The organism is Hoyosella sp. YIM 151337 (assembly GCF_026041215.1).
GTDB lineage: Bacteria > Actinomycetota > Actinomycetes > Mycobacteriales > Mycobacteriaceae > Hoyosella.
This window is the reverse complement of the sequence record NZ_JAPEIQ010000006.1, coordinates 285,632-515,804: the sequence shown is the minus strand read 5'-3', so window position 1 is coordinate 515,804 and position 230,173 is coordinate 285,632. Positions and strand designations below refer to the sequence as shown.

Annotated in this window: 217 protein-coding genes, 2 tRNA genes and 1 other RNA gene (1 of these 220 only partly in view); 133 read left to right on the top strand and 87 right to left on the bottom strand. The window is 63.2% G+C overall.

The window, feature by feature from the left end; translation table 11 throughout:
- The 5 genes in view from ONR57_RS03875 to ONR57_RS03855 are tightly spaced (each overlapping or abutting the next) and all read right to left on the bottom strand, a layout consistent with a single transcriptional unit that may run on beyond the window.
- Positions 1–1,199, bottom strand: partial view of a branched-chain amino acid ABC transporter permease gene (locus ONR57_RS03875; protein WP_265121591.1) — the 5' portion only. 13 nt of this gene lie to the left of the window's left edge; 1,199 of the gene's 1,212 nt are visible here — the first part of the coding sequence; it begins with the start codon at positions 1,197–1,199; its stop codon lies off the left edge, out of view.
- On the bottom strand, positions 1,196–2,149 hold the full coding sequence (locus ONR57_RS03870; RefSeq protein ID WP_265121590.1) for a branched-chain amino acid ABC transporter permease: 954 nt from the start codon (positions 2,147–2,149) through the stop codon (positions 1,196–1,198). The genes ONR57_RS03875 and ONR57_RS03870 overlap by 4 nt, the downstream gene beginning before the upstream one ends.
- A complete protein-coding gene (locus ONR57_RS03865; protein ID WP_265121589.1) occupies positions 2,146–4,083 on the bottom strand; it encodes a long-chain fatty acid--CoA ligase in 1,938 nt (645 codons plus the stop codon). Before ONR57_RS03865 ends, ONR57_RS03870 begins: the two co-directional genes overlap by 4 nt.
- Positions 4,080–4,853 carry an ABC transporter ATP-binding protein gene (locus ONR57_RS03860; RefSeq protein ID WP_265121588.1) on the bottom strand — a complete coding sequence of 258 codons (774 nt, stop codon included), beginning with the start codon at positions 4,851–4,853 and terminating at the stop codon, positions 4,080–4,082. Before ONR57_RS03860 ends, ONR57_RS03865 begins: the two co-directional genes overlap by 4 nt.
- On the bottom strand, positions 4,850–5,638 hold the full coding sequence (locus tag ONR57_RS03855) for an ABC transporter ATP-binding protein (RefSeq protein ID WP_265121587.1): 789 nt from the start codon (positions 5,636–5,638) through the stop codon (positions 4,850–4,852). The genes ONR57_RS03860 and ONR57_RS03855 overlap by 4 nt, the downstream gene beginning before the upstream one ends.
- Positions 5,639–5,867: 229 nt before the next feature.
- Between ONR57_RS03855 and ONR57_RS03850 the strand changes: the two genes are divergently transcribed.
- Positions 5,868–6,263: a pyridoxamine 5'-phosphate oxidase family protein gene (locus tag ONR57_RS03850; protein WP_265121586.1), complete on the top strand. Its 396-nt coding sequence runs from the start codon at positions 5,868–5,870 to the stop codon at positions 6,261–6,263.
- A 2-nt stretch (positions 6,264–6,265) separates the two neighbouring features.
- Here ONR57_RS03850 and ONR57_RS03845 read toward each other — a convergent pair whose 3' ends face one another.
- Positions 6,266–7,528, bottom strand: coding sequence for a hypothetical protein (locus tag ONR57_RS03845; RefSeq protein WP_265121585.1), 1,263 nt, complete (start codon positions 7,526–7,528; stop codon positions 6,266–6,268).
- Between the two features lie 123 nt (positions 7,529–7,651).
- Here ONR57_RS03845 and ONR57_RS03840 point away from each other — a divergent pair, with 123 nt between their 5' ends.
- The gene (locus ONR57_RS03840; RefSeq protein ID WP_265121584.1) at positions 7,652–8,911 is read left to right on the top strand and encodes a S9 family peptidase; all 1,260 of its coding nucleotides are present in this window, start codon (positions 7,652–7,654) and stop codon (positions 8,909–8,911) included.
- Here ONR57_RS03840 and ONR57_RS03835 read toward each other — a convergent pair.
- Together ONR57_RS03835 and ONR57_RS03830 are read right to left on the bottom strand one after the other, a co-directional pair.
- The gene (locus tag ONR57_RS03835) at positions 8,908–9,798 is read right to left on the bottom strand and encodes a siderophore-interacting protein (protein ID WP_265121583.1); all 891 of its coding nucleotides are present in this window, start codon (positions 9,796–9,798) and stop codon (positions 8,908–8,910) included. The genes ONR57_RS03840 and ONR57_RS03835 overlap by 4 nt on opposite strands.
- Before the next feature lie 82 nt (positions 9,799–9,880).
- A complete protein-coding gene (locus ONR57_RS03830; RefSeq protein WP_265121582.1) occupies positions 9,881–10,252 on the bottom strand; it encodes a hypothetical protein in 372 nt (123 codons plus the stop codon).
- Between the two features lie 258 nt (positions 10,253–10,510).
- Here ONR57_RS03830 and ONR57_RS03825 point away from each other — a divergent pair, with 258 nt between their 5' ends.
- From ONR57_RS03825 to ONR57_RS03810, 4 genes are all read left to right on the top strand, one after another.
- Positions 10,511–11,371 (top strand): oxidoreductase, encoded by an 861-nt coding sequence (locus ONR57_RS03825; protein ID WP_265121581.1) that lies wholly within the window; start codon positions 10,511–10,513, stop codon positions 11,369–11,371.
- Between the two features lie 90 nt (positions 11,372–11,461).
- Complete coding sequence (locus tag ONR57_RS03820; protein WP_265121580.1) at positions 11,462–13,030, top strand: multicopper oxidase family protein; 1,569 nt, start codon at positions 11,462–11,464, stop codon at positions 13,028–13,030.
- A 25-nt stretch (positions 13,031–13,055) separates the two neighbouring features.
- Positions 13,056–13,991 (top strand): ABC transporter ATP-binding protein, encoded by a 936-nt coding sequence (locus ONR57_RS03815; protein ID WP_265121579.1) that lies wholly within the window; start codon positions 13,056–13,058, stop codon positions 13,989–13,991.
- Positions 13,960–15,600, top strand: a complete 1,641-nt coding sequence (locus ONR57_RS03810) for an ABC transporter permease (protein ID WP_265121578.1) — start codon at positions 13,960–13,962, stop codon at positions 15,598–15,600. The genes ONR57_RS03815 and ONR57_RS03810 overlap by 32 nt, the downstream gene beginning before the upstream one ends.
- A gap of 2 nt (positions 15,601–15,602) precedes the next feature.
- Here the strand turns inward: ONR57_RS03810 and ONR57_RS03805 are convergent, their stop codons facing one another.
- The 3 genes from ONR57_RS03805 to ONR57_RS03795 all read right to left on the bottom strand — a co-directional run bounded on the left by ONR57_RS03805 (position 15,603) and on the right by ONR57_RS03795 (position 19,599).
- Entirely contained in the window at positions 15,603–17,606 is a 2,004-nt protein-coding gene (locus ONR57_RS03805; RefSeq protein WP_265121577.1) for an ABC transporter permease, read from the bottom strand.
- 107 nt (positions 17,607–17,713) lie between these two features.
- The gene (bluB, locus tag ONR57_RS03800; RefSeq protein WP_265121576.1) at positions 17,714–18,358 is read right to left on the bottom strand and encodes a 5,6-dimethylbenzimidazole synthase; all 645 of its coding nucleotides are present in this window, start codon (positions 18,356–18,358) and stop codon (positions 17,714–17,716) included.
- A 41-nt stretch (positions 18,359–18,399) separates the two neighbouring features.
- Entirely contained in the window at positions 18,400–19,599 is a 1,200-nt protein-coding gene (locus ONR57_RS03795; RefSeq protein ID WP_265121575.1) for an amino acid deaminase/aldolase, read from the bottom strand.
- An 87-nt stretch (positions 19,600–19,686) separates the two neighbouring features.
- On the opposite strand from ONR57_RS03795, the gene ONR57_RS03790 reads away from it, so the two are divergent.
- Together ONR57_RS03790 and ONR57_RS03785 are read left to right on the top strand one after the other, a co-directional pair.
- On the top strand, positions 19,687–20,982 hold the full coding sequence (locus ONR57_RS03790) for a D-arabinono-1,4-lactone oxidase (protein ID WP_265121574.1): 1,296 nt from the start codon (positions 19,687–19,689) through the stop codon (positions 20,980–20,982).
- Positions 20,983–21,205: 223 nt separating this feature from the next.
- On the top strand, positions 21,206–21,655 hold the full coding sequence (locus ONR57_RS03785; RefSeq protein ID WP_265121573.1) for a hypothetical protein: 450 nt from the start codon (positions 21,206–21,208) through the stop codon (positions 21,653–21,655).
- An 85-nt stretch (positions 21,656–21,740) separates the two neighbouring features.
- Here ONR57_RS03785 and ONR57_RS03780 read toward each other — a convergent pair whose 3' ends face one another.
- Together ONR57_RS03780 and ONR57_RS03775 are read right to left on the bottom strand one after the other, a co-directional pair.
- The gene (locus tag ONR57_RS03780) at positions 21,741–22,970 is read right to left on the bottom strand and encodes an NAD(P)/FAD-dependent oxidoreductase (RefSeq protein ID WP_265121571.1); all 1,230 of its coding nucleotides are present in this window, start codon (positions 22,968–22,970) and stop codon (positions 21,741–21,743) included.
- An 81-nt stretch (positions 22,971–23,051) separates the two neighbouring features.
- Positions 23,052–23,660, bottom strand: coding sequence for a TetR/AcrR family transcriptional regulator (locus ONR57_RS03775; RefSeq protein WP_265121570.1), 609 nt, complete (start codon positions 23,658–23,660; stop codon positions 23,052–23,054).
- A gap of 260 nt (positions 23,661–23,920) precedes the next feature.
- Between ONR57_RS03775 and ONR57_RS03770 the strand changes: the two genes are divergently transcribed.
- Genes ONR57_RS03770 through ONR57_RS03755 form a run of 4 tightly spaced genes read left to right on the top strand, consistent with a single transcriptional unit; the run spans position 23,921 to position 28,930 of the window.
- Positions 23,921–25,024 (top strand): SDR family NAD(P)-dependent oxidoreductase, encoded by a 1,104-nt coding sequence (locus ONR57_RS03770; RefSeq protein ID WP_265121569.1) that lies wholly within the window; start codon positions 23,921–23,923, stop codon positions 25,022–25,024.
- 40 nt (positions 25,025–25,064) lie between these two features.
- A complete protein-coding gene (locus ONR57_RS03765; RefSeq protein ID WP_265121568.1) occupies positions 25,065–25,913 on the top strand; it encodes an SDR family NAD(P)-dependent oxidoreductase in 849 nt (282 codons plus the stop codon).
- A 30-nt stretch (positions 25,914–25,943) separates the two neighbouring features.
- Complete coding sequence (locus tag ONR57_RS03760) at positions 25,944–27,131, top strand: alpha/beta fold hydrolase (protein WP_265121566.1); 1,188 nt, start codon at positions 25,944–25,946, stop codon at positions 27,129–27,131.
- A complete protein-coding gene (locus ONR57_RS03755; protein ID WP_265121565.1) occupies positions 27,119–28,930 on the top strand; it encodes a long-chain fatty acid--CoA ligase in 1,812 nt (603 codons plus the stop codon). The genes ONR57_RS03760 and ONR57_RS03755 overlap by 13 nt, the downstream gene beginning before the upstream one ends.
- Positions 28,931–28,937: 7 nt before the next feature.
- Here ONR57_RS03755 and ONR57_RS03750 read toward each other — a convergent pair whose 3' ends face one another.
- Together ONR57_RS03750 and ONR57_RS03745 are read right to left on the bottom strand one after the other, a co-directional pair.
- Entirely contained in the window at positions 28,938–29,393 is a 456-nt protein-coding gene (locus ONR57_RS03750; RefSeq protein ID WP_265121564.1) for a peroxiredoxin, read from the bottom strand.
- A gap of 19 nt (positions 29,394–29,412) precedes the next feature.
- Positions 29,413–29,694 (bottom strand): plastocyanin/azurin family copper-binding protein, encoded by a 282-nt coding sequence (locus ONR57_RS03745; RefSeq protein WP_265121563.1) that lies wholly within the window; start codon positions 29,692–29,694, stop codon positions 29,413–29,415.
- 248 nt (positions 29,695–29,942) lie between these two features.
- Between ONR57_RS03745 and ONR57_RS03740 the strand changes: the two genes are divergently transcribed.
- The gene (locus tag ONR57_RS03740) at positions 29,943–31,439 is read left to right on the top strand and encodes a glutamate--cysteine ligase (protein ID WP_265121562.1); all 1,497 of its coding nucleotides are present in this window, start codon (positions 29,943–29,945) and stop codon (positions 31,437–31,439) included.
- Between the two features lie 26 nt (positions 31,440–31,465).
- Here the strand turns inward: ONR57_RS03740 and ONR57_RS03735 are convergent, their stop codons facing one another.
- A complete protein-coding gene (locus ONR57_RS03735; RefSeq protein ID WP_265121561.1) occupies positions 31,466–32,272 on the bottom strand; it encodes an SDR family oxidoreductase in 807 nt (268 codons plus the stop codon).
- 44 nt (positions 32,273–32,316) lie between these two features.
- On the bottom strand, positions 32,317–33,243 hold the full coding sequence (locus ONR57_RS03730; protein WP_265121560.1) for a TIM barrel protein: 927 nt from the start codon (positions 33,241–33,243) through the stop codon (positions 32,317–32,319).
- Positions 33,244–33,362: 119 nt separating this feature from the next.
- On the opposite strand from ONR57_RS03730, the gene ONR57_RS03725 reads away from it, so the two are divergent.
- Positions 33,363–34,376: a LacI family DNA-binding transcriptional regulator gene (locus ONR57_RS03725; protein ID WP_265121559.1), complete on the top strand. Its 1,014-nt coding sequence runs from the start codon at positions 33,363–33,365 to the stop codon at positions 34,374–34,376.
- A gap of 3 nt (positions 34,377–34,379) precedes the next feature.
- Here the strand turns inward: ONR57_RS03725 and ONR57_RS03720 are convergent, their stop codons facing one another.
- A complete protein-coding gene (locus ONR57_RS03720; RefSeq protein WP_265121558.1) occupies positions 34,380–34,568 on the bottom strand; it encodes a hypothetical protein in 189 nt (62 codons plus the stop codon).
- A 263-nt stretch (positions 34,569–34,831) separates the two neighbouring features.
- Here ONR57_RS03720 and ONR57_RS03715 point away from each other — a divergent pair, with 263 nt between their 5' ends.
- Positions 34,832–35,245 carry an NUDIX domain-containing protein gene (locus ONR57_RS03715; RefSeq protein WP_265121557.1) on the top strand — a complete coding sequence of 138 codons (414 nt, stop codon included), beginning with the start codon at positions 34,832–34,834 and terminating at the stop codon, positions 35,243–35,245.
- A gap of 327 nt (positions 35,246–35,572) precedes the next feature.
- Here ONR57_RS03715 and ONR57_RS03710 read toward each other — a convergent pair whose 3' ends face one another.
- The 4 genes from ONR57_RS03710 to sdhC are packed head-to-tail and all read right to left on the bottom strand — an operon-like array spanning position 35,573 to position 38,984.
- The gene (locus ONR57_RS03710; RefSeq protein ID WP_265121556.1) at positions 35,573–36,349 is read right to left on the bottom strand and encodes a succinate dehydrogenase iron-sulfur subunit; all 777 of its coding nucleotides are present in this window, start codon (positions 36,347–36,349) and stop codon (positions 35,573–35,575) included.
- On the bottom strand, positions 36,349–38,115 hold the full coding sequence (gene sdhA / locus ONR57_RS03705) for a succinate dehydrogenase flavoprotein subunit (protein WP_265121555.1): 1,767 nt from the start codon (positions 38,113–38,115) through the stop codon (positions 36,349–36,351). The genes ONR57_RS03710 and sdhA overlap by 1 nt, the downstream gene beginning before the upstream one ends.
- Before the next feature lie 11 nt (positions 38,116–38,126).
- The gene (locus ONR57_RS03700; RefSeq protein ID WP_265121554.1) at positions 38,127–38,579 is read right to left on the bottom strand and encodes a succinate dehydrogenase hydrophobic membrane anchor subunit; all 453 of its coding nucleotides are present in this window, start codon (positions 38,577–38,579) and stop codon (positions 38,127–38,129) included.
- Positions 38,580–38,582: 3 nt separating this feature from the next.
- Positions 38,583–38,984, bottom strand: coding sequence for a succinate dehydrogenase, cytochrome b556 subunit (gene sdhC / locus ONR57_RS03695; RefSeq protein ID WP_265121552.1), 402 nt, complete (start codon positions 38,982–38,984; stop codon positions 38,583–38,585).
- A gap of 255 nt (positions 38,985–39,239) precedes the next feature.
- Here sdhC and ONR57_RS03690 point away from each other — a divergent pair, with 255 nt between their 5' ends.
- Positions 39,240–39,641 carry a cytidine deaminase gene (locus ONR57_RS03690; RefSeq protein ID WP_265121781.1) on the top strand — a complete coding sequence of 134 codons (402 nt, stop codon included), beginning with the start codon at positions 39,240–39,242 and terminating at the stop codon, positions 39,639–39,641.
- The gene (locus ONR57_RS03685) at positions 39,641–40,918 is read left to right on the top strand and encodes a thymidine phosphorylase (protein WP_265121550.1); all 1,278 of its coding nucleotides are present in this window, start codon (positions 39,641–39,643) and stop codon (positions 40,916–40,918) included. Before ONR57_RS03690 ends, ONR57_RS03685 begins: the two co-directional genes overlap by 1 nt.
- 65 nt (positions 40,919–40,983) lie before the next feature.
- Here ONR57_RS03685 and ONR57_RS03680 read toward each other — a convergent pair whose 3' ends face one another.
- The 4 genes from ONR57_RS03680 to sfnG all read right to left on the bottom strand — a co-directional run bounded on the left by ONR57_RS03680 (position 40,984) and on the right by sfnG (position 45,815).
- On the bottom strand, positions 40,984–42,030 hold the full coding sequence (locus ONR57_RS03680) for a type IV toxin-antitoxin system AbiEi family antitoxin domain-containing protein (protein ID WP_265121549.1): 1,047 nt from the start codon (positions 42,028–42,030) through the stop codon (positions 40,984–40,986).
- 367 nt (positions 42,031–42,397) lie between these two features.
- Positions 42,398–43,531 carry an LLM class flavin-dependent oxidoreductase gene (locus tag ONR57_RS03675; protein ID WP_265121547.1) on the bottom strand — a complete coding sequence of 378 codons (1,134 nt, stop codon included), beginning with the start codon at positions 43,529–43,531 and terminating at the stop codon, positions 42,398–42,400.
- An 11-nt stretch (positions 43,532–43,542) separates the two neighbouring features.
- Entirely contained in the window at positions 43,543–44,700 is a 1,158-nt protein-coding gene (locus tag ONR57_RS03670; protein ID WP_265121546.1) for an SfnB family sulfur acquisition oxidoreductase, read from the bottom strand.
- Positions 44,697–45,815 carry a dimethylsulfone monooxygenase SfnG gene (gene sfnG / locus ONR57_RS03665; protein WP_265121545.1) on the bottom strand — a complete coding sequence of 373 codons (1,119 nt, stop codon included), beginning with the start codon at positions 45,813–45,815 and terminating at the stop codon, positions 44,697–44,699. Before sfnG ends, ONR57_RS03670 begins: the two co-directional genes overlap by 4 nt.
- A gap of 100 nt (positions 45,816–45,915) precedes the next feature.
- Here sfnG and ONR57_RS03660 point away from each other — a divergent pair, with 100 nt between their 5' ends.
- Together ONR57_RS03660 and ONR57_RS03655 are read left to right on the top strand one after the other, a co-directional pair.
- On the top strand, positions 45,916–46,419 hold the full coding sequence (locus tag ONR57_RS03660; protein WP_265121544.1) for a hypothetical protein: 504 nt from the start codon (positions 45,916–45,918) through the stop codon (positions 46,417–46,419).
- The gene (locus ONR57_RS03655; RefSeq protein ID WP_265121543.1) at positions 46,416–46,913 is read left to right on the top strand and encodes a flavin reductase family protein; all 498 of its coding nucleotides are present in this window, start codon (positions 46,416–46,418) and stop codon (positions 46,911–46,913) included. The genes ONR57_RS03660 and ONR57_RS03655 overlap by 4 nt, the downstream gene beginning before the upstream one ends.
- Here the strand turns inward: ONR57_RS03655 and ONR57_RS03650 are convergent.
- The 3 genes from ONR57_RS03650 to ONR57_RS03640 form a co-directional block, all read right to left on the bottom strand.
- Positions 46,890–47,783 carry an NAD(P)-dependent oxidoreductase gene (locus tag ONR57_RS03650; RefSeq protein WP_265121542.1) on the bottom strand — a complete coding sequence of 298 codons (894 nt, stop codon included), beginning with the start codon at positions 47,781–47,783 and terminating at the stop codon, positions 46,890–46,892. The two genes, ONR57_RS03655 and ONR57_RS03650, sit on opposite strands and share 24 nt — an antisense overlap.
- A gap of 130 nt (positions 47,784–47,913) precedes the next feature.
- Positions 47,914–48,564 (bottom strand): response regulator transcription factor, encoded by a 651-nt coding sequence (locus tag ONR57_RS03645; RefSeq protein ID WP_265121541.1) that lies wholly within the window; start codon positions 48,562–48,564, stop codon positions 47,914–47,916.
- Entirely contained in the window at positions 48,561–49,676 is a 1,116-nt protein-coding gene (locus tag ONR57_RS03640) for a sensor histidine kinase (protein ID WP_265121540.1), read from the bottom strand. Before ONR57_RS03640 ends, ONR57_RS03645 begins: the two co-directional genes overlap by 4 nt.
- A gap of 111 nt (positions 49,677–49,787) precedes the next feature.
- On the opposite strand from ONR57_RS03640, the gene ONR57_RS03635 reads away from it, so the two are divergent.
- From ONR57_RS03635 to ONR57_RS03615, 5 genes are all read left to right on the top strand, one after another.
- Positions 49,788–50,537: an ABC transporter ATP-binding protein gene (locus ONR57_RS03635; RefSeq protein WP_265121539.1), complete on the top strand. Its 750-nt coding sequence runs from the start codon at positions 49,788–49,790 to the stop codon at positions 50,535–50,537.
- Entirely contained in the window at positions 50,534–51,304 is a 771-nt protein-coding gene (locus ONR57_RS03630; RefSeq protein WP_265121538.1) for an ABC transporter permease, read from the top strand. The genes ONR57_RS03635 and ONR57_RS03630 overlap by 4 nt, the downstream gene beginning before the upstream one ends.
- A gap of 7 nt (positions 51,305–51,311) precedes the next feature.
- The gene (locus ONR57_RS03625) at positions 51,312–51,917 is read left to right on the top strand and encodes a DUF998 domain-containing protein (protein ID WP_265121537.1); all 606 of its coding nucleotides are present in this window, start codon (positions 51,312–51,314) and stop codon (positions 51,915–51,917) included.
- A gap of 96 nt (positions 51,918–52,013) precedes the next feature.
- Positions 52,014–52,334, top strand: a complete 321-nt coding sequence (locus tag ONR57_RS03620) for a helix-turn-helix domain-containing protein (RefSeq protein WP_265121779.1) — start codon at positions 52,014–52,016, stop codon at positions 52,332–52,334.
- Positions 52,331–53,083, top strand: a complete 753-nt coding sequence (locus ONR57_RS03615; RefSeq protein WP_265121535.1) for a sulfite exporter TauE/SafE family protein — start codon at positions 52,331–52,333, stop codon at positions 53,081–53,083. The genes ONR57_RS03620 and ONR57_RS03615 overlap by 4 nt, the downstream gene beginning before the upstream one ends.
- Here the strand turns inward: ONR57_RS03615 and ONR57_RS03610 are convergent.
- The gene (locus ONR57_RS03610; protein WP_265121533.1) at positions 53,080–54,333 is read right to left on the bottom strand and encodes an ROK family transcriptional regulator; all 1,254 of its coding nucleotides are present in this window, start codon (positions 54,331–54,333) and stop codon (positions 53,080–53,082) included. The two genes, ONR57_RS03615 and ONR57_RS03610, sit on opposite strands and share 4 nt — an antisense overlap.
- A gap of 211 nt (positions 54,334–54,544) precedes the next feature.
- Here ONR57_RS03610 and ONR57_RS03605 point away from each other — a divergent pair, with 211 nt between their 5' ends.
- The 7 genes from ONR57_RS03605 to ONR57_RS03575 all read left to right on the top strand — a co-directional run bounded on the left by ONR57_RS03605 (position 54,545) and on the right by ONR57_RS03575 (position 61,566).
- Complete coding sequence (locus tag ONR57_RS03605) at positions 54,545–54,694, top strand: hypothetical protein (protein ID WP_265121532.1); 150 nt, start codon at positions 54,545–54,547, stop codon at positions 54,692–54,694.
- A 9-nt stretch (positions 54,695–54,703) separates the two neighbouring features.
- Positions 54,704–55,924, top strand: a complete 1,221-nt coding sequence (locus ONR57_RS03600; RefSeq protein WP_265121530.1) for an acyl-CoA dehydrogenase family protein — start codon at positions 54,704–54,706, stop codon at positions 55,922–55,924.
- Positions 55,921–57,333 (top strand): LLM class flavin-dependent oxidoreductase, encoded by a 1,413-nt coding sequence (locus ONR57_RS03595; protein ID WP_265121528.1) that lies wholly within the window; start codon positions 55,921–55,923, stop codon positions 57,331–57,333. The genes ONR57_RS03600 and ONR57_RS03595 overlap by 4 nt, the downstream gene beginning before the upstream one ends.
- Positions 57,334–57,354: 21 nt before the next feature.
- The gene (locus tag ONR57_RS03590; protein ID WP_265121527.1) at positions 57,355–58,719 is read left to right on the top strand and encodes a styrene monooxygenase/indole monooxygenase family protein; all 1,365 of its coding nucleotides are present in this window, start codon (positions 57,355–57,357) and stop codon (positions 58,717–58,719) included.
- A gap of 138 nt (positions 58,720–58,857) precedes the next feature.
- Positions 58,858–59,922, top strand: coding sequence for an ABC transporter substrate-binding protein (locus ONR57_RS03585; protein WP_265121526.1), 1,065 nt, complete (start codon positions 58,858–58,860; stop codon positions 59,920–59,922).
- On the top strand, positions 59,919–60,707 hold the full coding sequence (locus ONR57_RS03580; protein ID WP_265121525.1) for an ABC transporter ATP-binding protein: 789 nt from the start codon (positions 59,919–59,921) through the stop codon (positions 60,705–60,707). The genes ONR57_RS03585 and ONR57_RS03580 overlap by 4 nt, the downstream gene beginning before the upstream one ends.
- The gene (locus ONR57_RS03575; RefSeq protein ID WP_265121524.1) at positions 60,697–61,566 is read left to right on the top strand and encodes an ABC transporter permease; all 870 of its coding nucleotides are present in this window, start codon (positions 60,697–60,699) and stop codon (positions 61,564–61,566) included. Before ONR57_RS03580 ends, ONR57_RS03575 begins: the two co-directional genes overlap by 11 nt.
- Here ONR57_RS03575 and ONR57_RS03570 read toward each other — a convergent pair whose 3' ends face one another.
- Together ONR57_RS03570 and ONR57_RS03565 are read right to left on the bottom strand one after the other, a co-directional pair.
- Positions 61,567–62,334, bottom strand: a complete 768-nt coding sequence (locus tag ONR57_RS03570; protein ID WP_265121523.1) for an IclR family transcriptional regulator — start codon at positions 62,332–62,334, stop codon at positions 61,567–61,569.
- Between the two features lie 12 nt (positions 62,335–62,346).
- Positions 62,347–64,368 carry a prolyl oligopeptidase family protein gene (locus ONR57_RS03565; protein ID WP_265121522.1) on the bottom strand — a complete coding sequence of 674 codons (2,022 nt, stop codon included), beginning with the start codon at positions 64,366–64,368 and terminating at the stop codon, positions 62,347–62,349.
- A 77-nt stretch (positions 64,369–64,445) separates the two neighbouring features.
- On the opposite strand from ONR57_RS03565, the gene ONR57_RS03560 reads away from it, so the two are divergent.
- Complete coding sequence (locus ONR57_RS03560; protein WP_265121521.1) at positions 64,446–65,549, top strand: adenosine deaminase; 1,104 nt, start codon at positions 64,446–64,448, stop codon at positions 65,547–65,549.
- 26 nt (positions 65,550–65,575) lie between these two features.
- Here the strand turns inward: ONR57_RS03560 and ONR57_RS03555 are convergent, their stop codons facing one another.
- From ONR57_RS03555 to ONR57_RS03540, 4 genes are all read right to left on the bottom strand, one after another.
- Positions 65,576–66,826: a primosomal protein gene (locus ONR57_RS03555; RefSeq protein WP_265121520.1), complete on the bottom strand. Its 1,251-nt coding sequence runs from the start codon at positions 66,824–66,826 to the stop codon at positions 65,576–65,578.
- Positions 66,827–66,836: 10 nt separating this feature from the next.
- Positions 66,837–67,151, bottom strand: coding sequence for a YbaB/EbfC family nucleoid-associated protein (locus ONR57_RS03550; protein ID WP_265121519.1), 315 nt, complete (start codon positions 67,149–67,151; stop codon positions 66,837–66,839).
- Positions 67,152–67,443: 292 nt separating this feature from the next.
- Positions 67,444–68,472: a C40 family peptidase gene (locus ONR57_RS03545; protein WP_265121518.1), complete on the bottom strand. Its 1,029-nt coding sequence runs from the start codon at positions 68,470–68,472 to the stop codon at positions 67,444–67,446.
- Positions 68,469–68,822 carry a type VII secretion target gene (locus ONR57_RS03540; RefSeq protein ID WP_265121517.1) on the bottom strand — a complete coding sequence of 118 codons (354 nt, stop codon included), beginning with the start codon at positions 68,820–68,822 and terminating at the stop codon, positions 68,469–68,471. Before ONR57_RS03540 ends, ONR57_RS03545 begins: the two co-directional genes overlap by 4 nt.
- Positions 68,823–68,929: 107 nt before the next feature.
- Between ONR57_RS03540 and upp the strand changes: the two genes are divergently transcribed.
- Complete coding sequence (upp, locus tag ONR57_RS03535; RefSeq protein ID WP_265121515.1) at positions 68,930–69,559, top strand: uracil phosphoribosyltransferase; 630 nt, start codon at positions 68,930–68,932, stop codon at positions 69,557–69,559.
- 12 nt (positions 69,560–69,571) lie between these two features.
- On the opposite strand, the gene ONR57_RS03530 is transcribed toward upp, so the two are convergent.
- From ONR57_RS03530 to ONR57_RS03515, 4 genes are all read right to left on the bottom strand, one after another.
- The gene (locus tag ONR57_RS03530) at positions 69,572–71,152 is read right to left on the bottom strand and encodes a phospho-sugar mutase (RefSeq protein WP_265121778.1); all 1,581 of its coding nucleotides are present in this window, start codon (positions 71,150–71,152) and stop codon (positions 69,572–69,574) included.
- A 5-nt stretch (positions 71,153–71,157) separates the two neighbouring features.
- Positions 71,158–71,952 (bottom strand): purine-nucleoside phosphorylase, encoded by a 795-nt coding sequence (locus ONR57_RS03525; RefSeq protein ID WP_265121776.1) that lies wholly within the window; start codon positions 71,950–71,952, stop codon positions 71,158–71,160.
- Between the two features lie 37 nt (positions 71,953–71,989).
- Positions 71,990–72,871 carry a universal stress protein gene (locus ONR57_RS03520; protein WP_265121513.1) on the bottom strand — a complete coding sequence of 294 codons (882 nt, stop codon included), beginning with the start codon at positions 72,869–72,871 and terminating at the stop codon, positions 71,990–71,992.
- A 121-nt stretch (positions 72,872–72,992) separates the two neighbouring features.
- The gene (locus ONR57_RS03515; protein ID WP_265121512.1) at positions 72,993–73,640 is read right to left on the bottom strand and encodes a response regulator transcription factor; all 648 of its coding nucleotides are present in this window, start codon (positions 73,638–73,640) and stop codon (positions 72,993–72,995) included.
- A 216-nt stretch (positions 73,641–73,856) separates the two neighbouring features.
- Here ONR57_RS03515 and ONR57_RS03510 point away from each other — a divergent pair, with 216 nt between their 5' ends.
- Positions 73,857–74,768 (top strand): universal stress protein, encoded by a 912-nt coding sequence (locus tag ONR57_RS03510; RefSeq protein ID WP_265121511.1) that lies wholly within the window; start codon positions 73,857–73,859, stop codon positions 74,766–74,768.
- Positions 74,769–74,777: 9 nt separating this feature from the next.
- Positions 74,778–75,530, top strand: coding sequence for an SDR family NAD(P)-dependent oxidoreductase (locus ONR57_RS03505; RefSeq protein WP_265121510.1), 753 nt, complete (start codon positions 74,778–74,780; stop codon positions 75,528–75,530).
- A gap of 95 nt (positions 75,531–75,625) precedes the next feature.
- Here the strand turns inward: ONR57_RS03505 and ONR57_RS03500 are convergent, their stop codons facing one another.
- A complete protein-coding gene (locus ONR57_RS03500) occupies positions 75,626–76,621 on the bottom strand; it encodes a hypothetical protein (RefSeq protein WP_265121509.1) in 996 nt (331 codons plus the stop codon).
- 182 nt (positions 76,622–76,803) lie between these two features.
- On the opposite strand from ONR57_RS03500, the gene ONR57_RS03495 reads away from it, so the two are divergent.
- Positions 76,804–78,744, top strand: coding sequence for an acyl-CoA thioester hydrolase/BAAT C-terminal domain-containing protein (locus ONR57_RS03495; RefSeq protein WP_265121508.1), 1,941 nt, complete (start codon positions 76,804–76,806; stop codon positions 78,742–78,744).
- On the opposite strand, the gene ONR57_RS03490 is transcribed toward ONR57_RS03495, so the two are convergent.
- On the bottom strand, positions 78,715–81,207 hold the full coding sequence (locus tag ONR57_RS03490; RefSeq protein ID WP_265121507.1) for an AMP-binding protein: 2,493 nt from the start codon (positions 81,205–81,207) through the stop codon (positions 78,715–78,717). The genes ONR57_RS03495 and ONR57_RS03490 overlap by 30 nt on opposite strands.
- Before the next feature lie 135 nt (positions 81,208–81,342).
- Between ONR57_RS03490 and ONR57_RS03485 the strand changes: the two genes are divergently transcribed.
- The 5 genes from ONR57_RS03485 to ONR57_RS03465 all read left to right on the top strand — a co-directional run bounded on the left by ONR57_RS03485 (position 81,343) and on the right by ONR57_RS03465 (position 87,120).
- Positions 81,343–82,047 (top strand): enoyl-CoA hydratase-related protein, encoded by a 705-nt coding sequence (locus tag ONR57_RS03485; protein WP_265121506.1) that lies wholly within the window; start codon positions 81,343–81,345, stop codon positions 82,045–82,047.
- A gap of 70 nt (positions 82,048–82,117) precedes the next feature.
- Positions 82,118–83,311, top strand: a complete 1,194-nt coding sequence (locus ONR57_RS03480) for an amidohydrolase (protein WP_265121774.1) — start codon at positions 82,118–82,120, stop codon at positions 83,309–83,311.
- A gap of 40 nt (positions 83,312–83,351) precedes the next feature.
- Positions 83,352–84,413 (top strand): extracellular solute-binding protein, encoded by a 1,062-nt coding sequence (locus ONR57_RS03475; protein ID WP_265121505.1) that lies wholly within the window; start codon positions 83,352–83,354, stop codon positions 84,411–84,413.
- Between the two features lie 137 nt (positions 84,414–84,550).
- Positions 84,551–86,032, top strand: coding sequence for an iron ABC transporter permease (locus ONR57_RS03470; RefSeq protein ID WP_265121504.1), 1,482 nt, complete (start codon positions 84,551–84,553; stop codon positions 86,030–86,032).
- Positions 86,029–87,120 carry an ABC transporter ATP-binding protein gene (locus ONR57_RS03465; RefSeq protein WP_265121503.1) on the top strand — a complete coding sequence of 364 codons (1,092 nt, stop codon included), beginning with the start codon at positions 86,029–86,031 and terminating at the stop codon, positions 87,118–87,120. The genes ONR57_RS03470 and ONR57_RS03465 overlap by 4 nt, the downstream gene beginning before the upstream one ends.
- Before the next feature lie 17 nt (positions 87,121–87,137).
- Here ONR57_RS03465 and ONR57_RS03460 read toward each other — a convergent pair whose 3' ends face one another.
- Positions 87,138–87,608, bottom strand: coding sequence for a gamma-glutamylcyclotransferase (locus ONR57_RS03460; protein ID WP_265121502.1), 471 nt, complete (start codon positions 87,606–87,608; stop codon positions 87,138–87,140).
- Between the two features lie 224 nt (positions 87,609–87,832).
- Here ONR57_RS03460 and ONR57_RS03455 point away from each other — a divergent pair, with 224 nt between their 5' ends.
- A complete protein-coding gene (locus ONR57_RS03455; protein ID WP_265121500.1) occupies positions 87,833–89,236 on the top strand; it encodes an NAD(P)H-quinone dehydrogenase in 1,404 nt (467 codons plus the stop codon).
- Between the two features lie 65 nt (positions 89,237–89,301).
- Here ONR57_RS03455 and ONR57_RS03450 read toward each other — a convergent pair whose 3' ends face one another.
- Both ONR57_RS03450 and glpK read right to left on the bottom strand, forming a co-directional pair.
- The gene (locus ONR57_RS03450) at positions 89,302–90,216 is read right to left on the bottom strand and encodes a hypothetical protein (RefSeq protein ID WP_265121499.1); all 915 of its coding nucleotides are present in this window, start codon (positions 90,214–90,216) and stop codon (positions 89,302–89,304) included.
- A gap of 160 nt (positions 90,217–90,376) precedes the next feature.
- Positions 90,377–91,876: a glycerol kinase GlpK gene (gene glpK, locus ONR57_RS03445; RefSeq protein ID WP_374116392.1), complete on the bottom strand. Its 1,500-nt coding sequence runs from the start codon at positions 91,874–91,876 to the stop codon at positions 90,377–90,379.
- A gap of 91 nt (positions 91,877–91,967) precedes the next feature.
- Between glpK and glpD the strand changes: the two genes are divergently transcribed.
- Entirely contained in the window at positions 91,968–93,707 is a 1,740-nt protein-coding gene (glpD, locus tag ONR57_RS03440) for a glycerol-3-phosphate dehydrogenase (RefSeq protein ID WP_265121497.1), read from the top strand.
- Positions 93,708–93,724: 17 nt separating this feature from the next.
- Here the strand turns inward: glpD and ONR57_RS03435 are convergent, their stop codons facing one another.
- From ONR57_RS03435 to ONR57_RS03380, 12 genes are all read right to left on the bottom strand, one after another.
- The gene (locus ONR57_RS03435; RefSeq protein WP_265121496.1) at positions 93,725–95,029 is read right to left on the bottom strand and encodes a lipase family protein; all 1,305 of its coding nucleotides are present in this window, start codon (positions 95,027–95,029) and stop codon (positions 93,725–93,727) included.
- Between the two features lie 43 nt (positions 95,030–95,072).
- A complete protein-coding gene (locus ONR57_RS03430) occupies positions 95,073–95,696 on the bottom strand; it encodes a hypothetical protein (RefSeq protein ID WP_265121495.1) in 624 nt (207 codons plus the stop codon).
- Positions 95,697–95,787: 91 nt separating this feature from the next.
- Positions 95,788–96,177: a VanZ family protein gene (locus ONR57_RS03425; protein WP_265121493.1), complete on the bottom strand. Its 390-nt coding sequence runs from the start codon at positions 96,175–96,177 to the stop codon at positions 95,788–95,790.
- A 17-nt stretch (positions 96,178–96,194) separates the two neighbouring features.
- Positions 96,195–96,554: a hypothetical protein gene (locus ONR57_RS03420; protein ID WP_265121492.1), complete on the bottom strand. Its 360-nt coding sequence runs from the start codon at positions 96,552–96,554 to the stop codon at positions 96,195–96,197.
- On the bottom strand, positions 96,555–96,965 hold the full coding sequence (locus ONR57_RS03415; RefSeq protein WP_265121491.1) for a DUF1707 domain-containing protein: 411 nt from the start codon (positions 96,963–96,965) through the stop codon (positions 96,555–96,557).
- A gap of 37 nt (positions 96,966–97,002) precedes the next feature.
- Positions 97,003–98,799 carry an acetyl/propionyl/methylcrotonyl-CoA carboxylase subunit alpha gene (locus ONR57_RS03410; protein WP_265121490.1) on the bottom strand — a complete coding sequence of 599 codons (1,797 nt, stop codon included), beginning with the start codon at positions 98,797–98,799 and terminating at the stop codon, positions 97,003–97,005.
- Between the two features lie 211 nt (positions 98,800–99,010).
- Positions 99,011–99,433 (bottom strand): SufE family protein, encoded by a 423-nt coding sequence (locus ONR57_RS03405; RefSeq protein ID WP_265121489.1) that lies wholly within the window; start codon positions 99,431–99,433, stop codon positions 99,011–99,013.
- A gap of 13 nt (positions 99,434–99,446) precedes the next feature.
- Positions 99,447–100,346 carry a sulfurtransferase gene (locus tag ONR57_RS03400; protein WP_265121488.1) on the bottom strand — a complete coding sequence of 300 codons (900 nt, stop codon included), beginning with the start codon at positions 100,344–100,346 and terminating at the stop codon, positions 99,447–99,449.
- A gap of 109 nt (positions 100,347–100,455) precedes the next feature.
- A complete protein-coding gene (locus ONR57_RS03395; RefSeq protein ID WP_265121487.1) occupies positions 100,456–101,403 on the bottom strand; it encodes an ABC transporter substrate-binding protein in 948 nt (315 codons plus the stop codon).
- Positions 101,400–102,059, bottom strand: a complete 660-nt coding sequence (locus ONR57_RS03390; RefSeq protein WP_265121772.1) for a nucleoside triphosphate pyrophosphatase — start codon at positions 102,057–102,059, stop codon at positions 101,400–101,402. The genes ONR57_RS03395 and ONR57_RS03390 overlap by 4 nt, the downstream gene beginning before the upstream one ends.
- 11 nt (positions 102,060–102,070) lie before the next feature.
- The gene (locus tag ONR57_RS03385) at positions 102,071–102,331 is read right to left on the bottom strand and encodes an acyl-CoA carboxylase epsilon subunit (RefSeq protein WP_265121486.1); all 261 of its coding nucleotides are present in this window, start codon (positions 102,329–102,331) and stop codon (positions 102,071–102,073) included.
- Positions 102,328–103,995, bottom strand: coding sequence for an acyl-CoA carboxylase subunit beta (locus tag ONR57_RS03380; protein WP_265121485.1), 1,668 nt, complete (start codon positions 103,993–103,995; stop codon positions 102,328–102,330). The genes ONR57_RS03385 and ONR57_RS03380 overlap by 4 nt, the downstream gene beginning before the upstream one ends.
- Before the next feature lie 80 nt (positions 103,996–104,075).
- Between ONR57_RS03380 and ONR57_RS03375 the strand changes: the two genes are divergently transcribed.
- The 4 genes from ONR57_RS03375 to ONR57_RS03360 are packed head-to-tail and all read left to right on the top strand — an operon-like array spanning position 104,076 to position 107,555.
- A complete protein-coding gene (locus tag ONR57_RS03375) occupies positions 104,076–104,918 on the top strand; it encodes a biotin--[acetyl-CoA-carboxylase] ligase (RefSeq protein WP_265121484.1) in 843 nt (280 codons plus the stop codon).
- Between the two features lie 18 nt (positions 104,919–104,936).
- A complete protein-coding gene (locus ONR57_RS03370; RefSeq protein ID WP_265121483.1) occupies positions 104,937–105,479 on the top strand; it encodes a PH domain-containing protein in 543 nt (180 codons plus the stop codon).
- 57 nt (positions 105,480–105,536) lie between these two features.
- The gene (locus ONR57_RS03365; protein WP_265121481.1) at positions 105,537–106,220 is read left to right on the top strand and encodes a response regulator transcription factor; all 684 of its coding nucleotides are present in this window, start codon (positions 105,537–105,539) and stop codon (positions 106,218–106,220) included.
- Positions 106,221–106,235: 15 nt separating this feature from the next.
- Complete coding sequence (locus ONR57_RS03360; RefSeq protein WP_265121480.1) at positions 106,236–107,555, top strand: HAMP domain-containing sensor histidine kinase; 1,320 nt, start codon at positions 106,236–106,238, stop codon at positions 107,553–107,555.
- On the opposite strand, the gene ONR57_RS03355 is transcribed toward ONR57_RS03360, so the two are convergent.
- Positions 107,552–108,094, bottom strand: coding sequence for a GtrA family protein (locus tag ONR57_RS03355; protein ID WP_374116391.1), 543 nt, complete (start codon positions 108,092–108,094; stop codon positions 107,552–107,554). The genes ONR57_RS03360 and ONR57_RS03355 overlap by 4 nt on opposite strands.
- Positions 108,095–108,254: 160 nt before the next feature.
- Between ONR57_RS03355 and ONR57_RS03350 the strand changes: the two genes are divergently transcribed.
- Genes ONR57_RS03350 through ONR57_RS03315 form a run of 8 tightly spaced genes read left to right on the top strand, consistent with a single transcriptional unit; the run spans position 108,255 to position 115,409 of the window.
- On the top strand, positions 108,255–109,499 hold the full coding sequence (locus tag ONR57_RS03350) for a 5-(carboxyamino)imidazole ribonucleotide synthase (RefSeq protein WP_265121771.1): 1,245 nt from the start codon (positions 108,255–108,257) through the stop codon (positions 109,497–109,499).
- A gap of 2 nt (positions 109,500–109,501) precedes the next feature.
- On the top strand, positions 109,502–110,014 hold the full coding sequence (purE, locus tag ONR57_RS03345; protein WP_265121477.1) for a 5-(carboxyamino)imidazole ribonucleotide mutase: 513 nt from the start codon (positions 109,502–109,504) through the stop codon (positions 110,012–110,014).
- A gap of 44 nt (positions 110,015–110,058) precedes the next feature.
- Positions 110,059–111,219, top strand: coding sequence for an acyl-CoA dehydrogenase (locus tag ONR57_RS03340; RefSeq protein ID WP_265121476.1), 1,161 nt, complete (start codon positions 110,059–110,061; stop codon positions 111,217–111,219).
- Between the two features lie 17 nt (positions 111,220–111,236).
- A complete protein-coding gene (locus ONR57_RS03335) occupies positions 111,237–112,454 on the top strand; it encodes a sensor histidine kinase (protein ID WP_265121770.1) in 1,218 nt (405 codons plus the stop codon).
- Between the two features lie 39 nt (positions 112,455–112,493).
- Entirely contained in the window at positions 112,494–113,201 is a 708-nt protein-coding gene (locus ONR57_RS03330; protein ID WP_265121475.1) for a response regulator transcription factor, read from the top strand.
- Between the two features lie 52 nt (positions 113,202–113,253).
- Positions 113,254–114,117 carry a rhodanese-related sulfurtransferase gene (locus tag ONR57_RS03325; RefSeq protein ID WP_265121474.1) on the top strand — a complete coding sequence of 288 codons (864 nt, stop codon included), beginning with the start codon at positions 113,254–113,256 and terminating at the stop codon, positions 114,115–114,117.
- Positions 114,107–115,018 carry a pseudouridine synthase gene (locus ONR57_RS03320; protein WP_265121473.1) on the top strand — a complete coding sequence of 304 codons (912 nt, stop codon included), beginning with the start codon at positions 114,107–114,109 and terminating at the stop codon, positions 115,016–115,018. The genes ONR57_RS03325 and ONR57_RS03320 overlap by 11 nt, the downstream gene beginning before the upstream one ends.
- Positions 115,019–115,028: 10 nt before the next feature.
- Positions 115,029–115,409, top strand: coding sequence for a hypothetical protein (locus ONR57_RS03315; RefSeq protein WP_265121471.1), 381 nt, complete (start codon positions 115,029–115,031; stop codon positions 115,407–115,409).
- A 55-nt stretch (positions 115,410–115,464) separates the two neighbouring features.
- On the opposite strand, the gene ONR57_RS03310 is transcribed toward ONR57_RS03315, so the two are convergent.
- Together ONR57_RS03310 and ONR57_RS03305 are read right to left on the bottom strand one after the other, a co-directional pair.
- The gene (locus tag ONR57_RS03310; protein WP_265121470.1) at positions 115,465–116,178 is read right to left on the bottom strand and encodes a TIGR03089 family protein; all 714 of its coding nucleotides are present in this window, start codon (positions 116,176–116,178) and stop codon (positions 115,465–115,467) included.
- Positions 116,179–116,238: 60 nt separating this feature from the next.
- On the bottom strand, positions 116,239–117,714 hold the full coding sequence (locus ONR57_RS03305; RefSeq protein WP_265121468.1) for an LCP family protein: 1,476 nt from the start codon (positions 117,712–117,714) through the stop codon (positions 116,239–116,241).
- A gap of 370 nt (positions 117,715–118,084) precedes the next feature.
- Here ONR57_RS03305 and rfbD point away from each other — a divergent pair, with 370 nt between their 5' ends.
- From rfbD to ONR57_RS03290, 3 genes are all read left to right on the top strand, one after another.
- The gene (rfbD, locus tag ONR57_RS03300) at positions 118,085–118,948 is read left to right on the top strand and encodes a dTDP-4-dehydrorhamnose reductase (protein WP_265121467.1); all 864 of its coding nucleotides are present in this window, start codon (positions 118,085–118,087) and stop codon (positions 118,946–118,948) included.
- A gap of 51 nt (positions 118,949–118,999) precedes the next feature.
- Positions 119,000–119,884 (top strand): glycosyltransferase family 2 protein, encoded by an 885-nt coding sequence (locus ONR57_RS03295; RefSeq protein ID WP_265121465.1) that lies wholly within the window; start codon positions 119,000–119,002, stop codon positions 119,882–119,884.
- Between the two features lie 94 nt (positions 119,885–119,978).
- Positions 119,979–121,031: an NDP-sugar synthase gene (locus ONR57_RS03290; RefSeq protein WP_265121768.1), complete on the top strand. Its 1,053-nt coding sequence runs from the start codon at positions 119,979–119,981 to the stop codon at positions 121,029–121,031.
- A gap of 17 nt (positions 121,032–121,048) precedes the next feature.
- Here the strand turns inward: ONR57_RS03290 and ONR57_RS03285 are convergent, their stop codons facing one another.
- From ONR57_RS03285 to cofD, 3 genes are read right to left on the bottom strand one after another with little or no spacing between them, the layout of a single operon-like run.
- A complete protein-coding gene (locus tag ONR57_RS03285; RefSeq protein ID WP_265121766.1) occupies positions 121,049–121,603 on the bottom strand; it encodes an NUDIX hydrolase in 555 nt (184 codons plus the stop codon).
- Positions 121,603–122,967 carry a coenzyme F420-0:L-glutamate ligase gene (locus ONR57_RS03280; protein ID WP_265121464.1) on the bottom strand — a complete coding sequence of 455 codons (1,365 nt, stop codon included), beginning with the start codon at positions 122,965–122,967 and terminating at the stop codon, positions 121,603–121,605. The genes ONR57_RS03285 and ONR57_RS03280 overlap by 1 nt, the downstream gene beginning before the upstream one ends.
- Positions 122,964–123,965, bottom strand: a complete 1,002-nt coding sequence (gene cofD, locus ONR57_RS03275) for a 2-phospho-L-lactate transferase (protein ID WP_265121463.1) — start codon at positions 123,963–123,965, stop codon at positions 122,964–122,966. Before cofD ends, ONR57_RS03280 begins: the two co-directional genes overlap by 4 nt.
- Positions 123,966–124,482: 517 nt before the next feature.
- Here cofD and ONR57_RS03270 point away from each other — a divergent pair.
- Positions 124,483–124,740 (top strand): WhiB family transcriptional regulator, encoded by a 258-nt coding sequence (locus ONR57_RS03270; RefSeq protein WP_265121764.1) that lies wholly within the window; start codon positions 124,483–124,485, stop codon positions 124,738–124,740.
- A 218-nt stretch (positions 124,741–124,958) separates the two neighbouring features.
- Here the strand turns inward: ONR57_RS03270 and ONR57_RS03265 are convergent, their stop codons facing one another.
- Entirely contained in the window at positions 124,959–125,483 is a 525-nt protein-coding gene (locus ONR57_RS03265) for a metallopeptidase family protein (protein ID WP_374116379.1), read from the bottom strand.
- Positions 125,484–125,605: 122 nt separating this feature from the next.
- Between ONR57_RS03265 and ONR57_RS03260 the strand changes: the two genes are divergently transcribed.
- From ONR57_RS03260 to secA, 17 genes are all read left to right on the top strand, one after another.
- On the top strand, positions 125,606–126,034 hold the full coding sequence (locus ONR57_RS03260; RefSeq protein WP_265121461.1) for a DUF3499 domain-containing protein: 429 nt from the start codon (positions 125,606–125,608) through the stop codon (positions 126,032–126,034).
- A gap of 83 nt (positions 126,035–126,117) precedes the next feature.
- Entirely contained in the window at positions 126,118–127,485 is a 1,368-nt protein-coding gene (locus tag ONR57_RS03255; RefSeq protein ID WP_265121460.1) for a phosphomannomutase/phosphoglucomutase, read from the top strand.
- A gap of 89 nt (positions 127,486–127,574) precedes the next feature.
- Positions 127,575–128,729, top strand: coding sequence for a tobH protein (locus tag ONR57_RS03250; RefSeq protein ID WP_265121458.1), 1,155 nt, complete (start codon positions 127,575–127,577; stop codon positions 128,727–128,729).
- Positions 128,729–129,967: a mannose-6-phosphate isomerase, class I gene (manA, locus tag ONR57_RS03245; protein WP_265121456.1), complete on the top strand. Its 1,239-nt coding sequence runs from the start codon at positions 128,729–128,731 to the stop codon at positions 129,965–129,967. Before ONR57_RS03250 ends, manA begins: the two co-directional genes overlap by 1 nt.
- 215 nt (positions 129,968–130,182) lie before the next feature.
- Positions 130,183–131,442 (top strand): alkane 1-monooxygenase, encoded by a 1,260-nt coding sequence (locus ONR57_RS03240; protein ID WP_265121455.1) that lies wholly within the window; start codon positions 130,183–130,185, stop codon positions 131,440–131,442.
- A 14-nt stretch (positions 131,443–131,456) separates the two neighbouring features.
- Positions 131,457–131,627 (top strand): rubredoxin, encoded by a 171-nt coding sequence (locus ONR57_RS03235; RefSeq protein WP_265121454.1) that lies wholly within the window; start codon positions 131,457–131,459, stop codon positions 131,625–131,627.
- Between the two features lie 111 nt (positions 131,628–131,738).
- Entirely contained in the window at positions 131,739–131,924 is a 186-nt protein-coding gene (locus ONR57_RS03230) for a rubredoxin (RefSeq protein WP_265121453.1), read from the top strand.
- The gene (locus ONR57_RS03225) at positions 131,921–133,198 is read left to right on the top strand and encodes an FAD-dependent oxidoreductase (protein WP_265121452.1); all 1,278 of its coding nucleotides are present in this window, start codon (positions 131,921–131,923) and stop codon (positions 133,196–133,198) included. Before ONR57_RS03230 ends, ONR57_RS03225 begins: the two co-directional genes overlap by 4 nt.
- A 141-nt stretch (positions 133,199–133,339) precedes the next feature.
- A complete protein-coding gene (locus ONR57_RS03220) occupies positions 133,340–133,972 on the top strand; it encodes a TetR/AcrR family transcriptional regulator (RefSeq protein WP_265121451.1) in 633 nt (210 codons plus the stop codon).
- Between the two features lie 154 nt (positions 133,973–134,126).
- Positions 134,127–135,599, top strand: a complete 1,473-nt coding sequence (gene ahcY, locus ONR57_RS03215) for an adenosylhomocysteinase (RefSeq protein WP_265121450.1) — start codon at positions 134,127–134,129, stop codon at positions 135,597–135,599.
- Positions 135,599–136,234 carry a dTMP kinase gene (locus ONR57_RS03210; protein WP_265121449.1) on the top strand — a complete coding sequence of 212 codons (636 nt, stop codon included), beginning with the start codon at positions 135,599–135,601 and terminating at the stop codon, positions 136,232–136,234. Before ahcY ends, ONR57_RS03210 begins: the two co-directional genes overlap by 1 nt.
- Before the next feature lie 121 nt (positions 136,235–136,355).
- Positions 136,356–137,033, top strand: coding sequence for an MtrAB system response regulator MtrA (mtrA, locus tag ONR57_RS03205; RefSeq protein ID WP_374116378.1), 678 nt, complete (start codon positions 136,356–136,358; stop codon positions 137,031–137,033).
- Positions 137,030–138,775, top strand: a complete 1,746-nt coding sequence (gene mtrB / locus ONR57_RS03200) for an MtrAB system histidine kinase MtrB (RefSeq protein WP_308198638.1) — start codon at positions 137,030–137,032, stop codon at positions 138,773–138,775. The genes mtrA and mtrB overlap by 4 nt, the downstream gene beginning before the upstream one ends.
- Entirely contained in the window at positions 138,772–140,631 is a 1,860-nt protein-coding gene (gene lpqB, locus ONR57_RS03195; RefSeq protein WP_265121445.1) for an MtrAB system accessory lipoprotein LpqB, read from the top strand. The genes mtrB and lpqB overlap by 4 nt, the downstream gene beginning before the upstream one ends.
- 96 nt (positions 140,632–140,727) lie before the next feature.
- The gene (locus ONR57_RS03190; protein ID WP_265121444.1) at positions 140,728–141,417 is read left to right on the top strand and encodes a ComF family protein; all 690 of its coding nucleotides are present in this window, start codon (positions 140,728–140,730) and stop codon (positions 141,415–141,417) included.
- Positions 141,418–141,715: 298 nt separating this feature from the next.
- On the top strand, positions 141,716–142,453 hold the full coding sequence (hpf, locus tag ONR57_RS03185) for a ribosome hibernation-promoting factor, HPF/YfiA family (protein WP_265121760.1): 738 nt from the start codon (positions 141,716–141,718) through the stop codon (positions 142,451–142,453).
- Positions 142,454–142,622: 169 nt separating this feature from the next.
- Entirely contained in the window at positions 142,623–145,445 is a 2,823-nt protein-coding gene (secA, locus tag ONR57_RS03180) for a preprotein translocase subunit SecA (RefSeq protein WP_265121443.1), read from the top strand.
- Positions 145,446–145,503: 58 nt separating this feature from the next.
- Here secA and ONR57_RS23490 read toward each other — a convergent pair whose 3' ends face one another.
- A complete protein-coding gene (locus ONR57_RS23490) occupies positions 145,504–145,785 on the bottom strand; it encodes an Rv3235 family protein (protein ID WP_374116377.1) in 282 nt (93 codons plus the stop codon).
- 711 nt (positions 145,786–146,496) lie between these two features.
- On the opposite strand from ONR57_RS23490, the gene ONR57_RS03170 reads away from it, so the two are divergent.
- The 4 genes from ONR57_RS03170 (at position 146,497) to ONR57_RS03155 (ending at position 151,138) form a co-directional block, all read left to right on the top strand.
- Entirely contained in the window at positions 146,497–147,894 is a 1,398-nt protein-coding gene (locus ONR57_RS03170) for a wax ester/triacylglycerol synthase family O-acyltransferase (RefSeq protein WP_265121758.1), read from the top strand.
- A 47-nt stretch (positions 147,895–147,941) separates the two neighbouring features.
- On the top strand, positions 147,942–148,457 hold the full coding sequence (locus ONR57_RS03165) for a hypothetical protein (RefSeq protein ID WP_265121440.1): 516 nt from the start codon (positions 147,942–147,944) through the stop codon (positions 148,455–148,457).
- Positions 148,458–148,592: 135 nt separating this feature from the next.
- On the top strand, positions 148,593–149,714 hold the full coding sequence (locus ONR57_RS03160) for a ferredoxin reductase (protein WP_265121439.1): 1,122 nt from the start codon (positions 148,593–148,595) through the stop codon (positions 149,712–149,714).
- A gap of 116 nt (positions 149,715–149,830) precedes the next feature.
- Positions 149,831–151,138, top strand: coding sequence for a fatty acid desaturase (locus ONR57_RS03155; protein ID WP_265121437.1), 1,308 nt, complete (start codon positions 149,831–149,833; stop codon positions 151,136–151,138).
- Between the two features lies 1 nt (position 151,139).
- On the opposite strand, the gene rsgA is transcribed toward ONR57_RS03155, so the two are convergent.
- Both rsgA and aroA read right to left on the bottom strand, forming a co-directional pair.
- Complete coding sequence (gene rsgA / locus ONR57_RS03150) at positions 151,140–152,138, bottom strand: ribosome small subunit-dependent GTPase A (RefSeq protein ID WP_265121757.1); 999 nt, start codon at positions 152,136–152,138, stop codon at positions 151,140–151,142.
- Positions 152,135–153,427, bottom strand: a complete 1,293-nt coding sequence (gene aroA, locus ONR57_RS03145; RefSeq protein ID WP_265121436.1) for a 3-phosphoshikimate 1-carboxyvinyltransferase — start codon at positions 153,425–153,427, stop codon at positions 152,135–152,137. The genes rsgA and aroA overlap by 4 nt, the downstream gene beginning before the upstream one ends.
- A gap of 80 nt (positions 153,428–153,507) precedes the next feature.
- Here aroA and ONR57_RS03140 point away from each other — a divergent pair, with 80 nt between their 5' ends.
- The 3 genes from ONR57_RS03140 (at position 153,508) to rsrA (ending at position 155,514) form a co-directional block, all read left to right on the top strand.
- Positions 153,508–154,353: an SOS response-associated peptidase gene (locus tag ONR57_RS03140; RefSeq protein ID WP_265121435.1), complete on the top strand. Its 846-nt coding sequence runs from the start codon at positions 153,508–153,510 to the stop codon at positions 154,351–154,353.
- Positions 154,354–154,552: 199 nt separating this feature from the next.
- Positions 154,553–155,209, top strand: a complete 657-nt coding sequence (locus tag ONR57_RS03135; protein WP_374116390.1) for a sigma-70 family RNA polymerase sigma factor — start codon at positions 154,553–154,555, stop codon at positions 155,207–155,209.
- Positions 155,209–155,514, top strand: a complete 306-nt coding sequence (gene rsrA, locus ONR57_RS03130; RefSeq protein WP_265121434.1) for a mycothiol system anti-sigma-R factor — start codon at positions 155,209–155,211, stop codon at positions 155,512–155,514. Before ONR57_RS03135 ends, rsrA begins: the two co-directional genes overlap by 1 nt.
- A gap of 58 nt (positions 155,515–155,572) precedes the next feature.
- Here rsrA and ONR57_RS23485 read toward each other — a convergent pair whose 3' ends face one another.
- On the bottom strand, positions 155,573–155,647 hold the full coding sequence (locus ONR57_RS23485) for a 50S ribosomal protein bL37 (RefSeq protein WP_374116389.1): 75 nt from the start codon (positions 155,645–155,647) through the stop codon (positions 155,573–155,575).
- Between the two features lie 190 nt (positions 155,648–155,837).
- On the opposite strand from ONR57_RS23485, the gene ONR57_RS03125 reads away from it, so the two are divergent.
- The gene (locus ONR57_RS03125; protein ID WP_265121754.1) at positions 155,838–156,053 is read left to right on the top strand and encodes a biotin/lipoyl-binding carrier protein; all 216 of its coding nucleotides are present in this window, start codon (positions 155,838–155,840) and stop codon (positions 156,051–156,053) included.
- Positions 156,054–156,076: 23 nt separating this feature from the next.
- Positions 156,077–157,627, top strand: a complete 1,551-nt coding sequence (locus tag ONR57_RS03120; protein ID WP_265121433.1) for a sensor histidine kinase — start codon at positions 156,077–156,079, stop codon at positions 157,625–157,627.
- A gap of 137 nt (positions 157,628–157,764) precedes the next feature.
- Here the strand turns inward: ONR57_RS03120 and ONR57_RS03115 are convergent, their stop codons facing one another.
- Both ONR57_RS03115 and ONR57_RS03110 read right to left on the bottom strand, forming a co-directional pair.
- On the bottom strand, positions 157,765–158,019 hold the full coding sequence (locus tag ONR57_RS03115) for a WhiB family transcriptional regulator (RefSeq protein ID WP_265121431.1): 255 nt from the start codon (positions 158,017–158,019) through the stop codon (positions 157,765–157,767).
- Between the two features lie 363 nt (positions 158,020–158,382).
- Complete coding sequence (locus tag ONR57_RS03110) at positions 158,383–159,345, bottom strand: diacylglycerol kinase family protein (protein WP_265121430.1); 963 nt, start codon at positions 159,343–159,345, stop codon at positions 158,383–158,385.
- 54 nt (positions 159,346–159,399) lie between these two features.
- Here ONR57_RS03110 and ONR57_RS03105 point away from each other — a divergent pair, with 54 nt between their 5' ends.
- Both ONR57_RS03105 and ONR57_RS03100 read left to right on the top strand, forming a co-directional pair.
- Entirely contained in the window at positions 159,400–159,831 is a 432-nt protein-coding gene (locus ONR57_RS03105; protein WP_265121429.1) for a hypothetical protein, read from the top strand.
- 81 nt (positions 159,832–159,912) lie between these two features.
- Positions 159,913–160,707, top strand: coding sequence for a ParA family protein (locus ONR57_RS03100; protein ID WP_265121428.1), 795 nt, complete (start codon positions 159,913–159,915; stop codon positions 160,705–160,707).
- Positions 160,708–160,743: 36 nt separating this feature from the next.
- On the opposite strand, the gene ONR57_RS03095 is transcribed toward ONR57_RS03100, so the two are convergent.
- Both ONR57_RS03095 and ONR57_RS03090 read right to left on the bottom strand, forming a co-directional pair.
- Positions 160,744–162,057, bottom strand: coding sequence for a hypothetical protein (locus tag ONR57_RS03095; protein WP_265121427.1), 1,314 nt, complete (start codon positions 162,055–162,057; stop codon positions 160,744–160,746).
- Positions 162,058–162,127: 70 nt separating this feature from the next.
- A complete protein-coding gene (locus ONR57_RS03090) occupies positions 162,128–163,831 on the bottom strand; it encodes a DEAD/DEAH box helicase (RefSeq protein WP_265121753.1) in 1,704 nt (567 codons plus the stop codon).
- A 178-nt stretch (positions 163,832–164,009) separates the two neighbouring features.
- On the opposite strand from ONR57_RS03090, the gene ONR57_RS03085 reads away from it, so the two are divergent.
- A complete protein-coding gene (locus ONR57_RS03085; RefSeq protein ID WP_265121425.1) occupies positions 164,010–164,663 on the top strand; it encodes a ferritin-like domain-containing protein in 654 nt (217 codons plus the stop codon).
- Between the two features lie 162 nt (positions 164,664–164,825).
- Entirely contained in the window at positions 164,826–165,056 is a 231-nt protein-coding gene (locus tag ONR57_RS03080; protein ID WP_265121423.1) for a DUF3107 domain-containing protein, read from the top strand.
- 120 nt (positions 165,057–165,176) lie between these two features.
- Here the strand turns inward: ONR57_RS03080 and ONR57_RS03075 are convergent, their stop codons facing one another.
- Entirely contained in the window at positions 165,177–165,938 is a 762-nt protein-coding gene (locus ONR57_RS03075; RefSeq protein WP_279347346.1) for a TetR/AcrR family transcriptional regulator, read from the bottom strand.
- Positions 165,939–166,147: 209 nt separating this feature from the next.
- Here ONR57_RS03075 and ONR57_RS03070 point away from each other — a divergent pair, with 209 nt between their 5' ends.
- From ONR57_RS03070 to ONR57_RS03060, 3 genes are all read left to right on the top strand, one after another.
- Complete coding sequence (locus tag ONR57_RS03070; protein ID WP_265121419.1) at positions 166,148–167,350, top strand: DUF3152 domain-containing protein; 1,203 nt, start codon at positions 166,148–166,150, stop codon at positions 167,348–167,350.
- A 13-nt stretch (positions 167,351–167,363) separates the two neighbouring features.
- Complete coding sequence (gene moeB, locus ONR57_RS03065; RefSeq protein WP_265121418.1) at positions 167,364–168,530, top strand: molybdopterin-synthase adenylyltransferase MoeB; 1,167 nt, start codon at positions 167,364–167,366, stop codon at positions 168,528–168,530.
- Between the two features lie 116 nt (positions 168,531–168,646).
- Entirely contained in the window at positions 168,647–169,501 is an 855-nt protein-coding gene (locus tag ONR57_RS03060) for a TIGR02569 family protein (protein WP_265121416.1), read from the top strand.
- A gap of 20 nt (positions 169,502–169,521) precedes the next feature.
- Here ONR57_RS03060 and ONR57_RS03055 read toward each other — a convergent pair whose 3' ends face one another.
- The gene (locus ONR57_RS03055) at positions 169,522–170,196 is read right to left on the bottom strand and encodes a FadR/GntR family transcriptional regulator (RefSeq protein ID WP_265121414.1); all 675 of its coding nucleotides are present in this window, start codon (positions 170,194–170,196) and stop codon (positions 169,522–169,524) included.
- Positions 170,197–170,315: 119 nt separating this feature from the next.
- Here ONR57_RS03055 and ONR57_RS03050 point away from each other — a divergent pair, with 119 nt between their 5' ends.
- The 6 genes from ONR57_RS03050 (at position 170,316) to ONR57_RS03025 (ending at position 178,452) form a co-directional block, all read left to right on the top strand.
- The gene (locus tag ONR57_RS03050; protein ID WP_265121411.1) at positions 170,316–171,587 is read left to right on the top strand and encodes an MFS transporter; all 1,272 of its coding nucleotides are present in this window, start codon (positions 170,316–170,318) and stop codon (positions 171,585–171,587) included.
- Between the two features lie 163 nt (positions 171,588–171,750).
- Entirely contained in the window at positions 171,751–173,226 is a 1,476-nt protein-coding gene (locus ONR57_RS03045; RefSeq protein WP_265121409.1) for an MFS transporter, read from the top strand.
- A 356-nt stretch (positions 173,227–173,582) separates the two neighbouring features.
- A complete protein-coding gene (gene nirB / locus ONR57_RS03040) occupies positions 173,583–176,108 on the top strand; it encodes a nitrite reductase large subunit NirB (RefSeq protein ID WP_265121408.1) in 2,526 nt (841 codons plus the stop codon).
- Positions 176,108–176,503, top strand: a complete 396-nt coding sequence (gene nirD, locus ONR57_RS03035) for a nitrite reductase small subunit NirD (protein WP_265121752.1) — start codon at positions 176,108–176,110, stop codon at positions 176,501–176,503. The genes nirB and nirD overlap by 1 nt, the downstream gene beginning before the upstream one ends.
- Before the next feature lie 63 nt (positions 176,504–176,566).
- Complete coding sequence (locus tag ONR57_RS03030) at positions 176,567–177,754, top strand: uroporphyrinogen-III synthase (RefSeq protein ID WP_265121407.1); 1,188 nt, start codon at positions 176,567–176,569, stop codon at positions 177,752–177,754.
- Between the two features lie 5 nt (positions 177,755–177,759).
- Positions 177,760–178,452: a sirohydrochlorin chelatase gene (locus ONR57_RS03025; RefSeq protein WP_265121751.1), complete on the top strand. Its 693-nt coding sequence runs from the start codon at positions 177,760–177,762 to the stop codon at positions 178,450–178,452.
- Positions 178,453–178,455: 3 nt separating this feature from the next.
- Here ONR57_RS03025 and ONR57_RS03020 read toward each other — a convergent pair whose 3' ends face one another.
- Both ONR57_RS03020 and ONR57_RS03015 read right to left on the bottom strand, forming a co-directional pair.
- Complete coding sequence (locus ONR57_RS03020) at positions 178,456–178,755, bottom strand: MGMT family protein (protein WP_265121406.1); 300 nt, start codon at positions 178,753–178,755, stop codon at positions 178,456–178,458.
- Positions 178,752–179,591: an alpha/beta fold hydrolase gene (locus tag ONR57_RS03015; protein WP_265121405.1), complete on the bottom strand. Its 840-nt coding sequence runs from the start codon at positions 179,589–179,591 to the stop codon at positions 178,752–178,754. Before ONR57_RS03015 ends, ONR57_RS03020 begins: the two co-directional genes overlap by 4 nt.
- Before the next feature lie 459 nt (positions 179,592–180,050).
- Here ONR57_RS03015 and ONR57_RS03010 point away from each other — a divergent pair, with 459 nt between their 5' ends.
- From ONR57_RS03010 to nudC, 6 genes are all read left to right on the top strand, one after another.
- On the top strand, positions 180,051–181,832 hold the full coding sequence (locus tag ONR57_RS03010; RefSeq protein ID WP_265121404.1) for a condensation domain-containing protein: 1,782 nt from the start codon (positions 180,051–180,053) through the stop codon (positions 181,830–181,832).
- A 30-nt stretch (positions 181,833–181,862) separates the two neighbouring features.
- The gene (locus ONR57_RS03005) at positions 181,863–185,237 is read left to right on the top strand and encodes an ATP-dependent DNA helicase (RefSeq protein WP_265121403.1); all 3,375 of its coding nucleotides are present in this window, start codon (positions 181,863–181,865) and stop codon (positions 185,235–185,237) included.
- A complete protein-coding gene (locus tag ONR57_RS03000) occupies positions 185,237–188,674 on the top strand; it encodes an ATP-dependent helicase (RefSeq protein WP_374116376.1) in 3,438 nt (1,145 codons plus the stop codon). Before ONR57_RS03005 ends, ONR57_RS03000 begins: the two co-directional genes overlap by 1 nt.
- 35 nt (positions 188,675–188,709) lie before the next feature.
- Positions 188,710–189,852 (top strand): trans-acting enoyl reductase family protein, encoded by a 1,143-nt coding sequence (locus ONR57_RS02995; RefSeq protein ID WP_265121401.1) that lies wholly within the window; start codon positions 188,710–188,712, stop codon positions 189,850–189,852.
- 89 nt (positions 189,853–189,941) lie between these two features.
- Positions 189,942–191,033, top strand: coding sequence for a TrkA family potassium uptake protein (locus ONR57_RS02990; RefSeq protein ID WP_374116375.1), 1,092 nt, complete (start codon positions 189,942–189,944; stop codon positions 191,031–191,033).
- Positions 191,018–191,950, top strand: coding sequence for an NAD(+) diphosphatase (nudC, locus tag ONR57_RS02985; RefSeq protein WP_265121400.1), 933 nt, complete (start codon positions 191,018–191,020; stop codon positions 191,948–191,950). The genes ONR57_RS02990 and nudC overlap by 16 nt, the downstream gene beginning before the upstream one ends.
- Before the next feature lie 69 nt (positions 191,951–192,019).
- On the opposite strand, the gene ONR57_RS02980 is transcribed toward nudC, so the two are convergent.
- A complete protein-coding gene (locus tag ONR57_RS02980; protein WP_308198637.1) occupies positions 192,020–192,283 on the bottom strand; it encodes a mycoredoxin in 264 nt (87 codons plus the stop codon).
- 138 nt (positions 192,284–192,421) lie between these two features.
- Here ONR57_RS02980 and ONR57_RS02975 point away from each other — a divergent pair, with 138 nt between their 5' ends.
- From ONR57_RS02975 to ONR57_RS02965, 3 genes are all read left to right on the top strand, one after another.
- Complete coding sequence (locus tag ONR57_RS02975; protein WP_265121399.1) at positions 192,422–194,524, top strand: ATP-dependent helicase; 2,103 nt, start codon at positions 192,422–192,424, stop codon at positions 194,522–194,524.
- Positions 194,525–194,679: 155 nt separating this feature from the next.
- On the top strand, positions 194,680–194,904 hold the full coding sequence (locus ONR57_RS02970) for a hypothetical protein (RefSeq protein WP_265121398.1): 225 nt from the start codon (positions 194,680–194,682) through the stop codon (positions 194,902–194,904).
- Positions 194,905–195,145: 241 nt separating this feature from the next.
- A complete protein-coding gene (locus ONR57_RS02965) occupies positions 195,146–195,397 on the top strand; it encodes a WhiB family transcriptional regulator (protein ID WP_265121746.1) in 252 nt (83 codons plus the stop codon).
- Positions 195,398–195,410: 13 nt separating this feature from the next.
- Here the strand turns inward: ONR57_RS02965 and ONR57_RS02960 are convergent, their stop codons facing one another.
- Both ONR57_RS02960 and ONR57_RS02955 read right to left on the bottom strand, forming a co-directional pair.
- Complete coding sequence (locus ONR57_RS02960; RefSeq protein WP_265121397.1) at positions 195,411–196,724, bottom strand: AarF/ABC1/UbiB kinase family protein; 1,314 nt, start codon at positions 196,722–196,724, stop codon at positions 195,411–195,413.
- Positions 196,725–196,794: 70 nt separating this feature from the next.
- Positions 196,795–197,730 (bottom strand): cyclodehydratase, encoded by a 936-nt coding sequence (locus tag ONR57_RS02955; RefSeq protein WP_265121396.1) that lies wholly within the window; start codon positions 197,728–197,730, stop codon positions 196,795–196,797.
- A gap of 193 nt (positions 197,731–197,923) precedes the next feature.
- Between ONR57_RS02955 and ONR57_RS02950 the strand changes: the two genes are divergently transcribed.
- Complete coding sequence (locus tag ONR57_RS02950; protein ID WP_265121395.1) at positions 197,924–198,640, top strand: M48 family metallopeptidase; 717 nt, start codon at positions 197,924–197,926, stop codon at positions 198,638–198,640.
- Here the strand turns inward: ONR57_RS02950 and ONR57_RS02945 are convergent, their stop codons facing one another.
- Complete coding sequence (locus tag ONR57_RS02945; protein ID WP_265121394.1) at positions 198,641–200,152, bottom strand: zinc-dependent metalloprotease; 1,512 nt, start codon at positions 200,150–200,152, stop codon at positions 198,641–198,643. It lies immediately after the preceding gene.
- Positions 200,153–200,258: 106 nt separating this feature from the next.
- Between ONR57_RS02945 and ONR57_RS02940 the strand changes: the two genes are divergently transcribed.
- From ONR57_RS02940 to ONR57_RS02930, 3 genes are all read left to right on the top strand, one after another.
- Positions 200,259–201,281: a PDZ domain-containing protein gene (locus ONR57_RS02940; protein WP_265121393.1), complete on the top strand. Its 1,023-nt coding sequence runs from the start codon at positions 200,259–200,261 to the stop codon at positions 201,279–201,281.
- Positions 201,282–201,418: 137 nt separating this feature from the next.
- The gene (locus ONR57_RS02935; RefSeq protein ID WP_265121392.1) at positions 201,419–204,415 is read left to right on the top strand and encodes a UPF0182 family protein; all 2,997 of its coding nucleotides are present in this window, start codon (positions 201,419–201,421) and stop codon (positions 204,413–204,415) included.
- 153 nt (positions 204,416–204,568) lie between these two features.
- Positions 204,569–204,642, top strand: a tRNA-Met gene (locus ONR57_RS02930).
- Positions 204,643–204,704: 62 nt separating this feature from the next.
- Here ONR57_RS02930 and ONR57_RS02925 read toward each other — a convergent pair.
- On the bottom strand, positions 204,705–205,298 hold the full coding sequence (locus tag ONR57_RS02925; RefSeq protein ID WP_265121391.1) for a TetR/AcrR family transcriptional regulator: 594 nt from the start codon (positions 205,296–205,298) through the stop codon (positions 204,705–204,707).
- A gap of 211 nt (positions 205,299–205,509) precedes the next feature.
- Here ONR57_RS02925 and ONR57_RS02920 point away from each other — a divergent pair, with 211 nt between their 5' ends.
- Positions 205,510–206,391 (top strand): SDR family NAD(P)-dependent oxidoreductase, encoded by an 882-nt coding sequence (locus ONR57_RS02920; RefSeq protein ID WP_265121390.1) that lies wholly within the window; start codon positions 205,510–205,512, stop codon positions 206,389–206,391.
- 10 nt (positions 206,392–206,401) lie between these two features.
- Here the strand turns inward: ONR57_RS02920 and ONR57_RS02915 are convergent, their stop codons facing one another.
- Positions 206,402–207,733, bottom strand: a complete 1,332-nt coding sequence (locus ONR57_RS02915; RefSeq protein WP_265121389.1) for an AMP-binding protein — start codon at positions 207,731–207,733, stop codon at positions 206,402–206,404.
- Positions 207,734–207,938: 205 nt separating this feature from the next.
- Here ONR57_RS02915 and ONR57_RS02910 point away from each other — a divergent pair, with 205 nt between their 5' ends.
- The 3 genes from ONR57_RS02910 (at position 207,939) to ONR57_RS02900 (ending at position 209,561) form a co-directional block, all read left to right on the top strand.
- On the top strand, positions 207,939–208,745 hold the full coding sequence (locus ONR57_RS02910) for a M23 family metallopeptidase (RefSeq protein WP_265121388.1): 807 nt from the start codon (positions 207,939–207,941) through the stop codon (positions 208,743–208,745).
- A 101-nt stretch (positions 208,746–208,846) separates the two neighbouring features.
- Positions 208,847–209,047: a hypothetical protein gene (locus ONR57_RS02905; protein WP_265121387.1), complete on the top strand. Its 201-nt coding sequence runs from the start codon at positions 208,847–208,849 to the stop codon at positions 209,045–209,047.
- A gap of 133 nt (positions 209,048–209,180) precedes the next feature.
- Positions 209,181–209,561 (top strand): hypothetical protein, encoded by a 381-nt coding sequence (locus ONR57_RS02900; RefSeq protein WP_265121384.1) that lies wholly within the window; start codon positions 209,181–209,183, stop codon positions 209,559–209,561.
- A 77-nt stretch (positions 209,562–209,638) separates the two neighbouring features.
- On the opposite strand, the gene ONR57_RS02895 is transcribed toward ONR57_RS02900, so the two are convergent.
- From ONR57_RS02895 to hisN, 3 genes are all read right to left on the bottom strand, one after another.
- Positions 209,639–210,844 (bottom strand): acyl-CoA dehydrogenase family protein, encoded by a 1,206-nt coding sequence (locus tag ONR57_RS02895; RefSeq protein WP_265121382.1) that lies wholly within the window; start codon positions 210,842–210,844, stop codon positions 209,639–209,641.
- A 29-nt stretch (positions 210,845–210,873) separates the two neighbouring features.
- The gene (locus ONR57_RS02890; RefSeq protein ID WP_265121380.1) at positions 210,874–212,265 is read right to left on the bottom strand and encodes an acyl-CoA dehydrogenase family protein; all 1,392 of its coding nucleotides are present in this window, start codon (positions 212,263–212,265) and stop codon (positions 210,874–210,876) included.
- A 107-nt stretch (positions 212,266–212,372) separates the two neighbouring features.
- Positions 212,373–213,161, bottom strand: coding sequence for a histidinol-phosphatase (gene hisN / locus ONR57_RS02885; protein WP_265121378.1), 789 nt, complete (start codon positions 213,159–213,161; stop codon positions 212,373–212,375).
- Positions 213,162–213,233: 72 nt separating this feature from the next.
- Between hisN and ONR57_RS02880 the strand changes: the two genes are divergently transcribed.
- The 10 genes from ONR57_RS02880 to ONR57_RS02835 all read left to right on the top strand — a co-directional run bounded on the left by ONR57_RS02880 (position 213,234) and on the right by ONR57_RS02835 (position 221,566).
- A complete protein-coding gene (locus ONR57_RS02880; RefSeq protein WP_265121377.1) occupies positions 213,234–214,391 on the top strand; it encodes a GTP-binding protein in 1,158 nt (385 codons plus the stop codon).
- Positions 214,392–214,438: 47 nt separating this feature from the next.
- Positions 214,439–215,551: a peptide chain release factor 2 gene (prfB, locus tag ONR57_RS02875; protein ID WP_265121376.1), complete on the top strand. Its 1,113-nt coding sequence runs from the start codon at positions 214,439–214,441 to the stop codon at positions 215,549–215,551.
- 43 nt (positions 215,552–215,594) lie between these two features.
- Entirely contained in the window at positions 215,595–216,284 is a 690-nt protein-coding gene (gene ftsE / locus ONR57_RS02870) for a cell division ATP-binding protein FtsE (RefSeq protein ID WP_265121374.1), read from the top strand.
- Entirely contained in the window at positions 216,284–217,186 is a 903-nt protein-coding gene (gene ftsX, locus ONR57_RS02865) for a permease-like cell division protein FtsX (protein WP_265121372.1), read from the top strand. Before ftsE ends, ftsX begins: the two co-directional genes overlap by 1 nt.
- A 68-nt stretch (positions 217,187–217,254) precedes the next feature.
- Positions 217,255–217,731: an SsrA-binding protein SmpB gene (smpB, locus tag ONR57_RS02860; protein WP_265121371.1), complete on the top strand. Its 477-nt coding sequence runs from the start codon at positions 217,255–217,257 to the stop codon at positions 217,729–217,731.
- Positions 217,732–217,792: 61 nt separating this feature from the next.
- On the top strand, positions 217,793–218,719 hold the full coding sequence (locus ONR57_RS02855; RefSeq protein ID WP_265121369.1) for a hypothetical protein: 927 nt from the start codon (positions 217,793–217,795) through the stop codon (positions 218,717–218,719).
- Positions 218,720–218,897: 178 nt separating this feature from the next.
- Positions 218,898–219,276, top strand: a transfer-messenger RNA (tmRNA) gene (gene ssrA, locus ONR57_RS02850).
- A gap of 142 nt (positions 219,277–219,418) precedes the next feature.
- Complete coding sequence (locus tag ONR57_RS02845) at positions 219,419–220,624, top strand: NupC/NupG family nucleoside CNT transporter (protein ID WP_265121367.1); 1,206 nt, start codon at positions 219,419–219,421, stop codon at positions 220,622–220,624.
- Between the two features lie 61 nt (positions 220,625–220,685).
- Positions 220,686–221,420 (top strand): DsbA family protein, encoded by a 735-nt coding sequence (locus tag ONR57_RS02840; protein ID WP_265121365.1) that lies wholly within the window; start codon positions 220,686–220,688, stop codon positions 221,418–221,420.
- 73 nt (positions 221,421–221,493) lie between these two features.
- Positions 221,494–221,566: transfer RNA gene (locus ONR57_RS02835), tRNA-Ala, on the top strand.
- A 332-nt stretch (positions 221,567–221,898) separates the two neighbouring features.
- Here ONR57_RS02835 and ONR57_RS02830 read toward each other — a convergent pair.
- The gene (locus tag ONR57_RS02830; RefSeq protein ID WP_265121364.1) at positions 221,899–222,054 is read right to left on the bottom strand and encodes a hypothetical protein; all 156 of its coding nucleotides are present in this window, start codon (positions 222,052–222,054) and stop codon (positions 221,899–221,901) included.
- Between the two features lie 101 nt (positions 222,055–222,155).
- Here ONR57_RS02830 and ONR57_RS02825 point away from each other — a divergent pair, with 101 nt between their 5' ends.
- The 8 genes from ONR57_RS02825 to ONR57_RS02790 all read left to right on the top strand — a co-directional run bounded on the left by ONR57_RS02825 (position 222,156) and on the right by ONR57_RS02790 (position 229,471).
- Positions 222,156–223,805, top strand: coding sequence for a sulfatase-like hydrolase/transferase (locus ONR57_RS02825; RefSeq protein ID WP_265121363.1), 1,650 nt, complete (start codon positions 222,156–222,158; stop codon positions 223,803–223,805).
- 101 nt (positions 223,806–223,906) lie between these two features.
- Complete coding sequence (locus ONR57_RS02820) at positions 223,907–224,884, top strand: zinc-binding alcohol dehydrogenase (RefSeq protein WP_265121362.1); 978 nt, start codon at positions 223,907–223,909, stop codon at positions 224,882–224,884.
- Positions 224,885–224,890: 6 nt separating this feature from the next.
- On the top strand, positions 224,891–225,289 hold the full coding sequence (locus tag ONR57_RS02815) for a 6-carboxytetrahydropterin synthase (protein WP_265121361.1): 399 nt from the start codon (positions 224,891–224,893) through the stop codon (positions 225,287–225,289).
- On the top strand, positions 225,286–226,299 hold the full coding sequence (locus tag ONR57_RS02810; RefSeq protein ID WP_265121360.1) for a glycosyltransferase family 4 protein: 1,014 nt from the start codon (positions 225,286–225,288) through the stop codon (positions 226,297–226,299). The genes ONR57_RS02815 and ONR57_RS02810 overlap by 4 nt, the downstream gene beginning before the upstream one ends.
- Complete coding sequence (locus ONR57_RS02805) at positions 226,296–227,165, top strand: lysylphosphatidylglycerol synthase transmembrane domain-containing protein (protein WP_265121359.1); 870 nt, start codon at positions 226,296–226,298, stop codon at positions 227,163–227,165. The genes ONR57_RS02810 and ONR57_RS02805 overlap by 4 nt, the downstream gene beginning before the upstream one ends.
- Positions 227,158–227,844 (top strand): dihydrofolate reductase family protein, encoded by a 687-nt coding sequence (locus ONR57_RS02800; protein WP_265121358.1) that lies wholly within the window; start codon positions 227,158–227,160, stop codon positions 227,842–227,844. The genes ONR57_RS02805 and ONR57_RS02800 overlap by 8 nt, the downstream gene beginning before the upstream one ends.
- Complete coding sequence (locus ONR57_RS02795; protein WP_265121357.1) at positions 227,841–228,572, top strand: class I SAM-dependent methyltransferase; 732 nt, start codon at positions 227,841–227,843, stop codon at positions 228,570–228,572. Before ONR57_RS02800 ends, ONR57_RS02795 begins: the two co-directional genes overlap by 4 nt.
- On the top strand, positions 228,569–229,471 hold the full coding sequence (locus ONR57_RS02790; RefSeq protein ID WP_265121355.1) for a class I SAM-dependent methyltransferase: 903 nt from the start codon (positions 228,569–228,571) through the stop codon (positions 229,469–229,471). The genes ONR57_RS02795 and ONR57_RS02790 overlap by 4 nt, the downstream gene beginning before the upstream one ends.
- Here the strand turns inward: ONR57_RS02790 and ONR57_RS02785 are convergent.
- Entirely contained in the window at positions 229,426–230,127 is a 702-nt protein-coding gene (locus ONR57_RS02785) for a CDP-alcohol phosphatidyltransferase family protein (protein ID WP_265121354.1), read from the bottom strand. The genes ONR57_RS02790 and ONR57_RS02785 overlap by 46 nt on opposite strands.
- Between the last annotated feature and the right edge of the window lie 46 nt (positions 230,128–230,173).

Sequence of the window (230,173 nt, the reverse complement as noted above, 5' to 3'; positions counted from 1 at the left end):
GGCCACGCTTTGAAGTAGTTCCGGACGCGAATCCACAGACCGAACAGGCCGCGTGGTTCGGCGATGATGAAGACGACGATCAACAGGCCAAACACGATGGCTTTGAACTCATCGACGGTGAGGCCGCCACCAGTGACGCCACTTGCGCTCAGGAACGGCAAGAGGTGCGAGAACTCGTCGATGAGCCGAGGGAGGAGCACAACGAAACACGCGCCGATGATGCTGCCCGAGATTGTCGCCATGCCTCCGATCAGGACGATCGCGAGAAAATCGATGGAAAGCAGCAGGTTCCAGCGGTCTGCGCTGATCCGGCCGACCACGACGGTCAGGAGTGCACCGCAAATTCCGGCATACGCCGAAGACAGGACGAAAGCGAGGGTCTTCGTGCGCTGCAGTCCGATCCCCATCACTTCGGCTGCGATGTCGCGGTCGCGGACGGCCGCGAACGCGCGTCCAATGCGGGACCGGGCGATGTTGCGGGCCGCGATTGCGAGAACGATCAGCAGGAGCAGGCAGAGGAAGTACACCGTGACTTGCTGGGTCAGTACGTAACCGCCGATGCGGTAGCTGGCGCTGAGGTCGTTACCGAATAACGTGAGGTTCGCGGGTGCGCGGCCCACCCCCGATCCTCCGGTCACCGCTCGCCATTCACGGAAGAGATGGTCGCCGAGCATCAGCAGCGCGAGCGTCAATGTTGCGAGGTACAGGCCGCGGACGCGGGCCGCGAGCGGTGCGACAAGGAATCCGAGTATGGCCGGGATGATGGCTGCGAGCGGCAGCCACAGGGCCATATCCCAGCCCATTCCCCATACTCGGCCTGTGGGGTCGCCGCCGAACACCGCGGCGGTGTAGGCACCAACGCCCACAAAGAAGGCGTGTCCGAGCGACACTTGCCCCGCGTACCCCGTGAGCAGGTTTAACCCGATCCCGCCGATCGCGTAAACGCACGCGAGCGACAGCAGCACTGTGAGGTCACGGGAAATGAAGAACGGCGCGAGTACGGCAAGGACGATGAGCCCAACCGTCCACCACAGCTTTGCCGGAGTGTTCCAGATCGCCTCGTCGCTGGAGTACCGCGTGTAGAGCCGCGGCCGGCCCCGCCGGGCCGCAGCGGGTACTCGTGCCGCGTGTTCAGCATCGGGCTCCTGCTCGCCGAGCCGTCCGCTGAGGTTGAGTCCCGTGCTGGTCGATGTGCTCATACGCGTTGCACCTCCTTGGTGCCGAACAGACCGTGCGGCCGGATCATCAGGACGACGAGCATGATCAGATACGGCATGACAATGTCGAAGTTCGCGCCGAGCCACGGCGCAACTCCCGGCTGGTAGGTCTTCGTGAGAGCTTCGGCGAGGCCCACGACGAGCCCGCCGACTACGGCGCCTTTGACGGAATCGAGCCCGCCCAGGATGATCGCCGGGATCGCTTTGAGCGCGATCAGCGCGCCCAGCGCGGCTACACCACCCGCCGCGGTGCCGAGCAGCACCCCCGCGAGTGCAGCGAAAGCGCCTGCGATGCCCCACGAAAGCGCAAACACTTTTCCGGCACTGATGCCCTGAGCCATCGCGACTTCGGGGTCGTGGGCGGTGGCGCGCATCGCGAGGCCGTAGCGTGAGCGGCTCAGCCACAAACCCAGCGCGGCGATTGCCAGTGCCGCCATGATCAGCTTGGCCAGATCTGTGTAGGCGACGGTCACCCCGCCGTCGCATGGCGCTGGTACCCCGGGGATCGCAACGGCGGTCGCTCGCCGTTCACCGCCGACACAAAAGTTGCTGAGACCCCACGGATCACCGGAGGTGATCACGCCGTGGCCGATGAGCTTGGTGGTGACGACAAGTCCTGCCGCGAAAAGACCGACGGTGACGAGCGCTGCCGAGAACGGTGGCCTGCCGACCATAGGGCGCAGCGCGACGCGTTCACACGCCATCGCCACGAGCGCACCCGCGCCGACAGCGAGCACAACAGCCAGCGCAAACGGCAGCCCCCAGCGCACGGCGACCAGGTAGCTGACGTAGGTTCCGAAGATCATGAAGATCGGCTGGGCGAAGTTCAGCACTCCCGTGGCGCGGAAGATGATGACGAAACCGATCGCGATAAGGGCATACAATGCGCCCAGACCGGCTCCGCGAACAAGGGTGTCGAGTAGTTCGATCATGGGGAATCTCCTTGGGTCCCAGCCGAATCTGGCTCGGTGTCGCCCGTGTGAATCTGACTGAGGTCCCCGCCAGGATGATGCGTGTTGTCGAAGTACATGTCCTCGATGAGATCGCTGAAACGATCCGCGAGTGCAGCCCGCCGTACCTTCTGGGTGGCAGTGAGTTCGCCGTCGTCATGGTCGAGTTCCTTGAGCAGCAGCCGGAACTTCCGGACGTTCTCGACGCGCGCGAAACGCTCGTTGGTGGCCAGGATCGCTTGTTGCACCAGTGAGATGATTTGGGGCTTTCGGGAGAGATCGCGGTACGTCGTGTACTGGATGCCGTTGCGGCTGGCCCAGTCAGCGGCGGAGTCGAAATCGATGCCGATCAGTGCCGTGAGGTACGGCCGCTTGTCGCCGATCACCACTGCTTCCTTGATGAAGGGTGAGGTCTTTAGCTGGTTTTCGATCTCGGATGGGGAGATGTTCTTCCCGCCCGCGGTGATGATGATGTCTTTCAGGCGATCGACGATCCGCACATATGTGCCTTCCACCCATTCGCCGACGTCACCGGTGTGCAGCCAGCCGTCGGTGTCAATGGTTGACTCAGTCGCCTCAGGCCGCTGCCAGTAACCGGCGAACGTGCCCGGATGGCGGGTGAGAATTTCGCCGGTGCGTTCATCGAGGGTGAGTTCAATGCCTGGGATGGGTTCACCGACGGTCCCGAGTTTTACGCGGCCGCGCCGGTTCGCAGTCGCGATGGCGCAATTCTCGGTCATTCCGTATGCCTCGAACATTGGGACACCAAGTGCGGTGAAGAATCGGAGTACATCGGGAGAGATCGGTGCTGCGCCGGAGATTGCGGCACGGACTTTGCGGAGTCCGAGCTTGTCGCGCAGCGCCCGGAACAGCAGTGGGTACCCGAGACCGTAGAGCAGGCGCGACGTCGCGGTGTGTTCACCGCCGTTGTCGATGCGGGCGGCCGCGATCTTGTTACCGAGCCCCATACCAGCGCGGAATGCTGCTTTCTTCACAGGTGAGGCAGCCATCATCCGGATGGCCACACCAGACTGGAGCTTTTCCCAGATTCGCGGTACCGCGAAGAGCAGCGTCGGCTGCACTTCAGCAAGGTCGGCGGCGACGGTGTCGATCGATTCGGCGAAGTGAACGACGAGGCCGTTGGCCGCGTTATTCCATGTCGTGAACATGCGCTCAGCGACGTGGCATAGGGGCAGGAACGAGAGGGAGACATCCCGTTCCGAGGCGGGCGGGTCGACAAGGCCGGAATCACTGAGCAGGGCACCGATCGCGTAGTCGATGTTCGCCGCCGTGAGCATCGCGCCTTTCGGTGGCCCGGTGGTTCCGGAAGTGTAGATCAGCGTGGCGATATCGTCGGGCTGAGCGTGCGCAGCGATGTCATCCAGCAGGGCCGGGTGTGCGCGCTGATGCTCGGCGCCACGGTCGAGAAGTTCGGTGAAGGACATCAGCCGCGGCTCGGCGTAGTTCGCCACCCCGCGCGGTTCGAGGTATACGACGTGCTCGAGCGCCGGGCAGCGCTCCCACACCTCGAGCACTTTGTCGACTTGTTCCTGGTCTTCGGCGATGAGGATACGAATGCCGGCGTCATTGAGCTGGTATTCAACCTCCGCCGGGGGATTGGTTGAGTAGAACCCCACGGTGATCGCACGCAGCGATAGGGTGCCGAGGTCGCAGAAGAGCCACTCGGGCCGGTTTTCCGAAAGGATGCCTACCCGCTCACCCACGGTGATACCCAGGTCGGCGAGTCCATGAGCCACTAGCTGGACGTGCTCGTGGTAGCGCGCCCAGGTGATGCCCCGCCAGACGCCAAGATTCTTTTCCCGAAGCGCCACAAGTTGGGGGGTGTCTCGAGCGCGCTGTGCGATTCGCGCGGGCAAGGTTTGGGCGGCGGATATCTGTGTGGCCATCGCGCTCATGCGGACGCACCTCCCGCTTCACCGAGGTACGCGGCGAGCACCGCGGGATCGTTCTGAACTTCGGCGGGAGTACCTAGCGCGATTCTGCGGCCGAAATCGAGCACGAGCACGCGGTCAGCAAGATCCATGACGAGCTTCATATCGTGCTCGACCATGATCATCGTGACTCCCAGCTCGGCACGGATGTCGAGAATGAAACGCGCCATGTCTTCGGTTTCCTCGACGTTCATCCCCGCGACAGGCTCGTCGAGCAGCAGCAGCCGAGGTTCCATCGCGAGTGCCCGGCCCAGTTCGACACGTTTCTTGACGCCGTATGGCAGCATGCCGACGGGGTAGCTTCGGACGGCCTGGAGGTTGAGGAATTCGATGAGGTCTTCGGCGAACCGGCGGGCAAGTAGTTCCTGGCGCCGCGCCCGTCCGATCCGCAAGGCTGCTTCTAAGGTGCTGTAGCGAAGGTGAATGTGGCGGCCCAGCTTGATGTTGTCGAGGACCGAAAGATTGTCGAAAAGCTCGATGTTCTGGAACATCCGTGCGATACCAAGCTGCGCGACGGCGTCGGGTCGGCGGCCGAGGAGGGACTGACCGGCGAATGCGATCGCTCCTTCCTGCGGCCGGTACACGCCGGAGAGACAATTGAACATCGACGTCTTTCCGGCGCCATTCGGGCCGATGATCGCGAACAGTTCACTCTCCGCAACCGAGAAGCTCACTCCAGAGAGCGCTTTCGCACCACCAAAACGCAGGCTCACGCCGTCGACATCGAGCATCATGACAGCCACCGCTTCCGCCGCTTGTAATGTTTGATGTCGCGGTAGGAAACTCCAGCGCCCTCCTTGCTGAGCCCCAGGTAGAACTCACGGATGTCGGAGTCGTTCCGCAGCGTTTCAGCAGGGGCGTCCATGACGATGCGCCCGTTCTCCATCACATAGCCGTGATGCGCGATGGAGAGTGCCATCGCGGCATTCTGCTCAACGAGCAGCACGCCGGTACCGGACTCATTGATCTGGACGATGAGGTCACGGATCTGGCTGACGATGCGTGGAGCCAATCCAAGGCTTGGTTCGTCGAGCAGTAAATACCGCGGCTGTGCCATCAAAGCCCGCCCAATCGCGAGCATCTGCTGCTCCCCGCCAGAGAGGTAACCAGCACCGGTTCTTCGCCGCTCAGCGAGAATCGGAAACATTGTGTACACGCGGTCGAGACTGTCCGGAATGCTTCCTCGGGGCTGCGTGTGCGCACCGACTCGAAGGTTCTCTTCGACGGTGAAGTCGACGAAGATCCGGCGGCCCTCCATCACCTGCGACACCCCTGCACCAACCACCGCCTCGGGACTGTGCGTCGTGATGTCTGTCCCGTCAAGTTCGACCCGGCCGCCAGAAATCCGTCCCCGGTGAATGCCGAGAAGGCCGGTGACAGCGCGCAGCGTGCTCGTCTTGCCAGCACCGTTGCCGCCGAGGAGCGCCACAATCCGCCCGTCCGGTACCTCGATGCTGACACCCTTGCTGACGAGGATGACATCCTCGTATACGATCTCCAGGTTCTGAATCGACAGCATCTATGCGTGACTTCCCCCGCAGCCCAAGCGAAGTGGACCCCCTGTGAGCCACTTCACTTCTCGTTCGTTGTGAAAACTGTATACGGAGAGCTCGGCAAAAACGTCCGATTCGGCCATTTCCGCGTGTTGGGACGTTCGCGGGGCAACTAGGTACGAAAGTCCCTGCCGCTGAATCGTGCGCGGCGGCAGCATTGCAGGTACGCACTTTCTTTCGGTTTAGGAGGCTGACATGACTGCCCTGCAAGAAATTGGCTCAGCGGCTTGCTTATCACTGCTCGGCAGCGAACACGTGGGGCGACTCGCATACGTTGACGGCAGCGCACCCGTCATCCGTCCCGTGAATTACTACCTGGCCGACGAACATTCGATCATTATCCGAACCCACTACGGCAGCAGCTTCAGCGGTCTCAAAGGTGCCCCCGTCTCGTTCGAGATCGACAAGGTTGATAACGCGCAGGGGAGCGGCTGGAGTGTGGTCGTCACCGGTACTGCCGAACCGATCACCGATATCGACGAACTGGTGGTGGCAGCGGATCCGCGTTATCGCCCGTGGGCGCCTGGCGAAAAAGGGCAGTTCCTGCGTATACGGGTAGCGCAGATAAGCGGCCGCGAGCTTTCCGCGTGAGGTCAGTGCCGCATGGTCAGCGCCGCGATATCACCGCCGATGAAGTCCTGGTACGCGTCTAGCGCCGTCTCGACATCGCCGAACTGGTCACCAACCTCGTGTGTGTTCTTCGCAGAGATCTCCCGCAGTCCTGAACGAGAGATGAGGTCGTCGATCTTGTTGTCCAGGCTCTTCGCACGACGGACAGTATTGATCGTGCGCAGTTTGTATTCCGCCTGAGTGAGGAGATCGCCGATGCGGGCAAGCGCTGCAACCCGGTCCACGAGCTGATCCCACACCGGCACGAGTGCGGCGAATCGATCCTGAATATGCTGGCGCGCGACCTCGTTGCTCGCCGCATCCAAACCGTTCAGTTCGGTGACGATGACGCGCAGCGCCGCCGTATCGACGGCGATCTGCCGAAGCTCCTCGGCGAGATCGAGTTGCCCGCGCTGCAGGACGAAATGATCAGAATGCCACGCGCTGGAGTTGCTGATCCGGTCGTAGAGGGTGCCCGCCAGGTAAAGCAAAGTGTCGTACCGGTCGGCGAACTGTCCCGGATCAGCCATGAAATCCGGCACCCGCGGCCCCGCTGTCCGGCCTAGCATGAAGCGGCGGGTGCCTTCCGAGAACTTTGCGACTTGCTCTGCGGTGAAGCTGAACGGCCCCATGAAGTGCAGCGCGTGCTCTGAGTCTGAAGGCATCGGCGCTGGCGTGCGCCGGAGCGCATCGAATATTGCCAGGCGCTGCTCGGGATCGAGGTGAACGCCATCGCGTTTGTCCCGGCGGGCGGCACGCGCAGACTTGGCGAAGTGTTCATCGGAATTGATGAAGGCCTGGCGCTTGGCATGTAACTGGTGCAGCAAATCTGCGGCGCGCAGGCGCAGCATGCCGCGAGATATCGGCGTCTTCGCGGCCCGGGCGCGGGCCAGCGTTCGAGCGTGCTCATCGGAAAGCGCCCGCAGTTCGGCGTATCCGCCAATCCTCGGAAGACCCCGGCCCGCACGGCGCCGCGTAGTGAGTATTTCGCGAATATCCTCGTCGAGGTATCCCACTGCGATCAGCAGCGCTGCCTCGTCGGAGAGATCCGGGTGGGCGCCATCAATCTGTTCCTCGCCGATGTACGCGTGCTCGCTCCACTCACGCACCTGGGCGGTGATGCGCTCGCGCCGTTCGACAACGGTCTCCACGCCCCCCACGGCCGCAGTGGGGCGGGGCGTGACCGCAGAACCACCGGGGCCTGCATCATCGGGCTGGCTGCCGGGTGTTCCGGCGCGTTCGGGCATCGTTCCTCCTTGAACTCTGTACCTGACATTTTCCCAGCGGTTGAGACAATTGTGGCGCGAACGTGACTGACTCGACACAGAACCAGACATAGGGGAGCGCCCATCTTCTACCGTTGACGCAATGTGAGGCACTCGGAGGACTATGTGGGGCTGGCCGGAGTGACACCGTTCAAGCGCTGGTCCGCGGTGTTGTGCGCGGTAATAACCCTGGTTGTCTCGAGTTGTCAGCTGGCGCTCGCTGATCCGGTGGATGAGGCGATCGCACTTTTGCCTCCGCACGAACGTCCGTTGTGGTCCGGGCTCGATGTTCGCGATTATGCCGGGGCTGTTCCCGCTGACATGGGAACCCTGCTCGCCGCCAATCCTCTCGATGAGCGGCGCTGGCTTCCGGGCGCCGGGGCGGCATACCGGATCCTCTACGCGACTCCGGACCAGCATGGCCGCCCGGCGCTCAGCACCGGTGCGGTGCACCTTCCCCACGGTTCGCCACTAGACGGCGGGTTCAGACTGATCGCGTATGGTCACGGCACCGTGGGGCTGGGTGACCAGTGCACGCCGTCAGCACGCACTCCTGACCCGGATACCGGCGCCTACCTGGCGTCCTGGCTTGCAGCTGGCTACGCCCTCGTCATCACCGACTACCAGGGGTTAGGTACCCCAGGCGTCCACCCATATCTGCACGGAATGACCGAAGCGAACAGCATCGTTCATGCAGTCCGCGCGCTTGATCAGATGGCCCTTCCCATTTCCCGTGACTGGGCACTTGTCGGCCATTCACAGGGCGGCCATGCCGCTTTGCATACCGCTCGCTTTGCCAGCGATATCGATGCCGGTGTGGCTGCGCGGCTGCTGGGGACTGTCGCCATTGCGCCCGGTGTTCACGTAGAGCGGCTGCTGCCGCTCGTCCGCCCGGAATTGCCGGCAGTCGCCCCGCCAGGAATAGTCGTCTACGCGCTGCTGATCGCGGCAGGTATGCGGGAGACGTACCCGGAATTGCCGATCGAAGAGATTCTCACGCCACGCGGGCAGCAACTTGTCGATTACGCGCTGTTCCAGTGCACTCGAGCGGTGCGGGATGCGGTGACAGGTCTGCAGCCAAGAGACATCCTGGCCCGCGCACCGGCGGAGATCCCGGGGATCCAAGACCTTGTATCCGAGTATCTCGCGGTCCCCGCAACGGGTTATCGCGGCCCGCTCCTGATCGTTCAGGGGCTGCCCGACCTGGCTGTCCCTGCGCCACTCACCCTTGGCTTCGCCGCAGAACTTGCGAGCAACGGCGAACAGTTCGATCTGGTCGTGCACCCGGCTGCCGATCACCTGACGGTGCTGCGGGAAACGCGGCGAGAGGTGGCGGAGTTCGTGGCTGATCTGTGGGCGAATTAGAAACCTGCACGCTCGAGTTCGGCGTCCCATGCGTCGATGAGTTCCTGGCCGTGCATCCCGGATTCGACGAGCCTGCCGTAGCGCTGCACCATGGTTTCCTGGACAGGCTCGTAGCGCCGCATGAAGTCTTCTTTGTCGCGGCGCCAGTAACCGAGGACGCACATGTCCCGAGCTGTCAGGCTGAGTTCTTTGCGCAGGTACTTGCGGATGCTGCGGGTGACGCTCGCTTCGGCGGCGACCCAGAAGTAGGTGTCGGGTTCAGGTGCTGGCAGTTCGCGGACCGCGCCGTCGAGGCGTGAGGGGCCGTGCCCCATGCCGCTGCCCGCCAGCCACATGTACGTCACGGCCGCTGCGGACGAGAGTTCTTGGGCATCAGCCGAATTGACAATCTCCGTGACGACAGTGGCGGTGGTTCCCGCGGGGAGGTTCTCCAGGATTCGTCCCGCCGCAGGCAGTCCGGTCGCATCTGCGGCGATGACGTAGTGCCGCGTGGTCGCGGGCGGCTTGAACCACCCGTCAGCTGCGGAGAGGCCGACTTGGTCGCCTGGCTTCGCATTGAGCGCCCAGGCGGACGCCACCCCGCCGTCGTGGACGACGAAGTCGATATCCATTTCACCGCGGTGCGGGTCGAAATTGCGGACCGTGTAACTGCGTCCTTGCGGCTCGTCGCTGGGGTCCTCAAAGACCCAAGCCCCGTCGACAGCGCGGGGCCGTTGCGGCACTCGCATCCCTGGATTCGGGAAGTACACACCGAGCCGCTCGTCGGGGTATCCGCTCGACTCGAAGCGCGAAAGCTCCGCGCCACCAAGGCGAACGCGAACCATGTTCGGCGTGATACGGCTCGTGGTGAGGACTTCCGCGAGATAGAAATCGTCAGTGCGAGGCATCTTTACTCCCAAGAAGGCTAGGCAAACCTTACCATGTGTAGTATGGCAGACGCCTCGCGCCGACGGTGTTACTCGTAGCGGCTTAGCTGAGCACCATGGGGATTGCCGTACCGGTGAGCACCCACTCTGAGTAGCGCGGGCCGCAGATTATGGTGATGGGTGCACCGCCCGACTCGGGGACCGTCAGTGCGGCGATGCCAAACCCATCGACGATGGCCTGGCCGTATTCGTCAGCGGGCCCAATAGGGGTGCCTGCGGGATCGCTGATACAGACGTAGCCAGGTTCTGCATTGGTGACAGCGACCGCTGTGAATGGTCCAGCGGTAACCGCGTACACATCGAGCACATCCAACAGTTCCCACTCGTCCGGCTCCGCAGCTGCGGCTCCAGCGCCCGCGACGGCGAAAGTCGCAGTGGCAGCGCATATTGCGGCTGCACGCTTGGCAAGCTTCATCACATATCTCCTTGTTATTCGGATGCTTATGTGGAGCGTAGACGGGGCCCGATCTTGGCAACAAGAGCAATCCTGCGCATTGCCGACACGACGGACCGCGGATGCGCGGAGGCGGATCCGCCCAGACGTTGAGAGTTTGCCCTGTCCGTGGACGGGGCAAATTCCCGTTGGGCGGGCAGTTGGCCTCACGTCAACCCGCCCAAACCAGTCGCCGCGGTGACCGTTGGACCCGTAGGCTCCCGTAGGGAGGTGAGTGACGTGAACACACAGTCGAAGGCAGTACTCGTCACCGGCTGTTCCACCGGTATCGGGCATGAAACGGCCAGGCATCTCGCGCGCGCCGGCTTCACCGTGTACGCGACCGCGCGAAAGTCCGACACCTTGGAGGACCTGAAGGCTGAAGGATGCAAAACCCTCGCGCTCGATGTCACCGACGAAGACTCGATGGCTGCTGCGGTGAAGTCCGTTGAAGAAGCGGAGGGCGCTATTTGGGGATTGGTGAACAACGCAGGCTATAGCCAGTCCGGTGCCGTCGAAACCATCCCCATTGAATCCATCCGGAAGCAATTCGAGACAAATGTGTTCGGGCTAGTCCGAATGTGTCAGTTGGTGCTGCCCGCCATGCGTGCGCGCGGGGAGGGCCGCATTGTCAATATCGGTTCGATGGGTGGCAAACTGACCTTTCCCGGTGGGGGAACCTATCACGCTACGAAATACGCGGTGGAAGCATTCTCTGACGCGTTGCGGTTCGAGGCGAGCGGGTTCGGCATAAAGGTGGTGCTGATCGAGCCCGGCTTCATCAAAACGCATTTCGCTGACACCGCACGGAGAAGTCTGGATTCGGTAGCCGAGACCGCGCCTGCGTTTGGTGCTTATGCGAATTTCAACGAGGCTGTGGCCACAGCGACGGGCGAAGCGTACGAGGGGCCGGTGTCGAAGCTCGGCGGTGGCCCTGAGACAGTTGCGGCGGTGATTGAAAAGGCGCTCACCGCGCGCCGTCCTCGCCCGCGCTACACCGTGACGCCTTCGGCGAAACTGTTGATCATGCAGCGAAAATTCACCCCAGACAGGCTGTGGGACTTGGCGATGCGTACGCAGTTTCCGCGGCCAGGGCGTTAGCCGACGCTGCCGATCGGCATCCGCTTCCAACAACCAGCGGTGACAGCCTGTAAGAATGGCATCACTGTGGCTGGGGGATGGGAGAGGCTGATGGCAGCAGCGGTGAACCGGCGCCAATTGTTGCGCATTGGTGGCGGCGTTGTCGTGCTTGGTGCTGCGGCTGGGATGGGACTGCTCACCACCCGGGGTTCGCAGGCTGCGAATCAGCTCGCGGCGCTCGTGCCGAGCGAAGTGCCGTTACCGCCACGCTTCGCGACGCCGCTGCCGCGTCCAGTGCAGCGCACCGGCAACGATATCGCCTTCGTTCAGCGATACGCTGACCAAGAGATTCTGCCGGGCCGCCGTACGCGCGTCACGGGGTACGACGGGGTATTCCCCGGCCCAACGATCCGTGCCCGCCGAGGCTCGCAGACACGCGTGACTGTGCGCAATGACCTGGACATCGGCACTGTGATGCACCTGCACGGCGGCCGGATGGCCCCGGAACACGATGGCTATCCCACAGATCTGCTGCTTCCGCACTCCGGCCAGGTCCGTGCACCTTTAATGCCGGGCAACACGATGGTGGGTCAGCGCTCCTACCTGTATCCGATGGACCAGCGCGCTGCGACACTGTGGTATCACGACCACACGATGGACTTCACCGGCCCTAATGTGTACGCGGGACTCGCTGGGTTCTGCATCATCAGCGATGCGGAGGAAGACGCATTGGGGCTGCCGGGCGGCGAGCGCGATATCGAACTGATGCTGGCGGACCGGTCATTCGGCGCCGACGCAGAATTCAAGTATCCCGCACTTGACCCCACACAAACTGCGCCCGGAGTCGAGCCGCTTTATCTTGCCGGTGTCCTTGGGGACGTCATGCTGGTTAACGGGGCGCCGTGGCCGGTGCACGAAGTCTCTCGAACGTTGCACCGCCTCCGCTGGCTCAACGGATCCAACGCCCGGAACTATCGGCTCGAACTCGAGCCGGGCGGTGAGTTCATCCAGATCGGAAGCGACGGCGGTCTGCTCGAGAAGCCGGTGCGCACGCCGGCCTTCACGATCAGCCCGGGGGAACGTCTCGACACCGTGGTTGACTTCAGTCAGTACCCGGTGGGCACGGTCGTCACCGTGCGGAACGTCTTGGGCGGCGGGCCGATGGATGCGGTGATGCAGTTTCGCGTCGTGCGGGACGAGGCGGACGACGCACGCGTCCCTGAAACGCTGTCGCACATCGAGTGGCTGCGCCGCGAAGACGCGGTGCGCACGCGGGACTTCTTCTTTGCCTTGCAGTTCGGCGGCGGGCACGCTCATGGCGGAGCGGGCCGTGCCCGTGGCGACTCCTTCATCCCGCATCGATGGACGATCAATGGCCGTTCGTTCGATACCGAAACTGACTGGGCAACACCACAATACGGTGACACCGAAATATGGCGGTTCTCGTCGGTCGCAGCACACCCAGTGCACCTGCACCTCGTGCATATGCAGGTGTTGTCACGCACCAGCGGCGCGCTTCGGATCTCAGATGCAGGGTGGAAAGACACCGTCGATCTGGGGCCAATGGAATCATGCGAAGTGATTGCCCGATTCGATGGTTTCCGCGGGCGGTACGTGATGCACTGCCACAACCTCGAGCACGAAGATATGGCGATGATGGCAAACTTCAGCGTGGTGTAGCCGGGTTGGGCGTACCGTCAAAGGCGTGACCAGCGCCGTCGAAATCTCTGGGCTCAGTAAGTCCTTCGGTCACACACGCGCGCTCGACGACTTGAACATGACGGTCGCGCGCGGGGAAGTCCACGGATTTCTCGGACCGAACGGCGCTGGTAAGACGACGACTCTGCGCATTCTGATGGGCCTCCTTCGGTCCGGCGCAGGTGCCGTTCGGGTGCTCGGGAAGGACCCGTGGCGCCAGGCAGTTCCGCTGCACCGGGACCTGGCCGGTGTGCCGGGTGACGTGGCGTTGTGGCCGAATCTCTCCGGCGGCGAAACGATCGACTTGCTCGCGCGGCTGCGTGGCGGGATCCGTCCTGGCCGGCGTGCCGAACTGATCGAACGGTTCGCGCTCGACACGACGAAGAAAGCCCGCAACTACTCGCGAGGGAACCGCCAGAAGGTGGCCCTCATCACGGCGCTTGCGAGTGACGCGGAGCTGCTGCTTCTCGACGAACCGACGGCCGGTCTCGACCCGCTGATGGAAGCGGTCTTTCAAGAGTGCATTCGCGAGGTGCGTGCTGAGGGGCGCACCGTGCTGCTTTCGAGCCACATTCTTGCACAAGTGGAAGTGCTCGCCGACAGGGTTTCCATCGTTCGGCAGGGGACGATTGTCGAAACCGGCACGCTCTCGGAGCTGCGGCACCTCACTAGGACGACTGTCACCGCACGCACGCGTGACAATCCGGCTTTGCTCGGTGAAATGGACGGAGTCCACGCGTGTGAGGTGCGTGGACAAGAAGTCACCCTCGAAGTTGATGCCGATGAACTCGGTGCCCTGGTCAGCCAGCTTGCGCGACTAGGTGTGGAGACCCTCACGGCCCGGCCACCCACACTGGAACAACTGCTTTTGCGCCATTACGGCGACTCCGCATCGGGCAGAGGAGCCGGTGATGATTCACCAGCAGACGATGCCGCGCGCTAGGTCGCAGGACTTCGCGGGCACCACGACACTCGTCCGGCTCGCCTTGCGCCGGGATCGCCTCATCATGCCGTGGTGGATTCTTGCACTGACCGCGCTGCCCGTGCTGCAGGCGTACGGCACCCCGAGTTTGTTCACAACTCCGGGTCAGTTGCAGTCGTATGCCCTGACGCTCGAAACCCCGGCGTTTGTCGCGCTGTATGGCCCGGTCTTCGAAGCGAACGCCGGTTCACTTGCGCTGACTCGTTCGGGGATAGCTCCCGTCATCGTCGCGCTTGTCGCCGCGTTCATCGTGATCAGGCATACGCGCACCGAAGAGGAGAGTGGCCGTACAGAGTTGCTCGCTACCAGTGTGGTGGGACGGTTTGCTGGTCTGGCGGCGGCACTCATTACCGCTTCCGTCGCACTTGTGCTGCTGGGGACAGCCCTTACGGCGGGCATGGTGCTGGTCGGTATGCCATTCCCCGGATCTGTGCTTGTCGGCGCATCGTACGCGGGCGCTGGATTCATGTTTGCTGGAGTGGGCGCGATCGCTGCGCAGTTGACCGTGAGCGCGGGCGGGGCTCGCGCGCTCGCGTGCGCTGCGCTGGGGGTCGCGTTCGCGGTACGGCTCGCCGGGGATGTGAGCGCCGCGACGGGCGGGACGCTGGGATGGCTCTCGTACCTGTCACCAATTGGGTGGGTGCACCAGGCACGGCCTTTCGGTGGCGATCAGTGGTGGGTGCTCGCGCCAATCGCGGTCCTCACCTGTGCAACCGTGGCCACAGCAGTGTGGACCGCCGACCATAGGGACGTCGGGGCTGGCGTATTCGCGCCCCCGTCCGGCCCTGCATCGGCGGGAAAGCTCCTCTCTGGGCTGGGTGGTTTAGCCTGGCGCCAGCACCGGGCTGGCTTCTACGGCTGGGCAGCCGGAATGGCGCTGCTGGGTCTGGTGCTTGGCTCAGCCGGGCGGGGGATTGAGCAACTGTTCGCGGACAACCCGATGCTGCAGCAAATGCTGGAGCGGATCGGTGGGAGGCAGTCGATCACCGATGCGTATTTCGCCGGGGTGATGGGGCTGATCGGCTTGCTCGCCGCGGGATACGCAATCGGCTCCGTGCTGCGCTTGCGCAGCGAGGAAAGCTCGTTGCGCGCCGAGTTCCTGCTCTATCTGCCGGTGAGTCGCACACGGTGGGCGCTTATCCACCTCAGCTTCGCGGGAATGGGGGCAGTCCTCGTGCTTCTCGCCGCCGGTGCGGCGATGGGACTCGCCCACAGCATTGCCACCGATGACCTGGTCCAGGTATTTCGGCTGGCTGGGGCAGCGCTGGCGCACATCAGCGCGGTCATTGTGCTCGCCGGAATGGCCTTCATGGCCTTCGGGCTGGCGCCTCGGTTCGCGGCGCACCTGAGCTGGTCCGTGCTCGGCGCTGTGTTTTTGATCGGTCAGGTGGGGGCGGTGCTTGAACTCGATCAGTGGCTACTCAACCTGTCCCCTTTCACCCATGTGCCCAATCTTCCTGGCCCGACTGTCGACGTGTTTCCGCTGCTCGCAATGCCCGCCATCGCCGGTGCGCTGATCGTGATCGGGGGCCTCGCGTGGCGCCGCCGTGACTACAGCGGCGCTACCTAGAATTACGCGTCGATGGGCTTTCCGCGTGGCTGGGTGTGCGAGCGGGCGGTGTGGTCGGAGCCGAATGCGGCCTGGCTGTAGAGCCACACGTAGAAGACGAGGGTCACGAGCCACAGCAGGAGAACCACCGTGTACCCCGTAGCCCACAGCCAGCCTGGCACGTAGTCCTTCGTCTCGCGCTGCAGGAAGGTCGGCTCATAGATGAACTCGTATCGCTGGCCGGATTCTGCCAGGATTCGGCGCCCGATGTCGGCACTGATCTCCGGATCATCCGGGGCGTACAGAGGGAGGTTCAGCATCACCGTCGGCGCCTGGTGCAGGCGTATCTGGGTTTTTCCGCCACCATACATAGGGAGCTCGTGCTCGGACCGAAACTGGCCAGCTATTCCAGTCGGAAGCATCCGCACCCGCATCACTCCAGGTGCTCCACCCGAAGGATCAGTGGGTATCTCGCCTTCCGTGCCGGCCTTTCCCTGCCAGTAGTACGCATGCAGCCAGATCGCCCGGTCTGTCTCGGCCGGGTCCATCGTGATCGTGACGAACGCGCGGCAAATCGAGGTTCCATCGCAGTTTTCGCTGAGTTCGACGTCTGCGAACACGCCGTCTTTCATCGATGGTGGCGCGAACGCGGCCATCAACGCCAGGAACACGACACCGCCTACAGCCACGTACCCATTGCGCTGCCAGTAACCAGGCGCGGTGCGGGTTGCGGGCGCGGGGGTTTGCTGGCGCAGCCAGTATGAGTAGCACGTCTGCAGTAGCGGCGACCGGAACGTGATCTGGTCTAGGCGTGATGACACTGTGCTGCGGGCCTCGACCCGCTGAAGCTGCTGTGCATGCCAGTGCCCAATGAGAGCGCCCGCTATCGCCGCCGCGGTGCCCACTGACAGCATCAGTGGGAGCGCATGCGACGGCAGGGGCTGCGGCAGTGGCATGAAGGCGTGACTCCAAAGCCACTCGGCGTACATGCCGACCGTCCCGATGAGCACGGCACAGACGAGACCGAATACGACTCCCCGTGCCGGGGCAAGGACGAGCGCGACAAGTTCGACGATGAGGGCGGCCGGCAAGAACAGCAACATCTGCGATACCAGCACTCCTGGTAACGCGCTGATGGTGGCGATGAGGAACAGTTGCGCAATTGCGTAAAAACCCCACGCGAACAGCGCTCCGCCAGGGCCGAAGTAGCGGCGGCACGCGGTGAAGATCCAGGTGGTGAGCAGCCCGGCGATGATGAACTGCGTCGCGGCGGGGAATTGCGGCAGGCCCAGCTCGAATTCCGCCAGGAAATAGAACGGGATGATGCACGTGGATAGCAGGAAAACTCCACGGATGCGGCCGCCGAGCCCGAGGGTTCCTGGCGCCCCGACCTGACGGGCCTCCGAATGCAGAAGCACACCCCCAAGCACACACGTCACTGCTCCGCCGATCATCATTGTGTGGGTGGGTCCCCACTGGGTCACGTCCTGGCCGAACATGCGGTGCCAGACGTCATCGAGCGGAAAACCTGCGAGCGCGATGAGGCCCGCTGCGACGATGACCATGCTGCCCATCGGGGCGCGCCAGTCGTCACGGATGCGGAACGTGCGTGCGGGTAAACGCCGCGACACGAGGGTCATGCTGATCACGCCTGCCACGAAGAACCCGACGATCCCGAAATAGATGAAGTAGTGGGCTGGGTTCGCGAGGGGACCCTCGTCGCGTCCGTCCTGCATATGGATTGGGATATCCCATGCCACGCCGAATCCTGCCGAGAGCAGCGAGGCGATCATGAGGTAGATCGGCAGACTGAACCACCGCGGCATGCTCTCCTTCTTCGCGACCCAGTCTGCTGCCCGTCCAATTGTGGTGCGATGGCCGCTGCGTTCGCGAATGACGAACCAGACAAGTGGCGTGAAGATGACCGCGTTGGCGACGAGCACAATGAGGATCTGATCAAGCGCGGCGCCGCCAGCGCCCGGCAAAGACTCTTGTGCGAGTGAAAAAGCTGATATGCGCGGTGACATGGCGGCCTCTTACTTTCAGGGTCCCGAATGCCGGATTCCCACAGTATGCCGCCGCATGGTCGATGGCGTGACATGAGTCACAAATCTTTCCGTTTCGCCGCACAACGTCAACGCAAGTATTCGCGGTGGATCGCGTCTGAGACTGGGCGCCGGGCCCGCCAGCCGAAGCGTTCGAGGTCGGGAGTCTCCTGTAATTGGGTCACGGGCCCGGCGCATAGCCATGCGATCGGACGGACAGGCGCTTCAGCACCGATGAAACGTGCCAAGAACCCCTCGTCGTAGAACGAGACCCAGCCGATGCCGATTCCTTCCGCGACCGCTGCGAGCCACAGGTTCTGGATAGCCAGGACAGCCGAGAACAGCCCAGTGTCCTCAACGGTGTGCCGGCCCAAGACATTCGGGCCACCGCGTTTCGGGTTGTACGTCACCACAATGCCGGTGCCGCTTTCGCGGATGCCCTCGATCTTGATGGGGGTGAAGGTCTCGCGCCGCTGCGGTGGCAGCGAGGCTGCGAACCTCGCGCGCCGTTCTGCTACGTGCTGCGCGAACTCCGCCAATCGGTCGGGGGCCTGGATGATGACGAAGTCCCACGGTTGCGTATTGCCCACGCTCGGCGCCTGATGGGCGGCGGTAAGGATCCGGTGTAACACCGGATCGGGCACGGGGTCGCCGGTGAACTCCGCGCGGACGTCGCGACGGCGACGGATCGCCTCGTACACGCTGATGGGATGGGCACTCGACGGCGCAGTCATATTCGGCACACTGTTCACGACGCTATTCGATCACGGGCCGATCAGCCCCAGCAGACACCCTCGCCACGATACGTGGGGACCGTGCGCCGCAGCGCAGCCGTTGTGCTGTGCACCAGGTGGTATTCGCTGAACCGTTCTGCAAGCTCACCGGCTTTGGCATGGCGCATCCACACACGATCCCCGAGGCGCAGCGAATCGGAGCCGAACACCGGCGTCTGGACCTCACCTGCGCCTTCCAGACTGCTGAGTTTCAGGCCCTCTGGCAGCCAGGGTGTGGGAAGGCGCGACTTCTCCGCCGGGCCAGATGCGACGTACCCGCCCGCGAAGAGCGTTGCGATATCCGCACGCGGTTTGCGGACGACGGGCAGTGCGAAGAAGAGCGCGGGTTGTGGACTGAAGCGCGTGTAGTGATCGAATAGCGTGGGCCCCATGAGTCCCGAGCCTGCTGCGATTTCGGTGACTGAGGGATCTCGCCGAGTGGTCTCGATGCTCCCGGTGCCGCCGCCGTTGACAAACTCGAGGTCAGCAAACGCGCGAATACGTTCAACAGCTTCAGCGCGGCGCGCTGCCAGTTCCTGGGCGGACAACTTCTGCATCGTGCGCACAGCGAGGGAAGCGAGACCTCCGTCTTTGTCACCGACGCCCGCAATGTGGCCCTCATAGCCCATGACCCCGACCAGCGTGAAACCGTTGCGTGAGCTGATCTCGGCTGCGAGCCGAGCCGCGCTGCCAGGGCTGAAGACCGGTGAACGCCGCGCGCCGAGGTGAACCCCGGCGACGGGCCGGTAGGAAACGTCGATCTCCAGGCATAGCCGGATCGCGGGATGACCGGGACGCAGCACGCTGGCTATGAAATCGAGGTGTTCCGAGGAATCGGCCATGAGGGTGATATGGGCACGCGCTGCGTCATCGGCGGCGAGCCGTTCGAGAGCGGCGCGGTCCACAGTGGGGTAAGCGACGACGATGTCCTCGCTCATGCTGTGTCCGTGCAGCCACAGCGCCTCGCGCAGTGAGTACGCGAGGATGCCGCGCAGTCCTCGATGCGCGAGCGCGCGTGTGAGGAGGGTACGGCACCGTACCGACTTGCTGGCGACCCGGATCGGCATGCTGTCGGCCCGCCGGGTCAGGTCCTCGAGGTTCGCGTCAAATGCGTCGATGTCAACGATGGCGAACGGGGGATCGAGGTTGCGGGTAGCGGTTTCGTACGCCTGCCGGAGCCCGAATTCATCTGCGGAGGTCATCGAAAACACCCCGATTGAGGCCATTTTCGTTGACACCCGCAGATGGATCGTAGGAAGCGAGGGCTCACAATTCGTTACCGTACACACGTGACAACGCAATGGCAGAACTGGTCCCGCACGGTCACCGCATATCCGGCTCGGGTACTGCGACCGCGCTCGACTGACGAGCTGTGCGGGATGGTCCGCAAGGCGGCGGAGGCAGAACAGACGATCCGCGCGTGGGGCAGCGGGCATTCCTTCACGCCCGCAGCCGCGACGAACGGCTGGGCTCTCGACCTCTCTGCGCTGAGCGGCTTCAGCGACATCGACCTCACGCGGCGCGCTGTCACGGTAAAAGCAGGGACCCTCCTGCGCGACCTGAACGCGGCACTGCACACACTGGGCCTCGCGCTCGAGAACCTTGGCGATATTGACACGCAAACGGTGGCGGGCGCGATCTCGACTGGCACACACGGCACCGGGGCCCGGCTGGGAAATTTGGCGACACAGGTCCTGGCGCTGGAACTGGTGCAACCGGACGGCAGTGTGGTGCGGTGCAGCGCGGAGGAGAAGCCGGATCTGTTTGCTGCCGCGCGCGTGAGTCTGGGCGCGCTCGGTGTGATCAGTACAGTCACGCTGCGCTGCGTTCCGCGCTTCGTACTCGCTGCGAATGAACAGCCGGAACCCATCGAGCAGGTGCTGGATACGATGCAGCAGGCTGCGGATGCCAACGATCACTTCGAGTTCTTCATGTTCCCTTACGGCTGCAAGGCACTGGTGAAACGGAATAACCGAACCGCCGATGAGCCCGCGCCGCTGTCCTGGGCCGCTGAGTTCCTGAGCTATGAACTCATTGAAAACCGGGCGTTCGCCGCTTTGTGCCGGCTTGGCCGCACGGTGCCAGCCTCGGTAAAGCCCGCCGGGCGAATTGCCGACGCGGTGCTGTCTGCGCGCGCGTATAGAGACTGGTCATACCGGGTATTCGCGACGCCGCGCAAAGTGCGGATGGTGGAATCGGAATACGCGATCCCGCGAGGTGCCCTAGCGGAGGTCCTCACTGCTCTCCGGTCGCTGTATGGGCGGCTCGCGACGCCGGTTGCGTTTCCGGTGGAGGTGCGCTTCTCCGCGTCGGATGAGATCTGGCTTTCGCCGTCGTACGACCGCGAGACGGCCTACGTCGCGGTCCATCAATTCGAGGGCATGCCATACCTGGAATACTTTCGCGAATTCGAAGCGATAGCGCGTGCGGCAGGAGGCCGGCCGCACTGGGGCAAGTTGCACACGCTCGCGTCGCCGGAGCTGGGAGCCCTATATCCGCGGTTCGATGATTTCGTCCGGTTGCGCGACGAGCTCGACCCGAGCCGGGTGTTCCGCAATATCTACACCGATCAAGTGCTGCCGTGAGATAAAGAACCCGTAACAGTTCCCCTCCCGGTCCCTATGTAAAAGCGCTGATCAGAGCATGTTTTGCGGTTTTCCGTGCGCGTAATCACATTAATTAACAGCTGTCGCAGTGAAACACTGGTGTCACATCCCCCGATTCTCATGCTGTGCCCGGCTGGGCGCTGGCGGCCGAACAGGGCTTAGCGATTCGAACAGAATCGGGGGCGGAAGGAAAGGGAGACAGTTGAAGACACGTAACCTTGCCATGGTGGTACCAGCTGCTGCGGCGCTGGCACTTGGGGTGACAGGAGTGGCCGGTGCGGCCGTTATCAAGAACGCACCCGAGGTGGTCCCCGCCGTCGTCCTCGACGCGCAGGGTGACACCCAGATCGAGCCTGAGGCGATCCTGCTCAGCCCGGCTGACGGGAACGACGCGGTCAACTTCATCACCTGGCTCGTGTGGAACGATGGCATCGCTGTTGGTACGGGAGTCGAGCAGGTCAACACCTGCGAGCCGACCTGCGCCGAGGGTGTCACGATCAGCAAGCCGGTTGTGATCGTGCTCGACAATGCGGAACCGCTGGACGACAGCGATGACGTTCACTTCACGGAGGCGCGGATCTCTGGCGTTGATGGAACCCGCACCGTCGAGCTGAGCACAGTCGCGATCCTTCCCGTCGAGGACGCCGCGTAAGACGGCTTCAGACTCCATGCCACGACGCCCGGCCAGCACCACGGCCGGGCGTTCGTCTTCCCTCCGGCGGTGTGAGCTCCGTGGATCACGCCTGGTCGATCGGCACATCCTGATCTGCGAGGCGCTGTGCGTCAACAGATCGGCCTGACCTGATCAGCGTCTTTACCGCGTCGGTGACATCCCACACGTTGACGTTCATGCCCGCGAGCACCCGGTCCGCACTGTCGAGCCAGAAGGCCACGAACTCATGACGCGCGACGTCGCCCCGGACCACCACACGTGCGTACTCCTTCTGGGGAGCGAACCCAACGTATTCCATGCCGAGGTCGTACTGGTCGGTGAAGAAGTACGGCAGGTTGTCGTAGGGGGCCGGCTTGCCCATCAAGGTGCTGGCCGCCGCTCTGGGCTGGTTGAGCGCATTGGCCCAGTGTTCGACGCGGATGCGGCGTTGCAGTAGCGGATGCTGGTGATCAGCGATGTCACCGACCGCGACGATGTCTGGGTCCGACGTCACAAGTGTTTCATCGACGAGGACGCCCGCGTTAACCGCCAATCCCGCCTCTCGGGCAAGCGCAACATTGGGCTGTGCGCCCACCGCGACGAGTACCGCGTCGGCCGGCAAGCTGTCACCGCTGGACAGTCGTACACCGTTTGCTGTGCCGGCAGTCGTCGTGATCTCTTCGACGCCGGAGCCTAGGTGCAGGTCAACGCCGTGCTCACGGTGGATTTCGGCGAAGACTGAACCCATTTCGGGACCGAGAGCGCCTAACAGCGGCACCGGTGCTGTTTCCACGACGCTTACGGTAAGGTCCTGGCTGCGCGCTGCGGCGGCGATCTCCAGACCAATCCAGCCTGCGCCAATGATGGCGAGACGGCCGCCGCCGCGCAGCAGGTCGATCAGCGCATCGGACTGATCGACGGTCCGGAGGTAGAACACGCCATCAGCATCCGCGCCTGGCACGGTCAACCGCCGTGGTGCCGACCCGGTGGCGAGAACGAGGCGCGAATACTCGATGGCTGATGTGTCAGGAAGCAGGACCTGTTTTGCGTCCCTATCAATCGCGCTGATCTCGGTGCCCAGAAGTACATCGACGTGGTGGTCCCGGTACCACTGGGGCGGCAACAGCGTAATGTCCGTGCGCGTCTTCTTGCCCATCACATAGCCCTTAGACAAAGGCGGGCGGTCGTACGGAAGGTGTTCTTCAGCGCCGATGAGCACAACGCGGCCTGGATAGTCCAGGTCACGAAGGGCTTCAGCGGTCTTGGCGCCCGCAAGGCCGGCGCCAACGATGACGATCGGTGGATGTTCAGTCATGGCGGGACCTCCGTCCGCAATGGACCTGTGCCAGCCTCTATGACCCTACCGCGCGGACCGTGCCCGGCGCGCCCTTCTCGATCACTCCGGTTGCCTAAAAAAGGCGCCTGACACGAGTTCGACCATTGTGGTCTCGAGGCGATGTAAATCGGCGAGTCGTTCCTCTTCAGCGGCTTGCACAATTAGTTCGGTGAGCCCTCCGGTGATAGCCGTGGCCATTTCCGGGGTCAGGTCGCGAACCGCGGCATTACGTCTTTTTGCCCGCTCGGCGAGGCTGATCAGAAGGGCGACGAAACTGCGCTGCATCGACCTGCGCGCCTCGCGCGCCTCCGGGCCGGCGCCGAGTGTCTCGACGAAATGGGTCTTCGTAACGGCGGGCTGGTCGCTAAGGATCTTCAGCAGCGCGGCGATCGTCGAGGCGATGCGCTCCTGTGTCGTCTCGCCGATCTCGGAGGCGTCGCGAACCGTGGTGATGACATTCTCACTGAACTCTTTGTGGCTCGCGAGCAACGCAGCCTCTTTGTCGCCGAAATGCTCATAGAAGGTGCGGCGCGAGACGTGGGCAAGCGCGACGACGTCGGCGATGGTCGTGCCCGCATACCCTTTGGTGGCGACGGACTCGGTGAACGCGCGGAGAAGCCGGGCTCGTGGTGCGGCGCTGGGGGCGCTTTCGTGGCTATCGGCAGACACTGGTGGGCCTCCTCTGCGACCTTCCGGTATTCGATCGTACCAATGCTCAGCAGTGCGTGTTTGAGGCTGCCTGCCCGCTCCCAACTGGGCGTTCTTTACTGATCTGCAGATTGTGTCCACCATCACTTGCGCTTCGGTACTGTCGCGTACCATACTGTGATGCGTAATGGTACGAAGCAGTACCAGTGAAGCTGATCTTCTGCACGGGGCACTGTGGCCCCAGTCTCATGTCCTGCTCTGCATCTCACGGGAGAATTTCCATGGCACCCCTTGCCCTCGCCGCCCCTCTGGCTGCAATCACCGCACTCGTCGACAAAGCCGCACTCCCACAGCCTGGCCAGCTTGCGGCAGTCACATCCGTGGCACGCGGCGCCGTCGCCGCCATCGGCACCGCGCCCCGGCCGCTCGCTGGCCGAAACGTCGTGATCACTGGAGGTTCGTCGGGGATCGGTGCGGCTACCGCGGTTAAGGTTGCTGAGGCCGGCGGCACGGTCATTCTCGTGGCTCGCAGCCTCGACAAACTCGACGCGGTCAAGGCTGATATCGAGGCGCTGAACGAAGCCAGTGCTGGGCGCGTCTTCACGTACTCCTGCGACGTCACAGACAATGACTCCGTTGATGCGCTCGTTGACCTCCTCGTTGCGAACCACGGGCACGTCGACATGCTCGTCAACAATGCCGGCCGCTCGATCAGGCGCTCCATCGCCCTCTCCTACGACCGTTTCCACGACTTCGAGCGCACGATGTCGCTCAATTACTTCGCCGCGGTTCGCCTTGTGCTTCGGCTGATGCCGCATATGGCCGAAAACGGGTTTGGTCACATCGTCAACATTTCGTCGATCGGAGTGCAGACAAACCCGCCGCGGTTCTCCGCATATGTGGCATCGAAGGCCGCGCTGGACGCGTTCAGCCGCGTTGTCGCCAGCGAGGTCGTCGGTGACGGCGTCAGCTTCACCACCGTGCATATGCCACTCGTTCGCACCCCCATGATCGCGCCAACCTCCATGTACGACGCGTTCCCCACGCTCTCCCCAGAGGAGGCCGCGGATATGGTGTTGCGTGCGCTGGTGAAGCGCCCCAAGGAGATCGGTACCCCGATCGGGACATTCGGTGAACTCGCCTACACTCTCGCCCCCGGGCTCGTCGACAAAATTCTGCACCAGGCATACAAGGTTTTCCCTGACTCACTCGCCGCGAAGGGCGAATCCGCAGCTGCGGAGGCGAACGGCGCAGCCGCGCAGCGCGATCCAGGGCTCAGCCGCAGCGGGCAGATGCTCGCCAAAGCTTCGATCCTGGTCCAGGATCAGCCGCTCTCCCGCGCGGCGAAAACCATGATGCGCCTGCTTCCCGGAATCCACTGGTGATCACGCTCCCCGTCATACCAACTACCAAGGACACAGAACAATGAAAACGGTTGAAAACAAGAAGGTGCTGATCACGGGTGCAGCCATGGGCATGGGCAAGCTGTACGCGCAGCTCGCCGCCGCTGAACAGGCAGCTGACATCGTGCTTTGGGACATCAACGAAGCCGCCCTCGAAGAGACCGCCCGTGAACTGCGCAAGGGCAGTGCCAGTGCGGTAAGGGTGCACACGTACGTTGTCGACGTGTCACGCCAAGACGCGATCGAAGAAGCTGCCGAGCGTGTCCGCACCGAAGTGGGCGATATCGAGATCCTGTTCAACAACGCCGGTGTGGTAAGGGGCAACTCGTATTTCTGGGAGACGGACAACACCAAGGACACCGTCTTCACAATGAAAATCAACGCCGTCGCGCCCATGCTCGTCGCGCGTGAGTTCCTGCCCGGCATGATCGCCGCCGGTGGTGAATGCCGTGTCATCAACGTTGCATCGGCCGCCGGGCTCACCGCTAATCCGCGCATGGCGTCCTATTGTGGGTCCAAATGGGCCGCTGTCGGCTGGTCGGACTCCGTGCGGCTCGAACTCGAACAGGCTGGCCACAGCCATGTGAAGGTCACCACCGTGTGCCCGTACTACATCAGCACCGGCATGTTCGACGGGGCTAAAGCTGCGCCGCTGCTGCCGATCCTCGCTCCGGAGACCGTGGTCGATGAGGTCTGGAAGCAGATGAAGAAGGGTGCGCCGTTCGTCATCCTGCCTAAGACGGTGCTGCTCAGCGAGGTTTTCAAGGGCATCCTGCCCACCTCCGTCCGCGACTTTGTTGCGGGTCGCGTGCTCGGTGTCTACAAGACGATGGAGCACTTCACTGGCCGCGAATCCCAGCCCACACGCTGACTGGGCGCTGCGCGTAAAACAGGAAAACTCATGACACTTCAGATGCCACTGCCCGTCACACCGGCCCGGTTACCCGTCGCGGCAGCAAACCTCAGCGCGAAGCTCCTCTACCACGGGCTCGCCGACCTTCGCCCGCTGCCCCGGGTGCTCATCGATGCTGGACCACAGCGCAGCGTGTATCGCTACCTGCCTGCAATGGGTCTCACCCAGGAGCCGGAAACCGATCACGGGCCCGTGCTGCTCATTCCACCGCTCGCCGTGCCGGACACGTGTTTCGATCTGCGCCGCGGCTGCAGCCTCGCAGAGCACCTCGTTCAGTCAGGCCGACGCACCTACATCGTCGACTACGGCCAGATCGGGTTCAGCGAACGCAAGCTCGGGATCGAGCACTGGATCCATAACGTCCTCCCGCAGGCGATACGGGCGGTGAGCAAAGACGCGGGCGGCGCCCCAGTCCACCTCGTCAGCTGGAGCTTAGGTGGTGTGTTCTGCCTGCTCACGGCTGCGGATGTGCCGAGCCTTCCGATCGCCTCGATAACGCCGATCGCCAGCCCGGTGGACTTCGCCGCCGTCCCGCTGGTCAGGCCGATGCGACCGGTCGTCGCCGCCACTCGCGGCCGAATCCTGACCCAGGTAGCCCGAACCCTCGGTGGTGCTCCAAAGCCACTGGTCAAGAGAGCTTTCCAGCTCAGCAGTCTCTCGAAGAACGTCACCAAACCGTTCGCGATGCTGTGCAAACTTGACGACCGGGACTTCCTGGCCCAGCTTGAAGCTGTTGATGCCTTCACCGACCATATGACCGCGTATCCGGGCCGGACCTTCGCGCAGCTCTATCACCTGCTATTCCGCAAGAACAGCCTGATCCACGGGCATCTCGACGTGGCTGGCCGCTGCATTGATTTCGCCCGCATCCGCGTGCCCGTCATGGTTGTCGCAGGCAGCGGGGACGCGATCGCGCCCCGGCGCGCCGTCGAACGGCTCACCACCCTCCTGCCCGCATCTCGATACGTTCGATTCGAGGTTGCTCCAGGTGGTCACCTGGGAGTCCTCACCGGCCGCAACGCGCGCACGACCACGTGGGCGGCACTCACTGATTTTCTGCGCCAGGCCGACGAAATCGGTGCGTTGCGCTTCCACACCAACCCGACACTCGCCGAACTCAAGGCGGCAATCGAATTGATCACTTCATCCCACAAGGAGCCCGCATGCGTGAGCTGACAGCACCGGCGCGCGTACACGTCAACGACAGTGAAAACCTGACCGACATGATCGTGCGTAACGCCTCGGAGGACCCGAACGCGGTTGTGTTCCGGCGCAAAGTCGACACGGCCTGGCACGACGTGACGGCGGCGCGGTTCCTCAGCGAAGTGAACTCGCTCGCGAGAGGGCTGATCGCGAGTGGAATCAGTCCGGGTGATCGGGTCGCGATCCTCTCCCGCACGCGCTACGAGTGGACGCTACTCGACTTCGCTATCTGGAGCGCGGGAGCGATCACCGTCCCGATCTACGAGACATCCTCCCCGGAACAGATCCACTGGATTCTGTCCGACTCCCGCGCGGCTGCAATCGTCACCGAGACTCCGGATCACGCAGCGGCCGTAGTGGAGCTGGCTGGGCAGCTGCCGAGCCTTCAGCACGTGTTCCAGATCGAGGGTGAGACTGTTGCAGCGGCTGAAGGGATGGTCGTACTGGACAGCCGAGGCTCGTCCGTTCCAGATACCGCTGTCGAGGCGCGCCGCGCATCACTCAGCGCGGAATCGCTTGCCACGCTTATTTATACGTCTGGAACGACAGGCCGGCCCAAGGGCTGTACCCTCACACATGCGAACTTCCTGGCAGAGGTAGCGAACGTCACTCGGCAACTCGACGGGATCTTCGCGCGACAGGGGTGTTCGACACTACTGTTCCTGCCTCTCGCGCACGTATTTGCGCGTGTCATTCAGCTCGGGTGTGTGTACCAGCGCGTCACCATGGGACACAGCGCCGATATCCGCACACTGCTTGACGATCTCGCAAGCTTCCGGCCGAGTTTCATTCTGGCGGTGCCGCGGGTTTTCGAGAAGGTGTATAACGGGGCTGTCCAGAAGGCGGATGCCGCCGGTAAGGGCGCTATCTTCATGCGGGCTGTCGACACCGCAATCGCGTACAGCGAGGCCATAGACCGCGGCCAGATCCCGCTGCGGCTGCGCAGCAGGCGCGCGCTGTACAACGCGCTCGTCTACCGCAAGCTGCGGAAGACGCTCGGCGGCAGAGCAACCCATGCGATTTCCGGAGGCTCCGCACTGGGCAGCAGGCTCGGCCACTTCTACCGCGGTATCGGCCTCACCGTCCTCGAAGGGTATGGGCTCACTGAGACGACAGCTGCGATCACCGTCAATCTGCCGCACCAGACCCGGATGGGCACGGTGGGGCTGCCGGTTCCGGGCGTCTCGCTGCGCATCGCCGACGACGGCGAGGTGCTCGCGCAGGGACCGATGGTGTTCGGCGGATACTGGCGCAACGAAGATGCGACTTCCGACGCGATTGACAGCGAAGGCTGGTTCCATACCGGCGACATCGGCCACATCGACGCGCACGGTTACCTGTCGATCACTGGGCGCAAGAAAGAGATCATCGTGACCGCGGGTGGAAAGAACGTGGCGCCCGCTGTCATCGAGGACCGCATTCGTGCGCACCCACTGGTGAGTCAGGTGATGGTCGTCGGTGACAACGAGCCGTTTGTCGGTGCGCTCGTCACTCTCGATGTGGAGGCGCTGATTCCGTGGCAGGAGAAGCATGCCAAGCCCGGCACCCTGACGGAGATAATCGCTGATCCGGACCTGGTAGCTGCTGTACAGAGTGCCGTTGACGAGGGCAACCTGGCAGTGTCGAAGGCCGAATCGGTCCGCAAGTTCCGCATCCTGCCCGTCGATTGGACGGTGGAAGACGGTCAGCTCACCCCGTCAATGAAACTCAAGCGTTCCGTGGTCACGAAAGAACACGAGCACGATATCGAAGCGCTGTACGGGCGCAGGTAGACGCTGCTCAGCGCGAACGCAACACCTCGAGAGCTTTGTCGGCGTGGACGTTCGCGCTGAGTTCGCCCGAGATCACATCAAGAATCGTGCGGCTGGTGTCGATCACGAATGTTTTCCGCTTCACCGGTGCGAGTCGCCCCAGCAGTCCTCGCTTCACACCGAAGGTACTGGCCACCGCGCCATCCGGGTCCGAGAGCAGCGGGTAGTCCAAGCTGCGGGCCGACGCGAACCCGGCCTGTGTCTCCACGGAGTCGGTGCTGATGCCGATACGGGTCGCTCCCAGCGCCGCGAACTCGGCACCGAGGTCGCGGAAGTGGCATGCCTCTGCCGTGCATACTGGTGTGTTGGCGGCCGGATAGAAGAACAGCACGACTGGGCCGTCTGCGAGTAGGTCAGTCAGCGACCGATACTCGCCGTTCTGATCGGCCAGCTTGAAGTCGGGTGCAATGTCGCCTTTATCCACAATTCGCCATTTTACGCAGTCACGGTTCTTCGACGACGATGACGCCGGTCTTCTGCGGATGCTCAGAGCAGATGTACTCGTACTCACCGGGGGATTCGAACGTATACGACCAGGTGTCTTGGGCGATCATCGGGCTCGCGAAATCGGGCGGGGAGTTTTCGCTCACACCGACGACGTTGTGTGCGATCGGCCCGTCGTCGAAGACCCACTCGACTGTTGTTCCGGCGTCGATGACCAACGTTTCGGGTGTGTAGTGCATGTTGCTGACGTGCACAACAGCGGGGCCGTCACCCTCATGCACGTGCGGCGGCTCTGCGGCATTGTCGGCCCCGCATCCCGCAAGGGTGCCTCCGGCGAGGGCTGTAGCCAGCAGTGCTCCTGTGGCGGTGCGAACTCGGATTGTCCTGCCTCCTCATACTCGTTATCCGTCAGCTGCGCGCTGAGGTCCCGGACCATGCGGGATTACCTGCCACCATAAGGTGTGTCCCGCTATGGTCGGGGAAAGCACTGGTATGAACTCGAACGCTGACGCTAGTGAGTGGAGTGGCTATGGGAGCTGAGGTCTCATCGATCAGGTTCACTCATGAAGACCGGCGCCTTTTCCGGCGCAAGGTACACGCCTGCACCGAAGCGCTCGAACGGATGCTGCATGACGGAGCTTTCAACCGGATGCGCGCCGTTCCGCTGCTCGGCATGGAAGTTGAACTCAATCTTGTCGGTGACATGATGGAGCCCGCGAAAGCGAACGACACCGTGCTCGAAGCCATCGCCGACACCGACTACCAAACCGAGTTGGGCAGGTTCAACATCGAACTGAATGTTGCGCCCGCCGCCCTTTCCGGTGACTCGATCGCGCAGGTCGAATCCCGGCTTCGCGACTCGCTCGAGCACGCGGATGAGGTGGCTGCGAAACATGACGCACGCCTCGTGCTCATCGGCATGCTTCCCACCCTGCAAACGGAACATTTCGACGCCGCGTGGATTACCGACAACCCGCGATATGCATTGCTCAACGATCAGATTTTCGCCGCCCGCGGGGAAGACATTGAGATCGATATCAGTGGGACTGGTCTCGATGGACGGCCGGAACGCCTGCGTATCGACTGCACATCCGTGCTGCCGGAAGCCGCATGCACATCGGTGCAGCTACACCTCGCCGTGGACCCGGACATGTTCGCCAGCTACTGGAATGCGGCCCAGTGCATCGCGGGGGTGCAGGTCGCGCTTGGTGCTAACTCACCATTTCTCGCCCAGACGGCGCTGTGGCATGAGAGCCGCATCCCGGTCTTCGAGCAGGCGATCGATACGAGATCGCTGGAGCTGAAGAACCAGGGCGTCCGGCCACGAGTGTGGTTTGGTGAGCGTTGGATCACGTCGATTTTCGATCTATTCGATGAGAACGCCAGGTACTTTCCGGCGCTCCTTCCGGAAGTCGACGATGAGGACCCGCTCGCGGTCCTTGACCGTGGCGGGACGCCAAAGCTCGCGGAACTGTCAATGCATAACGGCACGATCTACCGCTGGAATCGGCCGGTGTATGCGGTCGTCGATGGCGATCCGCAAATGCGCGTCGAGAACCGCGTGCTACCGGGCGGGCCAACCGTTGTCGACACCATGGCGAATGCGGCGTTTTATTACGGTACGGTCCATGCCCTCGCCAACGCCGATCGTCCGTTGTGGAGCCAGATGTCGTTCGGAGCGGCGGCGTCGAACCTGAAAGCTGCTGCCCAGCACGGTATGGATGCCCGGTTTTACTGGCCGGCATTCGGTGATGTCGGACCCGATGAACTCGCGCTGCGCTGGTTGCTTCCCCTCGCCGACCAGGGTTTGGCGGATTACGGCGCCTCATCTGAGGTGCGCGATCGGTACCTCGGCATCATCGAGGAGCGCTGCCTGTCCCGCCGGAACGGTGCCGGCTGGCAGCGAGCCACCGTCGCGCGGCTTGAGGTGGAGGGGAAAACCCGCAAAGAAGCGCTGGCGCAGATGCTCGCTGAATACACTGAGCACATGCGCGAGGGCACGCCCGTTCACACTTGGCCCTGGTGAGGAGTGCCTGCCCGCAATGCGGTCTGCTAGTCGCTGGTGCCGGACCCTGGTTCCGCGAGCTTCCGGTGGAATTGAGACGCGGCACGGTCGGGAGTTGCCCGAGCGGCCGCGCCCATGGCTCGTGATTTGAGCGAGCCGGCGAAGGCGTTGCGTTTCCCACTCATCAGGGCGTCGAAAGCTTGTTCAGCGACCAATGCCGGGTCGTCCTTGTTCATTTGCCCGAGCCGAGTGTCGGTGAGATCAGCTCGTTCGAAGAACTCGGTGTCTGTGGGTCCCGGCAGCAGAGCTGTCACCGTGATGCTTGCCTGGGCGAGGTCTTCCATCTCGGTGGCGACTGCCTCGCAAAACGACTGCAGGAAGGCCTTGGAAGCGTTGTAAATCGGCTGGTAAGGCCCGGGCATATGGGCCGCCACCGACGATGTCACGAGCACCTTGCCGTGGCCCGTCGCCGCCATGTCACGCAGAACAAGTTTCGCGAGGTGCACGGTGGAACGCACATTCAGGTCGATGATGCCGAGATCGTCCTGCAAATCGGTGTCGAGGAATGCCCCGCTCTGTCCCACGCCAGCGTTCAGCGCCGCTGCGTGAAGGGGTCGGTTGGTCGCCGCAATCACGGAGTACAACTCGTCGACCGAGTCGGGGTGGCGCAGGTCCAGTTGCGTGCTCTGTACGTCTGCCCCCGTCTCGGCCAGTTCCTGCGCGGCATGGCTGATCTGCTGATCGTCAGCGGTGACGACAAGGTCGTATCCGCGTCGCCCGAAGTGCCGCGCAAGCGCGAGCCCGATTCCGCTCGACGCTCCTGTGATAAGTGCCAGAGGTCGTTGGTCCGTCATGGAGGTGGCCTACCCTGCGGCGAGCTGAGTATGCGGCCACAGCGTTACTGCAGCGCCGCGAACACGCCGTGCAGGAACTCTACGGAAGCGCGCGCATCTGCGAGCGGCCCTGCGTCCTCGGGTTCGCGGTCGAGAATCATGTCCTGTTCGAGGACATACCAGCCGTTGAAGCCGTGATTCTCGAGCGTCGTAATCACACCGGCAATGTCGATGTCGCCTGCGCCGAGTGGGCGGAACATGCCTTTGCGCACACCGTCGGTGAAGGAAATCTCCCCGGCATGGACCTGGCGAGCGAGAGTCTGGTCGACGTCTTTCAGGTGCACGTGCGCGATGCGGTCGGTTGCTGTGTGGGTAAGCGCCACCGGGTCGCAGCCGCCGATGAGTAGATGGCCAGTATCCAGGCACAACGAGATGGATGAGCCAGACAGTACGCGTTCAACCTCGGCAGCGGTTTCAACCATCGTCCCAACGTGTGGGTGCAGCACTGCCAGGACACCTCGGCCCGCGGCGTACTCGGCGAGCCGGTCGAGGTTTGTCAGCAGCGCAGTCCATCCGGCTGTGTCGAGTTCGGGCCGCGAGTCATAGCCGTCGGTCCCGGTTGCTGCCGCGAGCACAAGTACGGTCGCGCCCGCTGCGGTGAACCAGTCGAGGATTCGTGTCACCTCAGGCTGCGGGTCATGGTGGGGGTCGTGCAACACGAGCGGCGCGAAACCGCCCACCGCGGCGAGTTTGTACGTGCGCAGTATCTCGGCACGCGCCGCGGGGTCTTCTGGCAAGAAGTCGGCAGGCCCAAATTCGGTGGCCGCGATGCCAAGGCTACTCATTTCGCCCAGAACGCGTGCGGGAGTCAATTGAAAGCCCCATCCGGGCACTTCGCAGACACCCCAGGAAATGGGTGCACCTGCGACGCGGTCGGCGGCGGGGCGGCGTGGTGCTGCGGCCACCGGCGATGTGGAGGGTGAGAAGGCCATGTTCAACGTTTCTTTCTTCGGAATGAGCGAGGTCTGTGCGCGCCTGGGTCTAGTCTTGCTGTGACTAGGATCGCAATCAACCTCAAATAACCATCAAAAAGACCTCAGGACGGCTGACGATGCACCGCCACAAAATTCGGGAAATCGCCCAGCAAAGCGGCTTAAGTGAAGCAACTGTCGACCGTGTGCTTCATGAACGGCCCGGTGTCCGCGAGACGACACGTATGGAGGTGCACCAGGCGATCGCCGACCTGGATCGTCAGCGCACCCAGCTGCGCCTCGAAGGCAGAAAATTCTTCTTTGACGTGGTGATGCATGCACCTGACCGATTTGTTTCTGAAGTCCGGCAGGCGCTGGAATCCGAAATTCCCGCGCTGCAGCCGGCGGTGGTCCGGTGCCGCTTCCATCACCGCGAGACTGGGCCGCCCGGGGCGCTGACGCCCACGCTCGAAAAGATCGCTCAGCGCGGATCGCATGGGGTTCTTTTGAAGGCTCCAGACGTCCCGGAGATCGTGGCCGCCATAGACGAGTTGCACGCGTCGAAGATCCCGGTCGTCACGATGTTCGCCGACGTGCCGCGCAGCGCCCGCACTGGGTATGTAGGAATGGACGACAGGGCCGCGGGATCGACGGCAGCGTACCTGTTAGCGCAGTGGCTGCGGCGCACGCCCGGGAACGTACTCATCAGCCTCACCCAGGACTACTTTCGAAATGAGGAGGAACGCGAGGGCGGATTCCGCGCGACGATGCGTGCACTGAGTCCACAGCGCAACCTCGTCGACATACCCGACACGGACGGCCTGGACGACACAGTCCGGCGCCGTGCTGTCGCAGCGCTGCGCAGCGACCCTTCCATTGTGGCTGCGTATTCGATCGGTGGAGGTAACCATGCGCTGCTCGATGCGTTCGATGAATGCGGGCGACACTGCGATGCGTTCGTCGCACACGACCTCGACGATGACAATGTGGCACTGCTCCGCGCGGGAAGGATCTCCGCCGTCATTCACCACGATCTACACGACGATGTGCGCCACGCTTGCCGCCTTTTGCTCAAGGCTCGCGGTGCGCTAGAAGGCATTCCGGCACGGACGAGCCCGATTCAGATTGCCACTCCCTACAACGTTCCCCGATAAGTATTAGTTCACCGTCGCGCCGGACTGGGGCGCAACTGTCATGACTACCGACGTTTCGCTTTGCGCATGCCAGCTCTCGAAAGCTGCTGCTTCGGAACTGGCCGCGAACGCGACCGTTCCGGCAAGGGTGACGCTCGACGCGGCGGCGAGTATAGCGGCGCGCCGAACGCGAGTTGCGGTCCTTGGACGCATGAAAGCTCCTTTTGTGCACAGCACCTGGCAACCGGGAACGTGTCGCGGTTGTTTGCTGCATTGATCGTCAAGCACGTCTCGTAGCGGTGCACCCAGATTCGATAACCAGTTAGCCGGCTGTAACCCGCGCGTGTCTGTTGTTGCGTTGATCGCACTTGATGACACACTGTTTCGGGCTGTTGATCAGGTAGGTAGCCTCGATCCGGTGCCACACCATGGCACCGCGACCCTCGAAGTGCGAACATCACGGCAGGTACCTGAAAGTGACCAAACCGATCACTGTGGCCGGTGTGTGCTTCCTTAGCCGGGAGCACATCCTGCTCGTCCGCAAACGCGGCACTGCTCTTTTTATGCTGCCCGGCGGCAAACCGGAGCCCGCTGAATCGATTTATGCGACAGCCGTACGAGAGTGCCAAGAAGAACTCAATGTGGCACTTGGAGATGACGCACTTCGTTTCTTCGCGCGCTGGATGGCCCCGGCCGCGAACGAAGCCGGTCGATTGATCGACGCGACGGTATTCGTCTGCGAGCGGGCAATAGAGCCGCAGCGCGGCGCCGAGATAGGGGAGCTGCGCTGGGTAAGCCTGGACCGCGCTACGGACTTGCCGCTCGCGCCGTTGTTAGCCACCTACGTGCTGCCAGCGCTGACGCGCATCCAGCCACGCAAGGTGGGGTGAGCACAACCGCTCAGCCGGGCAGACCGGGAGGGTAGTGGGCCCCGGAAAAATCGGGTGGACCCTGAATCCCCAGCATCTCCAGCAGTGTGCGGCAGTCTTCCGCGCTTGTGCTGCGAGTAGCTACCGCCCGTTGCGCCCTTCGCCAGATGTCCGGGTCGATGGGCCCAGGTCCGTGCGACGATGTCATGTCCGGCATTCGGACTATTTTACGCGGCGTCCGTGAATTGACCGACACCGTTCGCGGTGACACTTTGCACACCGTCGATTTGTTGCCCAACGCACTGTGGGCGTCCTTCCTGGAAGGACGCCCACAAACGTGATGGCAGGTCAGCGCGCGAAGAGCAGCGCGCGTTTGACCTCTTGGATTGCTTTTGTGACCTGGATTCCGCGCGGGCAGGCCTCAGTGCAGTTGAATGTCGTGCGGCAGCGCCACACTCCGTCCATGTCGTTCAGGATTTCGAGACGCTCAGCGGCCCCTTCGTCACGGCTGTCAAAGATGAACCGGTGCGCGTTGACGATGGTAGCTGGCCCGTAGTACGTGCCGTCATGCCAGAACACTGGGCACGAGGTGGTGCAGCATGCGCAGAGGATGCACTTGGTGGTGTCATCGAAACGGGCGCGATCCGACTGTGATTGGATCCGTTCGCGAGTCGGCTCCTGACCGTAGGTGATCAAGAATGGCCTGATCGCACGGAAAGAGTCGAAGAAGGGCTCCATGTTGACGATCAGGTCCTTTTCGACCGGCAAACCACGGATGGGCTCGACGGTGATCGTGACTTGCTTGCCGTCCTTAGGCAGGAGGTCCTTCATCAGGATCTTGCACGCGAGGCGGTTGACGCCATTAATGCGCATGGCATCGGAGCCACAAATGCCGTGCGCGCAGGAGCGGCGGAACGACAGCGTGCCATCGAGGTACCACTTCACGTAGTGCAGGAGGTTCAGCAACCGGTCGGATGGCAGCGCAGGAACGTCAAAGTCCTGGAAGCCTTGTGCGTCCGGGTCATCAGGGTTGAACCGGCGGATCCGAAGGGTCACCATCACCGCGCCCTCAGGTACGGGAGGCAGGTCCCGCTCGCTTTTTTCAGCTGCAACAGTCGCGGTCATCAGTACTTACGCTCCATCGGCTCGTAGCGGGTGAAGGTCACTGGCTTGTAGTCCAGTTTGATGTCAGCGATCAGCGGTGGCTGGCCATCCTGCGGGACGTCCTTGTACGCCATGGTGTGGCGCAGGTAGTTCACGTCGTCACGATCGGGATAGTCCTCACGCGCGTGACCACCGCGGGACTCCTTGCGGTTCAGGGCGCCCGCCACCGTCACCTCCGCTAGTTCAAGCAGGAAGCCGAGTTCAACTGCCTCGAGGAGGTCACTGTTGTAGCGCTTGCCCTTGTCGTGGACCTGGACTCGGCCGTAGCGCTCCTTCAGCGTATGAATGTCTTTGAGCGCCTGCTTGAGCGTTTCCTCGGTGCGGAACACGGATGCATTGCGATCCATCGTCTCCTGCAGGGCGATGCGGATATCCGCGACACGCTCGTTGCCGTCACCGGAAAGCATGCTGGCCATCCAGTCCTGCACCATCTTTGCGGGAGTTTCAGGCAGCGGCTCGAAATCCGCACGCTGCGCATGCTCGGCAGCGGCGATGCCGGCGCGGCGGCCGAACACGTTGATGTCGAGCAGCGAGTTCGTGCCAAGCCGGTTGGCGCCATGCACAGAAACACACGCACATTCACCGGCCGCGTACAGACCTTTGACGATCTCGTCGTTATTGGCCAGAACCTCGCCACTGATGCGAGTGGGGATACCGCCCATGACGTAGTGGCAGGTCGGGAAAACTGGTACCAGTTCCTTCACTGGGTCCACGCCCAGATAGGTGCGGGAGAACTCGGTGATATCGGGGAGTTTCTCTTCGAGAACGTCCTCACCGAGGTGAGTGACGTCGATGTAGACATAGTCCTTGTTCGGGCCAGCACCGCGGCCTTCGAGGACCTCGAGCACCATCGACCGGGCCACGATGTCGCGAGGCGCAAGGTCCTTGATGGTGGGTGCGTACCGTTCCATGAAGCGCTCACCGTCCGCATTGCGGAGGATGCCGCCCTCACCGCGCACGGCCTCCGAAATGAGGATGCCCAGGCCCGCGAGGCCGGTCGGGTGGAACTGGTGGAACTCCATGTCCTCGAGGGGGAGGCCCTTGCGGAAGACGATCGCCATGCCGTCACCGGTGAGGGTGTGCGCGTTGGACGTCGTCTTGTACATGCGGCCAGAGCCACCCGTGGCGAAGACAATGGACTTTGCGTGGAAAACGTGGATTTCGCCCGTCGCGAGTTCGTACGCGATCACGCCCGTCGCCGCGAGTCCGTCTGGTGTTTCCGTGAGGCAGAGATCCAGAACGTAGAACTCGTTGAAGAACTCCACACCATGCTTCACGCAGTTTTGGTATAGCGTCTGGAGGATCATGTGGCCGGTACGGTCGGCTGCGTAGCATGCGCGGCGGACGGGAGCCTTGCCGTGGTCACGGGTGTGCCCGCCGAACCGGCGCTGGTCGATCCGGCCTTCCGGTGTCCGGTTGAACGGAAGCCCCATCTTCTCGAGATCGAGGACCGCGTCGATGGCTTCTTTCGCCATCACTTCGGCAGCATCCTGGTCGACGAGGTAATCGCCACCTTTGACAGTGTCAAAGGTGTGCCACTCCCAGTTGTCCTCTTCCACGTTGGCAAGTGCTGCGCACATGCCGCCCTGTGCTGCACCGGTGTGAGACCGGGTGGGGTAGAGCTTCGTCAACACGGCGGTGCGGACGCGGGGGCCGGCTTCGATAGCGGCACGCATCCCGGCGCCACCAGCGCCGACGATGATCACGTCGTAACGGTGTTCTTGCATGTACGCCTCGCTCAGCCGGTGATGTTGGGATCGAACGTGAAGATGACATAGCTGCCCAGGGCGGTGATCAGGACAACCGAGATCACCAGCAACGTGTTCAGCCAGAACCGCGTCGAATCCTTGCGTGCATAGTCGTTGATGACGGTGCGCAGTCCGTTGCCGCCGTGCAACTGTGCGAGCCACAGCATCGAAAGGTCCCAGATTTGCCAGAACGGGCTCGCCCACCGTCCGGCGACGAACGCGAAGTTGATGCGGTGCACACCATCATCAAGCAGAAGCATGATGCTGATATGGCCGATCACCAGGAAGACCAGCAACAGGCCGGAAATCCGCATGAAGAGCCAGGCCCACATCTCGAAGTTGTTCGTGTTGCGGCGGCGCGGTGTGCGGGGGAGGGACAAAGCTGCGGGACGGTCGAAGGACGTCGCGATGGGCTGTGCTGCGCGCTGTTCTGAACTCGTCATGTCTTAGCTCCCGAACATCAGGTAGGCGATGCGGCCAGATGCAGGGATCATGATGGCGACAGAGAGTGCCAGGACGATCCAGAACATCAGTCGCTGGTACTTCGGTCCCTTCGACCAGAAGTCGATGAGGATGACGCGAATACCGTTGAACGCGTGGTAGATGACGGCGGCGAGCAAGCCGAGCTCGAGTAGGCCAACCACGGGGTTCTTGTACGTCTCGATGACTGCGTCGTACGCCTCGGGACTCACCCGGACGAGCGCTGTGTCAAGCACGTGGACGAACAAGAAGAAGAACAAGGTGACGCCGGTGATCCGGTGTAATACCCAGGACCACATGCCGGGATCACCCCGGTAAACCGATCGGGAGCGAACCACCTCTTCAGTGGCGCCTGCTGTGCTGGTCATTGAGAGCTCTGCCTCCAGTGTCATCGGTGGGTGCGCGCCGGGCTTAATTGGGAGCACCATACAAAACGGGTTCGCTGGGGCGCAGCACAACGACGGTCCCGGCGAGAACCTAAGCTGACAGTTAAAACTCTAAACCCATCCGAAGAAGCGGTTTACAGCGGGATATTGCGTTTCAACCTGGGAATATGGGTTAGGTTTGCCTTGCCAAATGGCGGTGAGTGCGCTCACCGCACTGCCTCGAAGGCGGTGAAAACTGTGGAAATCGACTGGAAAAGCCTGCATAAACGGGCAATCGATGTCATGCGAACGGCGTACGCCCCCTACTCCAGATTCCCGGTGGGGGCGGCCGCGTTAACCACCGATGGGCGGTACGTGAGCGGCTGTAATGTGGAAAATCTCTCATTCGGGCTGACTCTTTGCGCAGAGTGTTCAGTGGTGTCCGTGCTCCACTCAACCGGCGGGGGCAGGCTTGCTGCGCTCGCCTGCGTCGACAGTCGAGGCGAAATCCTCATGCCCTGCGGGCGCTGCCGACAAGTACTCTACGAACACGGTGGGCCCGAAATGCTCATTTCTTCCGCAAACGGCCCGGTCCCGCTTAGCGCGCTTTTGCCCGCAGCCTTCGGTCCCGACGACTACGCCGCAGGAAGGCAACAGTGATGACCCACCACGACGCCGTATCAGTCATTCGCACGAAACGCGACGGCCACGTCCTCTCTGGTGCTCAAATCGACTGGGTTATCGACGCATACACGCGCGGCCACGTCGCGGATGAGCAGATGTCCGCGCTCGCGATGGCGATTCTGCTGCGCGGCATGAACCGTGACGAGATCTCGCGATGGACAGCCGCCATGATCGCGTCCGGTGAGCGCATGGACTTTAGCGGACTCAGACGCCCTACGGTCGACAAGCACTCCACAGGCGGCGTGGGCGACAAGATCACGTTGCCTCTGGCTCCGCTCGTTGCGGCGTGTGGGGCAGCGGTTCCACAGCTTTCCGGCCGCGGTCTGGGGCATACCGGGGGCACCCTGGACAAAATGGAGGCGATACCCGGCTGGCGCGCGGCGCTGTCAACCGGCGAACTGCTGTCTCAACTCGACTCGGTCGGCGCGACTATCTGCGCGGCCGGCGCTGGGCTCGCGCCCGCTGACAAGAAGCTGTACGCCTTGCGAGACGTCACTGGCACCGTCGAATCAATCGCCCTGATCGCGAGCTCGATCATGTCGAAGAAGATTGCCGAAGGCACCTCCGCGCTGGTTCTCGACGTCAAATGTGGTTCGGGAGCGTTCATGAAGGACGCGGAAGACGCGCGTGAGCTTGCTCGCACAATGGTCGATCTCGGGAATGATGCTGGGGTGCGCACGGTCGCGCTCCTCACCGATATGGACACGCCCCTTGGCTTGACGGCCGGTAACGCACTGGAGGTTCGTGAGTCTGTGGAGGTACTCGCCGGCGGTGGCCCGCCTGATGTCGTGGAGCTGACGCTTGAGCTGGCGCGGGAAATGCTGTCCGCGGTGGGAATGAGTGATATCGACCCCGCGGACGTGCTGGCGGACGGTCGCGCGATGGACGTGTGGCGCCGGATGATCGAAGCACAGGGCGGCGACCCTGGCGCAGAGCTCCCTGTCGCACAAGACACCGAGGTCGTCGTCGCCCCGAGATCCGGCGTGCTCTCTGAGCTGGACGCCATGGCGGTGGGACTAGCCGCATGGCGGCTCGGCGCGGGCCGGCAGCGGCAGGGCGAGCCGGTGCAGGCTGGTGCAGGCGTGGAGTGGCACGCGTCGGTGGGGGATCGCGTCGAACGTGGGCAGAAGATTTTCACTCTTCACACCGATACTCCGGAGCGCATCCCGGCGGCACTCGCGGCTCTCGACGGCGGCTGGGAGATTGGTGAGTCAGGGGAGCGGCGGCCGCTTGTGATGGCTCGCGTCGGCTGAGGGGTTGGGGCCGCGAGCATTCGTATCGAGCTTTAAGATTGAACTGGCACAACCGCTCGCGACCCTCAAGCAGGCTGAGCCCAGTTCCGCGGGAGTGCGTATTCCCTGGGTTCAGGCGAGGGCCAGTCTGCTGGCTCGGGTTCAACGGGCCCGACGCCTTCACTATGCTTCCACCAGCGGATCGGCGCTGAGCGGCGCGGGTTACACTCCAGAAAACGGTGCATCCGTGCAGCCAGGGAGTTCGGGTCGAGCGCTTGCCGATACCCGAACCGCAGCACATCCACGCCCAGATCTCTGCGGAGCTGCCATTCCCGCTCCGTCTGTTTCTGGACGATCCGTGATGCGTCGCCGCGGTTGTCGTATTTGATCGCTCCATCTGCCTCGAAGGCGGCCCAATGATACGGCCACAGTCCGTCGACTCGATACAGCGGAAATCCGGGCCCCACCCACGCGTTGGAGATGGGCAAGGGCAGCCCTCCCATAATCGCCGCGAAGCGTCCCAGGCTTTCGATCGGCGATTCGGCAAGCGGGTCGGCATTCTCGCAGACCCATCCGACGCGTCCGGCGCCCCGCCAATTGACAAAGTGTTGCTGCGCCCCCTGGGGGTGAAGGCTGCGCCTGGCGGCGGCGTCTGCGACAGCCAGCGCGTAATGGAGCGGTGATCGCGTCGCTAGGTCGCACACGGTCCATGCAATCGACACCGCGTTGTACCCGAGGTGCGCCTGATGCTCAGGTGGCAAACGGTGATGGAGTACCTTGCCGAAGCGAGTGGTTTGGGAACCGCCTAAGCTGCGCGGGTTCACCGCGAGCACTTTCCCAGGTGGCCTCCCAAGCGTCGGTAACCCATGTGTGGCAGCCGCGGACCAGCCGGTGAGGTAGACATGTGGGTTAGCCAGGGAAAAGGCGCGGGAGTGCAGGGTGTGGCGCTGCCACGGTGTCAGTTCGCGCGGGACCGCATAGACTCCGGATGCCGCACGGTACAACGAGCCGTTCCTGGCGCAGTTAGCGAGCCGCGAGCGGGTGATTCCGAAATCGGCTGCCGCCGTTACGGTTAGCAATCCTGCGTGCTGGTCAAGCGCGGCCCGGATGTCGCCGGGAAGTCGTCTTCGCATGGTAGATCGGACGCAGTCGCGTGCGCTCCGGTTCCCAGCCGGGCCGGGGGCATAACCTCGCGAGCATTTGCGCTATCACCCGCCCCGCCAATCAGCACAAATGCTCGCGCTCGTGGATATCGCTTTCCGCTATTCCCGAGTCACCGATGCCCCACAAGGCTTGCCGCAGTTGTCGGGATGAACGCGCTTGCTCTGGCTGCAGCCACAGGGACAGCAGGAGCTGCAGTGTCGGGAAACCGCATTGATGATGGCTGGCGCAACAGCAAGTCACTTTGCCGCCCGGCGCCGATCTCACCAGTTCAATCGACCTCTTTTGGAGTTCTTCTTTCGTCTCCATCGCCAGTTGACGGCTGAGTCGCCGCTGTCGCTAAGCGCCGAACGGCACCGCGACCTTCTCTAGCGTGCCCGCCCGTTGCGGATGCCGCCACAGGCCGCGCTGCGCTAAACGAGGGAGCACGCCCTCACCGAACCAGTAGGCCTCCTCGAGGTGGGGATATCCGGAAAGAATGAAGTGGTCCAGCCCTAAGGCCGCATACTCCTCGATACGGTCGGCCACCTCCTCATGCGACCCGACGAGCGCGGTGCCAGCACCTCCCCGTACCAGTCCGACGCCTGCCCATAGGTTCGGAGAGACAAGGAGGTCGTCAGTTCGCCCGCCATGGAGCTTCTGCATCCGGCGCTGCCCCTCCGATTGACTGCGGGCGAGACTCTGCTGGATTCGCCCGATCTCCAGCGGGTCAAGAGAGTGCAGGAGACGGTTCGCGACGGCCCAGGCTTCCTCGGCGGTATCCCGGCTGATGACGTGCAGACGGATGCCGAATTCCACTTCCCTGCCCTGCTTCGCGGCGAGGTTTCGTATCCACTCCAGTTTCTGGTCCACAGCTACCGGTGGCTCGCCCCAGGTGAGGTAGACGTCGGCATGTCGCGCTGCGACCTCGCCTGCAGCTTCGGATGAACCGCCGAAGAAAACCGGCGGCACCGGGGAGGGCCGTCGCGCCAGCGCAGCATCCGCCACCGAGATGTGCCGTCCACGGAAGCTGAACGGCTCTGCTACTTGCCACAGTTTCCGCACGACATCGAGAAATTCGCCGCATCGCTCATAACGGGACGTTTTGTCGAGGAAGTCGCCATACGCGCGCTGCTCGTGGTCTTCACCCCCGGTGACAACATTGAGGTAAAGCCGTCCACCCGAGTGCCGCTGGAAGGTTGCTGCCATCTGGGCGGCTAGCGTGGGGCTGACCAAGCCGGGCCGGAACGCGACGAGGAACTTCAGGTACTCGGTCGCGTCGACGAGCATCGCGGTGGTGAGCCATGCGTCCTCGCACCATGCGCCCGTGGGCGTAAGGACAGCCTCGAACCCGTTTGTCTCAGCAGCGGTGGCGATCTGGCGAAGGTACGGCAAGGAAGCTGGCCGGTCGCCGTGCATGGAGGTTCCGTGACCGCCAGCGATGAGTGAGCGAGAGTCGCCGTAGGTGGGCAGAAACCAGTGGAAGTGCAGCACAGAGACTCCTTCTAGAACACGCCGTGGTGTGGCGGGGCATACCCGAGTACGGATCGCCCGATGTGGTGGTATTTCCATCGCACCGGGTCGTGAAGGGTATGGGTGCGAGCGTTGCGCCAATGTCGGTCGAGACCAAGTGCCGCGTCGGCGGATCGTGTGCCGCCGAGTTCGAACACGGCGTTTGCCGCAGCGAGGGATGCGCGGTCGGCAGCGGCTTTCACGGTGGCGACAGCGAGAGAGGCTTTCGCTGCGTTTCTCGCGGACGGGTGGGCGAGCACATTATCGACGGCGTCACCCGCTGTCAGCAGTAAAGCTTCAGCTGCTGCGACATCCACCGCCACTTCACCGAAGCGATACGCGGTCAGTGGGTCTGCCCGGGCCTCATCCACACCAGCTTCAAACCAGGGCCGGGACCTGTCCCGCACGAACTCTGCCGCATCGGTGAGCGCGTTCCTGGCAATCCCCGTGTCGATGGCAGCGTGCAGAAGCTGAGCGAACGCCCCATATCCGGTGGGCGCCTGCAATGCGGCCGCACGCGGCACCACCCATGCTTCGTCCACCGGCACCGCGCGCAAGTGCACCGTGCCGCTGGCTGTGGTGCGCTGGCCTAGCCCATTCCAGTCGTCGTCGATGGCCAGGCCGGGACTGCCTGCTGGGACGAACGCGAGGTACTCGTCTTCGTCGAGTGCTGCCAGCACCGGAATCCAGTCAGCGAAAAGCGTTCCGGTGCAGTAGTACTTCGTGCCCGATAAGACGAACCCTGTGCTCGTACGCTCGAGCCGGGTGGTGACGGAGGCGATCGTCTGCCCCCCGCGTTCCGACTGAGCGTTCGCGAACCGGGCGCCGTCGAGAACCTGGTCGAAGAAGTACTTCTGCTGGTCCGCAGTAGCTGCGGCTTTCAGAAAGTTGACGTAAACGAAGTGGCTATGCGGTATCTGGGCGATGTTGGGGTCCGCACTCGCCAGGAGCCGGATCACCTCCGTGAGCACCGATGCAGGCGCATCCGCCCCGCCAAACTCGCGAGGTACGGTGAGAGCGAATAACCCTGCGGTGGCGAGCTGCTCGATCTCGGCGTAGGGGAGGATGCGGTCGCGGTCCCGGTCGCGTGCAGTTTCCCGAAAGCTATCCGCGAGCTTTGCCGTGAGGCCGAGTGTGCTGTCCCAGCTCATGCGGACAACAGCTCTCGTTCCCGGTCAGCGTGCTCGATCTCCCGCACAAGCGGTAGTACGTGGGCGCCGAAGTACTCGATCTCTTCCTGGAAATGCAGGAATCCGCCCAAGATGAGGTCGACGCCACGGCGGCGGTATGCGGCGATGCGCTCGGCAATTTGCTCGGGAGTACCGATGAGCTTTGTGCGGAAGCCGTCGTTGTATTGCACGAGGTCCTCAAAGGTAGAGTCGGCCCACATTCCGCGTTTGTCGGACGTGGAAGCACCGGCCTGCTGGACTGCGTTGCGGAATCCTTCGACGGCGGGTTTATTTGCCTTCGCGATTATTTCGCGCAGAGTGTCGTGCGCTTCCTTCTCGGTGTCCCTCGCGATGATGAACCCGTTCAGCCCGAACTTCACCTCGCGGTTCGCTTTCCGTGCGTGGTGGCGAATGTCGCTGAGCTGCTCGGTAACTCCGTCGAAGTCTTTGCCGTTGGAGAAGTACCAGTCGGCGTAGTGGCCACCGTTGAATCGTGCCGCACTGGAGTTGCCGCCCTGGAACAGTTCTGGGTTTGGCCGCTCGGGGGAGTTGAGCGGTTTGGGCTTGAGCGTGAAATCGTGGATGCGGTAGAAGTCGCCCCGAAAATCAACGTTGTCTTCCGTCCAGATCTTGCGGAGCACCTGCAAGAACTCAGCGCTGCGGCGGTAGCGCTCGTCATGTTCGAGCCACGGCTCACCCAGGTGGGTGAACTCGTCTTTGAACCAGCCGCTCACTACGTTGACCGCGAATCGTCCCCCGGACAGGTGGTCCGCGGTCGCCGCGAATTTCGCCAGCACCGCCGGCTGCCACAACCCAGGGTGGACGGCGGCGATCACCTTGAGCCGCTCCGTCGCGAGAAGCAGTGCGAGACTGAATGACGTTGACTCGTGCTGAAATTCCGCTCCGTAACTGGCCTCGTAGCGAACCTGGCTTAGCGCGTATTCGAATCCGTTGTCCTCCGCGGTGCGAGCGAGCTTCGCGTTGTACTCATAGTCCCAGCTGGTGCGCTGTTCGATCTCGCTGGTTACCAAGCCACCGCTGACATTGGGGACCCAGTAGGCGAATTTGACGTGATCGGACACATTCTCGGTTGTCATGGGGTCAAAGCGTGACGGCACGGGCCGCACGCGAGAACACTTAAAACCACGGTGAATTCAAACCTCGAAAGAATGAGGCACTGCCGGTGTCCTGGATGACATGAGCATACCCAGTGTCGCAATCGAGTTCGGCGCCAAAGCGCCTCGCCCACCGTGGCATGACGTGTCTGGCGATGTCCCACCGCCGACCGGACAGTGGTGTGCATTGACGGCCCAGCCGGCGAACGGGCAGTTAATCCGCCTCACCGCGCGGGACCTCGGAGAGGCAAGACGGCGATTCGAAGGAATCCGCAGAAGTGATCCGCGTGCACTGGTGCTGCTCGACGTCTATGCCTACACCGCGGACACATGGGAGCGCGCACACGCGGAGTACCAGCGGCTTAATTCGTTCTGGCAGCCGGGCCGCGTACTCGATACCGTCACCTACGTTGGGACGCACCGCGGGCTCACGAGTTTGATCAGTGACATCGAAGCTGCTGGCGTCGCGAACGGTGTCACCGTGCAGGGGCCGGACGAGTGGTTGCACGACGTCCAGCGGAGCTTGCTGGAACCGTGGCTGGCTCACGCCTACGCACCCGAAGCGACATTGGTGGCGGCCTCATGAACGGCGCTGCCACTGCGCTGGCACTCGATTCACGAGAGTTGCGCCAGGCTTACGCGGCGCACCCAAGCGGAGTTGTCGCACTATGTGCCACCACGGACGGTGAGCGCACGGGGATGGCTCTCAGCAGTTTCGTTCCCGTCTCGCTAGAGCCCCCGCTCGTGGCCGTCTGCATCCAAAACACCTCGACGACGTGGCCGAAGCTGCTTCGCGCCGAAGCGCTGGGTATCAGCGTTCTGGGGACGGAGCACACTGCGGCGGTGCGCGCGCTGGCGAGCAAGTCGGGAGACCGGTTCGCGGGGGTGCACACCGAATCTAGACGTTCCGGTGCACTGTTCCTTGCGGGCTCCCCACTGACGCTGGAGGTGACTGTGCACGACGTCGTCGCCGCGGGAGACCACCAGCTCGTTTTGCTGGCGGTCCGCGACGTCACGGTGTGGGATGAAGGCGCACCACTCGTATTCCACCGCAGTTCATTTCATCGCCTCGCGGGGTGAAGGACGCCTTTCCTGTATCAGTTCGTACGTCCGTACCGGACGTGCTTCAGTGCTCGCTTCTATGGCGCGGGCATACACCTCTTGTACGGTGCGGGTGAGTGGTGCTGCTATACCAGCATCGTTGCTGGTATCGATGACGTGCTGTGCGCCGGCGTGCATCATCCGCAGGCTCGCGATGTCACCCCAGCCGCCCTGTTTTGCCGCGTCCGTGAAGTAGACCATGAAGTCTTTGATCGAATCCATGAAACGCCGCGCGTACGGGGTGAAGCGGTCGATTTCGCCCCCGGACTGTTCGATCGTCGCGAGCGCCTGCTCGTAGGACAGCACGAACGGGTGAAAGATCGTGAGAAGCCCCTGGTAGTACAGCTGCGCGAGACCATAGTCTGGGCCCAGGTATTCGGGCGGGCTCAGCGGCGTCAGCACATCTCGCAGCGCGCGGAAGATTTTTTCCGGTCCGCTGTAGAACACATAAGAGAGGGGGTGGGTGATGTCGTCGCCTTGTGACATGAACGCACCTGTCAGGTAGGAGCTGCCGTGGTCACGTACCCACTGGGCTCCCGCGCGGGTGTTCTGTGGTGAATCGGAGGTGAGGTTGACGATGGTCCTGCCGTTGAGGACGTTCGGTGCTTGGCTCAAAACGTCGTACATCGCCTCGTAGTGGGTGAGGCTGAGGAGTGCCACGTCATTTGCTTCGAGCGCTTCGGCGACCGTCTCGGCGCGTTTCGCACCGAGTGCGACCATCGCGTCCGCTTTGCTGGGGGTTCGATTCCAAACGGTGACTGCGGTGCCTGCCCTAAGTAGGGCCCGCGTGATCGCCTGTCCCATGGGGCCGAGGCCGATCACTGTAACGGATGGAGCGGAACTGGGCATGTGAATCCTTATGCGTGTGGGCTGGTTCAGGAACTCGATCGCGGCGCCGGAATCCATCGTCAGCCCAGATTGTGTGGCCCACAAGACCGCACTTAATTGTGCGGGACTTACCAAGACGTACGAATTATGGTCAGCGCAGTAATCCTTCGTGCAGGGCGCGGAGTACGGCGTTGGTGCGGTCGCGGGCCCCGAGCTTGACCAGGATTGTCGAAACGTGGTTTTTTACCGTGCCTTCGGCGAGGTGCAACGCCCCTGCGATCTCACGGTTGTTCAAACCCTCTGCGACGAGCCGCAGGACTTCTACCTCCCGCGCGGTCAGGTCCGCCGGAGGGAAGGTGTCGCCGGCAGGAGCGGGACCGGACCGAATTGCGCGCAGCAGTCTGTCAGTGATCGAGGGAGCGATGAGCGTGCCACCGGCTGCCAGCGTGTGAACCGCGGTTTTGAGTCGCTCCAGTGTGACGTCTTTGAGGAGGTAACCCTGTGCGCCTTGGCGCAGAGCTTCGAGCACGAGAGTGTCGTCATTGAAGGTGGTGAGCACCAGCACCGGCACCTCAAGTTCGCGCAGTCGCAGATTTTCGAGCGTCCAGAGGCCGTCATACCTGGGCATTCGCAGGTCGAGCAAAACGACGTCGGGGTTAGTTGCCGCAATCACATCAATCGCGGCGGCACCATCGCTTGCCTCGCCAACCACTCTGATATCGGCCAGTTCGAGAAGGCTGCGAATGCCGTGGCGCACCAGGTTCTGGTCGTCGACGATTACGACCGACAGCGGGCTAGTCATGAGGCGGGAACCCGGGCCGTGATGGTGAGGCCGCGCCCCGCGCCGCGTCCGCCGATCCGCACGTTGCCGCCAATCTCTTCGAACCTTTCCTTCATTCCCTGCAAACCATTGCCCAGCACGAGGCTGTCTGCGCCGCGGCCGTCATCGGCAGCGGTAAGAACGGTTGCACCGGTGGGGTCGCGGGCGATCTCAATCCACAGCTCGCGCGCGTTCGCGTGCCGTATCGTGTTGGTGATGATTTCCTGCACCGCAAGAATCAGCGCGGTGCTCTCGTCTTCGCTCACTTCGACGTCAGGCTCGACCTCCATCGAAATACTCAATCCGGGCAGGTCTTTCACGATCTCGCTGAGGGTCGCTGCGAGATCGGCGGAGCCGTTTCGCAGCTCGCCTACGGTGCTGCGGACGTCGCGGAGGAGATCGCGTGCGACGGACTGCGCTCGCTCAACGTGTTCGCGCGCCCGACTGCCCTCACGGTGGCGCGCCGCTTCGAGTTCCAGGCTGAGGACGGTGAGCTGATGGCCGATGGTGTCATGCAGATCCCTGGAGATGCGTAACCGTTCTGAGGTCCGCGCGGACTCAGCCAGCAGTACGGTTGCAGCCCTCAGTTCGACGTGCGCTTCCGTCAACTGGCGCCGCAACTGCTGCTCACGGATGATGGCGAGCGACGACAGCACTGACATGGCTTGCAGTGCCAGGTAGAGGCCAGTAACGATGGCAGCTTCCTGCAGTGAGTCGCTGTAGCGGACAGCGATTGCCCCAATCACCAGCGTGTTCAGCAGCACGATGACCGCCGTGCCCGCAAGTCGCGTCGTGTACACACTGAGTGCGGCCATAGCGATCAGCAGGATTGGCAAGAAGCCCAGGCTAGGTGCACCAGCGACGACGATCCACGAGGCAGCGACCGCGGTTCCGAGAGCGAGATGCCGAGGGCCCGGGCGGTGTTCGAACGCGAACGCGGCGAGGGCGGCTCCGAGCATTGCGGCGAACGCCACGACCCACCACAGTCGCGGGATAGCGGTGTCGACCAGTCCGATCAGTGCGGGGGCACCAAGGCCGACGACGACGGCCAGCAAAACGATGCCAGCCCACGTCTCAGGATCCACACGGCGCATTAACTCAGCCTAGAGGCCAGGCGAGTGCCGGGGAGGTGCCGATAGTCATGGGTACGAATAATGACTGTCGGCACAAGCGCGCGCCGGCACCGCGAACCTACCGTCGTTCACATGAATTCGTCAGTACTCGCTATCGAAGTAGACCAGCTTCACAAGCGCTACCGTTCCAAGGTCGCTGTCGGCGATGTATCGCTGCGTGTCGAACAGGGGCAGGTCATCGGCATCCTCGGGGCTAACGGTGCCGGGAAAACAACTACTGTCGAGACGATCGCCGGCCTGCGCAAACCCGACCGCGGCACAGTGCGGGTCCTCGGTCTCGATCCGCGTCGTGACCAGGCGAAACTACGCCAGGTCCTCGGTGTGCAACTGCAGAACGCGTACCTTCATCACGCGCTCACGGCTGCGGAACTCGTCGAGTTGTACCGCAGCTTCTATCCCAATCCGCGTGGCGCGGACGAGACACTGGATCTCGTCGAGTTGTCGGCGCACCGCGGCACACAGTTCGAGAAACTCTCGGGTGGTCAGCAACAGCGCTTGTCAGTTGCGCTGGCTCTCATCGGACGACCGCGTGTGGTGATCCTCGATGAGCTCACCACCGGGCTTGATCCACGCGCCCGCCGCCGGATGTGGGCGGCGATCGAGAGACTGCGTGACGAGGGCGTCACGGTGGTTCTCGTAAGCCATGCCATGGACGAGGTGAGCCGCTTGTGCGACACGATCGCGCTGTTAGACGCAGGCCGGGTTATCGCGCAGGGAGCACCGGCGCAAGTCACCGCGGAAGCGGGGGCAGCGGACCTCGAAGAAGCTTTTGTTCGGCTGACGGGACACGAGGTCCACGACGAAATGGAGGCGGATCGATGACCACAACGATCGAGGCCCACCGTCCGGGCCCGCGAGCCTGGGCCACACTCGCCAAGTGCGAAGCAAAGATGGTGATTCGCGATACTGCCGGGCTAGTAGTGCCCATTGGTTTGCCCTTGCTGATTCTCATCATGAGCGCGTCGGCAGCTGGCTCCGAGGCCGCCGGTGATACCGGACTGACGGGTCTGGAAGTGTATGTGCTGCCGCTGGTGTTCGCAATGGTGATAGCGGCGATTGGCATCATCAACATGCCAAGCTTCCTTGCGTACTACCGGCGTACCGGAATCCTGCGGCGGCTTTCTGTGACACCCGCTTCACCCGCAATGGTGCTGGTGGCGCAGGCGGTGGTGAGCCTGATCCAGGCGGTAATTGGCATCAGCGCTGCCCTCGCGGTCGCGGTGCTGGTGTTCGGCGCGCAGTTCCCGGCTGCACCGGTGGCAGCTCTTGGCGTCGCTCTGCTGGGTTTGGCCGCGATGTACGGCGTGGGCATGATTGTTGCTGCGGTGGCGCCAACACCGAACTCGGCGGTGGCGATCGGTCTGATTGCTTTTTTCGCCATTGGAGCGCTCGGTGGCTTGTTCGGCGGACCTGGGTCGCTGCCCGACGGGCTAGCGAGAGTCGGCGAGCATTTGCCGTTTGGTGCGACGATGCAGGCGCTGGGTGCAGCGTGGGCCGGGAGCGGCATTGATCCCGCCCACCTCGTGAGCCTCGGCGCGGCGGTGCTGGTCGGCGGAATTGTCGCGGCGGCGCTGTTCCGATGGGATTAGGCGTCCGATGGGATTAGGCGCGGTGATTGCGGCAGTCGCCGCAATCACCTTCATCGTGGTTTTCCTGTGGGACGGGTGGACGAGGCCTGGATACAACCCGGCCCGCCACCCAGTGAGCGCACTGGCGCTCGGTGCTCGCGGATGGATCCAGGCTTCGAACTTCTTTGTCTGTGGAGTGGCGATTGCGGTCGGGGGAGTCGCGGTCGCCGGTATCACGTGGCCTCTCGGCGCCGCGATCACCGTTTTCGGCCTGGCGCTGGTCGCGTCGGGCGTCTTCCCGATGGATGCGATGCGGGGGTATCCGCCCGGCACTCCAGATACGACACCGGCAGTGCTGTCACGCCGTCACCGTTGGCATGACCGCGCTGGTGCCGTCGCGTTCACGTGCATGCCTGTGATGCCGGCGATTGCGGCGTTCAGCACCGCCTTTGGCTGGGAGGTGCGCGGGTACTCCGCAGCCACTGCGGCGGCGGCAGTGGTCCTGGTCGGCCGTTTTGGAAGTGCCTGGGAGAAGGACGATGACCGAACGGGCGTCTGGCAACGTGCAGCCCTCATCACTGTGCTGGTATGGCTTGCGATCATCAGCACGGTGGTAGCTTTTCGCTCTCTGTGAGGTGCGCATGTGTCACAGCACGCGAGTATTCTTCCTGGAGGATCGCCGGGACAGTTTGGGAGGCGAACGCTGGTGGAGTCGCAGGACGTTGCTGACATGTGTGGCATGAGCGTTGCCATTGAGGTGGTGGGCGGAAAATGGAAGCTGCACATCATGTGGGTGCTCGGTGACGGCCCGCAGCGTTTTGGGCAGATCCGGCGGATGCTCGACGGCGTCAGCGAGAAGGTACTGACGGAGCAACTGCGTCAGATGGAGGCCGACGGTGTTGTGCACCGTGAGTTTTTTCCGGAGATACCCCCGCGCGTTGAGTATTCACTTACCGCACTCGGTGAGGAGCTGAAAGTCGCGCTGAAGTCCCTAGAGGATTGGGGAGAGAAGCGGCGCGCAGATCTGCTCGCCGAAGCCGCTTCGGCGTGACCGCGCAGATGCTCGCCGCGGTCCTTGCCGCGGTGGCGGTAGGGACTGTGCTGCAGCGTGTTTCCGGAACGGGTGTCGGGCTGGTTGTGGCACCGACGCTGGCGGTTCTGCTGGGCCCGGTGCAGGGGATCTTGGCCACGAACATCATTACGTCGATGTCTGGTGCGCTGATCACGCTGTACGTCTGGAAGTACGTCGATTGGCGGCGGTACGCGATGCTCGCCCCAGCGGCCGTGATCGGGGCAGTCCCCGGTGCTCTGGTGGTGCGTGCTGTGCCCGCCGCCTGGCTGCAGATCAGTATCGGGGCGCTCGTGCTGCTCACCCTCGCGATCACGTATCTCGTGCGGACCTTGCCACACCTGGAAGGCCCGGCCGCCACCGGGCTCGCGGGGACAGCCGGGGGGTTCTTCAACACGACAGCGGGCATTGCGGCACCCGCCATGGTCGTGTATGCCCTGGTGTCCCGCTGGGACCAGCGGGCCTTCGCCGCCACGATGAACCCGGTGTTCATGACAATGGGACTTGTGTCTTTCCTGGTCAAAGTTGCCTTCGGAGCGACCGGGCCGGAAGGTCTGCCGCCGTGGTGGACACTGCTCGCAGTAACAGCGACGGTATTGGTCGCGACCTTCGGCGGCGGGCTCGTCGCCCGCCGCGTCTCGCCGGGTCTGGGGCGTGCACTCGCCCTGTCACTGGCCGCGGCAGGCGCGTTGGTGGCGATCATCAGGGGAGCGCTCGCATTGATCGGCTAGACAGCGCCGGCAGAGTGGGCAAGGCGTGCTTTTTGCAGCGCCGCGAGCGGATCGGCGTGGAGCACACTGAGTGCGACCGCCGCGGCAGCATGCTCTTGTACCCGATTTCCGAATCCAGTCACCAGCACGTTCCTGCCGGGGAGTGCGCTGGTACGGGCGAAGGATTGCGCGAAAGCAGGCATCGCCTCGGGAAATTGGGTGAACGCCTGGCCGCCGAGTATCACGTCGTCAGGATTGAATAGGTCGCGCAGCATCGCGACGATCCCGCCAAGAACCTCGGCACGTTCAGTCAGGATCGCTGTTGCTGACGAATCGCCCGCGCGCGCTTTGTGATGCAGTTCAGAGATCGACGCCGTATCGGGAGAGAGCACACCCCACTCGATTCCCCGGTCGATCATGGCCTGATCGCTCACTGTGGCCTCGAGGCAACCGCTTCGGCCACACGGGCACGCCACACTCGACCCGGTGGGGAAGTGCGAGATGGAACCCGGCCCGCTGTTCGGCGTGTGCACTCGTCCAGCAAGGGTCAGCGCGGTACCGACGGTTTCGCGTGCGTAGAAGTACAAGCTGCTTCGTTCCTTTGCGGAGGCCGCACCCTGCGTGGGTGTGAACAGCAACTCCGCGGCGGCCATCGCTTCAACGTGGGGGGAGAGCGATACAGGAACCGCCAGCGCTTCACCGATCACCTCACCGACGGGTGCGTCGAGCCAGTCGAGCCGGGGATGCGTCGCGGTGCCGGACTGTGGATCCACACGTCCGCCGAGTGCTACTCCGGCCCAGAGGAATTGCCTTCGGAACCGTGCGGTGAATGACGCTGCGCTCTGCGCAATGGACGCGAGCGCGGTCAGTTGATGCCCGGGCGGGGTCGGTATCCGGATGCCGCCAAGCAACTTGCCGCGAATGTCACTCGCCACCAGCGTGGTGACCGCCGCCCCGATGTGGATGCCGAGGGTGGCAAACGGTTCGTGATTCGTTTCGAAGGGCACCCGTGGTCGCCCTACGGCGCCAGGAGTGGAGAGGTCGGCTCGTTCCCGCAGCAGGCCGGCCGATAAGAGGGCAGACACGTGGCGATTGACGGTGGCGATGCTCGAACCGGTGAGTTGCGCAGCCCGCTCCCGCGCAATCGGTCCCTCTTGCACGGCGACACGCAGTATCGCCGCAGCGGGACTGTCGGCCCGCTCGAACCGGGGTGGCGTCACCAGTACCGGCGCGGATTGGATGTGGCGAGAAGAAATAGGTGTAACAGTCACAGGAAGTCACTCTCTTGTGCCGAAAATGCGAATCCAGGAAAGAGAAAGCGGCGCGAGATCAGATCTGACCACGCGCCCTCACGACATCCGGGTTCGAATGTCGAGGGATCAGCAACAGTGCATACAGCACATTCGACACATTCCCGACGTCAGGGCCGTTGCCGCAGCCAGCGAGGCGTGCTCAGGGCGTGACGTGGAAAGAGACATGTGGATGAACGTAGCACTCGCAGGGGTTGAAAACCAGGTGATCGACGCCACGCGGGTTGTCACCGTCTTCTCCGGATTTCGCTCGCGCCGAGCAGAAGTCGTGCCTTTTCCGCGCCGCCCGGCAATTGTTGTGCCGATCGCATTACCTACCTGAGGAGTAACAGTGGGGAGCACAACACTCGGCGCGGCCGCGCAGCCCACCGAACAGGAGCTGAAGGAACGTTTTCAGCCAATATTCGACCAGATAGCGGAAGGCGCAATCCAGCGCGAAAAGGATCGCCGGCTGCTCTTCGACGAGGTCGAACTGTTGCGCAGTGCTCGCTTCGGCGCGCTTCGTGTGCCTGTGGAGTTGGGCGGCTTCGGAGTGTCCGTTCGTCAACTGTTTACGCTGCTTATCGACTTGGCTGCGGCGGAATCGAACCTGCCGCAGGCGTTGCGTGTGCATTGGTCGTTCGTCGAGGACCAGCGGTTGTCGGGTGACGCCCAGGCGCGGGTCTGGCTCGATGCTGTCGCAGCGGGCGCATTCGTGGGCAATGCGATCACGGAGCCAGGGATCGGCGCGGCAGACAGGTATCAGACGGTGCTCACGCGGGACGGCGACAAAAGGATTCTCAACGGCACGAAGTATTACAGCACGGGAAGTCTGTATTCGGACTACATCCTTGTCGCAGCGGACTACGACGGTGAGCGTGTGTCCGTCCTCGTGGATGCCCAGCAACCGGGAGTTGAGCAGGCCGATGACTGGGACGGTTTCGGTCAGCAGCTCACGGTGAGCGGAACCACCACATTCACCGATGTTGTTGTGCCGGAAGACCGGATACTCGGCCCGGGATATGGGGCGCCCGGACGCACCTACGTCACCGCTTACCTTCAGCTGGTCCAACTCGCTGTCCTTGCGGGAATCGCACAGCGCGCGGAAGCGGAGACTGTGGAGTGGGTGCGTCAGCGAACCCGGACGTTCACCCATGCCGCAGCTGATGTGCCGCGCAATGATCCGCTGGTTCAGCAGGTCATCGGCAAGCTCGCGGCCGCGACTTTCGGGGCGCGTGCCGCGGTGCTCGCAGTCGCAGATGACCTCGATGTTTTGCTCGATGCTGGCGGTGACGACCCCCAGTTGCTGGACCAGGCAGAAGCAGCGGCCGCGCAGGCCCAGTCGGTGGTTATCGGCCTCGTCCTCGACGCGACATCGCAGCTGTTCGAAGTGGGCGGCGCCTCGATCACATCGTCGGGTCCCGCTCTGGATCGCCACTGGCGCAACGCGCGAACGATCTCGGCGCATAACCCACTTATATTCAAGGAACAAGCACTGGGCGCATACCTGCTGAACGGTGATGCGCTGCCGTATGCGTGGAGCGCTGGGCGCTTCTCAAAGCAGTCAGCATGACCAGGCGAATTCGTTTCAACGCGTTCGACATGAACTGCGTCGCCCACCAGTCGCCAGGCCTGTGGCGGCACCCAGCGGACCAGTCTCAGCGGTATACCGATATCGGATACTGGACTGGGCTTGCCACGCTGCTGGAGCGGGGTGTCTTTGACGGGCTGTTCATCGCGGATGTTCTGGGCACATATGACGTGTACGGCGGCACCGATGAAGCGGCGTTGCGGGAGGGTGCCCAGATACCGGTCGCTGATCCCATTCTGCTCGTCTCCGCGATGGCTGCCGCAACACAGCACCTCGGCTTTGGCATCACCACGGGCACAGGGTTCGAGCACCCTTACCCATTTGCGCGTCGGCTATCGACTCTCGATCACCTCACTCAAGGACGTATTGGGTGGAACGTCGTCACGGGCTACCTGCCGTCTGCGGCGCGGAACTTCGGCGCCGCGGATCAGCTTGACCACGACGCCCGCTACGACCATGCCGACGAGTACCTGGAAGTGCTGTACAAGCTCTGGGAGGGGTCGTGGGAAGACGGCGCGGTCGTACGAGACCGTGAACGCGGCGTGTATGTCGACGCGGACAAAGTGCATCACATTGGGCACCGGGGTGAGCATTTTTCGGTTCCGGGCATTCACCTGTCCGAACCATCCCCACAACGCACGCCAGTGATCTACCAGGCCGGCGCCTCACCTCGTGGAATCCGCTTTGCCTCGGAGCACGCAGAGGCGATCTTCGTGGCGGCACCGTCCAAACGTGTGCTGAGGGAGACGGTGCGGCGTATACGACAAGGCCTTGTAGCAGCGGGCCGCGCACCTGATGCTGCACGGATTTACGCGCTCGCGACCATCATCACGGACAGAACGGACGCGGCGGCCGCTGCCAAGCATGAGGAATTCAAACGGTACGCAAGTCTCGAGGGCGGACTTGTCTTCACATCCGGGTGGATGGGCATCGACCTTTCCCGCTACGACCTCGATGAGCCAATCGGAAACGTCGAAAGCAATGCGATCCGTTCGGCTGTCGCCGCGTTCCAGGAGTCGGGAGATGACGGTCGCGAATGGCTGGTTCGTGACATTGCTGAATGGGCCAGCATCGGTGGGCTGGGCCCGCGATTCGTTGGGTCAGGCAACACTGTGGCAGACCAGTTGCAGAAGTGGGTTTCAGACACCGGCGTCGACGGCTTCAACCTCGCTTACGCGATCACCCCGGGGTCCTTTGAAGACGTCATTACCCATGTAGTGCCTGTGTTGCAGGAACGCGGTGCGTACCCGGCGACGTACTCGCACGGGACCTTGAGAGAGAAGCTTTTCGGCCTGGGAGCACGGCTCCCAGACGGCCATCGAGGAGTTCGCTACCGCCCTGGCGGTGACCTCTCCACCATCACATCGCGCTATCGCGCCGATGTCAGCTGACAACGAGAATCTGGAGTGGAAATGTCTGAACAGCAACAACGGTCTGTAGCGGTAATCGGCGCGGGTCTCGCGGGATCATCTGCGGCACTCGGGTTTCTGAACGCTGGGTTCAACGTGACCTTGTACAGCGACAGGGCTCGTCGGGGGCTGCGTGACGACGTGCCACCGACTGGCAGCGCTGTATATTTCGGGAAGTCCCGGGAAGCAGATGCGCGCATCATCGAAGATCTCTACGGAGAAGAAACGCTGACTACCGGGCTCAGCACTCGCCTGCACACGGGCTACGGCGACGAGCGCGGCGAAATTCTCGAGTTCGACCCCGAATTCGGCTACTTCGCACAGGCTGTGGACGTCCGCCTGCGAGCTGCCGATCGGATCGACCGATTCGTTCAACGCGGTGGAGTATTCGAAGTACGCACAGTGACTGTTGACGAGCTGGACGCCATCGCCGGAAAGCACGCCCTGACACTCGTGGCGACGGGCAAGGGCGGTCTCGTGTCATTGTTCCCTGTGGACGAGGAGCGGACGGTGTACCGCACGCCGCAGCGTTCCCTCCTTCTGGTGACGCTGCAGGCAAAAGGCGACAGTCCAGATTTCGGGTACCGAACCCAGAATGGCCGTGTCCACAACCTGTTCAATTTGCACACCGACTTCGGGGAGGCGTGGCTGGGGCCGTTCCTGCACAAGGACGCTGGCCCGTCGTGGAGTTTTCTCGGCTTTGCTAAGCCGGGCAGTCCGTGGGAGGAGCGCTTCACACGGGCAATCGATGTCCACAGCGCGCGCAACGTCGTCGTCGATTTCTACCGCGAGTACTTTCCCAATGACGCCCCCGAGGTGGAGAAGCTTGAAGCGATCGTCTCGGATCCGCATTCGTGGCTGCGGGGCGCGGTGACTCCCACGGTCCGCAAGGCTGTGGGCACGACGAGCAGCGGCCATGCGGTGGCAGCTATTGGAGATGCGGCCATTGCGTTCGATCCGCTGGCGGGGCAGGGGGCACAAAACGCTATCGTGCAGGTCGCCGCTTTGGTTGCTGCGGCAGCTTCACACAAAGGCGAGTTCAGCGCCGACTGGCTCGGGGAGCAATTCGACACACACTGGGAGGAGCGAGGCAATGCCGCGGCGGAAGTCACCAGGCTTTTCCTGGGTGATCCGAAGTATGCCGCTCATGCGGAGTTACTCTTCCCAGCCGCAGCTGTGAGCGAGCGCGTGGCAGCGGCGCTGTTTGGGTTCCTGTCCGAGCCGGACCGACTCACCGCCCTCAAGGACCGAGACGATGTGCTGGGCTACATCTCTGAGATAGCGGGTGAACCCAGTGGCGACGTGCTCTCACGGTTCGCGCCGAGCAGCGGATTCACCGCATCACCGGCGGCTGCGGCGCGAGTATGAGCCGCTGTACCCACCACCACCGGGATGCAGCGGGAGACAGAGTCATCGTCGCCATGGTCGATGTCTGCATCCATTCTGTGGGAAAAGTTCCCGCAGCGATTTGTGGAATTCTTTCCCACAAACGTATGCTTCTGAGTCATGAAAATGAGTCGGAAGAGTGGTCGCTGGTCGGCCACCGCACGGTTAGCCGCTGTAATCCTCGGTTTCGGGCTGGCCGTTTCCGGCTGTACCAGTGCGGATCAGAACGAAGGGGCAGCATCCACCGTCCGCGTAGGAATGTTCCCGAACGTCACGCACGCGCCCGCGCTCGTAGGCGTGGAGAATAGCCTTCTCCAGGAAGCGCTTGGCGATGACGTAGAACTCGAAGTGCACTATTTCAATGCGGGTGGCGAGGCCGCGCAGGCGCTGCTCGCAGGTGCGATCGACATCACCTACATTGGGCCCAACCCAGCGATCAACGCCTTCCAGCGCTCAAACGGAGAAGCGGTGCGCCTAATCTCCGGATCCACTTCTGGCGGCGCCTTCTTCGTTGTGCGGGAGGGCATTGACGGCCCTGACGACCTTGAAGGTGCGACGCTCGCCTCGCCGCAGCCGATAGGGAACACGCAGGATGTCGCACTGCGGGCGTGGCTCGCGGAGCAGGGGCTCCAAACCGATACGCAGGGTGGCGGTGATGTGTCGATTAGATCGATGGCGAATGCGGACGTACTCCAGGCCTTTCAGCAGGGTGACCTCGATGGTGCCTGGGTTCCGGAGCCTTGGGCGACACGACTGGTAGATGAGGCGGGGGGCAAGGTGCTTGTTGATGAGCGTGACCTTTGGCCCAACAGGCAGTACGTCACGACGCACATCCTCGCGTCGACGTCGTTCCTCGACAGCAACCCGGAGATCGTACGCGCCATCCTTTCAGCCCACCTCGACGCGCTGGAGTTCGTGAACGCCAACCCGGATGAGGCACAGACTATTACGCTGGACGGCATCGAGAACGCGATCGGTACGCGGCTGTCAGCCGAACTGATCGCGGCCGCGTGGCAGAACCTCGAGTTCACGCCAGATCCGATTGCCTCTTCCCTGCAGGAATCCGCAGACGACGCGATCGCGGCGGGACTGCTTGAGCCGGTAGATCTAGCCGGGATTTACGATCTCACGATTCTCAATGAACTCCTTCGGGAGCGCGGTGCACCGGAGGTGTCTGACTCATGAGTATCCTCGCGTCCGGCTCACGCGCGGCGGTGGTCGAACATGCTGGCACAGCCGTCACACTCGACCACGTCAGCAAGACGTACGGTCACGGAAAAACAGCTGTTCAAGCACTCGACCGGGTCGCTCTCGGTGTCACAAAAGGCGAGTTCCTATGCCTGGTTGGCGCGTCTGGCTGCGGCAAGAGCACCCTGCTGAACCTCATTTCTGGGCTCGACAAACCAACCGACGGCTCGGTGCGCGTACAGGGGCGCGCCGCACTTATGTTCCAGGAGTCAGCACTGTTCCCCTGGCTCACTGTGGCTGCCAATGTAGAGCTCGCGCTCAAGCTGCGCGGCGTCGGGCGGCGGGAGCGTAAACAGCGGGCACAGGAACTGCTCGCAGCGGTTCACTTGGACGCCTTCGCGGGGAAGCGGCCGCACGAACTTTCTGGCGGTATGCGTCAGCGTGTCGCGATTGCTCGCGCCTTCGCTCAGGATGCGGACGTGCTGCTGATGGATGAACCGTTCGGGGCGCTCGACGCGATGACCCGCGACGTTCTGCACGGTGAGCTGGAGCGGCTGTGGCGCGAACGAGGCCTCACCGTCATTTTCGTCACCCATAACGTGCGTGAAGCCGCACGCCTCGCCGACCGCGTTGTTGTGCTGTCGAGCCGTCCCGGCAGAATTCTCGAGACATTCGATGTCGGCATACCGCGTCCGCGACGGATCGAATCCCCCGAGGTGTCCGAGCTGGCGAGCACGATCACTGATGTGCTGAAGGGGGAGGTGCGCCGTCATGGCCGCTGATGTCGCGCAACTAGACCAGGAAATCCAGGGACTCGATCGACTGGAAACTCCGCAGGAAGCGAAAAAGCCGCTAGCCGTGCGGATCTGGAGTGCCGTGTGGCCCAAGGTAGGGGCCGTCGCCCTTGCGCTCGGCCTTTGGCAACTCGTCGTGCTGAGCGGCTGGAAACCGGAGTACCTTCTGCCTGGCCCAGCCGATGTGTTCGCTGAGCTGTGGCGCCGGACGCTCGACGGCAGCCTCGTTGAGGCCACGCTTGTCACTCTGCAGCGCGGCGCGAGTGGGTTCGCACTCGCGCTTGTCATCGGGGTCGTCGTTGGTAGTCTCGTGGCGCGAATACGGGTACTACGGGCGGCGTTCGGGTCGTTCATCACCGGACTTCAGACGATGCCGTCAGTCGCGTGGGTGCCGCTCGCGATCCTGCTGTTCCCGTTCAGCGGGCAGCAGGCGATCTTTTTCGTCGTCGTCCTCGGTGCGGCGCCGTCGATCGCGAACGGGCTCATCAGTGGTGTTGATCAGATACCGCCGCTGTGGCTGCGGGCCGGTCACGTTCTAGGAGCCCGGGGGGTTTCCCTTTATCGCCACGTCATCCTTCCCGCAGCGCTACCCACTTTTGTGGCTGGGCTGAAGCAGGGCTGGGCGTTTGCCTGGCGAAGCTTGATGGCCGGTGAACTCATCGTGACAGCTGCCGGGCAATCCTCACTCGGACATACGCTGCAGATCTCTCGTGACCTCGGTGATGCCCACGGCTTGCTAGCCACCATGATCATCATTTTGGCAGTGGGTATCCTCGTCGACAGTCTTGTATTCGGCCAGATTGAACAGGCGCTGCTCCGGCGGCGCGGTCTGCTTGAGAACAAGTGACTATTCGCCTACCAGCAGGGCAGCGATACGCGCGACCTTCTGCCCTGCCGTACGGGCAAGTCGGGGGACCTCGTCGTCAGTCATTCGCACGGTAGGTCCCTGCACTGCAACCGCCGCGACGGCGGTGCCACTGTGGTGCAGGACCGGAACCGCGACAGCGCGCACGCCGGGGTTTCTCTCTTCATCGTTAAGAGCCCAGCCGCGCCGTCGCACCGCCTGGAGTTCCTCCGCGAGTTTCTTGCGGTTCGTGATGCTTTTTTCCGTCGCACCAGAGAGCGGTCCGAGGCCCGCTAGCTGGTCATCTATCGACCCGCTGTAGGCGAGGAAACACTTACCCATCGCGGAGACATTGAGCGGCACACGGGTTCCCGGCACTTGATCGAACCGTAATGGCTGTGGTGACGCGGCGTGCAACACGATCTGCACTTCGTTGCCGGTGCGGATCCCAAGGTTCACAGATTCGCCCGTTTCCGCGGCGAGTTCATCGAGGATCGGCTGTGCCCTGCTGTACCCGAGTTGTTCCTGCGCGTGCCGTCCGAACATGACAAGCGTAGGGCCGAGCAGATAGCGCTCACCCCGCGCATCCTGCACAAGGAGACCCTCGTGGGTCAGCACCCGGACAATCCGGTGCACGGTGCTGATCGTCAGCCCCGTCGTTGTCGCCAACTCAGTGATCCCGAGACTTTCGCTCGTGGACACGAAACACCTGAGGATCGTGATGGCACGTTCAACAGCCTGGGCACCAGAACGGGGCGGTGAATCGGTCACACCCGAATCCTTTCACACCGAATTTTTGGGCCCGTCCAGCGTCCGCCACAGAAATTCGTAGGCGAGCGCCGCTTTATGTGCGAGTTGCGCATTGTCAGCGGCACCGCCGTGCCCGCCCTCAATGTTCTCGAAGTACAACACGCGGTGGCCGTACTCCTCGAGCCGAGCGACCATCTTCCGGGCATGACCGGGATGGACGCGATCATCCCGCGTCGAGGTCATGATGAGAGTCGGCGGGTACGAAGCGTTCGGTGATACGGCCTGATACGGCGAATACGTCGACAAAAAGTCCCAGTCGCCAGGCTCGTCAGGGTCGCCGTACTCCGCGACCCACGATGCCCCCGCAAGCAGTAGATGGTAGCGCCGCATATCAAGCAGCGGCACCTGGCAGACTATGGCGCCGAAAAGCTCCGGATACTTGGTGAGCATGACCCCCATAAGCAGGCCGCCATTGCTCCCGCCTTGAATGCCAAGCTGCTGCGGCGTGGTAACGCCGCGTTCGACGAGGTCTTTGGCGACTGCGGCGAAGTCTTCGAACACGCGGTGCCGGTTTTCGCGCAGCGCCTGAGTGTGCCAATCGGGTCCGTACTCGCCGCCGCCGCGGGTATTCGCGACGGCATATGCGCCGCCGCGTTCGAGCCAGGCCCGGCCCAGTGCGGCACTGTAGGCGGGCGTCAGCGAATTCTGGAAGCCGCCGTAGCCGTAGAGCATTGTCGGCCCGGACGGTGCGTCAGCCCGGCGCACGAGGAAATACGGCACCGCTGTGCCGTCCTCCGACATGGCGAAGTGCTGTTCGGTGACAATGTCACGCGCATCGAACAACGGTGGAAGCGCTTTGATGACCTCAATAGGCGCGCCAATCGACCCATGCCAGAGCGTCGCGGGAGACGTGTAACCGCTTGTACTGATGAAGATCTCATCACTGTTGTCAGGGTCGGTATCAACGACTTCTGCGGTGTCCAGCGGTGGCAGCCCGGGCAGGGTTTCACCCGTCCATGTCCCGGGAGTGAGGATGCGCAACTCGCTGCGCACGTCCCGCATCAGTTCGAGTACCAGCCAGTTCGCCGTCCACGAGAATGATTGCAGGGACGTGTGCGCATCCGGCAGGAAGACCGCGGTCACATCTCGTTCACCAGCGAGGTAGTCGTCGAATGGAGCGGAGAGGAGCGCACCTGCCGGAAACTCAGCTCCGCCTATCGTCCAGGCCGAGCGCAGGTAAATCAACAGCCACTCACGGTGCACCGATACCCGCGCATCGAGAGGAACGTCAACCGCGATCTGGCCGTCGTCAGTGAGGAGGAAACGTTCAGAGCTGTAGAAGTCGATCGCGCGTTCCGCGAAGCTGCGCTCGTAACCTGGGGTGAGATCGCGCCAGGCAGACACCGCGACATCCTCGCGCTGCCCTTCGAAAACAGTCTCAGCTTCGGCGAGCGGGGCTCCGCGCCGCCACAACTTCGCGATTCGCGGATAACCGGACTCAGTGAGCGTGTCATCACCGAAGTCAGTCCCCACGAAGACGGCATCTCGATCCACCCAGCGGACTTCGCTTTTCGCCTCCGGAAGCGAAAAACCATCGGCGACAAACGCGAGTTCCTCCAGATCGAATTCGCGGACAACCGCAGCGTCCGCCCCACCGCGGGAGAGGCTGATCAGCGCCCGGTCATAGCTGGGCCTCAGCACCGTAGCACCACCCCAAACCCAGTTTTCGTCCTCACTTTTCGCGAGTTCGTCGACATCGAGAAGGATCTGCCATTGTGGCTGTTCGCGACGGTATTCCGGGAGCGTGGTGCGGCGCCAGAGGCCGCGCGGGTTCTGCGCGTCGCGCCAGAAGTTGTAGAGAAACTCGCCGCGGCGGCGTACGTAGGGAATGCGCTCGTCGGTGTCGAGCGCATCCCGGATTCGCGCGCGGGTGGTCTCGAAAGCGCTACCAGCGAGCGCCGTTTCGGCGGTGTCGTTGTGTTTGCGCGCCCACTCCAGCGCAGCCTCGCCGGTGATGTCTTCCAGCCACAAATACGGGTCAGTCAACTCAGCCACACCGGAGATCCTTCCATATCGGCCGGGACCCCCGCACCCGCCAACTGGCGTGCTCACCGATCCGCTACCGTCGCTGTATGACGCACACGCCGATAACCCTGGCATCGCTTCGGCTAGCACCAAAAGTGCTGCTCCATGATCACCTTGATGGTGGGCTGCGCCCACAAACGATTCTCGACCTGGCGCGGGACTGCGGCTACGACGGCTTGCCGGCACAGAACGCCGATGAGTTGCGAACCTGGTTCAGGGACGCGGCTGATAGCGGATCGCTGGAACTCTATCTGCAAACCTTCGCGCATACCGTCGCCGTGATGCAGACCAGGGAGGGGCTGCGCCGCGTCGCCCGCGAGTGTGTGGAAGACCTCGCGGCCGACGGTGTTGTCTATGCGGAGGTTCGTTTTGCGCCCGAACAGCACCTCGATGCGGGACTCAGTCTGGACGAGGTTATGGAGGCGACGCTTGGCGGATTTGACGAAGGTATTCGAGCCGTCAACGCGGACACCGGGTACGACATTGTTGTGCGCTGTCTCGTTACCGCGATGCGGCACGCAGCCCGCTCACGTGAGATCGCGGAACTAGCGGTTCGGTATCGGCATGAGGGCGTGTGCGGGTTCGACATCGCTGGCGCCGAGGCCGGATTCCCGCCCTCCCGTCACCTCGACGCATTCGAATACTTGCAGAAATCGAACGCACACTTCACTATTCACGCGGGAGAGGCGTTTGGACTGCCCTCCATCCACGAAGCGGTCGCTTTTTGTGGAGCAGACCGGCTTGGGCATGGCGTGCGCATTATGGACGACATCGAGTTGGGTCCAGATACTTCAACGGCGGGCGCGAATCTCGGCCTCCTCGCCAATTACATTCGCGACAAACGGATCCCCCTTGAGCTGTGCCCGAGTTCGAACGTGCAGACCGGGGCGGCGCGAAGTATTGCTGAGCACCCGTTCGATCATCTGGCCAAACTGAAGTTCCGCGTCACCGTGAACACGGACAACCGGTTGATGAGCCACACCACGATGAGTGAAGAAATGCTGAAGCTCGTTGAGGTCTTCGGCTACGGATGGAGTGACCTCGAACGGTTCACAATCAACGCCATGAAGTCGGCATTCTATCCGTTCGACAAGCGTCTTGGCATCATCGACGACGTCATCAAGCCCGGTTACGCCGTGCTTGTCGGCTGATGGGCACGCGGGCGGATGCGGGCCAGCTAGCGCACTCGCAGACGCCCCTCGAACGCGCGGACCAGGTCAAGCCACGCCGCAGCCTCTGACGCGAAAGGCGGGCTCGGCGCCATCCGTGTCGGATCGGGGTTGGTGACGTAAGAGGTGTACCAGCCCAAGGGGGTGGTACTGGCCAGCGCCTCTTCAACACTGTCGTCATCGGCGAAGTCTGCTGCGTCCGTCAGCAATTCGACGGCAAGGTCGAGCTGCTCGCTGTCAACTGACTCGGGGCCTTCCGCGATGTCCTCAAACAGCCCGGTGAGTACATACGTGTTGTCGTCAGTCACGGTGATGTCGAGCGAACCGTCGGTGGCGGCGGTAGCGACCTCACCGTACGTACTCACGGACGCCAGCTCGTGATCATGTGCGTCCGCGAGGTAGCGCGCGAGCGAGCGATCGCTGCGGAAGACGTAAATAACCCCCTCTTTTCCGAGGAAAACAGGAATGTCATCGATGTAGCAGCGCAACGTGTAGTACTCGTCGGCCCCAAGGAGTATCTTTACGGGGTCGATGCCGACGCTTGTCCAGAAATCGTCTTCGCCTGAGTCTTCGTCGTCGCTCGATGCTGTCGGCTTGGCGTCAATTACTTCCACATCGTCAGCGCTTTCGGCAGCATCGTCCGCTTCGACGTCGTTTTCGTCTGCGGCGAGGATCTCAGCCTCACACAGCGCGAGAACATCAGCATCGACCTCGGGGGATTCGATGATGCCATCAATGGCGTCGAGAACGTCGTCCCAACCGTCGGCGAGCGCCATGCCCACCTTGTTCCATAGTTCAATGCCATCGCTGCCCGCGAATGCGTGGTGACCGCCCGGCAGTGCCTCCAGCTGCGGATGATTATCGAAGAAGGCGTTAACCGCGTCCAAGTCGCACACTTCACCCAGGGTGCGTGCCATATTGAGTGTGTCTTCGAGTTCCGCGACCGTCAGCGGTTCTGGTGCGCCAGCAGCGAGTTCGGGTACCCCGACGAGGTCATAACGGTGTTCTTCGTCAGGCTCGAGTTCGGCGGCTGAGAGCGCGGCCACCACATGCCATGTCGGGTGCTCGGCGAGGTCGTGGTCGTCCTCGGTCCTGATGAACGCAGCCAGATTCGCGATTGAATCGAAGACGAACAGGTCGTCCTCGCGACCCAGGAACGCTTGCCACTCATCGTCGCCTTCGCGCCAGCGCGGTGCCCACAGGGTCACGACGTCGCCGTCGGTCAAACCAAGCTCAATAGGGACGATGTCACCTGCCATGCGCGCAAGCCTAGCCAGTGTCCGGTCCGAACGCACTAGCCAGGTTGGTGAAAGCGGCGCGTCGCACGGATTCTGAAGCGGACGAGGCGCTCTGCGCGGCAGCCACAATAAGGTTCGCGACCTCACGCGGGGACAATCGCGTGAGTGATTCGTCGATCACCAGACTCACTAATGCGCCGGACGAGTCGATTTCCGCGACGACGCGCCCATCTGCAGATTTGCCCACATTCCGTGAGGCTTGGAGGGTGCTGATCGCCGTCTCGAGCGCCTCCCGCTGCCGTTGCGCGCGCGCCAGCACCGACTGAAACTCCGGCTGCGGGCTCATCGGCTGAACCCCCACCGGTGCAGGGCTGTTGCGCCGGGCTCCGTAGCTTCTCTCGCGGCGACATCGTCGGACGAAGGAACACCGAGTGCAGCGAGTGTGGCACTCGATACGCCGGCTTCCCTACAGGTTTCACGATACTGGGCGCCGCGTTTCAATGCGGCGGCCTGGCATTGGCGCACCACCTCCGCCGCGATGTAGGCACCCCCAAGCCGGAGTGCCTCCCTGCTGAGCGAAACTTCCAGTGGAAAACCGCTCTCGGACGCACGTACACGCACCCTACGTGCATCCGCGCTCATGTTGTCGGCCTGTAGAAGCCGTAAAAAGCCTGCCCCATGTTATCCGTCCGAATTGGGGTAACACTCACGGGATTTCCCGCTTCAACCATTTGGCCGTTCCCAATCACCATCGCGACGTGTCCGTCCCACACGACAAGATCACCAGCCATCACGTTGTCCCGGCTGACGGGGGTCCCAACGTTCTGTTCCTGCGCGAGTCGCGGGATCTCCACGCCCGCCTGGGAATAGGACCATTGGGTGAGCCCGCTGCAGTCGAACCCGGCACCCGGGGTTGTGCCGCCCCACACGTAAGGAACTCCCCGCTGGCTGAGAGCGTTGCGAACCGCGTCCGCGGCCTGGGGTGTGGGTGCGTGCGTGATGCTGCCGTCGGGCAGCTGGACGGCCACTCCCGTTCCGGCGGCCGCTAGCGAACTGCCCGGGTCACTTGAACCGAACGCGCCGACGTCTGCTGGGGTGTTCGTGGCAGGGGAGATGCTGGCTGCGCCGGCGGCAAGCCCGGCAACCCCTGGGGCTTCAGGCAGCGTCAGGCCCCGTCCGATTCCGTCGAGACTTTGGGCGTTGGCCGACAATTCTCCGCTGATGCGGATGACCACGCCCAGCGCGCGGGAAAGATGGTCGAGAGCCTCTTTAAGCAGAGTCAACTGCCCAAGTGGGTGTGCCAGCAGAGTTTCTGCGTGCTGGAGGATGCGCAGAAATGATGCGCCGATCGTGGCGAGTTCGCCGACACCACGGAGGACGGACTCGGCAGCTGCGAGCCAGCTCAACCCCATTTGCTGGCCCTGGAGACCGTACTGATCGGCAGCGCCAGCGAACTCGCGCCCTTTTAGCAGCGCTGCCGTGGCGGCTTCGCCGTGCCAGGTCGAAGCGAGCTGATTCGTCGCCGCCGTGCCAGCTGCGCTCACCTCGCTGAGCGTCGTCGCCGCCGCCGTCAACTCGGGCAAGGGATTCGCTGCTGGGTTGTGCCCCGTTCCGAGGGCCGCGGCAAGCTCATCGATGGGCCTCTTCAGCAGCGCTACGTCGATCACAGCTGGTGTCCTTCCGGTGCCATTGTCAGCGCGGCCGCAAATGCAGTGTCACGCGATTCGTAGACGCTTGCGGTGTTGTCCGCCGCGATGCTGATGGCGCCTGCCAGGTCAGCGAGGTGGTTCAAAGACTGTGAATACCGCTGCTGGGCCTCAGCGAAGGCGCCGAGGTAGTCAGCGCCGATTGCTCCGAGCACCGGCTGCAATTGTGCCGGGGCACACCCCGCTACGAGCGTAAGCGCGGACAGGAGATCCTCGCGATTGCTGGCCGCGCAGGCGCCGAACTGGCGAATCTCGCCCGGAACTGCGGCAACCTCACTAACGGCTAATTGACGCCCAGCGGACTCAGTCACACTGCCACTCCCATCTCAACTCGATGCACCGATATAGAAGACGACGCATCACACCCGGTAGCGGTTCCGCCGGATGGCAAATTTCTTTTCCCGATATGCTCAGCGTCATGGACACTCGCGTCGTTGATCATCCCCTTGCGGCTGTGCGCCTCACGTCAATGCGCGACGAACGCAGCGACCAGGCAGTGTTCCGGAACTCACTGCGTGAGCTGACGCAGATGCTCATCTACGAGGCGATGCGCGATGCCAAGGTGGCCGGCTTCAGTGTCACCACTCCAGTGGGCGAGGCAACGGGCTTCCGGCTGGAAAACCCGCCGCTGCTCGTCCCGGTGCTCCGCGCTGGATTGGGAATGGTTGACGAAGCCAGTGTCATGATCCCGGAAGCGCAAACAGGATTCGTCGGTATGGCACGGGACGAGGTAACGCACCAGCCGACGCCGTATCTGGAAGCGCTGCCGGCGAGCCTGGCCGACCGGCCGGTCTTCGTTCTTGATCCGATGCTCGCGACAGGCGGGTCGATGCTCCACACGCTCGCGCTTCTCACGGCCCGGAACGCGACCGACATCACGGCAATCTGTGTCGTGTCGGCGCCGGAGGGGATTCGTGCGCTCGAAGAGTCGGGATATCCAGTACGGCTAATAACCGCGGCGATAGATCAGCGGCTCAATGAGGATGCGTTCATCGTGCCAGGGCTGGGTGACGCCGGTGATCGGCAGTTCGGCCCCCGATACAGCTGAACGTCAACCCGCTCAGAGTTGGGCCGCGAACTCAGTGGCTGCGCTGATCAGCGTTTTCGCGGCTTCCTGCGCTGCCGCGCTGTTGTCATCCATAGCCGCTTCGATGTAGCACTTCAGTTTCGGTTCAGTGCCGGAGGGCCGCACGACGACACGGAGGTGCTCGCCCCGCAGGATAATCGCATCTGTTCGCCCTGGGCCGCGCACTGCGGTCAGGTCGTTAACAGTGATGGTCTCGCCGCCGATTTCACGCGGAAGTGCGTGGCGCAGCTTTTGCATCGCGGCACTGATCGCGGTGAGGTCGGTGAAGCGCCGAGAGATTTGCGCCGTCTGGTGGAACCCGTGTACGTCCATCAGGCCGTGCAGGGCGCCGGTGAGGGTGCGACCCTCAGCTTTGAGGGTCGCGGCGAGGTCCGCGACGAGGACAGCGGCGGAAATCCCGTCCTTGTCGCGCACCGTGTCGGGGTCAGCGCAGATTCCGAGTGCTTCCTCGTAGGCGTAGACGAGTCCGTCGCCGGCGCGGACGAGCCATTTGAAGCCGGTGAGTGTTTCCGCATAGCGCGCGCCGTGCGCCGCAGCCACGCGGCCGAGCAGCGATGACGACACGATAGTAGTGGCGACCAGCCGGTCTCCTGCGGTGTGGCGCAGAACGTAGTCGCCGAGAAGGACACCAGTTTCGTCACCGGTGAGCATCCGCCAGCCGTTCTCGGTTGGCACGCCGACCGCACATCGGTCTGCATCAGGGTCGAGCGCAATGGCGATGTCCGCCCCGACATCCGCCGCGAGTGCGAGCAGCAGATCTGCGGCGCCCGCCTCTTCGGGGTTCGGGAACGCGACCGTCGGGAACGCTGGATCGGGTTCGAACTGCTCACGTACCGTGTGGACGTCCGTGAAACCGGCGTCACGAAGTGCGGCGAGTGCGACCTCCCCGCCGACTCCGTGCATGGGTGTGAGCGCGATGCGCAGGCGCCGGTGTTGTCCCTTTGGCAGCCCAGCGACACGTTGGAGGTATTTTCCGACGAGCTGTGAGTCTGCTGCCTCCACGGGCTTCCGTGGGACGGATGCAGCGGGCGGAGCAGCGGCGATTTCGCGCTCGATTTCGTTGTCCGCTGGGGCGACAAGTTGTGCACCGCCGTCAAGGTACACCTTGTAACCGTTGTCCCCGGGCGGGTTGTGTGAGGCGGTGATTTGGATGCCCGCTGCCGCGCCTAGCAGACGTGTGGAATAGGCGACAACGGGGGTGGGCAGCGGACGCGGGAGGAAGACGACCCGGAAACCAGCTGCCGCAAGGACTTCAGCTGCGGCGCGGGAGAATGCTTCGGAGCCTCGCCGCGCGTCCCGGCCGACGACGACGATCGAACCGCCAAGGCAGCGCCGAGTAAGCCACGAACTGATCCCGGCGGTGGTCCGGATTACCACCGCGAGGTTCATTCCATTGGGCCCAGCCCGAACAGGGCCGCGAATACCTGCAGTTCCGAACCGCAGGTGCTGGGAGAACCGCTCGGCGAGTTCGGCAGCCGACAAACCCAGCAGTTCGGCGCGGGAAGCCGGGTCGGGATCACCGTCAATCCAGGCGGTGACGGCCGCCGGACTCACCGCAGTCACAGACGTGTCACCAGGTTGTGCAGGAGACTGCCCATGCGCTGCGCAGATGTCCGGCCCGCCTCGAGCACTTCTTCGTGGTTGAGTGGCTCACCGGTCATTCCGGCGGCAAGGTTGGTGACCAGCGAGAGACCGAGCACATCCGCACCCTCCGCGCGCGCGGTGATCGTTTCGTGCACCGTGGACATTCCGACGAGATCGGCTCCGAGCGTACGCAGCATCCGGATTTCTGCCGGGGTTTCATAGTGCGGGCCGGGGAGCCCTGCGTACACGCCTTCAGCCAGCGAGGGGTCGATCTGGCGCGCGAGCTCACGCAGTTTCGGCGAATACGCGTTGACGAGGTCAACGAATTGCGCGCCGATGAGCGGCGAGCGTCCCGTGAGGTTGATGTGGTCGCTGATCAGGACGGGCTGACCGACGTTCATGTCGGGCCGCAGGCCGCCCGCGGCGTTCGTGAGGATAATGGTGTGGGCGCCGGCTGCGCACGCGGTGCGAATCGGGTGGACAACCGTCGCGAGCGGGTGGCCTTCATAGGCATGTGCCCGGCCGAGGAGTACGAGCACATGTGTGCCATTGACGGCGACGGAGCGGATTTCACCGCCGTGCCCCGAAGCCGTCGGTACGGCGAACCCGGGCAGTTCCGGCATCGGGATGGTGGCGGTAGGCGCGCCCAGCACTGAGGCCGCAGGCGCCCAGCCGGATCCGAGCACGATTGCGATCGGGTGTTCCGCAATTCCCGTCCGGGTCGCGATAGCGTTGGCCGCGCCCCGCGCGATGACGTGAGGGTTGTCGATGTATCTCACCCACACCACAGTAGCGGCACGTGGCAGGTTATGACCGGGTTGGCACCGTGATCAGTGGGCACTGGCAGTTGTGCAGCAGCGCCCGGCTCGTTGAGCCAAGCAGCATGCCCGTGAAGCCACCGCGTCCGCGGCTGCCGACAACGACGACGCTTGCTGCCGCTGAAATCTCGGTGAGGTACCGGACCGGCCGGTCCTGGATGACTGCGCGGCGCACCTCGACTTCGGGATACTTTTCGCCCCAGCCCGCCAGCGATTCGGAAAGTCGTGCCTCCTCCGCCGTGACGAGGTTCTGCCACGGCAGCCCTTCCTCAGAGCGGAGTGCTTTCGGCAGCGCGACATCACTCCACGCGTGCACGGCGATCAGCTGCGCACCCCGCACCGAAGCTTCGGCGAACGCAACGTCGATAGCGGCCATGTTGTGTTCTGAACCGTCGACGCCCACCACAACGGGTGCGGACGGGACCGTGTCCCAGCCGGCCGGAAGGTCTTGAAGAACCACAAGCGGAGACTTCACGTGGGACGCAACCGCATGAGTGACGGAACCGACCATGCTGGCTTTGAAAGGCGAGAGACCACGCGAACCGAGGACGAGCATCCGGGCGTTCTTGGACTCCGCGATGAGATCTGCGTGCGCGAACCCTGACAGTATCGCGGTTTCGGGATTCTCATATCCGGTTTCTGCAGCGATCCGCGACGCTTCATCCAAGCGAGCAGCCGCGTATTCCCGGGCTTCGTTGATGTACGTCGACGGAATCGCGAAGTCTCCCCACACTTGTGGCGGGCCATCGAGTGCGGTAACGATCCGCAGCGGTGCGTCGTGCAGGCGCGCTTCGCGGGCGGCCCAGCGCACCGCATTGTCTGCTGCGGGGGAACCGTCGGTGCCGACGATGATGGGTTGGATGAGAGACATGAAGCCTGCTTTCCGTGGGCGGACATCGGTAGCTTCGAGTGTGGCCGGCTGCAGCGCTGTGGTGCAGAGCCGAAAGGCGTCTCCGGGTAGGGACTGAGGTCCCTAATCACCGCTCGGCTACTTAGCGCGCCCCACCGTTGCGTTTATTGATGCGCGTCGCGAGAATCGCTGCCTGAGTGCGCCGTTCGACGCCGAGCTTCGCGAGTAACCGCGACACGTAGTTCTTCACAGTCTTTTCGGCGAGAAACATGCGTTCGGCGATCTGACGGTTCGTCAGCCCCTCGCCGATGAGAGACAGCAGCGTATGTTCCTGCTCGGTGAGCGCGGGGAAGGGGTCAGAGTCTTGTGTGCCCGAACGAAGTTTTGACATCAGCGCTGCTGCAGCGCGGTTGTCGAGCAGTGACCGGCCCGAAGCCACGTCGATGATCGCTTTGGTCAGGTCCATGCCACGGATGTCTTTGATGACGTAGCCAGCAGCGCCGGCCAGGATCGCGTCTACCATGGCCTGCTCGTCGGTGAAAGACGTAAGAATGAGGCAGTTCTGAGCCGGGTTCGCGGAGCGCAATTCTCGGCAGAGTTCGATGCCGTTTCCGTCCGGCAGCCGCACATCCAAGACAACGACGTCAGGCTGGGCAGCCGGGATGCGGGCGAGAGCCTGCTCTCGGCTTCCGGCCTCACCGATGACGGAAAGTTGTGGATCCGCCGAGATCAGGTCCGCCAGTCCGCGCCGAACCACCTCGTGGTCATCCACCAGGAAAACTGTGTACATCGGTCCCTCGCTCCTCACGCACGTCGTACCGACGGGGCGTTCGCACGGCCGTCCCCCTTGATCGTATCCCGGTTGCTGACTTGGAGAGACGGCCAAACGGCCCGGAAAGTAAAGGACTTTAGGCCTTATCGCTCGTGGCCTAGCTCCTCTCGCACGCGCAGCGGCAGTCGAGTTTGCTGAGATGCAGTAATTAAATCTGCAGGAGGACCTGTGTCTATGGCGACCACTATGCGCCCCCAGTTGACACACGCACGTTTCTGGGCAGCCCAGCATGGGCCAGTCACCGTACTTGTTGACGGCTCTGACAGCGCATTCACGGCAGTGCATTGGGCCGCGAGAGAAGCGCTCCGGCACCGCGCGCCGCTGGAACTCGTGTATCTCAGCGCGGGGTCGCTCTGGCGACTGCTTGCGAACGGGCCGGCGAACGACCCCGTTGCGATCATCGCGCAGGTGTTAGCTGAGGCCGATCCCGAGAAGGAACTCGACGTTGAGATTCGGGAAATCACTGGCCGGTTCCTGCCAGGTCCGATAGCGGCGGGTGCGCGGATGTTCGTCACCCCCGCGTCCGCGCATCGCTCCCGTTTCGGAACGTCGCTCGTCTCAACCCTCACCCGGCATGCGCCATGCCCCGTGATCATCGTTCCGCAGCGGGCAGAGCCGCACCGGACACCGAAGCGGGCCGCATCGCGGGTTGTGGTGGGCATTGACGGCCAGCCAGGTAGCGAAGACGCCGTGCGCGCGGCCTTCGAAGAGGCGGCGGTGCGCGACGCTTCACTGCTTGCCGTGCACACGTGGACGGATTTTGACTTCACCACAACGCTGGCGCGCGACGCGGGGCTCTCCTGGGAAGACGTCGCGACTGGTGAGCACGTTGTCCTCTCGACCCGGCTGGCCGGCTGGCGTTCGGAGTATCCCTCAGTGCGTGTCACTGAACGCGTCGTCCGCGACCATCCCGCAAACACGCTGGCCGCTCTTTCTGGCCGCGCTGACTTGCTTGTCGTCGGCACTTATGCGCGCGGTGTGCTCGGCAGCTTGGTGTTTGGTTCCACCAGCGAGACCTTGATGCACGCGAGCAAGCGCCCATTGATGGTTGTCCGTAGCGGGCTGTATGCCCAGAACGCACAGTAAAGGAGCGTTATGACGCTTGTAGCAGGATCTGTTCTCGTCACTGGCGGTGCGCGAGGCATTGGTGCCGCCATTGTCCGCACCTATCACGCGCAGGGACGAACCGTCGTCATCACCGATGTGCTCGACGATGAGGGCGAAGCCCTCGCCGCGGAACTCGGCGCTGGCGCGGTGTATGTACACCTTGATGTGCGCGAGGAATCGCAGTGGCGCGAAGCCCTGACTGCGGCGACGGCAGACGGTCCGCTGGCCATGCTCGTGAACAACGCTGGCGTGGTCAAGTTTGGCGGCATCGCCGAGCAGACGCCCGACGACTTCCGATTTGTTCTTGATGTCAATCTTGTGGGTGCGTGGCTGGGCATGCGCGCTGCCGCGCCTGCCTTGCGGCAAAGTGGAGGCGTCATCGTCAACGTGTCGTCGACGGCAGGCATGGCCGGCTATTCCCAGCTGGGCGCCTACGTATCCAGCAAGTGGGCGATGCGGGGGCTGACTAAAACCGTGGCACTCGAGCTGGCGCCTTCGGGCGTGCGGGTTTTCTCCGTCCATCCCGGCCCGATACGCACGCCGATGACGGCGGGCTTTGGTGACGAGATGGTTGCCACGCAGCCGATTCCACGTTTCGGGGAACCTCAAGAGGTGGCGGATATGGTTGCGTTCCTCGCGGAAAAGGCGACATTTTCGACCGGTTCAGAGTTCGTCGTCGACGGTGGCGCACTCACCGGTGTCGTTCTCAGTGTTCCTGAAGAGGTTGCGGCCGCGCATTAGCGCGCAGGAACCCGGGAACCACAGCGCAAGGGGCCCTCCACATGCTGTGGAGGGGCCCTTGTTCTGTCCTGGAATCTCGCCCGCGGAGCGGCCGATTACCGCGTGCCGGTGACTCGAACCCGCAGAATCTCTTCCACGGGACGCCGTCCGGTTTCCGGTGGAAGTCCGGGCACGAGTCGTTCGCCAGCGCGAATGATGACCTGAGGGAAGCGGAGCGTTTCTCCTGCCTGTTCTGTTGCCTCGCGGACCAGCGCGCGGGAGTCTTCGAGTTCGGTGACGTGGGTGATGGGGCACGCGCCCAGACGCGTGACAGCGGCTGTGAGTAGCAGCGCCGACATCGCCTCACCACATCGCAGCCAATCCAGCGCGGTGTCGCCAGGCGTGCTCAGCACGAGCAGGTTTGCCTGATCTGGGACATCGCGTGCCGGCTCCAGCGTTCCGGCGGGGAATTCGCGCCCGCTCGGGACGGACCCGCGTTTGGCGAGCGGTGGCAGCGCGGACCGGGGAACTCCTTCGAACAAGCGGTAATGTCCGCTCCACCAGTGCAGCTCCCGGTGGTAGCGATCGTCACCCGCCCGCTCACGCACCGCCAGCTCGGATGCTTCACGAACGAGTTCGCCACCGTCTTCGCTCAGTACACTCGCCGAAACGGCGTCGCTGGGGAGGCTCGACACTAGCGTCTGGATTTCGTCATGGGAGAGCGGGCCCAGTGGCCGGCGATCACTGCGCCGGGTGGCGACAGCTTCCGCAAGTGTCCGGTTGCGCTGATCCGGGAAGGTGACCGGCCTGACCGTCAGCGTTGCGAGGTGGAAGGCGTCATCTGTGTCCGGAAAGCGTGCAACGGTCGTGTCATATCCGAGTTCGGAGAGTGCGATTTGCGCGTGGTGCAACGCGGCCCCACAGCTGATGACCATTTGTCGGCCGCTCGGATCCGCCACCGACACCATGCGATCGGGGTCGGCGAACAGTTCGAGCGAGTCGTCTCGTAACTCCCAGATCCAGGGCTGCGTATTGTGCACGGAGGGGGCACGATGTGCTCGTGCGACGGCGCGGCGAAGCACTTCTTCTTGGGTTGGCCGATCGTTGGACATCGCGGTACCTCGGTGGTCTCGGTGCTGTGCGGTTGGGGTGTTTCCAGCATGCGCCGAACGACTCGTGAGCCAAAGGGTCCTGCGTCAGCCAGGGGAAGGCCAGAAGTCCTCATATCAGTGAACGGTGTGGATAAATCGGCGAAATGGCATCCCGGCAGGCCATCTGCGCCAGAGTTGTAGATATGGGCTATTTGATCGGTTTCGCTCCCTGGATCGTGTACTGGATCCTGGTTGGCAACACCGGATTCGTGCACGCGGTCGCCATCGCACTGGGAATCGCGATCGCTGGGCCGATCGTGCAGCGGATGCGTGGCGGGCGGCTGCACACTCTCGACATTGGCACCGGGGTGGTATTCGCGGTGCTGCTGGTGCTCGCGTTTGCGCTCAGTGACGCTGTGCTTGAACGCTGGCTGCAGCCGATCAGCAACAGCGGGCTTTTCTTGATCACCGTAGCGGGGCTCGCGCTGGGGCGCCCCTTCGTGCGGGAGTACGCCGAAGAGCAAGTGGACCAGCAGACAGCTGCGAGCGACGGGTTCCGGGTCATCACGGTGGCGATGACGTGGATGTGGGCCGGGGCGTTCGGTGTCATGACACTCTCGTCACTGATTCCTCCCATCGTTGATGGGGAAGCCACGATCCGCGACGAAGGTCATCTTCTTTCGGTGGTGTGTTACTGGGTGGTGCCCTACACCGTGCTGGGCATCGCGGGCCTCGCGTCGGGATTGTTTCCATCCTGGTTCGAGAAGCAGTCGGAACGGGTCTCAGCGCGAGTGACGGAACCGGAGGTGCGCGCCCAGCCGCTAGCGCCACCGGACCGTGCCGACGAAAACCTGCGTCTCGACCTCCCGGGCACGTCGCGCCACGATGAACCACTATCCCTCGTGGTATCCGGGAACCGTGCAGGCTCAAGAGTCGACATACGTTCCAGCGGTTTTGACATCACTGGTCGTGAATGGTCAGCAACCGCGTCGTTCGTTATGCCAGATTCGGGAATCCTTGAGATCGCGGCGCAACGTCCGGCGGCTGGTGACTGGCAGGAAGCGGACGGAGACGCGATTGTGTGGGCCATGCGTCCAGCGGTCGGTGAAACCGCACCGGAAATCTTCGTTCCGCCCGGCCAAGACTGGCGTGTGACGGTCGAAGCCGTGTGCGGCGAAGCGGTTTCGCGGCGCACCGTGAGTAGGCGCGGTACTGCCGACTCGGTCACCGTAACAACGGTAGACGTGGACGGACGACCGGGACTGATGGCGCTGCCCGCGGGTGCGCCGCCGCCCGGCGGATGGCCGGCCGTGGTGTGTTTTGGTGGTTCCGAAGGTGGCTACGATTCGCAGCGCCAAACGATCATGATGCTGGCATCCCGTGGGTTCGCCGCACTGGCGTACAGCTGGATCGACGCCGGAGCGCCAGTTAGCCGAGTCCCACTGGAACGCTTCGCTGCTGCCGCAAACTGGCTAGCTGCAAGGAACGACGTGTCGGAAAAACTGCTCGCCGCACTGGCAATCTCGCGCGGTGCGGAAGGCCTCCTCGCGGCCGCGGCTGAAACCACACTGGACGTCCATGCGATCGTGCTACTGAGTCCGAGCGCCGTTTCGTGGCAAGCAGTCGGCCCCGACGGTGAGATACCAGGCACGCCATCCTGGTCACTTTTTGGGGAAGACTTCGCCTTCGCGCCGCTCCCAACGGGGTCCCTGATGCCACAGCTCATCCGGAACGCGTGGCGCGTGAATCGCGACATCGCGGCCGGGCGTCCTACCCTGCTCAGGTTGCGCCCCGCCTACGAAACGGGGCTGGTTGACCCGCCTGTCGAGGCGGCGCTGCAAGCAGAGAAAGTGCGCTGTCCGCTGCTGTGCATCAGCGGCGCAGAAGATGCCCTGTGGCCCTCGACCGTGATGGCGGAACAGCTGATGAGCCGCCGCGGGAACCGGCCAGGAGATAGCCGCATCGAATTCCAGGGTGCGGGTCATTTCTTCAGATTCGGGATCTTCCCGACGGACGCGCTGTGGACCGGCGGCATCGTCCTCGGCGGAGAACGCTCCGCGCATGCCGCTGCTGAACGGCAAGCGACAGAACATGTCACGAGGTTCCTGTCCGCGTCACTGCGTACCGCGGACTCGGGACAGTGACGCGGACAAGAGAGCCGATCCCGCGCGGTGATAAAGGATGCCAGCCGCAAGGCAAGCGAAAAGGGCGGGCCACCGCCCGAATTCGTCGCGGACAAACGGAAACACCTGCCAGTGCGTGAGGTAGATGTACAGCGAACTGTGCGCGACCAGAGCCGCTCCCCACACCGCTGGTGCGGGGAGCTTGACGGCCCGTACCCAGAGCAGGAGTGCGACACCGGCCAGGACGACGAGCCCGCGGTCTGGGCTTTCGAAATAGGTCGGAAGAAACACTGCGGCGAGTGCGGTGACGAAGGCGCGTTCCTGCCAGTTCCGCGCCGCCCACCCTGCCCAGCCGAGAGTGAAGAGCCAAACGGATAGCGGCAGGTACACGGCATCCTTCGGGGCGAGGGGCGCCCACGGCAAACCGTGCCGCAACGCGATGCCCGCCAGCGTGAGTCCCAGCGGCAGGCCGAAAGGATGCCGCTGCTGAAGCCGGGAAACGGCCGGAATGCTGAGGAGAAGCGCTGCCCCTAGCAGGATCAGCGCGAGCACCTCGATAAACCACAACACTCCTGAGGTCCGCGTGTGGGGCCCGGCGAGCTTATTGACGAGGAAGACGTTGCTTAGTTCGTACCAATCGGTGGTGAGATACACGGCAGTAATCCACGCGATTGAGGGCAGGGCAACGCCCGCGAGGGCTTTGGCAAGCGCGCGGCGGCGGTGGGCCAGCGACGCTGAGGCGAGCGTGAAGCGCGCGAACATGTAGCCCGCGACGGCGAGCAGAATATGCGCGCCACCCAAGACCTTCCATAGCGGCACGTGCACCCCGACGATCGCGACGATCGCCGCGGCGCGGAGCAAGACCGGCGTTTCGATAGTTCGCCAGAAGCGTGATCGGGGCCGGGCCGCAGCTTCGAGTTCGGCGATCGCGCGGGTGTGCCACTGCGCTGGCAGCGTCCCGAGACGTTTCTCGAGCTGTACAGACATCGTTACGTAGGAGAGCGAGTTGCCGCCGAGCGACACAAAGCTATCGTGCGGAGAAAGAGACTCCCGGGGAACGTTCAGCACCCGGCTGAACAACCCGGCGATGTCGACAGCATCCTCGCCTGCGTGGCTTCTGAGCCCGAGTACAGATTGATAGTCAGGTTTGCCGTTAGCCAGCCGGGGCAACTCCGGTACGGACGCGACGGTGATGGCCCAGGCGGGCAGCCGGGTGAGTTCCGCGGCGCGCCTTCTGATTGAGTCACTGTCGCGGCTGGTGACCGCGATCGATATGTGTTCGTCTGAGGCGGCGGCGAGGGCGTCGGCACCTGATGTCCGCAGGGCTGCCTCGAGCTGCTGAAGATCGATCCGCAGGCCGAAGATCTTGGCGAACCGGCTGCGGCGTCCAACAATCTCGTACATCCCGTCGGCACTGCGCCGCGCGATATCTCCCGTCCGCAATTCGTCTACTTCACGACCGCGTGCGAGGTCAGCGGGTGTTTCCGCATAGCCGAGCATGACGTTGGGGCCCATGTAAACCAGCTCACCCGTCCCGGGTTCGTCGCCTCCCGGGCCCAGCGATTCGATGCGAAACTGTCCGCCCGGGATAGGCACTCCGATAGCTTCGGGTCTCGTCGCCGCGTGTTCGGGTGGCAGGTACGCCATTCTGGCGGTTGCTTCTGTCTGGCCGTACATGACGACCAGCTCCCACCCTCGTTCGCGGCCCAGGAGTGCGTACTCGCGGACGCGGTGCGGCTCCATGCGCCCGCCCGCCTGCGTGATGTAGCGCAGTGACGGGAGGTGCATCTCGGCGAAACCCGCTTTGTCGAGCAGGTCAAATGTGTACGGAACACCCGCGAGCGAGGTGCCCTCATGGGTTCGGAACGCCGTCCAGAATTCCGGCTCGGCGACTGATGCCTGGGTCAGGATGACACCGGCACCGCGCACGAGGTAGCTGTGCAGAACGGATAGCCCGTAGCAGTAGTGCAGCGGAAGCGTCGTGGCAGCACGATCAGCGCTGGCGATGCTGAGATACTCGGCGATTGCCTCCGCGTTGGCGTCGAGATTCTCGTACGACAGTCGAACGAGTTTCGGCGACCCCGTCGAACCTGAGGTGCTGAGCAGGAGCGCAAGATCCGGATGGATAACGTGTTGGGGTGTGTTGTTCCGGTCAGTCCAGCCAGCCGCCGGCGTGAAGATTGTGTCCGGCTGATAGACGTCGATGATCCGCTGCAGGTTTTCTGGTGCGTCAGGCGAGAGCAAAATCACAGGCTGCTGGGCGGTCAGTGCCGCAAGATAGGCCGTGATCGCTTCGGCGCTGTTGTCGATGGCGATCGCGACAAGCCGCCGCCCGTCGACAAAGCGCGCCGCCGCCGTAGCGACGTGATCGGCCAGTTCAGCGTAGGAAAGCACGCCCGAACTATGCGCAATTGCGACGTTACTGCCAAAGCTCTTCAGCCCGCTCACGATGCGAAGGGGCGCCGTGCCGGTTAGGTTACGCACCGCTAACTCCTGTGTCTTGTTGCTCACGCATTATCGGCATTTCCGAGACGGTCGCAACAGTCCGGACGTTTCAACGGGCGGCTAGGAGCGGGGGTGCGGACCGTGCGGGCCGCCGCGCGGGACTACCCTCCTTCTATGCCATATATCTCGCGCGAGGGCGATGTCTTTGTTCTGAATCTGGACAATGACGGCCAGCAGGACGGCGAAAACCGGTTCCATCCGGACTGGATCGACGCGGTGCACAACTGCCTCGACAAGGTAGAAGCTGCTGAAGGCCCAGCTGCGCTCGTGGTGGCTTGCCGCGGCAAATTCTTTAGCAACGGTCTGGATGTCGAATGGGTTTTCGGCAACCTGGACAAGCTGCCCGAATATCTCGACCGTGTACACAGTGTGTTCGCCCGGTTGCTGACATTCCCGATGCCGACGGTTTCAGCAATCGGTGGTCACGCATTCGGTGCCGGAGCGATGCTGGCTATATCGACGGATTTCCAGATCATGCGCGAAGATCGCGGGTTCTACTGCCTTCCTGAAGTCGACCTGAACATGCCGTTCACGGTAGGGATGAGCGCGCTGCTCAATTCCCGCTTGCCCAAGCAAACCGCGATCGAGGCGATGACTACCGGCCGGCGCTACGGCGGACCGGATGCGGTAGCGGCTGGTATTGCACAGGCCACATGCAGTGAAGCAGAACTTGTGCAGGAAGCGATCGCGCGGGTGCAGCCGCTCACAAGCAAGCGGGGGGCTAACCTCAGCGGCATCAAGCAGAGCATTCACGGCGAGCTCCTCGCCGCGCTGGCTACCCGAACCCGCGACACTGAATTCTCGTTCGGGCAACAATAAGTGCCTGATTGTGCGGGCAGGTGAGAGCGCACCGGAGGGTAACTGGGACGATAGAGGAGTGAGCGCGACAGTGCGGGAAATGATCGGCAAGTGGCTTGTGGAGCATCGGGATCACCTCGTCCGGTGGCGCCGCGAGCTGCACCGTCATCCTGAACTCGCGCGTGCGGAAGTGCGGACGACCGCCTTCGTTGAGGACCGCCTCAAGGACGCAGGCCTGCGTCCCGTGCGGTTTCCCGGCGGAACGGGTCTGTATTGCGACCTGGGGCCCGCGGACGCAGACGGTAAGCGACTGACACTGCGCGCGGACATGGACGCGTTGCCAATGCAAGAGTTCAACGATGCCGAGTACGCCTCGGAAGTGCCGGGTGTTGCGCACATGTGCGGCCACGATGCGCACACTGCAATCTTGCTCGGCACCGGTTTGGCGCTCGCGAGCCTTCCGTCCCTGCCGCGCGGCGTGCGGCTGCTGTTCCAGCCTGCAGAAGAAGTGATGCCCGGCGGGGCGCTGGACGTTATCGCCTCCGGAATCATGAGCGGCGTGTCACGCATCTTTGCGTTGCACTGTGATCCACGGCTGGAGGTGGGCAAGGTCGGTTTGCGCACGGGGGCCATCACGTCTGCGGCCGACTGGATTGAGATTGTCTTCTCCTCGTCGGGCGGTCACACCTCGCGCCCGCACCTGACGTCGGATCTCGTCTACGCGATGGGGGTGGCGATCACGTCGGTGCCGGCATTGCTGAGCAGGCGTGTTGATCCGCGCTCATCGACGGTGATGGCGTGGGGTGCTGCGCGCGCGGGTGACGCGGCCAACGCGATTCCGCGGACCGGGCTGATCCGCGGCACGCTGCGCACTGGTGACCACTCGACCTGGGCGCTGCTTGAGCCTCTGGTGCGTGAGATCGTCGCGTCGGTTATCACGCCGACGGGTGTGGACTACGAGATCAAATATCGGCGGGGCGTTCCGCCGGTCATCAACGATCCCGTGTCAACGTCGATTTTCCGGGCGGCGGTCACCGACGGCGATCCCGGTGCGATCGCGCAAACGGAGCAGTCTGGCGGGGGAGAGGATTTCTCCTGGTATCTCGAGCATGTCCCGGGCGCAATGGGCCGACTCGGTGTGTGGTCCGGCGAAGGGCCGCAACGGGATTTGCACCAGCCGACGTTCGACATTGATGAGCGGGCGCTGGAGGTGGGGGTTCGGGTCTTCACGAACCTGGTCCTCCAAGAAGATTTGGATACCCATGCCTTATATCGGTTAGGCTAGCCTCGTCGTAATTGTCGGTTTGCGTAGATGAGGAGCCAGCGTGTTCACACGCAAGCGTTTTACAACGGCCTTGGCTGCCGTTGCACTTGCTGTCCCCCTCGCGGCCTGTGGTGCGGATGAGCCCACCACAGCGGCGCCGGATGAGGAAACCAATGGCACTGCCGGCGACGTGTCGCTCGTCCTGTACTCGGGCCGGAACGAAGACTTGGTGGGTCCGCTGATCGAAGACCTTGAGGAAGTCACGGGTTATTCGATCGACGTCCGCTACGGCAACACCGCGGAACTCGCCGCGCAGATCCTCGAAGAGGGTGCCGCTTCACCTGCTGACGTCTACTTCTCACAGGACGCGGGTGCGCTTGGTGCGCTCTCTCAGGCTGGACTGTTGGCAGAACTTGACCAGGACACCCTGGACCTCGTGCCTGAGGCGTACCAGGCCGCCGATGGAACATGGGCGGCAACCTCCGGCCGCGTGCGCGTGATCGCGTTCGACAGCGAGGCCGTCGACGAAGCCGACGTGCCTGACACGGTAGATGCGCTGCTCGACCCAGAGTGGCGCGGCAAGGTCGGATTCGCGCCGACGAATGCGTCCTGGCAGGCATTCGTTACAGCGCTGCGTGTATCTCGTGGCGAAGACGGCGCACGCGAATGGCTTGAAGCATTCCGGGACAACGAGCCCGTCAGCTACGAGAACAACAATGCAATCCTCACCGCCGTCAACGAGGGTCAAGTCGAACTCGGCCTGATCAACCACTACTACTGGTACAAGCTCGCGAATGAGCAGGGCGAGGAGAACCTCAGGGCTAACCTCAAGTACCTCGCAGCCGGCGACGAAGGCGCGCTCGTGAACATCGCAGGTGTCGGCGTGCTCGCCAGCTCGCAGCACCCCGAAGCTGCACAGGCGCTCGTCGCTGCACTTCTCGCCGAGGATGCGCAGCAGTACTTCCTCGACGAGACCGGGGAGTACCCCGTTATCGAAGGTCTGAGCGTGACTGAGGAAGGCCGTCCGCAGCTCGATGAGTTGCAGGGCCCGGACATCGATCTGTCCGACCTAGCCTCGCTCGAGCAGACTCAAGAGCTTCTGGCTCAGGTCGGGCTGCTCTGATCTCGCTGGCTCGCTCGCCGCAGCGCGGCCGCCCAATAATTGGGCTGGCCGCGCTCGGTGTCGCCGCGCTTGCCGCGGCTCCACTGATTTACCTTTTCCTTCGCGCATTTGAGCGCGGCCCGGACGTGGTCTGGTCCGTGCTGACGCGAACCCGGACCGCTGAGCTCTTCTGGCGCAGCTTTTGGCTCGCCACCGTCGTGACCGTTGCGTGCATCATCATCGGCTCCGTGCTCGCGTGGATAACCGTACGGTCTGACCTCCCTGGGCGGCGCTGGCTCGGGATCGCATTCACGGTGCCGCTTGCGATTCCGTCGTACGTTCTCGGCTTCATCTGGATCGCGGAATTCCCACAGTTTTCCGGCTTCATCGGCGCCACGGTCGTGCTGACGATTGCCAGCTACCCCTACGTGTTCCTGCCGGTCGCCGCGGCACTTTCCGCGGCGGACCCGGCCGGTGAAGAAGTGGCGCAAACGCTCGGGCGGTCCAGGCTCGGGGCCGTGCTGTCTGTCACCGTGCGCCAAGTCTGGCCCGCCGCGACGGCGGGCGGTCTCCTTGTCGCCCTGTACACGCTCAGCGATTTCGGTGCGGTCGCGCTCATGCGCTACGAAGCATTCACCGTCGCGATATACAACAGCTACCGCGGATCGTTCGATCGAACACCAGCGGCCGTTCTGGGGCTGATCCTCGCGCTCGCCGCGATTCTCCTGACGATCGCGGAGCGGCGCGCGCGACGTGGCTTCGCCGCGCGCATCGGGTCGGGAGCGCCCCGGCGGGCTGAGCCGTTCGAGCTCGGTCGAATGCGCCCCGTTGTCTACGGCCTCGCAGTTTCAGTGATCACGATCGGCATACTCCTTCCGTTCGCCGCTCTGGGCCGCTGGATTTACCGGGCACAGCAGGTGAATCCGAGTTGGGACCTGGTTTTTTCCGCGGCGTGGTCAACAACTCGAATCGCCGCGATCGCGGCGCTCGTCACGACTCTCGCGGCGCTCCCGGTGGGGATTTATGCTGCGCGTTCACGCGCGGTCACCGCGCGTGCGGCGGAATCGGTGGCCTATATTGGCTTCGCTCTGCCCGGCGTGACGGTGGGTTTGGCGGTGGTATTTCTGGGCATCCGGGTGCTGCCTCAGTGGTACCAGCAGGTACCCATGCTGGTGCTCGCCTATATCGTGCTGTTCTTGCCGCTGGCTGTCGGAGCCATTCGTTCTGCGGTCGCGGCGGTACCTGAGGCGTTAGAGGACGTGTCGGCGACGCTCGGAGAGCGGCGCTGGCGCACCACTGTTCGTGTGGTGCTGCCGCTCGCGCTGCCCGGTGCGGCGGCGGGTGGCGCGCTCGTGTTTCTCGCCGTGGCGAAGGAACTCCCCGCCACCCTGATGTTGCGCCCCACGTCAGTCGATACTCTCGCAACGCGGCTTTGGGGCTACACGGACGCCCTCGCGTACGGCGCTGCAGCCCCCTACGCTGCAGCCCTGATCCTTGTCGCGGCGCTTCCAGCGCTGCTGCTTGGAAACGTGATGGGCTGGAAAACCGCCACTCCGCTACTCGAAACGGAGACTGAGGGGCAAGCTAGTGGTTATCCCGCGCCGCGCGGGACAGCGGTAACAGAGGACGTGCAGAAGTGAACGACAAGCCCAGTGGATTGCAGGTGAGTGGCGTCTCCGCGTCGTACGGAAAGAACGCTGTCCTCCACGACGTGTCGTTCGACGTCCACGAAGGCGAATTGCTCGCGGTGCTCGGTCCGTCCGGTTGCGGGAAAACGACGCTCTTGCGGGTGATCGCTGGGCTGCATCGGGCGGATAAGGGAAAAGTATGCCTCGGCGAGCGGGTGGTCGCTGAGGGCAACGGCAGGCACGTCCCGCCGGAACGGCGCCATGTGGGTCTCGTGCCACAGGAAGGCGCCCTATTTCCACATCTCTCGGTATCGGGGAACATTTCGTACGGACTCCGGAACGGTCGCGCCGGTTCGGCTGGCAGCCGGCACCCCTTCGATCTCAAAAGACGCTCCGCGCGCCGCGCCCAAGTCGAGGCTCTACTGCAACTCGTCGGTCTGCCAGGAAAAGGCCGCGCGCGTCCCGCGCAGCTCTCAGGCGGACAGCAGCAGCGAGTAGCGCTCGCACGTGCTCTCGCGCCGTCGCCCGCACTTGTGCTTCTCGATGAGCCGTTCAGTGCGCTCGACGCGGGCCTGCGCGCATCGCTCCGGACGGACGTCCGGTCCCTGCTGTATGAGCGCAAGATGACGTCGATCCTCGTGACACATGACCAGGACGAAGCGCTGGGTATGGCCGATCGGATCGCGGTGCTGCTCGACGGTCAGATCGCGCAAATCGGGACACCGGAAGAGGTTTACCACTCGCCGGTTTCGCTGGCGGTGGGCCGGTTCGTCGGCGACTCGGTAGTCCTCGACGCTGAGTCAGCCAACGCACCGAGCGGATGGATGCGCACTGTGATCGGCCTTGTCCCGGTGATCGGGAACCCGTCGGGCCGCGGGACCGTGCTTGTCCGGCCAGAGCAGGTGACGTGCACTCGAGCCACAGAACCGACCGGTCTGAGCGTGACCAATGTGCGCTTCACCGGACCGTCGACAGTTGTGACGGTGGCGAACGAGGACCGCTCGACCTGCATTCGCGCACATTGTGCGGGAGACCGCCCGTTCACGCACGGTGAGGAAGTGAGCATTGGCGTGACAGCGCCAGTGCCATTCTTCCGCTGACCTGTCTCGCTGCCCCGTCAGGCGAATGGCGACCCCGGACCGACATTCCGGGCCTCCCGCGTCCTGATCCCACGCACATACTCAGCGGGCGCCCCGGCCTTCTCCGCCGCGTCCGCCATGACGCCCAGGTAGCGTGCGGACGGCAAACCGCCCTCGTATGCGTCGAGGACATAGAGCCACGCGAGCGCGGGCTGCCCCCCGTTGACATCGACGCGCACCCTGATCTTGCGATGGATGCCCATCTCGGCACCCTCCCAGCGATCCATACTGATTTCGTCTTCGGGTGTGACGTCATAGAGCACCACGAACACCCGAGAAGCGGGATCCTCCACGACCGTTGCGAGGGCTCCCTCCCAGCCAATATCGTCCCCGCCGAAGGTCAATCGCCAGCCGTACAGCCATCCGGTACCCGCCATCGGCGAGTGGGGCGCACGAGACAACATCTGTTCGGGGTCCATGTTCGACCCGTAAGCGGCATACAAGGGCACGGCGGCAAGCCTAGATCGTCTTGGTCAGATTTTCAGCTGTCAGGTCCTATCATCCACCATTTTCGTGGGGGATTCGACATTCTCGAGTCAGGTGCCACCACTCTGCACGCCCGGAACGGCGACGCTATAGCGTTAGGTGCGGACGAGGAATAATTCTGAAACGCGTGGGCAACCCTCACGCCTTTGGACTGGGTGACATCCAATCCGCGGAAACGGAGGACAGTATGACCCGGATCGTGATCATCGGCGGCGGGCCCGCGGGCTATGAGGCCGCGCTTGTCGCAGCCCAGCACGGAGCGGATGTCACCGTTATCGACGCCGACGGCATCGGCGGCGCGTGCGTGCTTTACGACTGTGTACCGTCGAAAACGTACATCGCATCAACGGGGATCAGAACAGACATGCGGCGTGCCGCCGCGCTCGGCGTCGATCTAGATCCGGCGAAAGCAGCCATTTCCGTGCCCCGTGTCCATGCCCGGGTGAAAAGCCTCGCGCAGGCCCAGTCGTCGGATATTCGTGCGCGGTTGCAGCGTGAAGGCGTGCGATTGCTCAGCGGCACCGGCGAGATCTTTGAAACCGGCCGCGGTACAGCCGCGCACCGGGTCAAAGCCAGACTGTCCTCCGGTGAGGAGCTGATTCTCGACGCTGATTTCGTGCTGATCGCCACGGGCGCTTCACCGCGAGTGCTGCCGACCGCGCGGCCCGATGGTGAACGCATCCTCACGTGGCGGCACGTGTATGACCTCGACGAGTTGCCCGAACATCTCATCGTCGTAGGCTCGGGCGTCACCGGTGTCGAGTTCGTCAACGCCTACACGGAGATGGGCGTCCATGTCACGCTGGTGACCAGCCGAGATCGCGTCCTGCCCAGCGAGGACGCCGACGCGGCCATGGTGCTCGAAGAGTCACTCGCTGAACGCGGCGTGAGCTTTATCAAACATGCCCGCGCCGACGAGGTGAAGCGCACTGATGACGGTGTTCTGGTGCACATTTCCGATGGCAGGACTATCTCCGGCAGCCATGCCCTCATGACGGTCGGTTCCATTCCCAACACCGAGAAGCTGGGCCTCGACAGCGTTGGCATTGAAGTAGATCCGGGCGGTTACATTCGAGTGGATCGCGTCTCGCGCACCAGCATTCCCGGAATCTACGCGGCCGGTGACTGCACAGGCTTGCTGCCACTCGCGTCCGTCGCTGCAATGCAGGGCCGGATTGCCATGTATCACGCGCTCGGTGAGGGCGTGAATCCGATCAAGCTCAAAACGGTCGCGTCGGCGATCTTCACCCGTCCGGAGATCGCGACGGTTGGAGTTGCACAGACCGCGATCGACGAGGGTCACGTGCCGGCCCGCACGGTCATGCTGCCGCTGAACACGAATCCCCGAGCGAAGATGATGGGCTTGCGCCGCGGTTTCGTGAAGATCTTCTGCCGACCGCAGACTGGTGTGGTAATCGGTGGCGTCGTGGTCGCGCCGGTGGCGTCGGAACTGATCTTGCCTATCGCAATAGCGGTCCAAAACCACCTGACCGTAACGGATCTGGCCTCGACGTTCTCCGTTTACCCCTCGCTTTCGGGCTCAATTAACGAAGCGGCGCGGCAGTTGATGCGCCACGACGACCTGGACTGAGTTTGCCCGTCCGTTGGGAATTTGCCCGCGCCATGGACGGGGCAGATTCCCGCGGAGCGGGCGTGCTACCGGGCGGCCCGCTGCAGCGCGTTGAGGATGCGGGCGATAAGGCGTTCCGGATGCTCGAGGTCGGCCCACGTCCAGCGAATGACTATCCAGCCTGCTTCTCGTATGGCGTCCTCTCGAATCTCCTCTGGGAACACCACATCGCCCGGATCATCACCCGGCCGGAGAAGCGCCCCGTACTTCACCTTCCCGTCGAACTCTCCGACGACACCTTCGTCGAACAGGAAATCGACTCGACCTATGACCGTTCCGAAGCTGTCACGGAGAAGCGCCTGCAAACGCGGTGGTCCGATGCCTTCCCGGTGGAATAACACCCGGCTGCGGGATTCGCCAACGCTTTCGCTGCGGCCATCCATGAAATCGACCGCCAGCCGGGCTTGGTCCATACCAGCCGCGTTCCGGAGGAGGTCGATCTGCTCCCGCAGGTCGTCTGCCGATACTAGGCCGCGGTGCAGTGCAGCGTCACCGACGACGACAGCTTGTTCGAATGGCGACGACCGCGCAATATCGACGATGGTGCGAGCCGCTGAGGTTAGGGCGATCCCATTTCGCATTACGATGTGACGCGGTTCAAGCCGGGTGGTGTGTACGTGGCGCAGCTTCTCCACGCGGCCACTGCCAGGACCGTTGCGAGTGAAATGCACCCGCTCGAGGGGTATCTGCCAGACGGGAAGCTCATGCATGATTGCGGCGGAAACATGGCTTAAAACCGGCTGCTCATCGCCGCGCTGCCCATGGATCGAAGCAAGCGTCAGCAAGTAATGGCGTGCCTTCGGAGTAAGCCGTTTCCAGTCCTGGCAATTCACGTAGGCGTTGGGGCGAAGCCGTACGAATTCTTTGCGGTAGGAATTGCGCTTTCGCTGTGCGGAACTCAGCCCCGTGATGAGGCTGTGAAGGTGGCGGTGGTCTGTCACGCGTCGAGTTTCGCCCGAATTGTGCAAACGCGCCCTGCGTCATCCACAGATTTGGACCCCTGGAGGAGTTATCCAGATTCCGGACATACCCACTTGCCCGCCCGCTGGGAATTCGCCCGCGCCATGGACGGGGCAGATTCCCGCGGAGCGGGCGAAGCTGTCACACCCAGCCGTACGTCCGCTCAACGGCCTTGTTCCAGTCGGTGTACAGGCGATGTCGCTCCGCACTATCCATCCTGGGTTTCCACACTTTGTCCTCAGCCCAGTTGGCGCGGACATCGTCCACATCACCCCAGAACCCAACCGCGAGCCCCGCCGCATAAGCGGCGCCCAACGCGGTGGTTTCAGAAACAACCGGACGGATCACTGGCACATCCAGGATGTCGGCCTGAAACTGCATCAGGAGTTCGTTCGACACCATGCCGCCGTCAACTTTGAGAGTGGTGAGCTCCACGCCCGAGTCTGCGCGGGCGGCCTCGATCACCTCGCGCGTCTGATAGGCCGTCGCTTCTAGCGCGGCGCGCGCGATGTGACCTTTGTTGTTGAACCGGGTAAGTCCGGCAATCACACCCCGTGCGTCAGGGCGCCAGCGCGGCGCGAACAGGCCAGAAAAAGCCGGCACAAAATACACGCCGCCGTTGTCCTCGACGGAACCCGCGAGCGTCTCGACTTCAGGGGCCGACGAGATAAGCCCGAGGTTGTCGCGCAGCCACTGGACCAGCGAACCGGTAACGGCGATCGATCCTTCGAGTGCGTACACCGCATCTTCGGATCCGAGCTGGTAACACACGGTCGTGAGGAGACCGTTGGTGCTCTGCACGGGGGACGTACCAGTGTTCAGCAGCAGGAAGTTGCCCGTACCGTAGGTGTTTTTGGCTTCACCTGGGGAGAGGCACGCTTGCCCAAAGGTCGCCGCCTGCTGGTCGCCAAGTATGCCGGCTATCGGGACGCCGTCGAGGCCGCGCCCCGGCCGCACCACTCCGTAAACCTCGGAGGAACTTCGGATGTCCGGCAGCATGGCGGCTGGCACGCCGAGGTCAGCGCAGATCTCCGGATCCCACTGCAGCGTTGTGAGATCCATCAACAGTGTGCGTGACGCATTCGTCACGTCGGTGACGTGGATGCCACCGTTTGGGCCACCGGTGGCATTCCACAGCACCCACGTGTCCATCGTGCCGAAGCACAGCTCGCCGCGCTCGGCTCGTTCGCGCGCGCCCTCGACGTGGTCGAGAATCCAGCGGATCTTTGGGCCTGCAAAGTAAGTCGAAACCGGCAAGCCAGTGCGTCCGCGGTAAATGTCGGGGTCGGCGGACCCGGAGATGTCGCGGCAGAGGCTTTCCGTTCGGGTGTCCTGCCACACGATCGCGTTATAGATCGGCTTGCCGGTGGCGCGATCCCACACCACCGTGGTCTCCCGCTGATTCGTGATCCCCACGGCGGCAATGGAATCCTTCGGGATATCGGCTTTCCCGAGCGCAGCGCCCACTACTTCACGCACATTCGACCAAATCTCGGTCGGGTCGTGCTCCACCCAGCCAGGCCGCGGGAAGATTTGCTGATGTTCCTTCTGGGCGACGGTAACGATTCGCCCGGAATGGTCGAAAACGATGCATCGGCTTGAGGTTGTGCCCTGGTCGATGGCAGCAACGTAGCGTGTCACGGTCACGTGTCGCTCCAGTGTGTTCGTCCTGTGCTTCCCGGCCAAAGCTACTAGCCTGGAAATCGCTCCGGCGCCATTTAGGGGGTTCTCGTTGCGTCATCAGTCCGATACACACGTCCTCGGCCCATCTCAGCGCGAACAAACGTGGCGCGATCTGACGACCCAGCAGTTCGATGTCCTCGTAATCGGCGGTGGGATCGTCGGGTGCGGAGCAGCGCTCGACGCCGCTACGCGGGGCTTGAAAGTGGGTCTGGTCGAAGCCCGGGACCTCGCGTCGGGAACGTCGAGCAGGTCGTCGAAAATGTTCCACGGAGGGCTGCGTTACCTCGAACAGCTCGAGTTCGGCCTAGTGCGAGAAGCATTGCGGGAGCGCGAGCTTGCGCTGAGTCGGCTCGCCCCGCATCTTGTGAAGCCGCTTGAGTTTCTGTTCCCGCTCACCAAGCGGTATTGGGAACGTCCCTACGTGAGTGCAGGCATTTTCCTCTACGACAGGATGGGGGGCGCGAAATCGGTGCCTGCCCAAAAGCAGCTGACCCGGGCAGGCGCGCTCCGCATGGCCCCCGGGCTGCGCCGGAAGTCTCTCATTGGCGGTATTCGTTACTTCGACACCGTCGTTGACGATGCGCGCCACACGATGACCGTGGCGCGCACTGCGGCGCACTACGGAGCGGTGGTCCGCACGTCCACGCAGGTTGTCGACTTCCGTAAGGAAGCCGACCGCGTCGCAGGCGTGACGATCCGTGATTGCGAGACCGGGGAGACCGGAGACGTCGACGCACATGTGGTGATCAACTGCACTGGTGTGTGGACGGACGAAATACAGGCGCTTTCTGGGCAGCGCGGACGTTTCCGCGTGCGTGCCTCGAAAGGCGTCCATATCGTGGTGCCACGGGACCGCATCATCAGTGAGGCAGCGATCATCTTGCGGACCGAGAAGTCCGTCCTCTTCGTCATCCCGTGGGGCAGACACTGGATTATCGGTACCACCGACTCCGATTGGAACCTCGATCTCGCTCACCCGGCCGCCACTCGCGCCGACATCGAGTACATTCTCGGCCAGGTAAACAAAGTTCTTGTGACGCCGCTGACGCCCGACGATATTTCAGGTGTCTACGCCGGTTTGCGGCCCTTGCTGGCTGGGGAGAGCGACACCACGTCGAAGCTTTCCCGGGAACACGCGGTCGCCGAGGTGGCACCCGGGCTGATCGCCATCGCTGGTGGCAAATACACGACCTACCGCGTGATGGCCGCGGATGCGCTCGATGCCGCATCCGAGTTCATCCCCACGCGAGTTGCGCCGTCGATCACCGAGCGAGTTCCGTTGATCGGTGCCGACGGGTATCACGCCCTCGTTAACCAGGCTGACCACCTTGGTGCCGAATATGGCATCCATCCCTACCGGATCCGGCACTTACTGGACCGGTATGGGTCACTGGTCTACGAAGTCCTTTCGTATGCCGAGAACGCGCCACATCTGTTGAATCCGCTTGATGGTGCGCCTGACTACCTGAACGTAGAAATGGTGTACGCGGCGGCTGCTGAGGCCGCATTACACCTTGAGGACATTCTCGTGCGCCGTACCAGGATCTCTATCGAGTATCCGCATCGTGGGGCGGACTGCGCGCGCACTGTCGCGGAACTGGTGGCGCCCGTCCTGGGCTGGGGTGAGGCGGAAATCGACCGTGAAGTCGAGTTGTTCCTGGCTCGTGTCCGGGCTGAACGCGAGTCCCAAGCTCAGCCTGACGACGCCTCAGCGGACGCGTTGCGAGCTGCCGCGCCGGAAGCGCGGCCCTTCATCAAGGAGCCAGTCAGCGCCCGGTTGGTGCGCTGATTACTGCGACGGCTGGGTCAGCACGATGACGGTGCCGCGCTGCCCGCGAAGCGGTCGTTGATGAATTCGATCGATTCGCCAACTCCAGCGAGATAGGGGACGGCATGGTTGACGGCCAGCCCCGGCAGGACCGGCGGCAGTTCGTTCGGTGACAGCCGCACGGTGCCGCCGAGCTCGCACCATTCAGCGACGAGAGTGCGCACCTGCTGCGCTGGCACGATGTCGTCAGCGGTCCCGGCCTGCACGAGCACCGGAACGCTGGGCCGTGCGTTTCCCAGCCGCTGGTCAGCGAGAATCTCCAGCACAACGTCGTGGCGATTCAGGACGACGGAAAGCGGCTCGCGTGAGCGTGTGTAATCACGCGTCTGCTGAAAACCGAACCGCAGGGCGGTTTCGGCGACGCACTGGGTAGCGACATCCCTGAGCACGGACCGGCCCAGGTCGTTCACTTCATCCTCGATGATCGGCGTGATCTCAGGGTATGCGTGCGCGAACCCGTTGATCGCATAACCGATCACTCCGGTCAGTACCGTGCCGTCGACCACTTCGAGCACCTCAGCAAGATCCGCCGGGGGCGCACCCGCGTAAGCACCTTTGATGTCGAGTTCGGGGGCGTAGGACTGGTGAAGCTCGGCGGCCGCCGCGGACGCTCCACCCCCTTGTGAGTAGCCCCACAACGCCACAGGGGCGCCCGAGCTGATCTTCGTGTTCGGGAGATTCATCGCGGCGCGCGCTGCGTCGAGCACGGCGTGTCCCTGCGCCTTTCTGTTGACGTAGGTGTGATGGCCAGGTGTGCCGAGCCCTTCGTAGTCGGTCATGACGACGGCGATGCCCTGTGCCAGCATCGCGGTCATGAATGGCAGCTCATACTCACCGCGCAGGTCGAGAGGGTAGTCGAAGTAGATCAATTGGCTCAGGAGTTTCGACGGTGCGCATTGATCACCTTGCCCCTGGGTGCCAGGTGCCATGCTCACGAGCGGCCTCGGCCCGGGCCCAATCCATGGCGCAGCCGGGTCGAGATACGTGCCCGTCACCGCTATCGGGTTACCGTGGGTATCGCTCGACTGGTACATGATCCGAGTTGCTGCCGCTGGTACCGGACCGTCGGGCGAAGGGACTTCGATGAGCAGCGGTGACGGCTCAGCACGGATGATCCCGCCGGGAGAGTCGGTGGCGATGTCGGCGGGCGGAACGTAGAAGCCCGCCGGTGGAGTTTGCGCCAGGGCCTGAGAGCCACCGAACGCGACCGCAACTGCGGTCAGCGCAGCGGTCGCTGCAGTCCGTCCGGGGCGCCCACGCCGAGCCCTGTTCCTGAATGCCACATGTGAATCTTAAGTGATTGGCGTCACGATTCTGTGCAGGGGCTTAGATTCTGCTGAGTGCCGTCCGCAAATAGGCCGGGTAGCTCAGCGGATTCAGCGGGTTGCGCGCCACGTGGATTCGTGTCGCGGGCGTTTTGTGCAGCCTGGATAGGGAGTCATCCCGCGTCCGGGGGATGCGGGGGAACAGGCCGCCCGCTCGCTGGTCCCGTCCGATTTCACCGAGGCATTCGCGGGCGAGACTAAGTCGCCGGCGTATGCGCCGGTCGCGGACCGCCCGGGCGAGCACCCGTAGCTCCTCCTGGACGGCCTGCAGGCGTTCGAGGTCGAGTTCGGTGAGAACCGGACGTTCCGGCTCTGGCTGCTGCTTTGGCCCAAGCGTGCTAGACGCGTGGGCGATAACCTTGCGCGCCGGGATTAGCGCTCCCTTCGCGGTTTTGCCGAGGTGCGCCGGCACGGCGGCGAGTGACCGGATCGGGTCGGCAGTGGGGAGGGGTGCCGTGCTGACTGGAAGCACGTCGGTGGGCGCAACTGGCTGGGTTCCACCGAAGCGGGCCCAGTTGCTCCCGAAGACCGACGGTATCGCGGCCACTGCCGCTCTCATCCTGGCACGCCGCCCGCGCATCGCACGTCTCGGCGGCGCGTGCTCATCCTTCTGCGCGGGTCTCACGACCGAAAGCCTACCGGTTTGCCGGGGTTGCCCGCGCGGCGGAATCCTGTTGTGCGCGACTCACTTAGCCGACAGCCGTAACACCCCCGTGCTACCGCTGGTCCCTCACGGCTGGGAGCGGCGAACGGCTGTCCGGCTGCCTCCTGCCTAGCGCGTGCGCCAGCAGTAAGCCCGCCGCAGCACCCAGTAGATCAGCAGCAACATCCGCGGGGTCGGGCCGCCGCTCGTAAGGAAGCAAGCCCTGTATCACCTCCGAAGCAACCGCGAAAACCGCCAGCCAGCCTAGCGTCCATCGCACGGGTATGCGCGCCAGCCGTGATGTCAGTGCGAGCGCAGCGAACAGTGCAAAGTGCACCGCCTTATCGAGGTGGGGGATGTCAGGTGATACGTCGGCTGGTGGCCCGAAGAGGGTGACACACGTGACAACAAATGTGACAGCTAACGGGATGGTGCGTGCGACGCGCTCCACATTCGCGGGCATGTAGTGACGCCTCGCGGCTACGGTGCTGTGTCGGTCACGTGCATGCCCAGGGCACCTTCAGCAAACCGCCGCACCGCTGCGCGCGCCGTCTCCACCGCTTGTGCGTGGCCAGGATTGTGCCACGCGGTAAGCGCCACACGCTCGTCAGGCTCTCCCAGCGGCACTAGCGCAACCTCACCCAGCATTTCCCCGCTGGTGGGCTCACACACTGCCCAGCTGAAGCGGCTTTCGTCAGTCCACGCGCGGCTAGCCGACGCGACATACCTGGCCGGGTCCGCGACACCGTGCTCGGCGAGAGCGGGACCGTCATCGACCCGCTCGTCACATCGGAGCGCGCGCAGGTACCACTCACCAGCGTTGATCTCGATGGGTTCCACTCAGCACTTACCTGATTCGCCGTTGTCAGAGCCACCGAAGCCGAAGAGCAGGATCGCGGAGATGGGAACCAACAGGAAGAACAGCCAGTTGTTCGGAAAGTCCGTGACCATGAAGAGAATCAGCGCCACGAATGGCATGAGTGCCATGACTGGCCCGCGCGGAAACTCACGCCGCTGCTGCGGTGCACTGACCGGCTGAGGTGACGCCGGAGCGCTTGCGCGGGCTGGCAGCGGTGGCAGATCAGCGAACAGCGCGTCGAGGTCCCGGCGAGTGTTCGCCGCGATCGCTCGCGCTGAACGCTCGTCGAACTCGGTCAGCGAGAGCCTGCCAGCGTTCAAGTGTTCGTTGAGCGCAGCGATCGCCCGTTCGCGATCGTCGTGCCCCACGCGGATCTCTGGTGTGTCCCCCATACGGTTATCCTACTGTCAGGGGCCGCTCACGACCGTGTCACTTCAGTTCGAAGAGAACGGTGCCTTGCGTGATCGCTGCCCCGGCGCTGATGGTGAGACCTGTCACAACACCAGACTTGTGTGCCGTTACCGGGTTCTCCATCTTCATCGCTTCGAGGACTACGACAAGCTCGCCCTCCTGAACCTCTTGGCCCTCTTCAACGGCGACCTTCACGACCGTGCCCTGCATCGGGGCTACTACGGCATCACCGGACACGGCGGCCCCACCGGCAGCACCCCGAGTGCGCGGCTTCGGCTTCTTGCGTACGCCACCCACGCTGGCGCCCGCAACACCATTGCTGGCGACCGAGAAATCGCCAGGCAGCGAGACTTCGAGACGTTTGCCGCCGACTTCGACCACCACCGTTTGCCTGGGCAGCAGCTCCTCTTCTGGAGCGGGAGCACCCCCGTAGGGCTCAACCGGGTTGTCCCACTCGGTTTCGATCCAGCGGGTGTGAACGCTGAAGCCCGTGCTGTCGCCAACGAACGCGGGGTCCTCGACGACGGCACGGTGGAACGGAATTACCGTCGCCATGCCCTCGACAACGAACTCGGCGAGCGCGCGGCGGGACCGCTCAAGCGCCTCCTGGCGAGTCTGGCCGGTGACGATGAGTTTCGCGAGCATCGAATCGAACTGTCCGCCGATCACACTGCCTGTTTCGACTCCCGAATCGACGCGGACGCCCGGGCCTGACGGCAGGTCGTAGCGTGTGATCGAGCCCGGCGCGGGAAGAAAGTTACGTCCCGCGTCCTCACCGTTGATGCGGAATTCAAACGAGTGGCCGCGCGGCTTCGGGTCTTCCTTAAGGTCGAGGACCTGTCCCTCCGCGATGCGGAACTGCTCGCGCACCAAATCGATTCCGGACGTCTCCTCGGTAACCGGGTGCTCGACCTGCAGGCGTGTGTTGACTTCGAGGAACGAAATCAGGCCGTCCTGGCCCACGAGATACTCAACCGTGCCTGCCCCGTGGTAGTTCGCTTCACGGCAGATTGCCTTGGCGGAGGTGTGGATCTCGTCGCGCTGTGCGTCGGACAGGAATGGGGCTGGGGCTTCCTCGACAAGTTTCTGGAATCGGCGCTGCAGTGAGCAGTCGCGCGTACCAACGACGACGACATTGCCATGCGTGTCGGCAAGAACCTGGGCCTCCACGTGCCGTGGCTTGTCGAGGTAACGTTCGACGAAGCACTCGCCGCGGCCAAAGGCTGCTACCGCTTCGCGCGTGGCGGACTCGAACAATTCGGGAATCTCTTCCAGTGTGCGCGCCACCTTCATGCCGCGTCCGCCACCGCCGAACGCCGCCTTGATGGCGATCGGGAGCCCGTGTTCTTTCGCGAAGTCAACAACCTCGCTCGCGTCTTTCGCTGGATCCTTCGTGCCGGGGACGAGTGGGGCCCCCGCGCGCAGCGCGATGTGGCGAGCGGTGACTTTGTCGCCGAGGTCACGGATGGACTGGGGATCCGGCCCGATCCAGATCAAGCCCGCGTCTAGGACCGCTTGCGCGAAGTCAGCGTTCTCGGAAAGAAAGCCGTAGCCGGGGTGGATCGCGTTCGCGCCGGAGCGCTGTGCCGCGTCGAGAATCTTGTCGAATACGAGGTATGACTCGGCGGACGTCTGCCCGCCGAGCGCGTATGCCTCATCTGCGAGGCGCACGAACGGCGCGTTCGCGTCAGGCTCGGCGTACACTGCCACACTGGCGATTCCCGCGTCCCGCGCGCCGCGTATCACTCGGACAGCGATCTCGCCACGGTTCGCGACGAGAACCTTTGTGATGCGTGCAGTCGTCTCGCTGGGCACGGAGCCTCCTGTTTTCGCCTAAGTCGCTCGCCACCTGCTCGTGGACAGCGCGAACGATGAGCTTCCACATTGTGTCGAAGTGAGTCTATGCAGAGACCGTGCGGAAACGTAAGCCGAGGGTCGGTATCTGTTCTCCTGCGACTCATCCACTGTCACAGATTACTAATCGGTAGCACGCGAACGACGCGTCCGAATCGCGGTCACACGCTGGTCAGATTTCGGCACGGAGTTTCCGTTTCACGCGCGCCAGCATGGCGGACATGCCGCGCAAACGCAGCGGGCTGACTACTGAATCCAGCCCGAGGTCAGCGTAGAAATCGTCCGGCACATCGAGTATCGCGCTCGCGCTCGCGCCGTCGAGTCCCTGTTGGAGGATCGACGCGAAACCGCGCGTCGTGGGGGCTTCCGCAGGTGCGCTGAAGTGCAGTCGCACGCGCTGCGGATCGGCCACATCGACTGCGAGGAACAGTGGCGACTGGCATTCAGGAACAGGTTCCATGGCAGCCTCCTCCAGTTCTGCTGGAAGAGGCTGCAACTCACGGCTGAATTCGAGCAGCAGCTGAAGCTTGTCTTCGCCCGCTACCGATTTGAAGTCCTCGACGATATCGCCGAGTGCTCCGGGCAGTGTGCCCATCAGAAGCCCGCCTTCACGATGCTCGGGCGGGCGCGTCGCCAGGATCTTCGCCCTTGACGATCGGCACCCGCACGGTGTTGCCCCACTCGGTCCAGGAACCGTCGTAGTTGCGGACGTTGCCAAAGCCCAACAGGTACGTCAGGACGAACCATGTGTGGCTAGATCGCTCACCGATACGGCAGTAGACGATGGTGTCACCCTCCGGATCGAAGGCGCCGTAGATGCTGTCGAGTTCCGTACGCGATCTGAAGCGGCCATCGGATGCTGCGGCTTTTGCCCACGGAATGCTGGCCGCGGTGGGAATGTGACCGCCGCGCAGCGCGCCTTCCTCTGGGTATTCCGGCATGTGCGTGCGCTCACCCGTGTATTCGGCAGGCGAGCGCACGTCGATGAGCGGGCCTGAACCCAGGTGGAACAGGACTTGCTCGCGGAAGGCGCGGATTTTCGAATCATCACGAGCGACGACGGGGTATTCGGCCGCTGGGAACTGCGGCACCGAGAAACTCATGTCCCGCTCTTCCGCGATCCATGCGTCGCGACCACCGTCGAGCAGCCGAACGTCGGGGTGGCCGAACAGGGTGAAAACCCAGAGGGCATATGCGGCCCACCAGTTCGACTTGTCGCCGTAAATAACGACGGTGTCGTCACGGTTGATGCCTTTCCGGCGCATCAGGTCGGCGAACTGTTGCCCGTCGATGTAATCCCGGGTGACTGGGTCGTTCAGATCCAGGTGCCAGTCGATCTTGATCGCGCCCGGAATGTGGCCAATGTCATAGACCAGTACATCCTCGTCTGACTCGACGACTTTCAGGCCCGGAGCACCGAGATGGGCGGATAGCCATTCGGTAGACACCAGGCGCTCGGGATGTGCGTATGCGGCGAAGGCTGCGTTCTTCTCCGGAGGGACAGGCACGGTGTCAGCTCCTTTGGGGTGCCTATAGAAATGTTGTCACGTCAACGTTAGCGGTTCTTGCCCGCCCACTGCACGATAGCCGCGGGCCGCGGGCCGCGAGCCGTTGCGCCTAGCGCCGCAACACTTCGTCGAGAAGGGAGAGTGACTCGAGCGCTGTGTACACCGATCCGTAGCTGAGATCAGCGGTGACGGCGAAACGGTTCTCCGCAATGGCGGGGATCGTCCCCAGTGCGGGGTGTTCTCGCAGGTAATCAGCATCGACATCGGGATCGTCGCTGGCCACGATCAGCCGCTGGGTGGCGCCGAGTGCGGGTGCAGCGGTGCTGACATCGAGCGGGGACTGAAGGTCCACCCCGAAATGCAGCATATGTGCGCCGGTGTCACGGGCGGCTTGCGCGACGACAGACGGACTGTGACCCAGGTCGGTAAGGGTGTCGTCAGTGTTCAAGCCGACCACCGCGATCGGGTCAGTGAGAGCGTCGGCGTGACGGCGGCGTACCCGCTCAACGCGCTCCCTGTAGCGGCCGAGCACCGTATCAGCCGCCGCCTCGCGACCCAGCCACCCGGCGAGGGTTCGCAGGTTGCTGTCCCATTCTGCGCGCGGATCGACGGGCAGTACCGGCGCCACCGAATCGAGACCGGACGGGAACCAGTAGGGGCTTTCGATGTCCGTGCAAATGACAAGATCGGGCTCAGCGCGCACGAGTTCGACGAGGTCAACCGGCGAGCGCAGCGGTTCGGCCGTCGCCGGGAGCGGTACCCACGGCCGGATGACATGAGAGGTGTAGCCAACCACCGGTAATTCGAGCGCGATCGCGATTTCCAGGTCCTGCCGACTGTCGATCGCGATGACCCGTTCGGGCTGCAGTGGCACCGTCACGCGCCCCCGTGGAGTTGTGACCATGCTGGTCCCGCTGGACCCAGGCACTGGGGCACTCGTCACGTCTCCCGCTGAGGACTGGCTCCCAGCGTCCCGCCCACCGCAGCCGAGCAGCAGAGCACCGCCCCCCGCGGCGAGCGAACCGAAGAAAACACGGCGTGACAGGCCGTCCCTCATACGCTGTGATTCCACAGATCCGACACGCGGATGCCGACTTCATCCAGCAGCGAGCGCACAAGCGGCAGCCCGATACCGATGACCGATGACGGGTCGCCCTCGATCCGGTCGATGAACCAGCCGCCCAGTCCGTCGAGAGTGAATGCTCCTGCGACGTTGAGCGGCTCCCCGGTTGCCAGATATGCGTCGAGGTCCTGAGCGCTCGGGTCGCCAAAATGCACAGTGGTGGTACTGCAGCCGGACGCTTCACCGCTGATGGCGCCGCCGCGCACGTGCACCGCGCAGTGCCCGGTCAGAAGGTCGCCTGTGCGGCCCATCATCTGCGTCCAGCGCTGACGTGTCACGTCGATGGTCAGCGGCTTACCCTGCAACTCGCCCGCGATGAAGAGCATCGAGTCGCAGCCGACCACCACACAGTCGGTGAGTGGTGTTTCCCCGGCCCATTCGGTGCTACCGGCCGTGATCTCCTCCGCGACCGCACGTGCTTTCGCGCGCGCGAGTTCCGTCACCACCTCTTCGGGGTATGCACCGGGGCCGAGATCTTCCGCGAGCGCTTCCTCGTCGATCCCCGAAACGCGAACAAGAGGTTCGACGCCCGCGGCGCGCAAAACAGCGCGCCGCGCCGGTGACGCTGAAGCGAGGACAAAGGGAACCATACGGAGGGCTGTCACTGCCAATGCCGTTGGTTGACAAATGCACCGGGCGGCAGCGGCGGGTTGTGCCGGAGGTTGTCTACCGGGTTGCCCCACATTTCACGCGGGCGTGGATCGTGCCGCGGCTGTGCCGCCGCGGCAGCGGCAGCACCGGCGAACACTGCGACGAGTGCCGCGAGTTCCCCCTCGGTAGGACTGCCGTGTTCGACCCTGAGGAATGGGGCTTCGTTTTCTGGCGCCCCTGCCTCCCGTGCTGCTTCGGCTAACTGGCTCACAGTGGAATATTCCCATGCTTCTTCGGCGGCAAGTTAACGACCTTGCGTTCGAGCAGACGCAGCGCCGTCGCTACCTGCCAGCGGGTATGAGAGGGCGGGATGACCGCGTCGAGGTAGCCGCGTTCTGCAGCCATGTACGGGTTGACGAGCGTGTCCTCGTACTCCTGCTGAAGCTGGAGCCGCAAGGCCTCGACGTCTTCACCATTCTTCGCCGCTTCGAGCAGGCGCCGCCGATACACAAAGCCGACTGCCCCCGAGGCGCCCATGACGGCGATCTGCGCAGTCGGCCAGGCGAGGTTGACGTCCGCCCCCATATGCTTCGAACCCATCACGTCGTAGGCGCCGCCGTATGCCTTGCGTGTGATGATCGTGATCTTTCCGACCGTCGCCTCGCCGTAGGCGTACAGCAGCTTTGCGCCGCGCCGGATGATGCCGTTGAACTCCTGATCGGTGCCGGGCAGGAAGCCGGGAACGTCGACGAGGGTCAGAATGGGAACGTTGAAAGCGTCGCAGGTGCGAACGAACCGGGCAGCCTTTTCGGAAGCGGCGATATCGAGCGTGCCCGCGAATTGGGTTGGCTGGTTCGCGACGATCCCCACGCTGCGGCCTTCTACCCGTGCGAAACCGCACAGGATGTTCATTGCGCGCTGCGCCTGGACTTCGAGGAACTCGCCGTCGTCAACGATGCGCGCGATCACGTCGTGCATGTCGTACGGCTGGTTTGGAGAATCGGGGATGATTGTATCGAGCTCAAGATCCTCAGCTGTGAGCGATTCGTCCGCGCTGCCCATGATGGGGTTCGGTGCCGGGAACCGCGGGGCCTCGCCCCGGTTGTTGCTGGGCAGGAAGCTCAGGAGTTCCTTGACGTAGTCGAGCGCGTCTTCCTCGCTGTTGGCGACGTAGTGCGCCACGCCAGACTTCACCATGTGGGTGTGGGCGCCACCGAGTTCCTCCATCGTGACCTCTTCTCCGGTCACGGTTTTGATCACGTCAGGCCCGGTCACGAACATCTGGGCCTTCTGGTCGACCATCACCACGAAGTCGGTGAGAGCCGGTGAGTAGACGTGGCCACCCGCGGCCGGGCCCATGATCAGCGAAATCTGCGGGATGACGCCGGAGGCACGAACATTGCGATGGAAGATCTCGCCGTACAGGCCGAGCGAAACGACGCCCTCCTGGATGCGCGCACCTGCGCCTTCGTTGATACCGATTAGTGGCCGGCCCGTTTTGATGGCCAGGTCCATGACCTTCACGATTTTCTCGCCGTACACCTCGCCGAGGCTGCCGCCGAACACGGTGACGTCCTGGCTGAACACGCACACCTCGCGACCGTCGATGGTGCCGTAGCCAGTAACGACTCCGTCACCGAGCGGCCGGTTGGCGCCAAGCCCGAAATTTGTCGAGCGGTGCCGGGCGAGAGCATCGAGTTCCACGAAGGAGCCCTCGTCGAGCAACAGTTCGATACGTTCACGAGCGGTGAGCTTGCCTTTGTCGTGAACTTTGGCGATCGCGGCCTCACCTACCGGGTGTCTGGCCTCGTCGAGACGCCGCCGCAGGTCGGCAAGTTTTCCCGCGGTGGTATGAATATCAGTCTCCCCGGCTTCGCCTGGCTGCGCTTCTGGCGTGTCCGGCGAAGTTCGCCCTGGCTCGGTCACACTGGTCATGGCGGCGAGTGTATCGAGAATCTCCGAGAAAGCGGTCACCGAGTACCCATGTCGCGGCACCCCAGTCGTAGTGTGAGGGCATGACAGACCCGCGAAGCGCTCGGCTCAGCGCCGAGAAAATCCGCTCGGCGCTGGCTGCGCAGTCCCGTGCCGCGGCCGCGTTCTGGAGAACCATTGACGTCGTGGACGAAACAGGTTCCACCAATGCGGACTTGCTGTCTCAGGCCCGTGATGCGGACGCAGCGGCGGATCGGGCTGTGCTGCTCGCCGAACAGCAGACCGCCGGGCGCGGGCGGCATCAGCGCAGCTGGGTCACCCGGCCGGGATCCGCGCTCATCATGTCAGTGCTGGTGCATCCGGATCGCGTAGATACGGCTCGCCTCGGGTGGATTCCGTTGCTTACCGGTGTCTCGGTCGCCCGCGCGCTGCGGGAGACCACGGGTGTAGCCGCAGACCTGAAATGGCCCAATGACGTGCTTGTCGGTGAGCGTAAACTCGCGGGAATTCTTGCCGAGGTAGCCACCAAGCCGAAAGGTGGTCCCGGCGTAGTGGTGGGCTTCGGGATCAACGTGGACCTCGCCGCGGCAGACCTTCCAGTCCCCACGGCGACCTCGCTGGCAGTGGAAGGCGTGCCGGGTGTGGACCGCAACCACCTTGCCGCGGCGGTGCTGAAGGAACTTGGCCTTCGGCTTGATCGGTGGGTCGAAGCAGGTGGCAGCGAAACCGAGACCGCAGCGGAGTACGTCGACGCATGTGTGACACTCGGCCAGCTGGTGCGGGTGATACTGCCAAGCGCCGACGAACTTGTTGGCCGCGCGGAGCGGATCGATGCGTCTGGGTGCCTGGTCGTCCGCCCCGTTACAGGCGGTGATCTGATTTCGGTATCAGCTGGTGACGTGACGCACGTGCGCGCCGCGGAGTAGGGACGCAAAATTAGGTTCATGGCCTTTTTCGGGGGACGACCGCATGCGCGTGCCGAGCACGTGCTTGTGCAACGGCACCCGCATTGGAAGATGATGATCGCGCCGGCGTTGTGGATGATCGGATCCACCGCCATAGCCGGTGCACTCATTGGACTGATCGAAGTGGGGGCTCCCGCAGGGATCCGCGGTGGTGCCATCGCCTTGGTTGCCGCGTTGTGGGCGGTGCTCGTCGCTGTGCGGTTCTTCCGTCCCTACGTCAGTTGGTGGCGTACCGTGCTGATCATCACAGATCAGCGCATCGCGGTGCGTGAGGGCTTGTTCGCCCGGCGCGGCTTCGATATTCCGTTGCAGCGTGTGGCGGGGGTGCGTTTTCGGTGCACGTTCTCCGACCGGCTGGCGAAAACGGGGACGCTCATCGTTTCCCCTGTCGGGGAACCGCCCTTCGAATTTGCCCACGTGCCCGGCATCCGGGATACCCATGCGGTGCTGTATGCCCAGGTGTTCGGTACCGGCCCGGCGCCCAAATCCCGGCGATTTTTCGGTCTGTTGAAGGCAAAGTAGCGTGCGGGCCAGGGTGGGAACGCGCCGAGACCCCGCAAAAACTCTAGTGTGGTGTGCGTGAGATCTGTGCTGCTCGCCGAAGATGACGAAGCAATCGCCGCGCCGCTGTCGCGAGCGCTGGAACGCGAAGGCTATCAAGTCCGCATCGCACCAAACGGTGAGGATGCGTTGCATCAGGTGCTTACGGGCACGTGGGACCTGCTGCTTCTCGACCTTGGGCTCCCCGGAATGGACGGGCTCGAGGTGTGCCGTCAGATCCGCTCGAAGAAACTCGACGTGCCCGTACTCATGCTGACTGCGCGGACCGACGAGGTCGACTTCGTCGTGGGTCTGGATGCTGGTGCGGACGATTATGTCGGGAAGCCCTTCCGCCTAGCTGAACTTCTCGCGCGGGTTCGTGCCCTGTTGCGCCGCCACGGCGGCCCCAGTGACGAGGCATCTATCGAGATCGGCGGACTGCTGCTGGACAAGCCAGCCCGCCGCGTTCTGCTCGACGGCAAGGAGCTCTCGCTCGCGAACAAAGAGTACGAACTCCTCAAGCTGCTGATGGAACACGCTGGGGAAGTGGTTTCCCGTGACCAGATCCAGCGTGAAGTGTGGGGAGATGTCGACCTCCGCGGGTCGAAGACGCTGGATATGCACATGTCCTGGCTGCGCCGCAAAATTGGTGATGAGGGACGCGAACTCAGCCGCCGGATTTCCACGGTCCGCGGTGTCGGTTTTCGGTTCAATGCCGATTGATCGCCGGGCTGACCGGTGAATCGCCGCATTTTGCTGTCCACAGTGGCGGTAGTGGTCGTGGTTGCGATGCTGCTTGGTGTGCCACTCATGCTCAGCGCCTGGCGGATCGTCGAGGAACTCACACGGGAGGATATGAAGGGCCGCCTGGACCAGATGGCCAGTGAAGTCCTGCGGCAGCAAGGGCAGGAGGGCCTCATCCAGCCCCGGCTCGATACGGAACCGCTTCGGCTCGTGGTTCCGCCGGGCGGAAGGCTTGAAGTCATCTACCCCACGCCGCTGGACAGTGCGTCCCGAGCTTCAGTCGGTGAACCGTACGTCGACCAGGCGATCGTCGAGTCACTCTCGCTCGGGGTCTCCGGGTCGCTGCGGCTGGAAATGCCCCCGCACGAAATGCGCGCCGCGCAATGGCAAGCGGTGGCGGTCGTGGGGGGTTTGGTCGTGCTGTCTATCGGGGCGGGTTCGGTGGTCGCGCAGCTGACGGCACGACGGCTGTCGGACCCGCTGAGTGACGTCGCGGCGCGCGCAGCCCGCCTCGGCGCCGGTGACTTCCGCCCGGATCCGCGCCGCCACTCCATTCCTGAACTGGACCGGGTATCTGAAGTTCTCGATTCCGCAAGCGTGGAGATCTCGGAGCGCCTGCAGCGCGAGCGTGCCCTCGTCGGCGATGTATCCCATCAGTTGCGCAGTCGCCTCACCGCGATCCGCCTTCGCCTCGATGAGTTAGCCGGTCATGAGGACGCGTATGTCGTGGCTGAAGCGACTGAGGCGCTCGGCCAGGTCGATCGGCTTTCGCAAGCCGTTGACGACCTCGTCCGGGCCTCACGTGACCAGAATCTGACCGATTCCGCGCCGATTGACGTGGTCGAGGAACTGGGCAAGCTGCTGTCGGACTGGGAGGCGCCTTTCCGCAAGCAGCGGCGCCGCCTGACGCTGGAAGGCAACGCAGGCGTGACGGCGCGCGCGACGCCTTCGCGACTGCGGGAAGCGGTGTCGGTGCTTATCGACAACGCGCTCAAGCACGGTGCTGGGACGTGCTCGATACGTGTCCGCAACGTCGGATCGACTGGGGACAGACGCGAAATGGTCGTGGTGGAAGTCGCCGATCACGGCGCGGGTATTCCTGATGCGATCGCGCCGCGGATTTTCGAGCGAGGTTTCTCCGGGGGCGGTTCATCTGGTGTGGGCCTCGCGCTCGCCCGGGCTCTCGTGGAGGCTGACGGAGGGCGGATGGAACTGCAGCAGCGCAAACCTGCCGTGTTCGCGCTATTCGTGGAATCGGGCTCGGAAAACCAGCACGGCCGCGCAATCCCACCTCTGCTGGGTGAGCCCCGCTAGGCGTGTCCGAGCTCTTCTTCGTACAAATCCTCGGGAGTGGGGAGAATAAGCACGGACCCGGCCGCTGCGCCTCGGACGAATTCGTCCGGAAAGACCCATTTGCGCATTGCCCAAAAACGAAACAACATTTGCAGAATGTTGCCGATGAGGTAGGCGCTGATGAAGTCGGCGATGTTTTCCGTCGTCAGTGAGACGTTCGGGACCCGCAGTTCCAGTATGTAGGACGAGATCCACAACGGAATGAACGCGATGATGACGCCGATGCCGCTGACCACGAAGAACAGGAACGCCTCGTGTGAGCGCTCGCGCCCGCCGCGATTCTTGAAAGACCACTCCCGGTTAAGTACGTAAGAAAGAATGACTGCCATCACGCCCGCGATGATCTTTGCGGTTACCGGATTGCTGGCAAGGATTGTCAGTTTCAGGGAGTAGAAGATCGCCATGTCGAAAACAAACGTCGTACCGCCCACGATGGCGAATTTGATGAATTCGCGGTGCTGGATCGCGAAACCCCGAAACGGGGGCGGAAATCGCGAGATTACGACGTCGGCTAAGGACACAAGGTCGCAGTCTACTGAAGCGACAGCACCGAGATCTGCATTCGGTGGGTGACATCACCAATTTACGTTCCGGCGAGGTCTTCTGTCACCATAGAGAATCGTGGTAACAGACCAGTTCAGCCAGCTTCCCGCGGAGATTATGTACCAGCGCCGCGGTGCGCAGCTTCCAGCTGTTGCGATGGTGGGGGGCGGCCAGCTCGCTCGAATGACTCACCAGGCCGCGATCGCGCTGGGACAGTCGCTGCGCGTGTTGTCCGCGTCACCGGACGAATCTGCCGCGCTCGTGTGCCATGACATCGTTCTCGGCCGTCACGACGACCTCGACGCGTTGCGTCGCGCGGCTGACGGTGCCGCGGTACTGACGTTCGACCACGAGCATGTGCCGCCGCGGTACCTCGAAACATTGCTCGCCGAGGGTGTCAATGTGCAGCCGCCACCCTCGGCGCTCATTCACGCGCAGGACAAACTAGTTATGCGGGAGCGGCTGGCGAGCCTTGGCGCGCCTGTCCCGCCGTTCAGCGCGGTGCGCACGGTCAGCGATGTTCACGCGTTCGCCGTTGAGCACGGTTTTCCCGTCGTCATCAAAGCAACGCGCGGCGGATATGACGGTAAAGGCGTATGGATCGCGGACACTGCGGCAGAGGCAGATCGCATCGTCACTGTCCAGCTCGAAGCTGGGACAGAGCTGCTGGTCGAAGAAAAGGTCGAGATGCGGCGCGAGCTTTCGGCTATGGTGGCGCACTCGCCGTATGGGCAAGGCGCGACCTGGCCCGTAGTGGAGACAGTGCAGCGCAACGGTGTGTGCGCCGTTGTCCTCGCGCCTGCGCCACAGCTCAGCGCTGACCTCGCGGCGCAAGCCCAGCAGCTTGCTCTTACTATCGCTGAAGAACTCGGCGTCACCGGTTGTCTCGCTGTTGAACTGTTCGAAACGACTGACGGGCGCATCCTCGTCAACGAACTCGCGATGCGGCCCCACAACTCGGGGCACTGGTCGATGGATGGAGCACGGACCTCACAGTTCGAACAGCACGTCCGCGCGGTGCTCGACTACCCACTCGGGGACACCACGCCGATTGCGCCGCTCACGGTGATGGCCAACGTCCTGGGTGCACCGACAACTCCGCACATCAGTATGGATGAACGCGTGCACCACTTGTGCGCACGCATGCCAGACGTAAAGATCCACCTCTACGGCAAAGGGGAACGCCCGGGCCGCAAACTCGGGCACGTTAACGTGCTCGGCGCGCCAGACGGGTCGCCCGACGATACCGATTACGTCCAGTCGGTTCGCCGCCGCGCAGAACTTGCGGCGCATTGGCTTTCACACGGTGTCTGGGCCGACGGGTGGGATCCGCATACGGCAGCACACAGTGAGGAGCAGTGACGGTGTCAGAAACGACCGCAGGTCCCCAGGTGGGCCTCATCATGGGCAGTGATTCGGACTGGCCAGTCATGCAAGCTGCCGCCGAAGCGCTCGCGGAGTTCAGCGTGCCATTCGAAGTCGGTGTCGTCTCCGCGCATCGCACTCCCCAGCGGATGCTCGATTATGCGGCTAACGCGGCAGGGCGTGGCATCAAGGTAATCATTGCGGGAGCCGGGGGAGCCGCTCATCTGCCCGGGATGGTCGCATCCGCGACCGCGTTGCCGGTGATCGGTGTCCCTGTGCCGCTGAAGTATCTCGACGGCATGGACTCGCTGCTTTCGATCGTCCAGATGCCCGCCGGCGTTCCAGTGGCCACAGTCTCGGTCGGTGGCGCGCGCAACGCTGGGCTGCTCGCGGTGCGCATTCTCGGGGCGTCTGACCAGAAGCTGCGCAGCGCGATGGAGACGTTCCAGCGGGGGCTAGCGGAACTGGTGCTGGAGAAGGATGACGCCTTGCGGCGCAAGCTGCTGGGCTAGTATCCACACCAGACGCCAACGCAGCAACCCAGGGAGGGCGGCCAATGTCTGGTAACCCCGAATTCGATCTTTTCAAGCTTGCTGACGAGCACAACGAACTACGTGCCGCGATCCGGTCGCTGTGCGAGAAGGAAATCGCCCCGCACGCAGCGGAGGTTGACGAGAAAGAGCGCTTCCCGGAAGAGGCCTTGGCGGCACTCAATGCCTCCGGTTTCAGCGCGGTTCACGTGCCTGAGCAGTACGACGGTCAGGGCGCAGATTCGGTGGCCACGTGCATCGTGATCGAAGAGGTAGCGCGCGTATGTGCGTCCTCCTCGCTGATCCCCGCAGTGAACAAACTGGGCACAATGGGCCTCATCCTCAGCGGCTCGGAAGAGCTAAAACAGCAAGTGCTGCCGGCGGTCGCGTCCGGGGAAGCTATGGCATCGTATGCCCTCTCAGAACGCGAGGCTGGTTCGGATGCGGCGTCCATGCGTACACGCGCACGTGAAGATGGTGATGACTGGATCCTGAACGGGTCGAAATGCTGGATCACTAACGGCGGCAAATCCACCTGGTACACCGTGATGGCGGTGACCGATGCGGACCGCGGTTCCAGTGGGATCTCAGCGTTCATGGTCCACAAAGACGATGACGGGTTCATCGTCGGTCCGAAGGAAAAGAAGCTCGGCATCAAGGGCTCGCCGACCGCGGAACTGTACTTTGAGAACTGCCGCATCCCCGGCGACCGGATCATCGGCGAACCGGGTACCGGTTTCAAAACCGCGCTGGAAACCCTCGACCACACGCGCCCGACGATTGGTGCGCAGGCGGTGGGAATTGCTCAGGGCGCGCTGGACGCGGCGCTCGCATATGTGAAGGATCGTAAGCAGTTTGGGACGCCGATCAGCGGTTTCCAGGGTGTGCAGTTCATGCTCGCCGACATGGCGATGAAGCTCGAAGCCGCCCGTCTGATGGTTTACCACGCTGCAGCCAGGGCAGAGCGGGGCGAGCATAACCTCGGGTTCATTTCGAGCGCCTCGAAGTGTTTCGCGTCCGACGTCGCCATGGAGGTGACGACTGACGCGGTGCAACTGTTCGGCGGGGCGGGCTATACCCGAGATTTCCCCGTCGAACGGATGATGCGGGACGCGAAGATCACCCAGATCTACGAGGGCACCAACCAGATTCAGCGCGTCGTCATGGCACGCTCGCTGCTGCGCTGAAAGGCCCGTTTGTGACGATGTCGCCTCCGGCGGTGACACGCACCGGTCTGGGCGCCGACGGCTCGCTGGCTTCGCGCTGGTTCGCATGGTCGCGCAGGAACGCGGCCCGGATCGATGCGGCTCTTGCCGCTGTGGTGACAATGCTGGGCCTGCTCGGCTCGCTCACCACCGAAGAGGGCTTGGTCGCTGTCGTTCTCGCGGTGGGAACCACCGTACCCATCGCGTGGCGACGATCCCGCCCCGCGTTATCAGGCTTCACTATCGCAGTATTCGCTTACGCGCAGCTCCTGCTCATCGGACAACCGCAGTTGGCCACGATAGGGGTCCTGTTTGCTGCGTACGGGCTGGCTGCCTATGCGCACGCATGGGCAGCGCGACTCGGATTGGTCCTTGGCGCGCTCGGTATGGGTATGTACGGCTACATATCCACATACGAGGGAGCGGCACCACAAGCGCGTGCGGCAAACGTCTTGTTCGCGGTCGTGCTGATCACGGTGGTGTGGACGTTCGGTATGATCAGGCGTTTCCGGATGAGTGAGGTCGCGGGACTGACGGAGCGAGCCCGACTGCTCGAACTCGAGCGTGAGCAAGAAATGAAACTCGCAGCGATCTCCGAACGCACCCGCATCGCCCGGGAAATGCACGACATTGTCGCGCATTCGCTGACTGTCGTGATTGCCCAGGCCGACGGCGGCAGGTATGCCGCCGCGGCACATCCCGATGCCGCTGCCGAAGCACTCAGCCAGATTTCAGCGACCGGGAGGCAGGCGCTGTCCGACATGCGAGCGCTCCTCGCGGTCCTCCGCGAAAGTGATCAGCGCGATCTCGCCAGCGCTCCCGGGATTAACGACATCGAAACGCTCATCGAAGATGTCCGCCGCAGCGGCGTCACCATAACGCTGCGGCAGAACGGCGAACCACGAGAGATATCGACTGGCGCGGGGCTGACGGCGTACCGGATCGTACAGGAGTCACTCACGAACGTGCTAAAGCATGTTGGGCCGATGGCGACGGCCAGCGTCACCCTCGAGTGGGGCGCGAATGCCCTGGCTATCGCAATCATTGACGATGGACGGGGGCTTGCCGGAATACTCCCGAAACATGACTCAGCGGGCCAAGGCGTCATCGGCATGCAGGAACGCGCGCAGCTGTATGGCGGATCGCTGCACGCGCGGCCACACGACGCGGGGGGTTTCGAAGTGCGCGCCGTATTGCCCTACAACCCGAGCCGGTGACACAAACCGGGAGTATCGGCAATAGGGTAGGTTGATGCGGTGACCGGGGATCAGATACGTGTCGCGCTCATCGACGATCAGCAACTAGTGCGCGCTGGTTTCCGCATGGTGATCGATTCGCAGCCGGACATGGCCGTGGTGATCGAGGCTTCCGACGGCGAGCAGGCGATTCAAGAAATCACCAGAGTGTGCTGCGACATCGTCCTGATGGACGTGCAAATGCCCCGGCTCAACGGTATCGACGCTACCCGGCAGCTCACCGGACGGGGGGAGACACCGCGCGTCATTGTTCTCACCACATTCGACAACGACGAGTACGTCATGAACGCGATCAGTGCTGGAGCGAGTGGATTCCTCTTGAAGGACGCCGATCCGGAGGAACTACTCAGCGCAATACGCACCGTTTACGAGGGCGACGCCGTGATGGCGCCGATCGCCACACGAAAGCTGTTGCGCCATGTCGGCCCGATTCTCCGCGGCGGGCCTAACGGGGACGATCAACCTGGCAAACCTGCACTGCCGCCCGACCTCACGCCGCGCGAACTGGAAATCCTGACCGCGATGGCGCAGGGACTATCGAATACTGAGATTTCCGAGGAGTTTTTCGTCTCCGAAGCGACTGTCAAGACGCATGTCGGCCGTGTGCTCGCGAAAACACAGTCCAGGGACCGAGTGCAGGCGGTAATCCTCGCCTTTCAGACCGGACTCGTGCGACCCGAAGATGTGCTGGCCCGGCGGGAACAGTGATTACACACCCGCGAATGTGCATTTCATCGAGGCTGCACGGCACAATAGGCCAGTGTCAATCCCGAAGGTCGTGCTGTTCTATGTGTTCACACCACTCCCGGATCCTGAAGCGATCCGGCTGTGGCAGCGTACGCTGTGCGAGGCCAATGATCTGAAGGGCCGCATCATCATCTCGGCGCACGGTATCAACGTCACCGTAGGCGGTGAGCTCGCGCAGGTGAAACGATACGTCCGTGAAACGCGCAGTTACGCGCCGTTTCGAGAAGCGGACATCAAATGGTCCGACGGAGCGGGTGACGATTTCCCGCGCCTCAGTGTCAAAGTCCGGCCGGAAATCGTGACCTTCGGCGCACCGGATGAGATCAAGGTCGACGAGAACGGCGTTATCGGCGGCGGGACCCATCTCAGCCCGGAGCAAGTGCACAACCTTGTTGACGAGCGGGGCGACGAGGTCGTGTTCTTTGACGGCCGGAACGCCCTTGAAGCAGCCGTGGGGCGGTTCCGGGACGCGGTCGTCACCGATGCGGCGGCGACACGTGATTTCCTCAGTGAAATCGAAAGCGGCAAATACGATCACCTGAAGGACAAGCCCGTCGTCACCTACTGCACAGGTGGGGTCCGCTGCGAAGTGCTGTCGGTTCTCATGCGCAACCGGGGGTTCAACGAGGTGTATCAAATCGATGGCGGCATTGTGCGCTACGGCGAGAAATATCGGGACGACGGCCTGTGGGAGGGTGCGCTTTATGTCTTCGATTCGCGGATGACAACGACCTTCTCACCAGCAGCGAAGACCCTGGGACAGTGCACGCTATGCGGCGCTGCTACATCACGTTTTGAGAATTACCCCGATGCGCTGGGGCGAGACCTCACATTGGTGTGTGAGGGTTGTTCACACACCACCTCTGATGCGGGCTGACGGCGGTCCGCCCCTGCCCGTGCGGGATGGGCTCGGGCCGGCCCGGGTGCGCATCGAGCCGGGTTCGCAAGCGACAACGATGTTTGAGTACCTCACTGAACGTTTTCCCGGCACTGGTGAGTTTTGGGTTGGCGAGTCGAGCCGCGGACACGTCGTGGACCAGCATGGCCGAGAACTCTCAGCAGCCACGCCCTATCGGCCCGGCAGGATCGTCTACTACTATCGAGAACCTGCCCCGGAACCGCGGGTGCCTTTCGAACTCACAGTGCTTCACCGGGACGAGAACCTAGTGGCAGTCGACAAACCGCATTTTCTCGCGACCATACCGCGCGGACAGCACGTAGTTGAAACTGCGCTGGTGCGTGCCCGGCGGCAAACCGGCAATATGAACCTCTCTCCGGCGCATCGCCTCGACCGCATGACGGCTGGTGTGCTCGTCTTCGTCGCCCAGCCCACGCTGCGGCAGGCCTACCAAGAGTTGTTTGCGCAGCGCGCGGTGACGAAGACATATGAAGCAATCGCGCTACACGATCCCGCTGTCGCCACGCCCGTGACAGTTCGCAGCCGTATCGTGAAGCAGTCCGGCGTCATGGTGGCACGGGAAGTGCCAGGTGAACCGAACAGTGAAACCCACATCGACCTCGCGGAAGTACGTGACCGGTACGCGCGCTACGCATTGCGCCCCGTCACCGGAAAAACACATCAGCTGCGGCTGCACATGGCCTCTCTCGGTCTGCCCATCCGCGGTGACAACTACTACCCGGCCTACCGGCCTGCGGCCCGAGACGATTTCGGTGATCCGCTGCGGCTTCTCGCGCGAGAAATCGCTTTTACCGACCCCGTCACGGGTGAGCCGCGCCGCTTCCGCAGTTCACAGGACTTGGAGTTTCCTGGCGGATAGGCTGACGCGCGTGGCTGAAGATAGCTCATTTGCTGCACGCGTGCGCGCGGCTGCGCGGAGCAGCTGGCAGTCAACATTCGTGACTGTCGCTGCGCTGCTCTACGCCCGGCTGTGGGGCGCAAGCATCGAGTTTGAGCCCACACTCCGGCTCTTTCTCGCCACCGGCATGAGTCACGGATTCGCGAGGGCAGGCACAACGGTCGGTGGAGTCTTCCTCACCCGGCGGTATCCGTCGGACAAACTCATCCGGCACGAGTCAGTACACGCGGATCAGTGGGCGCGCTACGGCGTAGCCTTCCCGATCCGGTACTGGCTCGAGGAATTGCGAAACCCTCGGGAGCTCAACCGGTTCGAAGTCGACGCGGGCCTCGCGGAAGGCGGCTACATCTGAGCGGGCGTTGCCGTGCAACCTTGGATATGGAGAACGGGCAGGCTCGCAGCCCTCGTCAGGGCAGGCCGAGAGTGCCAGTGACCTTCTCCGTCTCGATACGCCGATCAAGAACGGCGGCGTCGAGATTACGTACCTGCACTAGCGATGCGCCCGCCGCGAGGATTGCGACGAAACCAGTGATTGTGCTATCAGCATCACTCCAGTTGAGCGCTGAAAGGACACGATCCCCACTCGACCACTCTTGGCCGGCGCATACCAGCCTCGCCCTCGTGAGAACGTCGTCCTTCGTTAGCCCAGCGAATACTGGACCGGCGTTCGATTCGTAGGACCGGAACTGATCACCATGCACGCGCACCGACGTCGCATAGTCCGTCGCACCGGCCGGGAGGACATCTGCGGCGCGACCGAATGGATCGAGCGAGAGCACGACGAGTTCGCGCCCAGCTTCAACAGACTCCGCGAGCTCGCTTGTCACGAATGTGACGTCAGCGTCGTCGTCGGCGCCGAGCATGACCTCACAGCCCGCCCACCAGGCTCCAAGCAGCACCGCGGCAGTTTGCCAGTGTGCGGGCAGCGCTACCGATACCCGGTCACCTGGGGTGAGCATGAATTCGTCTCGCAAGAAGTTCGCGGTTTTCGCCGCCCAGTTCGTCAGTGTGACACCGGACAGTTCCACACGCTCGCCGGTGCTGTCGTCGTAGTAGGTGATCCGGGGGGTAGCCGGATCCGCGGCGAGTATCGGGCTGAGCAGATCGTCTGTAAGTGTCATCAAGCGGGATCTTACCCCCGGCCGAGGACGTGGAGGAGTCTGTGCTGGTGGCACCTGAAATCAATCGATACAGGGCGGTCCTTGGTTATCGGCAGTCATCGGCGGTGGCGGCGCATCACCGTCGATGACCAGCTGCTCACCAGGTTCATGCGGATCGAGCGGTGCCGCAGCACCCGGGCCGTCGTAGCGCGTCGTCAGCACGACCTGGAGGTGGTTCTTTTCGAGCGAGAGATCTTGTTCGATAGGCAGCCCGCCGAGGTGCTCCGAGATAGCCTGCGCTGTCTTGCTGGACGGGTCGGCAGCAATAACCTTGCTTTCCGGTGTGGGCCGGCCACGCCAATTACCCACTTCCCCGAGTGCGAACCCAACGCGCTCCAGTTCGTCGGAGACGCGGGTCGCAAGACCCTCGAGCAGGCTTGCATTCGCCACGCTCACGGTTACCGCGGAAGCGTCGAAGCCAAAGTCGGGCAGCTCCTCTTCCTCGGGTTCTGGCGCTGGCTCAACGACTTCAGCGATCCGCATGCGCACTTCTTCAGGATCGAGTTCGACGACACTCTGGGTGCCGTCGGTGCTCCATGAGTTCATGCTGACGACAGGAACTGTCTCGAAGTGCACGTCGCCGACCGCAAGACCCTGGAATTGCTTGGCGAACCCCAGAATGTCCCACTCGGAGTCGAGAACCACTGATCGCTGAATGGCCTGGGAGAGCCGATTGAGTGCAGCCGGGTTGGTGAGCACCTGCGTGCTCAGCACCCGTTGCGCCAGCGACGCCATGAACACCTGCTGTCGGTGAATGCGACCGATATCAAGGCCCGGCAGGCCTTCTCGCTGCCGGACGAAACTCAGCGCATCAGCGCCATCGAGAGTTTGTCTGCCAGCAGGGAAGTTGGCGCCGGATTTGGGCTCGTTGACAGCGTTGTTGAGGCACACCTCTACGCCACCGACTGCATCGGTCAGCAGGATGAAACCGAGCAACCCTACCTCGGCGTAGTGGTCGACAGTGATGCCCGTGAGATCTGTGACGGTGTTGACCAGTGCCTCTCGGCCGGCAGCGGTCGCGAGTGGCTCCGCATCCTCTCGCGACATCCCCTCCCGCTCGACGAGGCGCACGAGTTCCTGGAAGCGCGTCGATCCGAAGACGCTATTGATCTTGACCATCCGGTTTGACGGCCAGTCGGTTCCGGGAACGTTATCGGGCAATTCGACGTAGGAGTCGCGCGGAATCGAGAACGCCGCGGCGCCGGCGCCGTCTTCCGGAATGCGAATGAGGATGATGGTGTCAGTATTCGTGCCGTCAACGTCACCCGCGCGCAGTTGCTCGAGTTCCTCGTCGGAGAGTTCTTCCCCGTGCGCGTCGGTGCGGCTGTCAATGCCCACCAGAAGTATGTCGATGGCGCCGTCCTCGTCGCCACCAAGATTGAGCCCCGCAGCCGTGGCCAGCCGCGATGAAAAGGAATCGTACTGTTTCCACGCAAATCCCGTTATCAGCAGGACAGACACCGAAAGTAGCGTCACTGCGATTTGCGCGTGACGCACAAACGGGGGCTTTTGCCTGCGTTGCTGCGGAGAAGCACTGCGCCGCGCACTTCGGGGGGAAGGCTGTTGGGGATCGGCCTTCGGGCGCCTTGTGCGCTGATACTCACGCGCGCGGGGGCTGCCGTCACGGGGCGTGCGGCCCCGCTGCTGTGACGGGTCCCGATCGGGCACGGTGAGTGTCCTTTCCTTGTCTTCGAAACCGGCTGGCTAAGGCGGCTGAACTAGCCTCACACACTAGCGATCGGCACAGGCATTTCGGTGGCGGCACTCCGGGGCGGGCCGTGACGTGTAACACTGTGAATTTCAGAGTGGGGCCGCCGACCGTTTCCTCGAACGTGTGCGCGCCCGTTAGTGAGGGCGGGAGAGTGCTGTGCGCGTTGTCGTGACTGGGGCGGGAGGCCAGCTCGGTCGGCAGATCGTCGCGCGCGGACCGGCCGCGGGGGCTGACATCGTTGGGTATACCGCAGCTGGACTCGACGTTACCGACGCGGCCGCGACGAATGACACAATCGCCCAGGCGCACGGCGATGTCGTGATCAACTGCGCCGCCTATACTGCGGTCGACCGAGCGGAAAGCGAGGAGGAGCGCGCCGCGGCTATCAATACCGTTGGTGCGGCGAACGTGGCGGCCGCGTGCGCTGCGACCGGCACACATCTGATCCACGTCTCCACCGACTACGTGTTTGGCGGCGCTGCCGAACAGCCGTACGAACCCGATGCACCCACCTCGCCCGCTACCGCGTACGGTCGCACAAAACTCGCTGGTGAACATGCGGTGCGAGCGGCCGCTCCCACCGCGCAGATCGTGCGTACATCGTGGGTGTTCACCGGTGAGCCAGCAGACTTCGTGGGGACCATGATCAGGCTCGCCGGTGAGCGCGATTTTCTCGATGTCGTTGACGATCAAGTTGGGTCGCCGACGTATTCGGGAGATTTGGCGGCCGGTTTGCTGCAGCTGGCCGCAGCACCGCACGCGCGCGCGATTACCGCGCTCCACGCCACCAACGCGGGGACCGCGACGTGGTTCTCGCTAGCGCAAGCGGTATTCAGCGAAATTGGCGCGGATCCAGCGAGGATTCGTCCATGCACGACGGCAGCGTTCCCGCGGCCGGCGCCGCGCCCCCACTTCTCAGTGCTGTCGGATCGAGCATGGCGAGGCGCCGGTCTTTCGCCGCTGCGGCACTGGCGTGACGCACTACACGCCGCCCTCGCCGATCGGCGTACTGGGACCTAACAGGTTACGCGGGTCACGGCGTTTCGGCGCCTCGCCCGCTACAGTGGCCGCGTGACTTCCCGACTCGCCGTAGTGACCGTGACATACTCACCAGGTCCGCACCTCGACGCGTTCCTCTCGACGCTCGCGGTTGCCACCAAAGAGCGACCTGAGGTGATTCTCGCCGACAACGGCTCGACGGACGGCGCGCCGGAAGCAGCCGCCGAAAAGTATCAGGCGGTCCGGCTGCTGCGGACCGGCGCGAACATCGGATACGGCGGGGCAGTCAACCGCGCGGTCGCCGAACTCGATCCGGCGGTCGAGTTCATCGTCGTCGCGAACCCAGACATTCGCTGGAGCATGGGCGCGATCGACGTGTTGCTGGCCGCGGCCGGCCGGTGGCCACGGGCGGGTTCGCTGGGGCCCCTGATCCGCAACGTCGACGGCTCCGTGTATCCATCGGCGCGTCAGGTTCCGACCCTGTTTTCCGGAGGCGCGCACGCGGTACTGGGCTCGGTCTGGCCTCGCAACCCGTGGACGCTGCGATACCGGCAGGAGAACGAGCGCATCACGGAACGGGCGGTCGGGTGGCTGTCCGGATCGTGTCTCCTGCTGCGCCGTGCGGCCTTTGATTCAGTGGGCGGCTTCGACTCGCGATATTTCATGTACATGGAAGATGTTGATCTTGGTGACCGTTTAGGCAAAGAAGGCTGGCTCAACGTTTACGTTCCGGGCGCTGAAGTGACTCATGCAAAAGGACACGCCGCGGGCCGCCACCCCGAGATAATGCTGCCAGCGCATCACGAGAGCGCCTACCGTTTCCAGGCGGATCGCCACCCGCACTGGTGGCAGGCACCGTTGCGTGCGGCGCTGCGCGGCGGTCTGAAGGCGCGGTCCAGGCTCGCGGTCGCAGCGGCGCTGCGTGACCAGCAGGGCAGTCGAAAGGAAGTGAGCTGAAGTGGTCGGGCAGATTTTCCGGTTTGGCGCGACACCGTCGGCCGCGAGCGAAGAACCTGAGAAGGATTTTTCGCTCGCTCAAGGCACCGACGCGGTGATTCTCGTCGGCGGCAAGGGCACTCGTCTGCGGCCGCTCACACTGTCGGCGCCGAAACCGATGCTGCCGACCGCCGGGTTGCCGTTCCTCCAGCACCTGCTCTCCCGTATCAAGGCCGCCGGTATCACACACGTCGTCCTCGGGACATCGTTCCGGGCAGAAGTGTTCGAGCAGTACTTCGGTGACGGGTCGGACTTCGGGCTCGAAATTGATTATGTGATGGAGGATGAACCGCTGGGGACGGGTGGCGGCATACGGAACGTTTTGCCCAAACTGCGTGGCGACACCGCTCTGGTGTTCAACGGTGACGTGCTGGGCGGAACCGACCCGCTCGCTGTGCTTCGCACCCACCGTGAGAAGGCCGCCGACGTCACACTGCACCTCGTGCGCGTCGGCGACCCGCGCGCGTTCGGCTGCGTGCCGACAGACGCGGACGGCCGGGTCACAGCCTTCCTGGAAAAGACGCAGGACCCGCCGACCGACCAGATCAATGCTGGCTGTTACGTCTTCAAACGCGAGATCATCGAGCAGATCCCACCCGGCCGCGCCGTGTCAGTGGAGCGTGAGGTCTTCCCGCGTTTGCTTGCCGAGGACGCCAAGGTTTTCGCTCACGTCGACGCCGCGTACTGGCGGGATATGGGCACGCCTGAGGACTTCGTGCGTGGTTCCGCGGACTTGGTGCGTGGCATCGCGCCGTCAGCCGCACTCAATGGGCAGAGTGGGGAGTATCTCGTGCACGAGGGAGCCGGTGTCGCCCCCGGTGCGCTGTTGATGGGTGGTTCGGTGATCGGCCGTGGTGCCGAGGTGGGGGCAGGCGCACGCATTGACGGTGCAGTACTGTTCGACGGCGCGAAGGTCGAAGCCGGTGCCGTCGTTGAGCGTTCGATCATCGGGTTTGGGGTGCGCGTTGGCCCGCGCGCGCTTATTCGCGACGCGGTGGTCGGCGACGGTGCGCAGATCGGTGCCCGCTGTGAATTGCTCAATGGCGCACGCGTGTGGCCGGGTGTCGTTATTCCGGATGGAGGCTTGCGGTTCTCTACCGATGTCTAACCTGGCCCGGGTCCTGGTCAGCCAGGCGCGGCGTGCCGTTCCGAAAACCTGAGCAGTTGGGCAATCGTGTCGTGTTCGGCGTTGGAGGGGAGATCGGAGATAGGCCACCAGCGCAGATCCAGCGATTCCGCGCTGCGAATTGCAGGTGCTCGATCCGGTGCCCAGATAAGGAACCGCACGTCTAGGTGGCGCGTCGGTACACCCAATGAACACGTGATTGGATGGGTGTGTAACCCAAGAACGTGCGGATCGAGCCGGAGCCCGGAGATCCCTGACTCCTCGGTTGCTTCGCGCAGCGCTGCATCGTGGATTGTCGCGTCGCTCTCCTCGCAGTGACCACCGAGTTGTATCCAGCGGCCCACCTTAGGGTGAAGGGTGAGCAAGACACGCGAGCGGTCCTCCGACAAGACCAGGCTTGAGGCAGTCACGTGGCCGGGAGCGTGCTTGCGGAGACAGCCATCGGGTGCCGCGTCGAGGAACGCGAGCATCGTGTGTCGCACCGAGTCCTGCTCACTTGTCGGTGCGTGAAAGTTAGTGAGCGCAGCGACAGCTGACGCGTGGAGTGCGGTCATCACAGTTCGAGGATCATTCCGTCGGTCGGGCGCGGGGCGCGTACGGCAAGAGGCTCAGCCGGATATCCGATGGCGATCGCGCCTAGCGGTTGCCAGTCGTCGGCCAGCGCGAGCACAGCACGCACTTCCGCTGGGGCGAAGATCGTGGAGCCCACCCAGCAGCTGCCGATTTCCCGAACGGCGAGGGATACGAGCAGTCCTTGTACCGCTGCACCGACCGCGACTGTGAACATGGTGGTCTCAGCCATCTGCCGCGATTCGTCGGGGTAGTGATGCGCACCCTGGGTAACTAGGCAAGGAATGATCAATTCCGGTGCGCGATAAAGTATCTCGCCTCGCGTGAGCCGCCGTTCGATGGCCTCGGGGGAGAGGCCGTCGGCGGTCAAGTCGGCGCGCCAGCGCTCCCGCATGGTGTCGAGCAGTTCAACTCTTTTCTCGCGGTCGCGCAGCCAGACGAACCTGACTGGCCGGGTATGGTGTGGCGCTGGCGCGGTGAGTGCTTCGCCGAGTGCGGCACGAATGTCTTTCGCGCACACTGGGGTAGCCGCGAACTCCCGGACTGATCGCCGGAGGAGCAGTGCCTCTTGCCGTCCGCGGGTGAGTGCTTCTTGCGTGCCGAGCCAAAAAAGATCCTCGTCGCCACCACGGATGAGATCGCGCGCACGGGATCCGTCATCGCGCGAGGCGAAGCCACGCACGACTGCCGCGGGCGTGCGTGCGAGCTTACCCTTGACGAGGTCCGATGCCGCTGCAAGTTCGTCTGCGACAGCGATATTCGTTACTTGGAGGTCATTCCCGTAGCTGTCGCGTGTCCCGGTGTACGGATGTAACACCTGGACACCCGAGGCTCCGATCGCTGCGTCGATCTGGCCGAGCCGCCAGGCGCGTCCCATCGTGTCCGTAATGAGAACGCCGACATCGGTGCCGAGTAGTCCCTTGATTCGCGCCCGGATGGCGGCCGCGCTCGCGTCGGGGTCCTCCGGAAGAAGCGCGATCTCCGTTAGTGCGATATTCGAGCCGTCGACGCCCGAGGCAGCCTGCACGATGCCGAGCCGGTTTTCCGTGATCAGCGTGCGGCCGAAACGAGCGAGGACACGCACAGATTCCTGCTCGACAAGTTCACGGCGCAACGCGTCTCGCGCGTCCGGGTCGGCGGGTGCGGGTACGACGCGGCCTTCTGCCTTGGACACGGCCTTGCTGGTGAGCACAACGATGTCCCCCTGCTGAAGCCACGGTGCCGCGGTGGCGAGAAGGTGGCCGAGGTCGGCACCTCGCTGCACTTCGGGAACGCCGTGCACCGGCAGGATCTGAAGGCCGCCGGTGGCTGCGTGGTCACCGGGCTGCAATTCGCGTTCTCCGTTCACAGTTGCGCGCCACCGAGTTTCAGCGCTTCCCGCACGATTTTGGCAGTCGCGTCCACGTCCGTCATCAAGATGGGAGCTGTCTGAATTGCCACACCAGGTACCTCTGCGGTATCACCGGGGTGAATGAGCCAGCCATCAAGCAGCCCTGTTCCACTGCGCGCCCCGTAGTACTGTGCGACACCCTGTGCGCTGGTTTCGGTGCCTGCGATGCGGAGGCAGGTGTCAGCCATGCCACGCAACGGCCTGCCGCCGATGATCGGTGAGATGCCGATCACCGGTGCCTGCGCGGTTCGCAACGCGCCTCGGATGCCGGGGATGGCAAGTATTGGCGTGATGCTGACGATCGGGTTCGACGGCGCGAGCAAAATCACATCTGCTTCGGCAATCGCTTCAAGCACTCCTGGAGCAGGCTTGGCGCTGTCCGCGCCGATGTGTGCGAAGCTGTGCGTCTCAAGTTTTGCCCGATAACGAACCCACCACTCCTGGAAGTGAATTGCGCGCTGGTTGCCGTCGTCAGGACCGGTGATAACTGCGTACGTTTCGCAACGGTCGTCACTGGCTGGAAGCAGCTTCACACCTGGATTCCAGCGTGCGCAAAGGGCTTCGGTGACGTCGGAGAGCCGATAGCCGGCCCGAAGCATCTGGCTGCGTATGAGATGAGTGGCGGTATCGCGGTCACCGAGCCCGAACCAGTCAGGCTTCGCTCCGTACGCGGCTAGTTCCGCTTTGAGGTGCCACGTTTCTTCCGCGCGGCCCCAGCCGCGAGCTGAGTCGATTCCGCCGCCGAGTGTGTACATGCAACTGTCAAGATCGGGGCAGAGGCGCAGGTCGTGCATCCATGCGTCGTCACCGATATTGACGATGGCCGTGATCTTGACATCGGCATTTTCTGGTACGCTCGTGTCATTCTTGCTGCTGAAACCGGGGCGCAGGACTTCTCGCACACCGACGAGGAACCGTGCGCCGCCAACTCCACCGGCGAGGACTGTCAGCTTCACGGGTTGTCAGCCTACGTGGTTTTCCGGTGCGTCGCTCCCGGCGATCGCGCCCTGTGACTGTGGGCGGTCGAGTGTCGCGGCGGCAGCGGAAGGGTATGGATTTGACATTAGTCCGAATTGTGGCCCGTGTCGCCGCTGATCGTTACTGGGAGGAAGTGGTAGAGGAATCTTTCGGTTTACTTGCGCGGACCGCAGAAAAAGTGTCTAATCACACATGTGTCATTCACTTCGTGACATGGGGCGAATACCGCACAGGGGCCGTGCGGAATCTGGATGGGGCTGTCCATCTGCTCGGCGCCGCGTGATATGTCGCCTGGCGACGTGAACTTCAGTGTCAGCAGTGCGCGACAACAGGTTGGGGATACAGAGAATGCCGCACTTTCAGGAATTCAGAGAGCCATCCAGGTCAATGACGACTAATTTATCCAGTGACGTAACGTGGGGTGTGCCGGTGGCGACAGATTCGGTCGCTGAGGCTGAGCGTGTGCAGGCTGAGGGGGCGCGCCCGCAGCTCAAGTTGGTGGAGGCCGACTTCGATCACCTGTTCGAAGTGGTGCACGAGGAGTGGCAGGATCGCGCCCTATGTGCGCAGACTGATCCGGAGGCATTCTTTCCCGAAAAGGGCGGCTCAACGCGCGAGGCAAAACGGATCTGCCTTGGCTGTGAGGTGCGAGATGAGTGCCTTGAGTACGCGCTTGCGAATGATGAGCGCTTCGGCATCTGGGGAGGCTTGTCGGAGCGGGAGCGTCGCCGTTTGAAGAAGGGGATTGTGTAATCCCGCAATCCTCAACCCCAGCCGCGCTAGGCTAAGAACTTGCTGAGAAGATCCTCAAAGTCGACTCGAAGTAATGCGGTGGTGTAGTAGGGCGATTCCTGGAAATCGCCCGACTACACCACCGCACCTTTTTGCATTATGGGCAATTGTTGATAGTCAAGCTAAGTAATAGATAAACGCGCATATAAAGTCTAAGTAAATCGCTGTTGAAGTGATGCCTATGGCGCAATTTCGTCAGGGGGCAGACCCAGATAGGTAGCGACTTGTTCGACCAGTATGTCGTGCACGAGCTGAGTGAGTTCCTCGGGTGTCTCGGCGCGGAGTTCGAGCGCACGCCGGAACAAGACGATCCGCGCCCGGGTCGTTTGTCCGCGCTTGTCGATACCTGCTGGAACCAGTCGCGACAGCGGTACTGGCCCGTCCGCTACGATCTCGGGCGGCCAGGTCACTGATTCGGGATTGAGAGCCCTGATCATCGGCACTTCGTCAACCGCGATATCCAATTCACCGAGACGCTTGTGCCAGCGGGCTTCGATCGGCTCGAAAGCTGCCAGCGCCACAGAGTCGAATTTCTGTGCCCTAGACTTCCACGCCGGAACTGTGTCCTGAATAAGGCGGCCGCGCAGGCCCCGGCCCCGACGCTCCGCCGCGCGGGTCGAGTTGCGGCGTGCGGACGCGCGGTTCAGCGACGTAGCCGGGACGGATCGCGGCAGGCTGCTCGACTCAGCGCGCTTACGGGTCATGGCGGCACTTTACCGCCGCCGCTCACTGGATCTCGACACGCCACCCGTCCCGCCCGACACGAACGCGCCTAGGGCGCGTCAATCGCCGGATTGCCGGGCGGGCCACGCTACCCTCCACTCTTGTGAGTATCGTGCGGCGCTGTTGTAAACCCGGTTGCAAGGGTCGCGCTGTGGCAACGCTGACGTACATCTATGCCGAATCTGTCGCTGTCGTAGAGCCCCTCACTGAGAGCGACGGTCCCCATTCGTGGGACCTGTGCGAGGCGCATGCACTGCGGATCACCGCACCGCGCAATTGGGAATTGGTGCGGCACTGGTCTCCGGTCGACGTCACCGGTGCGGGTAGCGCGGCTGGCCCTGACGACGCGTCCGCGGATGCCAGCCAGCAGCCCCGGGCCGCCGAGCCGGGCGCTGTCGCGACAGCGACGATTGAGTTTGGCGCCGAGCCAGATATTGCGCAGAGCAGGGTCGAGATCGGTCCCGGCCACCACGTGCGGCGCGCACATCTCAGAGCACTTCCAGCGCCCGGTGCTGAATCACCGGTTTGGTGAAGCCTCCTTCCTGCCCCTCGCGTCATCGTGACGGTTAGGCTGACTCGAAAGCTGAGTCCCAGCGTGGTGACAGGAGTGGGTAGATGAGCCGTTCCGCTGATTCGGTGAACTCCGTGATCAAGGCGTACGACGTCCGGGGAGTCGTCGGTGAGCAGATCGACGCGGAGTTCGTCAGAGATATCGGTGGCGCGTTCGCGCGGCTTGCGCGCGAAGAGGGTGCGGGTCGCATCGTAGTGGGGCACGACATGCGGGAGTCGTCACCGGGGCTGGTGAAGGCGTTCGCTGAGGGAGTGCAGGCGCAAGGTCTCGATGTTGTCGACATTGGGCTTGCTTCGACGGACGGGTTGTATTTCGCTTCGGGCAGCCTTAACTGCCCAGGTGCGATGTTCACCGCGAGCCACAACCCGGCGAAATACAACGGCATCAAACTGTGCCGCGCGGGAGCTCGTCCAGTGGGGCAGGCAAGCGGACTGGCCCAGATTGCACGCGAGGTGCAGGCCGGTGTGCCGGACTATAATGGCGCGCGCGGGACAGTGTCATCGCAGAATCTGCTGAGCGAGTATGCGGAGTTCGTGCGGAACCTCGTCGACCTGACGCAGATGCGGCGGCTCACCGTCGCAGTCGACGCCGGAAACGGGATGGGTGGCTACACGGTTCCGGCGGTCTTCAGGGAGCTGAACGTCGAATTGAAGCCGTTGTATTTCGAGCTCGACGGCTCCTTCCCGAATCATGAGGCGAATCCGCTCGACCCGGCCAATCTGGTCGATTTGCAGAACTTCGTCCGTGAAACAGGTGCCGATATCGGTCTGGCCTTCGACGGGGACGCGGACCGCTGTTTCGTCGTGGACGAGCGCGGAGAACCGGTTTCGCCTTCGGCTGTGACGGCGCTCGTCGCGGGCCGCGAACTCGCGAAAGAGCCCGGGGCCGCGATCATTCACAACCTCATTACATCGCGGGCCGTGCCCGAGATAGTGGCTGAGCGTGGTGGCAAGGCCGTGCGGACGCGGGTAGGGCATTCGTTTATCAAGCAGACGATGGCCGAGACCAACGCGATCTTTGGGGGCGAACACTCTGCTCATTATTATTTCCGGGATTTCTGGGGTGCGGACTCGGGGATGCTAGCCGCGCTGCACATGCTCTCAGCGCTTGGCGAACAGCCTCGTCCGCTCTCCGAGCTGATGGCAGAGTATGAAAGGTATATCGCTTCCGGCGAGATCAACTCGACAGTGGCTGACGCCGCGCGGCGTATGGAAGAGGTTGCTGCCGAGTTCAAAGAGCGAGCTGCAGCGGTTGACTGGCTCGACGGTCTCACGATCGACCTTTCGGATGGGTCGTGGTTCAACTTGCGGGCGTCGAACACAGAGCCGCTGGTGCGCCTTAATGTGGAGGCGCGAGCTAAGAAGCGGGTCGACGAAATAACCGCCGAGGTTTTACGGATCGTACGCCGGTAATACCTGACAAAGCGGGCGATAATAAGAGCAGGTAGCCGTTCGCTGGCTGGACAGTCCAGCAGGGCCGGGACACGAAAGGGGTGGCGGCGATGGACACACTATTGCCGGGCGTTGGGCTTGACGACGCCGACGGACTGATCGCCGCCGACCGTGAGGGGCGGTTGCGCCACGCTGCTTTGTCTGGCGCTCAGGTGCGCGCCGCTGCAGTGGCGGCAGAAGAGGGCGCGCTTTCGGCAGTGGTTGCTTCGCGCCCCCGAAGCCTCGTGCTTGTCGCGCGCAGGGGAGCCGCTGTGTCCGCAGTACACCTAGTAAGCGCAGCGCTTGCCCGTGAGTTTGTCATCCCGGTTGTGGTTACCGATCACGCTCCGTCCTGGGTCGGGCCGCTCGACGTGGTGGTGATTGCTGGCGATGATCCCGGCGATCCCGTGCTCGTGGAGTCCGTGGACCGCGCGGGTCGGCGGGGCTGTGAGACTGTGGTCATTGCGCCAGCAGGGGGGCCATTACAAGCGGCTGCGGCGGCCCGTGCGGTATCGCTGCCGCCACGAGTTACCGTGCCGGATCAATTCGCGCTAGCAGGCTTCGTCGCTGCGATCATCACGGTTATTCAGTCGCTGCGGGGAGGATTGCACACTGGGGCCGGGTTCGACCTGATGAGCTGCGCGGACGCCCTCGACCACGAAGCTATGCTCAACCACCCGCAGCGCGACGTGTACGAGAACCCGGCAAAGTCGCTGGCGGAGAAAATGATCGGTCATCGTACGGTGCTGTCGGGGGACTCGCCGGGCACGCGGGTGATCGCCTCGCATGCTTCGCAGGCATTTGTGCGCGTCGGCGGGTTCCTTGCGCCAGATGCGGATCTGGCAGAGGTATTGAACGGTCTGCCGCTACTGGTCGCCAGCGTGCCGCCCGATTATGATCCCTTGTTCCACGACCCTGAACTCGACGGCCCGGCACCTGCGGCGCCGCTTTGCATTGTGCTGCTTGCCACGACCCAGGAGCGCACCGAGCTTGAACGACGTGCTGCCATGCTTCGGGGCAACGCTGTTCTCGTCTTGCCGGAGCATACCGGTGGTGCCGAGATAGCTGATGCAGCCCAGCCCGGTCACCAGGCCGAGGGGAGTGGGGGGATAGTTGCCACGGCGGAGCGCGATAGAGGCAAGATGAGGGAACTGTGTGAATTGATGGTTCTTGCGTCGCGGCTGGAAATGGCCGCTGTGTACCTACAGATGGCGGGGTCCCACTAGTGCAACTGCTCGAATGCCCTATTCGGAATTACGCGTGGGGATCGAGAACGTCACTTGCGGAGCTGCGAGGATTGCCCGCGCCCGCCGACCATCCGGAAGCGGAACTCTGGATGGGAGCGCACCCCGCTGATTCCGCCTGGTTGCGTGAGGATGGCGGGCGTGTCAGCCTCGTCGACGCGATCGCCCACGACCCGGCAGCAACGCTGGGTAGCCGTGTCCGGGCCGAGCATGGTGACCAGCTGCCGTTTCTGCTCAAAGTGCTTGCCGCGGAGGAGCCGCTCTCGTTGCAAGCTCACCCGAGTCGGGAGCAGGCGCGCGACGGCTTCGCTAGAGAGAATCGTGCTGGCATTCCGCTCGATGCGCCGCACCGAAACTACAAAGACGAGAATCACAAGCCGGAACTGCTTGTAGCGCTCACCCCGTTCCGGGCCTTAGCCGGATTTCGCGACCCCGCGAAGACCGTAGATGTGCTCAAGCATCTGTCGGGCCCGATCATGAAGCACTACTGCGACATGCTCGCGGAGCAGCCAGATTCCGGGGGCCTGCGCGCACTGTTCACGACGTGGATCACGCTGCCGCACCGGCCGCTGCGTGCCCTCCTCGATGACTTGACCGATGGGTGTGTCAGGTATCTGCGCGAGGACGCTCACGGTCCTTTCCGTCCGGTCGCAAAGATGCTGCTGGAACTCGCTGAGTACTACCCGGGCGACGCGGGGGTGCTGACCGCGTCGCTCCTCAACTATGCCGAACTCGAGCCGGGGGAGGGCTTGTACCTCGCAGCCGGGAGCTTGCATGCCTACCTGCACGGCATGGGTGTCGAGGTGATGGCTAATTCGGACAATGTGTTGCGCGGCGGTATGACGCCGAAGCACGTGGACGTTGCGGAACTGCTTCGCGTGCTCGATTTTTCACCGACGGACGCGCTCCCGGTCGGCGTCTATAACGCTAGCCCCGGTGGTACGGCGGAGTTCATTTATGACACCCCAGCACCAGAATTCCAGCTGTCAAGGATCGAACTCGACGCCACGGGCCTCCATCACAGTGTGTCAATCGGTGTGATCGACGCTGGCCCGCAAATCCTGGTGTGCACCCACGGCGGCGTCACCGCGCGGTGCGAGGGCGAAGAGATCGAAGTCCCGCAAGGGGCTGCGCTGTGGGTGCCAGCGTGTGATCGTGAAGTGATCTTGCATGCAGGTTCGGCGCGCTCTCAAGTCTTTCGCGCAGTCGTGCGGGCTTAGGCGCAGTGGCAGTGTGCTTGCCAGAGTTTGCGCACAAGCGGGAAATCTCCAGCAGATCGCTCCGGCCCGCTTGCTGGCATTTACAACTGAACCGATTCAGTTTTACAAATATGGTTACTGTGTCTAGCTGGCGAACGAATAACTGCCTATAGTCAAAGGAACGAGTTGCTACGACATCGAGGTCTAGCACATCGACAAAGTTAGGCATGATGTAAATGTCTGCACCGACTCAAGGCAGTGCGATCGAGGCTTCGGACAGCGATGCTGCTGACGCAGCGTCGCTTGAGCGCTGGCGCGATCGCAAGCGCTACCTCTGGCTGCTTTCTTTGATTCCCTCCGCCGCCACCTTCATCGCGTGGGGTCTGGTGACCGCGACTGGATGGGGTGGCTTCTGGTGGGCCGGCCTGGCGATTGTCTTCGTCATCATCCCGATCATTGATGTGTTGCTGGGTGAGGACGGGCAAAACCCGCCCGACGAGTTCATCGAGGAACTCGAAAACGACAAGTACTACCGCTGGTGCACATACCTGTACATTCCGCTCCAGTACGGTGGCCTCCTCGCCGCGGTGTACCTCTGGGCTTCTGGCTCGCTCAGTGTCGTCGAGAGCATCGGTCTTGCGACCACCGTTGGTGTCACCGCAGGCATCGGGATCAACACCGCTCATGAATTAGGTCACAAGAAGCAGGAGAACGAGCGCTGGCTCTCTCGGGTTGTGCTCGCGCAGACCTTCTATGGACACTTTTACATCGAGCACAACCGCGGGCACCACGTTCGCGTTGCTACGCCCGAGGATCCGGCATCGTCCCGCATCGGGGAGAGTTTCTACCGCTTCTGGCCCCGCACAGTTGCTGGGAGTTTGAAGTCCGCTTGGGAAATTGAGAAGGCTCGTTTCGCCCGTCTCGGCAAATCACACTGGACGGTCAAGAACGACGTTCTGAATGCCTGGCTGATGTCGGTGGCACTGTTCGGTTCGCTCCTGGCTGGTCTCCAGGTACTGAGTTTCGCAGGTGCGCTTGAGAACTACAGCGTCTGGAATGTCCTGCCCTACTTGGTTGTCCAGGCAGTGTTCGGCTTCAGCCTGCTCGAGGCTGTGAACTATCTCGAGCACTACGGCTTGCGCCGCAAGAAGCTGCCCAGTGGCCGGTACGAGCGCTGCACGCCTGAACACAGCTGGAACAGCGACCGCATTTGCACGAACATCTTCCTGTACCACCTGCAGCGGCACAGTGATCACCACGCCAACCCGACCCGCCGGTACCAAACGCTACGCAGCATGGAAGGCGCACCCCAGCTTCCGGCAGGCTACGCGACGATGATCGTAGTTGCGCTCATTCCGCCGCTGTGGCGCAAGGTGATGGACAAGCGTGTGGTCGCGCACTACAACGGTGACATCACGCAAGCTAACATCGAGCCCGGTAAGCGTGACAAGGTCCTTGCGAAATACGGGGACGCAGTGCCAACTACAACGGTGTAGGGAGGTCCGCTGTGATGAGTACGTACAGATGCACAGTGTGCGATTACGAGTATGACGAGGAGAAGGGTGACCCGCGCGAGGGGTTTCCCGCCGGTACATGCTGGGATGCCGTCCCGGATGACTGGCCCTGCCCTGACTGCGGGGTGCGTGAGAAAATCGACTTCGTCCCGCTCACCAGTGCTTGAGTCGCACAAACTCTGACCATCTCGTGCCCGCCGGGTGCCTGCATTTCAGCACCCGGCGGGCACGCCCACAAGAACCATCGAGACAACGTCGTCGAAGATTGCGAGAAAATCATGAGCGTCGAATACAAGGTCTTCCGGTGTCTGCAATGCGGATTCGAGTATGACGAAGCAGAAGGTTGGCCCGACGAAGGCATCGCGCCAGGCACCCTCTGGGACGACATCCCCGATGATTGGAGCTGCCCAGACTGCGGCGCCGCCAAGGCGGATTTCGAGATGGTAGAGGTTTCCCGCTCGTGAGTGATCAGATTGCCCCGGATGGAACCGTCGTCATCGTCGGTAGCGGGGTGGCCGCTGCCACGGCCGCTGAGTCTTTGCGTAAAGAGGGCTTTGGCGGCCGGGTCGTCATGATCAGCAACGACGGTGAGTACCCCTACCGCCGTCCGCAGCTTTCCAAAGAACTTCTACAGGGATCGGTGACGATCGAGCGTTCGCGGCTCCGGCCTCCCGCGTTCTGGGACGAGCAAAAGGTAGAGATCCGGCGCGGCGTCACGGTTACCGACATCGACACCGCGGCCCGCGTCATCGCGCTGGACAATGGCGAAGAGCAGCGGTACGACGCGCTCCTGATCGCGACCGGTGGGCGGCCCCGTGCGGTCCCCGGGTTCGCGCCAGAAGAGCAGTCGAATGTGCATTACCTGCGAAGCATCGCTGACGTGGCGTCGCTGCGGGAAGCCATCGAAGGGCCCGGCGCGATGCTCATCATCGGTGCCGGGCTGATCGGCTGCGAGGTTGCCGCGACTGCACGCGGCCTTGGTAGTGAAGTCATCTTGCTCGAGGCCGGGGATCGTCCGCTCGGCCGGGTACTTCCCAAACCAGTCGCGGAAATCTATGCGCAGATGCATCGAGACAATGGCGTAGACCTGTGGACGAATGTCGAACTCGACCAACTCGATGTTCGCCCCGACGGAGTCACTGCGGTGTCGCCGCGCGGGCAAGTCTGGTCAGGCTCATCTGCCCTGATTTCGGTTGGTATGGCACCTAATACAGAGCTGGCTGAACGTGCCGGACTCACTGTCGATACGTCAGGCCGCGGCGGCATCGTTGTTGACAAGTATTGCCGGACCTCAGCCCCGAACATCTACGCGGCAGGTGACGTCGCGATCTTCCCGAACTTGCTGCTCGGTGGTGTCCAGCGTGTCGAGCACTGGAGTCACGCGCAGGAACAAGGCGCCCACGCTGCCCGCGCAATATTGGGAATGCCAACGCCATACGCCGACGTTCCGTGGTGCTGGACGAAGCAGTACGGAAAGAACCTGCAAGCCGCGGGATGGCCGTCGCCTGATGACGAACTGATTATCCATGGGTCTCTCGAAGACCATGATTTCACCGTCCTGTGCCTGCAGAATGACCGGCTAGTCGGTGTCGTGTCGATGGGGCGGCCGAAGGAATTCCGAAGCGCCAAAGCACTCATTAATGATGCCCCGTACATCCGGCGCAGGGTGCTGGAGGTCGGCATACCGACGACGGCTCCACTGGCGATGCCCGATCTCTCCTCAGCTGCGCCGAAGTAGCTGGCTCGGGCTGCGCGCCGACGAGCAATCATGACAACGCTCGTTGTAAACTTAGTTGACTCGCGCGGCCTATACCGCCGACCGGGCGACCCAGTGTCAAGTTCTTTGACACCGCACAGGGCTTTCCTTAATGTCGGGAGCATGCCTGGTGGAAGAACGCGGGGTTCGTATCAAGAAGCGGCCCGGCAACTGTTGCGAACGTCTGTGCTTGACGCGGTCCGTTCTTTGCTCGATGAGAAGGAATGGTCGGACATCACGATGGCCGAGGTCGCGCGTGCCGCGGGTGTGAGCCGTCAAACCTTGTACAACGAATTCGACTCGCGCCAAGGGGTCGCGCAGCAGTACATTTTGCGGCTCGTCGATCAGTTCATCGACGAGGTGCGGGAGGCGGTCGCCGCACATCCAGGTGATGCACGTAGTGCTGTAGTCAGCGCGTTTGAGCGGTTCATCGGGATCGCCACGAACGATCCCGCTGTTCGCTGGGCACTGCTCGGCCGGGCCAAGTCGGAACTTCTCAGCCTCATCACCACCGACGGGTGGCCAGTTCTGGAAAAAGCCGTCACCAGCCTCGCGGAAGTCTTTGAAAACAGCTGGGTGCAGCTGTCGCCGGGCGACGCGCGCATTGCGGCAAATCACGTCGGCCGAATTGCATTGAGTTTCATCGCGATTCCGGCACGGTCACCAGACACGATCATCGACGATTTCACCAGCTTCGTCGTCCCGTTCTTCGAGCGAGCCTACGAGGCATCGCTCGCCCGCCGTCAGGCTTCGTAGCTACGGTGGGAGCACTGGGGAGTTCACAGCGTCACGGAGATAACAGCGCCAGGCGGCGAGCCTCGTCGCCCGCCAGGCCGCGCGTTAACGGTATAGCCTGTCGTATCGGTGCGAAGACCCACCGGTGTCTCGCGAGAAGGAGTTGATGAGGAGCATGGCGGTACAGCCATCAGTGGCGCAGCGCAGCGGACTTGATTTCAAAGTCGCTGATCTTTCGCTGGCCGAGTTCGGACGGAAAGAAATCCGTCTCGCTGAGCATGAAATGCCGGGTCTGATGTCGCTGCGCAGGGAGTACGCGGAGGCGCAGCCTCTCAAAGGCGCGCGCATTACAGGCTCGCTGCACATGACTGTGCAGACCGCGGTGCTGATCGAGACCCTTACTGCGCTCGGCGCGTCGGTGCGCTGGGCGTCGTGCAACATTTTCTCGACGCAGGACCACGCCGCTGCCGCGATTGCGGTCGGCCCGTATGGGACGCCTGAAGATCCGCAGGGTGTGCCTGTGTTCGCTTGGAAGGGTGAGACGCTCGAGGAATACTGGTGGTGCACCGAGCAGGCGCTCACGTGGCCGGACGAAGCAGGGCCCGTGAACATGATTCTCGATGACGGCGGCGACGCTACTATGCTCGTCCTGCGCGGCGCACAATTCGAACAGGCCGGTACCGTGCCGCCCGTCGATCCCGAGCAGCATTCAGCCGAGTACCAGGTGTTTCTCGGCCTGCTGCAGCGTTCGATTGAGGCCGATGCGCAGAAGTGGACGAAAGTGGCGCAGTCCGTTCAGGGCGTTACCGAAGAAACCACCACTGGGGTGCACCGGCTCTATCAGTTTGCTGCCGTCGGGGAACTCGTTTTTCCCGCCATCAATGTCAACGACTCGGTGACCAAGAGCAAGTTCGACAACAAGTACGGGACTCGGCATTCCCTCCTTGACGGCATCAACCGCGGAACTGATGTGCTCATCGGCGGCAAGCACGCTGTTGTCTGCGGCTACGGGGATGTGGGCAAGGGGTGCGCGGAAGCGCTTCGCGGGCAGGGCGCACGCGTCACGGTTACTGAAGCAGACCCCATCAATGCGCTGCAGGCGATGATGGACGGTTACCCGGTCGCAACCGTCGACCAGGTGATTTCGTCGGCGGACATCATCATTACCGCGACCGGCAACAAGGACGTGATTACGTTCGAGCACATGCGGAAGATGAAGCACCAGGCAATACTCGGCAATATCGGCCACTTCGATAACGAGATCGACATGGCTGCGCTGGAGAAGTCACCCGCAACGACGCGGGACATCATCAAACCGCAGGTAGATGAGTGGAAGTTCGACGACGGGCATTCGATCATCGTGCTGTCGGAAGGTCGACTCCTGAACTTGGGCAACGCGACCGGCCACCCTTCCTTCGTGATGAGCAACAGCTTCTCGAACCAGGTCATCGCGCAGATCGAACTGTGGACGAAGAATGACGAATACGACAACGAGGTGTACCGCCTGCCGAAGCACCTCGACGAGAAGGTGGCGCGCATCCACGTTGAAGCGCTCGGCGGCACGCTCACCAAGCTGACGAAGGAGCAGGCGGAGTACATCGGTGTGGACGTCGAAGGCCCGTATAAGCCGGACCACTACCGCTACTGATGGGTGAACTCATCGCGCTCGAGGGCCTCGACGGGGCAGGTAAGCGGACCCTGACCGAGAAGCTCGTGGTTCACATGGAGGCTGCTGGTGCGCGGGTCGCGACCCTCGCGTTCCCGCGCTACGGCGCCTCCGTACATGCAGACCTGGCTGCTGAAGCGTTGCGCGGCAGTCATGGTGATCTCGCTGCGTCGGTGCATGGGATGGCGCTGCTCTTCGCGCTCGACCGCTTCGGCGCGCGGGATCATTTAACCGAACTCCTGGCGAATCACGATGTGGTGTTGCTTGATCGGTACGTCGCCTCGAACGCCGCTTACGGGGCCGCGCGGTTGCACGAAAGCGCTGATGGATCCTTCGTTACCTGGGTGCGTGATCTTGAGTTCGGGCGCTTCGCGCTGCCGCGTCCGGCTAAGCACCTCTATCTCGATGTTCCCGTCGAGCTCGCACAGCGCCGTGCCGCGTTCCGTGAGGGTACGGAGAGCGGCCGCGAGCGGGACGCGTTCGAACGCGACGCCGCACTTCAGGAACGTACCGCAGCGCTGTATGCACAGCTGGCCAACCAAGGCTGGTGCTCACCCTGGCAGGTGGTCCATGACAGCGACCCCGGTGAAGAGCTCACGCGATGGCTTCTCGCATAGTCGCCACCTAACGCGAGTTCGGTACTCTCGAAGGTGAGGGTGCGCACAAAGCCTGGCGACGCGCGGCGCGCCGGCCAGCCCAAAGCACCTCTACACACTGTTGGAATGTCACGATATGAATATGAAGCCGAAGATTCTGGTTGTCGATGACGATGCGGCCCTCGCCGAAATGCTCACGATCGTGCTACGCGGTGAGGGGTTTGAGCCGTACGTGATCGGCGATGGCACGCAGGCTCTGAGCGCGGTCCGCGAGATCCGGCCCGACCTGGTGCTGCTTGACCTGATGCTTCCGGGTATGAACGGCATTGACGTCTGCCGGGTGCTTCGCGCTGATTCTGGCGTGCCTATCGTGATGCTCACCGCGAAGACTGACACAGTTGATGTGGTTCTGGGTCTCGAGTCCGGTGCGGATGACTACGTCATCAAGCCGTTCAAACCCAAGGAACTTGTCGCCCGGGTGCGCGCACGGCTGCGCCGCCGCGACGATGAGCCGGCTGAACTCCTGAGCATCGGCGATATCGAGATCGATGTGCCGGCGCACAAGGTGACCCGGAATAGTGAGCCGATCAGTCTCACGCCGCTTGAATTCGATTTGCTAGTCGCCCTCGCGCGGAAGCCGCGGCAAGTATTTACCAGGGAAGTCCTTCTTGAACAGGTGTGGGGGTATCGCCATGCCGCCGATACGCGACTGGTGAACGTGCACGTACAGCGTTTACGCGCGAAGGTCGAGAATGATCCAGAAAAACCTGAAGTTGTGCTGACGGTGCGAGGAGTTGGATACAAGGCCGGACCGCCGTGATCGGTCGCGCCCGAACGCGGCGCAAGATCAATGGTCGTACGACCAGGTGGGTGCGCCGCATTCGTGCCACCGGCGCTGTTCTGGCTCGCTGGTGGCGCCGCTCCTTGCAACTGCGGGTTGTGACGTCCACCCTTGCACTCTCATTACTCGTTATTCTCGTTCTCGGTTTCACGCTGACTAACCAGCTCACAGAGCGGATGCTCGAGGCAAAGATCGCAGCGGCCCTGCAGCAGATCGAGTCAGCACGTCAGACGGTTGAGCGCGAGCTGGCCGGTGCTGGAGATACAACGTCACGCCAGGGCAGGCTTAACAGCGCTCGGGCAGCGCTCAGCTGGCAAGATGAGGCCGAACAGGCCGCAGGAAGCGGCGCCGGCCAGTTCACCGCAGTGCTGATCGCTGACGCCGACGCGTCCTCACCGCTCATCACCAGCGGTCCAGCGGAGCAGATCCCGCCATCGCTGCGCGATTACGTACGTCAAGGGCAGATCACCCGCATTTATTCCACCGTGCAAGACACGGCCGGTGCGCAAGTGCCCGCACTGATCGTGGGCAGCCCGACTGCCTCGGACATTCCCTCGCTCGAGCTTTATCTCGTGTTTCCGCTCGAAAGCGAAGAGCGCAGCCTGTCTCTGATGCGGGGCACAATTGTGACCGGCGGTGCGGTGCTGCTTGTCTTGCTCGCCGCGATTTCGTTGCTCGTTGCCCGCCAAGTGGTGATGCCAGTGCGTTCAGCCGCACGCGTAGCAGCCAGATTTGCTGAGGGCAGGCTCAAGGAACGTATGCCGGTGCGGGGTGAAGATGACATGGCGCGGCTCGCGATGTCGTTCAATGAGATGGCTGAAAGCCTCTCGCGCCAGATCACCCAGCTGGAGGAATTCGGTAACCTGCAGAAGCGTTTCACCTCGGATGTCAGCCACGAACTGCGCACGCCGCTCACCACAGTGCGGATGGCAGCCGATGTCATCTATGACAGCCGTGACGAACTCGATCCCATGCTGCAGCGCTCGGCGGAGCTGATGGTGCGTGAACTGGATCGCTTCGAAGGCTTGTTGGCAGACCTGTTGGAGATCAGCCGGCACGACGCGGGGGTTGCGGAACTAGCCGCCGAGCAAATCGACGTCCGGTCTTGCGTCCAGGCTGCACTCGCAACTGTGCAGCATCTGGCCGCTGAGGCGAGCACACAACTCGTGGTAGATCTGCCAGAGCAGGCCGTGGTTGCTGAAGTCGATCCACGACGTGTCGAACGTGTCGTGCGCAACTTGCTGGCCAATGCGATTGATCATGGTGAAGGTAACCCGGTGCTCCTCCGGATGCGGTCGGATGGGGAAGCCTTCGCGGTGCTCGTTCGCGATTGGGGTGTCGGCCTTAAATCCGGCGAGGAAAAGCTCGTTTTCAACCGGTTCTGGCGCTCAGATCCGTCGCGGGTGCGTCGTTCCGGAGGTACCGGGCTAGGTCTTGCGATCAGTGTCGAAGATGCTCGTCTGCATAACGGAAGGCTCGAAGCGTGGGGTGAACCTGGCCACGGCTCATGCTTCCGCCTGACACTACCCGTGGTACGAGGCCGGCGGATCACGTCAAGCCCGCTGCCGCTGCGTCCCGAGCCAGGTGACATGGCGCTTCCCGCAGAGCCATCGCACCGGCGCGGCGCTCGCCATGATAGTGACGGTACCCGCACTGATGGCATGCTGGACGGGGAAGTGATGAGTGGGCCGCTGGGAGCGGGACGGGAGACCAGTCAGTGAGTGACTCCGGCGCTGCGGGGGCACGGAATCGGCGGTTTGGGCGTGCCCGCCAAAATCCGGTGCGCCGAGCCCGCGGAAACATCCGCTCGCGGGGGGCGCGTGCCGGATTCGCTATGTGCGCTGCTGGTGTCCTGGCCCTCACTGGCTGCACGACGCTGCCCACCCAGTCGCAGCCACAAGCGATTGGGGGTATCGCCCACAGTCCTGCCGAGATCGAGGTCCCTGAGCCAACCCCCGGCATTGATGCGTTTCCGCTTGTGCGAGAGTTCATCAAGGCCAGCGCACAGCCCACTGGGCGGCATGCGGCCGCGCGGAAGTTCCTCACGAGTGAGGCAGAAAGCCGATGGAATGACAGCGCGAGCACGATTATTGCCAGCCGGGTCGACGTGCTGTCAGAGGGGCTGCGCACCGAGAGCACGGCGACCTTCCTCGTACGGGCGGAAAAGATCGGCCAGTTGAGTCCAGATGGTGTCTTCACCGCTGAGGAAGGCACCGTGGAAACGAAGATCTCCGTTGTACTGGACAACAACGAATGGCGAATCAACGATCTCCCCAGCGGAGTGATCATCGAACGGCCGCATTTTCTGAGCCACTTCGAACGACGCGCCGTGTACTTCCTCGATCCGGCCGGCACACGGCTCGTCCCTGATCTGCGGTGGGTTGCGGTGAATCAGGAACAGGTCGTTCCGCAACTGGTGGCGATGCTCATGGACGGACCGTCATCGACCATCGCGCCCGGAGTGGTAAGTCAGTTCACTGATGACGTGCGGTTGCGCGGCCCGATTACGAAGGCCGATGGGAGGACCGTCCAGGTGGGTATCGGCTTGGGCGGCATCAAGATGGACCTGCAAGGTTTGGGTGGAGCCGGCCCAGAGGAGCGCCGCCGCTTAGCTGCGCAGATCATCTGGACGCTCGATCACGCGGATGTGCCAGGCCCGTACGTCATCGAGGCTGACGGTGCGCCGCTCGACGAGTCACTTCCGGCTGGATGGACACGCCAGGATGTGGCTTCCATGGACCCCAACGCGGCCGCGGCCGCTGACGTGGGGCTGCACGCCATTTACGAGGGGGGTCTCGTGGCGGTGACGGACACAGCTGTGAGCCCGATCCCCGGCACCGCCGGGGCACTGACCTCACTCGACTCCGGGTCGCTTTCTCACGACGGCAAGCAGGTGGCTGTTGTCGCGCGCAATGATGAGCCCGAGAGGAGCGCCTTCCAATTGATGATCGGCGCTTATGGAGGCGCGCTGACCGTCGCGGCTGAAGGCAGTTCGATCACACGCCCCACCTGGTCAGCCAGCGATAACTCGGTGTGGGCAGTAGTCGACGGCGACACTGTGATCCGAGTCGTCCGGGAACCTGCGTCCGGTGAGCATTCATCCGTCGAAGTGGAATCCGGCGCGATCGCTGCCCTGCAGGGACAGATCACAAGTTTCCGGATAGGTCCGGACGGTGTGCGGGCCGCGCTAATCGTTGGTGGCAAAGTCTATGTGGCGGTCATCGCGGAACCGCGCCAAGGCATGTACACGCTTTTGAATCCGAAACCCGTCGCGCTCACGCTTACGGACACTGCGGTCGCTCTGGACTGGGGAAGCACCGATTCATTGCTGGTGGTGCGTAACTCGGCTGACGCACCGGTAGCGCGCGTGTCCGCTGACGGATCGCGAGTGGATCAGCTGCCCCGTGGCAACCTCTCACCGCCGGTGACAGCGGTTGACGCATCACCCACGACGGAATACGTTGCGGACAGCCGCGGTGTTCTGCGGCTCGGTCAGGATGAGCCTGATGGCGAACGGTTCTGGCGGGAGGTCACGCGGCTCATGGGAGTGGACGCGAGGCCGATTCTTCCCGGCTAGGTGCGGTTGTCCACAGGATGGGGTTCTGGCCGCCGTAATCCCCAGTTCGCAATAGTGGGCATTGTGGGGGACTGCCCGCGCGGCCACGCTGGACTCATGCGTGCACTATTGGATCTCCTGTTGCCCGTGGAGTGCGGCGGATGCAGCGCCTCGGGCGCGATCTTCTGCGGGACGTGTTGCGGGAGTTTCGCGGAGTCTCCGCGCCTTCTGCGGCCACGCAGGGAGTGTGGCGTACCGGTATGGACACTTGCGTCCTACGAGGGCGCCGCACGCGAATTGGTGGTGAATCTGAAAGAACGTGGCAGGGCGGATCTGGTGCCCGTCGCGGGCTATTTCCTTGCCCGCGGGATTTTCGCGCTGTGCACGCAGGGGGACGTGGATGATCCGCGGCTCGCTCCGCTCGTGCTGGCTCCAGCACCGAGCCGCTGGCTCGCCGCGCGCGGGCGCGGGGGTGACCCGGTGCGCGCTGTCGCCCGGGCCGGGGCACGCGCACTAGCACGCAGACTCGCACCTCCGGGAACAGCTGTGTCTTCGCCTGACGTAACCGCGTGCAGTTTGCTGCGCTTCGCTCCGGGTGTTCGCGACTCGGTGGGGCTATCCGCCGCGCAACGCTGGCGCAACGTAGCCGGCAAGGTGCGGGTTCGGGAACGAGTCGGCGAGCTGCCTGCGGCAGTTCTCATCGTCGATGATGTGATCACGACGGGGGCGCTGGTCAGCGAATCTGTGCGGGCCTTGCATGCCGCGGGTGTGCACGTATGGGGGGCAGTGACGCTGGCGGCAGCGTGACACGTGTGGTTGGCGCGGCTGTTGAGGCCGTGTGATGGGGGCAGAACCCGCGCGATACCGGTTTCAGGGAAATATCAGATGACATTTCTTGCGTAACGGTGGCATAAAAGGAAACGGCGTACTACCGTCGCGGACACAACCCGTTGCACTGCACGTGGGGAGGTGAGGACATCGAACCCTCGTGCCGGGTGCTGATAATGGGAAGACTCCCGGCACAATCGCAATTCAGGTCGATGCCGAGTACGCGCATCGGCGGATTCTGGGAGGTACAGTGTCGACCGTTCCACAAGCGGATCTTGTGAGAGCCCGCAATGGCGAAACCGAACGTCTGTCCGAGCAACCTGATTCGCTCCACGCCGACATAGTGGTCAAGGGGCGCAATGTTGAGGTCCCTGACCATTTCCGAATTCACGTGGAGGAGAAGCTCTCGCGATTAGAGCGTTTCCACCCGAGTGTCTACCTCTTTGATGTTGAACTCCATCACGAAAAGAATCGCCGCCAATCGAAGACATGTCAGCGTATTGAGATCACGGCACGGGGCAAAGGGCCCGTCGTGCGAGCAGAAGCATCCGCTGAAAGCTTCTACGCCGCCCTGGAAACCGCGGTGGACAAGCTTGAAAGCCGGTTTCGGCGGTTCCGCGACCGGCGCAAGGTGCACCACGGCGCTCGAACCCCAATTTCCGTTGCAAAGGCGACAGCGGTGCTGAGCGATGCGCAGCCGCTGCCTTCGGCCGCTCCCGGCGAAAACACCGCCGCCGAACCGTTGCACGAAACGTCAGCGGGCGAGCACAGGGGCGCACTCAACGGGGCTGAGCTTACCGAGGTTCCCGGGCTTCCCAGCGACGAGTATCCCGGGCCTGGTCACATCGTACGAACTAAAGAGCATCCGTCGGAGCCCATGTCTGTTGACGATGCGTTGTCTGAAATGGAACTGGTGGGCCACGACTTCTACCTGTTCCATGACGTCGAGACTGACAAGCCCTCGGTGGTCTACCGCCGCCACGCCTTCGACTACGGTTTGATTAGGCTGGCGTGACCAAAGGGGACGTTTCAGCGTCCACGTCCTAACATGGAGTCCGGCTGGGTGAAACCTAGCCGGACTTTCCGTGGCAGGATCGTGTACCCGCTGACCCCGCCTGGAGAACGCACGGGCACCGCACCATGCTGGTGGGCGCACGCACAACGATGATTGAGGAAATCTGTACATGCTCTCGAAGCTGCTGCGAGTCGGTGAAGGCCGCATGGTCAAGCGACTCAAGGTCATCGCAGACCATATCTCCACGCTGTCCCCGGACGTGGAGAAGCTGACCGACGAGGAGCTGCGCGCCAAGACAGACGAGTTCCGCCGTAGGCACGAGGCGGGTGAGTCGCTCGATGACCTGATGCCCGAAGCTTTTGCCGTCGCGCGGGAGGCATCTGCGCGCGTACTCTCGCAGCGGCATTTCGATGTGCAGGTGATGGGTGGGGCCGCGCTGCACTTCGGCAACATTGCCGAGATGAAGACCGGTGAGGGTAAAACTCTGACCTGCGTGTTGCCCGCGTACCTCAATGGGCTTTCAGGCAAGGGTGTCCATGTTGTCACTGTCAATGACTACCTCGCCCGTCGTGACGCCGAATGGATGGGTCGTGTCCACCGCTTCCTCGGTCTGGAGGTTGGTTCGATCCTCTCTGGCATGTCGCCGCAGCAGCGCCGTGAGGCGTACAAGGCCGACATCACCTACGGCACCAACAACGAATTCGGCTTCGACTACCTGCGCGACAATATGGCGCATTCGCTCGCCGAACTCGTTCAGCGTGGGCACAACTTTGCTGTCGTGGATGAGGTGGACTCCATCCTCATCGACGAAGCCCGAACCCCGTTGATCATCTCTGGCCCTGCCGATGCGTCGTCGAAGTGGTACGCCGAGTTCGCCCGGCTGGCCCCTTTGCTGAAAAAGGATGTTCATTACGAAGTGGACATCAAGAAGCGAACCATCGGTGTACACGAAGCCGGCGTTGAATTCGTCGAAGATCAGCTTGGCATCGACAACTTGTATGAGGCGGCCAATTCGCCGCTCGTGAGCTACTTGAACAACGCAATCAAGGCGAAAGAGCTCTTTCAGCGCGACAAGGACTACATCGTTCGCGACGGGGAAGTCATCATCGTTGACGAGTTCACGGGCCGTATTCTGTCGGGCCGTCGTTACAACGAGGGCATGCACCAGGCGATCGAAGCCAAGGAGAAAGTGGAGATCAAGGCCGAGAATCAGACGCTCGCCACGATCACCTTGCAGAACTACTTCCGCATGTACGACAAGCTCTCAGGCATGACGGGCACTGCGCAGACGGAAGCTGCTGAACTGCACCAAATCTACAAACTCGGTGTCGTCTCGATTCCGACGAACAAGCCGATGGTGCGCGCGGACCAGGCCGACCTGATCTACAAGTCAGAGCGGGCAAAGTTTGAATCCGTCGCGGACGACATCGCGGAGCGGCATGAGAAAGGGCAGCCGGTGCTGGTCGGCACCACCAGTGTCGAACGTTCCGAGTACCTGTCGGAGCAGCTGCGCAAACGGAAGATCAAGCACAATGTCCTCAACGCGAAATACCACGAGCAAGAAGCCCAAATCATCGCTGAGGCGGGGCGGCTCGGAGCCGTCACCGTAGCGACCAATATGGCTGGCCGTGGTACGGACATCGTGCTGGGCGGCAACCCAGAGATTATCCTGGACGCTCAGTTGCGGAAGCTGGGTCTCGACCCGGTCGAATCGCCCGACGAATACCAGCAGAAGTGGGACGAACTCATCGCTGGCGTTCGTGCTGAGACGGTCGCGGAAGGTGACAAGATCCGTGAGGTCGGTGGCCTCTACGTTCTCGGCACTGAGCGACACGAGTCACGGCGCATCGACAATCAGCTCCGCGGTCGTTCAGGGCGCCAGGGAGACCCTGGTGAGTCACGTTTCTACTTGTCGCTTGGCGACGAATTGATGCGGCGCTTCGGTGCGGTTGAAGTGATCATGTCGCGGCTCAATCTTCCTGAAGACGTGCCGATTGAGTCCAAGATGGTCTCCCGCTCCATCAAGTCCGCTCAGACCCAGGTCGAGCAGCAGAACTTCGAGGTTCGCAAGAACGTCCTCAAGTACGACGAGGTGATGAACCAGCAGCGCACGGTCATCTACGAGGAGCGTAACCGCATTCTGCGCGGGGAAAACCTCGAGGGACAGATCAATCACATGATCACCGACGTCGTCACCGCGTACATCAACGGTGCGACCGCTGAAGGCTACGCCGAAGACTGGGATCTCGAACAGTTGTGGACGGCGCTGAAGACGCTCTACCCCATCGCGATCACGTGGCAAGAACTCGCGGGGGAAACGGAGATCGGTGACCGCTCGGACCTGACGCGTGAACAGCTGCTCGAAGCGGTTATCCACGATGCGCACAGTGCGTATCAGAAGCGCGAGAAGGACATCGAGGGAATCGCGGGCGAAGGCGCCATGCGGGAGTTGGAGCGGCGAATTCTGCTGCAGGTGCTCGATCGCAAGTGGCGTGAACACCTGTACGAGATGGACTACCTCAAGGAAGGTATCGGGCTGCGGGCGATGGCCCAGCGTGATCCGCTCGTCGAGTACCAGCGCGAAGGTTATGACATGTTCGCGGGGATGCTCGAAGGGCTGAAAGAGGAGGTCGTAGGCTTCCTGTTCAATATTGCGATCGAACAACCGGGCCAGCAGGCTGCCGGTCAGCCGACAGTGCAGTCCGCGCCGCCGGCGCAGGTATTGAGCGGGGCCGGGGCGAGCCCACTCGCGCAAGCCGCGGCGGCCTCGCGCACTCCGGTTGCCGCTGGGGCCGCGGGCGTGGGCGCGGCATTGCGGGCACGCGGCCTCGAAGAAGAGCGGTCGACCAAGGGCCTCACCTTCTCTGGCCCTTCAGAGACGGGCGGCACCGAAGTTCGCCGCGATGATGGATCGGATGCCGAAAGCGGGAATCGGCGCAGCCGCCGCGCGGCCGTCAAGGGGCGGAAGAAGCCTGGGCGGCACCGTCGCTAAAATGCGGTAGGACTCACTGTGCGCCCGCTTGCAGGCGGGCGCACGGCGCGTCTTACTCTTAGACGATCAGACGAAGGGTGGTGCAGACCCAGCTCGGCGGTATTCCGGGGCGAGTGTCGAGCCTTGCCGCCATGGCGAGAACACGGCCGCCGCGCTCGTACGTGCAGAAAGCCTCGACGCCCGCGTTGTCGCTGACCCTAACATGCACCCGGAGCAGTCGTCGGTGCTCACCAGTGCTGCGACCACGGTGACCGCGTTGGGCGAGAAGCGCCACGTGATCGGCCACCAGCGGCGTTGTGCATTGCGCGAGATGGGAAACCGGGCGTTTGCGGTCGATCACTTCGAGCGCCAGCCGGAATACCGTGGTGGCGGCCGAGTGCGCACCCCCTGGCGCCTCGGTCTGCTGTGCGCGCTGGCGAGTTGGACTTCGAGTCGCTGATGGCCTCCGGGCCCCAGGATCAGTACCGTTACACGCACGGCGGGCGGCGGTACTCCGGCTGCTTTCGGCCCGCCCGACCGGTGGCTCGGCGCTGTGCGCGCGCCGAATAGAGCAGGCTGTCGGGCATAAAGGGACGCGTGGTTTTCTCCCCCTTGCGATGCTCGATTCTGCTGCCTGCTCGCTGCCGCACGGCTTGGCTATCACGCTGCTGCACGCGACCGTGGTGGGTGGGCTGTGGTTCGGCAAAACGCAGTCCTCTCCTCAGTTGAACGGGGTGACGTGTACCCGGCCGCGGGGAGAGGACCGCGACCGTAGCGCCGCAATTGTACCGCCTCGCTGGTGAAGGTGGTACACGCCCTTTGCCGGATAAGTCGTTATTTCTGCCAACCACCTAAATATCCCGGCGGGCGGAATAGTCTGCACCAAACGCGGTAATCTGTGGTGCAGCGTCATGACGACAAGTGCGTGTGAAGGGGACTGCAACTTGGTGACGGTGTGCGTGCACCGCCACGTTGGGGGAGTCACAAGCGAAGTGCACGGAGCGGAACGGTGCGGGCCAGCTTTGGGGTTGGGAAGAACGGTTATGAGCTCGCGAGTCGGGGAGGCAACGCGGTGGTAAGGAAGCTGTCTAACCTGGATGCCGCGTTTTATTACCTTGAGGACAGCACGACGCCGATGCATGTCGGCACTCTTGCGGTCTTCCGGACCCCGCAAGACGGGCTGGAATACGACGCGCTGCTGGATCTCGTCGAGCAGCGGATCTCGCTGGTGCCGCGGTATCGGCAACGGGTGCGTGAAGTAGCTCGCGGCCTCGGGCGTCCGGTGTGGGTCGATGACGCTGACTTTGACATCACTTATCACGTGCGACGGTCAGCTTTGCCGCGGCCGGGGGATGACAATCAGCTGCATGACTTGATCGCACGGTTAGTTTCGCGGCCACTGGACCGCACTCGTCCGTTGTGGGAAATGTACCTGGTAGAAGGGCTTTCTGAGGGGCGCGCGGCGATCTTCATCAAGTCGCATGAAGCTCTCGTTGACGGTGTCGAAAACATGGAGATCGGTCAGGTCATCTTCGATCGGAAGCCGCGTGAGGCGGAGCTGACAGATGAATTGTGGATGCCTGAACGTGAGCCCAGCGAAGCGCGGTTGCTCGCGGGCGCCGTGATGGACCTCGTATCGCGGCCGCGCGATGCGGCGGAGACAATGCGGCTGGCAACGAAGGACGTGTCGACGACCGTGACCAAGGTGGCACAGGGTGCCGGCCGGATCGCTTCTGCAGTGTGGTCGGCGGCAAACACGGCGCCGACCAGCCCACTTAACGTCACGATCTCGCGGAACCGCCGCTTCGCGGTAGCGGCGGCGATGCTGTCAGATTTCCGGCGCATTCGTGCGCGCTACGGTTGCACGGTTAACGATGTCGTTCTGTCGGTGATCACAGGTGCTCTTCGCAACTGGCTCGTGTCTCGTGGCGAGCCCGTGTCAGCGTCGACGACCGTGCGTGCGCTGGTGCCGATGGCGGTGTATCTCGAGGGGGCACCGGACGGTGCGGATGCGGGAAAGAAGCTGTCGTCGTTCATTCTTGATCTGCCCGTAGGCGAGGCGAATCCGGTGGTTCGGCTCTCGCAGGTTGCGCATGCGACAGAGGTGCATTCCACGTCGGGGCGCTCCGTTGGTGCGGGGACGCTTGTGCAACTGAGCGGTTTTGCTCCGGCCACACTGCATGCGCTGGGTGCGCGGGTCGCGAGTTCCTACTCACAGCGCGGATTCAATCTGATGATCACGAACGCGCCGGGCCCGCAATCTCCGCTGTTTTCCGGGGGCGTGCAAATGACGGAGATGTACCCCGTGCCGCCGCTCGTCAAGAACCAGGCGCTGTCAATCGCCGTCACCTCCTACGACGGGCGCATCTACTTCGGTTTCAACGCCGATCGTGGTGCGATGCCGGACGTGGACGTTTTCGCGGCGATGCTCGGCGAGTCTCTGGAGGAGCTGCAGGAGGCATGCAGCTAGATTTGTGATCGAGAAGGTCACTCACGTGCACGGCGAAAAGGCAGAACATGCGCATCTACATTCCCGTAACCGTTCGTATGCTGCATCAGCTGGTCGCGGAGGGAGAACTATTTCCGGTGGCTGGGCGGGCATTCGCTGTGACGCCCGCGCTCCGGGAGGCGTTTCGTTCAGGCGATGACGAGGAACTAGCCGAGATCGCGATGCGAGATGCCGCACGGGCATCGTTGCGGCTGCTTGCGGCAGAGGCAGAGGCAGAGGCAGAAGCTGCACCTGTCACTTTCCGGCGCGCGGTGCTCGCGGCTGATTTCGACGGGGAGGTTCGCTTGCGCCCGGACTTGGATGACGCGGTTGTTTCTGTGGGCTCTGCAGTCACCATGAAGAACGTCGCTTCGGCGCACATAGATCTCGCAGAGGCTGAGAAAGCGGTAGCCCAGGCTGTGGATGTCATTGACCAGGCTGATCTGGGTGATACGGAAGCGGAATTTCTGCTCGGTGAGGCTGAAGATCACGAGCTAGCGTGGTACGCCGCACAGGAACTGCGTTTCCTGGTCGAATTGCTGTAGTGCTGCGCTATAAATGTTGCCCTCGTGCAGTCGAGGCGAGGACGGCCCGCTGATGCACAAGAGCTATCTTCGCCGTAACCTACGATGTCGTAGGTAGCCCGCATGAGGGGCAGGCATGGCGCTGGAAGGGTAGCTATGAAGTTCAAGGATCTCGGTCGCTGGCTGGAGGAGCCGATCGAGGGCGTACCCGCGCTCGGGAATCGTCGCCTCAATGCTGTTCGGGGATTCTTCGCGAGGCTCACCACACCGCTCATTCCGGATGATTACCTGCACCTCGTCAACCCGCTGTGGTCGGCGCGTGAACTGCGCGGCCGGGTCGTCAATGTGCGGCCCGAGACCGCTGACTCGGCGACTCTGGTGATCAAACCGGGGTGGGGCTTCCGCTTCGACTACAAGGCGGGCCAATTCGTGGGTATCGGACTGCACGTGGACGGGCGCTGGCACTGGCGTTCGTATTCGCTTGTTTCGCCGCCGTCCCAGGAAGAAGGCGTTATTTCTATCGCCGTAAAAGCGATGCCAGAGGGTTATTTGTCGTCGCACCTTGTGGGTGGCGTAAGGGCAGGGACTATCGTCCGTCTGGCCGCGCCGCAGGGTGATTTCACCCTTCCGGAGCCTCCGCCCGAGAAAATCCTGTTTATCACTGCTGGAAGCGGTATCACGCCGGTGATCAGCATGCTGCGGACGTTGACGCGGCGCGGCGAGCACCCAGACATCGCGCATGTCCATTCGGCGCGGAGGGCAGGCGAGGTGATGTTTCGGGAGGAGCTCGCAGAGTACGAAAGATCGCCCCACTATCGGGTGCATTTGCAGTTGACCGCCGAAGCAGGCAAGTTCTCGCCAGCACAGCTCGATGATCATTTCCCGGACTGGCGCGAGCGGGAAGTGTGGGCATGCGGCCCGCAGGCGCTTCTCGATGCGGTGGAGGCACATCTCACGGCGGAAGGGCGCGGGGACCATCTCCACGTCGAGCGTTTCACCATCGACCGCTCGGCGCACGCTGGCCAGGGCGGGACCGTCCGCTTCCGCAGGTCTGGCAAATCGATCACCATTGATGGCGCGACTACGGTGCTCGAAGCGGGAGAAAAGGCCGGTGTCCAGATGCCTTTCGGCTGCAGGATGGGGATCTGCCACACCTGCGTCGCCGAGATCCAAGACGGCTTCTTGCGGGATTTGCGCAGCGGTCGTGAGGCTGGTCCGGGAGAACGAGTGAAAACGTGCGTGTCGTCGGCGGCGGGGGACTGCTCGATAGAACTATGACGCCTGTCACAATCTTCGATCCGTAACCTACGGTTTGGTAACCTACGACAGCGTAGGTAGGAACGCGGGAGAAGCGTCTGTCGAACGCAACCTCCACACGTTAGGACGGGCACCAGATGGCGATCACCGACATCAAAGAATACGCACACCTCACTGCGGAGGACGTCGAGGCGCTTGGGCGCGAACTCGACCAGATCCGGGCAGAAATCGAGGAGTCGCGCGGCGATAGTGACGCCCGCTACATCCGTAACACCATCCGTTTCCAGCGATCACTTGAAATAGCAAGCCGTGCTGTACTTTTCGCCAGCTGGTTTCCGCCGGCCTGGGTGCTGGGCACCGTCGGCCTGGGCGTCGCCAAGATCGTTGAGAACATGGAGATTGGCCACAACGTCATTCACGGTCAATGGGACTGGATGAATGACCCCGAAATCCACAGCAGCACGTGGGAATGGGACATCAGTGACCCGGCGGCACACTGGAAGCAAACCCACAACTTCATGCATCACAAGTACACCAACATCGTTGGGCTAGACCCTGACGTTGGTTATGGTCTGCTTCGCGTCACGCGTGATACGCGATGGACGCCATTCAATCTGGGGAACCCGGTCTACAACTTCGTTCTCGCCGCACTGTTCGAGTACGGCGTGGCGATTCAGCACCTCGAGATTGGGAAGTACCTCGCCGGACGCAAGGATCCGGACGAGTTCGACGAACTCCGCAAAGAGGTCCTGCAGAAACTGGCGAAGCAGGCGGGCAAAGACTATCTGCTCTTCCCGTTGCTCACTGGCCCGGCATTCTTGACGACACTCACAGCGAACGCCACAGCAAACCTTATCCGGAACTTCTGGTCGAATGCGATCATCTTTTGCGGGCACTTCCCAGACGGAGCTGAAAAGTTCACAAAAGAGCAGTACCGCAACGAGACGCAAGCGGAGTGGTATCTCCGCCAGATGCTGGGTTCAGCGAACTTCGACGCCGGGCCAATCCTGCGATTCATGAGCGGAAACCTCTGTTACCAGATCGAGCACCACCTTTTCCCGGACTTGCCGAGCAACCGTCTGAAGGACATCTCGGTCAAGGTCCAGGCGCTCGCGGAGAAATACGACCTGCCGTACACCACCGGTTCGTTCCCGAAGATGTACTGGCAGACGTGGCGCACGATCTTCAAGCTCGCGCTGCCGGACCGTTTCTTGACTGGCACCCGGGATGACGCTCCAGAAACAAATTCGGAATTGAAGTTCCGCATTCGCGGTGGTCTGAAAGACACCTTCGGCGGTATCGACCCGGTGACGGGGGCCCGCCGTGGTCTTCGCTCGGCGATCGAGGCGACCAAGAAGCAGCGCGGTGTAGTGCCCTCACTGCGTAAACTGCTGGGCCGCAACCGGGACAACTCGGCGTCTGTACCCGCCCTGCAAGCGGCCTGAATTACCACGCCTCGTTTGTGCGCAGGGCCGCGAGCAGGCGGCGCACTGCCATCGCACGCGCATAGGATGCGCTCTCGAGCTCATCGAGGGCGCATTCGGGGTCTTCCGGCGCCCCAAGGTGACCGCAGCCGCGCGGGCATTCCTCGACAGCATCCATGAGGTCGGCGAACGCATCGAGAACATCGTCGGCGCTGATGTGCGCCAGACCGAATGAGCGCACACCTGGTGTGTCGATCACCCAGCTTGAGTGGTCATGCCGAGGGAGCTTGAGAGCCACGGATTGTGACGAGGTGTGCCGGCCTTTACCCACCCCTGTCACCGCGCCCGTAGCGCGATCAGCATCGGGAACAATCCTGTTGACCAGCGTGGATTTGCCCACCCCAGAATGCCCGAGCAGTGCCGTAATCTCGCCGTCGAGCAGGTCGCTCAGGACCTCGAGGGAATCCGCGATACCGCACTGGACGATGGGCAGGTCCAGGCCCGCGAAGTGGGCTGCGAAAGAGCTGGCGTCAGCGATATCCCCTTTCGTGACGCCCAAAATCGGCGCGATGCCTCCGGCGTAGGCTGCAATCAGCGCTCGCTCGACGAATCCGGTCCGCGGCGTCGGCTCGGCAGCGGCGACGACGATCAGCAGTTGGGTGGCGTTCGCGACAACAATTCGCTCAAAAGGATCGGTATCATCCGCGGTGCGTCGCAGGACGCTGCTGCGTTCCTCCAGGCGAACAATTCGCGCGAGCGTGCCTGGCTGGCCGCTGCGGTCACCGACCACCGAGACGCGATCACCCACCACGATCGGCGTTCGGCCCAGCTCTCTGGCCCGCATCGCTGTGACGAGCTGGCCGGTCCCGCTCTCGAGCACGCAGCCCCAGCGGCCGCGATCAACGGAGATGACCATCGCCTGCTGCGCATCTCGATGCTCGGGCCGGATCTTACTGCGGGGACGCGACCGTTTCCCGGGCCGTACCCGGACGTCCGACTCGTCGAATTCGCGGCGTTTCAGAGCGGCGCCCTTTCCGGAGCCTCGGCGCTGGCGTCCAGCATCGACTGCCAAAGACCGGCGAAACCGGGCAGCGTCTTCGCGGTTGTGTCGATGTCATCCACCTCGATGCCGTGGACCCGAAGCCCGATAATCGCTCCGGCTGTTGCCATTCGGTGGTCAGCGTACGCGTGCCAGACTCCGCCGTGGAGGTTTGCGGGGCGGATGCGTAATCCGTCGCTAATCTCTTCACAGTTACCACCAAGGCCATTGATTTCCGCGGTTAGTGCCGCCAGGCGATCAGTCTCGTGACCACGCAGATGCGCGATGTTACGCAGTTCTGACGGCGAGTCCGCCAGCGCGGCGAGCGCGGCGACAGTTGGCGTCAGTTCTCCAGCGTCACCGAGGTCGGCATCGATGCCGCGCAGCCTCTCAGCTCCGGTGACAGTGAGGGACGCGCCGTCGTGGTGCACTGTCGCGCCCATCGCTGACAGGATGCCCCGGATGTGGTCGCCTGCCTGCGTGGTCTGCTGCGGCCAGCGGGGGATAGTCACAGATCCGCCGGTGACCGCTGCTGCAGCCAAGAACGGTGTCGCGTTCGACAGGTCAGGCTCGACATTCCAGCCAACCGCCTTGATCGCACCTGGCGCGACCGCCCACTCCCGTGCGGACGGCCGGGTGACGGTGACTCCGGCTTCCCCGAGCATCTCTACGGTCATATCGATGTGTGGCATTGACGGCACCCGCTCGCCGGTATGACGCACCACAACGCCAGAGGCAAAGCGGGCGGCCGAAAGCAACAGGCCGGACACGAACTGGGATGATCCTGACGCGTCGATATCGACTGTCCCACCGCGGAGCTCACCAGCTCCATGCACGGTGAATGGCAGCCCATCACCGGTGATTGATGCGCCTAGTGCACGCAGCGCGTCTAGCACGACGCGCTGCGGCCGGTTGCGTGCGTGCGGATCACCATCGAAATCAACATCGCCGCGTGCCAGCGCCGCAGCGGGCGGGAGGAAACGCATGACGGTGCCGGCTAACCCGCAATCGACGGCGGTGCCGTGCATCGGTCCGGGAGTTACGTCCAGCACCGACGGATCACTCGGGTGCTCGGTGATGGCGATGCCGAGGGCGCGCAGCGCATCGATCATGAGATTGGTGTCGCGGCTGCGAAGGGCGCCGCGGATTGTGGATCGGCCCTCAGCGAGGGCCGCAAGGATGAGTGCACGATTGGTGACCGACTTCGAACCAGGGATGCTGACTGTCGCACGGATCGGGGATGGGTGAGTCGGAGCGCTCCACATGGTCATAGCTCTATCTTTGCGCATCGAGGCGTGAATCTGACAGCTGACTCTCCAGCACAGGCGCCGTGCTGTGTCAGCATGGAGCTATGTGCGGCCGATACGCGACAACAGCTGATCCCGCGACGCTCGCGGCAGAACTCGATGCCCTCGACGAGACCCAGCAGGGCGGCCCCGCGGTGGCGGAGCGATCAACCAGCACTGTCAGCGGTGCTCCCAGTGCTGCAGACGCGCCGTCCGAGCGAGTTCGCGTGGGCTACAACGTGGCACCCACAACGACGATCGCGACAGTGGTGGACCGGCATGATGAGTCCGCGAACTCCGAGTCGCCGCTGCGCCGGCGCATCCGCGCGATGCGGTGGGGATTGGTGCCGGTGTGGTCAAAAGAAGTCAAGAAGGGACCGCTGCTCTTTAATGCCCGCGCGGAATCCGCAGCGGAAAAGCCGGCTTTCCGGTCGTCGATGAAGAACAAGCGCTGCCTGATCCCCATGGACGGCTGGTACGAGTGGGTACAAGGTGAGAACTCCGACAGCCGCGGGGAGAAGAAACTGGCCAAAATCCCGTACTTCATGACGCCGCGCGATGGTTCGCGCCTGTATGTGGCCGGCGTCTGGTCTGTGTGGCGAGACCCGGAGCATCGAGATGCGCCACCGCTGCTCAGTTGTGCGGTGCTGACCACCGACGCGATCGGCGCGCTTACCAGCATCCACGACAGGATGCCGCTCGCGATGCCGCCGGAACGCTGGGATGCATGGCTGTCACCGGACTCGGCGCCCGGCGAGGAGCTTCTGCACCCTCCGGCCGATTTTGACAGTCTCATCGAGATCCGAGAGGTGAGTACCAAGGTCAACCATGTGCGTAACGAGGGGCCGGAGCTTATTGAGCCGGCTGGATCGGAAGCCGAACGGCACCCAGAACAAGCGCAGCTTTTCTGATCGGGAACATCTGCGGCCCTGTCGCTGTTGAATCCGGCGTACGGAATGTCCGTGTCCTGATCGATGAGGAGTGTGCGTGGCTGTCGCAGCGCTGAGCCTGGACGATCCCGTTTCGCAGTGGCAGATTTCAGGATGGGCCGACGGTTCCGGTGTACCGCGGGCGGTAGGCTTGGAAGCTGCCATCAGCGAAGGGAAGCCAGTGCCGGAAACGAACCCATCTGAAACCCCTCGTGGCGAATCAGTGCAGGCGGAGACGCCAGCGGAACTGGTCGCCCGGTTTGAGCGTGATGCCATGCCGCTCATCGACCAGCTATACGGGGCTGCCCTTCGGATGACGCGTAACCCCGCCGATGCCGAAGACCTGGTACAAGAAACCTATCTGAAGGCCTATTCAGCATTCAGTTCCTTTAAAGAAGGAACCAACCTCAAGGCTTGGCTGTACCGAATCCTTACGAACACCTACATCAACGGGTACCGGAAGCGCCAGCGGCAGCCTGCACAGTACCCGACCGATGAGATTACGGACTGGCAGCTGGCCGCGGCCGCCGATCACAGCTCCACCGGGCTGCGCTCCGCGGAAGTCGAAGCGCTTGAGGCACTACCCGACGATGACATCAAAGAAGCGCTGCAGTCGCTGCCGGAGGAGTTCCGGATGGCGGTCTACTACGCGGATGTCGAGGGCTTTCCCTACAAGGACATCGCCGAGATCATGGGCACCCCAATCGGCACTGTGATGTCACGCTTGCACCGCGGGCGCAAGCAACTGCGCGGCATGCTTGCGGATGTCGCCCGTGACCGTGGTTTCCACCGTTCGAACAGCAAGGCTTCCGCTGAGACACAGGAGAAAGCGCAGTGATGACCCCACCGGACAACCACAGCGAGGAGGGGTTCCTCGAACATGATCACGTGGACTGCGCGGCCGTCATGGCCGATGTCTATCTGCTACTCGACCACGAATGTGACCAAGAAGTGCGCAAGCGGCTTGAAGCACATCTTGACGAGTGCGGCCCGTGTCTAGAGGCCTACGGCGTCGAGGAGAAGATCAAGCGGTTGCTCTCAAGGAAGTGTGGCGGTGATCGCGCTCCCAAGTATCTGCGTGAACGTCTAACGATCGAAATCCGCAAGCAGGTGACGATTCGGCGCGTGATTGCCGACGACTAGGGGGCTTACGCACTGCGCAAACAAGGAAAGTCCGGGAATTCCCGGACTTTCGCTGCTATCAGGCGTTAGGGCGCTTGCCGTGGTTCGCCTTGTTCTTGCGGCGGTCGCTGCGCTTGCGGCCACGCTTGCTCATGGTCACTCCTTTTGTGGCGGGTCATCCCGCTGGCTCACTTCGTTGCCGGTCCAGTGTACTCGAACGCCTGTCAGCCCAAGTGGCCCTGCGCCCTCACTCCGCTGCGCGAATCGCGGTGCTTACCCACGTGTCGCCCCACACGCAGTCGCTCGATTAGCCTAGAGACGCTAGCGGAATGGCGGAGGCTCTCATGGCAGAAGATGTGCGCGCGGAAATGGTCGCGCAGGTTCTCGATGTTGTCGTCAATGTCGGTGACGTGGTTCGTGAGGGCGATACTCTTGTCTTGCTCGAATCGATGAAAATGGAGATCCCCGTCCTTTCCGAGTACGACGGGACGGTCAGTGCCGTGAATGTCTCCAAGGGCGACGTCATCCAGCAGGGTGACCTTATCGCCGTGATTTCGTAGCACGTGGCGGGTGATTGCTTCCTATGTCGACATTGAGTGCGCTGCTCGCCGAGCACACGGACCTGCCAGGTGATGCTGTCAATCATCTGCAGCGTCTCGTTGGCGAGTGGCAGATTGTCGCGGACCTGTCGTTTTCGGATCTCCTGATGTGGGTCGCTACGGGTGATCTCGACGATGCCGAAGGGCAAGACGACCTAGCCGGGGCACGCGCTGTGTGCGTGGCCCAATGCCGCCCAACGACGTCACCTACGGTGTATTCGCATGACCGGGTCGGAACCTCTGTGGAATGGGCCGATCACCCTGAACTTGTCGCGGCGATGCTCCGTGGCGAGATCTTGCGTGAAGATACGCCGCGCTGGCATGAGGGAACGCCGCTGGCGCGGGAAGCGATTCCGGTGCGAAATTCCGGCCAAATCATCGCCGTGCTTACTCGCGATACGTCGCTGGCCCAACTGCGAGTGCCGAGCGCATTGGAGATGGCTTACATCGCATGCTCCGCGGATCTGTGCCAAATGATCTGTGACGGAAGCTTTCCGCTGCGTGAGGACCTCGTTGGTATTCAGTCGAGCCCACGCGCTGGGGATGGGCTGGTGCGCATCGACGTCGAGGGCGTAGTCGCGTACGCGAGCCCAAACGCATTATCCGCATACCACCGAATGGGCCTCTCCACCGAGATCGGAGGTCAGAACCTTTCCTCGGTCACGCGTCCGCTGATCTCCGATCCCTTCGACGCTCAAGAGTTCGGCGTGCGGCTTCAGGCGGTTACCGCACGTGAGTCCAGCATGCGGATGGAGGTCGACGCCCGCGGTGCCACGGTGCTATTCCGAGCGCTGCCGTTGTATCCGCACGGCGAACCGGCTGGTGCGCTCGTGTTGGTACGTGACATCACCGAGGTGAAGCGCCGGGATCGCGCCCTGCTTTCCAAGGATGCGACGATCCGTGAGATCCACCATCGCGTGAAGAACAATCTGCAGACGGTCGCGGCACTGCTGCGGCTGCAAGTGCGGCGCACCACGAACGAGGAGGCCCGCCAGGCGCTTGCCGAGTCTGTTCGGCGTGTGAGTTCCATTGCGCTGGTTCATGACACGCTCAGTATGTCAGTCGATGAGCAAGTGAACCTCGATGACGTCATCGATCGGCTGGTGCCGATGATGGTCGACGTGGCGACGGTAGGTAAGCCGATCGCGGTGCGACGGGAAGGCAGCCTCGGCGTGATGCCGGCGGACAAAGCGACGCCACTAGTCATGGTGCTCACCGAACTTGTGCAGAACGCGATCGAGCATGCTTTCAACTTGGGTGCTTATGCGGATTTCGACGATGACACTCGGGACCGGGACGTCCCGGGCGAGATCGTGTTGAGGGCGGAGCGGTCGGCCCGATGGCTGGATGTCGTCATCCATGACAATGGGAATGGCCTGCCAGAAGGCTTCAGTCTGGAACGCTCGGATCGCCTCGGGCTCCAGATCGTGCGCACCCTGGTCGCCGCGGAACTCGGTGGTTCTTTGGGACTGCACGAAAGTGCCGAGGGCGGCACTGATGCAGTACTGCGCGTACCACTCGGCCGGCGCCGTTAGTGAATGCCGCATTGGCATGACGGCATTCACAATTAACAACGCTTTGGCGCGAATTATTATTACTCGTACGAAAATGCAGAAAAATGGCTTGGATCGGGACGATCCAAGCCAAATACCTGCTTTGAGCTACTAAAACGTCATACAGCGCTGCGCGCGCGAGTGCGAGCCTTGCGCCGCTTGAGTGCGCGACGTTCATCTTCGCTCATGCCGCCCCATACGCCTGCATCCTGGCCGGATTCCAGTGCCCACGTAAGACATTCGGGAGTGACGGGGCAGCGGCTGCAAACGAGTTTGGCCTGCGCGATCTGCGCAAGGGCCGGGCCACTGTTCCCGACGGGGAAGAACAGTTCCGGATCCTCATCGCGACAGACCGCCCGATGGCGCCAGTCCATGATCTAAGCTCCTAACTGGGTGTTGCGCGCACGAGGAACCGAAGTGCGTCACACCATGGTTGTCAACAATTCATTCACGCGTAGCCGTTGTGTTTCCACGCCGTTAACTGAAATGCTGTCACGAACCTGTTGGAAGCTCAATACTCCCGAGACGGTCGTAACGAACATCACTCAGCGCGCGACCCGCTACGGTTCGCAGCATGGCAGGCGCTCGGTCTAGCTGGTGTGGTTACCCATCTATTTGTACGCCCGGAGGTTCAATTCTGTGTGAAATCGGGCAGATTCTCTAGAGGTAATTTGACTTTAGGGGTCGAATGTGCGTGATTTCACAGGAGTATCTCAGGCTGGAGCGCCGCGAAGATGTCAGGCGGGCTCTTTCGGCGCAACGACATCGAGCATGTTTGGGGCGGTCCGGAAAGTGACGTCGTCACGCAGGCCGATGAAGTCACCGTCCAGTTGCAGACCAATGGGGCGGCTGCTGTGAATTCGCACCTGTTCGAGATCGTCGGTGCGCAGCAGAGCTGGGTGCCGTGGACCGTTGCGTGGTGAGAAAACGAGCTGCCGAGCTACCCGCAGGATCGGCACCCATCCTGTCGTACGCATCGCAAAAAGCCCGAGTCCCGAGTCATAGGTTGCGCCGGGATTCGTGATAACCGGGCGTTCTTCGAGGTACGTCCACGGGCTCGCGTTGGATACGAAAGCGAAACAAACACCGTCTTCCACGCTGCCGTCGGGCAGTTCAACCGTGAGGGCGGGCTCGTGGCGTTTTTCGCGCAGGAATGTCCGAACCGCCGAGCGGACGTATCGCGCCGACGTCGCGGGTTTGCCGCGCGCCCGGCTGGCTTCAACCGCTTCCACGACGTGGGCATCAAGGCCCATCCCCGCATTGAACAAAAACCAGCGATCCTCACAGTGCCCTAGACCTATACGTCGATGATGACGGAGCTGTACCAGGTTGATCAGCTGGTTGGCCGCATCCAGAGGATCGTTCTTGATGCCGAGTGAGCGAGCGAACACATTCGCCGAGCCGCCAGGGACAACCGCGATTGAGGGAACAGCGGTTGCTGCGATCGCTGCGAGTGGGCCGCTCCGTGGAGCGCCCAGTACACCGTTGACGACCTCGTTAACAGTGCCGTCGCCGCCGTGCACGATGATCAGCGGATAACCGTCGCTCGTCGCCTCTGCGGCAAGTTCCGCGGCGTGGCCGCGATACGCGGTGTGCGCGACCCGGAGCTTGAGAGCGCTCGAGAGCGCGAGCGCGATGAGGTCCCGCCCCGCAGGCGTGGTCGAGGTCGCGTGAGGATTAACAATGAGCAGCGCACGCACGGTGTGAGAGCCTATCGTGTTTAGGCGCGAGCCGCGGCGCTGTACCCTGTCGTCGTGGCCGCCACGTCCCCATCAGATGAATTCCGGAAACCATCCGGCTCTCGTGCACTCTATGTCCCGCTCGGAATACGCGCTGCTGGTGCGATCGTCTCCTTGCAGGGAATCGTCCTGCTCGGTCTCGCGGTGTGGCTCACCGCGCGCGCTATTACGAAGACAGGCGGCACAGAAGTTAGCGGATTTGCCACCGCGGGGTGGTTCCTGTTCCTGGGTATCCCTGTGCTGGCAGCTGGTGCGGCGCTGATTATCGGGAAGCGATGGGGACGATCGATCGCGGTGGTTTTGCAGTTGCTCCTGCTGCCGGTTGTATTCTCCATGTTCACCGGTTCTCACCAGTACGTCTGGGGGTTCGTCCTCGGGGGAGTGGTTGTCGGCACGCTTGTGCTGTTGATGACCGGCCGTTCGAGTGAGTGGATGTCGGAAGAGTAGTTCTGCGCAGTTTGTCAAATCCGGCGGCAAAACGCCGTGAACGTCCTCGCTTCTGCGAAACAGATCAGGAAGTATGGGCGCGTGACCAGAGTTCTCGCGATTGCGAACCAAAAAGGCGGGGTCGCGAAGACCACGACCGTGGCGTCGCTCGGTGCCGCGCTCTCGGCGCTCGATCAACGGGTGCTCGTGGTCGATCTCGACCCGCAGGCATGCCTGACATTCTCGCTCGGCCATGACCCCGACAGGCTCGAAACATCGGTACACGACGTACTCATTGGTGAACAGAAGGTCGCGAACGTCCTTCTGGAAACCGCAGACGGAATGACTTTGTTGCCGGCGAACATCGACCTCGCAGGCGCGGAAGCACTGCTCCTGATGCGGCCGGGCCGTGAGTTCACACTGCGCCGGGCGCTTGACGCGGCGGCCGCTGACTTCGATGTGATTCTGATCGATTGTCCGCCATCGCTCGGTGTGCTGACTCTGAATGGTCTCACTGCTGCGGATTCGGTCGTTGTGCCTCTGCAATGTGAAACGCTGGCGCATCGTGGCGTGGGCCAGTTGCTGCGGACAGTCAGCGAGGTGCAGCAAATCACGAACCCAGACCTAACGCTGCTCGGTGCGTTGCCCACGCTCTACGATGCACGAACGACCCACAGCCGGGATGTGCTTGCAGACGTATCTGATCGCTACGGCCTCCCCGTGCTCGCGCCGCCGATTCCGCGCACTGTGCGGTTCGCTGAAGCCTCCGCATCCGGTGCGACGATCCTTGCTGGCCGGAAAAACAAAGGGGCGGCCGCATACCGGGATTTGGCGCAGAACTTGGTGGGGTACTGGGCGAGTGGGGAAGCGCTGTCCACCTTCGCCCCCTACGAATAACCTGCTTGTGGTCATGCCACAGCAGGGTGAGACGTGTCAGGCCGGGCCGAGCACGACGAGAACCGAATCAGATGTGTCCGCCTCGGGCGTGGTGCGCTGCTCAACGATATAGGTACCAGTGACCGATAGTGCCGTTGCGCTGGCGCCGCCGCGATCGACAGCGATCAGTCGCTGGAACTCGCCCGTTCTCGCATCGTGTACACCAATCCCGTCAGCGGTCGGCACGAGCAGTTCGCCGCCCATCACCGCTGAGATGCCGGTCGCGTCAGGAATTCGCCACAGCGGGCGGAAGTCTCGCGCACTGAGACCAACCACATCCCTGCCCGTAAACCAGTAGGCGGTGTCCGTCGGGTTGTGGACGTATCCTGCCGCGTTGGCTGCGGGATCGACAGTTACGGTTGGGGCCCCTCCGGGGCGGGCGGCGCCCTCCGCAACGGGCACATCGATGAGCGGCCACCGCGCCAACTCCGTCGCGGCGGTGTCGTAGGTGACGAGTTCAGCCATATCCCCTGGCACGAAAATCGCGGTGCTTTGCGCTGACGCGGCAGCAATTCGAGCCCCATTTGCTCCTGGCACAGCGCCTAATGCAGCGTCGTGAGTGGTGATGAGCGCACTCCCGAGTTCTTCCGGTTCACTGTTTCGCTCAGGAGTAGCGTTGAGCATGACCAGACGCTCGCCTGGCTCATCTTGGCAGTGAAGGACAGTTGCCACTCGCGCGCGGCTGAGCAGCGCATCGTTGATCGCACACCCACCGCGGGGCTGCCGGTTCGGGTTGACCGGCGCCGCGACACGGCCGAATTCAAGAGTGCGCACCATATCGGTGCGCCACACTTCGAGCCGTTCGCTGCCGAAAGCCAGCACGTGGGCGCCGTAGCTGTGAATCAGTAGCTCTTGATCCGCGTCACTGGACCGCTGCGGTCCGCGATTTCCCGTCGATGCATCGAGGACGGTTACCTGGGTGCAGCCGCGCGCCGTGCGGTAAACCGCGATGATGTCGTCGTCGCGGTTCGTCACCGAGCACAGCACGCGGTTTCGCTGATACCGCCACTCGACTTCACCCGTCCCCGCAGCGCGGCCCATAACGGCGCCACCCTCCGCGCTGACGACGGCGCCGTTGACGACAACGGGCTGGCCCGCCGCTGAGTTGGGTGCCGCCCACAGTTCCTGCACCGCGGTGGGTGCGGCGGTGGCGGGTTCGACCGCTGGTACAGGCGGGCTGGCAACTTCCAGCTGAGTATGCCGGTAGTCACTGCGCAGCCAGATCACGAGCGCCACAACTGTCACGACGACAGTAATAAGCAATGCGGCGACGAGGTCAGCGCGAGTGCGGCGCTCCGGGGTGACGGGCATCGTCAGCGCAGCCAGCGAGCAGCGCCTGAACCTGCCTTTGAGAATCTAGCGCCGAGAGGAACGCCGAGCGTCATTCTGAGCTCACCTGAGGCGCGGCGTGACTATCGCGCACCGTGCTGTCGGTCTTCCCAGCGTCGTCAGCTGCACTCGGTGCACCCCTCCGGGTCCGCTTGCGGCGCCGCTGTGTGCGGCCCTCTTTCGGTCCGGACGGCCCACCTGGCCCAGATGGCACGGCCGGGCCAGGTGGGCTGTCGGGCGCTGACGTGAGACCTGGTGCGGTGTCCGGGGCCTCCGCGTCTAGATTCCCGCCTTGCGTGCTCTTTCCGCCGCGCGTGCGCCTGCGCTTGCCCCGGGCAGCGCGCTTGTCCGGCTTCGCATCAGCGCTTTCCGCGGCGACTGCCTCACCCTCTTGAGTGGGCGATGCCACGCGACCGGTCACATCTTCGGGGATATCCAGATCGCTGTACAGATGGGGGGACGTCGAGTAGGTCTCTGTTGGCTCGTCAATGCCGATGCCGAGTGTCTGGCTGATGTGCTTCCACCGATCGAGATCTTCCCAATCGACCAGTGTGACCGCAGTGCCCGTGCGGCCAGCGCGCCCGGTGCGGCCAACGCGGTGAACGTAGGTGTTCTCGTCGTCCGGACATTGGTAGTTCACCACGTGAGTGACGTCCTCAATGTCGATTCCACGCGCCGCAACATCGGTGGCCACCAGCACGTTGGCGCGTCCCGAACGAAAGCGGCGCAGCGACTTCTCACGTGCGGCCTGTCCGAGATCACCGTGCACAGCGCACACCGCGAAACCCCGTTCTTCGAGATCGCGTGCGAGCTGGTCAGCCTGGCGTTTGGTGCGGGTGAAAAGCATCGCGGCGCCGCGGTCTCGTGCCTGCAAAGCACGGCAAACTAGTTCGAGCTTGTCGAGGGCGTGCGCACGATATACGAACTGCCGAGTGCGGTCGTGGACCGCGGAAGAGTCGGCCTCCTCTGCGCGCACATGTGTCGGCTGATTAAGGAACGTCCGCGCTAGTGTGATGATTGGGCCGGGCATCGTCGCGGAGAACAGCATCGTTTGACGCTCGTCTGGCACGCGGCTGAGAATCTTTTCGATGTCGGGCAAGAAGCCGAGATCCAGCATCTCATCGGCTTCGTCGAGAACGACAATCGAAACCCCGGTGAGGCGCAGATGCTTCTGGTTTGCGAGGTCGAGCAGGCGTCCAGGTGTGCCGACCACGACATCGACGCCGCTCTCAAGCGCGGAGGTCTGCTCTTCATAGGGGCGGCCGCCGTAGATCGCCTGAACACTCAGTGGGCGCGGTGCGCCGTCCGCGCCGGCACGAAGGTAGCGGCCCGCCGCGGTTAAATCCTTGGTGACCTGGATGCACAGCTCGCGGGTCGGAACGACTACGAGGGCACGCGGAGTCCCATTGAGTGGCGCAGCCCCAGCCGCGACGCGATGCAGTAGCGGCACGCCGAACCCGAAGGTTTTGCCCATGCCGGTGCGCGCCTGACCGATAAGATCGTCGCCAGCGAGAGCAAGGGGCAGGGTGAGTTCCTGGATCGCGAATGTCCGCTCAATGCCTTGCTCATTGAGTGCGCGGACGATGTCCCCGAGGACGCCGAGTTCGGCAAATGTCGGAGATTCGTGGGGCTCAGTGAGTGCGCGGGCATCTGCAGTGACAGTCTTGCCTGTAGATGACCCGCCGGGCGGCCCGGAGATCCCTGTGTCTTTCGTGAACTTGCTCAGGATTTGCCTTTCTGTTGTTGCGCCGCGCAGCGGCGCTGTGAACCGCGCCGCTGCGCGGCGCCTCACTGGCGCTCGGGGTGCTTGGTCCAGTCCTGCGAACGCGCAGGACGAACGTGAGCGACCGCTCGTTGCCAAGGGCTTGCCGTCATGGTACCGGGCATGCCTAGTCCCTGCGCACGTACACCGCACGTGACATAGGCTCATCGGTATGGGATCTGTGAGCAGCGACCACCCTGGGATAATCGAATTGTACGGAGCACTCGCGTGCGGTGAAATCGCAGCGTTTTATCGGCTTGCGGATGAGGCCCGCTTGGCCCCGCACCTGCACGGCCGGATAGCAATGGCGCGCATGGCCGGGTCGGAGATGCGGCATTACGAACTATTGCACACCGCGATTCGGGACCTCGGCCGCGAACCCATTGAGGTGATGAAACCCTACGTGGAGGTGCTGGACGCCTACCACCAATCAACGTTGCCGAGCACGTGGCCGGAAGCTCTGGTCAAGGCGTACATCGGCGACGCGATCGCCGCTGATTTCTACTTGGAGATTGCGAGCGCGTTTCCCGATGACGTCGCGAACGTGGTCCGGGGCGTGCTCGCGGAGACTCACCACTCGGAGTTCGTCAAGGACGAGGTTCGCTCGATCGTGGAGCGAGATAAGAAGGAAGCGGACCGTCTGCGGCTGTGGGCGCGCCGGTTGTTCGGCGAGGCCCTGACACAGGCACAGCATGTACTTGGGCAGCGGGACGAACTCACTGAACTGCTCCTCACCGCGAGCGGTGACCTTAACCACATCGCTACGCTATTCGAGAGCATGCAGGGAAAGAACGACGACCGGATGAAGACTCTCGGCCTCGAGTGAACGGTGCCGCCGCCGCGCCGAGTTCGCTAACAGCGCAGGCTATCGCACCGCTCGTTGCTCGCCGGTTCGCTAGCCTGGCATGCGGGGTGCTTGGCAAGGCAGGCTCAGCCTGCTGAACGACACGGCCGGGGCCGTAATCCATTGATGTGATCGGAGGACAGCGTGGAGGTCAAGATCGGGATTGCCGACAGCAATCGGGAGCTGGTCGTTAACAGCACCCAATCGGTCGAGGAAGTCGAGGAGCAGGCGCGCGCGGCCTTCGACAAGGGGGATAGCGCGACGTTCGCGCTGATTGATGACAAAGGCCGCAAGTACCTTGTCCAGTCCAGCAAGATCGCATACGTCGAGATCGGCCCAGCGGACCCCCGCAAAGTAGGTTTCGCCGCGCTGTAACAGATCGGGCGTCGAGGCGTGGTGGGTATCAGCCGGTTCCTGGGGCTGCCCGCCACGCCTTTTCGGTGCGCGGACTGTGTGCTGGCTCGGCTCGGGGATCCAAGGGCTAACCGGGCTTGCCTAGGCTGTGCCGCTTCCAGAAATCTCCGGCACGATCTCATCGTCGCGTGGCGGGGAACTGGGCGCAACCATGTCGCGTGTGCGCTGGTAGGGGACGTGTGAAAGTCCGCCCCACGCGAGGCTGACGGTCGTCTCGACCGCGTCGGACTTACTGATGGGCCGACTGGCTTCCAGCCAGTAACGTGCATTGACCTGACTGACCCCGACGAGGCCGACCGCGAGCATTCGCGCTCGGTAAGGATCCAGTCCCGAATCGTGGCTCACGAGGTCGAATACCGCATCGATGCAATCTTCGCTGGCTTGTGCGACGCGAGACTGTACCGAAGGGTCACTCAGTGCGTCCGACTGGAAAATCAGCCGATATCCCTGCGTGTCGTTGTCTACGAAGTCGAAGAATGCCTGGACCGCCGCGTACAGCCGTTGCTTGTTATGGGTAGTCGACCGCAAGGCTTGGCGAACCCCGGAAATGAGCTTATCCACGTGTGCCTGCAGGACGGCGAGATACAGCTCCAGCTTGCTGGGGAAGTGCTGATAGAGCACTGGCTTGCTGACGCCCGCCCGTTCCGCGATCTCGTCCATCCCGGCCGCATGATAGCCCTGGCTGGCGAACACGTCACTCGCGGCGTTGAGAAGTTGAGCGCGCCGGGCTCCCCGAGGGAGCCGGGTGTTCTTCCGTGCGCGTGGCTGTTCTGCCCCGCGCGACCCACCGCGCCGCTCCCCTGTAGAGGAGGACTGGGCGCCGATCCGTTCCGCCAAAGCCATCACCGTTCATATCGCGCTGGTCGTTACTGGTTGCCAGTGCATTGACACTACCTTGTAGCGGGTGAAAAGCCGATCTGGACTTCATTCGTTGGGACGTGAGGCTCGGTGCTGACCTGCGGTAAGCTCGCGGTGGGAGTTCCGGGAGTGCAGCAACTGGCGCTGCGGCGCGGCGCTGCCTGTGCTGCACAGGATTATGAGAGTCTGGGAGGGTGACGATTCGCCGAGCACGTCACCAAAAGGACGGCCGCTACCGGCGCTTGTCCCGCGACGAAGCGCGTTACTCCCGCGACGCCCACGGGCGCCGGGCGCATGCGGCGTCGTCCCGCTCCGCCGTGCGGAGAAGCCCGCTTAATCAGCCGCTCGATGCGCATTGGGATCCAGTAGGCGCACCACGCGCTGCCTCGGGCTACTGCGACGACCCCGAGCCAGCCGACCCGCAGCCCGTGCGCAGGCGCAGGTCCGATCGTGCAGAACACCGCAGGGCCCGCAGCGCAGGCAGCCGCGCTCGCCGCCGCGTGCGGTCGGCCAATCGCCAGAGCGCCGCAGCGCGCATCCTCGGAAGCCCTGGGTGGCGCGCCTGTGCGATCCCCGCGGTAGCACTGCTTATCGTGGGGGTGACTGTCTTCTCTGCCCGCGGGGGTGAAGAGGGCGGGGAGTCCGGCGCCGGTGGTGACTCCGCGTCCGTATTGCTTGACGGTGGCGTGGGGCAGGACGGTGAACCGGTGCCCCCGCCCGCGGATGGCGCTTTTCCGGAACTCCCCGCTGGCGTTCTGCCTGACGGTGGCCCATTCACGGAACACGGCACGGGCTCATGGCGGGTGATGCCCGGCGGAACCGCTGAGGTGGGTGCGGGCGAGGGACGGTTCTTCACCTACACCGTCGAAATCGAAGAGGGTATAGACACATCGAGTTACGGCGGTGACGAGTCTTTTACCAGAATGGTGGACGAGACACTTGCTAATCCGAAAAGCTGGATCGCCGACCGCCAGTTCGGGTTCCGCCGCATTTCCGCTGTTGAAGACGGCGAACCTGACTTCCGGGTTTCGCTGACGTCCGTGATGACGGTGCGTCAGTTCTGCGGTTACACCATCCAGCTTGAGGTTTCGTGCTACTCACCTCGCACCGGGCGGGTCATCATCAACGACGCGCGGTGGGTGCGCGGCGCCCTTGCCTTCCAGGGTGACATCGGTTCGTATCGCCAGTACCTCATCAACCACGAGGTCGGACATGCGATCGGGTACCCGGATCATGTGCCGTGCGAAACCGATGGCGGCCTCGCGAACGTGATGATGCAGCAGACGCTGAGCACCGCGAACGATGAAATCGCGCTCCTCGATCCAGGTGGGGTGGTGCCTGCGGACGGGAAAGTGTGCGGTTACAACCCGTGGCCGTACCCGCGCGGCGCCCAGTAGACTTCGGGCAGATATGAACGAACTCCCTCCGCTGGTCGAACCGGCCACCCAGTTGACTCGTGACGAGATCGCCCGCTACTCGCGGCATCTGCTGATCCCGGGCGTCGGCGTAGACGGGCAACGCAGACTGAAGAACGCTCGTGTCCTTGTCATCGGCGCGGGCGGCCTGGGTTCTCCCGTGTTGATGTACCTGGCTGCAGCGGGCATTGGCACCATAGGGATTGCCGAGTTCGACACTGTCGAACTGTCGAATTTGCAGCGTCAGGTGATTCACGGCCAGCGTGATCTTGGCCGGCCCAAAGGGGAGAGCGCGCGCGACACGATCCGGGAGCTCAACCCCAATGTCGAGGTGCGCTGGCATAACGTGCGCCTGGAGAATCGCAACGCGGTCAATATCTTCAGGCAGTACGACCTGATCATCGATGGCACCGACAACTTCGCGACACGCTACTTGGTCAACGATGCGGCAGCGCTGGCTGGCAAGCCGTACGTGTGGGGATCGATCTTCAGGTTCGAAGGCCAAGTGTCCGTCTTTTGGGAGAGCCCCCCGACGGGGAGGGGTGTCACGTACCGAGATTTGTTCCCCGATCCGCCCCCGCCCGGCAGTGTGCCATCGTGCGCAGAAGGCGGGGTTTTCGGTGCGCTCTGCGCCACGATCGGATCGCTGATGGTTACTGAAGCTATCAAGTTGATCACGGGTAGCGGCTCAACCCTGCTGGGCCGGGTCCTCGTGTATGACGCGCTGGCCATGTCGTTCCGTTCCCTTGGCTTGCGGCGCTCCGCTGCTGCGGCCCCGATCTCGGAACTCGCTGATTATGAGGAATTCTGTGGGACAGCGGCGCAGACCGCGAGCGGAGGCAGTTCGATATCACCGGCCGAGCTGAAGGAGTTGCTTGAGTCGGACGACCCGCCAGCGTTGATTGACGTGCGTGATCGCGTCGAATGGGACATCGTGCGCTTGCCTGGCGCGACCCTGATTCCGCACGGAGATTTTGAAGAAGGTTCGGCGTTGTCGGTATTGCCCCAGGAACGTCAGCTCGTGTTGTACTGCAAAACTGGGATCCGGTCTGCCGCCGCGCTCGAGACGCTGCATGAGGCTGGCCTGCGCAATGCGGTCCACCTGCGGGGTGGTCTGGCGGCGTGGGTGAAGCAAATCGACCAGTCGCTGCCGATGTACTAGCCGGTGGTGCGGGTGTTATCAACTGGGGGCGTGATCAGGTCGTTTCATGTCCCGGATGCCCGACACGTGGGCTTCGTTACGCAGTATCGGGCGTGCAGAGGGGTAGGTTACGGTCCGTGAGTTCCGCCCCGCCCCCAGATCATGTGCGCTCCACTTTTGGCCTGCGTGAGAGAGAACCTGTGTCCCTCGGCGCCGACTGGGACGGAGGATGGCGGTTCGGTGACGTCGTACTCTCGCCGGTGGGTGACCACGCGCGGGCCGCGTGGTCGGCGAAGGTGCGGGAGACGCTGATGGTCGACGGCGCGCGGGTGGCGAAACCCGTTCGCGCTACCGATGGCCGCTACGTCGTGTCCGGGTGGCGCGCCGACACTTTCATCGAGGGTTCGCCCGAACCGCGTCACGACGAAGTTGTGTCGCTGTCAGTACGACTGCATGCGGCCACTTCACGGCTGGAAAAACCGCGGTTCCTCACGCAGCCGCCAGTCGCGCCGTTCTCAGATGTGGATGTGTTCGTCGCGGCGGATCGTGCGGCGTGGGAGCCGATCCCGTTGCGAGATCCGAAGCGTACCGGGCTGCTCGACATGTCGAAAGACGGTGTCGACGCGAGTCTCTCGCTTCTGAAGCACCTTGCGGACCAGCGCAAACCGGTTGAGCTTCCCGCTCAGTTGGTGCACGGTGACCTTTTCGGCACGGTGCTCTTTGCCGAAACCGCGGCGCCAGGTATCACGGATATCACGCCGTACTGGCGACCCGTCTCATGGGCGGCCGCGGTTGTGGTTGTCGATTCGCTGTCGTGGGGCGGCGCCGATGAGGGTTTGGTAGAGCGCTGGGACGCCATGCAGGAGTGGCCGCAGATGTTGCTGCGTGCATTGATGTTCCGTGTGGCGGTACACGCACTGCACCCGCGCTCAACGACGACGGCGTTCACCGCAATCGAGCGAACCGCTGAACAGATTCTCGAGTTGCTGTAACGGCACGCTGCTGAGGCAGCTCATTCGATGTTCCTCAGCACGCTGGCGAGGAAAAGCTGTGCTTCCTGGCTGGCCTGGGCGGGATCACCGTCGATAATTGCCTGCACTAGGCGTTCGTGTTCACGGTCGTAATGGGTTTCGGCGAGTCCGTGGTACTCCACGTGATGATGGATCGCTGACTTGATGATCGGCACGAGCGAGTCGTAAAACTCTAGGTAGAGGGCGTTGTGGCTCGCTGCGACGATGGCGCGGTGCAAGTCGACGTCAACCTCGATGGCGCGGTCATATTCAGCGGCAGCGTTGAGCCGTGCCCGTTCGCGAAGCAGATGCTTGAGCGTTGCGATATCTGTGTCGTCGCGCCGGATCGCCGCAAGCGCGGCGGCTGTGACATCAAGGGCCTGGCGTAATTCGTATACATCGCGTTCGGCGGCCGCGGCGAGGTGCTTCGACAACGTTCCGCTCACGTCGGAAGCTGCGGTCACGTACGTGCCAGAACCTTGGCGGCGTTCAAGCATCCCTGCGTGTACGAGTGCCTGGACTGCTTCGCGCACAGTGTTACGTCCCGTGCCGGTGAGTTCGGATAGTGCGGGTTCCGTGGGGATTCGGCAGCCAACTGGCCAGGCGCCGGAGGTGATCTGCTCACGGAGCATGTCGGTGACTTGTGTAATCAAGCTCTGTCGCTGCACCTGGCGCACCGGTCTCTCCTGACAAATGGGGATGAATCGGGTGTGGCTAAGAATACGTTGCCTCCGTTCATCCAATCATCCTATGATTTGTCGAGTCTGGGAAGAGGCCTGCGATCAGAGGAGGGTACGTGCCACCGCTTGTTCCGGCTGACGCCATCGCGAGCGATGGCGCGCGTCTCGCGACCATCACCCCGGCCCCCCGGCCGGTTACGCAGCCGCACTTGTGGCGTGGCCGGATGCTGGTCTTTGCGGCTCTCCTCCTGGCTGCGCTAACGCTGCGGCTCGCCGTGACGTCAATGACGCCGCTGCTCGCCGATGTCGGTTCGGAGCTCGGATTCGGCGCGGTGATGGCCGGCGTATTCGGAATGATGCCGCCGGCAATGTTCGCGGTGGCCGGCCTGCTCACGCCGATAGTGATGATGCGGCTGGGCCTCGAGCGCACAGCGCTGCTTTCCGTCCTGCTCTCCACGGTGGGGCTCGCGGTGCGTCCACTCACCGATGACGTCGGCCTGATGCTCGCACTGACGGCGGTCGCGCTAATTGGCATGGGTGTGGGCAACATCGTTCTGCCACCACTGGTGAAAAGGTACTTTTCCGACCGCATCGCGCTGATGTCGACGCTCTACATCAGTTTTGTGCAACTGGGAACCGTCATCCCGGCAGTGCTGGCTATTCCGGTAGCTGACGCACTGGGCTGGCGGTTTTCGCTAGGGATGTGGGCGGCGGTCTGCGCTGCGGCAATCCTCCCGTGGATCGGCCTTAGCCGGGCTTCCCGCAGGCCTGCCGAGACACCTCGCCGTGCGGCTGACAGGGCCGAGAGTGGCAGAGTGTGGCGTTCACCGCTTGGCTGGGGGCTCGCCGTGATGTTTGGCATGACCGCCCTCATGACATACGTGTTCCTGACCTGGCTGCCGACGATCCTGATCGATGCAGGTATCAGCCGAACTGCCGCCGGTACGCTGTTCGGGGTCTTCATCCTTGCCGGGCTGCTTGGCGTGCTTGTCATGCCCAGCCTCACGTCCCGGATGCGTAATCCGTATCCGCTCGTCGTGGCATGCATGATCGTGATTGTGGCCGGCATGGCCGGACTGCTATTCGCCCCCGGGCACGCGACGGTCGTGTGGATATTTCTGCTCGGTCTGGGACCGTCTACCTTCCCGATGTCCCTCACACTGATCAACCTGCGGTCCCGCACCGATACCGGCGCCGCGCGGCTCTCCGGATTCACGCAGGGCTTCGGTTACGCTGTCGCGTGTACCGGACCGTTCGGGATCGGCGTACTGCACGAACTGACCGGCGGCTGGGCGATCCCGTTCGCTGTTTTGGCTGGTGTCGCGGCGATTACGCTGGTTGCTGCGCGTCACGCCTGCGCCCCTCGTGTGGTTGAGGACACATGGTGATGTCCGATCTTCACTCGCTGACACAGTGCGGAAACACGGGAGTAACCCTCACCGGGCACGATTTGTCCAGGTGAGGAGATTTTGACGGGGCAGTCATTCAGGGCAGCACCGTGGCAACACCAAATTCCTACATTGAGGTCTCCACACTAGAAAGGGGACCGCGATGACGCTCGTGAGCGAACGACCCGCGTCTGACTCGAAGGCGGGCGAACACGTCGAACCCGTTCGCCGGAACGGCCGCTGGATTGACCATTGGGAACCAGAGAACCCGGAATTCTGGGAGAAGACGGGCAAGAAAGTCGCCCGCCGGAACCTGCTGTTCTCGGTGTTCGCCGAACACCTCGGCTTCAACGTATGGGTGCTCTACAGCATCCTCGTCACCCAGATGGGCGCGGCCGGGTTCGTCTTCATGCAGGGTGACGCTGCCGTCAACAACGCTCTCATCCTGATCTCGACGCCCGTCATCGTGGGTGCCATCCTGCGCATCCCCTACACCTTCGCGGTCTCAAAGTTCGGTGGCCGCGGCTTCACCACATTTAGTGCGGCCATGCTGCTCATTCCGACGATCGGCCTAGCCATCGCCTTCAGCCAGCCCGGCACACCGATGTGGGTATTCCTCATTCTCGCTGCGCTCACCGGTTTCGGCGGCGGTAACTTCTCCTCCTCGATGGCGAATATCTCCTTCTTCTTCCCTGAAAGCAAGAAGGGCGCCGCGCTCGGAATCAACGCGGCCGGCGGAAACCTCGGCGTTGCTGTCACACAGCTCGCGATGCCGCTGGTCATCACTGCCGCTCTGCTCTTCACGGCGAACGACGAAGCAGGTTATCGCTTCGCGCTCAGCGTTGCGGCGCTGTTCTGGGTGCCCTTCATCCTTATCGCGATGTTTGGGGCGTGGACCCGGATGGACAGCATCAGCGGAGCTAAACCAGACGGCGATTCCTACCCCCGCGCCATGAAGAACAAGCACACCTGGATCATGGCGTTTCTTTACATCGGGACCTTCGGCTCGTTCGTCGGCTTTTCGTTCGCGTTCCCAACTCTGCTGCGCACCTACTTCCCTGAACTGCAGAACGTCGGCTGGATGGTTGCACTCGGTAACCTGGCCTTCATCGGCGCGCTTGTCGGTTCTTTCTCGCGACCTGCTGGCGGCTGGTTCGCCGACAAGGTCGGTGGTGCGAAGCTCACCTTCCTGGTCTTTGTCGGCCTCTCGCTGAGTATCGCCGCGGTGATGGGGGCACTCGCCCTCGAGAGCTTCCCGCTTTACCTGATCTCGTTCATTACGCTGTTCGTAATCACCGGTATCGGTAACGGCTCCACATACCGCATGATCCCGATGATTTTCAGCGCCAGCGTGCGCCACCGGGCGGAGTCCGAGGGCATCAGCACGGAAGCTGCGCTCGCCTCCGCGAAGCGCCAGGCCGGTGCGGCCATCGGTGTAATCGGCTCGATCGGCGCGTTCGGCGGCTTCATCCTGCAGCAAGCGTTGCGGCTGTCGAACGTCCACCTTGGCTCGATGGCACCGGCCTTCTGGACCTACGCCGTTGTCTTCCTGCTGATGGCGGGCGTGACCTGGTGGTATTACCTGCGGACGTCCTTCGCGATCTCCCGCGCTCCTAGCCTCGCACACGCGAACGTCTGACGTTACGAGCAGCGCGGACCCCTCGGCTGCGGCACTGGGGCGGCAATAGTCCCCAGTGCCCGCAGGCCTTTCCGGACAACCACAATTCACCCTCTCACCTCCGCATGGCAGCCGCCGGACTGGCCCGGCTTCGCTCCAGCGAAGGTCTTCACATTTCAGACAGACACTTCGGCGCTTCCTCCGAGTTTGTTCAGGTGCCGCGACGGCGACGCCGCGAATACACCCTGGCTACCGTCCTGCACCATGTCAGCCTCCAGCCCGTGCGAATGGCTTAAAAAGGGTGACCCGGACGCGAAACAGGGAGGTAACGAAGCGTACATAGCGTGGAATCACCAGCACCAAGAAGGAGCGGCAAAATGCACAAGAAGGTCGTTGTTGTCGGCCACGGTATGGTCGGGCACCGATTCGTCGAGGCGCTCCGGGCACGCGATGAAAACGGTGACTGGGCCGTCACAGTTCTGTGTGAAGAGCCTGTCGCCGCATATGACCGGGTGGCGCTTTCGTCCTACGTGAACACCTGGGACCCGAAAGAACTCGCCCTCGCAGGTAACGACTATCTGGGTGACACACTTGTTGACGTACGGCTCGGGTCGACTGGGACAGCGATCGATCGCGACGCCCACACCGTCACGACCAGCGCGGGTGAGACGATCCAGTACGACAAACTGGTCCTGGCTACCGGCTCCTACGCCTTTGTGCCACCCGTTCCGGGCAAGGATGCACGCAACTGCTTCGTGTACCGCACGCTCGATGATCTCGACCAGATCCGCGCAGCAGCCGAGGCTGCGCCCGCCGGCAGTGCCGCTGTCGTCGTGGGTGGTGGCCTCCTCGGCCTCGAAGCGGCGAATGCCCTCAAACTGCTGGGGCTCACTCCGCATGTCGTCGAGCTTGCGCCGCGCCTGATGCCGCTGCAGGTCGACGAAGGCGGTGGCGCACTACTGAAGAACCTCGTTACCAGCCTGGGGCTCAGCATCCATACGGGCGTCTCCACGGCAGCCATCAAGGAACTGGAGAATGGGCGCCTCGCGGTGGAACTCTCCGACGGCAGTGTGATCGACGCATCGCTACTCGTCTTCTCTGCGGGCGTCAGGCCGCGCGACGAACTTGCTCGCACCGCAGGGGTTGAGGTCGGCGAGCGTGGCGGTGTCATCACCAGCCTCTCCTGCCAGACCTCAGACCCCGATATTTACGCGATTGGCGAGGTCGCGGCTATTGAGGGCCGTTGCTACGGGCTCGTTGGGCCCGGCTACGCTACCGCGGAGGTGGTTGCCGACCGGCTGTTGGGCGGCGAAGCCGACTTCCCGGGCGCAGACCTGTCAACGAAGCTGAAGCTCCTCGGCGTCGATGTTGCCAGCTTCGGTGACGCGTTCGCACAAACACCAGGCGCCCTCGAAGTTGTCTTCAGCAACCCTGCTGCTGGCACATACGCGAAGATCGTCGTCTCTGACGACGCGAAGACGCTCCTTGGCGGCATTCTTGTTGGTGACGCGAGCGCTTACGCGACCCTGCGGCCGATGGTCGGCCGGGAATTACCCGGCGATCCTGCCGCGCTTATCGCGCCAGCAGGAGGCGCGGAAATTGGCGCCGGGGCACTGCCAGACGACGCCCAGATCTGCTCCTGCAACGCGGTCACAAAGGGAGACATTTGCGGTGCGATCGCGAATGGCGCGTGTGACATTGCGTCGGTGAAAGGCTGCACCAACGCAGGGACCTCATGCGGTGGCTGCCTGCCGCTGGTGAAGAAGCTCCTTGCCGACTCTGGCGTGGAACTGTCTAAAGCCCTGTGTGAATGTTTCACGCATTCCCGCGCGGAACTGTTCCAAATTGTGCAGAGCACTGGAATCAGAACGTTCTCGGAACTCATCGCCAAGCACGGTGACGATAGCCGCGGATGCGATATCTGCAAACCAACCGTGGCGTCGATCCTCGCGTCAACGAGCAGTGACCACATTCTTGACGGTGAGCAAGCCTCGCTCCAGGACACCAACGACCACTTCCTCGCGAACCTGCAGAAAAACGGTACCTACTCGGTTGTACCGCGCATGCCGGGCGGTGAGGTCACGGCTGACCAGCTGATCGTGATCGGTGAAATCGCGAAAGAGTTCGACCTGTACGTCAAAGTCACCGGCGGGCAGCGAATCGACCTGTTCGGGGCCCGCGTCGAACAACTGCCAGCCATTTGGAAGCGCCTCGTGGACGCCGGAATGGAATCAGGCCACGCCTACGGCAAATCGCTGCGCACAGTCAAGAGCTGTGTTGGTTCTTCCTGGTGCCGCTACGGGCAGCAGGACTCCGTCAAGATGGCGGTTGACTTGGAGAAGCGCTACCGCGGGTTGCGGTCGCCGCACAAGCTCAAGATGGCCGTCTCCGGCTGTGCGCGCGAATGCGCGGAGGCGCGCGGCAAGGACGTCGGCGTCATTGCAACCGAAAAGGGCTGGAATTTGTACGTCGGCGGCAATGGCGGGCAGACGCCAAAGCACGCTGAATTGCTGGCGGGCGACCTGGACGACGCAACCCTCGTCAAGTACATCGATCGCTACCTGATGTTCTATGTCCGCACTGCGGATCGTTTGCAGCGCACCGCGCCCTGGCAGGAAGCGCTCGAGGGGGGTCTTGACCATCTCAAGCAGGTGATTTGCGAAGACAGCCTGGGTATCGCGGCCGAACTCGAAGCTGCGATGGAACGCCATGTTGCGGGGTACAAAGATGAATGGGCCGGTGTCCTCGAAGACCCGCAAAAGCTTTCCCGTTTTGTCTCGTTCGTTAACGCGCCATCAGAGCCTGACCCTCTCGTTCAGTTCACTGAGGCTGATGGACGCAAGGTTCCCGTAACGCTGGGAATGCCCAGCATGCCCGAAACCGCACCGACAGGGGTGAAATGATGACCGCACTGGATGTTCGCGAACTCCGTACACTGAACAGTTCAGATGAGTGGACGACGGCGTGTGCGTACGACTACCTGCTGCCTAACCGTGGGGTCGCCGTGCTGCTCCCCACAGGGGAACAGGCCGCGCTATTCCGGCTCGATGATGGATCTTTGCGTTCGGTGGGCAACATCGACCCGTTCGCGGGTGCTGCCGTCATGTCGCGCGGATTGGTTGGCGACCGGAAGGGTGAGCCGACCGTGGCGTCCCCCTTGCTGAAGCAAGTCTTTTCGCTAGACAGTGGTATCTGCCTGGATGATCCAGCCCGCGTGCTGGGTGTTTTCGAGGTACGCGTGCGCGACGGTCTCGTCGAGATCCGTCCAGCCCAGGTGCCGCGGCAGCCGAAACAGTGACAGTAACCACCTCTGAGCACCGCCCGCGCAGAAATCTTAGGAGACACCAGTAGCGTGAACACTATGGGAGTTGAGCAGCAGGCCGCGCCCGCACGGCCTGGCGACGACAGCCCCGCCGCGCTAGCCGGCTTTACGATCGGCATTACTGCGGCCCGCCGGGCTGAAGAGTTCGCGACGCTGCTCAGCAAGCGTGGTGCATCTCTCGTTCATGCGCCAGCCATCCGCATAATCCCGCTGGTCGACGACACTGAACTGCACGCCGCCACCGAATCGCTGATCGCGTCGCCGCCGGACATCGCCGTCGCCACCACCGGGATCGGTTTCCGCGGCTGGGTCGAAGCTGCGGATAACTGGGGACTCGCTGAGCCCTTGCTGCAGTCGCTCTCCTCGTCGCGCCTACTTGCACGCGGCCCCAAAGCAAAGGGCGCCATGCGCGCCGCAGGCTTGCGCGAAGAGTGGTCACCAGAGTCTGAGTCGTCAGCCGAGGTGCTCGATCACCTTCTAGAAGAAGGCGTCGAAGGCAAACGGATCGCTGTTCAGTTGCATGGTGCCACGACGGAATGGGAGCCTATCCCAGACTTCTGCGAGGTGATGCGCAGTGCTGGCGCGGAGGTCGTGCCCGTGCCTGTGTACCGGTGGGTGCCACCGGACGATCGTTCGCAACTTGACCGAATGATCGAAATGTCCATTAATGGAGAGCTGGACGCAATTACGTTCACCAGTGCTCCGGCTGTTGCGTCACTGCTCGGCCGGGCGAAGGAAACACGGGTGCTGGAGTCGCTGCTCAACGCGCTCCGGGGCCGCGTTGTTCCCTTCAGTGTCGGGCCAGTGACGGCGGCGCCGCTGGAAGCGCTCGGTGTTGCAACGACGCAACCGCACCGTGCCCGGCTCGGCGCGCTCGCCCGGCACATCGCCGAGGAGCTGCCGAGACGCGCAAGCCACCTTCAAGCGGGGGGACACTACCTCAGCATCCGGGGCAGCTGTGTCGTGGTCGACGGCGCGGTGAAGCAGGTTCCGCCCGCTTCGCTGTCGATCATGCGTGCGCTTGCGCGACGTCCGGGCGCGGTGGTCTCACGCGAAGACTTGCTTGCGGTCCTGCCGGGTGCTGGCGGTGACACGCACGCGGTGGAAACAGCGGTGGCGCGACTGCGCGCGGCGCTCGGCGCGCCGAAGGTAGTGCAGACCGTCGTCAAACGCGGTTATCGGCTCGCGCTTGATCCAGTCGAGTCGGACCCGAAGGGAGACAGGTGAAGGACATGCACGGGCAGATACTTGTTGCGCACGGCACGCGCAACCCCCGCGGTGTGTCCATGATCGCTGCGGTTGCCGACGCGGTATCCGAGCAGGCTGGGCCGACCCGGGTCGCGTTCGTCGACGTGCTTGGACCGTCGCCAGCGGAAATTCTGAGCCAGCTTCGGGGCCCTGCGGCGCTCGTTCCTGCGTTCCTTGCCTCGGGATATCACGTACGTACCGACTTGCCGCGTGAGATCACTGAATCAGGTCATTCCGATGTTCGGATAGCGCCGGCGATCGGGCCCGACCCGGTGCTGGCGGGCATTCTGGCGGAGCGTCTGACGGAGGCGGGGTGGGTGCCGGGAGATGCGGTGGTCCTCGCCGCTGCTGGCTCCTCAGATGAGCGCGCGCTGCGCGACGTGAGGCGTGCGGCCGTCATGTTAGCCGACCGCCTGCACACCCGAGTCGATGTGGGTTATATCGCGACAGCGCAGCCGCGGGTCGGCGCGGTTGTTGACGACGTTCGGCGACGGACAGGCAAACGCGTGTTCATCGCGTCCTACCTCCTCGCGGATGGACTTTTTCATAACCGTCTGTTCGAGGCGGGGGCAGATGGTGTAGCAGCACCGATCGGTGTGCATGACGAACTGGTCAGCCTTATTTGTTCGCGGTTCCGGGCCGCGCGTGCGCTGTCCGTGCCGTCGCTGCGTCGTTAAGCGTCATCCGCGGAAGCGGTGTGCCTGCATGTCCACGCGCCCGTCCCTCACTATCACACCCTCCGCCGTCAGCAAGGCCGTCTGCTTCGTGGCGAGGTGCGCGGGCAGCACACCATCCGCGCGGACCACGCGGTGCCATGGAACGTCACTGCCGTCAGTTCGCAAAATGAATCCAACGGTGCGGGCCGAGCGCAGCCCCGCAGCCTGGGCGATCGAGCCGTACGTCGCCACCTGACCGGGCGGAATGGCTTCGACGAGTGTGCGGACCCGCTCGACGATCTCACCAGTAAGCGCTGGGCTCATGGGGCGAGGCCTTCGAGAATGGTTCGGATCGCGCGCCCCGTAAGGAGCGGGTCTTCTTGGGCGACCATGTGGTCTGTGTCGGCGTCGAACACGGTGAGTGCGTTCCCGAGGGCAGCGGCGAGAGCAGCGCGAAACGCCGGGGTGACGAACGGCGGCGACGCGTGCTTGGCCACGACGAGCACAGTCGGGGTCCCTGTGGGTGGCAGGACTCGGGTGCGCGCGAGTTCCCCAAAGGTAGCTATCACCGCTGGCATACCAATACGCCAATTCACGCGGCCGGTAGGCAGCGTTACAAGATGTTCGTCGAGTTCCCGCTCGAGGACCTCCCGGGCAACACCGCGCCATGCGCCACTGAGTTTGTCGCTGCGCGCTTCCGCCCGGTCGGTGTAGTCGGGGGAGTAGGTTGTCGCGTCCGCAAGCTCCAGCATCCACGCTGGCTCGAGTTCCACTGCGGGATCGAGCAGAACCAGCCCGGCGACCCTTTCGGGCATCGCGCGGCTGAGATGCACAGCGAGGTTTCCGCCGAATGAATGACCGACAATCACCGCTCGGTCGAGGTGCCTGAGAATCGCGGTCAGGTCCGCTACGTGCTGCTCGATCGTCCACGGCGGCACCCAGGGGGACCGCCCGTGGCCGCGCAGGTCAGGAGCAATGACTCGGTAATCGGCGAGTTGATCACGCGCGAAGTGCTGCCAGCGCAGCCCGTGGCCGGTGAGACCGTGCAACGCGAGAATTGCGGGTGCGGATGCAGCTCGTGAACCCGTCGCAGCGCCGTCAGGCGGCGGCTCTTCAGGACCGAACTCGTACACGTTTAGCGGTGTAGCGAAATTTGCCATAGTGATCTCTAACTGTGAACAGGTACAGTTATGCCGGTTACCGCATTGTGATGCAGCAGACACAACACGTCCCGCTCCGCGAGCAATTACAGCGAATCACCGATTCGCTGATGGGGAATTAACCCGGACGAAATGACGTGGACTGTACGCTGATCACACGTGGGTCACGCAATGCTAACCTTCGGGGTTACACGACGAGTGGAGTAGTTCAGATATGGTTCCGACCGCCGGTACCGCCGCGCATTCTCGCGGGGTCGCCACAGGGCGTTCTGAGCTGTCGGCTCCGCTTTCCGGTGACGTGCGTTCACAGTGCATGTCTCCACACCCTGCATTGGTGACGAAATCGGTGCGCCGCACCGGATCGTTACGCGATCACCACCGATCTGTGGTGGTGATCTCACTGTCATCAGCGAGCTGCACCGCAGGCAGCAGCGGACACTCAGCGAGGAGCGCCTGATTATGAACGACGCACCAGACACCTTTGCCGCCGTGCCCGTGAGCCGTCAGCGCAGCGCATGTGCCGATGGAGCACTCGCCGCGTCGCAGCGTCCCACGCTGTCTGGCAGGCAGCGTCCTGAACGCATTCCGCTCTCGCTGGGCGAGCAGCGGTTGTGGCTGATCAACCGTTTCGACCCATACTCGCCAGTGCACAACGTGCCGATCTCTGTCGAGCTCGTTGGGGACGTCGACGGCGCGTCCCTGACCGCTGCTGTGCGCGATCTGATCGAACGACACGAGGTTCTGCGGACGATATTTCCGGCGTCGGCTGATGGACCGTACCAGACGATCGTGCCGTCCAGCGAAATCACCGTCGATATGACGCCAGTGGATCTCGACTTCGGTGACGCGGAGGATCCCGCCGGTGCGATTCTGAAGTTCGCGCGGCAGGGCTTCGACCTGACGAACGAGGTTGCTTTCCGTACTCGTCTCTTCCGGATGGCGGAGGGGGAGTACATCCTTACTCTCGTCGTCCATCACATCGCCGCGGATCGAGCCTCGCTGCGGCATCTGTTACGCGACCTGTTTCAGGCGTACGAGGCGCGCTGCGAGGGAACCGCGCCGGACTGGTCGGCGCTCCCGCTTCAGTACGCGGACTACGCACTGTGGCAACGGGAGCTGCTTGGCGAGGAAACCGATCCGGACAGCGTGATCGCCCGGGAAATCGAGTTCTGGCGCGCTGAACTGGAAGGTTCGCCGGAAGTGTTGCGGCTGCCGCTGGACCGGCCGCGCCCCGCTTTTCAGTCGCTTTGCGGTAAGTCGGTGGATTTCTACCTCGGCCCGCAGGTACATGCGAGTCTGCAGCAAATTGCCGCGAGCCAAGCCGTCCCGATGTTCACGGTGCTTCAGAGTGCCTTCGCTGTATTGCTGTCTAAACTCTGTGCGACTGACGACATCATCATCGGTACGCCTGTCGACAAGCGGGCTGACGATTCGCTTGACCCCATCGTCGGCATGTTTGGCAACACCTTGGCGCTGCGCAGCCGGGTGATCGAGTCGGAGCGCTTCTGCGATCTCCTGAGCCGCTCACAGCAACGCAACTTGGAGGCATTCAGCCACGCGGAGACACCGTTCGAGCGGCTGGTTGAGGTGCTCGGCATTCCGCGATCGCCCTCGCATCATCCGGTGTTTCAGGTGATGCTTTCGCTGCACGACGAAGAGCAGCAGATGACTTCGATCGCGGGACTCGATGTCGCCATTGGCGGGCTTGAAGCAAAAGCAGCTGATTGTGATTTAGAACTCGTTCTTACCGAGACGCTCGGACACAATGGCGAAGCCAGCGGAATCACTGCCTCCATGGTGTACGCCGTTGAACTCTTCGATGAGTCGACGATCGTCGGAATTGTGCAGCGTTTTCAGCGGCTGCTCACGGGGATCGCAACTCACCCGGACCTCCCTGTCAGTGACATCGACGTGCTCACTGACCGAGAGCGCGGTCTGCTCCTCCCGCATCGGAAGACCAGTTCACTCGAGCGTGTGATGAGCTTTGCCGGTCACGGGAGTGCAATCGCGCCGCCGCAGGACAACAAATACTCGGAGATTGTCGGACGCGCTGGCCAGCTTGCTTCGCGCGCGACCGGGTCGACTTTGGGCGCAGGCAGTGACCTCGCTCTCGCGCTGCTGACGTACGCCGCCGGAAAGATGGATGTTACGTCTGCGCAGCGCCTCGCTGAGACAGTGCTGCCGACTCTTAGCCGCAGCAAGAACCGTCCGCCGCACAACACCCGGGAACTCAGCGCATAAATGTCAGACCCTCGTGGTGTCATGTAGCGCATGACTGCACGACAAGCGCTGGCGGACGACGTTCAGATCCGGCTTGTTGGCGCGCCGCAACCTGAACAGACATCCCGTGCCTGGGACGGTGCTGCGCAAGCGCTGCTTGAGCGCGTAACTGGCGGTACCGCCCAGGGGCGTGCCACGGGGACACCCGATTGGGCCCCTGTGCAGGTGCTGGGTGCCGCGGGGACGGGTAAGACCTCGTTCATCGCGGATGTGGCGGTCGCCGCTATGGCTGCGGGCGTGGATCCGGAGTCGATTCTTGTGCTCACACAGTCTCGTGGGGCCAGCATCGCGATGCGTGACGTCATCACCGGTGCGCTGCTTGCGGGCGCGTCCGCAGCAGCGCCCCGCGCGACGCGGGAGCCGCTCGTTCGCACCATTCACTCGTACGCGTTCGCAATTCTGCGCCTGCAGGCCGCACAGTACGGAAACCCGCCGCCACGGCTGATCACGAGCGCTGAACAAGACGCGGTCTTCCGTGAACTCCTTCGTGGCGACATTGAGGACGACGCTGATTACTGGCCGTCAGAGCTTCGTCCAGCGCTGAGCCTCGCTGGATTCGCATCCGAGCTGCGTGACTTGCTGCGGCGGTCCGCGGAGCGCGGGCTGGGGCCGGAGGACCTCGTGAAAATGGGGCGCAAGCACCGCAAGCCAGCATGGGTTGCGGCCGGCCGGTTTGCCGCGGTGTACGAGCAGAGTTCCCTCTTGCGTGGCTCGGTCGGTATGGAAGCGCCCCAGGCCACGGCACCCGCGCTCGACGCCGCGGAACTCGTGAGTTCGGCGGTGACAGCGCTGGTCGTCGACGATGCGCTGCTGACTCGCGAACGTCAGCGCGTGCGCTTCCTGCTGGTGGACGATGCTCAGCATGTGGATCCGCAAGCTGCTGGCTTGATCGAATTGATCGGCCGCGGCTCCGAGCTGACACTGATTGCAGGTGACAGTGATCAGGCGGTGTTCCGCTTCCGCGGCGCGGATCCGGGATTCCTCGAAGGTCTCAATGACACGCCCGGAGCCACACAGATCATTCTGGGGGAGAATCGGCGCAGTGCGCCCGAAATAGTCGAGTGCATCGGCAGGCTCGCTGCCCGGCTTCCCGGCGCCCAGCCGCAGCGCAAGGCTTTGTCGGCTGGGCCGTCCGCCGCATCAGGGCGTGTGCGGGTGCGTATTCTCAGTTCCCCGGCTCGTGAGGCGGCCGTCATAGCTGACACGCTGCGCCGTGCCCACCTGCACGAAGGGGTGCCCTGGTCACGAATGGCGGTAATCGTTCGTTCGGTGCCACAGTTCTCCGCACCAATCCGGCGAGCCTTGCTCGGTGCGGGAGTCCCGGTGAAGACTCCGGTGCCGGAACTTCCGCTGGCGCGGCAGCGCGCGTCGCGCGCGCTTCTGCTCGTTCTCAAGGCGGTGGGCGGGCCAGCCTCTAGCGACCGCGCCGTGCTGAGTCCGGAGGAAGCCGTCGAGCTGCTGTGCGGGCCGATCGGTGGCGCGGACCCGCTGACACTGCGCCGGTTGCGCCGTGGTGTCCGCCGTGCCGAACTCGCGCGTGGAGGGGAACGCGAATCCGCGGACATTCTTGCCAGTCTCGTATGCGCGCGTGATTTGGATGCGTCGCAATCAGCTGCCGGGGACTCTGACGCGGCCTTGCTCGAGTCCCTGACGAAAGTCGAAGCGGAACCGGTGAACCGTGTTCGGAAGGTGCTTCGGCGTGCGTGGAAGGCGCGTGAGCGCAATCGCGGTGTGGAGGAGTTGCTGTGGGAGGTCTGGCGGGCCGCCGGACTCGAGACTCTTTGGGTTCGGCAGGCATTGCGGGATGGGGCGGTGGGTGCCCAGGCCGATCGCGACCTCGACGCCGTCGTCGCGCTATTTGAGGCCGCCGGGAACTATGTTGATCGGCTGCCTGCAGCGTCAGTCAGTGGATTCACCGAGTACATCGCCCACCAAGAGTTGCCTGCCGAACCGATTGTGCGAAAAGCTGCGGGACCGGAGGCTGTGACGCTACTGAGTGCGCACGCCGCTGCGGGAAGTGAGTGGGACGTTGTCGCGGTAGCGGGAGTGCAGGAAGGCACGTGGCCTTCGCTGCGCGGTCGCGGCAGCGTGCTCGGCACAGACGATTTGGATGGTGTACTCCACCGCGATGTCACCGGAGAGCCCGCGGTCCCGGTCTCCCGCGTGGCCCCCATCCTCGCAGATGAGCGCCGACTCTTCCTCCTTGCCTGTGCGCGCGCAAGACGAGTGCTACTCGTGACAGCGGCCCAGAGCGTTGCTGGTCAGTCCGACCTGGCCCCGTCCAGGTTCCTCGATGAGCTGGGCCCAGGAGGCTCGGACGACACCGGCGAGGATCACGCGCCTGCAGCACAGGCACACCTCGTCGACGATGGCACGGGGGAAACGGTGCTGGCGCTTCCCGCGTTAGTCGCGAAGCTACGGGCTGTGGTGTGCTCACCATCTGAATCAAACGAACGAAAAACCGATGCGGCATGCCAGCTTGCCAGACTCGCTGAGGCGGGCGTTGCCGGCGCGCATCCTTCTCAGTGGTACGGACTTGCGCCGGTGTCGACCGATCGTCACCTTTGGCTCGAAGCGGACGGGCCGGTATCCCTCTCGCCGTCTACTGTGGATCAGCTCGTCACCTGCCCGCTGCGCTGGCTGCTCGAGCGTCACGGCGGTAGAGACAGTAGCGACACCAGCGCGGTTAAAGGCGTACTCGTTCACACGCTTGCGCAGGCGGTCGCCGGGAATCTGAACGAGACACAGGTCCGGGATGCTCTGGTGCGCGCGTGGGAGAAGGTCGACGTCGGATCGCCGTGGTACGCCCGGCACGAGCGGGCTCGCATGGACAGCATGATCTCCAACTTCTCCGCATGGCTCCGGCAATCCCGCACCGAGCTTACGGAGGCGGGAGTTGAAGTTGCGGTGGACGGCGTGCTGCCCGGCTCCGGCGGTACAGAACCGGATGTGCGGCTGCGCGGCCGTATCGATCGGCTCGAGTACGACAATGACGGACGGCCCGTGATCGTCGATGTGAAAACGGCGCGGACACCGGTCAGCTCAGCCGCGGCCACTGAACATGCGCAGCTTGCCACCTACCAAGTCGCCGCTGCAGCGGGGCTCGTGCACGGTGAACCCGCAGCCCCGCCGGGCGGTGCGCGCCTCGTGTTCGTCGCGAAAACACATAAGAACACGGGGGCGGCCGAACGCTCGCAAACACCACTGTCACCCGAACAGATCGAGCATTGGACGGATGTAATCCGGCAGGCTGCGTCAGCAACGCGAGGACCTGCCTTCGAGGCCCGTGTGAGTGACAGCTGTAGCCACTGCCCCGTTCGGGGGAGCTGTCCAGCCCAGGACACCGGGCGGCAGGTGACGCAATAATGCCAGCGCCTCCACACACACGGGCTGAACGGGGACGCTCCCGCCCCGCTCGGAAGAAGGATGTGCCAGACTTCAGCCGCGCGCGCTTCGCGCCCACGGAACTCGCGCACGCGCTCGGCCTGCCGGAGCCGACCCCAGAACAGCAAGCCGTTATCGCAGCACCGGCGGGGCCCTTGCTTGTAGTGGCAGGGGCTGGAGCCGGAAAGACCGAAACTATGGCGGCCCGTGTGGTGTGGCTGGTCGCCAACGGATTCGTACAACCGGAACACGTTCTGGGGCTGACATTTACGCGAAAAGCAGCCCACCAGCTTTCCGCCCGGATCCGCAGCCGACTGGCGCGACTTGCGGGAACCCGTCTCGTGCACGCGGCAGACCCGTCCGGGCAATTGCGCGCACAGCTCAGCATGAGTGAGCCTGAGGTCAGCACTTACCACGCGTATGCGGGCAGACTCCTTGGCGAACACGCGCTGAGGTTGCCCATCGAGCCGTCGGCCACGTTGCTCAGCGAAACCGAGCTGTGGCAGATCGCGCACCGCGTTGTCAGCACGTGGGACGGTGAACTCGACATTGAGCGCACCCCAGCGACAGTCACAAGTGCCGTCCTTTCACTGTCTGCGGCATTGGACGAACACCTCGCAGACATCGACGACCTCGGCACCGCCCACGTCGATCTCGAAAAACTCGTCCACTATCTGCCGGCAGGCCCGCGACAGCGGGCAGCGCCCAGCCAGCGATTACTGTCATTGCTGGAGACACAGCACCAGCGCCTGCAACTTGTGCCACTCGTGAAGCGCCTGCGTGCAGTATTGCGCGAAGAAGGCGCACTGGACTATGGAAGTCAGATGGCTCTCGCCGCGCGACTCGCCGCGTCACACCCAGAAGTCGGAGCCGCCGAAAGAACGCGCTTTCGTGTCGTGCTCCTTGATGAATACCAGGACACGGGGCATTCGCAGCGGATTCTGCTCGCTGGCCTGTTCGGTCGCGGCATGGACGCCGGGCTCGCGGTCACCGCAGTAGGTGATCCCATCCAGTCGATCTATGGCTGGCGTGGGGCGTCCGCAGCTAATCTGCCACGATTCGCCACCGACTTCCCGCAAGGCAGCGGAGCCCCCGCGCCCCGGCTCGAGCTCTTGACGAGCTGGCGCAACCCGGAACGTGCGCTAGCACTCGCTAACCAGGTGTCGGAACCCTTGCGGCGCAGAGGAGTTCCAGTATCCGTTCTCAAGCCGCGGCCAGCCGCACCAGACGGTGACGTGCATGTCGGGCTCTTTCCCGATATCGCGAGCGAACGGTGCTGGGTGGCGCGGCAACTTCAGCTCGAATACGAACGTGCGCAGCAACAGGGCGAGTCGCCGCCAACAGCGGCTGTGCTGGTCCGGCGCAACCGAGACGCCGCGGCACTCGCCGAAGCACTCCATGGTGTTGGCCTGCCCGTGGAAGTTGTAGGGCTCGGCGGCTTGCTCGAGACCCCTGAGGTGCAGGATCTTGCCGCCATGCTGCGGCTTGTCGCTGACCCGGCAGCGGGTACCGCAGCGTTGCGGATTCTCACCGGCGCGCGGTGGCGGATCGGTGCCGCCGACCTCGCCGTGCTGTGGCGGCGCGCTCGTGAACTCGCTGTCCATGCGGGGGGCGGGTCGATATCGGTCACGACTCGAGCGGAGCTCGATGCCGCGCTTGACGATGCGCTTCCCGGGGAATCGGCGGAGCAACCGGGGCTTTCCGACGCAATCGCCGACCCTGGGCCCGAAGCACATTTCTCTGCTGCCGGTTACCAGCGCATCACTGAATTGGCTCGAGAGCTGAATTCATTGCGCGATCGGTTAGGGCAGCCACTCACGGAGCTGGTCGCTGATGTTGAGCGCACAATGGGTCTCGGTATCGAGACGGAAACCCGCGGACTCCGTGCGGAGGGGACCGTCCCGGGGGCGGGACGCGAGCACCTCGACGCATTCGCTGACGTCGTGGCTGGCTATGCCCGCCAGCCGGCGGCGTCACTCGCGGGTTTGATGTCTTTTCTCGACGCGGCGGCGGTCATCGAGAATGGCCTGACACCTGGCGAAACGAGAGTGGCGCCGGACCGGGTGCAGATCCTGACTGTGCATTCGGCTAAGGGGCTCGAATGGGAGGTCGTCGCGATACCGCACCTGGTCGACCGTGTCTTTCCGTCGTCCACCGCCTCCGAGACGTGGCTGACATCGATAAGTCAGCTCCCTTCCTCGCTGCGCGGCGACCGCCGAGACGCCGGTACCGAAGACCCGGCAGTCTCGGGAGACACCGATGGTGTGCCGGTACTCACGCTCGACGACGTGCACGACCGTAAACAGCTCGAGGAGGCGATCACGCGGCACCAGGACGAGTTTCGAGCCCGTGGGCTCGACGAAGAACGTCGATTGCTGTACGTGGCACTCACCCGAACAGAGCGTGCGCTGTATGTCTCCGGCCACCATTGGGGGGAGACCAGCGATAAGCCGAGAGGGCCGTCTGCTTTTCTGGAAGAGCTGCGCGACTATGCCGACAGCTCCGGTGCAACGATTGTGGAATGGGCGGACACACCACCCGACGGCGCGGAAAACCCGCTGACCGCAAATGCGCGAACCAGCACGTGGCCGATTGACCCGCTCGGAGCGCAGCGTGCGAACGTCGAGGAAGGCGCTGCACGCGTCTTAGCTGCACTTCAGAACGCTCGAGGTGAAGGCGACGCACCCGCGGCGGCTCCAGAAACCCCCGACGGGGCGAAATGGGCAGCAGACGTGGATGCGCTGCTCGCGGAACGGGAACGGCGCCGCGCTCGCGAGGTTGTCGTGGAGATGCCCCGACACCTTTCCGTCAGCAACCTGGTTGAACTCGCGAGTGACCCGCAAGAACTCGCGCTGCGATTGCGCCGGCCACTCCCGTATCCGCCGAACCCGCTCGCGCGTCGCGGCACCGCGTTCCACGCATGGCTCGAGCGCCGCTACGGCGCCACCCGATTGCTCGACCTGGACGAATTGCCAGGCGCCGCTGACACTGGAGCGAGCCCAGATGCTGATCTCGGAGAACTGCAGGACGCATTTCTCGCGTCCCGCTGGGCGATGCGCAGTCCAATCGAGGTCGAAGTTCCCTTCGAGACAACCATCAACGGCACCGTGCTGCGGGGGCGGATCGACGCTGTTTTCCGCGACGATGACGGCGGCTATAGCGTCGTGGACTGGAAGACCGGGAAGGAACCCGGTCCTCGTGATCAGGCTGCCGTAAGTATGCAACTCGCGGCGTACCGCATCGCCTGGGCCGACCTCATGGCCGCACGGGGCGAGCCGGTAGCGCTCGAGAAGGTACGTGCTGCATTTCACTATGTCCGGTCTAATCGCACCATTTCGCCCCATGACCTGCCCAATCGGGATGGACTGCGCGAACTGCTCGCGAACCCTGGCGACACGCGACACAGTGGTGCGCGGTAGAACACGGCCTGCAGGGCCGATTAGGCTCGGGCAATATGACGAGAAGAATTCTGCTCTTCGGCGCAACCGGGTACACCGGCGGCCTCGTTGCGCGTGCACTCATCGAACGCGGCGAGGTCCCAGTTCTGGTGGGCAGGAACCGGGCAGCTCTCGACGCCCGTGCCGCGGAAATCAAACCGTCGGACCCGCCGTACTCAATGGTGCTTGATGTCCACGACGTCGGGTCGCTGCGCCGAACCATTTCCGCTGATGATGTGATCGTCACGACAGTTGGGCCCTTTCACGCGCATGGCCGCACAGTCGCCGAAGCCGCCGCGGAAGCGGGCGCCGCCTACCTGGATTCGGCGGGCGAACCGCCCTTCATCCGCTGGACCTTCGAAAAGCTGGGGGCACGTGCCGCGCAACGCGGAGCCCGGATCATGCCCGGCTTCGGACACGAGTATGTGACTGGCCAACTCGCTGGCGCCTGGGCGCTGGAACGTGCTGCCGAGATGGGTGTGCCGCACCGACTCGAGGTCGGCTACTTCCGGACCGGTGGTTCACTGTGTTCCCTCAGTCGCGGCACCGTTGCGTCGCTGGCCGGCAGCAGCCTAGAACGTTCCTTCACGTTTCGCAGCGGTGTGCGTGCCGAACGTCCCGGCGCGCGCAGCACCTCATTTCGCGTGGACGGCCGCAAGCACTCCGGCTTCAGCATCGGTACGACCGAGCATCTGACGCTGCCGGAAATCTCTCCGAGTCTGCAGGAACTCGACGTTTACCTCGGCTGGTTCGGTAAAGCGTCACCGCTGCTTTCCCGAGCGAGCTTAGCGGGACCTGTGCTCTCTCGGCTGCCTGGCGCGAAACGTATCGTGACATCGGTGGGAAGCCATCTTGGTGGGCTGGGTAAACCAGGACCTGACGGCCCCGAACGTGACCAGTCAGGTGTGATTGTCACGGCGCGTGTCTTCGCGAAAACGAAGCAGAAGCTGAGCGAAGTGACGCTAAGCGGCCCGAATGGTTATCAGTTGACGGCCGAGTTGCTCGCATGGGCGGCAACCGTCGAGTCTCACGCGAGCGCCCGGTCGGTTCACCGGCGTACCGGTGTACTCGGGGCAGTTCAGGCGTATGGGCTGGGAGTCCTCCGCGACACCTGCCTGCACCTGGGTGTCGCGGAGCCTGGGACCGTGCCCGTTTCCTGAGGGCAGCGCAATTACCGAGCTATTACAGCTAGGAGTCGTTGTGTGCTGTCCGCACTGGCCAGTGCGGCTGGGGCGATAAGCTACCCCGCGTGCGGGGACTTATCCGGATACGCCGGGAGGCGGCGGAGTCACTAACTGGGCGGCCGGAATACGCTTTGGTCGGCGTCATCACCATGCCGAAGCTGAAGCGCAGTCCCATCGCATCAATTGTGCGGCGCGTGACCGGGGCACTTACTGCGCTGCTGCTGACATCCGCACTGGTGTATTTCGACCGCGACGGCTATTCCAACTCGGTCGACGCGCCACTGACCTATCTAGATTGCCTGTATTACGCGACCGTCAGCCTTTCGACCACCGGATATGGCGATATCGCCCCACTTACGCCGTTTGCCCGGGCGACGAACATCTTTCTCATCACGCCGCTGCGCGTGATGTTCTTCATCCTGCTTATCGGTACCACCCTAGAAGTACTCACAGAGACCTCGCGGCAGGCGTGGCGGATTCAGCGCTGGAGGCGACAGGTGCGCAATCACACCATCATCGTGGGCTATGGAACGAAAGGCCGTACGGCGGTATATGCGATGCTCGGCGACGGAGTGCGGCCCACCGAGATCGTTGTGGTCGACACTGACCCCGCGATGCTCGAGTCGGCCCAGGCACGCGGTCTGGTGACGGTGCACGGCTCCGCGACGAAATCTGATGTCCTCAAACTGGCGGGAGCACCCCACGCAGCCGCGATCATTATCGCTACCAACAGGGACGATTCAGCTGTCCTCGTGACGCTCACGGCGCGCGAACTAGCGCCGCGGGCGAAGATCGTTGCTGCCGTCCGCGAAGCGGAAAACACCCACCTTGTGAAGCAGTCCGGTGCGGATTCTGTGGTTGTGTCGTCGGAGACGGCGGGACGGTTGCTCGGTATCGCTACCACGACACCGAACGTCGTCGAAATGATCGAAGACTTGCTCACTCCGGAAGTTGGATTCGCGATCGCGGAACGCGCGGTGCGTCCAGAGGAGGTCGGCTCATCACCGCGGCAGCTGACGGACATTGTGCTCGCTGTCGTTCGCGGCGGACAGCTCACGCGCGTAGATCAGCCGTCAGTCGGTATGGTCGAAGCTAACGATCGACTCCTCCATATACGCCGCGCACCAGATGAGAAACCAAAGTGGCCAACGGGTTAGAAGCGTTCGAACTGGCGACTACGCCTGCGCTGTCTCGTTCCGCTCTCGAACGAGCCGCGGAGTTGCGCACGAATGCCGCGGTCCTTGCGACTGGCTGGCATGACTCTGCTGTGCTCACGCTGAACCGCGCGAACGAGGCACCGGGTACGCCAGCGGGGCTGCAACTCATTCGGGGCGCAGAGATTAGTGCCGCGCCGCCGCGCGGAGCCGTGTTGATCGCGATAGACAGCAGCGCGACGGTAACTGGGCACGTGTGGGCGCTGCGCCGTGAACTTCCGCCCGGTCCCGTCACAACGCTACGTGACGCTGGGTCGTTGCTGACACCTCGCGACGCAGGGTTGTTCACCACTGCACAAGCGGTGCTGAACTGGCATGACACGGCGCGCTTCTGCCCCTCGTGCGGTGCGCGCACGCAGGCCATCTCCGCGGGCTGGGCCCGATCGTGTGACGGTTGCGGCCGCGAAGACTACCCGCGCACCGATCCAGCCGTTATTTGCCTTGTCCATGATGGTGCGGACCGTGTTTTGCTCGCGAGGCAGCCAACTTGGCCCGAAGGCCGCTACTCCCTGCTCGCGGGGTTCGTCGAAGCTGGCGAGTCCGCTGAAGCGTGTGTGCTGCGTGAGGTGGCTGAGGAGGTTGGCGTGGCCGTGGAGGGAATCCGGTATTTGGGGAGCCAGCCGTGGCCGTTTCCGCGCTCGCTGATGCTCGGTTATCACGCCGTAGCCGATCCCGCCGCGCCGATCGTCCCGGAACCGGGAGAAATCGAGGACGCGCGCTGGTTCCACAGGGCAGAGGTCGAGTCTGCGGTCGCAGTGAACCAGGGACCGGCCGTGGGTAAACGGCGCTTCACCGCGCCGGGCGCGGTCTCGATTGCGCACGGCATCCTGTCTGCATGGGTGCGGACTCGGCACCGGTGAGCGGGGTGCGGACTCGGCACCGGTGAGTGGGGTGCGGACTCGGCACCGGTGAGTGGGGTGCGGACTCGGCTAGCTGCCGAGTATTTGCTTGACCTGGGCGAGTGACGGGTTGGTCGCGGTCCGTCCGTCCGCGAATTCAATCGTCGGGACGACGTGGTTTCCGTTGTTGACCCGGCCGACGAATTCCGCGGCGTCGGCGTTCACCTCGATGTCGACTTCCTTGTAGGCGATGCCTGCTGCGTCGAGCTGCTTTTTCAGCCGGATGCAGTAGCCGCACCACGTCGTCGAGTAGATCGTGAGGGGCTGTTCGATGGTGTTTGTGTTCGCTGCCACGATCAGAGTGAACTATTGGTTGCGCCGCGAACATTCCGGTGGAGCGTAAGGTGTGGGGATTTTCACTCGGCGGTGGTTTTCGCTGTGAGACGGCTGTCGCGCCGCTGATTGTCAGAGCCGCCTGTCATGATGGGGGCCATGCACGCGACGTCTCGACGGTCCGCGCCTTCGGGGCGCTCATCCGCTACTGATCTGCTGGAAGGTCTTGACCCTGAGCAACGTGCCGCAGTTGTCGCGCCGCGAGGTCCGGTGTGTGTGCTCGCGGGGGCGGGCACGGGTAAGACGCGGACGGTGACGCGGCGGATCGCGCATCTCGTCACTGGTGGGCACGTCGCAGCGAATCAGGTGCTTGCGGTGACGTTCACGTCGCGCGCCGCGGGCGAGATGCGGACCAGGCTTCGTGAGCTAGGGGCTGCTGGCGGTGCGGATCCTTCGTGCGGAAGTGTGCAGGCGCGCACATTCCACGCAGCGGCGTTGCGTCAGTTGCGATACTTCTGGCCCCGGGTGATTGGCGATAGTTCGTGGCAGTTGCTGGACCGGAAGTTTCCGGCAGTCCGGCAAGCGGCTCAGCATGCCCGGGCGTCTACTGATCCGGATAGCGTGCGTGATTTCGCAGCGGAGATCGAGTGGGCGAAGTCTTGTTTGATTGCCCCGGACGACTATGCTGCGGCGATCGCCGAGGAGGGGCGTGATTCTCCCGCGCCGCCGGAGATCTTCACTCGCGTGTATCAGAACTATGAGCAGCTCAAAGTGTCGGGTGACACCATGCTGCTGGATTTCGATGATTTGCTGATCTTCACGGCGGCTGCACTCGAGGAGAACGCAGTGATCGCCGAGGAGTTCCGTGATCGTTACCGTTCGTTTCTTGTCGACGAGTACCAGGATGTGACGCCGCTGCAGCAACGGTTGCTCGATACGTGGCTGGGCGCACGTGACGATCTGACGGTGGTGGGGGATGCAAACCAGACGATTTATTCTTTCACAGGCGCATCACCTGCGTATCTTCTGAATTTTTCGCGACGTTTTCCGGAGGCGACGGTGGTGCGGCTGGTGCGTGACTACCGGTCGACGCCCGAGGTGGTGACGCTGGCAAACCGGGTGATCGGTGCTGCGAAGGGCCGCATCGCGGGGATGCGGCTCGATTTGATCGGCCAGCGACCGAGCGGTCCCGACCCGGAGTTCGTTTCGTTCGATGACGAAGTGAGCGAGGCCGCGGGAATCGCTGGTCGTGTGAAGAAGCTGCTGCAGCGCGGTGTGCCTGCTTCTGAAATTGCGATCCTTTTCCGCATTAATGCGCAATCTGAAGTGTATGAGGAGGCGCTTACCGAAGCGGGGATCTCGTTCCAGGTCCGCGGCGGTGAAGGCTTCTTTTCACGTTCGGAGATTAAGCAGGCGATGAGTGCTCTGCGTGCAGCAGCCGAACGTAACGATCTTCCCGGGGACGCAATGCTGAGCCAGGTTGTTCGTGCAGTGCTTGCGCCAATTGGCCTCACTGAATCACCACCAGCGGGTCAGCAGGCACGGGAGCGGTGGGAATCTCTTGCCGCGCTGGAGCGACTAGCAGACGATCTTGCCGAAACACATGAAGGCCTCACGCTTCGACAGCTAGCGGGTGAACTGGACGAACGCGCCGCGTCGCGGCAGCCTCCTGTGGTTGACGGTGTGACCCTCGCGTCGCTGCACGCCGCGAAGGGCCTTGAATGGGACGCGGTGTTTCTCGCGGGACTTACGGACGGGACATTGCCGATTTCGCATGCGCTAGGCGACCGTGACGGGACGGGGGCCGAGAGTGCCATTGAAGAGGAGCGACGGCTTTTCTACGTTGGTGTGACGCGTGCCCGGGAGCATTTGACGCTGACCTGGGCGCTGGCGCGCGGTGAGGGCGGACGAAAAACCCGCAAGCCTTCCCGGTTTCTTACTCCGCTGCTCCCGGCTGACGCCGTAGCACGCAGCAAGGGCGGGACCGGCGCCAAGGGAGTTCAGAAATCTTCGCGCGACACTCTCGACAGCGCAGGTGAAGATCGGTTCGAACGCCTCAGAGCATGGCGGCTCGAGAAGGCACGCGAACTCAACGTGCCCGCGTATGTGGTTTTCACGGACGCGACTCTGACGGCGATTGCCGCGCGGCAGCCCGCTGACAATCGGACTCTCGGCATGATTCCGGGCATCGGCGCTGCGAAACTCGAGCGTTTCGGCGCTGACGTTCTCACCGTCGTCAATGACAGTGTCCGGCAACGCTGATTGCGTTTTCGCAGGTAGAAAATAGGTTGTGCGGTCAGTGCGACCAGGTTTAGTCTGTTAACACCCGGCGCGCGGGGGACGCTCTGCTGTCTCACCGCGTGTCACTACTCGGGCAGGCCCAAGGTGTCTTCCCGATCTGACTGAGGAGGAGTGAGGTGGACAACGCAATCGCAGGTGCGATCCACGGCATTGGTGTCAATGCGTGGGCCGTTATGGCTGCTGCTCCCGCCTCCTCCGCAGCTGCGGGCAACGTAGCGACGTTGCGTCACCGTTTCCTGACGGTACCGAAGGCGGCGCCGCCCGCCCTCGCTGCACAGCGAGAGCTATTCAGCCAGATCGCCCCAGGGTCCATCACGGTCTCACAGCGAATCCCTTCTTAGTCACTTAGGGGATTCCCGCACACGAGGCCACGGACCCGCCAGCCGGTTCCGTGGCCTTGGTCATCACATTGCGCGTGACGATTATTTCGTCGACTTCGCGCTGGTTCGCTGCTGAGGCCCCGGTCCGCTGGTCAAGGAATGCACAAACAGACCTTTACCTAGCCCGAGGAGCATCACCGTGACTATCGACGTTGGAAGTAGCCAAGTCGAACCGTCCGATTCCCTGTCCGTAGTTCGTGCCATGCCCGACAGGCACCGGGCTTTGCCGTGCCGACAGGGCGATCCCGACCTGTGGTTCGCAGATAGCCCCGCAGACCTGGAATATGCAAAGTCGCTGTGCGCACATTGTCCAGTGCGCGCACGCTGTCTTGAACTAGCTCTCGACCGTCAGGAGCCGTGGGGCGTCTGGGGCGGGGAAATTTTCGATCGGGGGACAGTCGTCGCCCGGAAACGGCCGCGAGGCCGTCCGAGAAAGGCGAACCCGGCCGCATAGGTGCCGGAAGCGGTCACTGAATGACCGCCTCCGGCACCCATTGCCGCACGATTTGGCCAAAAGGAACGTGCGCATCGAGCTGACACAGCACCGCGACCGTGCTGAGCAGAACCCGGTGCAGCATCATGAACTGCGCAGGCATCGTGAATGTCCGCGCAGTACGGAATTCACTGCCGCGCCAATCAGAGTATTGGGCAGCGACGGCCTGCATCCATTCGCGGGAGAAAGTGAATGAGTCCGTGCGAAGCGGCTCAAGGAGCGGGTGCAGGAACTGTGCAAGGTCATCGACATCTGGTGCGCGCTCACCCGCAAGGAATCCTGCCTCGGCCATGTGCCCGATCAGGTCTCCGTAGCGTTCCGCGACAGCAAGCTGGATCATCTTCGTGAGCTCGGTTGGGAAGCCACCTGGCAGTGGCACGACAGCGCCGAAGTCGATAACACCGAGACGCCCGTCGTCGAGGATCATGAAGTTCCCTGGGTGCGCGTCGGTATGGATCAGCGACACCAGCGCGGGTGAGGACAAGGCAAACTCTGCCAGCAACTGCGCAGCATGGCTGCGCTGAACGGCACTGCCCCCCGCGATGATTCGCGACAGCGGCGCCCCCTCGATCCACTCAGTCACCATCACCTTCGGTGCGCTTGCGACAACCTTAGGAATCCGGATGTAGGGACTGTCGTTGAACGCGCGCGCGAAGGCGCGCTGGTTATCCGCTTCAAGGCGATAATCGAGTTCCTCGACTGAGCGTTCAGTGAGCTCCTCCACCAAGGATCGGATGTCTGTTCCGGGTGCGAGCGGTTTGAACAATGGCGCGAGCCGGGCGATCTGGCGCAAATCTGAGCGAAGCGCCTCATCGGCGCCCGGGTACTGGATCTTGACAGCGACGTCCCGCCCGTCCGACCAGCGGGCTTTGTGCACCTGCCCGATGCTCGCTGCCGCCGCTGGAGCGTCGTTAAATTCACTGATGCGCTCGCGCCACGATGTCCCCAGCTGCTGGTCGAGCACCCTGTGCACCTGCTGCGGACGCATCGGTGGCGCATCACGCTGCAGTTTGGTGAGAGCGTCACGATAGGGGGCTGAAAGATGCTCAGGGACGGCAGCTTCGAAGACGCTCAAAGCTTGTCCCAGCTTCATCGCGCCGCCCTTGAGTTCGCCGAGGACGTTGAACAACTGCTCGGCGGCCTTGGCCGCCATCTCCGCGCTGACTTCTTCGCTGCTCTGCCCAGCAATCCTGCGCCCGAGGCCAGCAGCGGCCCGGCCTGCATAGCCGAGGGGCAGTCTGGCGAGTTTCGCAGTGCGGGCGGCGCGGCCCCGGGGAATCGCAGTCACCCCCACATCATTACCGAATTTCGCGATACTGCCCAACTTCCCTTCTGTCGTGTCGAACAGGGGCGGCCCGTCACGCTGCGGGTTGCGAGCTGTCAGGAGCTTGTCCCCAGCACGCGCACAAGGGATGCCGCGGCCATTCGCGTGGGACGATTGAAAAGTCGCTCGCGTCGAACTCCACGGTGGTTCCGAGGGTCTGCGGCGGCTTCGGCGAATGAGGTGGTACCGCGCCTTCACGAGACTGGCGAGTCGCCGCGAGAATTGTATGAATCTGGCTAAGCGTGTACGCCGCTGCTGCATAAACAGCCGCTGGTGGTGCGTGTGGGACGCTGCCCGCCAGTTGGGCTGCGAGATGCGGCCACTCTGGATCTCGATCAGTTCGATACAGGTCCGCGCATCGCAAGCAACTCGTAAGTCCTGGAAGGACGAGCGGGCCTACCAGCCCGCGCCCGTCGCGTATCCGGACGGCGAGGCTGGGGAGACGTTCACGCGTGAGGAAGTCGCTGAATACAGGGCTCGCAAGTGATGTATCGGTGATCAAAACCAGCAGCGGGCGTAACCGTGCGACGCGCTGCTGGGTGCGCTGCTGATTAGGAGTGGTGAATTGTGTCACGATAACGCCGAGCTCCGGCAGCGCGCGCAGCAGCACGTCCGCTATTGGGCCTTGCCCAGCAAGTGCGACGTCTGGCGGTTTGCGAACCGTCGGGGAGACCACGGCCGTCAGAGCACCCGCGTCGCGCAGCTGGCTGAGCAGCGCCATAAGTGCGGTCTTAGTGATCCCGTCACGCTCACCATGGCGCACCACCTCATCGATGGTGCGGGACCCGTCGAGGCTGCGAAGCAAACGTGCAAGAACCTCGGCTGTGCAGCTCTCTGGGGGAGTGATAAGCAGCGTGGACTCGGGATTCCAGCCAATCTGCACGTCACCGCTGGGGCGTACGAGCACCGGGCGGGTGCGATCGAGGAGCAGGCACTGGCGATCACTGGCAGCCATCACATTCGGCGTCACGCTGCAAGCTTCGCACGTTCTCACACGGAGGCCCGTGAGTTATCCACAGGATTGCCGATCTTCGGGCGCCCGCTGCGACTTATCCACAGTTTCGGCGCTCAACCAGCCACTTCGGTTCTCAAACGAGCCCGGCGACCGAGAATCGATGGGCTGAACGCGGACGGTTCGGCCGATGATCGCTATCCTTCACATCATGAGCGACGGATCGCGGCGGGCCCGCAGTGCCGCCCCATCACCCGTCAATGCGGGAAGTTCACAAACAGCAGGAACTCAGACCATTCCGCGGGATGAGCCAAAACTGAGGCAAGAGGCGCATTCCTCCTCCGCGTATGACACGGCTGAGATCGAGATCCGGCGGAGCCCGCGAAGGCGGAAGACCATCAGTGCCCGCCGGGAGGGCAATCGAATTGTCGTCCTGGTGCCGAGCGGGCTTTCCGAGTCCACTGAAGCGGAACTAGTGGAACGTATGGTCACCAAGCTGCGTAAAGCGGATGATAGGCGCGATACAGATCGCGGTCGCGACAATGCTCGTCTCGCCGAACGCGCGCGGCAGCTGTCGTGGCGGTGGCTGGATGGCGCCGCCGAGCCAGTCTCAGTGCGATGGGTTCCGGCTATGCGGACACGGTGGGCGTCGTGCACACCAGAAGACGGCACAATCCGTGTGAGCACCCTGCTGCGCGCCGTGCCGGACTATGTCCTCGACTATGTGCTGGTGCACGAACTTGTCCATTTGATCGTGCCCGGGGGACATCCGCCCGAATTCTGGGAACAGGTGTATCGCTTTCCCCGGACTGAGCGCGCCATCGGCTTTCTTGAGGCTTATTCGCGAATGAGCACGGCGAAAACTGACGGCGCCGACGAAGCAGCAGAGTGCGACGATGACGATCGGGCGATCGCGGCGGAGCGCTGATCAGTTGCCTGCTGGGCGGTCGTCCCCGTCCTCGCCATCACCTGCACTGCCCGGGTCGTTTTTGGGGGCGTCGTCGTTCCCCTTACCGCCGGACGAGCGCTCCTGTTCTTCGGTCCGCCGCAGCTGGGCGATCGGGTCGTCCTCGAAGAACGACGTATCGCCTCCCACCACTCGGTCGACAAACGCGGCCGGGTTGTCGAGGTCGCTGGAGTCGGGTAGTAGGTCGGGATGTGCCCACACGCCGTCACGCTGCTCGATACTGCTGAAAGCCACGAGTTGTGACCAGAGCTGTGCGGCCTCCCGGATGCGGCGCGGGCGCAGCTCGAGCCCGATGAGGTTGGCGAACGTCTGCTCGGCCGGCCCGCCCGAGGCCCGGCGGCGGCGAAGATTTTCAGTGAGCGCCGCCGCAGCGGGTATCCGGTCGGATAGGGCCTGGGAGACGACGGTTTCGACCCATCCTTCGATGAGCGCGAGCATCGTTTCAAGCCGCTCCAGCGCCGCCTTCTGCTCAGGAGTGTTCTGGGGCTCGAAAGCGCCCTGCTGGAGGAGTTTCTCGATCTCCGCCGGATTGGCGAGCGCCATCGGGTCGATGCCGCGCGCGGCTTCCTCGATCGCGCTGAAATCGATGTGAATGCCGCGTGCGTACTCTTCGACAGCCGCCAGGATTCGGCTGCGCAGCCACGGTACGTGGCTAAACAGGCGCTGATGCGCAGCCTCCCGAGCGGCGAGGAACACAAGAACCTCACGGTGCGGTAAGTCAAGCCCCTCCGCGAAGGTCGCGATTGCTTCAGGAAGCAGAGCCGCGGTGCCGGCCGGGCCGAGCGGCAGTCCGATATCCGTCGACGTCAGAAGTTCTTTTGCGAGATGGCCGAGGCCCTGGCCGAGTTGCGAGCCGAACGCGGCCCCGCCCATTTGCTTGATGATCCCCATCATCGGGCCAACCATCTCGCGGGCCTCTTCCGGCAGCCCCTTCACCCACATGCCGGACATCTGCTCGGCTACCGGATCGCAGAGCTGCGGCCACGTGCTGATGGTGTTCTCGAGCCAGTCATTTGGCGTCCATGCTGCGGTGCGAGTTGCCCCGGATGGGAGGGTGGTCGCGCCGTCGAGCCACACGTCAACGAGGTGGATCGCGTCTTTGACCGCGGTGCGCTGACGTTCCGAAACCGGGGTGAACGTACCGATGTGCTGGCGCGCAATGTTCTTTGCCAATTGGTAGTTGACCGGACTCTGGCCGGACTGACCCATTGTGGTGCCCATACCCGACAGCATCTGGCCGAACTGGCTCAGCATCTTGCCCAGCGCTGCCGGGTCGAATGCGCCAGGATTGAAACCGAAGGCACCGGCACCGAAGGGGTTACCGGAGCTGGCGTCACCCGAACCGCCAGATCCGGGGCCCTGGGAGCCCTGGCCACCAGAAGCGCCGCCCTGACCGCCGCCTTCACCCCGGTCCTTCTTTCGGCGCTCGGGGTCGTCGTCGGAGTGCGAGAATCCAAAGGGCGTATCGCTCATGACTCAACGGTACAAGGCGAGCTTCGGTCACTGATGCTCAGCCGTGACGCCCTGGGCGAACAGGTGCGCCGCGACCTGCGCGCGGGAACCATCTACTCTGGGCGGAGTGAATCGCCGGATCGTGACGCTTATTGCGGCTCTTGTGCCCATCGTGGTCTTCGGTTCCCTGGGCGCCAATGTGAAAGTCCCGTACGCAGCAGTCGGTCCAGGACCGACCTACAACACGCTGGGCACGCTCTCCGGGCGCGACATCATTGAACTCACGGGCATCGAGCCCGACGAATTCGGTGGGAATTTGAACATGACTACCGTGGCGGTGCGCACGGAACTCTCGCTGTTCGATGCGCTGGGTTTCTGGATCGGCGGACGCAACGGGGTTGTTCCGCTCGATGAGGTGGTGCCGCCCGGGCGCACCAACGAAGAGGTGCGCGAGATCAACCGGCTTGATTTCGAACGCTCCGAGCGTGAAGCCGAACGCGCTGCATTGCGTCATCTCGACTATCCGTTCGTGGTTCAGGTCGCCGAGGTGAGCGAGTCCAGCCCGTCGGCGCGTTTTCTCGAGTCTGGTGACGTGATCACCACCGTTAACGGCACCGACGTCTTCTCGGCGGCCGAGGTGCCCGAAGAACTAGCGGGTATGCCGCCGGGTTCGCGGGTGGAGGTTGGTTTTCTGCGGGCCGGCGAGCCGGGGACCGTGACGATCGCGCTGGGTTCGCATCCGGAGGACGACGACCAGGGCATTCTTGGGATCGCTGTGGTTGACGAGCCGCAGATCGATTTTGAGGTGGCCTTCAACGTCGAACAAGTGGGCGGCCCGTCCGCCGGGCTTATGTTGTCGCTGGCACTGATTGACAAGCTGACACCCGGTGAACTGACTGGGGGCCGCTTTATCGCGGGCACCGGGACGATCGACACCACCGGTGCGGTGGGACCGATTGGCGGAATCCGCTACAAGCTGATCGCTGCGCGAGAAGAAGGCGCCACAGAGTTTCTCGTCCCGGGTGCCAACTGCCGGGAGGCACTGAGCTTCGCGCCCGACGACCTCACGCTCGTGCGGGTCGACACTCTCGATGACGCAGTCAACGCGTTAGCGGAACTGCGTGACGGCGGGGAAGTCGCGGTGTGCTGAACGCGATTTCGCTCTCAGCCGACTCGCTTTGGCTAGGGGTTTCGTGCAAAGCGCCCGGTTTTCCGTAGAGTTGAAGAGAACCCAGTTAATGACCGCAGCGGCGCATGAGTGCCGCCAGGAACGTATGGAGAGGCCTCGTGGGCATAAGGCCCCCCGCTGGAGTACCGACACTGTCCCGTCGCAGCCGGATTCTGATCGTGCTTGCCGCTGTCGGCGGTATCTTGCTCGCCGTAGGTCCGCGCCTGATCGATACCTACATCGATTGGCTGTGGTTTGGTGAGGTCGGTTACCGGAATGTTTTCACGACCGTCCTGTTCACGAGAGTCGCGCTGTTCCTCATTGTCGGCGTGCTTGTCGGACTCATCATTTTCGGATCGCTGGTGCTTGCGTATCGCAGCCGGCCGATCTTCGCTCCGACGTCACCGAACGACCCAGTCGCGCGATACCGAATGGCGGTGACTGGGCGGATCAAGCTCTTCGCGATCGGCATCCCCGCCGTGATCGGTGTGCTCGCGGGCCTAGTCGCACAGGGTAACTGGCAAGTCGTTCAGTTGTTCCTCAATCGGCAGGCCTTCGGCGTAACTGATCCGCAGTTCGGGCTGGATGTCGGCTTCTACGTCTTCGCGCTGCCGTTCTGGGAGTTGGTGCTGAACTGGCTGTTCGTCGCGATTGTTCTTGCGTTCATCCTGAACCTCGTCACGCACTACGTCTTCGGCGGAATCCGCTTCGACAACCGCGATCGCGCCCTCAGCACCTCGGCGCGCGTGCAACTTGCGGTACTGGCAGGAACGTTCATCCTGCTCAAGGCAGTCGCATACTGGCTCGACCGGTATGCGCTCCTATCGAGCAGCCGGAAAGAGCCGATCTTCACTGGTGCCGGGTTTACCGACATCAACGCGGTGCTGCCGGCCAAGCTGATCCTCCTTGCCATCGCGGTAATCTGCGCCGCCGCGTTCTTCGCTGCAATTGTGTTGCGCGATATGCGCATCCCTGCGCTTTCCGCTGGTCTTCTCTTGCTGTCGTCGGTTCTTGTGGGCGCTGTGTGGCCCATGCTCATGGAGCAGTTCTCGGTGCGGCCCAACCCTGTCGACCGTGAAGGTCAGTACATCGAGCGCAGTATCGCGGCCACGCGCGCCGCGTACGGGGTCGAACCGGAGCGCATCGATTACGAAAGCTGGACGGGCATCGGCAGTCGTCCGCCCGCTGATGACCCCGCCGACGTCACGACGATCCAGAACATTCGTCTGCTTGATCCTGCGATTTTGTCTCGCACGTTCACGCAGCAGCAGCAGTTGCGTAACTTCTACGGCTTCCCGGAACACCTCGATATCGATCGCTACGAAATCGAAGGCGAACTGCAGGACTTCATCGTCGCTGTGCGTGAACTCAACCCGCGCGGCCTCGCAGCCAACCAGCAGGACTGGCTCAACAAGCACACCGTGTACACGCACGGCAACGGATTTGTCGCGGCGCCGACCAACCGTGTGAACGCGGCGATCGATGATGTGGAATCAGCCGATAGCTCCGACAGCGGTTACCCGATCTACACCGTGAGCGACTTGTTCAGTGACAACGATCTCATTCCCGTCGACCAGCCGCGAATCTACTACGGCGAACTCATCGCTCAGATGGACCCGGACTATGCGATCGTCGGTGAGACCGAGCAGGCTGGCCCACGTGAGTACGACACCGACGCTGAGCGGTACACCTATAGCGGCGCTGGCGGTGTCTCGATCGGCAACTGGCTGAATCGACTCGCGTTCTTCGCCCAGTACTCGGAGCGCAACATCCTGTTCTCCGATGCCGTTGGGCCGGATTCGAAGATCATCTTCAAGCGCGATCCGCGCGACCGTGTAGAAGCTGTCGCGCCATGGCTCATCCCTGACAGCACGACGTATCCCGCGGTTGTGGATGGTCGGGTCGTCTGGGTTGTCGATGGTTACACCACGCTGAACAACTACCCGTATTCACAGCGGGCCGTTCTTGACAGCATGGTCGAAGACAGCACCGAGACGTTGCGGCCCTTGCCTCCTGAGGAGATTTCGTACATCCGTAACTCGGTGAAGGCCACCGTTGATGCGTATGACGGTTCGGTCACGCTGTATCAGTGGGACGAAGAAGACCCGGTGCTGAACGCGTGGATGGGTGTCTTCCCAGATACCGTGCAGCCGAGGGAAGAGATCTCCGACGAACTGATGGCGCACTTACGGTACCCGGAGGACCTGTTCAAGATTCAGCGCGAGATCCTGTCGCGGTATCACGTCGACGATCCGCGCGAGTTCTTCACGAACAATGCGTTCTGGTCGGTGCCGCAGGATCCGACGGTCGAGAACAACCCGCCAGATCAGCCGCCGTATTACATGCTGATGGGTGACCCGGAGACAGGTGACGCGACCTTCTACCTCACGAGCCCGATGGTCGTCTTCCAGCGTGAGTTCCTCGCGGCGCACATCGCGGTGAACTCGGACCCGGAGAACTACGGTCAGTTCACGATCCGGCGACTGCCGCTCGATACGCAGACGCCAGGCCCGCAGCTCGCGCAGAACTCGATGGTGACCGACACACGCGTCGCGACGGATATCACACTGCTCGAGCGCGCGAACCGGCTCCACTTCGGAAACGTCCTCACGCTCCCGGTTGGTGGCGGCGGCATCCTTTACGTCGAACCGATCTACACGGAGCGCCGGGGCGCTGCGGAAAGCGCCTTCCCACAGCTCGCTCGTGTTGTTGTGAGCTACCGCGGTGCGGATGGCCGAGTACGTATCGGTTACGCGCCGACACTGGCCGGTGCGCTCCGGCAGGTGTTCGACTCACGGACTGCAGGGCTGGCTACGGCTCCCGGCGGTGATGTGACTGAGGCCGAAACGGCCGAGGAAGCAGGCGTCGACATCGAGGCTGAGTTGCCTGTCGATGAAGAGGCCGCTGCCGCTGAGACTGACGGTGAGGCGCCAACACCGCCACCGGCCCCCGCGCCGCCCGCGGACGGTGACGAAGAAGGCATCGTTGCCGAGATGGATGCGGCATTGGCCGCTCTGCGGGAAGCACAGCGCAACGGCAGCTTCTCCGACTACGGTGCCGCGCTCGACCGGCTGGAACGCGCAGTACGTGCGTATGAGCAGACTCGAGGCAACTGACCACAACTAGCCACGGTCAGCCAGAGCCCGCCTGTCCCTGCGGATGGGCGGGCTCTGTCGTGTGCGATGAAAGTCGCCAAAAGCGCTGTATGCGTGGCCTATTGGGCCGATTTGCTTTTGAAACACCCAGGCCTGTAACCTTGGGTTCACCAACGCGGGGTGGAGCAGCTCGGTAGCTCGCTGGGCTCATAACCCAGAGGTCGCAGGTTCGAATCCTGTCCCCGCTACTACAAACCCCCTGTACAAGCCCCCGGCTTGTGCAGGGGGTTTCTGCATGAGCGGCGCGGCCCTACAGTCGCTGGTTCAGCATGGCCCGGATTGTGTCTGTCAAGATCCCGGCAGACACCTCGGGATCGATAGCCCGCTGAAGGCCTAATCCGATGCCCAGGCTAAGCAGGGCGGTGGCGACATCTTCCGCGGACATGCCGAGATCGAGGTCGTAGGCTTCGGTAGCGGCCGCTACCAGTTGGCCGATGGTGTCCCGGATCTCGGCGGCGTCTGCGCTGAGCTGTTGGCGCAACTCATCGTCTGCTTTGGCGCGGACGGCGAACTCGGCCTCGAGTGCAGACCACTGCAGGTCGCCGAGAGTGCGTTCACTCCACGCGGCAAACGCGCTGAGCAGGCCGTCTAGCGTCGTCGCAGTGGACACCTGATCAACGAGCGCAGCCGCGTGCTGTGCGCGAATGTGCCGCAACACCTCGCGGCACAACGCGTCCTTATTGCGGAAGTTGGAGTAAACGGCGCCCTTGGAGAAACCGGCTTCGTCAGCGATCGCATCCAATGACGTCGCGGCGTAGCCCTGGGCGAGCAACATGTGTTGTGCGGTACGCACGAGGTGCCTGCGGGTTTGCGCTTGGCTTTCGGCGCGACTCAAGCGAACCATGACCCCTCCTTGACCTGCTGTGATCCCCACTCAAGCTACCGGGAGAACCCAGATACTGCTAGTATGTGTGCTGGGTGCGCGTCGGTGGCCGGTTCGACGCTGATGATCGTCAGCGGTAGCGTTTATGGCTAATACGTGCTTGCTGCCGGTGGGAGCCGGAAGGGTTGGGGCCGCGGGGAACACTGGCGCGGCCGAACAAGGGGGGTGTCACATGCGGAAGCGCTACCCGCATATAGCGCTCGATAGTTCCGTTGTGATCGTCGCCGGCGGGGCGGGGGGAATCGGCCGGGCGACAGCGGCGCTCTTGCACGACATCGGTGCGATCGTCTGGATCGGTGATATCGACGTAGCGGAAGCGCAGGCTGTGGCGCACGACCTCGGCCCAGGGGCATTCGCCTACCCGCTCGATGTGACGTCGCGGCAGTCGTGGACGGAACTGTGTGCCGCCGTCATCGAACGTCATGAGCGCATCGACGTGCTCATCAACAACGCGGGAATCATGCCTGCCGGCGGCTTTCTGGACGGTCCTGACGATGAGGTCATCGCCACCTTTGACATCAATACCCTTGGTCTCGTCCTGGGGATGCGGGCAGTGCTGCCGCTCATGGTGAGGCAGGGGCGCGGCCATATCATCAATGTGGCCTCCATGGCGGGCAAGGTACCCATCCCAGGACTCGCTGTGTACAACGCCAGCAAGTTCGCGGCCGTCGGTTTGTCGGCGGCGGTACGGGCCGAGTTTGACCGCAGCGGGGTTAGCGTGAGTGCTGTGCTGCCGTGCGGCGTGCGGACGTCGCTGAGTTCGGGTATTCCACTCGGGCAGGGTTTGCCCACGGTGGAACCGGAAGACGTCGCGCGGGCGATTATCCGCAACTGCGAAACACGCCGCGCCGAAGTGGCGGTTCCCGGATACGCGATCGTCTGGGACGTCGTGCGTGCCGTTGTTCCAGAACCGGTGCTGCGCGCCGCAATGCGCATCCTGCGAGCTGACCGGGTGCTTACCGCGGTTGACGAGTCTCAACGCATCACGTATCGATCACGCATGCGCGGACACGTCCGTGCGGTGACACGTGCTGGCGCCGGTGTGCGGAAGTAGGCGGCTGAACTCAACCGCCATTCCGGTCGATGAAGTACAAGCCCGATTCGTCGAAGTGCCCGGTATCGGCGGTCGCGATCATTCCCGCGGCGTGCTCCGGCTGGCGACCTTCAATGCCCTGAGCGTACGCAACGAATACACGGCCAGGCGTGTGCGGCGCGGCGATCCGTTCGCCGTCCGCGGTGAAAAGCGCGACGCGGCAGGTAAATGGTGAGCGGCCGACCGTCCCCGGAGCCAAACGAAGTTCGTCTGGTGTTGCGACCGCGGCGACGGCTCCCGGCGTTGGGCTGTACACAGTATGCAGAACGGGGCCGAAAACCTCTTCAGCGCGGCGGCACAGGTCCTCAGTGAGCGGCGCCCCAGTGCCTATGATGACGCTGAGCGACGAGTGGTCGTACTTTCGCACTCTTTCTGCGCCGAGGTCCAGGATCTCCCTCAGTGCTTCAGGGGTGGCTGCGAGGACATCAGCGCGATGCATCTCAACGAACCGGACGGTCCGTTCCGCGTCGAACCATTGCTGAGAGACCACGGTGCTGCCGAGCGCAAACGCCAACGACAGGAGCGCGAGGGTTGTGCTGTGGTCCCAGTCTCCTGCGAGCACGATGATCTGACCGGCGTGCAGCGGTATGCGATCCAGAAACTGAGCCGAGGCCAGCGCGGATTGCCGCTCACGAGGTACCTCCGAGGAGGTGGCTGCGCTGCTGCCGAGCAGCGTGCCAACCCGAGCGAGACTTCGCAGAGGGGCCTGCGAATGCGCACCAATGAGAGCCCGAAGTGTGGGCCGGAACGGTTCAAGGCTTTCCTCGTCGGACCAGGTCAAGTACCGCGGAACTCTGTCGGAGAGGGTCGCCGCCAGGCCCGTAAACTCGGCGTCGTGGAGCAGTGCGTGCACGCCTGCTGCGGTGCAGAACTCGTCGAGTTCTCCTGCTTTGATCGTTGAATCGACGCGGAGAAGGTGGATGCCGAGTTTTCCTGCAGCGAGCATGGCCAGCACGATGCCCCGCAGATCTCGTGCGAGCACTGCCACAGCGTCAGATGCCCGCACCCCGTCGGCGTGCAGACCCCGTGCCAGCGCGTTGGATTGGCGGTCAAGCTCAGCGAACGTGAGCACCCCGTGGTCGTCGATGAGGGCGGACCTCGCTGGTGTGGATCGGGCAGCATGCTGGCACGTTGCGACGAGCGCGCCATAGCGGCTCGTGGCACGTACATATTTGACGTTCTCAGCGGGGTGGATGTAGGACACCACGCCCGACCGCAAGAGGGCGCGGCTGCCCTTGAATAGCTCGGTGAAGCGTCGTCCGGCACTCGCCGACCGTGTCAGCAACGCAGCAAACTCGGGCATATCGGCACCCGCCCCTCGCTGGACCACTGTGATGACGTATCGTTTCGATCACACAGTAACATCGTGAGCAGTGCGTTCAGCTGAGCTCGTCGGGGGAGTCGCGATCGCGCTGGGGGCGTAAACACCGCGTCCGTTTTCGGGATTTCGGTGCGCGGCACGTACATGTTCGTTATCGTGCCGTTATAGGAATTAAAGGGGGCGGTTCTTGTCCGGTATCCACGCCGACGAGTCGAAGGTGACTGTTGCGCGAGAAGAGCGTCACGCAGGCCGGCGAACGGCTGAGTCGGGAAAATCGAGAATCGGGCGAGTGTATGCGGCCGCCCGAGACCGCATCCCCGATAGTGCGCTCACGATCTTCGTCGCGGTCGCGTCGACACTGATTGCAGGAACGCTCGCCGCGCAAGTTAGTTCGAGTGGTGCGAGCGAACCATCTGCCGCCCGTGCAGCCGTGGGGGAGCCTCGCCACGATGTCAGCACAGCGGGTGCTCAGTCCCCGCTGCAACAAGCTGCGGTGCCACCGATGGCACCGCCAAACGAAGAGCCGGAGGCAGCGGCGGCGCCGGATGTGCCCGCAGCTGACCCGGCCGGAAGTATCGCGGTCCCGGAGGGTATTGCCCGCCCGTTCGCGATCGGGCCCACGTATGGCGGCATCGTGACGTCGGACTTCGGGCCGCGCTGGGGGCAGTTCCACTACGGCCTCGATATTGCGGCCCCGCTCGGCGCCGCGGTGCTCGCCGTCACTGATGGGGTGGTTCTCGAGTCTGGCCCTGCAAGTGGCTTCGGGCTGTGGGTTCGAGTCAGTCAGGATGACGGCACGATCGGCGTTTACGGTCACGTCGATCGCTCACTCGTTACTGCGGGGCAGCACGTCAAAGCCGGTGAAATGATCGCGACGGTGGGAAACCGCGGCCACTCCACGGGGCCGCACCTGCATTACGAGGTCCGCAAGACTGACGGGACGCCCATTAGTCCGCGGCATTGGCTGGCGCAGCGCGGAGTGTGGATTAACTAGCAGCGGCACTTGGCGCGTGCCTGGCTCTTGTATTAGCCGTGCGCGCTGGAAATAATGACCGCTATGACTGAATCATCCGGTGTGCGCGATTCTGGCTCCGCGTGCTGACCTTCGCGAAGCGCATCGGCATGTTCGCCCTCGCGATCCCGACCGCAGTGACTTCCCTGCGGTCGCTGCCACGGCCGTACTTCCTCAATGGCACGGTGTACATCCCCGAGCTCACCTGCCTTGGGGGCGCGGTTGCCGCCACGGACCATCCAGACGCCCCATTTCCAATACCTGAGGGCCAGCAGGAGGATTGACGGACCCCGGTGACTCTCCTCACCTTGCGGTCAATGCGAACCAAGGACCACGCCGCTCATGCAGAATTTTGCATGTCGTTCCCCGATTGGAAGCGGCACCTTTGCTTCGTGTTGGCCTTGTGAGGTGTGACTGATGACTGTGATGCGACGAGTAGCCGTGACCTGGGATGCAGCAGACAGGCTCGAAGGTGAGCTCAATATCCCCGAGGGGACCAACTTTGGTGATTACGCCGCGCTGCTTTCGCTCATGGCTGCGCAGTTGCATGTCGACCCGGGAGAAGTCCGGAGTATTACTGTTGGTCCGATACTCGAAGGTGTCGAGGTCGCGCGCGAGCGCGATTGGAGCGCACTGCTCCCAGCCGCACTGAAGGAAAAGGTGCAAGAATCGTCAGTCATCCAAGCGGTCGTGACGTTGTCGGACGTGCGCCCAGTGGACCTCGGCCGCGGATTGATCACATGGGTGATCAAACAAATTCGGCCTGCCCAGAGCCACGTGGATAACGAGCAGTCATAGACCACGCGAACTGAACGCGCACAAATCCGCCCCGGCCACCATGATCGGTGACCGGGGCGGATTTATCCTCTGAGCTGCTACTTCAGGTCAGCGGAGCTCTTGTTCAGCAGGCGGCGAGCCACGATGAGCTGCTGGATCTGCTGGGTGCCTTCGAAGATGTCGAGGATCTTGCTGTCGCGAGCCCACTTTTCGAGCAGCGGGCGCTCCGAGTATCCCAGCGAACCGGCGAGTTCGACGGCGCGCAGCGTGATCGCTGATCCGGCACGGCCAGCCTTTGCCTTCGACATGGACGCTTCGAGGGAGTTCGGCTTCTTGTTGTCAGCCATCCAGGTGGCACGCAGGGCCAGCTGGTAGGCAGCTTCCCAGTCCGCCTCGAGTTCAAGGAACTCGGCTGCGGCTGCATGCTGAGTGAACGCGGGTGCGTTGTAGTCGATCTCAACACCGGCCTCGCTCAGGATCTTGCGCAGCTCCTCAAGCGCAGCACGAGCGACGCCGATGGCCATGCCAGCAACAAGCGGACGCGTGTTGTCGAAGGTCGCCATGACGCCGCCGAAGCCGGACTTCGTGTCAACCTCGGGGCTGCCGAGGATGTTGTCCTTCGGGATGCGGCAGTCGTCGAGAATGATGGTGGCGGTGTCGGACGCGCGGATGCCGAGTTTGTGCTCGAGTCGCGCCACGGTGATGCCGGGTGCGTCCTTCGGAACGACGAACGACTTGATCGCGGCGCGGCCCTTCGACTTGTCGATGGATGCCCACACCACCACATGGGTGGAGCGGTCACCCGCGGTCACGAAGATTTTTTCGCCGTTGAGGACCCATTCGTCACCGTCGAGGACCGCGGTTGCGGTGACGGCAGCTGAGTCAGAGCCAAAGCTGGGCTCGGTGATGGCCATCGAGGCCCATACTTTGCCGAAACGCTCGAGCTGTTCGTCGGTTGCGACCGAGGCGATCGCGGAGTTGCCGAGGCCCTGGAACGGGATCGCGAGCGTCAGGCCGACGTCACCCCAGCAGGTCTCGATGACGTTCAGCAGCGCCGACATGTTGCCGCCGTTGATGTTGCCTTCCTTGCGCGGCTTCTCGCCGCGGCCCAGGGTGGCACCCGATGCAGCTTGTCCCGCGTCCGCCATACCCTCGACCAGGCTTGCCATGGTGTCGAGTTCGACGGGACGCTCGTGCTCGAGAAGGTCGTACTTGCGTGAGATCGGGCGGAAGATTTCCGCTGCGGCTTGGTGTGCCTGATTCGACGCGGCCACCAGCCTCTTAGGGAGTTCGAGATTGATCATGAAAGTCTCCAGGCGTGAGGAGGGGTGGACTAGATGACGACGACACCTTCAGCGACCGCAACAGCGCGCAGGTCGCGGTACCAGCGTTCGACTGGGTGTTCCTTGGTGAAGCCGTGTCCACCGAGGAGCTGAACACCGTCAAGGCCGATTTGCATGCCCTTTTCCGCGGTCAGGCGGCGGGCGAGTGCGGCTTCGCGCGCGAACGGCATCCCCTGCTCAGCGCGTGATGCACCGCGCCAGGTGACGAGCCGCATTCCGTCGAGTTCGATGCCGATGTTCGCCACCATGAAGGCGACGCCCTGGCGGTGGCTGATCGGCTCGCCGAACGCCTCACGCTCGTTCACGTAGGGAATGACGTAGTCGAGGACAGCCTTGCTGGCGCCGCAGGCAAGCGACGCCCAGCCCAGGCGTGAGAGCTGGATGATGTCTTCGAAGTCCTTGGCGCGGCTGTCAGTGTCACCGTCGCCGAGCAGCGCCGATTCGGGAACCACAACGTTGTCGAGGTTCAGGCGGCCAATGCCCGCCGCACGCAAGCCCATGCCGGGGTCAGCTTCGACGACGAGGCCGGTCGCGTCGGATTCAACGATGAAGAAAGCGGGCTTGCCGCCAAGCTCCGCCGCGACGAGGAACAGTTCAGCTGAGGAAGCGATCGGCACGAGGCTCTTCACACCCTGCAGCGTGTAGCCGCCGGCTGCGCGATGTGCTTTCGTCTCGAGCTTGAACGGGTTGAACAAGGCGCGTGGCTCATTGACCGCCACCACGGCGCCGGGCACGTTCTCGCCCGCGAACGCGGGAAGGTAGGTCTGCTGCTGTGCGTCATTCCCGTACTGGGTGAGCGCAACAGCGAACCCGCTCGGAGCGAGGATCGGCAGTGCAAGACCCATGTCACCGTGTGCGAGCGCCTCTGCGACGAGCGAGTTCGTGATGGCGCCGCGTTCGGCTGCCGCGCCCTCGAAGTCCTCGGGCACGTTGATCAAGGTGATCCCGAGTTCGGCGGAGCGCTTGATCAGGTCAGCGGGGGCCTCCGAGGCGGTGTCTGCGTCGGCAGCTGCTGGCCGCAGGATCTCCGCAGCGAATTCGGAGACTGTTTCGACGATCATCTGCTGTTCGTCGCCGAGGGTCAGGTCGTAAAGACCCTTCTTCTTCGCCTCAGAGTCGGGCAGGCGCTTCGGCTTACCGCCGCCGGAAACCTTCTTGAAGGTTCGGGTTGCGGCACCGAGTGTGCGGAAGCCCGTCTTTGTGGCTTCGTAGGCGACCCGGTCGATGGGCTTCCGGAGGTTGTACTTTTCTGCCAGCTCCGAGCCGGTGAGCGAGGTCAGCACGCGCATTGCGGTGCCGATGGCATCACGCTTCACCGGGTTCAGGCCTACAGCAGAGATCGAGCGCCGCGGTGCGCCCGATGAGGAGTTCTTCTTACTCATGATCTCCAGCTATTCCTGCGAGAAGGGTCAAGGTGACCGCTATCTTACCCGCCGGTAAGGTTGGAGCGGAATGGGCTGGCGAAAATGATTGCGGTGTGTTGTCAGCATCACTGAAGTGCCTGCAATGTGACGTCATGAAGCAGGCCGTTCGTCGCGACGGCACTGCCTCCGTGCGGGCCGTCTTTGCCGTCAAGGGACGTGAACCGGCCGCCCGCCTCACGCACGAGTACGTCGAGTGGGGCGAGATCCCATAGTGATACCTCCGGTTCGGCTGCGATATCGACCGCCCCTTCGGCGACGAGGCAGTACGAGAAAAAGTCGCCGTACCCGCGCAGTCGCCACACCTGATCCGTGAAGTCGATCAGTTTGTCGCGCACTCCGCGCTCAGCCCAGCCGGATAGGCTTGAGATGCTCAGGCTTGCTGACGCCAGGCCGCCGACCTTGGATACCGCGATGCGTTCGGGTGTGCGGTCGCCAACCTGTCGCCATGCGCCCGAGCCGCGCGCTGCCCACCAGCGTCGATGAAGTGCCGGGGCGCTCACTGCGCCGACGATCGGAATGCCGTCCTCGAGCAGGGCGATCAGGGATGCCCACACCGGTACTCCGCGAACAAAGTTCTTGGTTCCGTCGATCGGATCAATTACCCACTGCCGTCCTTTGAAAACAGTGTCGCCGCCAAACTCCTCGCCGAGGATGAGGTCTTGGGGGCGCGCGGCCGCGAGAATCTCCCGAGCACACCTTTCAACAGCCAAGTCGGCGTCGGAAACCGGTGTGAGGTCTGGTTTGTCATCAATAGCGAGATCAATGGCACCAAACCGGTCTGTGGTGATTGTGTCGGCGCGGTCAGCGATTGCATGGGCGAGTTCGAGGTCCGATGCGGCGGTCAGGTCATCCATGATTCGAAACGCTACTCGGGCGTGCGGCCGGGGCAGTCGCGCGGCCTTATTGAAAATGATTACTATTAAGGAATGTCGACTACTCAGCCCGTCCCTGTAACCGTGCTTTCTGGATTCCTTGGCGCAGGCAAGACCACGCTGCTCAACCACATTCTGGCCAACCGTGACGGCAAACGCGTGGCCGTCATCGTCAACGACATGAGCGAAGTCAACATCGACGCGCGACTCGTCAGCGGCGAACTGGGCGGTGAAACCCACCTTGACCGCACCGAAGAGAAGCTCATCGAGCTGACAAACGGGTGCATTTGCTGCACCCTGCGTGAAGATCTCGTCGAATCAGTAGGCGAACTCGCCCGCGATGGCCGATTCGACTACATCCTCGTGGAGTCGACAGGCATCTCAGAGCCGATGCCGGTCGCTGCCACCTTCGAATGGGAATTCGACAGCGGCTTCCAGCTCGGTTCCATCGCCAGGCTCGACGCGATGGTCACGGTCGTGGACACATCGACGTTCCTCAATGAGCTCGCGCGCGGTGAACTACTCGCGCGACGGCAGCTGGAAGCCGGGGAAGAGGACATCCGCAACATCTCTGACCTCCTTGTCGACCAAGTCGAGTTCGCCGACGTCATCCTGCTTAACAAGACCGATCTCGTCAGCGAGGCCGCAGCCGGCGTCGTGGAGGCCACCGCGCGGCGCTTGAACCCGCATGCCCGGATCCTGCGAACGAAGCACGGCAAAGTTGAACTGAGCGAGGTTCTGGGCACCGGCCTTTTCGACCGCGAAAGCGCCTGGGATGCGCCCGGGTGGGCAGAAGAAATCGCCGCGGGCCATACCCCCGAAACTGAGGAGTACGGCATCAGCAGCGTCACGTTTCGCGGTGACCGTCCCTTCCACCCTGAACGGCTCGCGCGCGCCATCGATGGCTTCAAAGGCTTGCTGCGAAGCAAAGGTTTCTGCTGGCTAGCCACTCGGCACCCGTACGCCGCGATCTGGTCGCAAGCTGGCCCACACCTGACGGTTGATCCGGCGCAGCGGTGGTCGGCAATCGACATTCCGCCCGGGCAAGAGATTGTGCTCATCGGGCTCAAGCTTGACCGCACTAAGCCTGAACAAGCGTTGCGTGACGCGCTGCTGACCGACGAGGAACTCAAGGCGGGGCCCGCTGCGTGGCGGCGCTACGCAGACCCGTTGCCGCAGTGGGAGGTCGCACAGCTCGCTCACCAGCATTGAGCTCCGCGTGCGCTCGCTGCCTTGCGAAGCGGGTAGGCTAGAGGACTGTGCATCCCGATGTTTCCGCTGATATCGCCGACCTCGACAACACCCTGAAAACTGTCGAGGCAGTTGTCGACGTCGACGAGTTGCGCACGCGCATTCGTGAACTCGAAGCTCAGGCAGCCTCGCCTGATCTCTGGGACAACCAGGAGCACGCGCAGCAAGTCACCAGTCAGCTCTCGTACGCGCAGGGTGAGCTGCGCCGTGTCGAGGAGTTGCGCCAGCGCATCGACGACCTGCCAATCATGTACGAACTCGCGGAAGCAGAAGAGGGCGCCGCTCAGCAAGACGCGGTGCGCGAGGCCGATGAAGAACGCGTGCGACTGCGCGAGGAGATCGAGCTTCTCGAGGTGCGCACGCTTCTCTCCGGCGAGTATGACCAGCGCGAAGCCCTGGTCACGATCCGCTCTGGCGCCGGTGGAGTCGACGCTGCCGACTGGGCCGAGATGCTCATGCGCATGTATGTCCGCTGGGCCGAGAAGCACAAGTACCCCGTCGAGGTGTACGACACGTCGTATGCCGAGGAAGCGGGCATTAAGAGTGCGACGTTCGCGGTGAAAGCGCCCTACATGTACGGCACCCTCTCAGTGGAGCAGGGCACGCACCGTCTCGTGCGCATCAGTCCGTTTGACAACCAGGCGCGGCGCCAAACGTCCTTCGCGGAGGTCGAAGTGCTCCCGGTGGTGGAGACGACCGACCACATCGACATCCCGGAGACGGAACTGCGTGTGGACGTTTTCCGGTCGTCCGGGCCGGGCGGGCAGTCAGTCAACACGACCGACTCGGCGGTGCGAATTACGCACCTTCCCACCAACATTGTGGTGTCGTGCCAGAACGAAAAATCGCAGCTCCAGAACAAGGCTGCCGCGCTGCGCGTGCTCCAGGCGAAACTGCTCGAACGCAAGCGGCTGGAAGAACGTGCGGAGATGGATGCGCTGAAGGCCGATGGTGGCAGCTCGTGGGGCAACCAGATGCGCTCGTACGTGCTGCACCCGTACCAGATGGTGAAGGATCTGCGCACCGAAGTTGAGGTGAACAACCCGTCAACCGTGCTCGACGGCGAGATCGATCGCTTCCTGGAGGCCGGCATCCGGTGGCGAAAGAGCGAGACTGTCTAGCGTGAAATGCTAGCTGTCGAAGCGTGCCTATACACTCGGCGGCGTGATCAGCCTCGACAACGTGACGAAGGCCTATAAGACCTCGACACGCCCCGCGCTGGACAAGGTCTCTGTCTCGATCGAATCGGGTGAGTTCGTTTTTCTCATCGGCCCGTCGGGATCAGGGAAGTCCACGCTCCTGCGTCTTTTGCTTCGTGAGGATCTGCCGACGTCCGGCGACATCCACGTCGCCGATTTTCATGTCAACAAGCTGCCGGGGCGGAAGGTTCCGAAGCTGCGCCAGAGCGTGGGGTGCGTTTTTCAGGATTTCCGGCTGCTGCCGAAGAAGACGGTGGCGGAGAACGTGGCGTTCGCCCTCCAGGTGATCGGTAAGTCCCGCAAGGAGATCCACGAGACCGTGCCGGAGGTGCTGCAACTCGTTGGGCTCGAAGGTAAGGCGCACCGGATGCCAGACGAACTTTCAGGTGGCGAGCAGCAGCGCGTTGCGATGGCGCGCGCGTTCGTCAATAAACCGAAAGTGCTTCTCGCCGACGAGCCGACGGGCAATCTCGATCCTGACACCAGCAACGACATCATGCTGCTGCTTGAGCGCGTCAACCGCACGGGCACGACCGTTCTGATGGCAACACACGACAACCATATTGTCGATGCAATGCGTAAGAGAGTTGTCGAGCTGAACCACGGCGCAGTCATCCGCGACGAAAAGAGCGGTATCTACGGAGTAGGGCGGTAATGCGACTCACCCTCATCGTCCGCGAGACGTTCGCGGGGCTGTCCCGCAACATCACAATGACGCTCGCGATGATCATCACGACGGCGATATCCCTGGGGCTGTTCGGCGGCGGACTGCTTGTCGTCGATATGACCAACAAGACCGAGCAGCTGTACCTAGATAATGTCGAGGTCGAAATCTTCCTGACCGATGACATCAGCGCGGCTGACCCGGGCTGTGAAACCGATATCTGTTCCACACTGCGTGCGGATCTCGGTGAGTTCCCTGGTGTGACGGAGGTGCGGTACGTCAGCCGGGAGGACGCGCTTGCCATCTATCAGGCAACGTTCGCCGACAATCCCGAGATTCTCGACCTGGTTCGGCCGGAAGCGCTGCCAGCGTCGTTCCGCGTGCGTCTCGACGACCCAGACCAATTCTCCGCGATCTACGAGCACTTCAACCTGTATCCAGGCGTCGAGTCGGTGCGCAACCAGGAAGAACTGGTGCAGCGACTGTTCTCGGTGCTCGATGGATTGCGCAACGGAGCGTTCGCCATCGCGATATTCCAGGCACTCGCAGCGCTGATGCTTATTGCCAACATGGTGCAGATCGCCGCATACACACGTCGTGCCGAGGTGTCGATCATGCGGCTCGTCGGCGCGACACGCTGGTACACGCAGCTCCCGTTCCTCTTGGAAGCGGTTGTCGCGGCGCTGGCGGGTGCCGCTGTAGCGGTGGGCGGACTGTTCCTCACCAAGAATGTTTTTCTCGATGACATATTGGGTGAGGTCTACCAGTCGAACATTGTCGCTCCGATAACGAACGCGGCCATCGCCTCCGTCTCGCCATGGCTAGTGGGGGCCGCAGCCGTGCTGTCGGCGATCACCGGTTATCTCACACTGCGCTTCTACGTGCGCGAGTAATAAATCGCTTGCGACTGCCCGTATCGTTGGAAGGTCATGTTGAGTAGCAAGCCAGGAAGGGCCCTGACGTGAGGGAGAAGGGCCGCAAGGTCATCGCGAGCAACAAGAAAGCTCGCCACAACTACAGCATCCTCGATGTGTACGAGGCAGGCGTCGTCCTGCTCGGCACGGAGGTGAAGACGCTCCGCGAGGGCAAAGCGTCGCTCGTCGATGCGTTCGCCACCGTCGACGACGGGGAAGTGTGGCTGCGCGGATTGCACATTCCGGAGTACGGCCACGGCACGTGGACGAACCATGAGCCGCGGCGCAGCCGGAAACTTCTGCTGCACAAGCGCGAAATCGAGCATCTCGTCGGCAAGACGCGCGAAGGCAACCTCACCCTGGTGCCGCTGTCGATGTACTTCTCTGACGGCAAAGTGAAAGTTGAACTCGCCCTCGCGCGCGGTAAACAACTCCATGACAAGCGGCAGGACATCGCACGGCGCACCGCCGAACGTGAGGCTACGCGTGAACTGGGCCGCCGCATCAAGGGCATGAGCAGCTAGTTATCCACAGGGCTGTGGATAAAGGTCAGGCAGATTGCCGTATTTGCGGCAAACTCGGGGCGTGACGATCGAGAGATACGCCGCCTGCCGAAAGCTGTTGCTGACCGATATGCCGCTCAGAGAAACCCGGAAGGGCCGGTCAGGGTTGCTGAGGCTGCGCCGCAACTGTTATGTCCGCAGTCACGAATGGGACGCAATGTCGCGGGAACAGCAACATCTTGTCCGCATCGCTGCCGTATCAGCGGCACGGCGGCACAGCGGTGCGGTCTTGAGCCACGCATCCGCCGCGCTGCTGCACGGGCTCCCGACGTGGGGCATCAACCTGAAGCGCGTGCACGTGACGCGCGGCCCGCGGTCGGCCGGGCGGGTGACGGACGACCTGCACGTGCATACGGGACTGCTCGCGAGAACCCACCTCATCGCCGGACTGCCGGTCACCGCACCGGCGCGAACCGTTGTCGACCTAGCACGCACCGAGTCGTTCGAGACCGCGGTCGTCATCACGGATGCTGCACTCTGCCGGGGTCTCGTGACACGGGACGACCTCGCTCGCGAACTCGCGGAAGCCCGCCATCGCACGGGAATTCGGGAAGCTGAGAAGGCGATCGCGTTCTCGGACGAGCGAAGCGAGAGCCCCGGCGAGTCGCGCAGCAGGGTGTTCATGCACCAGTTCGGACTGGAACTGCCCTGTCTGCAGGCGTCTATCCGTGATAAGCGGGGCAAGGTTATTGCGCGCGTCGATTTCCTTTTCCCAGGGGGAGTCGTCGGTGAGTTCGACGGCCGGGTGAAGTACGGTCGCGGCGAAGACCTCTTTCGGGAAAAGCAGCGCGAAGATGCCCTTCGGCGCGCGGGTTGGCTCGTTGTGCGCTGGGTGTGGGCTGATCTGGACCGGCCCGACGAGCTTTTCCACCGGATTTCCGAGGCGCTCGCCGAAGCGCAGCACCGTCCGGCGCCGGTAGGGGAATGGTTCGAGCGGCCGCGGCGTTGATTTCCTTAGGAAGCGTGCAGTTCCTCAAGTAACCGCGCATTGCCTCGGGAGGTTTCCTGGGGCGATCACCAGTATCCTGAGGAAATGTGCACTCCGCGAGGAGATTGAGAATTTAATACGGGAATGACAGGGCGGCCGGCAGACGTTACACTCGGTAGTCCTGTAGAACCCACCGCAAGGGGCTGATCGGTTTCGACTGCGTTAGTCGCGATGGGGGAAGCGTGCCGGTGCAGGCAAGAGACCACCGTAAGCGTCGCTGCAAACCAATAAGCGCCGACAATGCTCAGCGCAGCCAGTCTGACTTCGCTCTCGCAGCGTAGTTAGGCAGATGGCTCGTCAGACCGGGAATGCCCTCGGCCCGGACCCTGGCGTCGACTAGAGGGACAAACCGTTTATCCCGGTCACGGGGGTAAGCGGGACATCAAACAGTGACTGGGATCGTCATCACAGCTAGTCCGTGAGACTGTGAGATCCGAGTAGAGGCACAGCGGACTGCGCACGGAGAAGCCCTATCAACACAACGGAGGACCCGGGTTCAATTCCCGGCAGCTCCACCAGAAGCGGCCCGGACCATAAAGGTCCGGGCCGTTTCGTTATCCCAATCACCCACGCTCGAGTTGCGGCCCACCCCACCATTGGTGACAGTGATCTTCTCGCGGTGTCACACCGCTGGAGTCCAGCACCAACCGAGGAGGGCCGATGCACTATGCCGTGGGGATCGCTGGGCTTGCCGTGTTCATGGGGCTCGCATGGGGCGCGAGCTATGACCGGAAGCTCGCTCTCAAGCGGTTGAAATACGTCGCGATCATGCTCGCGATCCAGGTGCTGCTGGGAATCTTCCTGATCCGAACCGCCGTCGGCCAAACAGTCGTCGACGGGATCGCGAGCGGTTTCGGTCGTCTCCTCGAGTTCGCATTCGAGGGGACGTCGTTCGTGTTTGGGCCCCTCGCTGGGGATCCGGATGCGACTAACGGTCTCACCCCAGCATTCTTCATGGCCGTACTGATGCCGATAGTGTTCATTTCAGCGGTGATCGGCATTCTCGAGTGGTCACGGATATTGCATTTCGTGATCCGGTACATCGGCATCGCCATCGGAAAGATCAACGGACTGGGCAAACTGGAATCGTTCGGTGCGTCCGCGTCGTTGCTGCTGGGCCAATCTGAGGTTTTCATTTCGCTGAAAAACCAGCTCCACCACCTCAACGAGCGGCGCCTGTACACCCTCGCGGCGGCCGCGATGTCGACCGTGTCGGCGTCGATCATGGGCTCGTACATGGTGCTGCTCGACCCGAGGTTCGTGGTCACCGCGATCGCGCTGAACTTCTTCGGCATCTTCATAGTCGTTTCGCTCATCAACCCGTACGACCTCGAACCGTCCGAAGACGTCGCCGTGTTCGCGGACGCACGTCACCGCTCATTCTTTGAGATGGTCACCGAGTACATCTGGGACGGGTTTCGGGTCGCGGTGACCGTCGCGGCAATGCTCATCGGCTTCGTTGCGCTGATCGCGATGGTGAACGGCGTGTTCAACGGAGTCTTCGGTGTCACGTTCCAGCAGGTCATGGGGTACGTTTTCGCGCCGCTCGCGTTCCTGACAGGCGTGCCGCCGTCGGAAATCGTCGACGCTGGGAGCCTGATGGCGACGAAGCTGGTGACCAACGAGTTCGTCGCCATGACCCAAATCGCCGCCGGCGAATACGAGCTATCGGAACGCACATACGCGATCGTCGCGGTGTTCCTGGTGTCGTTCGCCAACTTCGCGTCGATCGGAGTGATCGCCGGTGCGGTGAAAGGGCTCGCCACAGCTCAAGGCGACACGATCGCCCGGTTCGGCCTGCGGCTGCTGTACGGCGCGACACTCGTGAGTTTCATCAGTGCAACGATGGTTGGCCTCCTCATCTGACTGTCAGGTCGCTGTGGCAGTCTTGTAGCGCCCACAACGACCAGCAGCCGGAAGGATGATTGTGAGCGCGCGGAAGAAGCCCAGCAAGAGCGCCTACACCCCCGAAAAGCCTTCAAGCTCTGCAACCTACATTCTGGGCGCAGTCGCGGTGCTCGTCGCCGCGGTCGCCGTCGTCGGGATGGTGATGTGGCAGCAGCGGACCAGTGCCCCCGTGGACGAGGGCTACGGGAGCGTGCAGGCTGCGCCAGTCGCGCTCGCTGAAGACGGAGTGATCACGCTCGGCTACCCAGAGGCGCCGCGCTCGATCATGATCTTCGAAGACCACATGTGCGACGGATGCCAGGCGTTCGAGCGGCTTTACGGCCAGCACATCGCCCGCGTCGTCGACGAGGGTGAAATCCGCGTCGACTACCACAGCCTGAATTTTCTCGACCCGGCCTCAAGCAGCGGGAGCTACTCGACGCGCGCGGCCGCAGCAGCCGAATGCGTTGCCGAAACCGGTGACGGTGCCGCATTCAGCGCCTTCCACGCCGCGGCCTACGAGGCGAAACCGCGATCCGGTGAGGACCGCTCCAACGACGAACTCGCCGAACTCGCCCGGGATGCGGGCGCCAGCGACACCGCCGTCGAGTGCATCGCGACGGGCGCTCGTGAAGAAGCAGCACGCGAACACGCTGACCTGGCACGCGCCGCGATGGACGCCGCAGGAGGAGAGGGCACTCCCACCGTCGCAGCCAATGGCCAAATCATCGACTGGAACAACCGCAACTGGCTCAACGACCTGATCGGCGAGTGACGCGCAGATTTGCCGGAACTGCTCAACGTGGTGTAATTTCGGTCGAGCAGCGGCCCAGTGGGCCGATGTGTTCGGGGCTATGGCGCAGCTGGTAGCGCACCACACTGGCAGTGTGGGGGTCAGGGGTTCGAGTCCCCTTAGCTCCACTCACGATGACCGCTGAGTCCGAATGGCACTCAGCGGTTTTTCTTGTAGGAGGTCGTCATTGAGACGCCCTCCGACCTCGGTGTCAAGCGGCACTGTCAGACGATCAGATTGTGCGAGAAAAAGGCAATCTGGTGATGCAAGGTACCTTGAATGTCGAAGCCCTGGTTCAAGCAAACCGCGAAAAGGTTGAACGGCATGTGGCCGCTCCCCGATAGTCGGTCACTGTCGGCCTGCACCAGCGGCTATGTCAGCGGGTTCGATGTCAGTCTCGAATGCAGCTCCGCCAGTCCAGCATTTTTCTCGACCGATTAGGTCTGGCGCTGAACCCAAGTCATCGTTCTGCTATCTGCTCGATTGCCTTCTCGACGCTCGCGAGAACCGGTGACGCATTGCCGACAATGCTCGTGAAGTCGCCGTAGTCCTCGGCAATTCCCTTGTGTCGAGCCCGAGTTGTGGGACGCTGACCGAAGGTGACGAAGTGGAGCACGTCGTCAGCAGAACTCTCGGCGAGGTTCGCAGCGCGAGAATCATCAGGCCGTCGCGTTGTAGAGCCGCGCAGTAGTTGTCCGTTCCGGGGTCAGGGTGCACATGGATCGATCGCAGACAGCGCGGCACGCGGGGGAGGGAACCACCCGCCGTCGTGTCCCCGAATGGCTCCTCACAACCCTCGCTGCCCTGCTGGTCTTCCTCGCACTCGTCGCACCTCCCGGCACCCAGCACCTCACCCCCCTGGCGATACTGCGGATCCCCGTGGAGGGACTGCTCGCTGCCGCGCTCCTGCTCGTTCTGCCAGCACGCCCACGCCGGATTGTGGCTCTCGCCCTAGGCTCCCTGCTCGGCTTGCTGACCCTGTTGCGCATAATCCAGCTGGCCTTTTCCGGTATCCGGGGCAGGCAGTTCGACCCGGTCTTCGACTGGCCTCAGCTCGGCAACGGAGTGTCCCTGCTCCAAAGGGAGATCGGCTCGCTCGGTGCGTTCGCCGTCGCAGCCGGGGCCGTCGCGCTGGCAATTGCCGTGGTCCTGGTCGTGACGCTGTCGGTCGGGCGGCTTGCGCGCGTCGCCACCGATCACCGGCGCACGACGGGACGCACGGTCGCCGGACTGGCCGTCATCTGGCTGGTATGCCTCACATTCTCCGTGCAGCTCGCGCCATCGTTGCCGGTGGCGTCGCGGAGCGTCGTGGAGCTCGCGTACGACGCCGGCCACCAGGTGCGGACGAGCGTGGAGAATCAGCGACAATTCGACGCTGAGTTGAGCGCCGCTGACGACACTTCGGTTTCGGGTCCGCTCGCCGCGCTACGCGGGAAGGATGTCGTCTTCGCCTTTGTGGAGAGCTACGGACGCATCGCGCTCGAGGATCCGGAGTTCGCGCCGACGGTCAAGGCGATCCTCGACGATGGAACCCGCCAGCTCGATGCGGCCGGATTCGCTTCGCGCAGTGGATACCTCACCTCGCCGATATCCGGCGGCGACAGTTGGCTGGCGCACGCAACGTTGCAGTCCGGGTTGCGGGTGGCTAATCAAAACAGCTTCGAGAAGCTCGTCGAAAGCGACCGGCTCACGCTCACGAGCGCGTTCAACGACGCCGGCTGGCGGACCGTCGCGGTTATGCCGGCCAACCGAGGACCGTGGCCGGCGGGAGACTACTACGGCTTCGACCAGATCTACGACGAGCAGAGCCTCGACATCCAATCCCGCAACTATTTCGGCTTTCAAGCCCCAGACCAGTACACGCTGTCCTTCTTCCAGCGCACCGACCGCGAGCGCGCGGGCCGGGAGCCGGTGATGGCGAAGATCGCGCTCGTGACCAGTCACTGGCCGTGGCATATGATTCCCTACCTGCGCGACTGGAACGACGTCGGCGACGGCGCCGTCTTCGACGAGCCCGATGCCGGGCAGAGCGCTTCCGCGCAGGTGGTCATGCTCGACAACGCCCGGATGCGCGACGGCTACCGCCGAACCATCGAATACTCGCTGTCCACCCTGGTCTCCTATGTGCAGACCTACGGTGACGACGACCTGGTGCTCGTCCTCCTCGGCGACCACCAGCCGCCCACTTACCTCATTGGCGAGGACAAGGGCTTGGACGTCCCGATCACGATCGTCACCCGCGACCGGGCGGTGCTGGACCAGATCACGGACTGGGGTTGGGAGGCCGGGCTGCGGCCGAGTCCGCACGCTCCGGTCTGGCCGATGGAGTCCTTCCGCGACCGATTCCTGACCGCTTTTAGCAAGTAAGGCCGCTCGCTCGCTCAGTCGAAGCAATGCCCCCGTTTGGGCCCTACCGACGTGGTATACACGGTGCACAGGCCATGGAACGAAAGCTATTCGGAGGGCCGATGTCTGAGGGCGACGCACGTGCTTACTGGGTGCGTGCCCCCGGGCTGGGCGAGCTCCGCGACGTTCGGCTGCCATCCGCGAAGCCCGACGAGGTGGTGGTCCGAACCCTGTTCAGTGGGATCAGCCGCGGTACCGAGATGCTGGTGTTTCGCGGCGGTGTCCCGGCCGACCAGCATCAGGCGATGCGGGCGCCATTTCAGGACGGGGACTTCCCAGGGCCGGTGAAGTACGGCTACCTCAATGTCGGGGAAGTCGAGGAGGGGCCGGCGGAACTGGTAGGTCGCACGGTGTTCTGCCTCTATCCACACCAGACCCGTTACGTTGTCCCCGCCGATGCCGTGGTCGTCGTGCCGGACGACGTCCCGCCCGCGCGGGCGGCGCTCACCGGCGCAGTAGAGACGGCGCTGAACGTGCTCTGGGACGCGCCGCCGCTCATCGGTGATCGGGTCACGGTCGTGGGTGCCGGGATGATCGGCTGCTGCGTGGCCCGGCTGCTCGCCAAGTTTCCCGAAGTTTCAGTCACGCTCGTCGATGTGGACACCTCACGTGCCGAGGTCGCGGCAGCGCTCGGTGTCGAGTTTGCGCAGCCCGGCGACGCCCCTCGGGATCAGGATCGCGTCATCCACGCCACTGCCACGGCCGAAGGGTTGCGGTTGGCTTTGCGGCTGCTGGCCATCGAGGGGGAGGTGATCGAGGTGAGTTGGTACGGCGATACCGACGTCCAGGTCCCGCTTGGCGGAGCGTTCCATTCGCGGCGGCTGGCAATCCGTTCCAGCCAAGTCGGTCTGGTCGCTCCGGTTCGGAGGACGAGCCGAACGAACACGGACCGTCGCAAACTTGCTCTGGAACTTCTCCGCGACCCGGCCTTTGACGCACTGCTGAGCAGCAGGTCGCCGTTTGATCAGTTGCCCGAAACGATGGCGAAGCTCGGTTCGCTGCCAGGCCTGTGCCACGTGATCACCTACGAAGGGGAGTGAAAAGCAGTGTTCAGTGTGACGGTGCGAGAGCACATGATGATCGCGCACAGCCTGCGTGGCGAGGTGTTCGGGCCCGCGCAGAGGCTGCATGGCGCCACGTACGTCGTCGATGCGACGTTCCGCCGGGCCGAACTCGACCCGAACGGCATCGTCGTCGATATCGGCGCTGCGACTACTGCATTGCACTCCGTGCTCTCGGACCTGAACTATCGCAACCTCGACGACGAGCCGTCCCTGGCGGACACGAACACCACTACTGAGGTGCTCGCGAAGCTCGTAGCTGACCGGCTGGTGGACCGCATTCATGCTGGCGAGCTCGGCGAAAGTGCTTCGGGGCTTGCCGGAATCATGGTGACGCTTCGTGAGTCGCATGTGGCGTGGGCGTCGTACGAACGAACACCATGACCGTTCATCTCCTGGTGCCCGAGGGCTTCGACGATCCAGCCCGTCCGAGCGGCGGCAATTACTACGACCGTCGGATCGCGGAGGGGCTTACCCGGCTGGGGTGGCAGGTATGCGTCCAGCCGGTCGCGGGCTGCTGGCCGCGGCCCGAGGGCGTTGACGTCACCGAGGTGACGGCCGAGATTCCGGACGACTCGGTGGTGCTCGTCGACGGCATCATTGTCTCTGCCATGCCGCAGGTTCTTGTGTCGGCGGCCAGACGCCTTCGGCTGGTTGTGCTGGTGCATATGCTCCCCGAGAACCAGCGTGAGCGCGAAGTGCTTTGGGCAGCCGACTCAATCGTCACTACCAGCCGCTGGACGCGGGAGAAGCTGCTGGCCGAGTACGGTCTGGAGGCCGGTTGCGTGCACGTGGCCCATCCCGGCGTGGACTCCGCTGAACTCGCACGTGGAAGTCCGGAGGGGCGACAGCTGTTGTGCGTGGCGACAGTCGCCGAACACAAGGGTCACGACCTTCTGCTCGACGCGCTGGACCGCATCGCCGAACTGTCATGGCATTGCACCCTCGCCGGTCCGCTGGATCGTGAACCCGTCTTCGTCGATCGTCTGCGGCAGCAGTTGCACACCTCGCGGATCGCCGGTCGGGTCACCTTCACCGGGGCGCTCGACGCGGATGCCGTTTCGAAGAAGTACGCCACTGCCGATCTACTCGTGCTGGCATCGCGGAGCGAGACGTACGGAATGGTGATCTGCGAGGCGCTTGCCCGGGGCGTTCCCGTGGTGGCGTCCGAGGTGGGCGGCATCCCCGAGGCCGTCGGTACCGCCGCTGACGGTACTTCGCCTGGCCTGTTTGTACCGCCGGGTGACGTCGGCGCACTGGCTGCAGAATTGGCTCGCTGGTTGCAGGATTCTCAGCTCCGTCACCGGCTTCGCAGCGCGGCGCGGGACCGCCGGCGGTCGCTGCCCACGTGGCAGGCAACCACCGAGCGAGTCGCCGAGGTACTCGCCGGATGAAAGTGCGCGTTTTCCTGCAGGTCGCGGTCGCTGTCGCGATCCTCGTCCTACTGGTGGTTCAGTTCGGTACCGGACCGTTTGTGGCGGGCTTTCAGGCCGTCAGCATTCCGTCGATCGCGATCGCGGCGACAATCGGCCTCGCCACCACGGTGTGTTCAGCGTGGCGGTGGCGGCTCGTCGCAGACGGTCTCGCCCTCAAACTTCCCATGCGGGATGCCGTTGCCGCCTACTACAAGTCGCAGTTCCTCAACATCGTGCTTCCTGCCGGTGTACTCGGCGATGTTCACCGCGCCGTGCGGCATGGTTTGGATGTCGGCACTGTGCCGCGTGCGGGACGAGCGGTCGTGGAGGAACGCGTCGCTGGTCAACTCGTGTTGATTTCGCTGACCGTCGTGGCGCTTGCCGTTCTGCCGTCCCCGGTGCCTGTGGCGGTGCTTGCCATAGTCTCTGTTGTCCTCGTCGGGCTGATTGCGGTGGTAGGGCGGTTCGGCCTCGTCCCGCGCGCGTGGCCGGGAATCGTGCTCGCATCAATAGCCGTCGTGGTGGGCCACGCCGCGACCTTCGTCCTCGCCTCCCACACCGTTGGAGTCGACGTCTCGATGGCGCACCTTCTGCCCCTGACCTTGCTGGTGTTGGTGGTGGCGGCACTCCCCTTCAATGTCGGCGGCTGGGGTCCGCGCGAGGGCGCGGCCGTTTGGGCGTTCGGAGCGGCTGGGCTGGGCGGAGCACAAGGGCTTGCCGTCTCCACCGCATTCGGCGTATTTACCATCGCCGCAGCGCTTCCCGGTGCGATCATGCTGTTGGTCCCCCACCGGCGGCCGCAGAGATCTGGTGAACTCCTCGAAGGATCGTCCGCGCATGGCTGATTGTCCCTACACACTGCTCAGTTGCAGCATGTCGCTTGACGGCTACCTCGACACCGCAACAGCTCCACGCCTTCTGCTATCCAATGACGCCGACTTTGACCGGGTCGACGGCGTTCGGGCATCCTGCGATGCGATCCTCGTCGGCGCGAACACCATCCGTAACGACAACCCCAGGCTGCTGGTCCGGTCAGCCGAACGTCGGGCACAGCGAGTAGCAAGCGGGTTGTCGCCATCGCCGATCAAGGTCACGGTGACCCGGCGCGGTCTCCTAGACGCCGCTGCGAACTTCTTCACGTGCGGTCCCGCCGACAAGATCGTCTACTGCGCGACGGCCAAAACTGAGGCAGCCCGACGGCTCGAATCGGTGGCCACGGTCGTCGATGCAGGTGAATGCGTTGACATGGAGTGGCTGATCAGCGATTTGGGCAACCGGGGGGTTCGCCGGCTGATGGTCGAGGGCGGACGAACAATACTCACTCAGTTCCTCACGGCGGGTCTGGCTGATGAGCTGCAACTAGTCGTGGCACCGTTCTTCGTCGGTGATTCACGAGGCTGCAGATTCGTTGGCGACGGACAGTTCCCGTGGAATCCGGGCCACCGCGCCACGCTTGCCGAAACGCGTCAGATCGGCGACGTCGTCCTGTTGCGCTATGCGCTCTCAGCGCGCTTCGCCACGTGAGCGCGCTGGAACGGGCGCGGGCGTCTGCCTTCCCCGCGGCCGAGTATGTGGGCCAGGAGAGCTTTGTGTCGGCAGGCGAGGTCCGGCAGCTGGCTCGTCAGGCCCGGGTCGGTCTCGGCGTCTCAGTGCTCGATCTGTGCTGCGGGGTCGCTGGCCCCGGCCGGATGGTCAGCGCGGAGTTCGGGTGCAACTACTTGGGCATCGATCGCTCCGCAAGCTCACTGTCCACCGCACGGGAGCGGGCCGAAGACCTACCGTGCCGTTTCGAGCAGCTCGAAATCCCGCCGCTGCCCGATGGCCATTTCGAGGTGGTTTTTCTGCTGGAGACGATGCTCGCGTTCCGCGACAAAGACGCCCTCGTTCGTGAGGTGGCGCGCGTGCTGGAGCCGGATGGGCGTTTCGCCTTCACCGTCGAAGAAGGCCGACCGCTCACTTATCAGGAGCGGGAGCTGATGCCCGCCGCCGATACTGTCTGGCCCATCGAGCTTGCGGAACTGACGGCCGTGCTGGGCAACGCTGGGCTGAACCTGACCTGGCAGCAGGACTGCAGCTCCTCACATCACGCGATAGCGACTGCGCTGCTTCTCAGCTATGGAGCGCATCGCAGCGAGATCGCCGCTGAGATCGGGACGCAGGCTACCGCCGATCTGATCACGTCCCATGAGCTGTGGAGTGACTGGCTGGGCAGCGGGCGGGTGCGCAAGTTCGCGATGGTGGCGGAGAAATGACCTTTGACTATGCGGGTTACCTGGCGGCGAAGACGACCGTGGACGACCGGGCGCTCAACCGACATGTCCTGGACGAGTTGCGGCGGCTGATGCCCGCGAATGCGCCGCGAGTGCTGGAGGTCGGCGCCGGGCTCGGAACGATGGTGGCCCGCCTGATGGACTGGGGAGTGGTCAGCGTCGGCGAGTACATCCTCCTGGACGCCGACCGGGAGTTGCTGGATGCTTCTTGTCACTGGCTGTCCGATTGGGCGGCCGCTCGCGGTCTGCGCAGCGAATCACTGCCTGATGGACTTCAGGTGGGCGATCTTCGGGTGCGCCTCGTGCAGGCCGAGCTGGGCAGTTACGTGGAAGCCGCTCACGAGGTGCGGGCGGATGTGCTGATCGCCAACGCCGTCCTCGACTTGGTGGACGTGCCGACGGTGCTGCCCGGCTTGCTGCAGCTTCTCGTCCCCGGCGGTGTCTACTGGTTCACGATCAACTACGACGGCGAAAGCATCTTCGAGCCCTCTCACTCCGCCGACGACCAGGTCCTGCGGGCCTTTCACCGCGACATGGACGAGCGAGTCCGCTACGGACGTCCGGCGGGGGAAAGCCGCACGGGTCGACGGATGTTTCACCACCTGCGGGACGCGGGGGCGCCCGCGCTGGCAGCGGGGTCGTCGGACTGGGTCGTGTACCCGGGCCCGGACGGGAGCTATCCGGCCGAAGAGGCGTACTTCGTGCGCATCATCCTCGACACGATCGGGGATGCTTTACGGGGTCGCGAGGTTTGGGTGGGAGCCACGGAGCTTGCCGATTGGCTGGCCGAGCGCCGCCGGCAACTGGCCGCGGGGGAGTTGGTCTACATCGCGCATCAGCTCGATTTCGTGGGTCGCTTCCGCCAAAGCCAGAATATGTAGCGACCGAACGACTCACACAACAGCACCAGCGCAACGCCGACGATGATGATGTTGGCGACCTGCGGCAGCACGTCCGCGACCGCGATGATCAGCGCGATGCCTTGCACCGCCGCCACCACCTTGCCCCAGTAGCGTGGCGGTACCGGTTTTCGAAGCCATGGCCACAGCCGCTCGGCTGCCCAGAGCGCATAGCGGGCCAGCCCGATCACTAACACCCACGCGCCGAGCGCTCTGCTGACCTGGATGCTCAGGACGAGAATCAGGAACGCATCGACTTCCTGGTCGAACAGAGCGCCCGTCGCCGACACCGAGCGGGTGCGCCGTGCGACCCAGCCGTCCACTCCGTCGAGGATCAGGGCGGGCACAGTGAGGCCTACGAGCAGGGCGGGCGGGATGTCAGTGCTGAATCCGCTGACCACCAGCGCGTTGACGCCGCCGACCAGGATGGCCCTCGCGAGCGTGACCTGGTTCGCCGGCCCGAGCGAGGTAAGACCTTCACGGTCGAGCAACTTCGCGACCAATATGTTGACCACAGCGCCGAATGCGAGTCCGGCCAACCAACCCAGCGCGCTGATGTGGACGAAGCCGGCAAGGACAGCCAGCACCACCAGCTGCGCGGCGAAGCCGATCAGCGCCCACGGTCGAAGCAATGCCACGTTTCCTCTCTACAGGGGCGTAGTAGCGCCGACGAGGTCGATTCGG

Excerpts from the sequence above, each read along its gene's own strand:
- ONR57_RS03520 (WP_265121513.1), bottom strand. The coding sequence starts at position 72,871 with ATGTCTCTCATCCAACCCATCATCGTCGGCACCGACGGTTCCCCCGCA.
- ONR57_RS03805 (WP_265121577.1), bottom strand. The coding sequence starts at position 17,606 with ATGTCACCGCGCATATCAGCTTTTTCACTCGCACAAGAGTCTTTGCCG.
- ONR57_RS03770 (WP_265121569.1), top strand. The coding sequence starts at position 23,921 with ATGGCACCCCTTGCCCTCGCCGCCCCTCTGGCTGCAATCACCGCACTC.
- ONR57_RS03830 (WP_265121582.1), bottom strand. The coding sequence starts at position 10,252 with ATGAAGCTTGCCAAGCGTGCAGCCGCAATATGCGCTGCCACTGCGACT.
- ONR57_RS02965 (WP_265121746.1), top strand. The coding sequence starts at position 195,146 with ATGCCCGACAGGCACCGGGCTTTGCCGTGCCGACAGGGCGATCCCGAC.
- ONR57_RS02900 (WP_265121384.1), top strand. The coding sequence starts at position 209,181 with ATGACTGTGATGCGACGAGTAGCCGTGACCTGGGATGCAGCAGACAGG.
- ONR57_RS02895 (WP_265121382.1), bottom strand. The coding sequence starts at position 210,844 with ATGATCAATCTCGAACTCCCTAAGAGGCTGGTGGCCGCGTCGAATCAG.
- ONR57_RS03015 (WP_265121405.1), bottom strand. The coding sequence starts at position 179,591 with ATGGCAAATTTCGCTACACCGCTAAACGTGTACGAGTTCGGTCCTGAA.
- ONR57_RS02925 (WP_265121391.1), bottom strand. The coding sequence starts at position 205,298 with ATGGTTCGCTTGAGTCGCGCCGAAAGCCAAGCGCAAACCCGCAGGCAC.
- ONR57_RS03085 (WP_265121425.1), top strand. The coding sequence starts at position 164,010 with ATGGGATCTGTGAGCAGCGACCACCCTGGGATAATCGAATTGTACGGA.
- ONR57_RS03045 (WP_265121409.1), top strand. The coding sequence starts at position 171,751 with ATGACGCTCGTGAGCGAACGACCCGCGTCTGACTCGAAGGCGGGCGAA.
- ONR57_RS03780 (WP_265121571.1), bottom strand. The coding sequence starts at position 22,970 with ATGACTGAACATCCACCGATCGTCATCGTTGGCGCCGGCCTTGCGGGC.
- sdhA (WP_265121555.1), bottom strand. The coding sequence starts at position 38,115 with ATGCAAGAACACCGTTACGACGTGATCATCGTCGGCGCTGGTGGCGCC.
- ONR57_RS03425 (WP_265121493.1), bottom strand. The coding sequence starts at position 96,177 with ATGCCCGCGAATGTGGAGCGCGTCGCACGCACCATCCCGTTAGCTGTC.
- ONR57_RS03685 (WP_265121550.1), top strand. The coding sequence starts at position 39,641 with ATGACCCACCACGACGCCGTATCAGTCATTCGCACGAAACGCGACGGC.
- ONR57_RS03820 (WP_265121580.1), top strand. The coding sequence starts at position 11,462 with ATGGCAGCAGCGGTGAACCGGCGCCAATTGTTGCGCATTGGTGGCGGC.
- ONR57_RS03125 (WP_265121754.1), top strand. The coding sequence starts at position 155,838 with ATGGCAGAAGATGTGCGCGCGGAAATGGTCGCGCAGGTTCTCGATGTT.
- ONR57_RS03865 (WP_265121589.1), bottom strand. The coding sequence starts at position 4,083 with ATGAGCGCGATGGCCACACAGATATCCGCCGCCCAAACCTTGCCCGCG.
- ONR57_RS03605 (WP_265121532.1), top strand. The coding sequence starts at position 54,545 with ATGAACGTAGCACTCGCAGGGGTTGAAAACCAGGTGATCGACGCCACG.
- ONR57_RS03265 (WP_374116379.1), bottom strand. The coding sequence starts at position 125,483 with ATGACCCGTAAGCGCGCTGAGTCGAGCAGCCTGCCGCGATCCGTCCCG.
- ONR57_RS02920 (WP_265121390.1), top strand. The coding sequence starts at position 205,510 with ATGCGGAAGCGCTACCCGCATATAGCGCTCGATAGTTCCGTTGTGATC.
- ONR57_RS03500 (WP_265121509.1), bottom strand. The coding sequence starts at position 76,621 with ATGTCCAACGATCGGCCAACCCAAGAAGAAGTGCTTCGCCGCGCCGTC.
- ONR57_RS03005 (WP_265121403.1), top strand. The coding sequence starts at position 181,863 with ATGACTGCACGACAAGCGCTGGCGGACGACGTTCAGATCCGGCTTGTT.
- ONR57_RS03650 (WP_265121542.1), bottom strand. The coding sequence starts at position 47,783 with ATGCCCAGTTCCGCTCCATCCGTTACAGTGATCGGCCTCGGCCCCATG.
- ONR57_RS03680 (WP_265121549.1), bottom strand. The coding sequence starts at position 42,030 with ATGCGAAGACGACTTCCCGGCGACATCCGGGCCGCGCTTGACCAGCAC.
- ONR57_RS03850 (WP_265121586.1), top strand. The coding sequence starts at position 5,868 with ATGACTGCCCTGCAAGAAATTGGCTCAGCGGCTTGCTTATCACTGCTC.
- ONR57_RS03550 (WP_265121519.1), bottom strand. The coding sequence starts at position 67,151 with ATGAGCCCGCAGCCGGAGTTTCAGTCGGTGCTGGCGCGCGCGCAACGG.
- upp (WP_265121515.1), top strand. The coding sequence starts at position 68,930 with ATGGACACTCGCGTCGTTGATCATCCCCTTGCGGCTGTGCGCCTCACG.
- ONR57_RS03415 (WP_265121491.1), bottom strand. The coding sequence starts at position 96,965 with ATGGGGGACACACCAGAGATCCGCGTGGGGCACGACGATCGCGAACGG.
- ONR57_RS03255 (WP_265121460.1), top strand. The coding sequence starts at position 126,118 with ATGAGCCGTTCCGCTGATTCGGTGAACTCCGTGATCAAGGCGTACGAC.
- ONR57_RS03375 (WP_265121484.1), top strand. The coding sequence starts at position 104,076 with ATGACAGACCCGCGAAGCGCTCGGCTCAGCGCCGAGAAAATCCGCTCG.
- secA (WP_265121443.1), top strand. The coding sequence starts at position 142,623 with ATGCTCTCGAAGCTGCTGCGAGTCGGTGAAGGCCGCATGGTCAAGCGA.
- ONR57_RS02995 (WP_265121401.1), top strand. The coding sequence starts at position 188,710 with ATGACGAGAAGAATTCTGCTCTTCGGCGCAACCGGGTACACCGGCGGC.
- ONR57_RS03700 (WP_265121554.1), bottom strand. The coding sequence starts at position 38,579 with ATGACGAGTTCAGAACAGCGCGCAGCACAGCCCATCGCGACGTCCTTC.
- ONR57_RS02890 (WP_265121380.1), bottom strand. The coding sequence starts at position 212,265 with ATGAGTAAGAAGAACTCCTCATCGGGCGCACCGCGGCGCTCGATCTCT.
- ONR57_RS03795 (WP_265121575.1), bottom strand. The coding sequence starts at position 19,599 with ATGACCTCCGCAGATGAATTCGGGCTCCGGCAGGCGTACGAAACCGCT.
- ONR57_RS03870 (WP_265121590.1), bottom strand. The coding sequence starts at position 2,149 with ATGATCGAACTACTCGACACCCTTGTTCGCGGAGCCGGTCTGGGCGCA.
- ONR57_RS02790 (WP_265121355.1), top strand. The coding sequence starts at position 228,569 with ATGACCTTTGACTATGCGGGTTACCTGGCGGCGAAGACGACCGTGGAC.
- ONR57_RS03000 (WP_374116376.1), top strand. The coding sequence starts at position 185,237 with ATGCCAGCGCCTCCACACACACGGGCTGAACGGGGACGCTCCCGCCCC.
- ONR57_RS03395 (WP_265121487.1), bottom strand. The coding sequence starts at position 101,403 with ATGAGGGACGGCCTGTCACGCCGTGTTTTCTTCGGTTCGCTCGCCGCG.
- ONR57_RS03370 (WP_265121483.1), top strand. The coding sequence starts at position 104,937 with ATGGCCTTTTTCGGGGGACGACCGCATGCGCGTGCCGAGCACGTGCTT.
- bluB (WP_265121576.1), bottom strand. The coding sequence starts at position 18,358 with ATGACTGCGCCGTCGAGTGCCCATCCCATCAGCGTGTACGAGGCGATC.
- ONR57_RS03580 (WP_265121525.1), top strand. The coding sequence starts at position 59,919 with ATGAGTATCCTCGCGTCCGGCTCACGCGCGGCGGTGGTCGAACATGCT.
- ONR57_RS03635 (WP_265121539.1), top strand. The coding sequence starts at position 49,788 with ATGAATTCGTCAGTACTCGCTATCGAAGTAGACCAGCTTCACAAGCGC.
- ONR57_RS03845 (WP_265121585.1), bottom strand. The coding sequence starts at position 7,528 with ATGCCCGAACGCGCCGGAACACCCGGCAGCCAGCCCGATGATGCAGGC.
- ONR57_RS02800 (WP_265121358.1), top strand. The coding sequence starts at position 227,158 with ATGGCTGATTGTCCCTACACACTGCTCAGTTGCAGCATGTCGCTTGAC.
- ONR57_RS03655 (WP_265121543.1), top strand. The coding sequence starts at position 46,416 with ATGAACGGCGCTGCCACTGCGCTGGCACTCGATTCACGAGAGTTGCGC.
- ONR57_RS03560 (WP_265121521.1), top strand. The coding sequence starts at position 64,446 with ATGACGCACACGCCGATAACCCTGGCATCGCTTCGGCTAGCACCAAAA.
- ONR57_RS03220 (WP_265121451.1), top strand. The coding sequence starts at position 133,340 with ATGCCTGGTGGAAGAACGCGGGGTTCGTATCAAGAAGCGGCCCGGCAA.
- ONR57_RS03755 (WP_265121565.1), top strand. The coding sequence starts at position 27,119 with ATGCGTGAGCTGACAGCACCGGCGCGCGTACACGTCAACGACAGTGAA.
- ONR57_RS03730 (WP_265121560.1), bottom strand. The coding sequence starts at position 33,243 with ATGGCCTTCTCACCCTCCACATCGCCGGTGGCCGCAGCACCACGCCGC.
- ONR57_RS03380 (WP_265121485.1), bottom strand. The coding sequence starts at position 103,995 with ATGACCAGTGTGACCGAGCCAGGGCGAACTTCGCCGGACACGCCAGAA.
- ONR57_RS03765 (WP_265121568.1), top strand. The coding sequence starts at position 25,065 with ATGAAAACGGTTGAAAACAAGAAGGTGCTGATCACGGGTGCAGCCATG.
- ONR57_RS03505 (WP_265121510.1), top strand. The coding sequence starts at position 74,778 with ATGACGCTTGTAGCAGGATCTGTTCTCGTCACTGGCGGTGCGCGAGGC.
- ONR57_RS03155 (WP_265121437.1), top strand. The coding sequence starts at position 149,831 with ATGGCGATCACCGACATCAAAGAATACGCACACCTCACTGCGGAGGAC.
- ONR57_RS03165 (WP_265121440.1), top strand. The coding sequence starts at position 147,942 with ATGCGCATCTACATTCCCGTAACCGTTCGTATGCTGCATCAGCTGGTC.
- ONR57_RS03160 (WP_265121439.1), top strand. The coding sequence starts at position 148,593 with ATGAAGTTCAAGGATCTCGGTCGCTGGCTGGAGGAGCCGATCGAGGGC.
- ONR57_RS03250 (WP_265121458.1), top strand. The coding sequence starts at position 127,575 with ATGGACACACTATTGCCGGGCGTTGGGCTTGACGACGCCGACGGACTG.
- ONR57_RS03720 (WP_265121558.1), bottom strand. The coding sequence starts at position 34,568 with ATGCGTCCAAGGACCGCAACTCGCGTTCGGCGCGCCGCTATACTCGCC.
- ONR57_RS03115 (WP_265121431.1), bottom strand. The coding sequence starts at position 158,019 with ATGGACTGGCGCCATCGGGCGGTCTGTCGCGATGAGGATCCGGAACTG.
- ONR57_RS03725 (WP_265121559.1), top strand. The coding sequence starts at position 33,363 with ATGCACCGCCACAAAATTCGGGAAATCGCCCAGCAAAGCGGCTTAAGT.
- ONR57_RS03030 (WP_265121407.1), top strand. The coding sequence starts at position 176,567 with ATGGGAGTTGAGCAGCAGGCCGCGCCCGCACGGCCTGGCGACGACAGC.
- ONR57_RS03835 (WP_265121583.1), bottom strand. The coding sequence starts at position 9,798 with ATGCCTCGCACTGACGATTTCTATCTCGCGGAAGTCCTCACCACGAGC.
- ONR57_RS03640 (WP_265121540.1), bottom strand. The coding sequence starts at position 49,676 with ATGCGCCGTGTGGATCCTGAGACGTGGGCTGGCATCGTTTTGCTGGCC.
- ONR57_RS03710 (WP_265121556.1), bottom strand. The coding sequence starts at position 36,349 with ATGACCGCGACTGTTGCAGCTGAAAAAAGCGAGCGGGACCTGCCTCCC.
- ONR57_RS03555 (WP_265121520.1), bottom strand. The coding sequence starts at position 66,826 with ATGGCAGGTGACATCGTCCCTATTGAGCTTGGTTTGACCGACGGCGAC.
- ONR57_RS03620 (WP_265121779.1), top strand. The coding sequence starts at position 52,014 with ATGTGTGGCATGAGCGTTGCCATTGAGGTGGTGGGCGGAAAATGGAAG.
- ONR57_RS02915 (WP_265121389.1), bottom strand. The coding sequence starts at position 207,733 with ATGCCCGAGTTTGCTGCGTTGCTGACACGGTCGGCGAGTGCCGGACGA.
- ONR57_RS03515 (WP_265121512.1), bottom strand. The coding sequence starts at position 73,640 with ATGTACACAGTTTTCCTGGTGGATGACCACGAGGTGGTTCGGCGCGGA.
- ONR57_RS03495 (WP_265121508.1), top strand. The coding sequence starts at position 76,804 with ATGGGCTATTTGATCGGTTTCGCTCCCTGGATCGTGTACTGGATCCTG.
- ahcY (WP_265121450.1), top strand. The coding sequence starts at position 134,127 with ATGGCGGTACAGCCATCAGTGGCGCAGCGCAGCGGACTTGATTTCAAA.
- ONR57_RS03075 (WP_279347346.1), bottom strand. The coding sequence starts at position 165,938 with ATGGCTTTGGCGGAACGGATCGGCGCCCAGTCCTCCTCTACAGGGGAG.
- ONR57_RS03350 (WP_265121771.1), top strand. The coding sequence starts at position 108,255 with ATGTACCAGCGCCGCGGTGCGCAGCTTCCAGCTGTTGCGATGGTGGGG.
- ONR57_RS03740 (WP_265121562.1), top strand. The coding sequence starts at position 29,943 with ATGGGAGCTGAGGTCTCATCGATCAGGTTCACTCATGAAGACCGGCGC.
- ONR57_RS03760 (WP_265121566.1), top strand. The coding sequence starts at position 25,944 with ATGACACTTCAGATGCCACTGCCCGTCACACCGGCCCGGTTACCCGTC.
- ONR57_RS03575 (WP_265121524.1), top strand. The coding sequence starts at position 60,697 with ATGGCCGCTGATGTCGCGCAACTAGACCAGGAAATCCAGGGACTCGAT.
- mtrA (WP_374116378.1), top strand. The coding sequence starts at position 136,356 with ATGAAGCCGAAGATTCTGGTTGTCGATGACGATGCGGCCCTCGCCGAA.
- ONR57_RS03240 (WP_265121455.1), top strand. The coding sequence starts at position 130,183 with ATGTCTGCACCGACTCAAGGCAGTGCGATCGAGGCTTCGGACAGCGAT.
- ONR57_RS03585 (WP_265121526.1), top strand. The coding sequence starts at position 58,858 with ATGAAAATGAGTCGGAAGAGTGGTCGCTGGTCGGCCACCGCACGGTTA.
- ONR57_RS02975 (WP_265121399.1), top strand. The coding sequence starts at position 192,422 with ATGCACGCGACGTCTCGACGGTCCGCGCCTTCGGGGCGCTCATCCGCT.
- ONR57_RS03335 (WP_265121770.1), top strand. The coding sequence starts at position 111,237 with ATGTCGCCTCCGGCGGTGACACGCACCGGTCTGGGCGCCGACGGCTCG.
- moeB (WP_265121418.1), top strand. The coding sequence starts at position 167,364 with ATGAACGAACTCCCTCCGCTGGTCGAACCGGCCACCCAGTTGACTCGT.
- ONR57_RS03190 (WP_265121444.1), top strand. The coding sequence starts at position 140,728 with ATGCGTGCACTATTGGATCTCCTGTTGCCCGTGGAGTGCGGCGGATGC.
- ONR57_RS03230 (WP_265121453.1), top strand. The coding sequence starts at position 131,739 with ATGAGCGTCGAATACAAGGTCTTCCGGTGTCTGCAATGCGGATTCGAG.
- ftsX (WP_265121372.1), top strand. The coding sequence starts at position 216,284 with ATGCGACTCACCCTCATCGTCCGCGAGACGTTCGCGGGGCTGTCCCGC.
- ONR57_RS03510 (WP_265121511.1), top strand. The coding sequence starts at position 73,857 with ATGGCGACCACTATGCGCCCCCAGTTGACACACGCACGTTTCTGGGCA.
- ONR57_RS02820 (WP_265121362.1), top strand. The coding sequence starts at position 223,907 with ATGTCTGAGGGCGACGCACGTGCTTACTGGGTGCGTGCCCCCGGGCTG.
- ONR57_RS03630 (WP_265121538.1), top strand. The coding sequence starts at position 50,534 with ATGACCACAACGATCGAGGCCCACCGTCCGGGCCCGCGAGCCTGGGCC.
- ONR57_RS03860 (WP_265121588.1), bottom strand. The coding sequence starts at position 4,853 with ATGATGCTCGATGTCGACGGCGTGAGCCTGCGTTTTGGTGGTGCGAAA.
- ONR57_RS03855 (WP_265121587.1), bottom strand. The coding sequence starts at position 5,638 with ATGCTGTCGATTCAGAACCTGGAGATCGTATACGAGGATGTCATCCTC.
- ONR57_RS03595 (WP_265121528.1), top strand. The coding sequence starts at position 55,921 with ATGACCAGGCGAATTCGTTTCAACGCGTTCGACATGAACTGCGTCGCC.
- aroA (WP_265121436.1), bottom strand. The coding sequence starts at position 153,427 with ATGACCATGTGGAGCGCTCCGACTCACCCATCCCCGATCCGTGCGACA.
- ONR57_RS03625 (WP_265121537.1), top strand. The coding sequence starts at position 51,312 with ATGGGATTAGGCGCGGTGATTGCGGCAGTCGCCGCAATCACCTTCATC.
- ONR57_RS03645 (WP_265121541.1), bottom strand. The coding sequence starts at position 48,564 with ATGACTAGCCCGCTGTCGGTCGTAATCGTCGACGACCAGAACCTGGTG.
- ONR57_RS03485 (WP_265121506.1), top strand. The coding sequence starts at position 81,343 with ATGCCATATATCTCGCGCGAGGGCGATGTCTTTGTTCTGAATCTGGAC.
- ONR57_RS03140 (WP_265121435.1), top strand. The coding sequence starts at position 153,508 with ATGTGCGGCCGATACGCGACAACAGCTGATCCCGCGACGCTCGCGGCA.
- ONR57_RS03020 (WP_265121406.1), bottom strand. The coding sequence starts at position 178,755 with ATGAGCCCAGCGCTTACTGGTGAGATCGTCGAGCGGGTCCGCACACTC.
- ONR57_RS02880 (WP_265121377.1), top strand. The coding sequence starts at position 213,234 with ATGTCGACTACTCAGCCCGTCCCTGTAACCGTGCTTTCTGGATTCCTT.
- ONR57_RS03210 (WP_265121449.1), top strand. The coding sequence starts at position 135,599 with ATGGGTGAACTCATCGCGCTCGAGGGCCTCGACGGGGCAGGTAAGCGG.
- ONR57_RS03320 (WP_265121473.1), top strand. The coding sequence starts at position 114,107 with ATGCGGGCTGACGGCGGTCCGCCCCTGCCCGTGCGGGATGGGCTCGGG.
- ONR57_RS03455 (WP_265121500.1), top strand. The coding sequence starts at position 87,833 with ATGACCCGGATCGTGATCATCGGCGGCGGGCCCGCGGGCTATGAGGCC.
- ONR57_RS03310 (WP_265121470.1), bottom strand. The coding sequence starts at position 116,178 with ATGACACTTACAGACGATCTGCTCAGCCCGATACTCGCCGCGGATCCG.
- nirB (WP_265121408.1), top strand. The coding sequence starts at position 173,583 with ATGCACAAGAAGGTCGTTGTTGTCGGCCACGGTATGGTCGGGCACCGA.
- ONR57_RS03025 (WP_265121751.1), top strand. The coding sequence starts at position 177,760 with ATGCACGGGCAGATACTTGTTGCGCACGGCACGCGCAACCCCCGCGGT.
- ONR57_RS03095 (WP_265121427.1), bottom strand. The coding sequence starts at position 162,057 with ATGCCCGTCACCCCGGAGCGCCGCACTCGCGCTGACCTCGTCGCCGCA.
- ONR57_RS03405 (WP_265121489.1), bottom strand. The coding sequence starts at position 99,433 with ATGGGCACACTGCCCGGAGCACTCGGCGATATCGTCGAGGACTTCAAA.
- ONR57_RS03590 (WP_265121527.1), top strand. The coding sequence starts at position 57,355 with ATGTCTGAACAGCAACAACGGTCTGTAGCGGTAATCGGCGCGGGTCTC.
- ONR57_RS02945 (WP_265121394.1), bottom strand. The coding sequence starts at position 200,152 with ATGAGCGATACGCCCTTTGGATTCTCGCACTCCGACGACGACCCCGAG.
- ONR57_RS02845 (WP_265121367.1), top strand. The coding sequence starts at position 219,419 with ATGCACTATGCCGTGGGGATCGCTGGGCTTGCCGTGTTCATGGGGCTC.
- hisN (WP_265121378.1), bottom strand. The coding sequence starts at position 213,161 with ATGGATGACCTGACCGCCGCATCGGACCTCGAACTCGCCCATGCAATC.
- ONR57_RS03120 (WP_265121433.1), top strand. The coding sequence starts at position 156,077 with ATGTCGACATTGAGTGCGCTGCTCGCCGAGCACACGGACCTGCCAGGT.
- ONR57_RS03235 (WP_265121454.1), top strand. The coding sequence starts at position 131,457 with ATGAGTACGTACAGATGCACAGTGTGCGATTACGAGTATGACGAGGAG.
- ONR57_RS02805 (WP_265121359.1), top strand. The coding sequence starts at position 226,296 with ATGAAAGTGCGCGTTTTCCTGCAGGTCGCGGTCGCTGTCGCGATCCTC.
- ONR57_RS03390 (WP_265121772.1), bottom strand. The coding sequence starts at position 102,059 with ATGGTTCCCTTTGTCCTCGCTTCAGCGTCACCGGCGCGGCGCGCTGTT.
- rsrA (WP_265121434.1), top strand. The coding sequence starts at position 155,209 with ATGACCCCACCGGACAACCACAGCGAGGAGGGGTTCCTCGAACATGAT.
- sdhC (WP_265121552.1), bottom strand. The coding sequence starts at position 38,984 with ATGACCAGCACAGCAGGCGCCACTGAAGAGGTGGTTCGCTCCCGATCG.
- ONR57_RS03660 (WP_265121544.1), top strand. The coding sequence starts at position 45,916 with ATGAGCATACCCAGTGTCGCAATCGAGTTCGGCGCCAAAGCGCCTCGC.
- ONR57_RS03810 (WP_265121578.1), top strand. The coding sequence starts at position 13,960 with ATGATTCACCAGCAGACGATGCCGCGCGCTAGGTCGCAGGACTTCGCG.
- ONR57_RS03010 (WP_265121404.1), top strand. The coding sequence starts at position 180,051 with ATGAACGACGCACCAGACACCTTTGCCGCCGTGCCCGTGAGCCGTCAG.
- sfnG (WP_265121545.1), bottom strand. The coding sequence starts at position 45,815 with ATGACAACCGAGAATGTGTCCGATCACGTCAAATTCGCCTACTGGGTC.
- nirD (WP_265121752.1), top strand. The coding sequence starts at position 176,108 with ATGACCGCACTGGATGTTCGCGAACTCCGTACACTGAACAGTTCAGAT.
- ONR57_RS02950 (WP_265121395.1), top strand. The coding sequence starts at position 197,924 with ATGAGCGACGGATCGCGGCGGGCCCGCAGTGCCGCCCCATCACCCGTC.
- ONR57_RS03340 (WP_265121476.1), top strand. The coding sequence starts at position 110,059 with ATGTCTGGTAACCCCGAATTCGATCTTTTCAAGCTTGCTGACGAGCAC.
- ONR57_RS02810 (WP_265121360.1), top strand. The coding sequence starts at position 225,286 with ATGACCGTTCATCTCCTGGTGCCCGAGGGCTTCGACGATCCAGCCCGT.
- ONR57_RS03735 (WP_265121561.1), bottom strand. The coding sequence starts at position 32,272 with ATGACGGACCAACGACCTCTGGCACTTATCACAGGAGCGTCGAGCGGA.
- ONR57_RS02825 (WP_265121363.1), top strand. The coding sequence starts at position 222,156 with ATGGATCGATCGCAGACAGCGCGGCACGCGGGGGAGGGAACCACCCGC.
- ONR57_RS03670 (WP_265121546.1), bottom strand. The coding sequence starts at position 44,700 with ATGAGCTGGGACAGCACACTCGGCCTCACGGCAAAGCTCGCGGATAGC.
- ONR57_RS03285 (WP_265121766.1), bottom strand. The coding sequence starts at position 121,603 with ATGACCGCACTCCACGCGTCAGCTGTCGCTGCGCTCACTAACTTTCAC.